209 protein-coding genes, 2 pseudogenes and 1 riboswitch (1 of these 212 only partly in view) are annotated in these 225715 nt (G+C 71.2%); of the genes and pseudogenes, 123 read left to right on the plus strand and 88 right to left on the minus strand.

The window, feature by feature from the left end; genetic code table 11:
• Window positions 1-648, plus strand: the 3' portion of a protein-coding gene (locus tag ACWD35_RS09265; RefSeq protein ID WP_451350542.1) for a pentapeptide repeat-containing protein. It extends 30 nt beyond the left edge of the window; the window shows 648 of its 678 coding nt (coding positions 31-678); its start codon lies off the left edge, out of view; it ends in the stop codon at window positions 646-648.
• Between the two features lie 22 nt (window positions 649-670).
• On the opposite strand, the gene ACWD35_RS09270 is transcribed toward ACWD35_RS09265, so the two are convergent.
• Window positions 671-1171 (minus strand): hypothetical protein, encoded by a 501-nt coding sequence (locus ACWD35_RS09270; protein WP_451350543.1) that lies wholly within the window; start codon window positions 1169-1171, stop codon window positions 671-673.
• Between the two features lie 53 nt (window positions 1172-1224).
• On the opposite strand from ACWD35_RS09270, the gene ACWD35_RS09275 reads away from it, so the two are divergent.
• A complete protein-coding gene (locus tag ACWD35_RS09275) occupies window positions 1225-2616 on the plus strand; it encodes a M1 family metallopeptidase (RefSeq protein WP_451350544.1) in 1392 nt (463 codons plus the stop codon).
• 44 nt (window positions 2617-2660) lie between these two features.
• Here ACWD35_RS09275 and ACWD35_RS09280 read toward each other — a convergent pair whose 3' ends face one another.
• From ACWD35_RS09280 to ACWD35_RS09290, 3 genes are all read right to left on the minus strand, one after another.
• On the minus strand, window positions 2661-4217 hold the full coding sequence (locus tag ACWD35_RS09280) for a M4 family metallopeptidase (protein ID WP_451350808.1): 1557 nt from the start codon (window positions 4215-4217) through the stop codon (window positions 2661-2663).
• Window positions 4218-4473: 256 nt separating this feature from the next.
• The gene (locus tag ACWD35_RS09285; protein ID WP_451350545.1) at window positions 4474-5025 is read right to left on the minus strand and encodes a GNAT family N-acetyltransferase; all 552 of its coding nucleotides are present in this window, start codon (window positions 5023-5025) and stop codon (window positions 4474-4476) included.
• Window positions 5026-5151: 126 nt separating this feature from the next.
• Window positions 5152-5727, minus strand: coding sequence for a TerD family protein (locus ACWD35_RS09290; RefSeq protein ID WP_451350546.1), 576 nt, complete (start codon window positions 5725-5727; stop codon window positions 5152-5154).
• A 188-nt stretch (window positions 5728-5915) separates the two neighbouring features.
• On the opposite strand from ACWD35_RS09290, the gene arfB reads away from it, so the two are divergent.
• The gene (gene arfB / locus ACWD35_RS09295; RefSeq protein ID WP_451350547.1) at window positions 5916-6344 is read left to right on the plus strand and encodes an alternative ribosome rescue aminoacyl-tRNA hydrolase ArfB; all 429 of its coding nucleotides are present in this window, start codon (window positions 5916-5918) and stop codon (window positions 6342-6344) included.
• Between the two features lie 97 nt (window positions 6345-6441).
• On the plus strand, window positions 6442-7281 hold the full coding sequence (locus ACWD35_RS09300) for a sigma-70 family RNA polymerase sigma factor (protein ID WP_451350548.1): 840 nt from the start codon (window positions 6442-6444) through the stop codon (window positions 7279-7281).
• 75 nt (window positions 7282-7356) lie between these two features.
• Here the strand turns inward: ACWD35_RS09300 and ACWD35_RS09305 are convergent, their stop codons facing one another.
• Window positions 7357-7836 (minus strand): GNAT family N-acetyltransferase, encoded by a 480-nt coding sequence (locus tag ACWD35_RS09305; protein WP_451350549.1) that lies wholly within the window; start codon window positions 7834-7836, stop codon window positions 7357-7359.
• Window positions 7837-7892: 56 nt separating this feature from the next.
• Window positions 7893-8465, minus strand: coding sequence for a flavin reductase family protein (locus ACWD35_RS09310; protein ID WP_451350550.1), 573 nt, complete (start codon window positions 8463-8465; stop codon window positions 7893-7895).
• Between the two features lie 306 nt (window positions 8466-8771).
• Between ACWD35_RS09310 and cdgB the strand changes: the two genes are divergently transcribed.
• Together cdgB and ACWD35_RS09320 are read left to right on the plus strand one after the other, a co-directional pair.
• Window positions 8772-10421 carry a diguanylate cyclase CdgB gene (gene cdgB / locus ACWD35_RS09315; RefSeq protein ID WP_451350551.1) on the plus strand — a complete coding sequence of 550 codons (1650 nt, stop codon included), beginning with the start codon at window positions 8772-8774 and terminating at the stop codon, window positions 10419-10421.
• 117 nt (window positions 10422-10538) lie between these two features.
• Entirely contained in the window at window positions 10539-11471 is a 933-nt protein-coding gene (locus ACWD35_RS09320) for a carbohydrate-binding protein (RefSeq protein WP_451350552.1), read from the plus strand.
• Here ACWD35_RS09320 and ACWD35_RS09325 read toward each other — a convergent pair.
• The 3 genes from ACWD35_RS09325 to ACWD35_RS09335 all read right to left on the minus strand — a co-directional run bounded on the left by ACWD35_RS09325 (window position 11468) and on the right by ACWD35_RS09335 (window position 14628).
• Window positions 11468-12397: a 1-phosphofructokinase family hexose kinase gene (locus ACWD35_RS09325; protein ID WP_451350553.1), complete on the minus strand. Its 930-nt coding sequence runs from the start codon at window positions 12395-12397 to the stop codon at window positions 11468-11470. The genes ACWD35_RS09320 and ACWD35_RS09325 overlap by 4 nt on opposite strands.
• Window positions 12398-12541: 144 nt before the next feature.
• Window positions 12542-13684 carry an N-acetylglucosamine-6-phosphate deacetylase gene (gene nagA, locus ACWD35_RS09330; RefSeq protein ID WP_451350554.1) on the minus strand — a complete coding sequence of 381 codons (1143 nt, stop codon included), beginning with the start codon at window positions 13682-13684 and terminating at the stop codon, window positions 12542-12544.
• Window positions 13684-14628, minus strand: a complete 945-nt coding sequence (locus ACWD35_RS09335) for an ROK family protein (protein ID WP_451350555.1) — start codon at window positions 14626-14628, stop codon at window positions 13684-13686. Before ACWD35_RS09335 ends, nagA begins: the two co-directional genes overlap by 1 nt.
• Window positions 14629-14783: 155 nt before the next feature.
• On the opposite strand from ACWD35_RS09335, the pseudogene ACWD35_RS09340 reads away from it, so the two are divergent.
• The 4 genes and pseudogenes from ACWD35_RS09340 to otsB all read left to right on the plus strand — a co-directional run.
• Window positions 14784-15293: pseudogene (locus tag ACWD35_RS09340) on the plus strand (ABC transporter substrate-binding protein); the annotation flags it as partial.
• A 155-nt stretch (window positions 15294-15448) separates the two neighbouring features.
• Window positions 15449-15949, plus strand: a complete 501-nt coding sequence (locus ACWD35_RS09345; protein ID WP_451350823.1) for a hypothetical protein — start codon at window positions 15449-15451, stop codon at window positions 15947-15949.
• A 35-nt stretch (window positions 15950-15984) separates the two neighbouring features.
• Window positions 15985-16209 carry a DUF3263 domain-containing protein gene (locus ACWD35_RS09350; protein ID WP_451350556.1) on the plus strand — a complete coding sequence of 75 codons (225 nt, stop codon included), beginning with the start codon at window positions 15985-15987 and terminating at the stop codon, window positions 16207-16209.
• Between the two features lie 52 nt (window positions 16210-16261).
• Window positions 16262-17095 carry a trehalose-phosphatase gene (otsB, locus tag ACWD35_RS09355; protein WP_451350557.1) on the plus strand — a complete coding sequence of 278 codons (834 nt, stop codon included), beginning with the start codon at window positions 16262-16264 and terminating at the stop codon, window positions 17093-17095.
• On the opposite strand, the gene ACWD35_RS09360 is transcribed toward otsB, so the two are convergent.
• Together ACWD35_RS09360 and ACWD35_RS09365 are read right to left on the minus strand one after the other, a co-directional pair.
• Window positions 17083-18519: an alpha,alpha-trehalose-phosphate synthase (UDP-forming) gene (locus ACWD35_RS09360; protein ID WP_451350558.1), complete on the minus strand. Its 1437-nt coding sequence runs from the start codon at window positions 18517-18519 to the stop codon at window positions 17083-17085. The genes otsB and ACWD35_RS09360 overlap by 13 nt on opposite strands.
• A 99-nt stretch (window positions 18520-18618) precedes the next feature.
• Window positions 18619-19563: a glucosyl-3-phosphoglycerate synthase gene (locus tag ACWD35_RS09365; RefSeq protein WP_451350559.1), complete on the minus strand. Its 945-nt coding sequence runs from the start codon at window positions 19561-19563 to the stop codon at window positions 18619-18621.
• A 172-nt stretch (window positions 19564-19735) separates the two neighbouring features.
• Window positions 19736-19877: riboswitch (SAM riboswitch) on the plus strand.
• An 18-nt stretch (window positions 19878-19895) separates the two neighbouring features.
• Between ACWD35_RS09365 and thrC the strand changes: the two genes are divergently transcribed.
• The 5 genes from thrC to ACWD35_RS09390 all read left to right on the plus strand — a co-directional run bounded on the left by thrC (window position 19896) and on the right by ACWD35_RS09390 (window position 25385).
• Window positions 19896-21191 (plus strand): threonine synthase, encoded by a 1296-nt coding sequence (thrC, locus tag ACWD35_RS09370; RefSeq protein ID WP_451350560.1) that lies wholly within the window; start codon window positions 19896-19898, stop codon window positions 21189-21191.
• Complete coding sequence (locus ACWD35_RS09375) at window positions 21188-21466, plus strand: MoaD/ThiS family protein (RefSeq protein ID WP_451350561.1); 279 nt, start codon at window positions 21188-21190, stop codon at window positions 21464-21466. The genes thrC and ACWD35_RS09375 overlap by 4 nt, the downstream gene beginning before the upstream one ends.
• Window positions 21467-21887: 421 nt before the next feature.
• Window positions 21888-22094, plus strand: coding sequence for a cold-shock protein (locus ACWD35_RS09380; RefSeq protein WP_019057200.1), 207 nt, complete (start codon window positions 21888-21890; stop codon window positions 22092-22094).
• 317 nt (window positions 22095-22411) lie between these two features.
• A complete protein-coding gene (gene groL / locus ACWD35_RS09385; protein WP_451350562.1) occupies window positions 22412-24034 on the plus strand; it encodes a chaperonin GroEL in 1623 nt (540 codons plus the stop codon).
• Between the two features lie 220 nt (window positions 24035-24254).
• A complete protein-coding gene (locus tag ACWD35_RS09390) occupies window positions 24255-25385 on the plus strand; it encodes an NADH:flavin oxidoreductase (protein ID WP_451350563.1) in 1131 nt (376 codons plus the stop codon).
• A 19-nt stretch (window positions 25386-25404) separates the two neighbouring features.
• Here the strand turns inward: ACWD35_RS09390 and ACWD35_RS09395 are convergent, their stop codons facing one another.
• From ACWD35_RS09395 to ACWD35_RS09415, 5 genes are all read right to left on the minus strand, one after another.
• On the minus strand, window positions 25405-25980 hold the full coding sequence (locus ACWD35_RS09395) for a hypothetical protein (protein WP_451350564.1): 576 nt from the start codon (window positions 25978-25980) through the stop codon (window positions 25405-25407).
• A 2-nt stretch (window positions 25981-25982) separates the two neighbouring features.
• Window positions 25983-26663, minus strand: coding sequence for a Uma2 family endonuclease (locus ACWD35_RS09400; protein WP_451350565.1), 681 nt, complete (start codon window positions 26661-26663; stop codon window positions 25983-25985).
• A 59-nt stretch (window positions 26664-26722) separates the two neighbouring features.
• A complete protein-coding gene (locus ACWD35_RS09405) occupies window positions 26723-27625 on the minus strand; it encodes a hypothetical protein (protein WP_451350566.1) in 903 nt (300 codons plus the stop codon).
• Between the two features lie 1071 nt (window positions 27626-28696).
• On the minus strand, window positions 28697-28897 hold the full coding sequence (locus ACWD35_RS09410; RefSeq protein ID WP_451350567.1) for a DUF397 domain-containing protein: 201 nt from the start codon (window positions 28895-28897) through the stop codon (window positions 28697-28699).
• Window positions 28881-29720, minus strand: a complete 840-nt coding sequence (locus tag ACWD35_RS09415; protein WP_451350568.1) for a helix-turn-helix domain-containing protein — start codon at window positions 29718-29720, stop codon at window positions 28881-28883. Before ACWD35_RS09415 ends, ACWD35_RS09410 begins: the two co-directional genes overlap by 17 nt.
• Window positions 29721-29834: 114 nt before the next feature.
• On the opposite strand from ACWD35_RS09415, the gene ACWD35_RS09420 reads away from it, so the two are divergent.
• Window positions 29835-30080, plus strand: a complete 246-nt coding sequence (locus ACWD35_RS09420) for a hypothetical protein (RefSeq protein ID WP_451350569.1) — start codon at window positions 29835-29837, stop codon at window positions 30078-30080.
• A 15-nt stretch (window positions 30081-30095) separates the two neighbouring features.
• Here ACWD35_RS09420 and ACWD35_RS09425 read toward each other — a convergent pair whose 3' ends face one another.
• From ACWD35_RS09425 to ACWD35_RS09440, 4 genes are read right to left on the minus strand one after another with little or no spacing between them, the layout of a single operon-like run.
• Window positions 30096-30308 carry a hypothetical protein gene (locus ACWD35_RS09425; RefSeq protein WP_451350570.1) on the minus strand — a complete coding sequence of 71 codons (213 nt, stop codon included), beginning with the start codon at window positions 30306-30308 and terminating at the stop codon, window positions 30096-30098.
• A gap of 31 nt (window positions 30309-30339) precedes the next feature.
• Window positions 30340-31737 carry a PTS transporter subunit EIIC gene (locus tag ACWD35_RS09430; protein ID WP_451350571.1) on the minus strand — a complete coding sequence of 466 codons (1398 nt, stop codon included), beginning with the start codon at window positions 31735-31737 and terminating at the stop codon, window positions 30340-30342.
• A gap of 16 nt (window positions 31738-31753) precedes the next feature.
• Window positions 31754-32677, minus strand: a complete 924-nt coding sequence (gene murQ / locus ACWD35_RS09435; RefSeq protein WP_451350572.1) for an N-acetylmuramic acid 6-phosphate etherase — start codon at window positions 32675-32677, stop codon at window positions 31754-31756.
• Window positions 32678-32711: 34 nt separating this feature from the next.
• On the minus strand, window positions 32712-33617 hold the full coding sequence (locus tag ACWD35_RS09440) for a MurR/RpiR family transcriptional regulator (protein WP_451350573.1): 906 nt from the start codon (window positions 33615-33617) through the stop codon (window positions 32712-32714).
• Window positions 33618-33672: 55 nt separating this feature from the next.
• Between ACWD35_RS09440 and ACWD35_RS09445 the strand changes: the two genes are divergently transcribed.
• Together ACWD35_RS09445 and ACWD35_RS09450 are read left to right on the plus strand one after the other, a co-directional pair.
• Window positions 33673-34080, plus strand: coding sequence for a hypothetical protein (locus ACWD35_RS09445; RefSeq protein ID WP_451350574.1), 408 nt, complete (start codon window positions 33673-33675; stop codon window positions 34078-34080).
• Between the two features lie 10 nt (window positions 34081-34090).
• On the plus strand, window positions 34091-34369 hold the full coding sequence (locus ACWD35_RS09450) for a DUF4031 domain-containing protein (RefSeq protein WP_451350575.1): 279 nt from the start codon (window positions 34091-34093) through the stop codon (window positions 34367-34369).
• On the opposite strand, the gene ACWD35_RS09455 is transcribed toward ACWD35_RS09450, so the two are convergent.
• Complete coding sequence (locus ACWD35_RS09455; RefSeq protein ID WP_451350576.1) at window positions 34351-35418, minus strand: GNAT family N-acetyltransferase; 1068 nt, start codon at window positions 35416-35418, stop codon at window positions 34351-34353. The genes ACWD35_RS09450 and ACWD35_RS09455 overlap by 19 nt on opposite strands.
• Window positions 35419-35491: 73 nt before the next feature.
• A complete protein-coding gene (locus ACWD35_RS09460) occupies window positions 35492-36142 on the minus strand; it encodes an HD domain-containing protein (protein ID WP_451350577.1) in 651 nt (216 codons plus the stop codon).
• Window positions 36143-36317: 175 nt separating this feature from the next.
• On the opposite strand from ACWD35_RS09460, the gene ACWD35_RS09465 reads away from it, so the two are divergent.
• Window positions 36318-37010, plus strand: a complete 693-nt coding sequence (locus tag ACWD35_RS09465) for a copper homeostasis protein CutC (protein WP_451350578.1) — start codon at window positions 36318-36320, stop codon at window positions 37008-37010.
• 43 nt (window positions 37011-37053) lie between these two features.
• Here the strand turns inward: ACWD35_RS09465 and ACWD35_RS09470 are convergent, their stop codons facing one another.
• Both ACWD35_RS09470 and ACWD35_RS09475 read right to left on the minus strand, forming a co-directional pair.
• Window positions 37054-37707: an LppU/SCO3897 family protein gene (locus ACWD35_RS09470; RefSeq protein WP_451350579.1), complete on the minus strand. Its 654-nt coding sequence runs from the start codon at window positions 37705-37707 to the stop codon at window positions 37054-37056.
• Window positions 37708-37761: 54 nt separating this feature from the next.
• A complete protein-coding gene (locus ACWD35_RS09475; protein WP_451350580.1) occupies window positions 37762-39813 on the minus strand; it encodes a HelD family protein in 2052 nt (683 codons plus the stop codon).
• Window positions 39814-40085: 272 nt separating this feature from the next.
• Here ACWD35_RS09475 and ACWD35_RS09480 point away from each other — a divergent pair, with 272 nt between their 5' ends.
• Together ACWD35_RS09480 and ACWD35_RS09485 are read left to right on the plus strand one after the other, a co-directional pair.
• Window positions 40086-40268, plus strand: a complete 183-nt coding sequence (locus tag ACWD35_RS09480) for a hypothetical protein (protein WP_451350581.1) — start codon at window positions 40086-40088, stop codon at window positions 40266-40268.
• An 18-nt stretch (window positions 40269-40286) separates the two neighbouring features.
• Window positions 40287-41462, plus strand: a complete 1176-nt coding sequence (locus tag ACWD35_RS09485; protein ID WP_451350582.1) for a glycosyltransferase 87 family protein — start codon at window positions 40287-40289, stop codon at window positions 41460-41462.
• Here the strand turns inward: ACWD35_RS09485 and ACWD35_RS09490 are convergent.
• Both ACWD35_RS09490 and ACWD35_RS09495 read right to left on the minus strand, forming a co-directional pair.
• The gene (locus tag ACWD35_RS09490; RefSeq protein ID WP_451350583.1) at window positions 41414-43063 is read right to left on the minus strand and encodes a DNA repair helicase XPB; all 1650 of its coding nucleotides are present in this window, start codon (window positions 43061-43063) and stop codon (window positions 41414-41416) included. The genes ACWD35_RS09485 and ACWD35_RS09490 overlap by 49 nt on opposite strands.
• Window positions 43064-43145: 82 nt before the next feature.
• The gene (locus ACWD35_RS09495; protein WP_451350584.1) at window positions 43146-45698 is read right to left on the minus strand and encodes a helicase-associated domain-containing protein; all 2553 of its coding nucleotides are present in this window, start codon (window positions 45696-45698) and stop codon (window positions 43146-43148) included.
• A gap of 109 nt (window positions 45699-45807) precedes the next feature.
• Between ACWD35_RS09495 and ACWD35_RS09500 the strand changes: the two genes are divergently transcribed.
• Window positions 45808-46908: a hypothetical protein gene (locus tag ACWD35_RS09500; RefSeq protein ID WP_451350585.1), complete on the plus strand. Its 1101-nt coding sequence runs from the start codon at window positions 45808-45810 to the stop codon at window positions 46906-46908.
• 13 nt (window positions 46909-46921) lie between these two features.
• Window positions 46922-47578: an HAD family hydrolase gene (locus tag ACWD35_RS09505; protein ID WP_451350586.1), complete on the plus strand. Its 657-nt coding sequence runs from the start codon at window positions 46922-46924 to the stop codon at window positions 47576-47578.
• Here the strand turns inward: ACWD35_RS09505 and ACWD35_RS09510 are convergent.
• On the minus strand, window positions 47551-47805 hold the full coding sequence (locus tag ACWD35_RS09510; protein WP_451350587.1) for a hypothetical protein: 255 nt from the start codon (window positions 47803-47805) through the stop codon (window positions 47551-47553). The genes ACWD35_RS09505 and ACWD35_RS09510 overlap by 28 nt on opposite strands.
• Before the next feature lie 162 nt (window positions 47806-47967).
• Here ACWD35_RS09510 and ACWD35_RS09515 point away from each other — a divergent pair, with 162 nt between their 5' ends.
• Window positions 47968-48351 (plus strand): cold-shock protein, encoded by a 384-nt coding sequence (locus ACWD35_RS09515; RefSeq protein ID WP_451350588.1) that lies wholly within the window; start codon window positions 47968-47970, stop codon window positions 48349-48351.
• 213 nt (window positions 48352-48564) lie between these two features.
• Here the strand turns inward: ACWD35_RS09515 and ACWD35_RS09520 are convergent, their stop codons facing one another.
• The 4 genes from ACWD35_RS09520 to ACWD35_RS09535 all read right to left on the minus strand — a co-directional run bounded on the left by ACWD35_RS09520 (window position 48565) and on the right by ACWD35_RS09535 (window position 52118).
• Window positions 48565-49449 carry a 1,4-dihydroxy-6-naphthoate synthase gene (locus ACWD35_RS09520; RefSeq protein WP_451350589.1) on the minus strand — a complete coding sequence of 295 codons (885 nt, stop codon included), beginning with the start codon at window positions 49447-49449 and terminating at the stop codon, window positions 48565-48567.
• Window positions 49427-50158, minus strand: a complete 732-nt coding sequence (locus ACWD35_RS09525) for a futalosine hydrolase (protein WP_451350809.1) — start codon at window positions 50156-50158, stop codon at window positions 49427-49429. The genes ACWD35_RS09520 and ACWD35_RS09525 overlap by 23 nt, the downstream gene beginning before the upstream one ends.
• Window positions 50159-50187: 29 nt before the next feature.
• Window positions 50188-50664: a DUF2771 domain-containing protein gene (locus ACWD35_RS09530; RefSeq protein ID WP_451350590.1), complete on the minus strand. Its 477-nt coding sequence runs from the start codon at window positions 50662-50664 to the stop codon at window positions 50188-50190.
• Between the two features lie 62 nt (window positions 50665-50726).
• A complete protein-coding gene (locus ACWD35_RS09535) occupies window positions 50727-52118 on the minus strand; it encodes an MFS transporter (RefSeq protein ID WP_451350810.1) in 1392 nt (463 codons plus the stop codon).
• A gap of 352 nt (window positions 52119-52470) precedes the next feature.
• On the opposite strand from ACWD35_RS09535, the gene ACWD35_RS09540 reads away from it, so the two are divergent.
• From ACWD35_RS09540 to ACWD35_RS09570, 7 genes are all read left to right on the plus strand, one after another.
• Window positions 52471-53397 carry a DUF3027 domain-containing protein gene (locus tag ACWD35_RS09540; RefSeq protein WP_451350591.1) on the plus strand — a complete coding sequence of 309 codons (927 nt, stop codon included), beginning with the start codon at window positions 52471-52473 and terminating at the stop codon, window positions 53395-53397.
• Between the two features lie 783 nt (window positions 53398-54180).
• Window positions 54181-54723 (plus strand): hypothetical protein, encoded by a 543-nt coding sequence (locus ACWD35_RS09545; protein WP_451350592.1) that lies wholly within the window; start codon window positions 54181-54183, stop codon window positions 54721-54723.
• 340 nt (window positions 54724-55063) lie between these two features.
• The gene (locus ACWD35_RS09550; RefSeq protein ID WP_451350593.1) at window positions 55064-55474 is read left to right on the plus strand and encodes a hypothetical protein; all 411 of its coding nucleotides are present in this window, start codon (window positions 55064-55066) and stop codon (window positions 55472-55474) included.
• Between the two features lie 115 nt (window positions 55475-55589).
• Window positions 55590-58721: a sacsin N-terminal ATP-binding-like domain-containing protein gene (locus tag ACWD35_RS09555; RefSeq protein WP_451350594.1), complete on the plus strand. Its 3132-nt coding sequence runs from the start codon at window positions 55590-55592 to the stop codon at window positions 58719-58721.
• Window positions 58722-58833: 112 nt separating this feature from the next.
• Entirely contained in the window at window positions 58834-59601 is a 768-nt protein-coding gene (locus tag ACWD35_RS09560; RefSeq protein WP_451350595.1) for a calcium-binding protein, read from the plus strand.
• Between the two features lie 116 nt (window positions 59602-59717).
• A complete protein-coding gene (locus tag ACWD35_RS09565; protein ID WP_451350596.1) occupies window positions 59718-60659 on the plus strand; it encodes a hypothetical protein in 942 nt (313 codons plus the stop codon).
• 215 nt (window positions 60660-60874) lie between these two features.
• Window positions 60875-61708 carry a hypothetical protein gene (locus ACWD35_RS09570; RefSeq protein WP_451350597.1) on the plus strand — a complete coding sequence of 278 codons (834 nt, stop codon included), beginning with the start codon at window positions 60875-60877 and terminating at the stop codon, window positions 61706-61708.
• A 9-nt stretch (window positions 61709-61717) separates the two neighbouring features.
• On the opposite strand, the gene ACWD35_RS09575 is transcribed toward ACWD35_RS09570, so the two are convergent.
• Both ACWD35_RS09575 and ACWD35_RS09580 read right to left on the minus strand, forming a co-directional pair.
• The gene (locus ACWD35_RS09575; RefSeq protein ID WP_451350598.1) at window positions 61718-64114 is read right to left on the minus strand and encodes an HAD-IC family P-type ATPase; all 2397 of its coding nucleotides are present in this window, start codon (window positions 64112-64114) and stop codon (window positions 61718-61720) included.
• A 59-nt stretch (window positions 64115-64173) separates the two neighbouring features.
• Window positions 64174-64437 (minus strand): DUF2530 domain-containing protein, encoded by a 264-nt coding sequence (locus ACWD35_RS09580; protein ID WP_451350599.1) that lies wholly within the window; start codon window positions 64435-64437, stop codon window positions 64174-64176.
• 113 nt (window positions 64438-64550) lie between these two features.
• Between ACWD35_RS09580 and ACWD35_RS09585 the strand changes: the two genes are divergently transcribed.
• Window positions 64551-66002: an NCS2 family permease gene (locus tag ACWD35_RS09585; RefSeq protein ID WP_451350600.1), complete on the plus strand. Its 1452-nt coding sequence runs from the start codon at window positions 64551-64553 to the stop codon at window positions 66000-66002.
• A gap of 16 nt (window positions 66003-66018) precedes the next feature.
• Here ACWD35_RS09585 and ACWD35_RS09590 read toward each other — a convergent pair whose 3' ends face one another.
• The gene (locus tag ACWD35_RS09590) at window positions 66019-66201 is read right to left on the minus strand and encodes a ribbon-helix-helix protein, CopG family (RefSeq protein ID WP_451350601.1); all 183 of its coding nucleotides are present in this window, start codon (window positions 66199-66201) and stop codon (window positions 66019-66021) included.
• 154 nt (window positions 66202-66355) lie between these two features.
• Here ACWD35_RS09590 and ACWD35_RS09595 point away from each other — a divergent pair, with 154 nt between their 5' ends.
• From ACWD35_RS09595 to thpR, 3 genes are all read left to right on the plus strand, one after another.
• Entirely contained in the window at window positions 66356-66793 is a 438-nt protein-coding gene (locus ACWD35_RS09595; RefSeq protein WP_351543776.1) for a MarR family winged helix-turn-helix transcriptional regulator, read from the plus strand.
• Between the two features lie 27 nt (window positions 66794-66820).
• A complete protein-coding gene (locus ACWD35_RS09600) occupies window positions 66821-68158 on the plus strand; it encodes an MFS transporter (protein WP_451350602.1) in 1338 nt (445 codons plus the stop codon).
• Between the two features lie 146 nt (window positions 68159-68304).
• Window positions 68305-68877, plus strand: a complete 573-nt coding sequence (gene thpR / locus ACWD35_RS09605; RefSeq protein WP_451350603.1) for an RNA 2',3'-cyclic phosphodiesterase — start codon at window positions 68305-68307, stop codon at window positions 68875-68877.
• Window positions 68878-69043: 166 nt separating this feature from the next.
• Here thpR and ACWD35_RS09610 read toward each other — a convergent pair whose 3' ends face one another.
• The 3 genes from ACWD35_RS09610 to ACWD35_RS09620 form a co-directional block, all read right to left on the minus strand.
• Window positions 69044-70039, minus strand: a complete 996-nt coding sequence (locus ACWD35_RS09610) for an aldo/keto reductase (RefSeq protein ID WP_451350604.1) — start codon at window positions 70037-70039, stop codon at window positions 69044-69046.
• 42 nt (window positions 70040-70081) lie between these two features.
• On the minus strand, window positions 70082-70675 hold the full coding sequence (locus ACWD35_RS09615; protein WP_451350605.1) for a Uma2 family endonuclease: 594 nt from the start codon (window positions 70673-70675) through the stop codon (window positions 70082-70084).
• Between the two features lie 97 nt (window positions 70676-70772).
• Window positions 70773-71447 (minus strand): SGNH/GDSL hydrolase family protein, encoded by a 675-nt coding sequence (locus tag ACWD35_RS09620; protein ID WP_451350606.1) that lies wholly within the window; start codon window positions 71445-71447, stop codon window positions 70773-70775.
• An 88-nt stretch (window positions 71448-71535) separates the two neighbouring features.
• Here ACWD35_RS09620 and ACWD35_RS09625 point away from each other — a divergent pair, with 88 nt between their 5' ends.
• Entirely contained in the window at window positions 71536-72501 is a 966-nt protein-coding gene (locus ACWD35_RS09625) for a WD40 repeat domain-containing protein (protein WP_451350607.1), read from the plus strand.
• Between the two features lie 4 nt (window positions 72502-72505).
• On the opposite strand, the gene ACWD35_RS09630 is transcribed toward ACWD35_RS09625, so the two are convergent.
• Both ACWD35_RS09630 and ACWD35_RS09635 read right to left on the minus strand, forming a co-directional pair.
• The gene (locus ACWD35_RS09630) at window positions 72506-72949 is read right to left on the minus strand and encodes a PPOX class F420-dependent oxidoreductase (protein ID WP_451350608.1); all 444 of its coding nucleotides are present in this window, start codon (window positions 72947-72949) and stop codon (window positions 72506-72508) included.
• A gap of 122 nt (window positions 72950-73071) precedes the next feature.
• Window positions 73072-74706, minus strand: a complete 1635-nt coding sequence (locus tag ACWD35_RS09635; protein ID WP_451350609.1) for a purple acid phosphatase family protein — start codon at window positions 74704-74706, stop codon at window positions 73072-73074.
• Window positions 74707-75066: 360 nt separating this feature from the next.
• Here ACWD35_RS09635 and ACWD35_RS09640 point away from each other — a divergent pair, with 360 nt between their 5' ends.
• Complete coding sequence (locus ACWD35_RS09640) at window positions 75067-76242, plus strand: glycosyltransferase (protein WP_451350610.1); 1176 nt, start codon at window positions 75067-75069, stop codon at window positions 76240-76242.
• A gap of 95 nt (window positions 76243-76337) precedes the next feature.
• Window positions 76338-76844, plus strand: coding sequence for a carboxymuconolactone decarboxylase family protein (locus ACWD35_RS09645; RefSeq protein ID WP_451350611.1), 507 nt, complete (start codon window positions 76338-76340; stop codon window positions 76842-76844).
• Between the two features lie 117 nt (window positions 76845-76961).
• Here the strand turns inward: ACWD35_RS09645 and serC are convergent, their stop codons facing one another.
• Window positions 76962-78080: a phosphoserine transaminase gene (gene serC, locus ACWD35_RS09650; RefSeq protein ID WP_451350612.1), complete on the minus strand. Its 1119-nt coding sequence runs from the start codon at window positions 78078-78080 to the stop codon at window positions 76962-76964.
• A gap of 157 nt (window positions 78081-78237) precedes the next feature.
• Here serC and ACWD35_RS09655 point away from each other — a divergent pair, with 157 nt between their 5' ends.
• The 4 genes from ACWD35_RS09655 (at window position 78238) to ACWD35_RS09670 (ending at window position 85621) form a co-directional block, all read left to right on the plus strand.
• Window positions 78238-81159 carry an FAD-binding and (Fe-S)-binding domain-containing protein gene (locus ACWD35_RS09655; protein ID WP_451350613.1) on the plus strand — a complete coding sequence of 974 codons (2922 nt, stop codon included), beginning with the start codon at window positions 78238-78240 and terminating at the stop codon, window positions 81157-81159.
• 75 nt (window positions 81160-81234) lie between these two features.
• The gene (locus ACWD35_RS09660; RefSeq protein WP_451350614.1) at window positions 81235-82356 is read left to right on the plus strand and encodes a lipid II:glycine glycyltransferase FemX; all 1122 of its coding nucleotides are present in this window, start codon (window positions 81235-81237) and stop codon (window positions 82354-82356) included.
• A 190-nt stretch (window positions 82357-82546) separates the two neighbouring features.
• On the plus strand, window positions 82547-83464 hold the full coding sequence (locus ACWD35_RS09665) for an EamA family transporter (protein ID WP_451350615.1): 918 nt from the start codon (window positions 82547-82549) through the stop codon (window positions 83462-83464).
• A 159-nt stretch (window positions 83465-83623) separates the two neighbouring features.
• A complete protein-coding gene (locus ACWD35_RS09670; protein WP_451350616.1) occupies window positions 83624-85621 on the plus strand; it encodes a zinc ribbon domain-containing protein in 1998 nt (665 codons plus the stop codon).
• A gap of 32 nt (window positions 85622-85653) precedes the next feature.
• Here ACWD35_RS09670 and ACWD35_RS09675 read toward each other — a convergent pair whose 3' ends face one another.
• A complete protein-coding gene (locus tag ACWD35_RS09675) occupies window positions 85654-86427 on the minus strand; it encodes a class I SAM-dependent methyltransferase (protein ID WP_451350617.1) in 774 nt (257 codons plus the stop codon).
• Between the two features lie 125 nt (window positions 86428-86552).
• On the opposite strand from ACWD35_RS09675, the gene ACWD35_RS09680 reads away from it, so the two are divergent.
• From ACWD35_RS09680 to ACWD35_RS09720, 9 genes are all read left to right on the plus strand, one after another.
• A complete protein-coding gene (locus ACWD35_RS09680) occupies window positions 86553-87347 on the plus strand; it encodes a TIGR03084 family metal-binding protein (protein WP_451350618.1) in 795 nt (264 codons plus the stop codon).
• On the plus strand, window positions 87344-89047 hold the full coding sequence (locus ACWD35_RS09685) for an acyclic terpene utilization AtuA family protein (RefSeq protein WP_451350619.1): 1704 nt from the start codon (window positions 87344-87346) through the stop codon (window positions 89045-89047). Before ACWD35_RS09680 ends, ACWD35_RS09685 begins: the two co-directional genes overlap by 4 nt.
• Window positions 89044-90642, plus strand: a complete 1599-nt coding sequence (locus ACWD35_RS09690) for an acyl-CoA carboxylase subunit beta (protein WP_451350620.1) — start codon at window positions 89044-89046, stop codon at window positions 90640-90642. Before ACWD35_RS09685 ends, ACWD35_RS09690 begins: the two co-directional genes overlap by 4 nt.
• A 62-nt stretch (window positions 90643-90704) precedes the next feature.
• On the plus strand, window positions 90705-92627 hold the full coding sequence (locus ACWD35_RS09695) for an ATP-binding protein (RefSeq protein WP_451350621.1): 1923 nt from the start codon (window positions 90705-90707) through the stop codon (window positions 92625-92627).
• Between the two features lie 7 nt (window positions 92628-92634).
• Window positions 92635-93795: an acyl-CoA dehydrogenase family protein gene (locus ACWD35_RS09700; RefSeq protein ID WP_451350622.1), complete on the plus strand. Its 1161-nt coding sequence runs from the start codon at window positions 92635-92637 to the stop codon at window positions 93793-93795.
• A 36-nt stretch (window positions 93796-93831) separates the two neighbouring features.
• Entirely contained in the window at window positions 93832-95406 is a 1575-nt protein-coding gene (locus ACWD35_RS09705; protein WP_451350623.1) for a 4-coumarate--CoA ligase family protein, read from the plus strand.
• The gene (locus ACWD35_RS09710; protein ID WP_451350624.1) at window positions 95403-96137 is read left to right on the plus strand and encodes an enoyl-CoA hydratase family protein; all 735 of its coding nucleotides are present in this window, start codon (window positions 95403-95405) and stop codon (window positions 96135-96137) included. The genes ACWD35_RS09705 and ACWD35_RS09710 overlap by 4 nt, the downstream gene beginning before the upstream one ends.
• On the plus strand, window positions 96125-96757 hold the full coding sequence (locus ACWD35_RS09715; protein WP_451350625.1) for a TetR/AcrR family transcriptional regulator: 633 nt from the start codon (window positions 96125-96127) through the stop codon (window positions 96755-96757). Before ACWD35_RS09710 ends, ACWD35_RS09715 begins: the two co-directional genes overlap by 13 nt.
• 268 nt (window positions 96758-97025) lie before the next feature.
• On the plus strand, window positions 97026-98072 hold the full coding sequence (locus ACWD35_RS09720) for an isopenicillin N synthase family dioxygenase (RefSeq protein WP_451350626.1): 1047 nt from the start codon (window positions 97026-97028) through the stop codon (window positions 98070-98072).
• A 22-nt stretch (window positions 98073-98094) separates the two neighbouring features.
• On the opposite strand, the gene pdxH is transcribed toward ACWD35_RS09720, so the two are convergent.
• Window positions 98095-98781, minus strand: coding sequence for a pyridoxamine 5'-phosphate oxidase (pdxH, locus tag ACWD35_RS09725; RefSeq protein ID WP_451350627.1), 687 nt, complete (start codon window positions 98779-98781; stop codon window positions 98095-98097).
• A gap of 164 nt (window positions 98782-98945) precedes the next feature.
• On the opposite strand from pdxH, the gene ACWD35_RS09730 reads away from it, so the two are divergent.
• The 3 genes from ACWD35_RS09730 (at window position 98946) to ACWD35_RS09740 (ending at window position 102369) form a co-directional block, all read left to right on the plus strand.
• The gene (locus tag ACWD35_RS09730; RefSeq protein WP_451350628.1) at window positions 98946-100046 is read left to right on the plus strand and encodes a citrate synthase 2; all 1101 of its coding nucleotides are present in this window, start codon (window positions 98946-98948) and stop codon (window positions 100044-100046) included.
• Window positions 100047-100359: 313 nt separating this feature from the next.
• Window positions 100360-100809 (plus strand): GNAT family N-acetyltransferase, encoded by a 450-nt coding sequence (locus ACWD35_RS09735; protein ID WP_451350629.1) that lies wholly within the window; start codon window positions 100360-100362, stop codon window positions 100807-100809.
• Window positions 100810-100947: 138 nt separating this feature from the next.
• Complete coding sequence (locus ACWD35_RS09740; RefSeq protein ID WP_451350811.1) at window positions 100948-102369, plus strand: PAS domain-containing protein; 1422 nt, start codon at window positions 100948-100950, stop codon at window positions 102367-102369.
• Window positions 102370-102386: 17 nt separating this feature from the next.
• Here the strand turns inward: ACWD35_RS09740 and ACWD35_RS09745 are convergent, their stop codons facing one another.
• Entirely contained in the window at window positions 102387-103142 is a 756-nt protein-coding gene (locus ACWD35_RS09745; protein ID WP_451350630.1) for an SIS domain-containing protein, read from the minus strand.
• Between the two features lie 244 nt (window positions 103143-103386).
• On the opposite strand from ACWD35_RS09745, the gene ACWD35_RS09750 reads away from it, so the two are divergent.
• The gene (locus ACWD35_RS09750) at window positions 103387-104079 is read left to right on the plus strand and encodes a metal-dependent transcriptional regulator (RefSeq protein WP_451350631.1); all 693 of its coding nucleotides are present in this window, start codon (window positions 103387-103389) and stop codon (window positions 104077-104079) included.
• A gap of 295 nt (window positions 104080-104374) precedes the next feature.
• Window positions 104375-105262 (plus strand): alpha/beta fold hydrolase, encoded by an 888-nt coding sequence (locus tag ACWD35_RS09755; protein ID WP_451350632.1) that lies wholly within the window; start codon window positions 104375-104377, stop codon window positions 105260-105262.
• Window positions 105263-105328: 66 nt separating this feature from the next.
• Here ACWD35_RS09755 and ACWD35_RS09760 read toward each other — a convergent pair whose 3' ends face one another.
• From ACWD35_RS09760 to ACWD35_RS09770, 3 genes are read right to left on the minus strand one after another with little or no spacing between them, the layout of a single operon-like run.
• Entirely contained in the window at window positions 105329-106915 is a 1587-nt protein-coding gene (locus ACWD35_RS09760; protein ID WP_451350633.1) for a transporter, read from the minus strand.
• Window positions 106912-107688 (minus strand): ABC transporter ATP-binding protein, encoded by a 777-nt coding sequence (locus tag ACWD35_RS09765; RefSeq protein WP_451350634.1) that lies wholly within the window; start codon window positions 107686-107688, stop codon window positions 106912-106914. Before ACWD35_RS09765 ends, ACWD35_RS09760 begins: the two co-directional genes overlap by 4 nt.
• Window positions 107689-107743: 55 nt before the next feature.
• The gene (locus tag ACWD35_RS09770; protein ID WP_451350635.1) at window positions 107744-108409 is read right to left on the minus strand and encodes a bifunctional DNA primase/polymerase; all 666 of its coding nucleotides are present in this window, start codon (window positions 108407-108409) and stop codon (window positions 107744-107746) included.
• Window positions 108410-108710: 301 nt separating this feature from the next.
• Between ACWD35_RS09770 and ACWD35_RS09775 the strand changes: the two genes are divergently transcribed.
• On the plus strand, window positions 108711-110093 hold the full coding sequence (locus ACWD35_RS09775; RefSeq protein ID WP_451350636.1) for a transcriptional regulator: 1383 nt from the start codon (window positions 108711-108713) through the stop codon (window positions 110091-110093).
• A gap of 257 nt (window positions 110094-110350) precedes the next feature.
• Entirely contained in the window at window positions 110351-112135 is a 1785-nt protein-coding gene (locus ACWD35_RS09780) for a hypothetical protein (RefSeq protein WP_451350637.1), read from the plus strand.
• A gap of 53 nt (window positions 112136-112188) precedes the next feature.
• On the opposite strand, the gene ACWD35_RS09785 is transcribed toward ACWD35_RS09780, so the two are convergent.
• On the minus strand, window positions 112189-113514 hold the full coding sequence (locus tag ACWD35_RS09785) for an ABC transporter substrate-binding protein (protein ID WP_451350638.1): 1326 nt from the start codon (window positions 113512-113514) through the stop codon (window positions 112189-112191).
• Window positions 113515-113631: 117 nt separating this feature from the next.
• Here ACWD35_RS09785 and ACWD35_RS09790 point away from each other — a divergent pair, with 117 nt between their 5' ends.
• Window positions 113632-114132, plus strand: coding sequence for an SCO4402 family protein (locus tag ACWD35_RS09790; protein WP_451350639.1), 501 nt, complete (start codon window positions 113632-113634; stop codon window positions 114130-114132).
• A gap of 96 nt (window positions 114133-114228) precedes the next feature.
• Entirely contained in the window at window positions 114229-115110 is an 882-nt protein-coding gene (gene purU, locus ACWD35_RS09795) for a formyltetrahydrofolate deformylase (RefSeq protein WP_451350640.1), read from the plus strand.
• Between the two features lie 25 nt (window positions 115111-115135).
• Here the strand turns inward: purU and ACWD35_RS09800 are convergent, their stop codons facing one another.
• Together ACWD35_RS09800 and ACWD35_RS09805 are read right to left on the minus strand one after the other, a co-directional pair.
• The gene (locus ACWD35_RS09800) at window positions 115136-116422 is read right to left on the minus strand and encodes a zf-HC2 domain-containing protein (protein ID WP_451350641.1); all 1287 of its coding nucleotides are present in this window, start codon (window positions 116420-116422) and stop codon (window positions 115136-115138) included.
• Window positions 116419-117012, minus strand: a complete 594-nt coding sequence (locus ACWD35_RS09805) for a sigma-70 family RNA polymerase sigma factor (protein ID WP_451350642.1) — start codon at window positions 117010-117012, stop codon at window positions 116419-116421. Before ACWD35_RS09805 ends, ACWD35_RS09800 begins: the two co-directional genes overlap by 4 nt.
• 344 nt (window positions 117013-117356) lie before the next feature.
• On the opposite strand from ACWD35_RS09805, the gene ACWD35_RS09810 reads away from it, so the two are divergent.
• Complete coding sequence (locus ACWD35_RS09810; RefSeq protein ID WP_451350643.1) at window positions 117357-117749, plus strand: STAS domain-containing protein; 393 nt, start codon at window positions 117357-117359, stop codon at window positions 117747-117749.
• Between the two features lie 158 nt (window positions 117750-117907).
• Window positions 117908-118420, plus strand: coding sequence for an EF-hand domain-containing protein (locus ACWD35_RS09815; RefSeq protein ID WP_451350644.1), 513 nt, complete (start codon window positions 117908-117910; stop codon window positions 118418-118420).
• Here ACWD35_RS09815 and ACWD35_RS09820 read toward each other — a convergent pair.
• Window positions 118404-119927: a class I adenylate-forming enzyme family protein gene (locus ACWD35_RS09820; protein WP_451350645.1), complete on the minus strand. Its 1524-nt coding sequence runs from the start codon at window positions 119925-119927 to the stop codon at window positions 118404-118406. The genes ACWD35_RS09815 and ACWD35_RS09820 overlap by 17 nt on opposite strands.
• Window positions 119928-120026: 99 nt before the next feature.
• Between ACWD35_RS09820 and ACWD35_RS09825 the strand changes: the two genes are divergently transcribed.
• From ACWD35_RS09825 to ACWD35_RS09845, 5 genes are all read left to right on the plus strand, one after another.
• The gene (locus ACWD35_RS09825; protein ID WP_451350646.1) at window positions 120027-121220 is read left to right on the plus strand and encodes an amidohydrolase family protein; all 1194 of its coding nucleotides are present in this window, start codon (window positions 120027-120029) and stop codon (window positions 121218-121220) included.
• Window positions 121220-122353: an acyl-CoA dehydrogenase family protein gene (locus tag ACWD35_RS09830; protein ID WP_451350647.1), complete on the plus strand. Its 1134-nt coding sequence runs from the start codon at window positions 121220-121222 to the stop codon at window positions 122351-122353. Before ACWD35_RS09825 ends, ACWD35_RS09830 begins: the two co-directional genes overlap by 1 nt.
• Window positions 122354-122355: 2 nt before the next feature.
• Window positions 122356-123237 (plus strand): acyl-CoA dehydrogenase family protein, encoded by an 882-nt coding sequence (locus tag ACWD35_RS09835; RefSeq protein ID WP_451350648.1) that lies wholly within the window; start codon window positions 122356-122358, stop codon window positions 123235-123237.
• Window positions 123238-123487: 250 nt separating this feature from the next.
• Entirely contained in the window at window positions 123488-123625 is a 138-nt protein-coding gene (locus tag ACWD35_RS09840) for a hypothetical protein (protein WP_451350649.1), read from the plus strand.
• A gap of 18 nt (window positions 123626-123643) precedes the next feature.
• Complete coding sequence (locus ACWD35_RS09845) at window positions 123644-124162, plus strand: ATP-binding protein (RefSeq protein ID WP_451350812.1); 519 nt, start codon at window positions 123644-123646, stop codon at window positions 124160-124162.
• A gap of 251 nt (window positions 124163-124413) precedes the next feature.
• Here the strand turns inward: ACWD35_RS09845 and ACWD35_RS09850 are convergent, their stop codons facing one another.
• A complete protein-coding gene (locus tag ACWD35_RS09850) occupies window positions 124414-125340 on the minus strand; it encodes a cyclase family protein (RefSeq protein WP_451350650.1) in 927 nt (308 codons plus the stop codon).
• Between the two features lie 85 nt (window positions 125341-125425).
• Here ACWD35_RS09850 and ACWD35_RS09855 point away from each other — a divergent pair, with 85 nt between their 5' ends.
• The 4 genes from ACWD35_RS09855 to ACWD35_RS09870 all read left to right on the plus strand — a co-directional run bounded on the left by ACWD35_RS09855 (window position 125426) and on the right by ACWD35_RS09870 (window position 129906).
• On the plus strand, window positions 125426-126337 hold the full coding sequence (locus tag ACWD35_RS09855; protein WP_451350651.1) for an SDR family oxidoreductase: 912 nt from the start codon (window positions 125426-125428) through the stop codon (window positions 126335-126337).
• A 43-nt stretch (window positions 126338-126380) separates the two neighbouring features.
• Window positions 126381-127523, plus strand: a complete 1143-nt coding sequence (locus tag ACWD35_RS09860; protein WP_451350652.1) for an acyl-CoA dehydrogenase family protein — start codon at window positions 126381-126383, stop codon at window positions 127521-127523.
• Window positions 127523-128572, plus strand: a complete 1050-nt coding sequence (locus ACWD35_RS09865) for a Zn-dependent alcohol dehydrogenase (RefSeq protein WP_451350653.1) — start codon at window positions 127523-127525, stop codon at window positions 128570-128572. Before ACWD35_RS09860 ends, ACWD35_RS09865 begins: the two co-directional genes overlap by 1 nt.
• An 89-nt stretch (window positions 128573-128661) precedes the next feature.
• A complete protein-coding gene (locus tag ACWD35_RS09870) occupies window positions 128662-129906 on the plus strand; it encodes an MFS transporter (protein ID WP_451350654.1) in 1245 nt (414 codons plus the stop codon).
• On the opposite strand, the gene ACWD35_RS09875 is transcribed toward ACWD35_RS09870, so the two are convergent.
• Window positions 129903-130940: a GlxA family transcriptional regulator gene (locus ACWD35_RS09875; RefSeq protein ID WP_451350655.1), complete on the minus strand. Its 1038-nt coding sequence runs from the start codon at window positions 130938-130940 to the stop codon at window positions 129903-129905. The genes ACWD35_RS09870 and ACWD35_RS09875 overlap by 4 nt on opposite strands.
• Before the next feature lie 71 nt (window positions 130941-131011).
• Between ACWD35_RS09875 and ACWD35_RS09880 the strand changes: the two genes are divergently transcribed.
• Window positions 131012-132319 (plus strand): MFS transporter, encoded by a 1308-nt coding sequence (locus tag ACWD35_RS09880; protein ID WP_451350656.1) that lies wholly within the window; start codon window positions 131012-131014, stop codon window positions 132317-132319.
• Here ACWD35_RS09880 and ACWD35_RS09885 read toward each other — a convergent pair.
• The 4 genes from ACWD35_RS09885 to ACWD35_RS09900 all read right to left on the minus strand — a co-directional run bounded on the left by ACWD35_RS09885 (window position 132276) and on the right by ACWD35_RS09900 (window position 137268).
• Window positions 132276-132902: a flavin reductase family protein gene (locus ACWD35_RS09885; RefSeq protein ID WP_451350657.1), complete on the minus strand. Its 627-nt coding sequence runs from the start codon at window positions 132900-132902 to the stop codon at window positions 132276-132278. The two genes, ACWD35_RS09880 and ACWD35_RS09885, sit on opposite strands and share 44 nt — an antisense overlap.
• Window positions 132903-132961: 59 nt before the next feature.
• Window positions 132962-133759 carry an enoyl-CoA hydratase/isomerase family protein gene (locus ACWD35_RS09890; protein WP_451350658.1) on the minus strand — a complete coding sequence of 266 codons (798 nt, stop codon included), beginning with the start codon at window positions 133757-133759 and terminating at the stop codon, window positions 132962-132964.
• The gene (locus ACWD35_RS09895) at window positions 133750-135969 is read right to left on the minus strand and encodes an acetate--CoA ligase family protein (protein WP_451350659.1); all 2220 of its coding nucleotides are present in this window, start codon (window positions 135967-135969) and stop codon (window positions 133750-133752) included. The genes ACWD35_RS09890 and ACWD35_RS09895 overlap by 10 nt, the downstream gene beginning before the upstream one ends.
• A gap of 123 nt (window positions 135970-136092) precedes the next feature.
• Window positions 136093-137268: a flavin-containing monooxygenase gene (locus ACWD35_RS09900; protein ID WP_451350660.1), complete on the minus strand. Its 1176-nt coding sequence runs from the start codon at window positions 137266-137268 to the stop codon at window positions 136093-136095.
• A gap of 167 nt (window positions 137269-137435) precedes the next feature.
• On the opposite strand from ACWD35_RS09900, the gene ACWD35_RS09905 reads away from it, so the two are divergent.
• From ACWD35_RS09905 to ACWD35_RS09915, 3 genes are read left to right on the plus strand one after another with little or no spacing between them, the layout of a single operon-like run.
• On the plus strand, window positions 137436-137885 hold the full coding sequence (locus tag ACWD35_RS09905) for a DoxX family membrane protein (RefSeq protein ID WP_451350661.1): 450 nt from the start codon (window positions 137436-137438) through the stop codon (window positions 137883-137885).
• A 22-nt stretch (window positions 137886-137907) separates the two neighbouring features.
• Window positions 137908-138312, plus strand: a complete 405-nt coding sequence (locus ACWD35_RS09910) for a Zn-ribbon domain-containing OB-fold protein (protein WP_451350662.1) — start codon at window positions 137908-137910, stop codon at window positions 138310-138312.
• Window positions 138313-138322: 10 nt separating this feature from the next.
• On the plus strand, window positions 138323-139219 hold the full coding sequence (locus ACWD35_RS09915; protein WP_451350663.1) for a GNAT family N-acetyltransferase: 897 nt from the start codon (window positions 138323-138325) through the stop codon (window positions 139217-139219).
• 43 nt (window positions 139220-139262) lie between these two features.
• Here ACWD35_RS09915 and ACWD35_RS09920 read toward each other — a convergent pair whose 3' ends face one another.
• On the minus strand, window positions 139263-139931 hold the full coding sequence (locus ACWD35_RS09920; RefSeq protein ID WP_451350664.1) for a pyridoxine/pyridoxamine 5'-phosphate oxidase: 669 nt from the start codon (window positions 139929-139931) through the stop codon (window positions 139263-139265).
• 135 nt (window positions 139932-140066) lie between these two features.
• Here ACWD35_RS09920 and ACWD35_RS09925 point away from each other — a divergent pair, with 135 nt between their 5' ends.
• The gene (locus ACWD35_RS09925; RefSeq protein ID WP_451350665.1) at window positions 140067-141041 is read left to right on the plus strand and encodes a magnesium transporter CorA family protein; all 975 of its coding nucleotides are present in this window, start codon (window positions 140067-140069) and stop codon (window positions 141039-141041) included.
• Window positions 141042-141053: 12 nt separating this feature from the next.
• Here ACWD35_RS09925 and ACWD35_RS09930 read toward each other — a convergent pair whose 3' ends face one another.
• Window positions 141054-142220: a thiolase C-terminal domain-containing protein gene (locus ACWD35_RS09930; RefSeq protein ID WP_451350666.1), complete on the minus strand. Its 1167-nt coding sequence runs from the start codon at window positions 142218-142220 to the stop codon at window positions 141054-141056.
• A gap of 76 nt (window positions 142221-142296) precedes the next feature.
• Between ACWD35_RS09930 and ACWD35_RS09935 the strand changes: the two genes are divergently transcribed.
• Both ACWD35_RS09935 and ACWD35_RS09940 read left to right on the plus strand, forming a co-directional pair.
• On the plus strand, window positions 142297-143568 hold the full coding sequence (locus ACWD35_RS09935) for an acyl-CoA dehydrogenase family protein (protein WP_451350667.1): 1272 nt from the start codon (window positions 142297-142299) through the stop codon (window positions 143566-143568).
• Between the two features lie 32 nt (window positions 143569-143600).
• A complete protein-coding gene (locus ACWD35_RS09940; RefSeq protein WP_451350813.1) occupies window positions 143601-144107 on the plus strand; it encodes a nitroreductase family deazaflavin-dependent oxidoreductase in 507 nt (168 codons plus the stop codon).
• Here the strand turns inward: ACWD35_RS09940 and ACWD35_RS09945 are convergent.
• Window positions 144104-144724: a LysE family translocator gene (locus ACWD35_RS09945; protein ID WP_451350668.1), complete on the minus strand. Its 621-nt coding sequence runs from the start codon at window positions 144722-144724 to the stop codon at window positions 144104-144106. The two genes, ACWD35_RS09940 and ACWD35_RS09945, sit on opposite strands and share 4 nt — an antisense overlap.
• A gap of 82 nt (window positions 144725-144806) precedes the next feature.
• Between ACWD35_RS09945 and ACWD35_RS09950 the strand changes: the two genes are divergently transcribed.
• Window positions 144807-145259 carry an Lrp/AsnC family transcriptional regulator gene (locus tag ACWD35_RS09950; protein ID WP_451350669.1) on the plus strand — a complete coding sequence of 151 codons (453 nt, stop codon included), beginning with the start codon at window positions 144807-144809 and terminating at the stop codon, window positions 145257-145259.
• Window positions 145260-145343: 84 nt separating this feature from the next.
• Here the strand turns inward: ACWD35_RS09950 and ACWD35_RS09955 are convergent, their stop codons facing one another.
• Window positions 145344-145991 carry a TetR family transcriptional regulator gene (locus tag ACWD35_RS09955; RefSeq protein WP_451350670.1) on the minus strand — a complete coding sequence of 216 codons (648 nt, stop codon included), beginning with the start codon at window positions 145989-145991 and terminating at the stop codon, window positions 145344-145346.
• A gap of 122 nt (window positions 145992-146113) precedes the next feature.
• Here ACWD35_RS09955 and ACWD35_RS09960 point away from each other — a divergent pair, with 122 nt between their 5' ends.
• Window positions 146114-146866: a VOC family protein gene (locus ACWD35_RS09960; protein ID WP_451350671.1), complete on the plus strand. Its 753-nt coding sequence runs from the start codon at window positions 146114-146116 to the stop codon at window positions 146864-146866.
• Between the two features lie 179 nt (window positions 146867-147045).
• On the plus strand, window positions 147046-149430 hold the full coding sequence (locus ACWD35_RS09965) for a serine/threonine-protein kinase (RefSeq protein WP_451350672.1): 2385 nt from the start codon (window positions 147046-147048) through the stop codon (window positions 149428-149430).
• A 124-nt stretch (window positions 149431-149554) separates the two neighbouring features.
• Here the strand turns inward: ACWD35_RS09965 and ACWD35_RS09970 are convergent, their stop codons facing one another.
• Genes ACWD35_RS09970 through ACWD35_RS09980 form a run of 3 tightly spaced genes read right to left on the minus strand, consistent with a single transcriptional unit; the run spans window position 149555 to window position 151919 of the window.
• The gene (locus ACWD35_RS09970) at window positions 149555-150328 is read right to left on the minus strand and encodes an enoyl-CoA hydratase/isomerase family protein (protein WP_451350673.1); all 774 of its coding nucleotides are present in this window, start codon (window positions 150326-150328) and stop codon (window positions 149555-149557) included.
• The gene (locus tag ACWD35_RS09975) at window positions 150325-150732 is read right to left on the minus strand and encodes a Zn-ribbon domain-containing OB-fold protein (RefSeq protein WP_451350674.1); all 408 of its coding nucleotides are present in this window, start codon (window positions 150730-150732) and stop codon (window positions 150325-150327) included. The genes ACWD35_RS09970 and ACWD35_RS09975 overlap by 4 nt, the downstream gene beginning before the upstream one ends.
• A 32-nt stretch (window positions 150733-150764) precedes the next feature.
• A complete protein-coding gene (locus ACWD35_RS09980; RefSeq protein WP_451350675.1) occupies window positions 150765-151919 on the minus strand; it encodes a lipid-transfer protein in 1155 nt (384 codons plus the stop codon).
• Between the two features lie 84 nt (window positions 151920-152003).
• Between ACWD35_RS09980 and ACWD35_RS09985 the strand changes: the two genes are divergently transcribed.
• The gene (locus tag ACWD35_RS09985; protein ID WP_451350676.1) at window positions 152004-153605 is read left to right on the plus strand and encodes a FadD3 family acyl-CoA ligase; all 1602 of its coding nucleotides are present in this window, start codon (window positions 152004-152006) and stop codon (window positions 153603-153605) included.
• A gap of 592 nt (window positions 153606-154197) precedes the next feature.
• Here the strand turns inward: ACWD35_RS09985 and ACWD35_RS09990 are convergent.
• The 3 genes from ACWD35_RS09990 to ACWD35_RS10000 form a co-directional block, all read right to left on the minus strand.
• Window positions 154198-155133 (minus strand): hypothetical protein, encoded by a 936-nt coding sequence (locus ACWD35_RS09990; protein WP_451350677.1) that lies wholly within the window; start codon window positions 155131-155133, stop codon window positions 154198-154200.
• A gap of 403 nt (window positions 155134-155536) precedes the next feature.
• Window positions 155537-155755, minus strand: a complete 219-nt coding sequence (locus tag ACWD35_RS09995; protein WP_451350678.1) for a hypothetical protein — start codon at window positions 155753-155755, stop codon at window positions 155537-155539.
• A 206-nt stretch (window positions 155756-155961) separates the two neighbouring features.
• Window positions 155962-158928 carry an AfsR/SARP family transcriptional regulator gene (locus ACWD35_RS10000; RefSeq protein WP_451350679.1) on the minus strand — a complete coding sequence of 989 codons (2967 nt, stop codon included), beginning with the start codon at window positions 158926-158928 and terminating at the stop codon, window positions 155962-155964.
• 199 nt (window positions 158929-159127) lie between these two features.
• Here ACWD35_RS10000 and ACWD35_RS10005 point away from each other — a divergent pair, with 199 nt between their 5' ends.
• The 6 genes from ACWD35_RS10005 (at window position 159128) to ACWD35_RS10030 (ending at window position 166553) form a co-directional block, all read left to right on the plus strand.
• Window positions 159128-160399, plus strand: a complete 1272-nt coding sequence (locus ACWD35_RS10005; RefSeq protein ID WP_451350680.1) for an amidohydrolase family protein — start codon at window positions 159128-159130, stop codon at window positions 160397-160399.
• Between the two features lie 5 nt (window positions 160400-160404).
• Window positions 160405-161322, plus strand: a complete 918-nt coding sequence (locus ACWD35_RS10010; protein ID WP_451350814.1) for an LLM class F420-dependent oxidoreductase — start codon at window positions 160405-160407, stop codon at window positions 161320-161322.
• A 19-nt stretch (window positions 161323-161341) separates the two neighbouring features.
• Window positions 161342-162112, plus strand: a complete 771-nt coding sequence (locus ACWD35_RS10015; protein WP_451350681.1) for an SDR family NAD(P)-dependent oxidoreductase — start codon at window positions 161342-161344, stop codon at window positions 162110-162112.
• An 86-nt stretch (window positions 162113-162198) separates the two neighbouring features.
• On the plus strand, window positions 162199-163317 hold the full coding sequence (locus ACWD35_RS10020; RefSeq protein ID WP_451350682.1) for an LLM class flavin-dependent oxidoreductase: 1119 nt from the start codon (window positions 162199-162201) through the stop codon (window positions 163315-163317).
• Between the two features lie 24 nt (window positions 163318-163341).
• Window positions 163342-165072 (plus strand): N-acyl-D-amino-acid deacylase family protein, encoded by a 1731-nt coding sequence (locus tag ACWD35_RS10025; RefSeq protein WP_451350683.1) that lies wholly within the window; start codon window positions 163342-163344, stop codon window positions 165070-165072.
• Entirely contained in the window at window positions 165069-166553 is a 1485-nt protein-coding gene (locus ACWD35_RS10030; protein ID WP_451350684.1) for an aldehyde dehydrogenase family protein, read from the plus strand. The genes ACWD35_RS10025 and ACWD35_RS10030 overlap by 4 nt, the downstream gene beginning before the upstream one ends.
• Before the next feature lie 18 nt (window positions 166554-166571).
• On the opposite strand, the gene ACWD35_RS10035 is transcribed toward ACWD35_RS10030, so the two are convergent.
• Complete coding sequence (locus ACWD35_RS10035; RefSeq protein ID WP_451350685.1) at window positions 166572-166967, minus strand: nitroreductase/quinone reductase family protein; 396 nt, start codon at window positions 166965-166967, stop codon at window positions 166572-166574.
• A 114-nt stretch (window positions 166968-167081) separates the two neighbouring features.
• Here ACWD35_RS10035 and ACWD35_RS10040 point away from each other — a divergent pair, with 114 nt between their 5' ends.
• A complete protein-coding gene (locus ACWD35_RS10040; protein WP_451350686.1) occupies window positions 167082-167558 on the plus strand; it encodes a protease inhibitor I42 family protein in 477 nt (158 codons plus the stop codon).
• A gap of 25 nt (window positions 167559-167583) precedes the next feature.
• Here ACWD35_RS10040 and ACWD35_RS10045 read toward each other — a convergent pair whose 3' ends face one another.
• Window positions 167584-168897, minus strand: coding sequence for a carotenoid oxygenase family protein (locus ACWD35_RS10045; RefSeq protein WP_451350687.1), 1314 nt, complete (start codon window positions 168895-168897; stop codon window positions 167584-167586).
• Window positions 168894-169463 (minus strand): hypothetical protein, encoded by a 570-nt coding sequence (locus ACWD35_RS10050; RefSeq protein WP_451350688.1) that lies wholly within the window; start codon window positions 169461-169463, stop codon window positions 168894-168896. The genes ACWD35_RS10045 and ACWD35_RS10050 overlap by 4 nt, the downstream gene beginning before the upstream one ends.
• Window positions 169464-169583: 120 nt before the next feature.
• On the opposite strand from ACWD35_RS10050, the gene ACWD35_RS10055 reads away from it, so the two are divergent.
• Entirely contained in the window at window positions 169584-170096 is a 513-nt protein-coding gene (locus ACWD35_RS10055; protein ID WP_451350689.1) for a PadR family transcriptional regulator, read from the plus strand.
• On the opposite strand, the gene ACWD35_RS10060 is transcribed toward ACWD35_RS10055, so the two are convergent.
• Complete coding sequence (locus ACWD35_RS10060; RefSeq protein WP_451350815.1) at window positions 170089-171519, minus strand: CehA/McbA family metallohydrolase; 1431 nt, start codon at window positions 171517-171519, stop codon at window positions 170089-170091. The two genes, ACWD35_RS10055 and ACWD35_RS10060, sit on opposite strands and share 8 nt — an antisense overlap.
• On the opposite strand from ACWD35_RS10060, the gene ACWD35_RS10065 reads away from it, so the two are divergent.
• The 3 genes from ACWD35_RS10065 (at window position 171518) to ACWD35_RS10075 (ending at window position 175654) form a co-directional block, all read left to right on the plus strand.
• Window positions 171518-172363 carry an LLM class F420-dependent oxidoreductase gene (locus ACWD35_RS10065; RefSeq protein WP_451350690.1) on the plus strand — a complete coding sequence of 282 codons (846 nt, stop codon included), beginning with the start codon at window positions 171518-171520 and terminating at the stop codon, window positions 172361-172363. The two genes, ACWD35_RS10060 and ACWD35_RS10065, sit on opposite strands and share 2 nt — an antisense overlap.
• A 67-nt stretch (window positions 172364-172430) precedes the next feature.
• Window positions 172431-175016 (plus strand): bifunctional FO biosynthesis protein CofGH, encoded by a 2586-nt coding sequence (locus tag ACWD35_RS10070; RefSeq protein ID WP_451350691.1) that lies wholly within the window; start codon window positions 172431-172433, stop codon window positions 175014-175016.
• A gap of 71 nt (window positions 175017-175087) precedes the next feature.
• Complete coding sequence (locus ACWD35_RS10075) at window positions 175088-175654, plus strand: hypothetical protein (protein ID WP_451350692.1); 567 nt, start codon at window positions 175088-175090, stop codon at window positions 175652-175654.
• Here the strand turns inward: ACWD35_RS10075 and ACWD35_RS10080 are convergent.
• Together ACWD35_RS10080 and ACWD35_RS10085 are read right to left on the minus strand one after the other, a co-directional pair.
• A complete protein-coding gene (locus ACWD35_RS10080) occupies window positions 175647-176174 on the minus strand; it encodes a DUF2165 domain-containing protein (protein ID WP_451350693.1) in 528 nt (175 codons plus the stop codon). The genes ACWD35_RS10075 and ACWD35_RS10080 overlap by 8 nt on opposite strands.
• Before the next feature lie 89 nt (window positions 176175-176263).
• Window positions 176264-178153: a glycoside hydrolase family 5 protein gene (locus ACWD35_RS10085; RefSeq protein ID WP_451350816.1), complete on the minus strand. Its 1890-nt coding sequence runs from the start codon at window positions 178151-178153 to the stop codon at window positions 176264-176266.
• Between the two features lie 283 nt (window positions 178154-178436).
• Between ACWD35_RS10085 and ACWD35_RS10090 the strand changes: the two genes are divergently transcribed.
• The 5 genes from ACWD35_RS10090 to ACWD35_RS10110 all read left to right on the plus strand — a co-directional run bounded on the left by ACWD35_RS10090 (window position 178437) and on the right by ACWD35_RS10110 (window position 184902).
• Window positions 178437-180944 (plus strand): tetratricopeptide repeat protein, encoded by a 2508-nt coding sequence (locus tag ACWD35_RS10090; RefSeq protein WP_451350694.1) that lies wholly within the window; start codon window positions 178437-178439, stop codon window positions 180942-180944.
• Window positions 180945-181310: 366 nt separating this feature from the next.
• Entirely contained in the window at window positions 181311-182171 is an 861-nt protein-coding gene (locus tag ACWD35_RS10095; RefSeq protein WP_451350695.1) for an SAM hydroxide adenosyltransferase, read from the plus strand.
• A gap of 213 nt (window positions 182172-182384) precedes the next feature.
• On the plus strand, window positions 182385-183254 hold the full coding sequence (locus tag ACWD35_RS10100; protein ID WP_451350696.1) for an ABC transporter substrate-binding protein: 870 nt from the start codon (window positions 182385-182387) through the stop codon (window positions 183252-183254).
• 11 nt (window positions 183255-183265) lie between these two features.
• A complete protein-coding gene (locus ACWD35_RS10105; protein ID WP_451350697.1) occupies window positions 183266-184165 on the plus strand; it encodes an amino acid ABC transporter permease in 900 nt (299 codons plus the stop codon).
• Window positions 184162-184902 carry an amino acid ABC transporter ATP-binding protein gene (locus ACWD35_RS10110; RefSeq protein ID WP_451350698.1) on the plus strand — a complete coding sequence of 247 codons (741 nt, stop codon included), beginning with the start codon at window positions 184162-184164 and terminating at the stop codon, window positions 184900-184902. The genes ACWD35_RS10105 and ACWD35_RS10110 overlap by 4 nt, the downstream gene beginning before the upstream one ends.
• A gap of 31 nt (window positions 184903-184933) precedes the next feature.
• On the opposite strand, the gene ACWD35_RS10115 is transcribed toward ACWD35_RS10110, so the two are convergent.
• Window positions 184934-185119, minus strand: a complete 186-nt coding sequence (locus ACWD35_RS10115) for a DUF397 domain-containing protein (RefSeq protein WP_451350699.1) — start codon at window positions 185117-185119, stop codon at window positions 184934-184936.
• Window positions 185116-185928, minus strand: a complete 813-nt coding sequence (locus tag ACWD35_RS10120; RefSeq protein ID WP_451350700.1) for a helix-turn-helix domain-containing protein — start codon at window positions 185926-185928, stop codon at window positions 185116-185118. The genes ACWD35_RS10115 and ACWD35_RS10120 overlap by 4 nt, the downstream gene beginning before the upstream one ends.
• A 113-nt stretch (window positions 185929-186041) precedes the next feature.
• Here ACWD35_RS10120 and ACWD35_RS10125 point away from each other — a divergent pair, with 113 nt between their 5' ends.
• The 4 genes from ACWD35_RS10125 to ACWD35_RS10140 all read left to right on the plus strand — a co-directional run bounded on the left by ACWD35_RS10125 (window position 186042) and on the right by ACWD35_RS10140 (window position 188182).
• Complete coding sequence (locus ACWD35_RS10125; RefSeq protein ID WP_451350701.1) at window positions 186042-186458, plus strand: ATP-binding protein; 417 nt, start codon at window positions 186042-186044, stop codon at window positions 186456-186458.
• Window positions 186459-186687: 229 nt separating this feature from the next.
• Window positions 186688-187479, plus strand: a complete 792-nt coding sequence (locus ACWD35_RS10130) for a helix-turn-helix domain-containing protein (protein WP_451350702.1) — start codon at window positions 186688-186690, stop codon at window positions 187477-187479.
• 98 nt (window positions 187480-187577) lie between these two features.
• Complete coding sequence (locus ACWD35_RS10135) at window positions 187578-187925, plus strand: DUF6247 family protein (protein WP_451350703.1); 348 nt, start codon at window positions 187578-187580, stop codon at window positions 187923-187925.
• The gene (locus ACWD35_RS10140) at window positions 187922-188182 is read left to right on the plus strand and encodes a hypothetical protein (protein WP_451350704.1); all 261 of its coding nucleotides are present in this window, start codon (window positions 187922-187924) and stop codon (window positions 188180-188182) included. Before ACWD35_RS10135 ends, ACWD35_RS10140 begins: the two co-directional genes overlap by 4 nt.
• Before the next feature lie 71 nt (window positions 188183-188253).
• On the opposite strand, the gene ACWD35_RS10145 is transcribed toward ACWD35_RS10140, so the two are convergent.
• A complete protein-coding gene (locus tag ACWD35_RS10145) occupies window positions 188254-188706 on the minus strand; it encodes an SgcJ/EcaC family oxidoreductase (RefSeq protein ID WP_451350705.1) in 453 nt (150 codons plus the stop codon).
• A gap of 95 nt (window positions 188707-188801) precedes the next feature.
• Here ACWD35_RS10145 and ACWD35_RS10150 point away from each other — a divergent pair, with 95 nt between their 5' ends.
• Entirely contained in the window at window positions 188802-189302 is a 501-nt protein-coding gene (locus ACWD35_RS10150; RefSeq protein ID WP_451350706.1) for a MarR family winged helix-turn-helix transcriptional regulator, read from the plus strand.
• A gap of 130 nt (window positions 189303-189432) precedes the next feature.
• Entirely contained in the window at window positions 189433-190548 is a 1116-nt protein-coding gene (locus ACWD35_RS10155; RefSeq protein ID WP_451350707.1) for an ADP-ribosylglycohydrolase family protein, read from the plus strand.
• A gap of 29 nt (window positions 190549-190577) precedes the next feature.
• Here ACWD35_RS10155 and ACWD35_RS10160 read toward each other — a convergent pair whose 3' ends face one another.
• The gene (locus tag ACWD35_RS10160) at window positions 190578-191366 is read right to left on the minus strand and encodes an SDR family oxidoreductase (protein WP_451350708.1); all 789 of its coding nucleotides are present in this window, start codon (window positions 191364-191366) and stop codon (window positions 190578-190580) included.
• Between the two features lie 120 nt (window positions 191367-191486).
• Between ACWD35_RS10160 and ACWD35_RS10165 the strand changes: the two genes are divergently transcribed.
• The gene (locus ACWD35_RS10165; RefSeq protein ID WP_451350709.1) at window positions 191487-192329 is read left to right on the plus strand and encodes a hypothetical protein; all 843 of its coding nucleotides are present in this window, start codon (window positions 191487-191489) and stop codon (window positions 192327-192329) included.
• A 32-nt stretch (window positions 192330-192361) separates the two neighbouring features.
• Here ACWD35_RS10165 and ACWD35_RS10170 read toward each other — a convergent pair whose 3' ends face one another.
• Both ACWD35_RS10170 and ACWD35_RS10175 read right to left on the minus strand, forming a co-directional pair.
• Window positions 192362-194254, minus strand: a complete 1893-nt coding sequence (locus tag ACWD35_RS10170) for an MFS transporter (protein ID WP_451350710.1) — start codon at window positions 194252-194254, stop codon at window positions 192362-192364.
• A 140-nt stretch (window positions 194255-194394) separates the two neighbouring features.
• Window positions 194395-196797, minus strand: a complete 2403-nt coding sequence (locus tag ACWD35_RS10175; RefSeq protein WP_451350711.1) for a D-alanyl-D-alanine carboxypeptidase — start codon at window positions 196795-196797, stop codon at window positions 194395-194397.
• 195 nt (window positions 196798-196992) lie between these two features.
• Between ACWD35_RS10175 and ACWD35_RS10180 the strand changes: the two genes are divergently transcribed.
• The 3 genes from ACWD35_RS10180 to ACWD35_RS10190 all read left to right on the plus strand — a co-directional run bounded on the left by ACWD35_RS10180 (window position 196993) and on the right by ACWD35_RS10190 (window position 199311).
• On the plus strand, window positions 196993-197757 hold the full coding sequence (locus tag ACWD35_RS10180) for a GOLPH3/VPS74 family protein (protein WP_451350712.1): 765 nt from the start codon (window positions 196993-196995) through the stop codon (window positions 197755-197757).
• Between the two features lie 303 nt (window positions 197758-198060).
• A complete protein-coding gene (locus tag ACWD35_RS10185; RefSeq protein WP_451350713.1) occupies window positions 198061-198918 on the plus strand; it encodes a helix-turn-helix domain-containing protein in 858 nt (285 codons plus the stop codon).
• A gap of 201 nt (window positions 198919-199119) precedes the next feature.
• On the plus strand, window positions 199120-199311 hold the full coding sequence (locus tag ACWD35_RS10190; RefSeq protein WP_451350714.1) for a DUF397 domain-containing protein: 192 nt from the start codon (window positions 199120-199122) through the stop codon (window positions 199309-199311).
• A 139-nt stretch (window positions 199312-199450) separates the two neighbouring features.
• Here ACWD35_RS10190 and ACWD35_RS10195 read toward each other — a convergent pair whose 3' ends face one another.
• The 3 genes from ACWD35_RS10195 to ACWD35_RS10205 all read right to left on the minus strand — a co-directional run bounded on the left by ACWD35_RS10195 (window position 199451) and on the right by ACWD35_RS10205 (window position 201934).
• Window positions 199451-200305, minus strand: coding sequence for a MerR family transcriptional regulator (locus ACWD35_RS10195; RefSeq protein ID WP_451350715.1), 855 nt, complete (start codon window positions 200303-200305; stop codon window positions 199451-199453).
• A gap of 79 nt (window positions 200306-200384) precedes the next feature.
• A complete protein-coding gene (locus ACWD35_RS10200; protein WP_451350716.1) occupies window positions 200385-200891 on the minus strand; it encodes a glutathione peroxidase in 507 nt (168 codons plus the stop codon).
• Complete coding sequence (locus ACWD35_RS10205) at window positions 200888-201934, minus strand: ArsR family transcriptional regulator (protein ID WP_451350717.1); 1047 nt, start codon at window positions 201932-201934, stop codon at window positions 200888-200890. Before ACWD35_RS10205 ends, ACWD35_RS10200 begins: the two co-directional genes overlap by 4 nt.
• Window positions 201935-202012: 78 nt before the next feature.
• Between ACWD35_RS10205 and ACWD35_RS10210 the strand changes: the two genes are divergently transcribed.
• On the plus strand, window positions 202013-203245 hold the full coding sequence (locus tag ACWD35_RS10210) for an MFS transporter (RefSeq protein WP_451350718.1): 1233 nt from the start codon (window positions 202013-202015) through the stop codon (window positions 203243-203245).
• Here ACWD35_RS10210 and ACWD35_RS10215 read toward each other — a convergent pair.
• A complete protein-coding gene (locus ACWD35_RS10215; RefSeq protein ID WP_451350719.1) occupies window positions 203166-204026 on the minus strand; it encodes a slipin family protein in 861 nt (286 codons plus the stop codon). The two genes, ACWD35_RS10210 and ACWD35_RS10215, sit on opposite strands and share 80 nt — an antisense overlap.
• A gap of 265 nt (window positions 204027-204291) precedes the next feature.
• Here ACWD35_RS10215 and ACWD35_RS10220 point away from each other — a divergent pair, with 265 nt between their 5' ends.
• From ACWD35_RS10220 to ACWD35_RS10240, 5 genes are all read left to right on the plus strand, one after another.
• Window positions 204292-204801, plus strand: coding sequence for a hypothetical protein (locus ACWD35_RS10220; RefSeq protein WP_451350720.1), 510 nt, complete (start codon window positions 204292-204294; stop codon window positions 204799-204801).
• Between the two features lie 93 nt (window positions 204802-204894).
• Window positions 204895-205290 carry a hypothetical protein gene (locus ACWD35_RS10225; RefSeq protein ID WP_451350721.1) on the plus strand — a complete coding sequence of 132 codons (396 nt, stop codon included), beginning with the start codon at window positions 204895-204897 and terminating at the stop codon, window positions 205288-205290.
• A gap of 208 nt (window positions 205291-205498) precedes the next feature.
• A complete protein-coding gene (locus tag ACWD35_RS10230; protein ID WP_451350722.1) occupies window positions 205499-206506 on the plus strand; it encodes a DUF1259 domain-containing protein in 1008 nt (335 codons plus the stop codon).
• Window positions 206506-207708, plus strand: coding sequence for a cytochrome P450 (locus ACWD35_RS10235; RefSeq protein WP_451350723.1), 1203 nt, complete (start codon window positions 206506-206508; stop codon window positions 207706-207708). The genes ACWD35_RS10230 and ACWD35_RS10235 overlap by 1 nt, the downstream gene beginning before the upstream one ends.
• Before the next feature lie 49 nt (window positions 207709-207757).
• The gene (locus tag ACWD35_RS10240; protein ID WP_451350724.1) at window positions 207758-208597 is read left to right on the plus strand and encodes an SDR family oxidoreductase; all 840 of its coding nucleotides are present in this window, start codon (window positions 207758-207760) and stop codon (window positions 208595-208597) included.
• A 37-nt stretch (window positions 208598-208634) separates the two neighbouring features.
• Here ACWD35_RS10240 and ACWD35_RS10245 read toward each other — a convergent pair whose 3' ends face one another.
• Both ACWD35_RS10245 and ACWD35_RS10250 read right to left on the minus strand, forming a co-directional pair.
• Window positions 208635-210452, minus strand: a complete 1818-nt coding sequence (locus ACWD35_RS10245; protein ID WP_451350725.1) for a glycoside hydrolase family 15 protein — start codon at window positions 210450-210452, stop codon at window positions 208635-208637.
• Window positions 210453-210606: 154 nt separating this feature from the next.
• Window positions 210607-211245, minus strand: a complete 639-nt coding sequence (locus tag ACWD35_RS10250) for a TetR/AcrR family transcriptional regulator (protein ID WP_451350726.1) — start codon at window positions 211243-211245, stop codon at window positions 210607-210609.
• Window positions 211246-211320: 75 nt separating this feature from the next.
• On the opposite strand from ACWD35_RS10250, the gene ACWD35_RS10255 reads away from it, so the two are divergent.
• Window positions 211321-212925: an FAD-binding oxidoreductase gene (locus ACWD35_RS10255; RefSeq protein WP_451350727.1), complete on the plus strand. Its 1605-nt coding sequence runs from the start codon at window positions 211321-211323 to the stop codon at window positions 212923-212925.
• Between the two features lie 158 nt (window positions 212926-213083).
• Here the strand turns inward: ACWD35_RS10255 and ACWD35_RS10260 are convergent, their stop codons facing one another.
• Complete coding sequence (locus ACWD35_RS10260) at window positions 213084-213311, minus strand: hypothetical protein (protein ID WP_451350728.1); 228 nt, start codon at window positions 213309-213311, stop codon at window positions 213084-213086.
• Window positions 213312-214436: 1125 nt separating this feature from the next.
• Entirely contained in the window at window positions 214437-215003 is a 567-nt protein-coding gene (locus ACWD35_RS10265; RefSeq protein ID WP_451350729.1) for a Uma2 family endonuclease, read from the minus strand.
• A gap of 1003 nt (window positions 215004-216006) precedes the next feature.
• On the opposite strand from ACWD35_RS10265, the gene ACWD35_RS10270 reads away from it, so the two are divergent.
• From ACWD35_RS10270 to ACWD35_RS10285, 4 genes and pseudogenes are all read left to right on the plus strand, one after another.
• Complete coding sequence (locus tag ACWD35_RS10270; RefSeq protein ID WP_451350730.1) at window positions 216007-216750, plus strand: NUDIX hydrolase; 744 nt, start codon at window positions 216007-216009, stop codon at window positions 216748-216750.
• Entirely contained in the window at window positions 216751-217914 is a 1164-nt protein-coding gene (locus ACWD35_RS10275; RefSeq protein WP_451350731.1) for a 5'-methylthioadenosine/S-adenosylhomocysteine nucleosidase family protein, read from the plus strand.
• Window positions 217911-219902 carry a hypothetical protein gene (locus ACWD35_RS10280; protein WP_451350732.1) on the plus strand — a complete coding sequence of 664 codons (1992 nt, stop codon included), beginning with the start codon at window positions 217911-217913 and terminating at the stop codon, window positions 219900-219902. The genes ACWD35_RS10275 and ACWD35_RS10280 overlap by 4 nt, the downstream gene beginning before the upstream one ends.
• Before the next feature lie 92 nt (window positions 219903-219994).
• Window positions 219995-220528, plus strand: a pseudogene (locus ACWD35_RS10285) (hypothetical protein).
• Between the two features lie 1108 nt (window positions 220529-221636).
• Here the strand turns inward: ACWD35_RS10285 and ACWD35_RS10290 are convergent.
• Both ACWD35_RS10290 and ACWD35_RS10295 read right to left on the minus strand, forming a co-directional pair.
• Window positions 221637-222431, minus strand: coding sequence for a hypothetical protein (locus ACWD35_RS10290; RefSeq protein WP_451350733.1), 795 nt, complete (start codon window positions 222429-222431; stop codon window positions 221637-221639).
• Between the two features lie 25 nt (window positions 222432-222456).
• Window positions 222457-223212, minus strand: a complete 756-nt coding sequence (locus ACWD35_RS10295) for a GntR family transcriptional regulator (protein ID WP_451350734.1) — start codon at window positions 223210-223212, stop codon at window positions 222457-222459.
• 79 nt (window positions 223213-223291) lie between these two features.
• Here ACWD35_RS10295 and ACWD35_RS10300 point away from each other — a divergent pair, with 79 nt between their 5' ends.
• From ACWD35_RS10300 to ACWD35_RS10315, 4 genes are all read left to right on the plus strand, one after another.
• A complete protein-coding gene (locus ACWD35_RS10300; protein ID WP_451350735.1) occupies window positions 223292-223570 on the plus strand; it encodes a hypothetical protein in 279 nt (92 codons plus the stop codon).
• 523 nt (window positions 223571-224093) lie between these two features.
• A complete protein-coding gene (locus ACWD35_RS10305) occupies window positions 224094-224318 on the plus strand; it encodes a hypothetical protein (RefSeq protein ID WP_451350736.1) in 225 nt (74 codons plus the stop codon).
• Window positions 224315-225061, plus strand: a complete 747-nt coding sequence (locus ACWD35_RS10310; protein ID WP_451350737.1) for a GntR family transcriptional regulator — start codon at window positions 224315-224317, stop codon at window positions 225059-225061. Before ACWD35_RS10305 ends, ACWD35_RS10310 begins: the two co-directional genes overlap by 4 nt.
• Window positions 225058-225360, plus strand: coding sequence for a hypothetical protein (locus ACWD35_RS10315; RefSeq protein WP_451350738.1), 303 nt, complete (start codon window positions 225058-225060; stop codon window positions 225358-225360). Before ACWD35_RS10310 ends, ACWD35_RS10315 begins: the two co-directional genes overlap by 4 nt.
• The last annotated feature ends 355 nt before the right edge of the window (window positions 225361-225715 follow it).

Here is a 225715-nt window from a genome sequence, read left to right on the forward strand (position 1 = left end):
GTGAAGGGCGCGCAGCGCCCGGAGCTGCGGCTGCCGCCGCTGGAACCGTGGACCGACGGGGAGTTGGAGCCGGACGGCGACTACGACGGGCTGGAGTTCCGGGAGGCGGATCTGGCCGGGCAGAGCGGGGCGGGCGCCCGGTTTCTGGACTGTGCGCTCAGAGGGTGCGTGGTGGACGAGACGGGCTTGCGCCAGGCCCGCTTCCTCGACACCGTGCTCGGCGGCCTGCGCGGGGTCGGCACCGATCTCGCCGAGGCCACCTTCCGCGACGCCGAGCTGACCGACGCGCGCCTGGGCGGCACCCAGCTGCACGGCGCCGTCCTGGAGCGGGTCGTGGTCCGCGGCGGCAAGCTCGACTACCTCAACCTCCGCGAAGCCCGCCTCAAGGACGTCGTCTTCGAGTCCTGCGTCCTGGTCGAGCCGGACTTCGCGGGCGCCCGCCTGGAGCGGGTCGAGTTCGTGGACTGCACGCTGAAGGAGGCGGACTTCAGCGGGGTCACGCTGACGGACGTGGACCTGCGCGGGGCCGCTTCGCTGGAGATCGCGCGGGGGCTGGACCGGCTGTCGGGGGCGGTGATCAGCACGGGGCAGCTGCTGGATCTGGCGCCGGTGCTGGCGGCGGAGCTGGGGATCCGGGTGGCGGGGTGAGTCGGCGTGGCGAGGTGAGACGTCAGGGGATGCGGGGGAAGCGCGCCTGAAGGGTCCAGATCGCCGGGTTCTCCGCCAGGTCCTCGTGGAGGTCGGTCAGGTCGGCGATCAGGTCGTGCAGGAAGTCGCGGGCCTCGCGGCGGAGTTCGGTGTGGGAGAAGGTGAGCGGCGCCTCCTCGGCCGGCATCCAGTCGGCCTCGACGTCCACCCAGCCGAAGCGGCGCTCGAACAGCATGCGGTCGGTGGACTCGGTGAAGTCCAGCTCCGCGTGCTGGGGCCGGGAGGCCCGGGAGCCCATGGGGTCCCGGTCCAGCTGCTCCACGATGTCGCACAGCGCCCACGCGAAGTCCAGCACCGGCACCCATCCCCAGGCTGTGGACAGCTCCCGGTCCGACTCGGTGTCCGCGAGATAGACGTCCCCGCAGAACAGGTCGTGCCGCAGCGCGTGGACGTCCGCACGGCGGTAGTCGGTCTGCGGCGGGTCCGGGAAGCGGTTGGAGAGGGCGTAGCCGATGTCGAGCACGGGAGAGATGGTGTCATGCCTGGTGAGCGGGCGCTCCCCTTAAGATCACTGACATGTCCAGATCCGTGCGTGTTGTCCCGGCCGTCGCGGGCGTGCTCGCCCTCCTCCTCGCCGGCACCGGGTGCGACGGCGGCGTGCGCGGCACCCCGGGCGGTTCCGGCGTGGGGGACCCGTACTTCCCGAAGGCGGGCAACGGCGGCTACGACGTCGCCCACTACGACCTCGCGCTGGACTACACCCCCGGCACCGGCCGCCTCACCGGCAAGGCCGTGATCACCGCGCGGGCCACGAAGGACCTGACCGCCTTCGATCTGGACCTCGCCGGACTGCACGTCGACTCGGTCACCGTCGAGGGCAAGGACGCCCTCGTCAGCCGTAGCGGACAGGAGCTCACCGTCCGCCCGCACGACGACCTGCGCAAGGGCGAGACCTTCAGCACGACCGTCCGCTACTCGGGCATCCCGCGGACCCTCACCGACCCCGACGGTTCCCAGGAGGGCTGGCTGCGCACCGCCGACGGCGCGGCCGGGCTCGGCGAGCCGGTCGGCTCGATGGCCTGGTTCCCGGGCAACAACCACCCCTCCGACAAGGCGACGTACGACATCACGGTCACCGTGCCGAAGGGCCTCCAGGCCGTCTCCAACGGCGAGTTGACGAGCCAGACCGACAAGGGCGGCCGTACGGCCTACGCCTGGCGCACCGACCGGCCCATGGCGAGCTACCTGGCCATGGTCGCCATCGGCCACTTCGAGATCACCCGCACCACCGGTCCGCACGGCCTGCCCATCGTCACCGCCGTCGACCCCACCCAGGCCAAGGCGAGCAAGGGGGTGCTCGCGAAGATCCCCGCGATCATCGCGTGGGAGGAGTACAACTTCGGCCCGTACCCCTTCTCCTCCACGGGCGCGATCGTCGACCGCCCGAAGGACTCGGGCTACGCCCTGGAGACGCAGAATCGTCCCTTCTTCCCCGGCGCCCCCGACACCGACACCCTCGTACACGAACTCGCCCACCAGTGGTACGGCGACGCGGTCACCCCGAAGTCCTGGCAGGACATGTGGCTCAACGAGGGCTTCGCCACCTACGCGCAGTGGCTGTACGACGAGGACCACGGCGGCGACAGCGCCCAGAAGACCTTCATGGACCTCTACAAGGGGGACGACGAGGCCCTGTGGGCGTACCCGCCCGCGAAGCCGTCGAGCGCGGCGCACATCTCCGACACGCCCGTCTACGAGCGCGGCGCGATGGTCCTGCAGAAGATCCGGCAGAAGGTCGGCGACGACGCCTTCTACGACATCATCCAGGGCTGGGTCGCCACCCACCGCTACGGCACGGCGAGCACCGCCGACTTCACCGCGTACGTCGAGAAGAAGGACCCGGACAAGGACTTCAGCGGGATCTGGAAGGACTGGCTGTACAGAGACGGCAAGCCGGACCACCCCTGACGGGCGGCCCGGCTGCCTGCTGCTCTACTGCCGTGCGCGTGCGGTTACTTGACGTTGACCGCCGTCCAGGCAGCGGCCACCGCGTTGTACTCCACGCCGCCGGAGCCGTACAGGTCGGCCGCGGCCTGCAGGGTGGCGGTGCGGGCGCCCGCGTAGTTGGTGGTCGAGGTCATGTACGTGCTCAGGGCCTTGTACCAGATCTGGTCGGCCTTGTCCCGGCCGATGCCGGTGACCGTGGAGCCGTTGTAGGTCGGGGAGTTGTAGGAGACCCCGTTGATGGTCTTGGCGCCGCTGCCCTCGGACAGCAGGTAGAAGAAGTGGTTGGCGACGCCGGAGGAGTAGTGCACGTTGAGGCGGCCGACCTTGCTGGACCAGTAGTCGGCGGAGCTGCCGTCCTTGCTGGGCTGGTCCATGTAGCGCAGCGGGGTGCCGTTGCCGTTGATGTCGATCTTCTCGCCGATGAGGTAGTCACCGGGGTCGGAGGCGTTGTTCGCGAAGAACTCCACCGAGGTGCCGAAGATGTCCGAGGTGGCCTCGTTCAGGCCGCCGGACTCGCCCCGGTAGTTGAGCTTCGCGGTGGCCGCGGTCAGGCCGTGGCTCATCTCGTGGCCGGCGACGTCGAGGGAGGTCAGCGGGTCGTTGTTGCCCGCGCCGTCGCCGTACGTCATGCAGAAGCAGCTGTCGTCCCAGAACGCGTTGACGTACGCGTTGCCGTAGTGGACGCGGGAGTAGGCGGCCCGGCCGTCGCCCGCGATGCCGTTGCGGTTGAACGCGGACTTGTAGAAGTCCCAGGTGACACCGGCGCCGTAGGCGGCGTCGGCGGCGGCGGTCTGGCGGTTGGTGTTGGTGCCGTCGCCCCAGACGTCGGCGGAGTTGTGGAAGAGGGTGCCGGTGCCGGCCGTGCCGCCGTTCAGGTCGTACGTCTTGTGGCCGCCGCGCAGGCCGTCGATCAGGTCGAAGCCGCCGGTGGCGGAGGCGGTGCTGTTGACGGTGACGGTTCCGCTGTACCGGGTGTTGCCCGTGCCGGCCTCGATGGCCTGGTAGGAGCCGAGCTGCTTGCCGGTGGTGGCGTCGGTGATGACGTGCAGCTCGCTCGGGGTGCCGTCGTGCTGGACGCCCTTGACGACGGACTCGTAGGCGAGGACCGGCTTGGCGCCGTCCGCCCAGACGACCTTGCGGGAGGTCGAGGTGGTGGCCTTGGTGCCGCTCGCGGCCTTCAGGGCGCTCTTCTTGGCGTTCGTGGGGGAGACGGCCGCGGTGGTGGTCGGCACGGATATCCGGGCGTTGGTCGCCTTGCTGACGCCCTTGAGGTCGCCGTTCTTCGCCACGTGGGTGACCAGGTCGCCACCGAGGACGGGCAGGCCCGCGTAGGTGCGCTCGTAGCGCGTGTGGACCGTGCCGTCGCGGTCCTTGATCACGTCCCGGACGACCAGCTTCTCCTTGCTGCCGAGCCCGAGTCCACGGGCCGCGGAACCGGCGTGCTCCTGGGCCGACTTCAGGGCGGCGACGCGGGCGGAGGTGCTGAGCGGGGCCGCGAGGGCACCGGGGGTGTGCTCGGGGGCTGCGGTGGCGGCGCCGTTCTGCAGTGCGAGGACGACCATCGCGGCCGAGCCGATCAGGGCAGCGGCGCGCACAGTGGCCTTACGGGTGACGTGGGGCTGACTCACTCGGACTCCTTTGAGCTGGTCTCCGTGGGGCCGAAGACACAGGTGGGGCACAGCTAATGCACAGAGGTGCGGCGAGTGAGGAGAGGGTGGCACCCGGACCACCCTCTTTGACAGAGTCCCGACAGGACTTTACGTGTTTGTATCCGAAAGGCGTGCGGCCGGAACCGCTATACGGACGGCGAAATGATGATCAACTGCTGTCTGAACAGGAGGAATTGAGGCCCCCGTCCGCACGGTGCAGTGGCTTGCGCAGGACCGTGCAGGGGCGGCCGAGGGTGCGGTCGGGGCGGTGGGCGATGGTCTCGTAGCCGAGCGCGGTCCAGAAGGCCAGGCCCTTGGGGTTGTTGGCCAGGACGGCGAGGCGTACGGCCGCTCGGCCGGCGGCGCGGAAGCGGTCCTCGCCGAGGGTGGCGACGCGCCGCCCGTACCCCTTGCCCTGCTCGGCCCCGGCCACCATGAGCAGCCCGATCCAGGGGTCCGGGTCGGCCGGGTCCGGGTGGTGGGCCAGCGTGATCACGAGCGCGACCAGCCGTCCCCCGTCCCGGGCCGGCAGCACCTCCGCGTCCGGGTGCGCCAGATCCCCGGCCAGCGCGTCCGCCACCTGCTCGGGGCGTACGTCGTCCGGGTCGGGGAAGTCGCCGCTGAGCCGGTGGAACTCGTGGTTGGACGCGTAGAGCGCGGTGAGTTCCGACAGCAGCGGGGCCGGGAAGACCTGGCCGGGGGAGAGGGGCTCAAGAATCACGAGCGCAAGCTATTCCCAAGGGGCTGCTGCCCACCCGCGGTTCTGCCCGGCCGGCACCGCGCTCATCGTGGTGTCGGCCGGGCACTGCCGGCTCCGGACAGCGGCCGAAGCCGGCGCAGCGTTCTGTCAGACGTTGACGCCGAAGTCCTGGGCGATGCCCACGAGGCCCGAGGCGTAACCCTGGCCCACCGCGCGGAACTTCCACTCCGCGCCGTTGCGGTACAGCTCGCCGAAGATCATGGCCGTCTCGGTGGCCGCGTCCTCGGAGAGGTCGTAGCGGGCGATCTCGGCGCCGCCGGCCTGGTTGACGATGCGGATGTAGGCGTTGCGGACCTGGCCGAAGTTCTGGCCGCGGTTCTCGGCGTCGTAGATGGAGACCGGGAAGACGATCTTGTCGACGTCGGCCGGGAGGGCCGCGAGGTTGACGTTGATCGCCTCGTCGTCGCCCGCGCCCTCGCCCGTGCGGTTGTCGCCGGTGTGGACGATGGAGTTGTCGGGGGTCTGCTTGTTGTTGAAGAAGACGAAGTGGCCGTCCGAGTAGACCTTGCCCTGCGGGTTCACCGCGATGGCGGAGGCGTCCAGGTCGAAGTCCGTGCCGGTGGTGGTGCGGACGTCCCAGCCGAGGCCCACGGTGACGGCGGTCAGGCCCGGAGCCTCCTTGGTGAGCGAGACGTTGCCACCCTTGGACAGGCTTACAGCCATGATCGGGAGTCCCTTCCTTGGTTTCCGTGCACCTTTGCCGACGCACTCTTGCCGACGAAACTAGCGTCACCGGGAAGAACGTCGAGGGGGGTCCCCGCGGTTCCTGATCCCTTTACCTTTTTTACCTGGTTGCCCGCCGCCGGGAAATCCGGGTGACGCGGGGCGGGCCCGGCCGGGAACATGGAGGCATGGCCGGTCCTTATGTCATCCGTGGCTCCGTCTCGCTTCCCGAGGCCGAGCTGACGTGGCGTTTCTCCAGGTCGTCCGGGCCCGGCGGGCAGCACGTGAACACGAGCGACTCACAGGTCGAACTGCGGTTCGACCTGGCCGACACCGAGGCGTTGCCGCCGGTGTGGAAGGAGCGGGCGCTGGAGCGGCTGGCCGGGCGGCTGGTGGACGGCGTCGTCGTCGTACGGTCCTCCGAGCACCGCTCCCAGTGGCGCAACCGCGAGGCCGCCGCCGTACGGCTCGCCGCCCTCCTCGCGGAGGCCACCGCGCCGCCGCCCAGGCCGCGCAAGCCGACCCGCATCCCACGCGGCATCAACGAACGCCGCCTGCGCGAGAAGAAGCAGCGCGCGGAGAAGAAACAGGGCCGCTCCGGGCGCAACTGGACGTAGTACGCCCGCAGTCGGGCTCCCCGTGTCACGTTTCCGCGCTCTTCTTCGTCATCCTTGGGGAGGCGTACGGATGCAGGTCGAAGGGGCGCCAGTGTCGATGAATGAGCAGGACTTTCTCGCCGAGCGGTTCGAGGCGTACCGGGGGCATCTCCGGGGTGTCGCCTACCGCATGCTCGGCTCGGTCACCGAGGCCGAGGACGCCGTGCAGGAGACGTGGTTCCGGCTGACCCGGTCCGACACCAGCGAGGTGGCGAGCCTCGCGGGCTGGCTGACGACGGTCACCGGCCGGGTCTGCCTGGACATGCTCCGCTCCCGCAAGGCCCGCGCCGAACAGCCGCTGGAAACCTGGCACCCCGCTCCCACCGCCGACCGGGACCCCGCGCACGACGCCCTGCTCGCCGATTCCGTCGGTCTCGCCCTCCTCGTCGTCCTCGACGCCCTTACGCCCCCCGAGCGGCTGGCGTTCGTCCTGCACGACCTGTTCGGCGTGCCCTTCGACGAGATCGGCGGCATCCTCGGGCGCAGCCCGGCCGCCGCGCGGCAGCTCGCCAGCCGGGCCCGCCGCCGGGTGCGCGGCGCCGAGGTGCCGGACGCCGGCATGGCCCGGCAGCGGCGGGTGGTCGACGCCTTCCTGGCCGCCGCGCGGGAGGGCGATTTCGACGGGCTGCTCGCGGTGCTCGACCCGGACGTGGTGGCCCGCAGCGAGGAGGGCGTGATCTCCGGCGCGGTGGCCATCGCCTCCGGTGCCTCGTCGTTCGCCTATCCCAATGCCGTCGTGCATCCGGCGCTGGTCGACAGCGTCACCGGCCTGCTCGTCCTGGTCGACGACCGCCCGATCCGTGCGCTGTCCTTCTCCTTCGCGGAGGACCGGATCACCTTCGTCGACGTCGTCGCCGACCCGGCCCGGCTGGCCGAGCTGGCGATCGAGCTGGTCTGAGGCATGGTCCGGACGGCCCGGGGCGGGCTCCTGAGGGATCTACGGGATCTGCGGGATCCACGGGATCCGCGAGAGCTACGCTCCGGCGTCGTCCAGGGCCAGTACCCCCACCGTCTGCCCACCGCTGGTCTCCCCGTTCTTCCGGAAGCCCAGCCGGAGGTAGAACTCCTCGGGGCCGTCCGGGCCGGGGTGCCAGGTGACGTACAGCTCCTTGCCGCCCCTGCGGCGGATCTCCGCGGCGACGGACTCGACGGCGAAGCGGCCGTAGCCCTTGCCCTGCACCTCGGCGGCGATGTTCAGGCGCCACAGGCCGGAGCGGAACACGCTGCCGTCGAGGTGCCAGTCGATGTCGAAGAAGGCCATCAGGAAGCCGACGGGACGCCCCGCGTCGGTGATCAGCCGGGGCCAGGCGACGCCTGGGTGGACGTACGCCTCGGCCAGAGACTTCACCACGGGCTCGACCGCGTGCTCCTGGTCGGGGCGGATGCGGATGCCGAGCGCGGCCTCCAGGTTCCCGGGGGTTATCTCTTCCAGCTGCAGTGACTGGGATGTCATGCGCGCAGCGTAGGCCGGGCCCCCCGGCGCCGCGACGCAATTCCGGCGGCGTCCGGTCAGCCCAGCTGCCGGTACCGGCTGCGGAAGTACATCAGCGGGCCGCCCTCCGCGCCCGGCGCGTGTGCGGTCAGCACCCGGCCGATCACCAGGGTGTGGTCGCCGGCCCTCACCCGCTGCTCGGTGCGGCACTCCAGGGTGGCCAGTGCGCCGCCGACCAGCGGGGCGCCGGTGGCCTCGCCGCGGACGTAGGGGATGTCCGCGAAGAGCAGACGGTCGCTGATGCGGCCCTTCATCGCGAAGCGGCCGGCGATGTGCCGCTGGCTCTCGGTGAGGACCGAGACCGCCCACAGGGGCTGTTCGGCGAGCAGGTCGTCCATCCGGGACCCTTCGCGCAGGCTGACGAGCACCAGCGGCGGGTCCAGGGAGACCGACATGAACGCCGTGGCGGTCATGCCGACGTCTTCGACGCCCGGCGCCCCGGGGTCGTCCGGGTCCAGCGGCGGCTCCTGCGCGGTCACCAGGACCACGCCCGCGGCCAGCCGGGACATCGCGGCCCGGAACTCGTCGTTGCTCACCCCCTCAGCATGCCCGGAGGAGGGTGTGGCGGTGAGGGATGAGGTCTTCAGCACGCCGGAAACGCTAATCTCCGCCTTCCGCGGTGCGCATCGGGCCTCCGCCCGAACCGAGTCCTAGGACCAGGGACCGGATCAGCGGCGGTTCGTGCATCATATGGACACATCCGCAACGCCTGCGTTCAACAAACGGACAGGGAAAATGGGGAAACCGCGGAAACCTCACTCAATTGTTCACTTTTCCCTGTGACTTGAGTCACAAGGGGCGGGAATTGTTGACCCTGTGTACCGAGTGAGCAGCGCGCTGTGATTCAGTGGCTCGGAACCCTTGATTCGCTGCGAGGTCTCGGGGGGAGGGCGAGCATGGAGACCGAGTCGGAGCCGTACGTCCGCCTTGCGTCCCTGCGGCAGCTGCACCAGGTCATGGCCGACATGAACACGGCGCGCAGCCTGGCGGACACACTGCAGACCGTTGCCGACGGTGTCGTGAACGCCCTCGGATACGAGATGGCGTGCGTGAACCTCGTGCGCCCTGACGGCGACCTCGTGGTCGCCGCCTTCACCGGGAACCCCGCGGCCGAGGCCCTGATCACCGGCCGGGTCGGCTCGCGTGAGTCCTGGGAGCGGCGGCTGAACATGGGCGAGCAGTGGGGCGACCTGGTCTTCATACCCCACACCGAGGGCTGGGTCCTCGACGACGACGACGTCCCGCAGTGGTTCACGGACGGGCCCGAGCCCCGCTTCGAGGACGAGTGGCACCCCTGTGACCGGCTCTTCGCCCCGATGTACACCCCGAGCGTCCAGGGCGGCTCCCACGGCGAACTGATCGGGGTGCTGTCCGTCGACCGGCCGCGCAACGGCCGCCACCCCGGCGCCTGGGGGCGCGAGGCCCTCCAGATGTACGCCTTCCAGGCGGCGATCGCGATCAGCAACGCCCGCCTGCGGTCCAATATGCAGCGCGCCCTGGTCCGCCTGGAGCGCGACCAGCAGGCGCTCCGGGCCAGCGAGGAGAGCTTCCGGCAGGCCTTCGAGTACGCCCCCTCCGGCATGGCCATAGCGGAGATGGGCGGCGACCAGCACGGCCGGATCCTGCGCAGCAACGACGCCCTGTGCCGGCTGCTGGGCCGCCCGGCCTCCGCGATGCGCCGCTACTCCTTCTCCGACCTCGTCCACCCCGAGGACATCGGCACGCTGCTGCGGACCTCGGCGGAGGGCGGGCGCGCGGAGCTGCGCCTCGGCCGCCGCGACGGCACCTACGTGTGGGTGTCGCTGCGCAACTCCGTCGTCGCGGACGCGGCCGACGGCCCCCGCTTCCTCTTGACCCACGTCGAGGACATAGAGGAGCGCAAGCGCCGCGAGCTGCAGCTCGCCCACCGCGCCTCGCACGACTCGCTGACCGGCCTGCCGAACTCCGCCGAGCTGCGGTCGCGCCTGTCGGCCCGCCTGTGCCGGCGGCCCGCGCACGCCCTGGAGTCCCTGGACGCGGCCTACGGCCACCCCGCGTACGAGGCCCCCACCGGGCACGGCTTCGACTTCGCGCCCGGCGTGGAGGAGTTCGACGCCTTCGACCACCACGTGCACACCAGCGCCCCCGAGGACGGCCGCGACGACGGCGCCAAGGGGCTCGCGGTCCTCTTCTGCGACCTCGACGGCTTCAAGTCGATCAACGACCGCTTCGGCCACAACGCGGGCGACGCGGTCCTGATCGAGGTGGCCCACAGGCTCGGCAGGGGCGTGCGCGACGGGGACACCGTCGCCCGGCTCGGCGGCGACGAGTTCGTGATCCTCGCCGACGGCCTCGGCAAGGCCGACGCACAGGACCTCGCCGTACGCCTGCGCAACGAGATCATCCAGCCGATCCGCGCCGAGGGCCGGGCCGTCCGGGTGGGCGCGAGCTTCGGCATCGGATGGGCACACTGCGGCATGACGGCGGACGAAGTGTTGAAGTCAGCCGACGAACGGATGTACGTAGAGAAACGATCTCGTCCCAAACAACACCGACGCGCCGGATGAGCCGCAGGTCAGCGAGTTGATGCGGTTCGGATCACCCGTTTGGGCGTGGGAGAACGGGTAGGCTCGCCATTCCAGCGACGTATCGCATCCGCCCGCACCTGTTGAGGAGTACCAGGGATGACGCCCGGCGACAACGGCGCGAGCACGCCCGAGGACGACGACCCGTTCGGCTATCTGTACGCCGACGGTCAGGCCAGAGGAGCCCAACCGCCGTCCGGTGGCTATGGCTACCCGAACTCGGTCAGCAGGGTGCGCGCGGTCGGCGAGCGCCAGTACGGCCAGCAGCAGACCGCCCCGTACGGCCAGCCGTCCGTCCCGCAGCAGGGCGCCTACAGCCAGCCGAACGCGCACTACCAGGCCCCGGAGACCCTTCCCGGCGGTGGCTCCGCCGGCAGCCGGCCGGCGCCGCCCGCCCCCGGCCGCCGCGGCCCGAACACCAACGGCCTGCTGATCGGTGCGATGGCGGTGGTCGCCGCGGTCGTCATCGGCATCGGCGCCGCGATGATCGGCGGCGACTCGGGCCACAAGAAGGACAACGGGGCCAACACCTCGCCCGCCCAGTCCCAGGCCGCCTCCCCGAGCGCGTCGAGCGGCGCCTCGGCGACCCCGGGTGAACTCCCGAAGGCCGACGCCCAGGCCCTCCAGCAGGCAGGCGGAGCCACCAAGGCCTCGGACGTCGCCGGCGCCAAGGCGGCGGGCGGCGTCTACGTGGGCGGCCTCAACGCGGTCGGCTCCTCGGTCACGTGGACGATCAACGACGTTCCCGAGGCCGGCGCGTACACGCTGTTCGTGAACTTCAGCGCCGTCGAGGACCAGTCGATGACGGTCACGGTCAACGGCAAGGAGTTCGGCAGCAAGCTGGGCCTGGGCAACTACAGGCACGTCGCCGACGGCGACTTCGCCAAGGGCTGGACCACCACCTACGTGTGGCCGACCCTGAACAAGGGCCCCAACACCGTCTCCATCTCCTGCCAGGCGGGCGACAAGTGCAACGTCCTGCTGGACCAGGTGTGGCTGAAGAAGGGTCAGGTCAAGCGGGACTCGGCCTAGGCCGCGCCCGCCTCCCCGGTCACCGTGACCCGCTCGCGCAGCTCCTCGTAGACCGCGCGGTCGAACTCGCCTGCCACAGGGGCCCGTACGGTCGCCGTCGACAGGGCGATCGCGCGGGTCAGGCGGTCGGGCCAGGGGAGGTTCTCCACGAGGCCGGAGAGCAGGCCCGCGACCGCTGAGTCACCGGCGCCGGTCGGGTTGCCGTGGACGAGGGCCGGTGGGCTGGCCTGCCAGCGGCCCTCGGGGGTGGTGGCGAGCAGGCCCCGGGCGCCGAGGGAGGCGACCACCGCGTGGGCGCCCCGGCGGCGGGCGTCCTGGGTGGCCCGCAACGGCTCGTGGGAGCCGGTGAGTTCGGCCAGTTCGTCGGCGTTCGGCTTGATGATGTCGGGGCGGGCCGCGACCCCGCGGCGCAGCGCCTCGCCGCTGGTGTCCAGCAGGACGGGGACGGCGGCGGTGCGGGCCGCGCGGACCAGGCTCGCGTACGCCCCGACCGGCACCCCCGGCGGCAGGCTGCCGCACAGGGCCACCGCCGAGGCGCCGGGCAGCAGTTCCTCGTAGCGGTCCAGGAAGGCGCCCCACTCGGCGGGCGCGATCTGCGGGCCCGGCTCGTTCAACTGGGTGGTGTCGCCCGACAGTTCGTCCACGACGGCGAGTGTGCGCCGGGTCGCCCCGGCGATCGGCACCAGTGCGTCGGTCACCCCGGGCGTGCCCGCGAGCCGCTCGCGCAGTTCCCGGCCGGTGGTGCCGCCCGCGAAGCCGGCGACCGTCGTCTCGTGACCGAGAGCCGCGAGCACCCGGGCCACGTTCACGCCCTTGCCGCCCGGCCGCTCGGTGACCTCCTGGACGCGGTGCGAGGCGTGCGGGCGCAGCGACCCCACACGGTAGGTGATGTCGAGAGCGGTGTTCAGCGTGACCGTGAGGATCACCCGTGCCGACCTCCTTCGCCGTGTCGCCGCGTACGCCGTGTTCGCCTCGTCGTCCGCTTCCGTTCTCCGGCACGATCATGCCAAACAGACGGCGGCCGGCCCAGATGCAGGTCGGCCGCTGTTCGGGGCGTAAACCGGGAGGGATCAGCCCAGTTGGGGCGCCACGATCCATTCGCCCCGGCGCATCACGCCCTTCAGGTCGAAGCCGGCGTCCAGGACCACCAGGTCCGCGTCCTTGCCCGGCTCCAGCGAGCCGATGCGGTCGAAGAGGCCGAGGAGGCGGGCCGGGTTGGCGGAGAGGGCGGCCACCGCGTCCTGCACCGGGAGCCGGTCGACGGTCACCGCGCGCTTGAACGCCCGGTCCAGGGTGAGCGTGGAGCCCGCGATCGAGCCGCCCTGCACCAGCCGGGCCACGCCCTCGCTGACCTCGACCTCCAGCGGGCCCAGCATGTAGCGGCCGTCGCCGATGCCGGCCGCGTCCATCGCGTCGGTGATGAACGCGACCCGGCCGGCACCCGCGTGATGGAACGCCAGCTGCAGCGCGGCGGGGTGCAGATGGGTGCCGTCGTTGATCAGCTCGACCGTCACCCGCTCGTCCTCCAGCAGGGCCGCGACCGGGCCGGGGGCGCGGTGGGCCAGCGTCGGCATGGCGTTGAAGAGGTGGGTGGCGACCGTGGCGCCCGCGTCGACGGCCTCGACCGTCTGCTCGTAGGTGGCGTCCGTGTGCCCGATCGCCGCGATCACGCCGTGCTCCGCGAGCAGCCGTACCGAGTCGATGCCGCCCGGCAGCTCGGCGGCGAGGGTGACCATCTTCGCCTTGCCGCGCGCCGCGTCGATCAGCTTGCGGACCTCGGCGGGCTCCGGGTCGCGCAGCAGCTCCTCGGAGTGCGCGCCCTTGCGGCACGGCGAGATGAACGGCCCCTCGAAGTGGATGCCCGCGATCTCGCCCTGCTCGGCCAGCTCGCTCAGCAGCCCGGCCTGCCGCACCAGCAGGTCCATCTCGTCGGTGACGGTGGAGGCGACCAGCGTGGTCGTGCCGTGCAGCCGGTGGGTGTGGATGGCCTTCAGCACCTCGTCCGGCGTACCGGAGAAGGAGGCTCCGCCGCCGCCGTGGTTGTGGATGTCGACGAAGCCCGGGAGCACCCAGTGGCCGGTCAGGTCGAGCACCTGGGTGTCGGCGGGCGCGGTGGCGGCGATGTGCCTGCCGTCCACGACCACCTGGCCGTTTTCCACCGTTCCGGTGGGCAGCACCACCCGAGCACCTGCGAGAACCAAGCTGGCAGCCATCAGGCGGTTACCTCCGGAGTCGTAGAAGTGGTCGTCAGCAGGTCCCGCGCAAGCAGCCCCGCGCCCAGGCAGCCCGCCGTGTCCCCCAGGGCCGCCGGGACGATCGTCGGCAGCTTCTGGAAGGTGACCCGCCGCCGGACGGCTTCCCGCAGCGGTCGGAACAACACTTCCCCCGCCTCGGCCAGCCCGCCACCGATGATCAGCGTGCGCGGGTCCAGCAGGGTGAGCGCGGTGACCAGCCCGTCGGCGAGCGCGTCCACCGCCTCCTGCCAGACCCGGATGGCGTTCGGGTCACCGGACGTGACGGCCTTGGCGCAGTCGGCCGCGTCCGCCCCGGGGTCCTGGCAGGCCTCGGCCCACGCCTCGCTGACCGCGGACGCGGAGGCGTACCGCTCCAGACAGCCGCGCTGCCCGCACGTGCAGGGGGTGCCACCCGGTCGTACGACGACATGCCCGATCTCGCCCGCGAAGCCGTGTGCGCCGGACTCCACCCGCCCGTCCAGGCCGATGGCGCCCGCGATTCCGGTGCCGAGCGGCACGAACAGGAACCGGTCGGCGCCCTTGCCCGCGCCGATCCGGCCTTCGGCGAGCCCGCCGGCGCGCACGTCGTGGCCGAGGGCGACCGGCACCCCGAGCCGCTCGGCCAGGAGTGCGCGCAGGGGGACGTCCCGCCAGCCGAGGTTGGCCGCGTAGACGGCGATGCCGTTCTCGTCGTCGACGATGCCGGGGACCACGATGCCCGCGGCGGCGGCCGGTTCGCCGTAGCGCTCGGCGCCGTGGGCGCGCAGCTCGGCGGCGAAGTCGAGGATCGTCTCGACCACGGCATCGGGCCCGCGCTCGCGTCCGGTCGCCCGGCGGGCGCGGTGCAGCAGGGCGCCGCCGTCACCGATGAGGGCGGCCTTCATCCCGGTGCCGCCCACGTCCAGGGCGATGACATGTCTCATGGGGTCAGTGTGGCCCTCGGACCCATGAGAGGTCTAGTCCACTCACCTGGTGTAGACCTTATGTGTCCACATATTGAACGGTCAGACAGCAGGTTTGGGGCTTTACGGTGGGTCGGCGTACGGCAGGAACGATCGCGGTGGTGTCCGCACTGGGCATGACAGCGGTCCTCGGCGGCTGCGGGAGCACCGACTCCTCCGGCGTGACCCTCAGGCTGGTCGCGGCCGACTACGGCGACTCGGCGGCCAACAGCTCCAAGAAGTACTGGGACGCCCTCGTCAAAGCGTACGAGGCCAAGCACCCCGGCGTGAAGATCGACGTCAGCGTCTACTCCTGGAACGACGTCGACGCCAAGGTCAAGCAGATGGTCGACGCGGGCCACGCCCCCGACCTGGCCCAGATCGGCGCCTACGCCGACTACGCGGCGGCGGGCAAGCTCTACCAGGCCTCCGACCTGCTCTCCATCCGCACCCAGGCCGACTTCGTCAGCCGGCTCGGCGAGGCGGGCCAGTGGAACCACACCCAGTACGGCATGCCCTTCGCCGCCTCCACCCGCGTCCTCTTCTACAACAAGACCCTGTTCGCGCAGGCCGGCATCACCCCGCCCACCACCTGGGACGAACGGGGGGCCGACGCCAGGGCCTCAAGGACAAGGGCGTGAAGTACCGTTCCTGTGGACTGAGCAGGAGTGACTCCGCTCAGCCGCACGCCCCGAACGGTCTTGGGCGCACTGGTCCCCGGCGTACTCGACCCCGGGGCGGCGACACGGATCCTGTCCGTGGTCCGATCCCGGGAGGCCGGTTCCCTGCGCGACCTGGCCAGATGGGTACGGCCAGAGGCGACGGGGAGGCCCCGAACCATCACTCCGGTGGAGCGGGGGCCCCACACGCTGACGCCGTACCCGGCGTCCCAGATCGCACGATCACGTTAACCCGACCGGCCCAGGGCGCTGCAAGCCCGAGAACCGACCATCACACGATCGAGTTAAAGCGACCTTATGCGCACTCCCCGGCGGGCGACGGCAGCGAGAAGAACGTCCTCGACTTCTCCCGCACCTACGGCCTCCTCCCGGTCACCGTCTCCGCCTCCCTGGCCATGAGCGAGTCGGACTCCGCCCCCGACAAGACCCTTCAGCCCTTCCTCGACCAGCTGCCCACCTCCGAGCTGTACCCGGCCGGCAAGACCTCCTGGGCGGCGGTCAGCGCGGCCGTGAAGCAGGACATCGGCCAGGCAGTGACCCCCGGCGGCAGCCCCTCCGGTGTCCTCGCCCGTCTCCAGGCGACGGCCACGGCGGCGGACAGCAGCGCCGCCACCGCCGGCTGAGCCGGTTGTCGGTGCCCGGAGTTACGGTGGCCGACATGGAACTCGGCCACCGCGAACAGGCCATCCTCGCGCTGGAGCGCCGGGGCTTCTCCGGCCCCGGCGCCAAGGAGCGCGCGATACGTGAGGAGCTGGGCCTGGCGCCGGTGCGCTACTACCAGCTGCTCAACGCCCTGCTGGACGACGAGCGGGCGCTGGCGCACGACCCGGTGACGGTGAACCGCCTGCGCCGGGTGAGGGAGGCCCGGCGAGGCGAACGCTGAACGTGCCCGAGACCCAGGCGTGAGACCGGCCCGCGCTGGATAGTGTCGCGGTATGGATCCCATCCCGACCCCGGCGACCCAACCCGGCCGGGACGGCCTCGCGGCGCTGCTGGCAAGCCCCCGTACCGCCACGATCGCCCTCGACTTCGACGGCACGCTGGCCCCGATCGTCGCCGACCCGGAACAGGCCCGCGCCCACCCCGACGCCGTTCCCGCGCTCGCCGCCCTCGCCCCGAAGGTGGCCTCCGTCGCCGTCATCACCGGCCGGCCCGCGGGGGTCGCGGTGCGCTACGGCGGTTTCGCCGGCGTCCCCGGACTCGCACACCTCGTCGTCCTCGGCCACTACGGCGCCGAGCGCTGGGACGCGGTCACCAGCACCGTCAACGCACCGGCCCCGCACCCCGGCGTGGCCGCGGTCCGCGCCGAGCTGCCCGGCTTCCTGGACAAGATGGGCGCCTGGCAGGGCGTGTGGATCGAGGAGAAGGGCCGCGCGGTCGCCGTCCACACCCGCCGCGCCGACGACCCCGAGGCCGCCTTCGAGGCCCTGCGCGAACCCCTCGCCGACCTCGCCACCCGGCACGGCCTGATCGTCGAGCCCGGCCGCATGGTCCTGGAACTGCGCCCACCCGGCACGGACAAGGGCGTAGCCCTCCTCGACCACGTCCGCTCCACCGGCGCCGAGTGCGTCGTCTACGCAGGCGACGACCTGGGCGACCTCCCCGCCTACGCGGCAGTGGACAAACTCCGCTCCGAAGGCATCCCCGGCCTCCTGATCTGCAGCGGCAGCACGGAGGTCACGGAACTGGCGGAACGAGCGGATGTGGTGGTGGACGGCCCGGAGGGGGTCGTAGCCCTGCTGAGGACCCTGGCAGATCAGCTGGACTGATCGTCCAGTGCACCCAGCTGGTCCAGGAACCACCGAGCAGGCGGCAGCGCCGTAGCAGCAGCGGCCAGCCTCTTGGTCCGCTCCGCCCGCTCATCCGTCGGCATGGTGAGCGCGGAGTGCAACGCCTCCGCCGTCCCCCCGATGTCATACGGGTTCACGACCACCGCATCCTCGCCCAGCTCCTCATACGCCCCCGCCTCCCGGGACAGCACCAGCACGCACCCCTCGTCGGAGACGACCGGCACCTCCTTGGCGACCAGGTTCATCCCGTCCCGGATGGGATTGACCAGGGCGACGTCGGCGAGCCGGTACGCGGCCAGGGACCGCGCGAAGTCGTCCTTGACGTGCAGTACGACGGGCATCCAACCCGTCGTGCCGTACTCGGAGTTGATCTCCTGCGCAACGCGCCGCACCTCCGCGGTGTAGTCGCGGTAGACGGCGAGATCCTGCCGGGACGGATAGGCGAACGCCAGGTGCACCACCCGCTCGCGCCACTCAGGGTGGTCCGCCAGCAGCTGCCGGTACGCCAGCAGCCCGCGCACGATGTTCTTCGACAGCTCGGTGCGGTCCACCCGGACGATCGTCCGGCGCCCCTCGCCGATCTCCTCCCGCAGCGCAGCCATCCGCTCGTCCACGTCCGGCCGGTGCGCCCGCTCCCGCAGGAAGTCCGCGTCCGCGCCGAGCCCGTGTACGCCGATCCGGGTACCCGAGGGGATCCCCGGCCCCAGCACGGCGTGACAGCAGTCGGTGAACGCATCCGCCCACCGGCGGGTCAGGAACGCGGCCCGGTCCGCGCCGAGGATGCCGCTCAGCAGCTCGGCGGCGATGTCGTCGGGCAGGAGCCGGAAGTAGTCCGGCGGGGCCCACGGGGTGTGCGAGAAGTGGCCGATGCGCAGGTCGGGGCGGAGCCGCCGGAGCATGCGCGGGGCGAGCGCCAGGTGGTAGTCCTGGATCAGTACCGCCGCACCCTCGGCCGCCTCCTCCGCCAGCGCCTCGGCGAAGGCCCGGTTGTAGGCCTCGTACGACGCCCACTGCCGCCGGAACTCCGCGTCGAAGACCGGCTCCAGCGGGGTCTGGTACAGCATGTGGTGGACGAACCAGAGCACCGAGTTGGCGATGCCGTTGTACGCGTCGGAGAACACGGTCGCGTCGATGTCCAGCATCCGGACCTGCTGTCCGCCGGTGTCCGCGCCCGGCAGCCGGCCGCCCTCGGCCCGCCGTACGGCCTCCCGGTCGCCGTCGCCCAGCGCGGCGCACACCCACACCGCGTCCGTGTCCGGCCCGATGGCCGACAGCCCCGAGACCAGCCCGCCGCCGCCCCGCTTGGCATGCAGCGTGCCGGCCCCGCCATCGGGGCGTACCTCGTACGAAACCGGGCCGCGATTGGACGCGACCAGCACCTCAGCACCGCGCACGGAAGCCATGGTCCTCAACCTAGCCCGGCCCGTAAACGCTCAAACGTACGGTCCGCCCCGAAGAGCGGCCGTATACAGCCGATGCCCCGTTTTCACGCCACCCGGCGCTCACGCCACCCGCCGCGCCGCGTACTCCGCGATCTCCGTCATCGGCGGCCGTTCCTCCGTGTCCACCGAGTACGTGCGCGGCTCGAACCCGTCCTCGCCCCGCTCGAACTGGGTCAGCGACGGCCGGACGAGGTGCCCGCGGGCGAGCCTCAGCTGCGCCGTGCGGTAGATCGCGGCGGCCATCCGGCCCAGCGCCTGTCCGTCCTGGTGCCGGTGCTTGCGCACCCCCACGTCCACCTGGGCGAGGGCATCCAGGCCCACCAGGTGCAGCGCGTCCACCAGCATGCCCAGTTCCACGCCGTACCCGACCGGGAACGGCAGCTGCTCCAGCAGCGAGCGCCGGGCCGCGTACTCGCCGCCGAGCGGCTGCACGAAACCGGCCAGCTGCGGCCAGTGCATGTTCAGCAGCGGGCGGGCCATGAGTTCGGTGACCCGGCCGCCCTGGCCGGCAGCGCCGCCGAGCGGACGGTCGTACATGGCCTTGACCAGCTGTACGTCCGGCTCGGTGAGCAGCGGGCCGACGATTCCGGAGACGAAGTCGGAGGAGAACTCCCGCAGGTCGGCGTCGATGAAGCAGATGATGTCCCCGCTGGTCACCAGCAGGGAGCGCCACAGCACCTCGCCCTTGCCGGGGACGGCCGGGATGCGCGGCAGGATGTCGTCGCGGTGGACGACCCGGGCGCCGGCCGCCGCGGCGACCTCGGAGGTGCGGTCGGTGGACCCGGAGTCGACGACGACGATCTCGTCGACCAGCGGCACCTGTTCCACGAGGTCGCGGCGGATCACCGCGACGATGTCGCCGACCGTTTCCTGTTCGTTCAGCGCGGGCAGCACGACGGAGACGGACTGGCCGGTACGCTGCCTGGCGGACAGGATCTGGTGGAGGGGCCGATCGGTCACGGACCAGGAGCGGGTGGCCAGCCAGCGCTCGACTTCTTCCAGCACGGTCTGCGACTCCTCACTGTCACGGCCACACGTCGCCGTGTGATCCATCTCGCGGTTCGGACGACTATCTCAACTCTCGTGGCCTTCGGTTACAGTCTTGAACAACGCCGATGACCATCGCATGTCGGGGGTCGCGCGCGTTGACGGACAACCGCATCACACAACCGCATACCGCTCATCCAGAGGGGCAGAGGGACACGGCCCGATGAAGCCCCGGCAACCCTCCAGTCGGTTCTCGTTCTCCAGCGAGGCTCCCGGCTCGGGAAGGTGCCAAATCCGTCTCACGGCGAGATGCGTCGTGAGGAAGATGAGGAGAAAGGGCCTCGCCTCACATGGCTGTGCAGACAGTTGCAACCACCAGCGATTCCGCCGGCACCTCCACCGTAGACCTCGGCCCCGCCGCGGCCCTGAGCTGTCGCGAGTGCGGTCACCGCGTGCCGCTCGGACCGGTGTTCGCCTGCGAGGAGTGTTTCGGCCCGCTGGAGATCGCCTACGACTTCTCCGCCTACGACACCGAGGAACTGCGGGGGCGCATCGAGTCGGGCCCCGCGAACATCTGGCGTTACGCGCCGCTGCTCCCGGTCCCGGCGGACGTCGCCGACAAGCCGAACCTGAACCCCGGCTGGACCAAGCTCGTCAAGGCCGACAACCTCGCCCGTGAACTCGGCGTCACCGGCGGCCTGTTCGTGAAGGACGACTCCGGCAACCCGACGCACTCCTTCAAGGACCGCGTGGTCGCCCAGGCCCTGGAGGCCGCCCGCGCCTTCGGCTTCACCACCCTCTCCTGCTCCTCGACGGGCAACCTGGCAGGTGCCGTCGGCGCCGCCGCCGCCCGCGCCGGCCTCCGCTCCTGTGTGTTCATCCCGCACGACCTGGAGCAGGGCAAGGTCGTGATGGCCGCGGTCTACGGCGGTGAACTCGTCGGCATCGAGGGCAACTACGACGACGTGAACCGCTTCTGCTCCGAGCTGATCGGCGACCCGGCCGGCGAGGGCTGGGGCTTCGTCAACGTCAACCTGCGGCCGTACTACGCGGAGGGCTCCAAGACCCTGGCGTACGAGATCTGCGAGCAGCTCGGCTGGCGGCTGCCGGACCAGATCGTGGTCCCGATCGCCTCCGGCTCCCAGCTCACGAAGATCGACAAGGGTCTGCGGGAGCTGATCGAGCTCGGCCTGGTCGAGGACCGGCCGTACAGGATCTTCGGCGCGCAGGCCGAGGGCTGCTCGCCGGTGTCGGCGGCCTTCAAGGCCGGCCACGACGTCGTACGCCCGCAGAAGCCGAACACCATCGCCAAGTCCCTCGCGATCGGCAACCCGGCCGACGGGCCGTACGTCCTGGACATCGCGCGCCGTACCGGCGGTGCGGTGGAGGACGTGACGGACGAGCAGGTCGTGGACGCCATCAAGCTGCTCGCGCAGACCGAGGGCATCTTCGCCGAGACGGCGGGCGGTGTGACGGTCGGCGTCACGAAGAAGCTGATCGAGAACGGCGTCCTGGACCCGTCGCTCACCACGGTCGTCCTCAACACCGGCGACGGCCTCAAGACCCTCGACGCGGTCGCAGGCACGGGCCTGACCGCTACGATCCGCCCGAACCTGGACTCCTTCCGAGAGGCTGGTCTCGCATGAGTGTGACCGTTCGTATCCCCACCATCCTGCGCACGTACACCGGTGGCCAGGCCGAGGTCCCGGCCGAGGGTGCGACCCTCGCCGAGGTCATCACGGACCTGGAGAAGAACCACACCGGCATCGCCGCGCGCGTGCTGGACGACCAGGGCAAGCTGCGCCGCTTCGTGAACGTCTACGTGAACGACGACGACGTCCGCTTCGAGCAGGGCCTGGAGACGGCGACCCCGGACGGTGCCGGCGTCTCCATCATTCCGGCGGTCGCCGGCGGCTGCTGAGGCGCCTGAGTCACACACTGTTCATTGAATTGCCCCGTCCGTGAGAGAAACGGAGGGGGCAATTCTGCGTGATTGAGCGCGGTAGAGTTGGGGAACGCGCTCCTGGCCCACGGGCCAGCAGCCCTGGATTCATGCCGCATGCCCGACAAGAAGCAGCCAAAATGCACGGGTTTTATGCGGCTTTTGTTGCCTTTACGGGGCCCGACTTGCCCTGAATTCAGGCGAATTCACGCCACATTCCGGATGCCGCTCGTCCAGATTTCTCGTCCGATTGACCTGTTGCAGACGGCAGTTGGACAGATACATTCAGCCGCGGTCGACGCGTTCCGGCGCACGCCCCCGACCAATTCTGGGGGGCGAGGTCTGACCCGGGTCCGCGAAGTGTGGATCTGTGCAAGGGCCAGTAATAGGGGAGTTAGGCATGGCTCAGGGCACCGTCAAGTGGTTCAACGCGGAGAAGGGGTACGGCTTCATCGCGGTCGACGGTGGTGCGGATGTTTTCGTCCACTACAGCGCGATCCAGATGGACGGTTACCGCACCCTGGAAGAGGGGCAGCGGGTCGACTTCGAGATCTCGCAGGGCCAGAAGGGCCCGCAGGCGGACATGGTCCGGCTGGCGACCAGCTGAAGCACGCGTCGACTGACAGCGACGTTCTTCTGTTCATCGTCGAAGGGCTCGTACCTCCCGGGGTACGAGCCCTTCGGCGTGCCCGGGCTCTGTGACGCCGCTGCTCACCTGCGAATCCCCGAGAGCAGCTTGCACTCGACAGGGGCGAGTGCTAATCATTGCGTTAGCACTCTGAAGGTGAGAGTGACAACGAAGGACCGGGTCGGTGAGGCCCGCAGGCCAAGTGGGGCAAGGAACCACGGGGTCGGCGAGCCGTCCGTCGCGGGCGCGGGCGCGGTCCGAAGGAATCACCCCCAGTCCTGGAGGGACCACTTCACATGGCCAAGATCATCGCGTTCGACGAGGAGGCGCGGCGCGGCCTCGAGCGCGGCATGAACCAGCTCGCGGACGCCGTGAAGGTGACGCTCGGCCCCAAGGGCCGCAACGTCGTCCTCGAGAAGAAGTGGGGCGCCCCCACGATCACCAACGATGGTGTGTCCATCGCCAAGGAGATCGAGCTCGAGGACCCGTTCGAGAAGATCGGCGCCGAGCTGGTCAAGGAAGTCGCCAAGAAGACGGACGACGTCGCCGGTGACGGTACGACCACCGCGACCGTGCTCGCCCAGGCCCTGGTCAAGGAAGGCCTGCGCAACGTCGCCGCCGGCGCCAACCCGATGGCCCTGAAGCGCGGTATCGAGAAGGCCGTCGAGGCCGTCTCCGCCGCCCTGCTGGAGCAGGCGAAGGACGTCGAGACCAAGGAGCAGATCGCCTCCACCGCGTCCATCTCCGCCGCCGACACCCAGATCGGCGAGCTGATCGCCGAGGCCATGGACAAGGTCGGCAAGGAAGGCGTCATCACCGTCGAGGAGAGCAACACCTTCGGCCTCGAGCTTGAGCTCACCGAGGGCATGCGCTTCGACAAGGGCTACATCTCCGCCTACTTCGCGACCGACATGGAGCGCATGGAGGCGGTGCTCGAGGACCCGTACATCCTCATCGCCAACTCCAAGATCTCCTCGGTCAAGGACCTGCTCCCGCTGCTGGAGAAGGTCATGCAGTCGGGCAAGCCGCTGCTGATCATCGCCGAGGACGTCGAGGGCGAGGCCCTGTCGACCCTGGTCGTCAACAAGATCCGTGGCACCTTCAAGTCCGTCGCCGTCAAGGCCCCGGGCTTCGGTGACCGCCGCAAGGCCATGCTCGGCGACATCGCCATCCTCACGGGCGGCGAGGTCATCTCCGAGGAGGTCGGCCTCAAGCTGGAGAACGCCACCGTCGACCTGCTGGGCAAGGCCCGCAAGGTGGTCATCACCAAGGACGAGACCACCATCGTCGACGGTGCCGGTTCCTCCGAGCAGGTCGCGGGCCGCGTGAACCAGATCCGCGCCGAGATCGAGAACAGCGACTCCGACTACGACCGCGAGAAGCTGCAGGAGCGCCTGGCGAAGCTCGCCGGCGGTGTCGCGGTCATCAAGGCCGGTGCCGCCACCGAGGTGGAGCTGAAGGAGCGCAAGCACCGCATCGAGGACGCCGTCCGCAACGCCAAGGCGGCCGTCGAGGAGGGCATCGTCGCCGGTGGTGGCGTGGCCCTGCTGCAGACCTCCAACGTCTTCGAGAAGCTGGAGCTCGAGGGTGACGAGGCAACCGGCGCCAACGCCGTCCGTCTCGCCCTGGAGGCCCCGCTGAAGCAGATCGCCGTCAACGGTGGTCTCGAGGGTGGCGTCGTCGTGGAGAAGGTGCGCAACCTGGCCGTCGGCCACGGTCTGAACGCCGCCACGGGCGAGTACGTCGACATGATCGCCGAGGGCATCATCGACCCGGCGAAGGTGACCCGTTCCGCGCTGCAGAACGCCGCCTCCATCGCCGCGCTGTTCCTCACCACCGAGGCCGTCATCGCCGACAAGCCGGAGAAGGCCGCGGCCCCGGCCGGCGGCGGCATGCCGGGCGGTGACATGGACTTCTGATCGACCTGAAGGTTGATCAACGTCCTTACCGAGGGCGGCACCCCCTGTTCCGACAGGGGGTGCCGCCCTCGGGCGTTTCAAGAGCGCGGTTCGAGTGTCCGGGATCACACCACGGTCCATAGGTGCGCGGAATGCAGGACGCCATACTTCGGTTACTTAAGCATCTGCATCAATGCGCATGCACATACCAGCCGGTTGATCCGTTCCGAGGAGCCCCCACGTGACCGTCACGACGACCGCCGCCGCGTCCCGCGCGGCCCAGATCCTGTCCCGCCCGATCGCGCTGAACGGCCTGACCGTTCCCAACCGGATCGTGATGGCCCCGATGACGCGCATGTTCTCCCCGGGCGGCATCCCCGGTGAGGACGTCCGGTCGTACTACTCCCGTCGGGCCGCCGCCGGTGTGGGTCTGATCGTCACCGAGGGCACGTACGTGGGCCACGACTCGGCCGGGCAGAGCGACCGCGTTCCGCGGTTCCACGGGGAGGAGCAGCTCGCGGGCTGGGCGAAGGTCGCCGAGGACGTGCACGCGGCGGGCGGCACGATCGTTCCGCAGCTGTGGCACATCGGCATGGTCCGCAACCAGGGCGACGCCCCCTTCCCGGACGCCCCCGCGATGGGCCCGTCCGGTCTCGTCAGCGCGGACGCCGAGGTGACCGGCAAGGTCATGGCCCAGCAGGACCTGGACGACGTCATCGCCGCCTTCGCGGAGGCCGCTGCCGCCGCCGAGCGCATCGGCTTCGACGGCGTGGAGCTGCACGGCGCCCACGGCTACCTGCTCGACCAGTTCCTGTGGGCGGGCACGAACCGCCGTACGGACGGTTACGGCGGCGACGCGGTGGCCCGTACCAAGTTCTCGGCGGAGATCATCGCGGCGGTCCGCGAGGCCGTCTCCCCGGACTTCCCGGTCATCTTCCGCTACTCGCAGTGGAAGCAGCAGCAGTACGACGCCCGTCTCGCCGAGACCCCCGAGGAGCTGGAGGCCATCCTGACCCCGCTGGCCGCGGCCGGCGTCGACGCCTTCCACGCCTCCACCCGCCGCTACTGGCTCCCCGAGTTCGAGGACTCCGACCTCAACCTGGCCGGCTGGACGAAGAAGCTCACCGGAAAGCCGGTCATCACGGTCGGCTCGGTCGGCCTCGACGGCGACTTCGTCAACGCGTTCCAGGGCGAGGGCTCCCCGGTCAAGGCCATCGACAACCTGCTGGACCGCCTGGAGGCGGACGAGTTCGACATGGTCGCCGTGGGCCGCGCGCTGCTCCAGGACCCGGAGTGGGCGGCGAAGGTCCTGGCCGACCGCTTCGACGAGCTGAAGCCGTACGACGCGGCGGCGCTGAAGACCCTGAGCTGACCCTCAGCGGGGCCCGGGCCTACAGGTTGCCCATGGGCTCGATGTCGACGCGCACGGGGGTGCCCCAGATCCGGAGCACCTCGTAGTCGGTGAACTCATGGACCAGCCGGTAGGCCATGGCGGGCCGCGACCCGCGTCGCTGGGCGGCGAGATACGCCTCGGCCTCGCGCCGGTCCCGCCGGGGCGTCCCGCACAGCTGCCATTCCTGCCCGTTCCACAGCTCCGGCAGCCACCGCTGCTGGGGCTGCGGCCGGTCGCCACGGACGCCGTAGCGGGAGGGGGCGGATACCGGGGATTCGGTGCTCTGCGGCCTGCCGCCGCCCTGGAACTCCGACCGCCGGGCGGCCCGGCGCCGGGTCTCACAGAGCAGACACAGATCAGGTGCGCTTTCATCCACGGGCCCCTGCGGGTGCTCCGGGCACCGGGTGGTGGGCGCCCCGGCCGCGACGCTCTCCTCTACCAGGTCGAGGGCCCGCCGCAGATCAGCCTTGATCTCGTGCAGCCGCGAGTCCGGCGTATCGGCGCTGAGCGCCTCCCCGTGCTCCCCGAGCACGCGAAGGGCCCGTCCTAGGGCGGTGAGCTGGGCGTGGTTCATGGTCAGTCCGCGTAGTCCTTCAGTTTCTCCGTGTCCAGTGTGATGCCGACCGGGGGCGGCAGTTCGACGGTAGCGCCCCACGGGTAGCGGGGAGACTGGAGGTAGCGGCCGTCCTTCGGCTCGCTGAAGACAGTGACGGAGTGATGGTCGCGGTCGATGAGGAGATAGACGGGGGTATCGGCTTCGGCGTAGCCCTTGGGCTTGTCGATGCGGTCGCGCTGGTTGGTGTCCCGGTCGTGGGAGGTGATCTCTACGGCCATGAGGGCGCCGTCGGGCACTGACCATTCACCGTCGCGCACGAAGTGGTCGACCGGCGCCAGGAAGCCGTCGGTGCGGGCCCGACCCTTGCGGTAGGCCTCGGCTTTGACACCTCGCTCGGGCGCGAGGTCGAGGTCGGGGCGTTGCTGCATGCACTGGCGGAGCAGCCACATGAAGATCGACGTGTGCTTCCCGTCCGGCACTGCCTTGACCTCGACTTTTCCGTTGATGTACTCCAGCCGCACGGTTTCCGGGGCGGCGGCCTCCAGCTCCTCGAACTCCTCGACATCGAGCGGCCCGTGCCGGACGCAGAGCCGTCCTCCCAGGAACTCCAGCCGGTTGCGCAGCTCCCTTGGTGCCTTCCGGACGAGTTCCTCGAAGTCCTCGACGGACATCTGCGGGCGCTCAGCGGTGTCAGGGGTCATGGCGTCGCCTCCTCCCCTCCATGGTGCCCCGGAGTGATCTCGTCGGACCGTAGGAGCCGTCATGCGGGCGTCCTTTCTTGTCGTCGTAGGCCGATCGCAGCACGCATCTCAGCTGCGTAGGAATGGATTGCGGACGCAGGCAGGGGCGCGTTGGAGTGAGCCCGGGTGGGCGGGGGCGCGCCCTGGCACTCCCGGCACAACCCGCCCGGCAACGCCTCCGGCCGCCCCGGCACACCGCACTCCGCGCACTCCAGGAGACGGAGGGGGCGAGGAACCGGCGGCCCAGGTACGGGTGGCGGGGCGGGCGGGAGCTTGTCGGTCAGGCGTCGGCGGACCAAGGCGGCTGGGTGGTGTACCGGGGAGGGCAGCCCGGCGGTGAGCGCCCGGACTACATCCTCGCCGTCGGCGCCCCGCGCGAACCACTCCATGACCAGCGGGGCGAGGGCCGCGCAGTCCGCGTCGGAGAGGGACAGGGCCGGGGCCGTACGACCGAGGGCGGCGAGGAGGACGTGGGCGCGGGAACGGGTCTGGCGGGACCGGGAACTCTCCGGCGGCGGCTCCTCCTGTACGGCACCACGGGCGAAGTCTCCCCACCAGCCATCGTCGCGCGCGGTGCGGGTGAACCACGATCGGGTGATCCAGCGGACGCCATCGGTGCCGGCCAGCCGCTCCCGCCCGCGCCGCAAGTGCCCTGCCTGCTGTAACCGGTTGAGGGCGGTGCGCAGGGCACACTGCCCGTACGGCAGGACGTTGGCCAGCGTTTTTACGGAGATGTCGGCGCCGTCGGGGAGGCGGTCGAGATAGGCGGCGATGGCGGCTTCGCGGGGTGGGAAGTGGGCGAAGTCGTGGTTGGTGCGGGGCCGTTGACCGGGAACGGAACGCTTCCCGTAACCCGGTTTGGCCAGGGGGTGCGGGGAGGGGTGCGCGGGGAAGGGGGCAGCACTAGAGTTGGCATCAGCCATGGGATCGAAATGTTCCTTCGATCTCGTAGGTCAAGCCCCCGCACCGGTGTTGGCGCACCAGCGGGGGCGCTTTGCATATGCCGCACGTTAGAGGTTCGTGACTCTTCGTGGCAAGCCGAACGCGTCAAGTCAACGCGCAGGGTGGGAGGGCGGGTTGAGACCCACCACCCATTCCTTGAAAAGGGCGCTCGAAGCGCGAGGCTCGGGACTTGAGCCTCGGGGTCGGTGTTGGTGAAGTGGCCGTTGGGGCCGCCCGCTTCTTGGCCAGTGTCGTGCTTCCGCGAGCCGAGTAAAGGGCGCTCCCGTTCCGCTGCGCTCCACTCCCGCGTCGGCTGCGCCGATGGCCCTTCGGGCCACCCTTGACTCGGCTCGCTCCAGCACGGGTGAGAAGCGAGCGGGCGGCCGGGGGAGCAGTGGGGGGCTTGGCGGGGTTGGACCCGTCTGCCAGTTGCCCAGGCGCCGTTGGCTGTGGGAGCGCGGGGGCCGGTTGGGGGCACGCCGGGTGGGTTTGGCGGCGTGCGGCCCGGATGGGGGAGCCGCTGGGAGGGGGCGGGTTGGGGTGGACGGGGAATGGCGATGAGGGCGGCGCTGGGTCGGCGACCTCGGCGTCACAAGCGCCTCGCCCGCCCCACCTAGACGGCAATTGACAGTGATTGGTGGATTTGGGCCAGAGGTCGAGAGGAAGTCCGCAGGTCAGAGGCCTGCCGCAGGCTGCAAGGGCGGAACAGATCCGCCAATCACGGCCCATTCCTTCCCATCGCCACCCACCGGGCCCACCGGTGCGCCCACTCACCGCAAGCCGCCAAGCCCGCCCGGCGTGCCGCCGCTCCGCGACCGCGCCTCCCCCGCCGACGGCGCCTGGCCAGCGCCCCGAGGGGCGAGTGCCGGGCTGGACCACTGCCCTTCCGGGCCGCTCGCTCGCTTCTTCCCCGTGCTGGAGCGAGGCGAGTCAAGGGTGGCCCGCAGGGCCATCGCCGTAGGCGACGCGGGAGTGGAGCGCAGCGGAACGGGAGCGCCCTTTACTCGGCTCGCGGAAGCACGACACTGGCCAAGAAGCGAGTGGCTCAACGGTCACTTGAGAGAAGAGGTGAAGGCAACCCAGGCTGCCGAGCTGAAGAAGAGCTTCGGGCCGTGGGGGTTCTTCGAGTCTCGGACGGGGATGAGGGCCGGGTTGTCGTCGCTCACTTCGAGGCAGTTGCCGCCGCTGCCGTCGCTGTAGCTGGACTTGCGCCAGGTGGCCGAGCTCAGGTCGTGCTCAGGGTTGATCAGCATGGGCGTAATCCTCCGCCACTGATTCGATCAGGGCCAGGGAATGGCGTGTTGAGAGTGCGGTGGCCTCAAGGAAATCGTAGGCCAGTTCGTAGCGTGTCACGGTGGCGGGATCGTCCTCCAGCCTGCCGGTTCCCGGCCCTTCGAAGTAGACGAGCGGGGGCGCGCCATCGAAGGTCATCAGCTTGAGCGCGCCGCCCATGGATGCGTGCGCACCTTCCGTGAACGGCAGCACCTGCACAATCACCCGACGGCGCTGCACCAGGCTCACGATGTGACGCAGAGCCTCGGCCATTACCGCAGGCCCGCCCGTCACTCGGCGCAGGGCTGCCTCGTCAAGTACGACCCACAACAAAGGCTTTGTTGGATCGTCGAGGAGCCTGGTCCGCTCCATGCGGGCTGTCACCAGGTGCTCGATCTCCTCCTCGGGGGCCGTGGGTTGGTGCGCCTCACACACGGCCCGTGCATAGTCAGGTGTCTGCAACAGCCCCGGGATCAGCATCGGGGCGTACTCTCGGATCGCTGTGGCAATCGCCTCCGCCTCCGCCGCCTCAGCGAAGTGCTCGGGATAGCGGGACTTGGCAGCCGCCCCACAGTTCCGCTGGAAGAAGTCGCCCGTCCCCAGCACCTCATCCAACAGCCGCGCATACTCCCGCTGCATCCGCCGCGTACCCGCCTCCAGCTGCCCGATGAACGACCCGCTCACGAACAGACGTTGCCCCAGTTCCTCCTGGCTGAGCCCCGCCTTCTCTCTCGCGTGCCGGAGTTCTGCCCCCAGCAGGGCCCGTGGCGACGACGACGGGTCGAGATCCTTCGGGCCTGCCATAGCCACTCCCTGTCACACAGCCAGAGCTGTTGGGACGCCGTATCTGGCCAGGCTAGCCACCCAGCCGCCACGCTGTGTAGCAAACAAAGAACTCACCGTGGAGGTATAGGACAGGTGCGGACCACCGAAGAGATCGTGGAGTCGCTGCGGGACGCCCTCGTTGGCGTCGGGGTCGTGTTGCCCTCCCTGCGCGTGGACCCCGTGACCGGAGCGAGCGATGAGCCGTTCGCTCTGGTCGAGTTGGGGCGCTGCAATGTGCGTACCGCCGAGCACCTGACGGATGTCCTGCGGGCGATGCCGGCCGGGGAGGAGCTGCGGGCCAGGGTCCGGAAGGTGAACCGGGAGAGCCGTAGCGGTTGACGGTGTGGCGGGTGGTCAGCCGTGGTGGATGAGGCTGCCCGCGCCGCACGCGGGGGCGGGAGCCGCCAGGGGCAGCGGGGACACGGTCTTGAGCGCGGGGACTACGGCGAGGCTGGTGGCGCACCGCGCGGTGTCCTTGGTGGTCCAGTGGTCGTCGGCGTGCGCGGGGGCGGCCAGGGCGGCGGCGGAGGCGGTGAGGGCGGCGGTGGCCAGGAGCTTCTTCATCATGCCCGGGGAAACGACTGGTCAGGGCCGCCCGTCACGCTGTGGCCTCCGTATGAGGGCGCCGGGGGAGGCCGAAGACGTACGTCGTCAGGAAGCCCACGACGTACCCGGTCGCCAGCCCGCCCGTGTAGATCGCCGCAGCGAGCCCCGGCCCTCTGTTCCCCGCCAGCAGCGGAAACAGGGCCCAGCCGGACGGGCCGATCGCCGTCGCGCCCACCTTGGTGCCCAGCATCGCGAAGAAGCCGATGAACGCGCCGCCCGCCGCCCCGCCCGCGCAGGCCGTCAGGAAGGGTCGGCCCAGGGGGAGGGAGACGCCGTAGATCAGGGGCTCGCCCACGCCGAGCAGGCCCGCCGGGAGCGCTGACCTGATCGTCGTACGCAACGACGTGTCGTGGCGCAGGCGGACGTACACCGCCAGTGCCGCGCCGACCTGGCCCGCGCCCGCCATGGCCAGCAGGGGGAGCAGGACGGTGTAGCCCTGCTGTTCGATGAGCGTGGTGTGGATGGGGATCAGGGCCTGGTGAAGGCCCAGCATGACCAGAGGGAGGAAGAGGCCGCCCAGGAGCAGGCCGGCCATCGCTCCGGTCGTCGTCAGGAGCCAGTTCGCCCCCGTGCCGATCGCCGTCGCCACCGTACCGGCGGCGTACATCAGGCCGTACAGCGTGATCAGGCCGGAGACCAGGACGGTCAGCGTGGGGGTCAGTAGGACATCCAGGGCACCCGGCACTCTCCCCCGGCACCACTTCTCCACCCGCGTCGCCAGCAGAGCCGCCGCCAGCGCGCCGAGCACCCCGCCCTGCCCGGGAGCCAGGTGCACCCCGAAGGCCGTCACCTTCGCCACCCCCGGATACACGACCACCGCCGCCACCGCCCCGCCCAGCACGGGCGTGCCGCCGAACTCCTTCGCCGTGTTGTGGCCGACAAACACCGCGATCAGCGCCATGAAGGCGGAGGAGATCGTGGCCAGTGCCGGAGTCAGGCCGGGCAGCCAACCGGCGTTCAGGAGGAGACCGTTGAGCCCGGCCAGGATGCCGCAGCCGATCAGGGCTGGGATGAGCGGGACGAAGACCGAGGCGATACGGCGCAGGGCCGTCTTGAAGGGGGTGGCGTTGCGTTGGCGGAGGCTTTCCTTCAACTGCGCGCCAGTAACGGCTGGTTGTTGCCCCACCAGCCCCTCCACCTCGGCCGACACCTCCGCCGTCACCTGCGCCACCACCCCCGGCCCCAGCACGATCTGGTACGACCCCCCGCCGTCCGCCGCCACCACCCCCAGCACCCCGGGCTCTGCCCGCAGCCCTTCGGCGTTCACCGGCCCGGGGTCGGCGAGGGTCAGGCGGAGCCGGGTCATGCAGTGGGTGACGGAGGTGACGTTCGCCGGGCCGCCGACGTGGGCGAGCACGGCCTGGGCGAGGGAGGTGGAGGCGTTGCGCACGTCCCGAGCGTGCGGGTCAGTGCGGCGCGATCGCCAGCGCGGCACGCAGATGGCCGTCGGACTCCTCCAGAAGGCGGGTGGCCGTCGGGCCGTCGACGTCGGCGAGGATCGTCAGGATGGCGTTCTTCACCTCGCCGCCGGACTCGGTGAGCGCCTTCTCGATCTCCTCGTCGCTCGCGCCGGTGGCCAGCGAGACGATGCGGCGCGAGCGGGCCCGGAGCTTGGCGTTCGAGGCGCGGACGTCGACCATCAGGTTCCCGTACGTCTTGCCGAGCCGGATCATCGTGATCGTCGACAGCATGTTCAGGACGAGTTTCTGCGCCGTACCGGCCTTCAGGCGGGTCGAGCCGGTGAGCAGCTCGGGGCCGACGACGACTTCGATGCCGTGCTCGGCCGCCGCCGCGAGCGCGCTGCCCTCGTTGCAGGCCAGGCCGATGGTCAGGGCGCCCAGGGCGCGGGCGTGCTGTACGGCGCCGATGGCGTACGGGGTGCGGCCGGAGGCGGAGATGCCGACAACGCTGTCATCGGGGGTGAGTTTCAGCGCGTCGAGGTCCCTGCGGGCCAGCTCGGGGGAGTCCTCGGCGCCCTCGACCGAGCTGACCATGGCGTCGGGGCCGCCCGCGATGAGGCCGACGACCTGGGTGGGGGCGGTGTTGAAGGTGGGCGGGCACTCGGAGGCGTCGAGGATGCCGAGGCGGCCGGCGGTGCCCGCACCGGCGTAGATCAGGCGTCCGCCGCGTGCCATGCGGGCGGCCAGGGCGTCGATGGCGGCGGCGATCTGGGGGAGGCGGGCGGCGACGGCGGCGGGTACGCCCGTGTCCTCGCCGTTCATGAGGTGGGCGAGGTCGAGGGTGGGCAGGCGGTCGATCTCGGCGAGTTCGGGCCGGAAGGCTTCGGTGGTCAGCGAAGCCAGCTCGGTGCGCAGGTCGTGCGAGGTCATGGGGGGTGGCTCTTTCTGATTCGCGTGCTGTCACTCACCTGGGATGTGTGCGATGCCGGTGCGCCAGCGCCTCGTAGGACGCGGCCAGCGCCGGCGCCGCCGTCTCGTACGTCCGCTGTGCCACGCCCACGAACAGGCAGTCCACGACGAGCAGCTGGCTGGTCCGCGAGGACATCGCGGCGGGCCGCAGCTCGGTCTCCCGGGAGGTGGAGGTGGTCAGCACATGGTCGGCGTACTGCGTGACCGGCGAGTCCGGGCGGCCGGTGATCGCGACCGTCGTCGCCCCGTGCTCGAAGGCGACCCGCAGCGGCTCTATGACGTCCCCCGTCGAGCCGGAGTGGGTGATCGCGATCGCCACATCGCCCGCCCGCAGCTGCACCGCGTTGGTCACGGCGAGATGCGGATCGCTGTGCGCGTGGGCTATGAGCCCTATTCGCAGCAGCTTCTGCGTGAGGTCCTGGGCGACCAGCCCGGACGCCCCTATGCCGTACACGTCGGTCCGCCGGGCGCCGGCCAGCGCGGTGACGGCCGCGCCGAGCTGGGCGGTGTCGAGTCCGGCGGCCGTGTCGGCGAGGGTCTGCTGCTCCTCGTAGGCCAGCTTGGCGACGACGTCGGCGATCGGGTCGTCCACGGCGATGTCGGTGGTGATGGCGGGCGCGCGGCCGGACTGCTGCTGGGCGGCGAGCCCGGCGAGGGCCAGACGCAGATCCCGATAGCCCGGGTAACCGAGCAGGCGGGCGGTGCGTACGACCGTGGCCTCGCTGGTGCCGGTGCGTTCGGCCAGGCCGGTGACCGTGAGGGCGGCGCAGCCCGCGGGGTCGCTCGCGACGGCCTCGGCCACGCGGTGCATGGACCGGGTCATGGACGGGGCGAGGGTGCGCACCTTGGCGGCGAGGGAGCCGCCCGGACTGCCGAAAGTTTCCTTCACGTCCTGGGTCACACATGAAAGATATTTTCGTTTCGATGGAGCGGTCAAGAGTGCGCACAATGGGACCATGGAGCCTGTAAGCGACCCCATCGATGACCCCATCAGCCCCCTTGAACAGGCCTTGCACGCGGCGCGCGCCCTGGTGCTGGCTGATCTGGTCGCGCGCGAGGTCGCGGAGGCGGACGTGGTCTCGCTGGTCGAGGACTCCGTCACGCAGCGGCGCTGGTGGGTCGAGCAGTGGCCGGACGGCGCCCCCTTCCTGGCCGGGCTGGTCGCGCAGGACGTACAGGACGCGCTGCTGGAGCGGTACGGCCGCTGGCCGCTGTGCCCGGTGTGCGGCTCGGGCGACCCGCACGCGCTGGACGTGGAGCCGGAGCTGGGACCCGACCCGCACTGGGTGTGCCACAAGGCGGGCGTACGGGTGGCGGCGGTGGGCGCGTTGGGCCGGGCCGCGGGCGGGATGACGTCCTCGTGAGGCGCCGTCCGTGACGATCTACATCGACCCGCCGAACTGGCCCGGGCACGGCCGGATGTGGTCGCACCTGATCAGCGACGTCTCGTACGAGGAACTGCAGCGGTTCGCCGACGAGCTGGGCCTGCCCCGGCGCGCCTTCGAACGCGACCACTACGACATCCCCTCCCACCGGTACGCGGACGCCGTACGGGCCGGTGCGGTGCAGGTCAGCAGCCGCCAGGTGGTGCGGCTGCTGCACGCCTCCGGCCTGCGCCGGCGCAAGGGACTGGCTCAGCGGCCCAGCTCGTAGACGTACCCGTCCTCGCTCTCGCCCGTCTTCCGCCACCCCGCGCGGGTGACGACCGCCTGGGACAGGAGGTTGTCCGGCTCGATCGTCGCGCACAGGGTGTGGACGTCGTCCCTGGCGAGCGCCCACTCCGACAGTGCGCGCAGCGCCTCCGTGGCGTAGCCGTTGCCGCGGGCGGCCTCGGCGAGGTCGTAGCCGATCTCCACGCGGCCGTCCTCGTCCGGGACGCCGTGGAAACCCATGCCGCCGACCGCGAGGCCGTCCTCGCGGCGGACCAGGGCGAACACGCCGAACTCGGGGCGGTGCGCGCCTGCTTCGTACGCCTTGAGCATGAAGCCCGAGGCGTCCCGCGTGCCCTCGAACGGGCCGCCGTCGATCCACTCGAAACCGCCGTCGCCGCCCAGCCGCAGATCGCGGGCGGCGGCCGGGCGGACGCCGGTCAGGGTGAGGCGCTCGGAGGGGATGACCACGTTGTTGCGCCAGCGCCAGTCGGTGACCGGGGCGCGGCCCGGCAGTTCGCCGCGGCCGGTTGCCCACACCAGGGTCGACCAGGGCTCGGGGCCGGGCTGGATGTGCGGGAAGATGCAGGCCAGCACGGACGCGACGAGTTCCGCTGGAGGCTCGTAGGAGAGGCCGAGACCCTGGGCGATGTCGTGCGTGTGCAGCAGCACCTCGGCGATGCCCATCGCCGCGAAGCCCTCGCGGTCGGCGCTGCGGAACGGGTACGGGTGGAAGGCGCGCACGCCGGGCGGGGTCGTACGGACGGTGGTGGCGAGCAGGACGCCGGTCGTCTCGATCACGTGCAGTAGGCCGGCGTTGTCGGCGCCGTCATCGAGGGTGATGTCGAAGGGGACGTAGGCGTCCTGGGCACGGCCCGCCAACTGCCCCGCGTAGGCGATGAGATCACTCGCGATGTGCTCGGCCGCCTCCCGGCAACTCCACTCCAGCCGCCCGGCCTTCACACCGGCCCAGTCCCGCTCCACCGCAGGCCGCAGCGCCGCCACACAGCTCGCCACGGCCTCGTCCACATCGTCCCCGCTCAATACACGCATGGGCCGCAGGGTATGGGGGCGCGGGTGGCCGGGGCGACAGTATTTCCAGCTCGGGCAGGTGGGGAGGGGCGCCTCAGGCCGACAGCATGTCCAGCTCGGAGGTGAGGTTGTAGCGAGCCGTCGCCTCCCAGTGCTCCTGGCCGTACGAGGTGTGGAACAGGTGGGGGAGGGCCAGGAGTTGGCGGAGGATCGCCGAACGGCCCTCGCGGAAGGCGTCGTTCGGGACGAAGTGGTACTCCTCGCGGACCTCGGTGGTGTAGACGGCGTACGCCGTCGGGGGCGAGGCCAGGATCGCCAGATCCGCGTCGCACAGGACCTGGCCGTTGCGGTCGTCGGCGGTGGGGGCGTGGGTGACCGTGAGGCGGACCAGACGGGCCACCTCCGCCGTCCTCGCCTCGGGGACGCCGGCCTCCGGCAGGGCGCGTTCGGCCAGCCGTGCCGAGCGCTCCTCGTTCTCGGAGCGGTCGGGGAGGTAGACCGCGTCGTGGAACCAGGCGGCCAGGCGTACGGCGTCCGGGTCGGCCGCGTGCTTCTCCAGGGCGTCGATGTGGTCGAGGACCGCGGTCAGGTGGGTCAGCGTGTGGTACCGGCGCTGCGGTTCCTGCCAGCGGGTGAGCAGGTTGTCGGCGTAGGGGGCGGGATCGGGGCCGCCGCCGGGGGCGCGGGCGGCCTCCAGGGTGCAGGCGAAGCGGGTGCGCAGGGCGTCGAGGTCGAGAGCTGCCATGGGGTCCATTCTTTTGTACGAGACCCCGAAATGGGCCGCGTACGAGCTGGTCGGGTGCGCGGCCCCGGCTGAACGGCCCTGGTGAACCGCCCCAGGTTTGCGGTGCCCCGTACAGGCGTAGTCTTGGATTGGACTAGACCTCTAGCCGCCGATCGATGCCGACGAATGGGGTGCCATGAGCAAGCGTGCAGTCCTGGAGGTGATCGCCCTCGACGTCGAGGACGCGGTCGCGGCCCAGGCCGGAGGCGCGGACCGCCTGGAGCTGGTCACCGACATGGCGGCCGACGGGCTCACCCCGTCGCCCGCCACGGTCGCCGGGATCCGTGCTGCTGTCGACATCGACCTGCGCGTGATGCTGCGGCTGGCGGACGGGTTCGCGGCCGGTGACGTGGACCGGCTGGTGGGTGTGGCGGGTGAGCTGCGGGCCGCCGGGGCGGATCAGTTCGTGTTCGGGTTCCTCGATGCCGGGCGCGGGGTGGACCTGGCCGCCGTGGAGCGGGTCGTCGGCGCGCTCGGCGGCTGCCCGTGGACCTTCCACCGGGCGATCGACCGGGCCGCCGACCGCGACGCCCTGCGCAAGCAGCTCGCCGACCTGCCCGGCCTCGACACCTACCTCACGGCGGGCGCCGCCACGGGTGTGGACGACGGCCTGGCGACGCTGGCCGCGGAGGCGCGCAGGAGGGGGGAGCCCGGGTACGAGCAGGCGATCCTGGTCGGCGGAGGCCTCCGCCTCGACCACGTCTCCCGGCTCAGGAAGTACGGCATCACGGCCTTCCACATCGGCGGCGCGGCGCGCCCCGAGGGGTGGGAGGGGCCGGTCTCGGCGGAGGCCGTCGCCCGGTGGCGGGCGGTGCTGGACACCCCGTGACCTCCTGGCGCCTCCCTGGCCCGGAGGCGGCAGCGCACGGGTTCTAGTGCCCGGCCAGCAGGCCGATGATCATGAGTATCGGTATGGACAGGACCAGCAGGCCCCCGAGACTCAGCGGGATCAGGGCCACGATTCCGGCCGGCCGCCGGAAGATCGGCTTGCCGGGGTCCAGCGGAGGCCGCCAACCGGGTGCCATGGGGGCGGGGATGCGCCGGATGGTGGACAGGGCGGCGAGGTTGATCAGCAGGATGATGGGCGTGATGAACGCCGACATCGGACCCCACCAGCCCATCAGCATGGTGTCGGTCTGCATCTTGCGGAACGAGGCCAGCGCGCAGGTGTGGCAGAACGTCCCCCGGCGCCGCAGGGACCGCATGATCACGATCATTCCCTGGTGACCGCGGATCGTCACCTGCGCCGCGGGCGCCGCCCCGCACACCTCGCAGCCCGGCCCGCCTGCCGGCATCCCGGCGCCGTACTGCTGCGGCCAGGCCGACGCGGGTGCGGGTGCGGGCGGGGCAGCCGCGTACGCACCGGCGGGCTGTTGGTACGGCCCCGGAGCCTGCGGATAGCCATAGCCCGCCTGGGGCTGCTGGTACGGGCCCGGAGCCTGCGGATAGCCCGGAGCCGACGGGGTCTGCTGATACGGCCCTGGAGTCTGCTGGTACCCGGGGTACTGCGGCGGTGGCGTGCTCAACTGAGGCCTTTCCAAGGGGACTTCTCAGAACGGCACGCACCTTACTAGGTGAGGTTAAGAGAGTTGCGAGGGCAAAGGTGCCGAGTGCGTCACGATCAGCCCCGACACCGCTCGGGTCAGCGCAACGTACAGGCGGCGCAAGCCCGTTCGCTCGTCCGGCTCGCCGTCGACCACCGCCTGCGGCTCGTCCAGGACCACGTAGTCGTACTCCAGACCCTTGGCGAGCGAGGCCGGGACCAGGGTCAGACGGGTCTCGCTCGTGGTCTCCTCACCGGGGGCCAGGAAGCCGATCCCGGCCGTCGTCAGCGCCTCGGCGAGTGCCGGGATCCGGGCGTCGGCGGCGATCAGGCCGGTCGAGCCCTCGTTGCGCAGCAACTCCTCGCAGGCGGCGACGGTTTCGGCCGCCTCCGTGGCCGTACGGACCTCGAAGAAGCCGGGGTTCTCGCGGACGGAGGCCACCGGGGTGAGGCCGGGCGCGATGTGCGGGAGGAGGCGGGAGGCGTACGTGATCACGTCCGTCGGAACGCGGAAACCCGCCGTCAGCTCCTCGATGACCCCCTCCTGCTTGCCGAGGTGGGCGAGCGCCTCGTCCCAGCTGCGGGTCGCCCAGGGGGTGGTGCCCTGCGCCAGGTCGCCCAGGACGGTCGCGCTGCCGGTGGTGCAGCGGCGGCCGACGGCCCGGTACTGCATGGGGGAGAGGTCCTGCGCCTCGTCCAGGACCACATGGCCGAGCGAGTGCGTGCGCTGGATCAGGTCGGCAGCCTCGTCGATCAACACCGCGTCCGCCGAAGACCACTTGGCCGACTTCACGCTGCGTACCGGCTTCGACCAAAGGATCGTCTTCCGCTCGTCCTCGCTGAGGATCCCCTCGGCGTGCTCGGCGAGGAAGTCGGCGTCGGTGAGCAGGCGCAGCACGAGCTTCGCCGGGTCGGCGGCCGGCCAGACCAGCTTCACGGCCGCCTTCACCGCGCTGTTGCGGGCCACCGCGTCCTGCACCCGGTCGTCCGGGGCCTCTCCGGCCCGCTCCATCTGGACCAGGACCGCGTGCGCGATGCGCTGCGGCAGGGCCTCGCGAGCGGCGCCGTAGCGGATGTCGCGGTCCAGCAACTCCCGGACGATGCCCTCCAGTTCGTACGCCGGGACCCGCCAGCGGCGCGAGCCGCGCACGACGACGATCGGCTCGGTGGGCAGGGTCACGTGGGAGTAGAGGGCCTGGCGCAGCACCTCGGCCATCCGGGCGTCGCCCTTGACGACGGCGGCTGCCGCCTCGTCCGTGCCGCGCACCTCCACATGGGCGACCAGGTCGTCCACGGTGGCCTGCTGCACGGTCAACTCCCCGAGGGCCGGGAGGACTTGCTCGATGTAGTGCAGGAAGGACCGGTTCGGCCCGATGACCAGGGTGCCGGTGCGGGCGAGCCGTTCCCGGTGGGCGTAGAGGAGGTAGGCGACGCGGTGCAGGCCGACGGCGGTCTTCCCGGTCCCCGGTCCTCCCTGCACGCACACGGTTCCGCCCAGCCCGCTGCGGACGATCTCGTCCTGCTCGGGCTGGATGGTGGCGACGATGTCGCGCATCGGGCCGACGCGCGGGCGCTCGATCTCCTGCTGGAGCAGCTTGCTGGTGGTGGCCAGCTCGGCCGGGTCGGACAGGGCCTCGTCCTCGTAGGCGGTGAGCTCGCCGCCGGTGTAGCCGAAGCGGCGGCGCAGTGCGACGTCCATCGGGTCCTTCTTGGATGCCCGGTAGAACGGCTGGGAGACCGGGGCGCGCCAGTCGATGACCATGGGGTCGCCGTCGCCGTCGTGCACATGCCGCCGCCCGATGTAGAACTGCTCGCCCTCCGCGCCCTCGGCCTGCTCGGCGCCCGGCGCGTGCAGGTAGTCGAGCCGGCCGAAGAACAGCGGGGTGTCGCTGAGGTCGGCCAGCGCCTTGATGCGGTCCTCGATCTGCCGGGAGAGCACCGCGGCGTTGACCCAGTTCGCGGTGACGTCGCTGATGTCCAGCGACTCCACGTCCTCGCGCATGGCGCGCAGGGCGGCCCGGGAGGCGGCGAGGTGGGAGCGCTCTCGGGCGAGGGGGCCGTCGGCGGGCGTGGGCAGGGGCGTGGACAAGGGGGTGCCTCCGGTGGGCGTGCTCCTGGGTACGGCAACTACGTCGGTGCCGTCCGGTTTCCGGCCGGGCGGCGGCACTCCGTGGGGGAGGCGGGCAAGAGCGGAGATTTTAGACGGGGAGGAGGGGTGGGGGCGAATGGTTTTCTGTCCCCTAGGGGGCGTGGGCCTCCTTTTGTAAGGGGCGGGGTCCACCCGGAGATCTACGCGGAGGCCTCCGGGATTAGCCCCGCAGACCGATGCGGCTGAGGGGCCCCGCGAGCCACCATGGAGACATGAGCGCAGCAACCATCCATCCAGCCGGTCTCCGGCCTCCGGCCGGTGCCACGGCCGTGGACGGCCCCCACCACCACTTCCTGGGCAACGCCCTGCGTGCCGTCAAGGTGTTCGCGGAGGCCGCGTTCGGCGTCGTGATCCTCGGCGAGTACGGCGAGGAAGCGGGCATACACCGCAAGTAACGGCATAGGGTCACCTCCGTGTGGAAACGGACGGTGGCGCCCTCCCTTCTCCCGACCCCTTCTCTCCTCCTTCTGACCCTCTCCCTCTGCTCCTTCGCCGCCCTGTGCGTCCTGCAGCGGGCCCCGATGGCCGACCTGCTGGTCTACCGGGCCGAGGGCGCCGCCGCGGCCCACGGCGGCGACCTGTACGGCTTCACGGTCACCCCGTGGCGGCTCCCGGCGACCTACCCGCCCTTCGCGGCGGCTCTGTTCGTCCCGGCGGCCTGGCTCCCCGTGCCGGCCCTGAAGGCCTTGTTCCTGGCGGGCAACACGCTTCTGCTGACCGCCCTCGTCACCCTCTCCGCCCGCCTGGCGGGCCGCCCCCTGCCCCTGTCCGCGCTGTGCACGGCGACCGCCGTCTCCGTCTGGATCGAGCCCGTCTTCCAGACGCTGCTGTTCGGCCAGATCAACCTCGTCATCGTCTGCCTGGTCCTGTGGGACCTCACCCGACCCCCGGGCGCCCGGGGCAAGGGCGTGGCCCTGGGCCTGGCCACCGGGATCAAGCTCACCCCGGGCATCTTCATCCCCCACCTCTTCCTCACCGGCCACAGAAAGGAGGCAGTGACAGCCACGGCGGCCTTCACCGGCACGGTCCTGCTCGGGCACCTGCTGCTCCCGGCGGCGAGCGCGGACTTCTGGACCCGCCGCCTCTACGACACCGGCCGCGTGGGCAAGGCCTGGGTCGTCGACAACCAGTCCCTGCAGGGCCTGGTCGCCAGGGCGCTGCACGACCCCGTTCCGGGCCCGGCCTGGGCGCTTCCGGCGGCGGCCGTCGGCGCGGCGGGGCTGTGGCTGGCGGCACGGGCGCGCGAGGACCGGCACGGAATCCTGCTGACCGCGTTCACGGGCCTGCTGATCTCACCGATCAGCTGGTCCCACCACTGGGTGTGGTGCGTACCGCTCCTCGCGGTGCTCCTGGCCGAGGGCCGCGTCCGCCTCGCGGCCCTCACGGCGGCGGCCTTCACCGCCCGCACCCTGTGGCTGCTCCCCCACGAGGGCGACCGCGACCTCCGCTTCCCGTGGTGGGAACAGCCGTTGGCCTCGCCGTACCCCTTCCTGGGGCTGGCGCTGCTGGCGGGCGCGGCGGTGCTGTGGCCGAGGGCCGCTCAGCCCGTGCCCTCCGTCAGGAGCTCGTCCGCGTCCACGATCCGGTAGGCGTAGCCCTGTTCGGCCAGGAAGCGCTGGCGGTGGGCGGCGAAGTCCTGGTCGATGGTGTCGCGGGCGACGACCGAGTAGAAGTGGGCCTGGTGGCCGTCGGCCTTGGGGCGCAGGACGCGGCCGAGGCGCTGGGCCTCCTCCTGGCGGGAGCCGAAGGTGCCGGAGACCTGGATGGCGACCGTGGCCTCGGGCAGGTCGATGGAGAAGTTCGCGACCTTGGAGACGACGAGGACGCTGATCTCGCCTTCCCGGAAGGCGTCGAAGAGCTTCTCGCGCTGGGCGTTGGAGGTCTCGCCCTTGATGACGGGCGCGTTCAAGTGCTCGCCCAGTTCGTCGAGTTGGTCGATGTACTGGCCGATGACGAGGATCTGCTGGCCGGCGAAGCGGCGGACGATCGCCTCCGTGACCTTCCGCTTGGTGTCCGTCGTCGCGCAGTAGCGGTACTTCTCCTCCGTCTCGGCGGTGGCGTACGCGAGCCGCTCGGAGTCGGTGAGGTTGACCCGGACCTCGACGCAGTCGGCGGGCGCGATGTAGCCCTGGGCCTCGATCTCCTTCCAGGGCGCGTCGAACCGCTTCGGGCCGATCAGCGAGAACACGTCCGACTCGCGGCCGTCCTCGCGGACCAGCGTCGCGGTCAGGCCGAGGCGGCGGCGCGCCTGGAGGTCCGCCGTGAACTTGAAGACGGGCGCGGGAAGGAGGTGCACCTCGTCGTAGACGATCAGGCCCCAGTCGCGGGAGTCGAAGAGTTCGAGGTGGGGGTAGATCCCCTTCCGCTTCGTGGTCAGCACCTGGTAGGTGGCGATGGTGACCGGGCGGATCTCCTTCTTCGTGCCGCTGTACTCGCCGATCTCGTCCTCGGTCAGCGTCGTCCGCTTCACCAGCTCGTGCTTCCACTGCCGGGCGGAGACGGTGTTGGTGACGAGGATCAGGGTGGTCGACTTGGCCTGCGCCATGGAACCGGCGCCGACCAGCGTCTTTCCGGCGCCGCAGGGCAGGACGACGACCCCGCTGCCGCCGTGCCAGAAGTTCTCCACGGCCTGCTTCTGGTACGGCCGGAGCGCCCAGCCGTCCTCGCGCAGCTCGATGGGGTGCGCCTCGCCGTCCACGTATCCGGCGAGGTCCTCGGCCGGCCAGCCCAGCTTCAGCAGCACCTGCTTGATCTGACCGCGCTCGGAGGGGTGCACGACGACCGAGTCCTGGTCGATCCGCGCCCCGACCAGCGGAGCGATCCGCTTGGACTTCAGCACCTCCTCCAGCACGGGCCGGTCCGTGCTGGTGAGGACGAGACCGTGCGCGGGGTGCTTGGAGAGGGTGAGGCGGCCGTAGCGGTCCATGGTGTCGGCGATGTCGACCAGCAGCGCGTGCGGCACCGGATAGCGGCTGTACTGCACCAGCGCGTCCACGACCTGCTCGGCGTCGTGCCCGGCCGCGCGCGCGTTCCACAGCCCGAGCGGGGTGACCCGGTAGGTGTGGATGTGCTCGGGCGCCCGCTCCAGCTCGGCGAAGGGCGCGATGGCCCGACGGCAGTCATCGGCCCGCTCATGGTCGACTTCCAGGAGCAGGGTCTTGTCGGACTGGACGATCAGCGGACCATTCACGCGCGGCACACCCTTCCACTACAGCCAAACGTCCAGTGTGCCTCAAACACGGACGATCAAGGGTGGTGGCGGAGGATCGGGCTCAGTCCTCCGCCAGCTCCGCCACGCCCGTCACCCGGTGCAGCGGATAGGTGCGCACCTCGTCCGCCGTGTGGTCGTACGCCGTCACGAAGCCGCCCTCCACCCGGATCGGGGCGATCACGCGCTGGCTCGCGGCGCCCTCGGCGTTGACGTAGCCGATCCACAGGGAGTCGCCGGTCAGGACGGCGGCCTGCATGGTGGCCAGGGTCTCGGCGGAGGAGGTGCGGGGCAGCTCGCCGTGCGCCGTCGCGACCGGGTCCCCGGCGGGCTTGCGCGGGGCGGTGGCGGCCAGGTCGCCGGCCCGGATCGCGCGGATCGCGGCCGTGAGCAGCGTGGCGTCGGGCGGCGGCGGCCCGTCCGGCACCGGCTCGGGGGCGGTGCGCGGCGGGGTGCGGTGGGCATGGGCGCGGGTGACGAGGACGTCGCCCTCGGCGGACTCGGCGGCGGGCGCGTAGCCCATGGCGCGCAGGCCCGCCAGCAGCGAGGCCGGGTCCGACTGCGCGGCCAGCACGGTCGGGGCGAGCCGGCGCAGCCGCAGCGCGGCGGCCCGCCGGTCGGCGAGGATCTCGTTCAGCACGGCGTCGTCGTCGCAGCGCACATAAGCCGAGGCCGCGCCCACCCGCAGATGCCCGTGCTTGCGCGCCACGTCGTCGATCAGATACGCGAGCGGCTGCGGGACCGGGGTACGGGAGTGCTGGGCGAGAAAGGCGTGCAGGTCGGCGGCGGCCCGCCCGGCGTCCAGCGCGCGCCGCACCGAGCCGGGGGTGAACCGGTACACGGTCGCCCCGCCCTTGGACTCGACGTCCGCGAGGACCCCGAGCATGTCGGCGAGCGGACGCTGGAGCGGGCCGGGGGCCACCGCCGTCAGGTCCGCCTGGAGCAGGACGTGGTCCAGCGGCTCGGGCAGCAGCGGCGCGAGCAGCCGGGCCGCGGCGGCGGTCGCGACGGACTGCTCGGCGGGGGAGAGGGGGGCGAAGGGCGCGAGCGGCGCGGGATGGTGGTGGTGCCGGACGGGCAGCTTGTCCCCGGGTCCGGCCGGCTCCGCTGCCCCCTCGGCCGGTGCTGGTGCCGGTGCCGGCGCCCCGAGCAGCGCGCGGCCGTGCGCCGCCAGCGCACCCCGCCCGGTCACGCCCAGCAGCTCCGCCTCCGTCAGGGCCCAGCGGGCGAGCCGCGAGCGCAGGTCGTCCTCGCCCTGCGGCCCGCGCAGGGGCCGTTCCCAGCGCAGCCGGGCCAGCACGGACTCGGCGGTGGGGGCCGCACCCTCCGGGAGCCCGGCGAGCAGGGCCAGCACCCGGTGCCGTACCTCGGGCGCGGCGGAGCGGTCGAGGCCTGGGCCCAGCGCCGACAACGTACGGTCCTTCGCGTCCCGCCCGCCGACCAGCCCCGGTGTCCGGGTGGCCGCCAGCCAGGCCTTGGCCAGCCGGGCCCAGCGCTCGGCGGGAGGCTGCTCCAGCCACTCGTCGTAGGCGGGGGTGGCGGCGTACCGCTCGTCGGCCTCGCCGTCGGGGGCGAGCAGGCCGGCCGCGTAGGCCAGTTCGACCCAGAACGCGGCGACCGGCTCGGGCACGTCGAGGGCGACGGCGGTCCGCTTCAGGTCGCGCACGCTCAGGCCCCCGGCCCGCAGCACGGCGGGGCCGCCCTCGTCCCAGTCCTTCAGCAGCTCCTCGACGGTGGCCACCGCCATGGACGCCTGCCCGGCCGCCGTGGCGTCCACCATGCGCGGGGCGTGTGCCGCGGCCGGCTCGACAGTGGGCGGTACCGGCTCGGTCTCCCGGTGCGCGCGGCCCTCGCGCAGGTGCAGGGCGACCTCGCGGGGCAGCACGACCGTGCCGGGCGTGGTCGGCAGCAGCAGGCCACGGTCGAGCAGCCAGCGCAGATGAGCGGCCGGGTCCGGGGTGACCTGCCCGTACGGCGGCCCCCACACCAGCCGGGTCAGCACCTCGCGGGAGGCTTCCGGCGCGTCGGCGAGCAGCGCGCTCATCCGCTTGCGGTCCGTGAACAGGGCGGTGAGCGCGGCCAGGGCGGAGACCGAGTCGTGCGTCGAGGGCAGCCCGGCCGTCGCGATGATCTCCTGGATGCGCCCCGGCGACATGCCCGAGCCCGCCTCCTGCACGGTCGGCCCGAGGCCGGTCGGAGAGGGGTGCTGCGGGGACGGCGCGAGCAGCTCCAGGGCGGTCCGCACCAGCCGCAGCCGCTCGTCGTCGCCCCACACCAGGGCCTGTTCGCGCAGCGCCGCGAGCGTACGGGGCAGCGCGGCGGTGACCGCCGGGTCGCCCGCGTCCCCGGCCAGCAGCCCGAGCAGGGTGTCGTACGACGCCGGGTCCGGGGCCACGGCCAGCGCCTCCGCCGTCTGCAGCGCGAACCGGTCCAGGCGCTCCAGGGCGCGCAGCACCGAGGCGCGGGTGCCGGCGCGGGTGGCCAGCTGGGTGAGGTCGGTCGGGACGGGCGTGATGAGGTCCGGCCGGCTGCGCAGCAGCGCGGCCAGGGAGGCGTCGTCCCGGGCGCGGAGCGCTTCCGCGAGGGAACGAGGGGCTGGGTGGGCCTCGGGGCTCATCCGACAAACGGTAGCGGACAAGCCGGTCCGTCCGGCGTTTGAGGACGGGGCATGCAGAAGCGGTACCGTCCTCACCGGGGTTTCGTCGGCAGCACCCCGGAGGGGTTCCGTGGGGATCGAGAGCGACAAGGTCGTCTACGAGTATCTGAGCCGTGTCGGAGACATCGCGCAGCAGCGCCAGCTGCCGTCGTCCACGCGGATGCGGCTCGTTTCGGAGCTGCGCAACGAGATCGACCGGCACCGCGCCAAGGTGACGGTGGACAGTCCCGCCGCCGTCCGCCGCATCCTGGACCGCCTGGGCACCCCGGACGAGGTGGTCGAGGCGGCGGGAGGCACCACAGGCACCACCGGTACGACGAGCACCACTGGTACGACGAGCGCTCCGCAGCCGCCGTCCGCCGCCGTGCCGGAACAGCCCGCGCCCCGCGATCGGGCGCCGGGGGCGAAGCCGGAGCTGCCGGACCTTCTCAAGAGCCTGCGCAAGGTCGTCCCCCGCCCGCGCCCCGCCGAGCCGGAGCCGCCGGCCGCCCGCGCCGACGGGCCGTCCCCGCCGCACCTGGCCGCCGCGCACGAACTCGGGGAGAGCGTCACGCAGCCCGACTGGATGGGGGTCCCCCCGGTCGAGCAAATTCGAGACTGGTGGAGGGTGGAGGGCGGCAGCAGCCAGCTCGGGTTCGGGACGGCCGGGGATGCCGTACCGGGCTTCGTGGGCGGAGTGGAGATCCCGGAGCTGCTCAGGCGCCCGCCGAAGGAGGAGCCCCAGGAGAGGGAGCAGGCCCCGAAGACAGAGCCGGAACCGGCCGAGGAGCAGGACCCCGGGGCGACCGCCCCCCGCCGCTCCCTCCCGGCCCGCCTCCTGCCCCGCCCCGCCGCCGGCTGGACCAACCCCCTCCTGCTGCTGGCCGCCGCCGCGCTGGTCGCGGGGGCCGTGCTCGGCAACTGGTTCGCGCTGATCCTGGGCTGGCTGATCGCCTGGGGCTCCCGGCGCCTGACGCCCGCCGAGACCAAGTGGGCCGTCATGGTCCTGCCCGGCATGTCGGTCGCGGGCGGTCTGCTCTGGCTGTGGGGCCGCAACACCGGCCGCTGGGGCGCCCCCATAGCCCAGGGCCACATGGGCGACGCCGTGGCAGGCACCTGGCCGTGGGTCGTCCGGGGCGCGGCCACAGCCACGGCCCTGTTCCTGCTCTGGCGCTCCCAGCGCCGCCGCTAGCGGGCCAGGCACAATGGCCCACATGCCCGAGATGAGCCCGATCGCCCCGTGCCCGCTGACCGTGGGTTTCGACCTCGACATGACCCTGATCGACTCCCGGCCAGGGATCCGTGCCTGTTACGTGGCCCTGGCGGAGCGGACGGGGACGTACATCGACGCCGATCTGGCGGTGACGCGGCTCGGGCCGCCGCTGGTGGAGGAGCTGGTCCACTGGTTCCCGGCGGAGCAGATCGACGAGATGGCCGGCCTGTACCGGGAGATGTACCCGGCGATCGCGATAGCCACGACGCCCGCCATGGCCGGAGCCCGCGAGGCGATCGAGGCGGTGCGGGCGGCCGGTGGGCGGACGATGGTCGTCACGGCGAAGTACGAGCCGAATGCCAAGCTGCACCTGTCCCACCTCGGCCTCGTGCCCGACATGGTCGTGGGCGACCTGTGGGCCGAGCAGAAGGCGGTGGCGCTGCGCGAGCACGGCGCGGCCGTGTACGTCGGCGACCACGTCGGAGACGTGCGCGGAGCCCGTACGGCGGGCGCGCTGTCGGTCTGCGTGGCCACCGGGCCCTGCCCGGCGGACGAACTGCGGGCCGCCGGTGCGGATGTCGTGCTCGACGACCTCTCCGCCTTCCCCAACTGGCTCGACGGCTACCGCGAGGCGGCCTCCCGCGCCTGACGGCGTCCGGCGGCGACCGACCGCAGGACACCGGCGCCGGCCAGCAGGAAGCCGACGCCCATGAGCATGCACAGCACGTACATGTACCACGGGAACGGCTTCGCTCCGAGGAACAGCGGGGCCACCGTGACGAGGGTGGACACAGCCCCGATGAAGAAGACGATCGCACCGGCGCGGATCAGTCCGTCACCGGGCCCGGCGGAATTCGTTTGGGTTTTGTCAGGCACGGGACCAGGGTAGTTCCCAGCGCGTAGGAACAACCGGGGGACGTCTTGTCACCGGCCCGAAGACCATTAGCCTTGGTAGCGGCGGGTCATCGTGGACCCGCTCAGTGCTATCAAGAGCCGTTTCCGAAGCATTCCCCAACGAGTACGAGGACGAGGACAGACGTGCCTACCGGCAAGGTCAAGTGGTTCAACACCGAGAAGGGCTTCGGCTTTCTCTCCCGCGACGACGGCGGTGACGTCTTCGTCCACTCCTCGGTTCTCCCCGCCGGAGTCGATTCACTCAAGCCGGGACAGCGCGTGGAGTTCGGGGTGGTCGCCGGTCAGCGCGGTGATCAGGCACTTTCGGTGACAGTGCTCGACCCGACGCCGTCGGTCGCGGCGGCCCAGCGCAAGAAGCCGGACGAACTGGCCTCGATCGTGCAGGATCTGACGACCCTCCTCGAGAACATCACGCCGATGCTGGAGAAGGGCCGCTACCCGGACAAGGCCTCCGGCAAGCAGATCGCCGGCCTGCTGCGGGCGGTCGCCGACCAGCTGGACGTGTGACCGCCCCGCAAGCGAACGTCAGGGGAAATCGAGCGCGTTCGGGCCGAGGGGCGGCAGCAGCCCCTCGGCCGCCGCGCGTGTGAGCAGCCCGCGGATCGCCGCGGCACCTTTTTCTGCCGTCCTTGCGCCGCTTCGCGGGCGGCGGACAGCTGTGCCGGACTCCGTCCGGCTGATGTTGCGGCGGGTGTGCTGCGGTTGCTGTGTGCGCGAAGCTCAGGGAAACGCGAGTGCTTCGGGTCCGAGCGCCGGCACGAGCCCCTCGGCCGCCGCGCGTGTGAGCAGCCCGCGGATCGCCGCGTAGCCGTCCTCGCCGAGGTCGGCGGTGAACTCGTTGACGTACAGGCCGATGTGCTGGTCGGTGACGGCCGGGTCCATCTCCTGGGCGTGCTCCATGACGTACGGCCGGGAGGCCTCGGGGTCGTCCCAGGCGGCTTGCACGGACGCGGTGATGGACTCCGCGAGCCCGCGCAGCGCCTCGGCGCCCAGCGAGCGCTTGGCGATGATCGCGCCCAGCGGGATCGGCAGCCCGGTCGTGCGCTCCCAGTGCTCGCCCATGTCGGCGAGCTTGTGCAGCCCGTAGTTCTGGTACGTGAAGCGCGCCTCGTGGATGACGAGCCCGGCGTCCACCTTGCCGTCCCGCACGGCCGGCATGATCTCGTGGAACGGCAGCACGACGATCTCGCCGACCCCGCCGTCCTTCAGCGTGTCCGCGGCCCACAGCCGGAACAGCAGGTACGCCGTCGAGGTCTGGCTCGGCACGGCGACCGTACGGCCCGTGAGGTCGAGTCCCGCCTCCCGGGTGAGCACCAGCGGCCCGCAGCCCCGGCCCAGCGCGCCGCCGCAGGGCAGCAGCGCGTACTCGTCCAGGACGTACGGCAGGACGGCGTACGACACCTTCAGTACGTCGAACTCTCCGCGCTCGGCCATGCCGTTGGTGAGGTCGATGTCGGCGAAGGTCACGTCCAGCGCGGGCCCGCCGGGGACGCGGCCGTGGGCGAGGGCGTCGAAGACGAAGGTGTCGTTGGGGCAGGGCGAGTACGCGATCTGCAGGGGCTGCTCACCCTGCAACGGCTGCTCACTGCTGATGCTGGTGGTCATACGGGTTCCAACTCTCCAATGCGGGCGCGAGGTTCCCGAAGGCGCCGGTGAGGGCGGCCAGGGCGTCGCCGATGCGCCAGGCGGCGCGGTCGCGCGGGCCGACCGGGTTGGACACCGCGCGCAGCTCCAGCACGGGCACCTTGTGCGCGGCGGCGGCCCCGGCGACCCCGAACCCCTCCATGCCCTCCGCGAGGGCGCGCGGGTGACGGGCGCGCAGCTCGGCGGCGCGGGCGGCGGTGCCGGTCACGGTGGAGACGGTGAGGATCGTTCCGGGGAGGGCGCCGGTGGCTTCGGAGGTGACTCGTACGAGTGATTCCGGCGGCCGGTGGGTGACGGTCCCGAAGCCGAGTTCGGTGACCGGGAGGAAGCCGTCGGCGGTCTCGGCACCCAGATCGGCCACGGTGATCGCGTCGGCGACGACGAGCGAACCGACGGGCGCCTCCGGCTGGAAACCGCCGCCGATCCCGGCCGACACGACGAGACCGTACGGGGCGCCGTCGAGGGCGGCGGCGGTCAGGGCCGCGGCGGTGGAGGCCGCGGCGAGCGCGGGCCCGACACCGGCGGCCAGCAGGTCGTACCCCGAACCGGAGCCGGCGGCGGTCCGCAGGACGGACCCCGCGGGCAGGGAGACCTCCTCGCCCGCCCCCGGGAACGCCCGCGCCACCGCGTCCCGTTCGGCGGGGACAGCGGTGGCCACGAGAATGCGTATGGGGCGGGTGCCGAAGCTGATCAGGCTGATCAGGCCTTCTTCAGCTTGAACGACCAGAAGCCCTTGATGTTCCCGGTCTCGCCCATCTGGATCGAGATGTTGTTGGTGTCGCCCTGGGTGCCGTACTGGGCGTTGAAGAAGGCGCTGCCCGGGATGGTGCGGTACGTCTTCTTGCTGACGTCGGTGAACTGGCGGCCGTTCACCAGGATGACCCAGCCGGCGTCCGCGATCTTCGGTTCGACGCCGAAGCGGACGGTCGCGTCCTGGTCGACCTTGATCGACTTGAGGTTCTCGGCGTTCTTGGCGCACTTCGCCAGCGACTTGGCGTCCAGCTTGTTGCCGTCGTTGTAGCAGAGGGCTTCGGAGTGGATCGAGCTGGAGCCGACGGCGATCGTCGAGATCGGGGTCGGCTTCTCGCAGGCGGTCAGGACGAGCAGTCCTGCGGTAACGGCGCCGGCGGCGGCGACGGCGCGGCGGCGTCGCACAGCGGAATGCATCGTGGTCATGGCCGAAGGCTATCGGGCGCCGGAAGCCGCCCGCCCGAGTGGGGTGCGGCGTGCCCGGTTCGTTACGCCACTCGCGCCCTGGGCCGGCCGCTGTGCCGGGCGGAGTCGAGCAGCCCGCGCAGGGTGCTCAGCCAGCCGGCACCCACCAGTGCGGCGGCCACGGCCATGCCGAGGGTGCCGTTGAGCGGCAGCACGATGCCGACCGCGCCGCCGAACACCCAAGCCATCTGGAGCAGCGTCTCCGAGCGGGCGAACGCCGAGGTCCGCACCAGTTCCGGCACGTCACGCTGGATCAGCGCGTCCAGGGACAGCTTGGCCAGCGCCTGCGCGAACCCGGCGACCGCGGCCAGGCAGGCCACCAGGAAGGCCCCGAAGAACACGGCGGCCACGAGCGCCGTCCCGAGCGCCAGCGCGACCACGGTGACGATGATGATCTCCGGTGCGCGTGTTTTGAGCCACGCCCCCATCGCCGTCCCCAGGGCGTTGCCCGTGCCGGCCGCGCCGCCCACTATCCCGAGCGAAACCGCCGCACTCTCCCCGGTCAGCGGCTGCTCGCGCAGCAGGAAGGCGAGGAAGAAGATCAGGAAGCCGGACAGGCAGCGCAGGGCGGCGTTGGCGCCGAGCGCGTGCGTGACGGCGGGGCCGACGGTCCGCAGCCCCGGCCGCTTCACCGTCTTGCGGAGCGGCCCGTGCAGATGCTCGGCGTCCGCGGCGAGCAGCGCCCTGTCCTCGCCCTTGGCCGAGTCCACCTTGTGCGGCAGGGAGAGGGACAGGAACGTACCCGCCAGGAAGATCACGAAGGCGCCGTAGAGCGGCCAGGGGTCCCCGATGGCGTGCAGCCCCGCCGCCACCGGCGCGGCCACGGCGGTGGCCAGCAACCCGGCGAGGGTGACCCGGGAGTTGGCCTTCACGAGCGAGAACCGGGACGGCAGCAGCCGCGGTACGACGGCACTCCTGACCACCCCGTACGCCTTGGACGCCACGAGCACGCCGAGCGCGGCGGGATACAGCTCCAGACCCCCGCTGGCCACGGCCCCCGAGAGGATGAGCGCGAGCAGGGCGCGGGCCAGCATGGAGCCCGCCATCGCCGCGCGGCGGCCGTGCGGCAGCCGGTCCAGCAGCGGGCCGATGACGGGCGCGAGGACGGTGAAGGGGGCCATGGTGATGGCGAGGTACAGCGCGACGCGCCCGCGCGCCTCGGCGGTGGGTACGGAGAAGAAGATGGTGGACGCGAGCGCGACGGTGATCATGACGTCGCCGGCGCCGTTCACCGCGTGCAGCTCGATCAGCTTGCCGAGCCCCGACTCACCGGCGCCGTGCGCGTGCGTGGCCTTCCGGATACAGCGCGCCGTGCCGGTGAAGGGAGAGCGCAGGGCACGGCCGACCGCGCGGACGGCCCCTCGGAGCCCCGCACCGCCACCTCGCCCACTCCCGCCACCCGCGGCTGCCACCACGCCATAGTGCCCCGAGAACCGTCCGAATAGTGCCGTCACCGCGCACACGAGGCCGACCTTCTCCCCGAGGACCCTGCCCCGCAGGTGGTGTGTTTCGGCCGTCTGAACCCGTTTGTGACGGTGTGCTTCCAGCCGACCGGGACCGACGGGCGGACGGGAGGCACCACCATGGAGCGGCGAAGAATCCCGTCGGTGTAGCGTGCATATCTCAGCCATAACGCAGAATGGATGGCAGAGGTGCGCCCGAGCGCGGTCGGATGCAGACGTCGATGCGGTCCCCAGGTCCGCTCCGTCCGCTTCACCGCCCAGGCAGCCGCACTCATTGAGACGGCGTAGGAGAGAAGCGATACCCGTGAGCGCAGCGACAACGCGAAGCCGCACCCCTGACCGCCTGTGCGCCGAGGCTGTCGACCTCGCCCGCGCCGCAGCCGAGGAGGCCGCCGCGCCCGGCGTGGTCGGCGAGCACGTCGGCCTGGTGTCGGAGGGTGACCGCGTCGTCACGCACTTCTTCGAGTGCAAGGAGTCGGGCTACCGAGGCTGGCGCTGGGCCGCGACGGTCGCCCGCGCCTCCCGTGCCAAGATCGTTACCTTGGACGAGGTCGTCCTCCTCCCTGGCCCCGACGCCCTCCTCGCCCCGGAGTGGGTGCCGTGGAGCGAGCGGCTGCGGCCCGGCGACCTCGGCCCCGGCGATCTGCTCCCCACCGACCAGGAGGACCTGCGCCTGGAGCCCGGCTACACCGGCGAGGAGGCGGCGCCGCCGAACTCGCTCGTCTCCGAGGAACTGGCGGAGCTGGCGGACGCCGAGGACGCGGACGTGACCCCGGGCGCCCCCGCAGTCCAGCCGACGACCCCGTCCCGGGGCTCCATCGCGGCGATCGCCGAGGAACTGGGCATGCGCCGCGCCCGCGTCCTGTCCCGCTACGGCCTGCACGTGGCGGCCGACCGCTGGGAGGAGGCCTACGGCCCGAAGACGCCGATGGCCCAGGCAGCCCCGGCGACCTGCATGACGTGCGGCTTCCTCAACCCCATCGGCGGCTCCCTCGGCCAGGCCTTCGGCGTCTGCGCCAACGAGTTCTCCCCGGCCGACGGCCGCGTGGTCTCCCTGGCGTACGGCTGCGGCGGCCACTCGGAAGCGGCGGTCATGCCGAAGCCGCCCCAGCCGGCGACCCCGGTCATCGACGAGACAAGGGTCGACCCCTTCCCGCTCCGCCCGGCCCGCGACTCGGGCTCGGTCCCGGAGACGGGCGACGAGGAGACGGCGGAACTGGGTCACTCGTAGCGCGGCCCGTCGGGGGCGCGGTGGATGTCGGTGAGGACGGCGCCGGCCGGCCAGCCATGCGGCGACGCCCGGCGCCAGGCAGGCGCTTCCGCTCGCGCCGCAGGTAGCCCTCGGCCTCCAGCTCCCGCAGCGCACTGCCCCCCGGATCGCACCCTCAACAGGGCCGCCACGCCAGCCCAGTTGGCGATGTCCACCCTCGTGAGTGAGTTTGCGCTGCGGGCGCGAGGGGTGGGGCTTGGTGGGGTCCTTTCTCCCCGATGTTCCCTGGGAGAGACCGCACTTGGCGCCGGAGCACGGGTCTCCGGGTCACGGTCGTAGGCCGGAACGGCCTTGTGGGCCCGGGCATTTGGGGTGCGGGCGCGGTATGAGCCGGTGGCGTCTGCAAGGGCGGCGGAGGCGGTGCCGGCCGGGCGTTGCGACCTGCGGAAGGGGCCGTGGTAGGAGCCGTGGAAGGGGCTGCCTCGGCCGCCTCTGGCCATCGGAGGCCGACCTCTCCTAACACGGCCCTCCTCACCCCATCCGCAGCGACACGCCATGTCGGCAGGGGGTGAGCAGCCGTCAGAAGATCACCCAAAGGGTCTAATAGTATGCCAATCTGCCTTATTTTCAGGCGACTTGGCTCTCTCTCAATTTCTGAAAAAGCGGCATGTGAGCGCCATAAATGCCCCGATCGGCGCCCTGGAGCCCAGTTTCGATATGCCCGGCTTGAGGAGTCATGAGTACGTTTGTCACACACCGGCTGACGGGCCGGCATCTCTGAGAGCAAGAGACAGGAGAAGCACCATGAAGGTCTCCCGTTCCACCGTAGTCACGGCCGCTGCGGCAGCCGCCGCAGCTCTGGCCGCGACCGGCATCACCTACGCGTCGGCGGCCTCCGCCCCGGTTGCCTCCGCCCCCGTTGTCTCCGCCCCGGTCGCCCAGGAGGCCCCGGCTGCTGCCGCCCCCCTCGGCGGCGGCGGTGGCGGCAATGGCAACAACAACGGCGGCAATGGCAACGAGCGCGGCAACGACAATGGCGGCAAGGGCCACGAGGGCGAAGAGTACGGCCGGATCATGATCAACGAGCGGTCGTACTTCGCTCACCCGGGCGACTGCATCACCGTGATCAGCGGCCTCGGCGCCAAGACCCTGAACATCCGCAACGACAGCGAGAAGACCGTCGAGGTCTTCCGCGGGGCGGTCTGCGACAACGGCGCTCCCATCGCCACTGTCGGCCCGCACAGCCAGAGCGACGGCGTGCGCCCCCACCACACCAGGGGCATCCACGTCGAAGACGGAGTTGTGGGCAGCTTCCGGGTGGTCCGCGGCCACCACGGGGACTACTGAGCCAGACCGGCTGCATGATGTGGGACCCCGGCCCGCCGGAATCGGGCCGGGGCCCCAGACACCAGCATTCTCCGACAACCCACGCGCCGTGCGCACCTGCCCGAGCCGGACACCAGGCGCCACGCACCTGGTGTCCGGGCGGCCGTCCTTCAGTCACCGGGCGCCTGCCCGGTGACTCCCGTTCGAACGCCGCTTGTTGGCGCGTTCCCCCGCGCCATGGCCGCCGGCCTGCCTCCCGGTGCCTCCCCATCCCCCGAACGGGTGAGGAGGCGCATGTCGCATGCCGGGGGCGGCTCCCTTTCCCCCGTGAGTGAGGTGAGTTATGCGCCTGGTGGAGGACGTGAGCGACGACTCCTATGTCCTGGACATCATCGACATCACATTGACCCCCGCGTGGCCGCGGCTCGGGCGTCAGGTCCGCTGGGAGATGCACGGCCACCTCAAAGAGACCGTCGATCTGACCCGGGTCACCTGCAAGGTGACCATAAAGTTCGGCCCGATCAAGATGCTGGACCGGAGCTACCGGCTGCCCGAACTGCTGGCGGGCATGGGCGCACGGCTGTCGGGCGACCCCCAGCCGCCCGCCGGGCCGTGGCAGCAGGCCTGGAACCTCCAGCTCCCCGAGGCGGTGCCGGTGGCCGAACACCGGATCCACCTGCGCGCGCGGACGGGGAACGGAAAGGACTTCTTCGCCCTGGACCTCCCCCTGAACTTCAGCCGCAGATCCCATCTGGCCACGGCGAGGGACTGACGAGGGACCGACGGGACGCCGGCGCGGGACCGCAGCGGGCCCCGCGCAGCCGCCCCGTCGGACCGACGGCCGTATGAGCGGTACCTTCTTGCTCACCACCACGAGGAGAGTGAACGTGAGCAAGTACGTGCGGCCGGCGGCCGAGGGCGCCGACCCCTTCGGTACCGCCCGTCTGCGCCGCGGTGTGCTCGATGCCTGGGCCACCAGCCCCGCCCGGTTCCGTGAGGACGCCAACGCCGAGGAGGACCTGGTCCTCGGCGGGTACCGGGACCGGCTCGTTGTCGAGCTGGCGCAGAACGCCGCCGACGCCGCCGCCCGGGCGAAAACGCCGGGGCGGCTGCGGCTCACTCTCCGCGAGGGCGTGCTCGTCGCCGCCAACACCGGCGCCCCACTGGACGCCGCCGGCGTCGAGTCGCTGGCCACGCTGCGGGCCTCCGCCAAGCGGGACGCCACCAGCACCCACGGTGCCGTCGGCCGGTTCGGCGTCGGCTTCTCCGCCGTACTCGCCGTCACCGACGAGCCCGCCGTCGTCGGGCGGCACGGCGGTGTGCGCTGGGCGCTGGCCGAGGCGCGGGAGCTGGCCGCCGAGACCGCCCGGCACAGCCCGGGGCTCGGCGACGAGATCCGGCGCCGGGACGGTCACGTACCGCTGCTCCGGCTGCCCTTCGCCGCCGAGGGGACCGCTCCGGACCCGTACGACACCGCCGTCATCCTGCCGCTGCGGGACTCGGCCGCCGCCGATCTCGCCCAGCGGTTGCTGAGCGCCGTCGACGACGCCCTGCTCCTCGCTCTGCCGGGGCTCGACGAGGTCGTCGTGGAGATCGACGACGAGGCACCGCGCACGCTCAGCCGCCGTACCGACGGCCCCTTCACGATCGTGGAGGACTCCCGGGACGGCATCACGCACTGGCGCACCTCCTCCGCGCACGGCCCGCTCACCCCGGAGCTGCTCGCCGACCGGCCGGTCGAGGAGCGGCTGCGCCCGCACTGGTCGGTGACCTGGGCCGTGCCCGTCGATGCCTACGGTGCTCCCGTCCGGCCGCGTACCAGCCCCGTCGTCCACGCGCCCACCCCCAGCGACGAACCCCTCGGCGTCCCCGCGCTGCTCATCGCCTCCTTCCCGCTGGACACCACCCGGCGGCACGCGGCCCCCGGACCCCTCACCGGCTACCTCGTACAGCGGGCGGCGGACGCCTACGCCGAACTCCTCGCCGACTGGCGGCCGGTGACGGCAGGCGCCATCGACCTCGTGCCCGGCCCGCTGGGCAAGGGCGAGCTGGACGGCGCGCTGCGCGAGGCGATCCTGGAGCGGTTGCCGCGCACCCCCTTCCTGCCCCCGGCCCTTGAGCCCAAGGCGCACGACACGGACCTGCCCGAGGTGCTCCGGCCGCGCGACGCCGAGGTCGTGGAGGGCGCGGGCGCCGAGACCGTACGGGTGCTCGCCGAAGTGCTGCCCACCCTGCTGCCCGCCGGGCTGGAGCGGCGCGTCGAGCTGCGCACCCTCGGGGTCGCCCGGCTGCCCCTCGCCGACGCCATCGACCGGCTGGCCGGGCTGGAGAAGGACCCCGACTGGTGGTGGCGCCTCTACGACAGCCTCGCCGGCGTCGATCCCGACCGGCTCTCCGGTCTGCCCGTGCCCCTCGCCGACGGCCGTACGACCATCGGGCCCCGGCAGGTGCTGCTGCCCGTCGCGGACTCGACGGTCATCGACCCCGAGGTCCTGGCGCGGCTCGGGCTGAAGGTGGCCCACCAGGGCGCCGCGCATCCGCTGCTGGAGAAGCTGGGCGCGCTGCCCGCCTCCCCGCGCGCGGTGCTGACCACTCCACAGGTGCGGGCCGCCGTCGCCGCCTCGCTGGACGACGAGGGCGGGATCGGCTGGGAAGAGGACGCCCTCGACGCCGAGGAACTGGCCGACGCCGTCCTCGCCCTGGTCCGGGACGCCGGTCTGGAACCCGGTGACGAGCCCTGGCTGGGCGCCCTCGCGCTGCCCGACGAGGACGGGGAGCCGGCCCCCGCCGGTGAGCTGGTCTTCCCCGGCAGCCCCTTCGCCCGGGTGATCCGCGAGGACGAACTGGCCGCCGTGGATGCCGAACTGGCGGAGAAGTGGGGCGAACAGCCGCTGACCGCCTGCGGGGTGCTCGCGAACTTCGCGCTCGTGCGGGCCACCGATGTCGTGCTCGACCCCGATGAACTGGAGCCCCGCGAGGGTGACTTCGCCGAGCCCGACGACGCCGGGCTGCTCGACGCCGTCGACGTGTGGTGCGAGGACATCCTCGACCGGTTCCCGGACAGCCCGGTGCCCCCCGTGGCCACCGAGCTGGTCGCCGTCCGCGACCTCGACCTCGTGGACGACGACCACTGGCCCGAGGCCCTTGCCCTGCTGGCCCAGCCGCCGCTGCGCGACGCCCTCACCCAGCCGGTGCGGATCCTGCTGCCCGACGGCACCCATGAGGTCGTACGGCCGTACACCGCCTGGTGGTTGCGCGGGCACCCCGTCCTCGACGGGCGCCGGCCGGCCGGGCTGCTCGCCGCCGGTGGGGATCCGCTGCTGCACGGGCTGTACGAGGAGGCCGACGCCACCGGGTTCGAGGACGAGCAGGTGCTGCGGGCGCTCGGCGTGCGGACCTCCGTGGCCGCCCTGCTGGACGAGCCCGGTGGCGCCGCCGAGCTGCTGGAGCGGCTGGCCGATCCGGAGCGGCCGGTCTCCTCCGCCCAACTGCACGGGCTCTACGGTGCCTTGGCGGACCTGGACCCCGAGCAGGTGACCCTGCCGGACGACCTGCGGGCCGTGATCGACGGGCGGGTGGAGGTCGTGGACGCGGCCGAGGCCGTGGTGGTCGACTCGCCCGACCTGCTGCCGTTCACCTCCGGGGTCCCGCTGCTGCCCGTCCGGCCGGCGCGCGCCGCCGAGCTGGCCGAGCTGTTCCAGGTGCGGCGGCTGAGCGAGTCCGTCACCGGCGAGGTGCACTCCGCGGGCACCGAGCACGACGTGCCGGAGTCGGTGCGGGTGCTGCTCGGGCCGCGCACGCCCGGCACCTATGTCGAGCACGACGAACTGGTCGTGGACGGCGTGGAGATCGACTGGCGGCTCACCGACGACGGCGTGCTGCACGCGGCCACCCTGGAGGGTGTCGCCGCGGGCCTCGCCTGGGCGGCGGGTCAGTGGCCGCGCCGTTTCGAGGTGGCCGCCCTGCTCGAAGACCCGTCGCGGACCGAGGAGTTGGCCCGGGATCGGTGGTTCGACTGACCCCGACAACTCCCACACCGAATTCTTACTTCTAGTACAACCTTCTACGGTCCCCCCGGGTCACATGTGCAGGAGTCATAAGACTCCCCAGATTGGAACGTGGGGACAACACATGCGCATTCGTGCCTCTGTCGCCGTCATCACCGGCGCTCTGGCTCTGTCCGCCCTCGCTGCTCCGGCCGCCTTTGCCGCGCCGGCCGACTTCGGCGATGGCGACACCGCGATCACCAAGGTGGTCGTGGGCAGTAACAACAAGGTGGAGTTCGGCACCTACTACGCGAAGACCATCACGGTCAGCGTCACGGCGTCGGACGACTCGGGCATCAAGAGCATGGACGAGTTCCAGCTCAGTGGGCCCAACGGCGGTTTCCTGATGACGAGCAAGCCCACCTGCACGGCCGTCAGCGCCACCACCTCCACCTGCAAGGCGTCCGTGAAGGTCGACCCGAAGGTCGACTACCTCATGAACAACATGGCCGGCACCTGGTACGCCGAGGCCTGGGTCGACGCCAACGACGGCGACTACATCGGGAAGGAGAAGGCCGGTTCCTTCCTGTTCCGGCGCTCCTCCCACGCGGCCTCCAACGCCTCGCCGGAACCGGTGGCCAAGGGCAAGACCATCACTGTCACCGGTTCCCTCACCCGGGCCAACTGGGAGACCCTCAAGTACGGCGGCTACGGCTCCCAGTCGGTGAAGCTGCAGTACCAGAAGAAGGGCACCACCACCTGGACCACGCTGAAGACCGTCACCTCGTCGTCCACGGGCTACCTGAAGGCGACCACCACGGCGACGGCCGACGGCTACTTCCGCTACTCCTACGCGGGCAGCACGACGACCGCGGGCTCCAACTCCGTCTCCGACTTCGTCGACGTGCAGTAAGTCCGCTCGGTAAGTACCACCCCCCACGTTTCCAGGGGGTCCGGGCGATCGGCAGGCCGACCGGCCTTCGACCACCCGGACCTCGAGTCCACCTGTCTCCAGACTGGGGAACGCACATGCGTATTCGCGCCACCGTGGCCGCCGTCTCCGGCGCCCTGGCCCTGTCCGCCCTCGCCGCGCCGGCCGCCCTGGCCACCGACGCCCCGCAGCACAGCCGCGCCGACCTCGTGAAGGCCGCCCACGCCGCCCACCAGGCCTCCTCGGGCAAGGCCGGGTTCAGCGGCGTCGCCGCCGACACCGGCGAGCCGTACGCGCTGAACCTGACCTTCTCCAACGTGAAGGTCAACAACGGCAAGCCGATCGTCGCGGGCACCACCAACAAGGTCTCCGTGCCGACGAGTTTCACGGTCACGCACGACGCCGGCTTCGACCTGCACGCCTCCGACGTCAACCTGGACGTGGACCTCTACCGCGGCTCCTACAGCGACCCGGAGAACATCCGGTACCTCTTCGGCGACGACTGGCCGACCTGCACCGACACCTCGGCGACCACCGCGACCTGCAAGGGCACCATCGACGTCTACCCGGACGTCGAGCTGGTCAACGCCGATGCCGCCACCTGGACGGCCGAGGGCTACGCCTTCGACTGGAACGACCAGGACCCGATGTCGGACAACATCGACTGGAGCAAGGTCGGCTACGCCGGCCAGGACGCGCTGGCCAAGGTCAAGCTCCAGCGTTACTCCAAGCTGACCGCCAACGCCTCCCCAGAGCCGGTGGCCAAGGGCAAGACCATCACCGTCACCGGTTACCTCACCCGGGCCAACTGGGAGACGCACAAGTACGCGGGCTACACCAACCAGCCCGTGCAGCTGCAGTTCTTCAAGAAGGGCGGCACCTCGTACACCACCCTGAAGACCACCACGTCGTCCTCCACGACGGGCTACCTGAAGACGACGACCACCGCGACCGTCGACGGCTACTACCGCTTCTACTTCGCGGGCACCTCGACCACCCCGGCGGTCAAGTCCGCGGCTGACTTCGTCGACGTGCAGTAAGCCCCCGACGTGCAGTAAGCACCCCATTCCGGCCCCGGCGCGGCTTTCCTCCGCCGGGGCCGGAATGCTTCCTCTCACTTATGCAACGGATCAGCAATCGGCGCACAAAATCTGGCTGCGGCGGGCAACGGCCGTACAACCAGTCGCATCCCCCCGTGATCTGATCGCTTGAGTCAACCGACTCCTTGATCACTTCTCCCTCCAAGGGAACGCACATGCGCATACGTGCCGCTGTGGCCGCCGTCTCCGGCGCCCTGGCCCTGTCCGCTCTTGTTGTGCCGTCGGCCGCGCAGGCCGCCACCGACTCGGGCACGCCGTACACGCTGAACGCCAGCTTCTCGAACCTTTCGATCGCCAAGGCGGTCAAGGTCGGGACCACCAACGAGGTCAGCGTCAAGTACACGTACACGCTGACCCACGGCTCCGACGTGAACATCGCCGCGACGGACTTCTATACGGACGCCTATCTCTACAAGGGCAGCTTCGACACCCCGACCGGCGAGCTGGACGGCGACAACCCGGCGACCTGCACGCCCACCTCGTCCACCACCGCCACCTGCACGGGCTACGTCAACATCTACCCGGCCGACCACTACCTGAAGAACGCCTGGTCCGGCAGCTGGAGCGTGGCCGCCGAGGCCATCGCCTTCAACGGCCAGGACCAGAACAACCCTGACATGAGCAAGGTCGGCTTCAAGGACCAGAGCGGCATGGCCACCACCCTGGTGCAGCGCTACTCCAAGCTCACCGCCGACGCCACGCCCGAGCCGGTGAAGAAGGGCGCGACCATCACGGTCACCGGCAAGCTCACCCGAGCCGACTGGGAGCACGGCACGTACAACGCGGTCGGCGGCCAGTCGGTGAAGCTGCAGTTCCAGGCGAAGGGCAGCACCACCTGGACCACGCTGAAGACCGTCACGTCGGCCACCACGGGCGACGTGAAGACGACGACCACCGCCTCGGTCGACGGCTACTACCGCTACAGCTACGCGGGCGCCACGTCGACGCCCGGCGTCAACTCGGCGTCTGACTTCGTCGACGTCCAGTAAGACCGAGCGCTAAGCAGGAACGCGGCGGCCGACCCAGCTCCAGATGAGCTCCAGGACGGCCGCCGCCACCACCGCCAGGCCGACCGCCGTCCACGGCATGGTGACGCCCACCAGCTTCAGGGCGAAGAAGCTCTGCAGGGACGGCACGGCCAGGACGAGGACGAAGGACAGGCCCATCGCGGCCACCAGGGCGATCCGCCACCAGGTGTAGGGGCGGGCGATGATCGCCAGGACCCACATCGAGATCAGGAACAGGGTCAGCGTCGCCGCACTGGTCTCGGCGTCCAGCTGGCCGGGCCCGGTGTAGTAGTGCCGGGCGACCAGGTACATCACGAAGGTCGCCACCCCGGCCACCACGCCCCCCGGGATCGAGTACCGCATCACCTGCCGTACGAAGTGCGGGCGCGCGCGTTCCTTGTTCGGGGCGAGGGCCAGGAAGAAGGCGGGGACACCGATGGTGAGGGTGGACAGCAGGGTCAGGTGCCGGGGCAGGAAGGGGTACTCGACCCCCCAGCACACCACCAGCACGGCCAGCAGCACCGAGTAGACCGTCTTCACCAGGAACAGCGTCGCCACCCGCGTGATATTGCCGATCACCCGGCGGCCCTCGCCGACCACCGACGGCAGCGTGGCGAAGCTGTTGTTCAGCAGCACGATCTGCGCGACCGCCCGGGTCGCCTCCGAGCCCGAGCCCATGGCCACGCCGATGTCCGCGTCCTTGAGGGCCAGTACGTCGTTCACGCCGTCGCCGGTCATCGCGACCGTGTGCCCGCGCGACTGGAGCGCGCCGACCATGTCCCGCTTCTGCTGCGGGGTGACCCGGCCGAAGACGGTCGCCTCGTCCAGCGCGTCCGCCATCTCCGCCCGGCCGGCGGGCAGCCGCCGCGCGTCCACCGCGGAGCCCTTGAGCCCCAGCTTGGCGGCGACCGCGCCGACGGAGACCGCGTTGTCCCCGGAGATGACCTTGGCCCGTACGTCCTGCTCGGCGAAGTAGTGCAGGGTTTCGGCCGCGTCGGGGCGCAGCCGCTGCTCCAGCACCACGAGCGCGGTGGGGCGGGCGCCGCGGGCCGGGTCGGGCTCGTCCAGTTCGCGGGTGGCGCGGGCGAGGAGGAGGACCCGCAGGCCCTGTTCGTTGAGGCGCTCGGTCTCGGCCAGGGCTGGGTCGTCGGGGGCGAGCAGGACGTCGGGGGCGCCCAGCAGCCAGGTGCTGGCCTCGCCGTCGCCCTCGCTGAAGGCGGCGCCGCTGTACTTGCGGGCGGAGGAGAAGGGCAGCGACTCGATGCAGCGCCACTCCTCGCTGTCCGGGAAGGCGTCGATGACGGCCTGGAGGGAGGCGTTGGGGCGCGGGTCGGACTCGCCGAGGGCGCCGAGCACCTTGCGCACGTACGACTCGTCGTAGCCGTCGAGGGTCCGCAGCTCGCTGACGTCCATGCCGCCCTCGGTGAGCGTGCCGGTCTTGTCCAGGCAGACCGTGTCGACGCGGGCCAGGCCCTCGATGGCCGGGAGTTCCTGCACAAGACACTGCTGCCGGCCCAGCCGGATCACCCCGATCGCGAAGGCGACCGAGGTGAGCAGCACCAGCCCCTCCGGGACCATCGGGACGATGCCGCCGACGGTGCGGGCGACGGCGTCCTTGAACCCGTAGTTCTTGACGACGAGCTGCGTGATGACGAGTCCGATGGCCGCCGGGACCATCATCCAGGTCACGTACTTGAGGATCGTGGAGATGCCGGTGCGCAGCTCGGAGTGGACGAGGGTGAAGCGGGAGGCCTCCTCGGCGAGCTGGGCGGCGTACGCCTCCCGGCCCACCTTGGTCGCCTGGAAGGCACCGCCGCCGGCGACCACGAAGCTGCCCGACATGACCGGGTCGCCGGGGCGTTTGACGACGGGGTCGGCCTCGCCGGTGAGCAGCGACTCGTCGATCTCCAGCCCGTCGGCCTCGGCGCACACGCCGTCCACGACGATCTTGTCGCCGGGGCCCGTCTCGATGAGGTCGCCCAGCACGATCTCGCTTGTGGCGATCTCGACGGCGTTGCCGTCCCGCCGTACGGTCGGCCGGGCCTCGCCGATCACGGCGAGCGAGTCCAGGGTCTGCTTGGCGCGCCATTCCTGGACGATGCCGATGCCGGTGTTGGCGAGGATCACGAAGCCGAAGAAGCTGTCCTGGATCGGCGCGACGGACAGCATGACCACCCAGAGCACGCCGATGATCGCGTTGAACCGGGTGAAGACGTTCGCGCGGACGATCTCCCCGAACGACCGGCTGCTGCGCACCGGAACGTCGTTGACCTGCCCGCGTGCCACTCTCTCGGCGACTTCGGCAGTAGTCAGCCCGGCCGGCCGGCCCTCGGGCAGGGCCATGGGATGGACGGGGTCGAGTTCAGCGCCCGCGTCTATGTGGGACATGCATTCGACGTTACGTGCGGTTCTGCCCGCCCGCCCACCGAATCGCTCGGATCAGAAGTTCAGCCCTGGCCGGAGCCCAGCGCGGCGGCCCGCTTGATCGCCGCGTCGCGCCTGCGGACGTACCAGATGCCGATCAGGCCGAGCCCGCCGCCGGCCAGGCAGGTCCAGAGCCACCACAGGTGGCCGTGGTCGTGGAACCAGCCGTAGAAGGGCAGCTGGACCAGGAAGAGGACGAACCACACGATCGTGCCGCCGGTGATGGTGGCGACCACAGGCCCCTCCAGGGGCTCCGGCGCCTCGTGCTTCGGGGTCCACTTAGCCATGGCAGACAGCTTACGAGGCGATTGGGTCTACGCGCGGAGATAGCGTGCGTCGAACTCATATGTTCATACTGAAACCGTTTGCGTCTGTCCACTTCTGCTCGTAGGAACCTCTAATGCCCACCTCGGCCCCCGCCAAGGTCCCCACCCCCGAACAGCACGGGCGGACGCCCGTTTTCGGCTTCCTCGACCGTTACTTCCGCATCTCCGAGCGCGGCAGCTCCGTGGCCCGCGAGATCCGCGGCGGTTTCGCCACCTTCTTCGCGATGGCCTACATCATCGTGCTGAACCCGATCATCCTCGGCAGCGCGAAGGACATGTACGGGCATCACCTGGACCACGGCCAGCTGGTCACGGCGACGGCGCTGACGGCCGCCTTCACCACCCTGCTCATGGGCGTCATCGGCAACGTCCCGATCGCGCTGGCCGCCGGCCTCGGTGTGAACACGGTCGTCGCGCTCCAGCTCGCGCCCCGGATGACCTGGCCGGACGCGATGGGCATGGTCGTCCTCGCCGGTTTCATCGTCATGCTGCTCGTCGCCACCGGGCTGCGTGAGCGCGTGATGAACGCCGTGCCCTACGGCCTGCGCAAGGCCATCTCCATCGGTATCGGCCTGTTCATCATGCTGATCGGCCTCGTGGACTCCGGCTTCGTCAGCCGTATCCCGGACATCGCCCAGACCACCGTCCCGCTCCAGCTCGGCGGCGACGGTCACCTCAACGGCTGGCCGGTCCTGGTCTTCATCCTCGGCTCCCTGCTCACGCTCGCGCTGATCGTCCGCAAGGTCTCCGGCGCCATCCTGATCTCCATCGTGTCGATGACCGTCCTCGCGATGATCATCAACGCGGTCACCAAGGTGCCGTCCTGGGGCCTGACCACCCCGAAGTGGCCGGGCAACCCGGTCTCCAGCCCCGACTTCGGCCTGATCGGCCAGGTCAGCCTGTTCGGCGGCTTCCACCGGGTCGGCATCCTGACCGGCACCCTCTTCGTCTTCACCGTGCTGCTGTCGTCCTTCTTCGACGCCATGGGCACGATCATGGGCGTCGCCGACGAGGCCAAGCTGACCGACGCCCAGGGCTACATGCCGGGCATCAACAAGGTCCTCTTCATCGACGGCATCGCCGTGGCCGCGGGCGGCGCCAGCTCCTCCTCGGCCACCACCTGCTTCGTGGAGTCCACGGCGGGTGTCGGCGAGGGCGCCCGCACCGGCCTCGCGAACGTCGTCACGGGCAGCCTGTTCGCCGCCGCGCTGTTCCTGACGCCGGTCGCCACGATGGTCCCGTCCCAGGCCGCGACCCCGGCGCTGCTCACGGTGGGCTTCCTGATCCTGGCCGGCTCCGTCAAGGAGATCGACTGGGCGGACTTCACCATCGCCATCCCGGCCTTCGTGACCATGGTGATGATGCCGTTCACCTACTCGATCACCAACGGCATCGGCATGGGCTTCATCACCTTCGTGGTGCTGCGCCTCGCGGCCGGCCGCGCCAGGGAGATCCCGGCGGCGATGTACGTCGTGTCGGCCGTCTTCGCCTTCTACTATCTGATGCCGGCCCTGGGTCTGACCTGATCGGTCCGCTACGGCGTCAGGTGACGCCGTAGAACTTCTCCGTCTCCTCGACGGCGGTCTGGAACCGTTCGTCGAAGTCGTCCCGAATGAGCGTGCGGACCACGTAGTCCTGCACGCTCATTCCTCTTTTCGCCGCATGGAGCCGGAGCCTCTCTAGCAGCTCCCCGTCTATCCGCAGGCTGAGCACACTGGTCGCCATGCCTACGAGAGTGGCCACATCCGGCCACCCCGCGGGTCACTTTCCGGAACCTCCTCACCCGTACGGGTGATCAGTGGGTTCAGTGACCGTCATCACGGGCATTCGGGCGTGTTCCGTTGGTCTTTAGAGAGGGTAATGAGTTACTCTAAAGAACATGCCGGACCTAACCCATGGCGACGACGCTGCCGCCGTGAACGCTCTTCGCTCCGCAGTGATGCGGCTGTCCCGTCGGCTCAAGCACCAGCGGGTCGACGAGTCGCTGAGCCCCACCGAGATGTCGGTGCTCGGCACCCTCTCCCGCTGCGGCTCCGCCACCCCCGGTGAACTCGCCCGCAAGGAGCACGTCCAGCCGCCGTCGATGACCCGCATCGTCGCGCTGCTGGAGGCCAAGGGGCTGGTCAGGCTGGAGCCGCACCCCGAGGACCGGCGCCAGAAGGTCGTCACCCAGACCGAGCAGGCCGAGGCGATGCTCGAAGAGAGCCGCCGCAAGCGCAACGCGTTCCTGGCCGGCCTGGTCGAGGGCCTCGACGAGGACGAGTGGGCCAAACTGCGCGCCGCCGCCCCCGTGCTGGAGAAGCTCGCGCACCTGTAAGCAGTCCCCCTGAGGAGGCGAACCCACTTGAGTACGGGATCCGGAGCACTTTCCGCCCCCGCACCTACCGCCCACAACCCCCGCAAGTCCTCGATGTTCAGCTCGCTGAAGAACCGGAACTACCGCCTGTTCTTCATAGGCCAGGCCGTGTCCAACACCGGCACCTGGATGCAGCGCATCGCCCAGGACTGGCTCGTCCTCAGCCTCACCGGCTCCTCCGCGGCCGTCGGTATCACGACGGCCCTGCAGTTCCTGCCGATGCTGCTGTTCGGCCTCTACGGCGGCGTCCTCGTGGACCGCCTCCCCAAACGCCCCACGCTGATGGTCACCCAGGTGTCCATGGCCGTCACCGGCCTCGTGCTCGCCGCACTGACGCTCACCGGCCAGGTCCAGGTCTGGCACGTCTACGTCGCCGCGTTCGCCGTCGGCCTCGCCACGGTGGTCGACAACCCGGCCCGCCAGTCCTTCGTCTCCGAGATGGTCGGCCCGGACCAGCTGCAGAACGCGGTCAGCCTGAACTCCGCGAACTTCCAGTCCGCCCGCCTGGTCGGCCCCGCCGTCGCCGGTCTCATGATCACCGGCGTGGGCACCGGCTGGGCGTTCCTCGCCAACGGCCTGTCCTTCGCCGCCCCCCTCACCGGGCTGCTGCTCATGCGCACCCGCGAGCTGCACGTGGTCGAGCGCGCCCCGCGCGGCAAGGGCCAGCTGCGGGAGGGCCTGCGCCATGTCGCCGGCCGCCCCGAACTGGTCTGGCCGATCGTGCTGGTCGGTTTCATCGGCACCTTCGGCTTCAACTTCCCGGTCTGGCTCTCCGCCTACGCCGACGACATCTTCCACGCCGGTGCCGGCAGCTACAGCCTCTTCAACACCCTGATCGCCGTCGGCTCCCTGGGCGGCGCACTGCTCGCGGCCCGCCGCGGCACCGCCCGGCTCCGGGTGCTGACCGCCGCCGCGCTGGCCTTCGGCGCGCTGGAGATCGTGGCCGCGCTGGCGCCGTCGTACTGGCTGTTCGCGCTGCTCATGGTCCCGATCGGGGTGTGCGGGCTCACGGTCAACGTCACCGCGAACACGGCCGTCCAGATGGCCACCGACCCGGCCATGCGCGGCCGGGTGATGGCCCTGTTCATGATGGTGTTCATGGGCGGCACGCCGCTGGGCGCGCCCCTCGTCGGCTGGGTCACCGACACCTACGGCCCCCGGGTCGGCTTCGCCGCCGGTGGCGCGGTGTCGGCCGCCGCAGCCGCCGTCATCGGCCTCGTCCTGGCCCGCACCGGCGGCCTGCGCCTGTCCGTGGGCTGGCACCAAGGCCACCCGCGGGTCCGCTTCGTCCCGCGCGACCGGGAGCAGCTGGCTACGGCGGCGTGATCCTCTGGGGCCCACCCGGGGGGTGCGCTACAGCACCCTCCGGGCCGGCACCTGCCCCACGAAGAACGTCGTCGAGGCCGCCTTCTCGGATCGTGATCGTCATGCCCCCCCCGGCGGGCCCCTCCCGGGTCTGCGATGGTGAGGACATGAGACTCTTCGCCGCGGTGCTGCCCCCGGAGAACGTCATCCATGAACTCGCCGCGACCGTCGCCAAGTTGAAGCAGCTCCCTGGCGCGGAGCGGCTGCGCTGGACCGGCCGGCCCGGCTGGCACTTCACGCTCGCCTTCTACGGCGAGGTGGGCGAGGAGGCCGTACCCGAGCTGTCGGACCGCCTGGAGCGTGCGGTCCGGCACACGGACCCCTTCCCGCTGGCCCTGCGGGGCGGCGGACAGTTCGGGCGCGGACAGGTGCTGTGGGTGGGCGCGGACGGGGACCTGCCGACGATGGGGCGGCTGGCCGACCGCGCGGAGGCCGCGGGCCGGAAGTCCGGCATCGACATGGGCGACCACCGCCGCTACACGGCCCACCTCACGGTGGCGCGCAGCCGGCATCCGGTGCACATGCGGCCGTACGTCGACGCGCTCGCCGAGTTCACCAGCCCGGCCTGGACGGTGGCCGACCTCGTGCTGATGCGCAGCAACCTGCCGAAGTCGGGGGTGGCGGGGGAGCAGCCGCGGTACGAGGCGGTTGCCCGCTGGTCGCTCGGCGGCGTTGGTTAGGCTCGGTCACGTGGACCCGAAAACCCGGAACCGGATCATGGCCGGTGTACTTGTGCTGTTGTTCGTGGTGGTGGCTTTGTCCTCCGCGGTGAAGTAGACGCCGGGGGCCGGGGAACTACGGCCGGCTGTGGCTGGTCGCGCAGTTCCCCGCGCCCCTGTCCTGGGTCTACCAGGCGAAGGCCTCCGGGGACGGCCCCGGCCCCGGGAAGATCTCGTCCAGCCCGGAGAGCAGCTCCTCGCTCAGCTTCAGCTCGACCGCCCGCAGCGCGGACTCCAGCTGCTCGGCCGTACGCGGGCCGACGATGGGCCCGGTCACACCCGGCCGGGTCAGCAGCCAGGCCAGGGCGACCTCGCCGGGCTCCAGGCCGTGCTTGTCGAGGAGGTCCTCGTAGGACTGGATCCGGGCGCGCGCGGCCGGGTCGGCGAGGGTGTCGGCGGCCCGCCCGGAGGCGCGGCGACCGCCCTGGACCTCCTTCTTGATCACCCCGCCCAGCAGACCGCCGTGCAGCGGCGACCAGGGGATGACCCCGAGGCCGTACTCCTGCGCGGCCGGGATGACCTCCATCTCGGCGCGGCGCTCGGCGAGGTTGTACAGGCACTGCTCGCTGACCAGCCCGATGGTGCCGCCGCGCCGGGCGGCGATCTCGTTGGCCTGGGCGATCTTGTAGCCGGGGAAGTTGGAGGAGCCGACGTAGAGGATCTTGCCCTGCTGGACCAGTACGTCGATGGCCTGCCAGATCTCCTCGAAGGGAGTGTCACGGTCGACGTGGTGGAACTGGTAGACGTCGATGTAGTCCGTCTTCAGCCGCTTCAGGCTGGCGTCCACCGCGCGCCGGATGTTGAGGGCGGAGAGCTTGTCGTGGTTGGGCCAGGCCTGCTCGCCGTCGGGGGCCATGTTGGCGTAGACCTTGGTGGCGAGCACGACCTTGTCGCGCCGCTCACCGCCCTTGGCGAACCAGTTGCCGATGATCTCCTCGGTACGGCCCTTGTTCTCGCCCCAGCCGTACACGTTGGCGGTGTCGAAGAAGTTGATGCCCGCGCCCAGCGCCGCGTCCATGATGGCGTGGCTGCCGGCCTCGTCGGTCTGCGGGCCGAAGTTCATGGTGCCGAGGACGAGTCGGCTGACCTTGAGTCCCGTGCGTCCTAGCTGCGTGTACTCCATGGCCATCAGCCAACGGCTTGGAGTGGGCTCTAGGCAAGCAACTTAGTCGCGGGGGAAGTCGTCGGTTTTGAGGGTGAGGTCGACCACGGTGCCGGTCAGGTCGATGTCGGTGCCGAAGTCCACCGACGTCCTCATGGCGTAGTCGCCGTCCTTGGGGTGGGTGTAGACGAAGCACCGTCCTTGGTAGGGATCGGCGATGACGTAGACGGGGACCTCGGCGATGGCGTAGGCGGTCTTCTTCGGGCCGTAGTCGTTGGCGGCCGTGCCGTCGGAGATGACCTCGGCGACGAACTCCACGTCCTGATAACGCCAGCGGCCCTTGTCATCCTTTTTCGCCGAGTCGCTGAGCTTCGCGATGTCTGGGCAGAAGCCGTTCTCGTGGCCCGGGAAGTCGATCCGGACGTCCGAGAACACCCTCACCTTCCTCCCGAACCGGTCCTCGATGGAGAAGAGAATCTCGCGGATGATCTCCCAGTGCGTGTCCCGCTGCGGCGTCATATGGACGTTGCCCCCGACGATCTCGACCCTGAATCCTTCGGGGACGGGCATACGCTCAAGCCGCTCGAACCACTCGTCCAAGCGCTCGGTGTTGGCGTCGGCGTCGGCCATCGCGATCCTGTCTTCAAGGACGGTCATCGTGGCGCTCCTCCCCGGCTGCCCCACGGACGAGTGCAGCCGCGCAGTTCAACGATACGCACGGTGACCAGGAGTCGCCGGAATTAGGTCAACTTGTTCAGGCCACGTACGCCTGTCCGACCCCCCACCCCTCCCACATCGCCCCCGCGAACGCCCCCGCGATCCGGTGCTCCCCGCTCGCGTTGGGATGCGTGCCGTCGTAGGTGTCGGCGTGGATGTCGTACGACTCCGGGGGCGAGGCCAGCAGGATCGGGGAGCGGGGCTCGTCCAGGTCGGCGACCGCCTTGGCGAGCAGGACGTTGAAGCGGTCCACCTGCTCGGCGAAGGGCGGATCCGCCTGCGCCCGTATGTTCGGGATCACCGGCAGCAGGACCATACGTATGTGCGGCTCGGCCTCCCGCGCCCCCGCGACGAAGGCGCGCACGTTCTCCGCCGTCTGCTCGGCGTTCGTGTAGAAGCCCAGATCGATCAGGCCCAGGGAGACCAGCAGCACGTCCGGACGGTGTTCGCGCACCGCCTCCCCGATCAGCGGAGCCATGTGCAGCCACCCCTCGCCCCAGCCGGCGAGGTGGAAGCGGGGGAAGCCGGGGTCGGCGTAGGCGTACGACGTCGGTGCGTCGGCGCCCTTGTCGTACAGCTCCTCGCGCGGTCCGACGAAGGTGAACGGGCCACCGTACGTCCCGCACAGGTGTCGCCACAGCCGGTAGCGCCACGTGTGTTCGCCCGCACTGCCGATCGTCATGGAGTCACCTACGGGCATGAACCTGAGCATCCGCACATCATGGACGATCACGCCCCCCGGTGGCGTGTGAGGCCCACCACGCCCGCCGAACCCCCGGCGGGGATGGCAGGCTTGGGGCATGCGCCGATCGTTCGCTCTCCTCGCCGGGGCCCTTCTCGTGGGCGCGTTCGCCGTGCCCGCCTCCGCCGCGGACGGAGACCAGGGGTTCACGATCAAGGATCCGCGGATCGCCGAGTCCAGCGGCCTGGCCGCCTCCCATCTGCACCCCGGCATCTACTGGACGCACAACGACAGCAACGACGGCCCGTACATCTACGCCGTGGACAGCGCGACCGGGAAGACCGTCGCCACCGTGACGCTGCGCGGCATCGGCTCCCCGCGCGACGCCGAGGCCATCTCCATCGGCCCGGACCACCAGATCTACGTCGGCGACATCGGCGACAACCTCGGCGGCAAGTGGCCGTACGTGTGGATCTACCGGCTGTCCGAGCCGAAGGTGCTGAAGGACCAGACGGTCACGGCCAAGCAGTACGTGGTGAAGTACGCGGACGGGCCGAGGAACGCCGAGTCGCTGATCGTCCACCCGAAGACCGGGCGCGTGTACATCGTCGACAAGAAGGAGGACGGCGGGCACCTCTACGAAGGCCCCGCGACCCTCTCGTCGTCCGGCACGAACGTGTTCAGGCCGGTCGCCACCGTCGACCTCTGGGCCACCGACGCCGCCTTCTCGCCGGACGGGCAACAGCTCGTCGTGCGCGGCTACTTCGGCGGCATCTACTACGACTGGAACGGCGGCCGGATCAAGCGCGAGGGCCGGCTCGACGTGCCCTTGCAGCAGCAGGGTGAGTCGGTCACCTACTCCGCCGACGGTACGAAGCTGCTGTTCGGCAGCGAGGGCGCGGACAGCCCGGTGCAGGTGCAGGACGCTCCGGGCGGCCACGCGGGCAAGTCGCCGTCGGGCAGCGGGAGTTCAGCTGCGGCGGGCGGCGGCTCCGGCGGCGGGAGTGTGAAGGTCGGCGCCGCCGTCGTCGCCGTCGGAGCGCTCGCCCTGTTCGGGCTGCGGAGGCTGCGGCGGAGAGGCTGAGCGGTCACCGGTCGGTGGGCTCCGCCCACTTTCCGGCGGGCGGCTCCTCCCCGCTGGGCCGCAGCTCGTAGTGCAGCGTCCGCGTGCGCATCAGCTTGTGGGTGAGTGGCACCACCACCCCTTGCGCAATGGGGTACTTGTGCCGAAGCAGCTTGGCCGCGTGCTGTTCCTCCGGGCTGCCGTGCTCCAGCAGCCGCGCCCGTGCGTGGATCTGCGGGCCGGTGGGGGCGCCGCGCACGGTGGCGGGGGCGAGTTCCACCTCGGGGTTGTTGCGGATGCGCCTGACCTTCGAGGTGGATGCCGCGGTGCGGACGTAGGCGTGGTCTCCTTCGACGGCGATGTTCATGGGGGTGCCGATGCCGGTGCCGTCCTTCTTGTGGGTCGTGAGGAGGGCGGCGTACTGCTTGATGAAGGGGGCGAGCACGGGGCTCGTACGCGAACTGGTCATACTTCCCATACAGGCATCAATAGCCCCACTTGTCACCCTGACTGGTTCGCCAGGGTCCTGTATGGGAGCGCTCCCGCAAGGGGTGCCCCGAGCAGCGGGCCTGCCGGGGCCGCCCGTCTGCCTCACCGCCTCCCTTGGGGCCGGGCGTCCTTGCGGGGGCGTTCGAGGGTGAAGGTGTCCACGGGGGTGAGGTCGGCGTAGGGGCCGTCGAAGGTGTAGTAGGTGACGTGTATCCGGGTGCGGCCGGTGCGGCAGTCACCGGGGTCCACGTCGAAAGCCGCGAAGCCGTGGGTGTGGACGCGGTCCTGGACGGCGCGCCAGGGGGCGTCCTCGGTGATGTAGACCGGCTTGCGATGGCGGCCCTGCATTTCGGTGCTCAGGTCGACGACGACTCGGCCCTTGTCCTCGTCGAACAGGGCGTCCTGGTTGGTCGCGAAATTGCCGCCGCCCCCGATGATCATGTGGACGGTGCCCTTGCTGCTGTCGATGACATCGGTGTCGGTGGAGACCGGAATCGGGGTGAGGCCCTCGCTCGGCAGGGCACCGCGGACCGGCAGTGACCGCTCGTAGTAGTGCTCGTGTCCGCAGAGCACCAGGTCGACCTCGTACGTGTCGAAGAGCGGGCCCCATGCCTTGCGGATCCCGAGGTCGCTGCCGCTGCCGGTGCGGCTGCTGGAGATCATCGGGTGGTGCATGAAGACCACGATCCAGTCGATCCCGTCGTTCCCGCGTGCCGCCTTCAACTCCCTTTCGAGCCAGCGGCGTTGTGCCCCGTCGGAGTATCCGCTCACATAGGTGTCGCCGGAGTCCTGGATCGCCACGTCGTCATTGGCCAGGCTGATGAAGCGGACGGAGCCGACGGTGAAGGCGTACCACAGGCCCTCGGTCTCGGGATCGGCGGCGGCCGTCGACTCGGGCAGGGTGAAGTAGGTCTGGTAACCGCTCACCCCCAAGGGGCCGTTGCCCTTCTCGTTCTCGCCGTTGCCGACACAGGGCATCCACGGACGCAGCCGCGTCGAACGGCTGTTGCTGATGAACCAGTCCGCCCAGGTCGCGACGCGGTCCTGGCCGATGACGCCGGCCGCACCGGCATAGCACAGGTCGCCGTTCAACAGGTTGAACAGCGGATCGACCCGTTCCACCGCGGCCACGATGTCGGCGGAGGCCGGAGTGCCGGCCTGGGTGCTGGTGTAGAGCGGGTAGCGTCCCGCGGGCGAAGGGGCGGGGGCTCCCGCAGGCCACTCGACGACGCGCCGCAGATTGGGCGTGCCCTGATCGCCGAAGCTGGTGAAGCTGAACGCGGCGCGACCGCGTGGCGCCGTGGTGAACGAACCGCTCTCCGGTACAGCCCCGTCGTGCCCGGCCGAGTACAGGTAGGTGGTTTCCGGCCGCAGCCTGCTGAGGCGGGCGTGGTGGACGTACACCTCCTGTCCGGAGAGCCCGTCGCGGTAGGTGCGGGTCTCGGCGTCGATCACCTGCCCGTCGTCTCCGTCCGGGGAGCCGAGGCGCACCTGCGGGCGGCGTACGGACTGCGGGCTGATCCAGGAGACGGTCATCTCGGTGGCGGGGTCGGCGCCGAACTGGAGGTGCAGCCCTGTCACGCCGGGCGCGCCGAGGCTGCCCGGTGTGCGCTGGAGCAAGGGGAGCGGAGCGGACTGTGAACGGCCGGAGGCTTCAGCGCTCCCCGAGGTGCCGAGTGCGGTGGTGGCCGCGGCAACCGTCGAACCGGTCAGTAGTGATCTACGCGCGATCGGCATGTAACGCCCCCGTCAGATGGTGATGTTGATCTGCGCACCCTAACAACAGGGCACATAATCGCCCGAGTTGGCGCTGGCTGATCAGGCGAAGGCTTGGGGAACACCTCGTGTGCCGTGCGACGGCGGGCGCGACCCCGCACGCGGTCTCCGTGGGCGCGGCGCGCACGTCACAACACACAGGAAAGGCAAGGAGGTTACCCACTCCTTGCCACTCTCAACGTATAGCGCACGGGGGGCCTTGCGGCAAGCCCCCGTTCGTACCGCAGAATCGTCCGCCGAGGCCAGAACCTGCGGGAACGGGAGAGTCACAAAGTGCGTGTGCTGTTGTCTACGTATGGATCGCGCGGGGACGTCGAACCGATGGCGGGTCTCGCGGTGCGGTTGCGGGAACTCGGCGCTGAGGTGCGGGTGTGCGCGCCGCCGGACGAGGACTTCGCTCAGCGGCTGGCCGGTGTCGGCGTGCCGATGGTGCCGGTCGGCCCGTCCGCGCGGGCGCTGACCAAGGCGGCGCTGCCGGCGTCCTCCATCTCCCAGCGCGCGGCCCAGTTGATCGCCGGGCAGCTGGACGCGGTCACCGAGGCGGCCGAGGGGTGTGACGTGCTGGTGGCGACCGGCATGCTCCCGGCCGCGGCCGGTGCGCTGTCGGTGGCCGAGAAGCTGGGCATCCCCTCCGTGTCGGTGACGTTCCAGCAGGTCACCCTGCCCTCGCTCCACCGCCGGCCGCTGGCGTATCCGGGCCGGCCGCTTCCGCCGGAGGTGACCGACAACAAGGTGCTGTGGGACCTGGACGCCCAAACTGTCAACGAGCTGTTCGGCGAGGCGCTCAACATCAACCGGGCGTCGATCGGCCTGCCCCCGGTGGCCGAGGTCCGCGACTACGTCGTCGGCGACCGGCCGTGGCTGGCGACGGACCCGGCCCTGGACCCGTGGCAGGGGATGGCGGAGCTCGACGTCGTACAGACCGGCGCGTGGATCGTGCCGGACGAACGCCCGCTGCCGGATGAGCTGTTGGCGTTCCTGGAGGCCGGCGAACCGCCGGTGTACGTCGGCTTCGGCAGCATGCCCATGCACGCGTCGGGGAACGTCGCCCAGGTGGCCGTCGAGGCGGTGCGCGCGCAGGGCCGCCGTGCGGTGCTCTCCCGCGGCTGGGCCGACCTGACCCTGATCGGCGACCAGGACGACTGCTTCGTCGTCGGCGAGGCCAATCACCAGGCCCTGTTCGGCCGGATGGCCGCCGTCGTGCACCACGGCGGCGCGGGCACCACGACGACGGCGGCCCGGGCCGGCGCGCCTCAGGCGGTGGTGCCCCAGCTGGCGGACCAGCCGTACTGGGCCGGCCGGGTGGCCGAGCTGGGCATCGGCGCGGCGCACGACGGTCCGACCCCGACCTTCGAGTCCCTGTCGGCCGCGCTGAAGACGGCCCTCACTCCCGAGACCCACGCCCGGGCGAGGGCCGTGGCCGGCGCCACCCGCGGCGACGGGGCGGAGGTGGCCGCGAAGCTGCTGCTCGACGCGGCCCCGCGCGCCAAGGACTGAGAGCGACCGTCTTCCTTCGCCTCTCCTCGGTTACCTTCCTCTGCCGCGATCCGTCAGGGCAGTGAAAGCAACACGAAAGCCCGAAGGAGACGGCGATGGAAGCACGTTCGATCACGGCGGCGGTCCCGATGGTTCCGCGGATGTCCGAGGACCCCGCGGAGCTCGTCCCCGAGCTGGCGGAGGTGTCCGCGGCGCTGTTCAGGGCCGCCGGCAACGGTTCGGTACCGCGCTCCACGATCAGCCTGGTCCAGCTGCGCGCCGGCCAGATCGTCGGCAGTACCTACCTGACCGTGCTGCACACGGGCTTCCTGCGCAAGGCCGGGGAGTCGGAGGAGCGGATCACCTCGGTGGCGTCCTGGCAGGACTCGCCGTACTTCACCGGTGCCGAGCGTGCCGCGCTCGCACTGGTGGAAGCCGTGCTCCAGCCGTCGGTGGACGGCGAGCGAGTCTCCGACGAGCTGTACGCGCAGGCAGCCGAGCACTACGAGGCCAAGGCGCTCGCCACACTCATGTTCGCGATCGGCCAGGTCAACTTCTTCATCCCCATAGCGCTCATCGCCAAGCCGGTGCCCGGGCGGTCGTTCACCGACCCGTGGAAGTGAGGCAACCCGCCCAAACGGCCGATCGGGCAAGGGCGCCCCGCGGTACTCCGCGGGGCGCCCTTCACCGTCGTACGACCGGGACAGTGATCAGAGGTTCTCGGATCGGAGCTTCTCGGCTCAGAGCTTCTCGATCACGTAGTCGATGCACCGCGTCAGCGCCTCGACGTCCGCCGGGTCGACCGCCGGGAACATCGCGATGCGCAGCTGGTTGCGGCCGAGCTTGCGGTACGGCTCGGTGTCCACGATGCCGTTGGCGCGCAGCGCCTTGGCGACGGCCGCCGCGTCGATCTCGTCGGAGAAGTCGATCGTGCCGATGACCTGGGAGCGCTTGGCCGGGTCCGAGACGAACGGGGTGGCGTACTTGCTCTCCTCCGCCCAGGAGTACAGGCGGGTGGACGAGTCCTTCGTGCGGGCCGTGGACCAGGCCAGGCCGCCCTGGCCGTTGAGCCACTCCAGCTGCTGGTTGAGCAGGAAGAGGGTGGCGAGGGCCGGGGTGTTGTACGTCTGGTTCTTGCGGGAGTTGTCGATCGCCGTGGGGAGGCTGAAGAACTCCGGGATGTGGCGGCCGGACGCGTGGATGCGCTCCGCGCGCTCGATCGCGGCCGGGGAGAAGAGGGCGATCCACAGGCCGCCGTCGGCGGCGAACGACTTCTGCGGGGCGAAGTAGTAGACGTCGGTCTCGGCGACGTCGACCGGGAGGCCGCCCGCGCCGGAGGTGGCGTCCACGAGGACGAGCGCGCCCTCGTCGGCGCCGGCCACGCGCTTGATCGGCATGGCGACACCGGTGGAGGTCTCGTTGTGGGTGTAGGCGTAGACGTCGACGCCCGCCTCGGCCTGCGCCTCGGGGTGGGTGCCGGGGTCGGTGGCGATGACGGTGGGCTCGGCCAGCCAGGGCGCGAGCTTGGCGGCCTTGGCGAACTTGGAGGAGAACTCGCCGAAGCTGAGGTGCTGGGACTTGTTCTCGATCAGACCGTGGGTGGCGATGTCCCAGAAGGCGGTGGAGCCGCCGTTGCCCAGGACGACCTCGTAGCCGTCCGGGAGGGAGAACAGGGAGCTGATGCCTTCGCGGACCTGGCCCACCAGGTTCTTGACGGGCGCCTGACGGTGGGAGGTGCCCATGAGGGAGGTACCGGTGGCGGCGAGGGCGTCCAGCGCCTCGGTCCGCACCTTGGAGGGGCCAGCGCCGAAGCGTCCGTCGGCGGGCTTGATGTCAGCGGGGATCTGGATGTCGGCCACGAGTCGGAGGGTATCCGCTGGGCGAAACGGGACGGAACCGTGTCCGTCGGATGAGACAAGATCGCCGGTGCCGTGGACCTGTGAGGTTGTACGACGATACGTGCGGGGCTGTGGAAAAGTCGCGGTGACTGTGCGTGAGCGGATGCATCCTGGACGCATGACGGATCTCTCGGGCCTTGAAGCGGAGCTGCGCAGGGTCGTCCGGGGCGAGGTCGGGTTCGACACGACGTCCCGGGCGCTGGTCACCATGGACGCGTCCAACTACCGGCGTGTCCCGCTGGGAGTGGTCGCGCCGAGAGACGAGGACGACGTGGCCGCCGTCCTGGAGGTGTGCCGGACGCGCGGGGTGCCCGTGGTCGCGCGCGGCGGGGGTACGTCGATCGCCGGGCAGGCGACCGGTACCGGTGTCGTGCTGGATTTCACCCGGCACATGAACGGGCTGCTGGAGCTGGACCCGGGCACCCGCACCGCCGTCGTCCAGCCGGGCCTCGTCCTCGACCGGCTCCAGGAGGCCGCCGCCCCGCACGGCCTGCGCTTCGGCCCCGACCCGTCCACGCACAGCCGGTGCACGCTCGGCGGGATGATCGGCAACAACTCCTGCGGTTCCCACTCGGTCGCCTGGGGAACCACCGCGGACAGCGTCCGCGAACTGTCGGTCATCACCGCGCGCGGGCGGCGGCTGCGGCTCGGGCAGGACTGGGCGGGCGCCCCGGACGGGCTGCGCGCCCTGGTCGAGGGCGACCTGGCCCGGCTGCGCACCGGCTTCCCCGAACTGCCGCGCCGCATCTCCGGGTACGCGCTGGACGCGCTGCTGCCCGAGAAGGGCGCCGACGTGGCCCGCTCCTTCTGCGGCTCCGAGGGCACCCTGGGCATCCTCACCGAGGCGGTCGTACGGCTGGTGGAGACGCCACGCGCGCGTGCCCTCGCCGTCCTCGGGTACGCCGACGAGAGCGCCGCGGCCGAGGCCGCCGCGGGCCTGCTGTCGCACCGGCCACTGACCGTGGAGGGCATGGCGGCCGACCTGGTGCCCTCGTCCGCCGGGCTGCCGCGGGGCGGCGCCTGGCTGTTCGTGGAGGCCGGCGGCGAGTCGGCGGCGGAGGCACGCGCGCATGCGGAGGCGATCGTCCGCGCGGCCGACGTGGTGGACGCCGCCGTGGTGACGGACCCGGCGGCACAACGGGCTCTGTGGCGCATCCGCGAGGATGCGAGCGGACGGGCGACGCGGATGCCGGACGACGGCCGCACCTCCCTGTCCGGGGGAGAGGCCTGGCCCGGCTGGGAGGACTGCGCGGTGCCCCCCGCCCGGCTCGGCGCCTACCTGCGGGACTTCCGCGCCCTGCTCGCCGCCCACGGCCTGCACGGCACGCCGTACGGCCACTTCGGTGACGGCTGCATCCACGTCCGCATCGACTTCGACCTGCTCACCGACGCCGGCGTCGCCCGCTTCCGGCGCTTCTCGGAGGAAGTGGCCGACCTGGTCGTGGCCCACGGCGGCTCGCTGTCCGGGGAGCACGGCGACGGACAGGCGCGGGCCGAGCTGCTGCCGAGGATGTACGGGGACGAGATGGTGCGGCTCTTCGAACGGGCCAAGGGCATCTGGGACCCCGACGACCTGCTCAACCCCGGCATGCTGGTCCGCCCGGCCCCGCTGGACACCAACCTCCGCTTCGCCGCGCTGCCCCGCGAACCCGTGCCGGTGGCCTTCGGCTACCCGGCCGACGGCGGTGACTTCCGCGCCGCAGTCCGCCGCTGCGTCGGTGTGGCGAAGTGCCGTACGACGACGGTGTCCGGCCCCGCCGTCATGTGCCCGTCCTTCCGCGCGACCGGCGAGGAGGAGCACTCCACGCGCGGGCGGGCCCGGCTGCTGCACGAGATGCTCGCCGGTGAACTGGTCACCGACGGCTGGCGGTCCACGGAGGTCAGGGACGCCCTCGACCTGTGCCTGTCCTGCAAGGGCTGCCGCTCGGACTGCCCGGTCGGCGTCGACATGGCCACCTACAAGGCGGAGTTCCTGCACCACCACTACGCGGGCCGCCGCCGCCCCGCCGCGCACCTGTCCATGGGCCGGCTGCCGGAGTGGCTGCGCTGGACGTCCCGGCTGCGCATGGCTCCGCTGCTCAACTCGCTGGCTTCGGTGAGGCCGTTGACGTGGGCGGGGAAGCGGCTCGGGGGGATCGCGCCCGAGCGGGAGATCCCCCGGCTGGCGCCGGAGACGTTCACCCGCTGGTGGCGGCGGCACAGGCCACGCCCGGACGAGGACGGAAACGGGAACGGGAACGGCGACCTCGTCGTCCTCTGGCCGGACACCTTCACCGAGCACCTCTCCCCCTCCGTCGGCCGGGCCGCCGTACGCGTCCTGGAGGCCGCCGGGCTACGGGTGGCACTCCCGCCGACCCTGCAACTGCCCAGGGGGCACCGCATCGGAGACGGAAGGTCGAGATCCCCGCTCTCCCTGCTGCCGGCCCGCCGGGCCCGGGTCTGCTGCGGCCTGACCTACGTCTCCACCGGCCAACTCGACCGCGCCCGGACGGTGCTGCGCCGCACCCTGGACCTGATGGAACCGGTGCTGGAGGCCGGGGTACCGGTGGTCGTCCTGGAACCGAGCTGCGCGGCGGCCCTGCGCACCGACCTCCCGGAACTCCTCCACGACGACCCCCGCGCGACCCGGCTCGCGGCAGCGGTCCGTACCTTCGCCGAGACACTGGAACAGCACGCCCCGTACTGGACCCCACCACCCGTGAACCGCCCGGTCGCCGGCCAGACCCACTGCCACCAGCACGCGGTCCTCGGCGACACGGCCGACCGGCGCCTGCGCGAGTCGGCGGGCCTCACCGGGGAACTGGCCGGCGGCTGCTGCGGCCTGGCGGGCAACTTCGGCTTCGAGAAGGGCCACTTCGAGGTGTCCCGGGCCTGCGCGGAGGAACAGCTCCTGCCGGCGGTGCGGCACGCCCCGGAGGGGGCGGTGATCCTGGCGGACGGGTTCTCGTGCCGTACGCAGCTGGAACAACTGGGGGGCGTACGCGGGCGACACCTGGCGGAGGTGCTGGCAGAGGCTCTGGAGAAGGAAACGAAGGAGTGAGGTGACCAAGATCGTCTGCCTGGAGGTTGCCCCTCGTAGGGTGACGGGAACGATGACCTCGAAGGAGTCCCGAGCATGACCCTCACCCTGCGACCCATCAGCCGCGCCGAGCATCTTGAGTTCGTGGCGGGCCGGGTTTCGGCCAGCCACATGCAGCTGCCGTCGTGGGGCGACGTGAAGCCCGACTGGCGGGCGGAGAGCGTGGGGTGGTTCGAGGGGGACGGACGGCTCGTCGGGGTGGGGCTGGTGCTGCTGCGGCCGTTGCCGAAGGTGAAGCGGTATCTGGCGTATCTGCCGGAGGGGCCGGTCATCGACTGGGACGCGCCCGATCTGGAGCGCTGGCTGGAGCCGATGCTGGCCTACCTGAAGGGCAAGGGCGCGTTCTCGGTGAAGATGGGGCCGCCCGTCGTCGTACGGCGGTGGAGCCCCGAGGCGGTCAAGGCCGCGATCGCCGACCCGGACGCGCGACGGCTGCGGGACGCGGAGGCGACGTCGTACGAACCGCGGGCCTTCGACCTCGCCGACCGGCTGCGCCGCATGGGCTGGCAGCAGACCGAGCCGGGGAGCGAGGAGGGGTTCGCGGCCGGGCAGCCCCGGTATGTGTGCCAAGTTCCGTTCGCCGGGCGGTCGTTGGAGGAGATCCATCGGGGGCTGAATCAGCAGTGGCGGCGGAACATCAAGAAGGCTGAGAAGGCCGGCGTGAAGGTCGTACGCGGGGGTTACGACGAGCTGCCGCTCTTCTATGAGCTGTACCGGGAGACGGCCGAGCGGGACCGGTTCATCCCCCGCCCGCTGCCCTACTTCCAGCGCATGTGGAGCGCCCTCGCCGCAGAACACCCCGACCGCATGCGGCTGTACCTCGCCCACCACGAAGGCGACGTCCTGGCCGCGGCCACGATGCTGATCGTCGGCGGGCACGTCTGGTACTCCTACGGCGCCTCCACCAGCCGCAAGCGCGAGGTGCAGCCCAACAACGCCATGCAATGGAGGATGATGGCCGACGCCCACGAACTGGGCGCCCACGTCTACGACTTCCGGGGCATCACCGACACCCTGGAGGAGTCCAACCATCTGCTCGGCCTGCTCCGCTTCAAGGTGGGCGCCGGTGGTGAGGCCGTCGAGTACCTGGGGGAGTGGGACTTCCCGCTGAACCGGCTGCTGCACAAGGCGCTCGACGTCTACATGGCCCGGCGCTGACCGAAGGCCCATCGGCTGCGCGCCCGCTAGCCGAGCCCTGTGTCGCGCTGTCCGCTCGCGGCGAGCAGCGGTGTCGTATCCACCATCTGGGACAGTTCCATAAAGGGTTCACGCTCCTGTCCAAGTCTATTACCCTGGACCTGGTAGTACATCGCGATGAACGAACCCGATCGAGCAGCTGGGACCGCCCGTGACCACCTCAAGCACCGCCACGCCGACCCCGGTCGCCCCCGTCGGAACGCCAAGCAGGTTCGGCTCGCTCGGGCCGGTCGGGCTGGTGCTCGCGGGGGGCGTCTCGGTGCAGTTCGGCGGGGCGCTCGCGGTGACCCTGATGCCCCGGGCCGGTGCCCTCGGCGTCGTCACCCTGCGCCTGTGCGCGGCGGCCGTCGTGCTCCTCCTGTTCTGCCGTCCCCGGCTGCGCGGCCACTCGCGCTCCGACTGGGGCACGGTGATCGTCTTCGGTATCGCCATGGGCGCCATGAACGGCCTCTTCTACGAGGCGGTCGCCCGCATCCCGCTCGGCCCCGCGGTCACCCTCGAAGTGCTCGGCCCGCTGGCCCTGTCCGTGCTGGCCTCGCGGCGGGCGATCAACGCCGTGTGGGCGGCGCTGGCCCTCGCCGGTGTCTTTCTGCTGGGTGGCGGAGGCTTCGGCGAGCTCGACCCCGTAGGTGTCGGCTTCGCCCTGGGCGCGGGCGCCATGTGGGCGGCGTACATCGTCTTCAGCGCCCGTACGGGGCGCCGCTTCCCGCAGGCGGACGGGCTGGCCCTCGCCATGGCGGTCGCGGCCCTGCTCTGCCTCCCCGTGGGCATCGCCGAGGCGGGCACCCGGCTGCTCGACCCGACCACCGTGGCCCTCGGCTCGGCGGTGGCCCTGCTCTCCTCCGTCGCGCCCTACACCCTCGAACTCCTGGCCCTGCGCCGCCTGCCCGCCTCCACCTTCGCCATCCTCATGAGCCTGGAACCGGCCCTCGCGGCCACGGCCGGCCTCCTGATCCTCGGCCAGTCCCTCTCCGCGACCGAGGCCGCCGCGATCGCCCTGGTCATCGCGGCGAGCATCGGCGCCATACGGACACATGTGGGCCGGGGGAAGGCTCACGCGTTTTCTTAGGCATCCGTGGTGCTTCTTCATGCGCTGTCGTCGTTCTGCTTTGTCCGGTGCCGGTGCCGGTGCCGGTGTCGTATGGGAGTGCGTGATTCGGATGCGTGACCTTTCGCGGGGGCTGTCGTTGATCGGATGACAGCATCGGGACGGGCAGGGGGTGGAGCGTTGGGCCGGAAGCTGCCGCTCGCCGAGGGCGAGGCCTCCCGCACCGCGTGCGCCCGTGGCGTGCTGCGCCGCGGAGTGGAGGAAAAGAGCGGCGAAGCTCTGGGCCAGGCGGTGCTGGCGGAGCGGGTCGGCTGGTGTGCCGCGCTGGTGTCCGCCATGGCAGCGGAGCTGCTGGCCGGGCACTGGAATGCCCAGGATGTGGGCGCGCTGGCCTCGGGGTTGGATGCCGGGGGCCGGAAGCTGCCGTCGAACGCGTGGATGGCGCTGCGCCGCCTCGGCTGGACCGTGGCCGCACCTGGGGGTGTGAAGGTCAACGACCGGATCGTGCGCATGGCTCAGGAGCAGGCCGGACGCCTGCTGCGGTCGGCCACGTGGCGTGCCGACCTGACCGCCGAAGTGCTGGCCACGTGGCCCGCAGACCCGCATGAGCGCACCGCCGATGAGTGGGAGCAAGTGCGCGCTGCCCTGCCCGGCGGGCAGCAGCTCCCCTCCAGTGTCATCAACGGCCGCACCCGGCAGATCATCTCGTTCGCCCAGGCCAATGGGCGTCTGCCTGTTGATGTGTTCGAGCTGGAGGGCGTGCCGCGGGCGGCGCGGATGCTGCTGCTGTCTGCGTGTGACGGGCAGCAGGCCACCATCGAGCGCCACGCGGACGATCCGGGCAGGGCGGTGCTGCGGCTGCAGCTTCCCGTCCGGCCCGACCCGGCCGGATACCGGGACTGGACGTGGGTGGCCTGCCCCGTCACGCTGCCCCCTACGGTCCCGGCCGCCGCGGTGCTGCACCTGCCCACCCTGCGCAGGGACGGCGACACGGTACGCGCGGACTGGGCCTACACCCACGCAGTGCCGAAAACCCGGCGCACCGGTCACACCGTCGCGCTCGGCGTGGACTGGGGCCTGAACACCCTCCTGTCCGCCGGGACGGTCCGGCTGCACGACGACGGACGGATCACCGCCCTGGGGGCCGGTGCCCAGTTCCGGGCCGCCGGTGTCCTCGCCGAACAGCACCGCCTGCGCCGCCATGGCGAGCACCTGCACACCAAGGCCGACCGCCACCAGCACCTCACCGACGGCCGCACCCAACACGGCCTCCCCCCGAACACGCCGCTGGAGGGCAGGCAGCGCGTCATCCGTGACGAGATCCGGCACGTGTCCGCTCGCCGGTCGAACCTCAATGACGCCCTGGCCTGGGCCGCGGCACGCTGGACCGTGGACCAGGCCATCGCAGCCGGGGCGAGCGTCATCTACCTCGAAGACCTGCGGTCGATGGAAGCCCGGGGCATGGGCCGCACCCTGAACACCCGCCTCTCCCAGGCGGCACGCGGGAAGATCGCCGAGCGCATCCGGCACCTGGCCGCCGAGACCGGCATCGCCGTCGTCACCGTTCCCGCCCGCGGCACCTCCAGGCACTGCCCGAACTGCCTGACCCCGCTACGGCACCACAAAGCCCCCGACCGGCCCACCACACCCGGATGGAAATGGGCGCTGTGCCCGGGCTGCGGCTACCAGGGCGACCGCGACCACGGCGCGTGGAAACGCATCGCCGCACGCGGCCTCACCCACCAGACCAAAACGATCGCCGACCGCACCACCGGCACCATGGTCATCCGGTCCGTGGTCCACAGCCTCGAAACCCGCGCGGTCATCACACCGACCACACCGACCGTGCCGAAGACAAGCCGGGACCGGTCCAAGACCGGACCGACCCGGCGACGTTCCACACGCCCCGCGCCCAGGCGACGCAGGGCACCCTCCCCCACCGGACCTGACGGACTGGCGGGCCAGTGTCCGGAGGGACACGCTCACACGGACCGGCCCCGGCTGCCCCGCGCAGCCCACCGGCACCAGGGCGTGAAGACGATCAGCACACCCACCAACCGGCACCAGCCGCGAGGGGCAGCACTGGGCGCGGGATTCCATCTCCACGCCCACGCCACCCCTCCACGATGGGAAAACCCGCTGCCAGACACCACGTCTGACACAGGATCACTAAGCTGATCAGAGACGCTGTCGTACCGGAGGCCTGACGGTCAGCCGGCGGGCTTCTCCCAGACCGAGACATGGCCGCGGCTCTCGCCGGTGAAGGGCCGCCGCGTCCAGTCCTCCCACCGGTCGCACAGCCGCATTCCGGCCAGCCGGGCCATCAGGTCCAGCTCGGCGGGCCACACGTACCGGAACGGGATCGAGCGGTGCGAGCCGTGGCCTTCCGCGACCCTGACATGGTGCGAACTCATCGACTGGGTCGCGACGTCGTACACGTCGAAGCCGAGCCGGTCGCCGCCCACATGGAACGGCACCGCGGCCTGTCCGGGCGGAAGTCTGCGCAGGTCGGGGACCATCACCTCCACCACGAACCGGCCGCCGGGCGCCAGCTGGCCCGCGACGTTGCGGAAGCAGTCCACCTGGGCGTCCTGTGACGTCAGGTTCATGATCGTGTTGAAGACCAGGTAGGCCACGGAGAAGCCGCGGCCCTCCCGGGCCGTGGCGAAGTCGCCGATCGTCACCCCGATCGCCTCGCCGCCCGGCTTGGCCCGCAGCCGGGCCACCATCGCCAGGGACAGGTCGATGCCGTGCACCTCGACGCCGCGCCGCGCCAGGGGCAGCGCGATGCGCCCGGTGCCGATGCCCAGTTCCAGCGCCCGGCCGCCCGCGGCCAGCTCTGTCAGCAGGTCGACCGCCGGCTCCACGACCCGCGCGTCGAACATGTCCGCCGCCGACTCGTCGTACGTCCTCGCGACGGACTCCCCGAAGTAGCCGTCGCCGTCCACGTCCTTAACTCCGACGTCCTCGTCGTCATCGAGCATCCGACGACCGTACGGCCCCAGACCCGTCCGGTGCGCCCGATTTTCCAGCGGTCCTCCGCAGTCTTGTCGGCCAAATTCATGCAAGCATGCTTGATTGTTTCTGGTCTCACTGACATGCTCCCCCCATGTCTGAGCCGACGCCCGTCTTCGACGACCTGCGCGAGGAAAGTGGAGAACTCGACCGTCTGGTGGCCGAGTTGAGCGAAGAGCAGTGGGGGCTCGCGACGCCCGCCGCTCGCTGGAGCATCGCCCACCAGATCGCCCACCTGCACTGGACGGACCGGGCCGCGCTGCTCGCCGTCACGGACGAGGGGGGTTTCCAGGAGGTCGTGAAGCAGGCGCTCGCGGCCCCCGGCTCCTTCGTGGACGACGCCGCCGAGGAAGGCGCCCGGATCCCGCCCGCCGAGCTGCTGTCCCGGTGGCGCGAGGGACGCGCCACGCTGGACCGGGCGCTCCGGGCGGCCCCCCACGGCGCCCGCTTCCCCTGGTTCGGGCCGCCCATGTCGGCCGCCTCCATGGCCACCGGCCGCCTTATGGAGACCTGGGCCCACGGTCAGGACGTGGCGGATGCGCTGCATATGGTGCGCCCACCCACCGACCGGCTCAGGCATGTGGTCCGCATCGGGGTACGCGCCCGGGGCTTCGCCTTCAGCGTGCACGGGCTGCCCGTGCCGCAGGAGGAGTTCCGCGTCGAGGTGACCGCCCCCTCCGGTGACGTGTGGACGTACGGCCCCGAGAACGCCGCGCAGCGGGTCACCGGAACCGCCCTCGACTTCTGCCTCCTCGTCACCCAGCGCGCCCACCGCGCCGACCTCGCCGTACGCGCCGAGGGCCCGGACGCCGACCGCTGGCTCGACATCGCCCAGGCCTTCGCCGGACCGGCCGGCACCGGCCGCCCGCCCAAGGAGGCCGGGCGGTGACGGCGGGCGGCCCCCTGCGCATCGGCAACTTCTCCGGTTTCTACGGCGACCGTTTCGACGCCCTGCGCGAGATGCTCACCGGCGGCGAGGTCGACGTCCTCACCGGCGACTACCTCGCCGAACTCACCATGCTCATCCTGGGGCGGGACCGCCTCAAGGACCCGGCCGCCGGATACGCCCGCACCTTCCTGCGGCAGCTCGAAGACTGCCTCGGGCTGGCCCACGAGCGCGGCGTACGGCTCGTCGCCAACGCCGGCGGCCTCAACCCCGCCGGACTCGCCGACGCCGTACGGGAGTTGGCGCAAAAGCTAGGCATCCCCGTCCGGGTCGCGCACGTCGAAGGTGATGACCTCACCGCCGCCCACCCGGGCACCCTCGCCGCCCACGCCTACCTCGGCGGCTTCGGCATCGCCGAATGCCTGCGGGCCGGTGCCGACATCGTGATCACCGGGCGGGTGACCGACGCCGCCCTCGTCACCGGACCCGCCGCCGCCCACTTCGGCTGGCAGCCGGGGGAGTACGACCGGCTGGCGGGCGCCGTCGTCGCCGGGCACCTGCTGGAGTGCGGGCCGCAGGTCACCGGCGGCAACTACGCGTTCTTCGGGGAGCGCGGGGCGGGGGCCGTGCGCCGGCCCGGCTTCCCGCTCGCCGAGATCCACGCCGACGGCAGCAGCGTCATCACCAAGCACCCCGGCACCGGCGGCTTCGTCGACGTCGGCACGGTCACCGCGCAGCTGCTGTACGAGACCGGCGGCGCCCGGTACCTCGGGCCCGACGTCAGCACCCGGCTGGACACCGTGCGGCTGAGCCAGGACGGGCCGGACCGGGTGCGGATCGACGGCGTGCGCGGGGAGGCCCCGCCGCCCACGCTCAAGGTCGGGCTGAACCGGCTCGGCGGCTTCCGCAACGAGGTCGTCTTCGTCCTCACCGGGCTCGACATCGAGGCCAAGGCGGCGCTCGTGCGTGAGCAGCTCACCGACGCGCTCGCCAAGTCACCGCCCGAGGACGTCCGTTGGGACCTCGTGCGCACCGACCGGGCCGACGCCGACACCGAGGAGACCGCCAGCGCCCTGCTGCGGCTCGTCGTACGGGACCCGGACCAGCGGACCGTCGGGCGGGCGCTCAGCGGTGCCGCGATCGAGCTGGCGCTGGCCAGCTACCCCGGCTTCCATGTGCTCTCCCCACCCGGGAAGGGCGCCCCCTATGGGGTCTTCGAGGCTGTGTACGTCCCCCATGGCGCCGTCGACCATGTGGCCGTCCTCCATGACGGACGCCGGGTCACCGTGGCCCCGCCCCAGGACACGCTCGCGCACGACGCCGTACCGCAGCCCCCGCTCGCCGAGCCCGTCCCGCCCGGCCCCACCCGCCGCGCCCCCCTCGGCCTCATCGCCGGGGCCCGCAGCGGGGACAAGGGCGGCAACGCCAACGTGGGGGTCTGGACCCGCTCGTCCGCAGACGACGCAGCTTGGCGTTGGCTCGTGCACGAGCTGACCGCCGAACGGTTCCGTGAGCTGCTGCCCGAGACCCGGCACCTGCCCGTCACCCGGCACGTGCTGCCGAACCTCCGTGCCCTCAACTTCGTGGTCGAGGGCATCCTCGGTGCGGGCGTCGCCTCCCAGCACCGCTTCGATCCGCAGGCCAAGGCCCTCGGCGAATGGCTGCGCTCCCGCCACCTGGACATCCCGGAGGCCTTGCTGTGACGGTTCTCCAGACCGCTCTCGACACCACCAGCCCCGACTACCAGTCCCACCGCGAGACCATGCTCGCCAAGCTCGCCGACCTGGAGGCCGAGCACGCCAAGGCCCTCGCGGGCGGCGGCGAGAAGTACGTCCAGCGGCACCGGAAGCGCGGCAAGCTGCTCGCCCGCGAGCGCATCGAGCTGCTGCTCGATGCGGACACCCCGTTCCTGGAACTGTCCCCGCTGGCCGCCTGGGGCAGCGACTACACCGTCGGCGCCTCCGTGGTCACCGGCATCGGCGTGGTCGAGGGCGTGGAGTGCCTGATCACCGCCAACGACCCGACCGTGCGCGGCGGCGCCAGCAATCCGTGGACCCTGAAGAAGTCCCTGCGCGCCAACGACATCGCCCTCGCCAGCCGGCTGCCCTGCATCAGCCTGGTGGAGTCGGGCGGTGCGGATCTGCCGTCCCAGAAGGAGATCTTCATCCCGGGCGGCGCCGTCTTCCGGGACATCACCCGCCTCTCCGCCGCCGGCATTCCCACCGTCGCCGTCGTCTTCGGCAACTCCACGGCCGGTGGCGCGTACATCCCCGGCATGTCCGACCACGTGATCATGGTCAAGGAGCGGGCGAAGGTGTTCCTCGGCGGTCCGCCGCTGGTGAAGATGGCGACCGGCGAGGAGAGCGACGACGAGTCCCTCGGCGGCGCGGAGATGCACGCGCGCGTGTCCGGTCTCGCCGACTACTTCGCCGTGGACGAGCTGGACGCCCTGCGCCAGGCCCGCCGCGTGGTCGCCCGCCTCAACCACCGCAAGGCGTACGGCGATCCGGGCCCGGCCGCACCGCCCAAGTACGACCCCGAGGAACTGCTCGGCATCGTCCCCGGCGACCTCAAGACGCCCTTCGACCCGCGCGAGGTCATCGCCCGCCTGGTCGACGGCTCCGACTTCGACGAGTTCAAGCCCCTGTACGGCACCAGCCTCGCCACCGGCTGGGCGGCCCTGCACGGCTACCCCGTCGGCATCCTGGCCAACGCGCAGGGCGTCCTGTTCAGCGAGGAGTCGCAGAAGGCCGCGCAGTTCATCCAGCTGGCCAACCAGCGCGACATCCCGCTCCTCTTCCTGCACAACACCACCGGCTACATGGTCGGCAAGGAGTACGAGCAGGGCGGGATCATCAAGCACGGCTCGATGATGATCAACGCGGTCAGCAACAGCCGGGTGCCGCATCTGTCGGTGCTCATGGGGGCCTCGTACGGCGCCGGGCACTACGGCATGTGCGGGCGCGCCTACGACCCCCGCTTCCTGTTCGCCTGGCCCAGCGCCAAGTCGGCCGTCATGGGCCCGCAGCAGCTCGCGGGCGTGCTGTCGATCGTCGCCCGGCAGTCGGCGGCGGCGAAGGGGCAGCCGTACGACGACGACGCGGACGCGGCCCTGCGCGCCATGGTGGAGCAGCAGATCGAGTCCGAGTCGCTGCCGATGTTCCTGTCCGGGCGGCTGTACGACGACGGCGTCATCGACCCGCGCGACACCCGCACCGTCCTCGGCCTGTGCCTCTCCGCGATCCACACCGCCCCCTACGAGGGCGCGCGCGGCGGCTTCGGCGTCTTCCGGATGTGAGGGACCCAGTGAACACAGGGACTTCCATGACCCCTTCCATGACCCCTTCCATGACCGCTTCCATGACCCCTTCTGAGCTCACGTCTGTGCTCGTCGCCAACCGCGGCGAGATCGCCTGCCGGATCTTCCGCACCTGCGCCGAGTCGGGCATCCGGACGGTCGCCGTGCACTCGGACGCCGACGAGAACGCGCTCCACGCGCGCGTGGCCGACACCGCCGTACGGCTGCCGGGCGCGACGCCCGCCGAGACGTATCTGCGCGGCGACCTGATCGTGAAGGCGGCCCTGGCCGCCGGTGCGGACGCCGTGCACCCCGGCTACGGCTTCCTGTCCGAGAACCCCGACTTCGCCCGCGCCGTCCTCGACGCCGGCCTGGTCTGGATCGGGCCGCCGCCGGAGGCGATCGAGGCGATGGCGTCCAAGACGCGCGCAAAGCAGCTGATGGGCCTCGCGCCCCTCGCCGAGGCCGAGGTCACCGAGGCCGACCTGCCGGTGCTGGTGAAGGCGGCGGCAGGCGGCGGCGGGCGCGGCATGCGGATCGTGCGCCGTCTGGACGAGCTGCCCGCCGCGCTGGAGGGCGCGCGCGCCGAGGCCGCGAGCGCCTTCGGCGACGGTGAGGTCTTCGTGGAGCCGTACATCGAGCACGGCCGCCATGTCGAGGTGCAGATCCTCGCGGACGCCCACGGCACGGTGTGGCCGCTCGGCACCCGCGACTGCTCCCTCCAGCGCCGCCACCAGAAGGTGATCGAGGAGGCCCCGGCGCCGGGACTCCCCGAGGCGCTCACGGAGGAGCTGCACCAGCTGGCCGTACGTGCCGCGCGCGCCGTGTCCTATGTCGGCGCCGGCACGGTCGAGTTCCTGGTCGCCGACGGCCGCGCCCACTTCCTGGAGATGAACACCCGGCTCCAGGTCGAACACCCCGTCACCGAGGCGGTGTTCGGCCTCGACCTGGTCGCCGAACAGATCCGCGTCGCCGAGGGCCGGCCCCTCCCGGCCGAACCGCCCCGCGCCCGCGGGCACGCCGTCGAGGCTCGCCTCTACGCCGAGGACCCCGCCCGCGACTGGGCCCCGCAGACCGGCACCCTGCACCGGCTCGCCGTACCCGACGGCGTCCGTCTCGACACGGGCTGCGCCGATGGCGACAGCATCGGCGTCCACTACGACCCGATGCTCGCCAAGGTCGTCGCCCACGCCCCCACCCGCGCGGAGGCGGTCCGCAGGCTCGCCGGAGCCCTGGAGCGGGCGGCGATCCACGGTCCGGTCACCAACCGCGACCTGCTCGTACGCTCCCTGCGCCACCCGGAGTTCACGTCCGGCCGCATGGACACCGGCTTCTACGACCGCCACCTCGCCCAACTGACCGAGCCCGCCCCCGATCCGTACGCCCACCCGTCTCCCACCACTGCCCTCAACGGAGTCGCTGCGCGACCACCTCTAGTTGCGCTGGCCGCCGCTCTGGCCGACGCACACGGCCGCTCCCGCTTCGGCGGCTGGCGCAACGTGCCCTCGCAGCCGCAGGTCAAGCGGTACCAGGTGGGCGGCGAGGAGCACGAGGTCCGCTACCGGCACACCCGCCAGGGCCCGGCGGCCGACGGGGTCCGGGTCGTGCACGCCGACGCCCGTCTCGTCGTCCTCGAAGTGGACGGCGTCCAGCGCAAGTTCGAGGTGGCGCGGTACGGCGACCAGGTGTACGTCAACGCCACCGCCCTCACCGCCCTGCCCCGCTTCCCCGACCCGGCCGCCCAGCTCGTCCCCGGCTCCCTGCTCGCCCCGATGCCCGGCACGGTCGTCCGCGTCGCCGAGGGCCTGACGGAGGGAGCCGTCGTCCAGGCCGGACAGCCGCTGATCTGGCTGGAGGCGATGAAGATGCAGCACCAGATCTCGGCACCGGCCGCGGGCACGCTGACGTCCCTGAAGGTCAAGCCGGGACAGCAGGTGGAACCAGGCATGTTGCTCGCCGTAGTGCAGGAAACCCCTTCTTCCTAGGAGTCCCATGACCGCCGTCATCGAATCCGAAGAGCACAAGGCCCTCCGCGCCGCCGTCGCCGCCCTCGGCAAGCGCTACGGCCGCGACTACATCACCCGCACCATCGCCGAGGGACGCCGCCCCACCGAACTCTGGTCCGAGGCGGGCAAGCTCGGCTACCTCGGCGTCAACCTGCCGGAGGAGTACGGCGGCGGTGGCGGCGGTATCGCCGAACTCTCCATAGTCCTCGAAGAGCTGGGCGCCGCCGGCTCCCCGCTGCTCATGCTCGTCGTCTCGCCCGCCATCTGCGGCACGGTCATCTCCCGCTTCGGCACCGAGGAGCAGAAGCGCGAGTGGCTGCCCGGACTCGCCGACGGCTCCCGTCTCATGGCCTTCGGGATCACCGAGCCCGACGCCGGTTCCAACTCCCACCGCATCACCACGACGGCACGGAAAGACGGCGCCGACTGGCTGCTCACCGGCCGCAAGGTCTTCATCTCCGGTGTCGACATGGCTGACGCCGTGCTGATCGTCGGCCGCACCGAGGACGCCCGCACCGGACGCCTCAAGCCCTGTCTGTTCATCGTCCCGACCGATGCCGAGGGCTTCCAGAAGCGGCCCATCGACATGGAACTCAACGCCTCCGAGAAGCAGTTCGAGCTGGTTCTGGACGACGTACGGCTGCCCGCCGACGCGCTCGTGGGCGACGAGGACGCGGGCCTGCTCCAGCTGTTCGCCGGGCTCAACCCGGAGCGGATCATGACGGCCGCGTTCGCGATCGGCATGGGCCGCTACGCGCTCGCCAAGGCCATCGAGTACGCCCGCGACCGCAGCGTCTGGAAGACCCCCATCGGCGCCCACCAGGCCATCGCCCACCCCCTCGCCCAGGCGCACATCGACCTGGAACTGGCCCGTCTGATGATGCAGAAGGCCGCCTATCTCTACGACGCGGGCGACGACATCGGCGCCGGCGAGGCCGCCAACATGGCCAAGTACGCGGCCGGGGAGGCCTGCGTGAAGGCGGTCGACCAGGCCGTGCACACCCTCGGCGGCAACGGCCTGACACGCGAATTCGGCCTCGCCTCGCTGATAACGGGCGCGCGGGTGGCTCGTATTGCCCCGGTGAGCCGCGAGATGATTCTCAACTACGTGTCCCACCAGACCCTGGGCCTGCCCAAGTCCTACTAGGCCCTCGCCACGCTGTCGCAGCCGCTTGGAGGAACCGTGTTCCGCAGCGCGTACGCAGACGTCCCGCCCGTAGAACTCCCCATCCACGAAGCCGTGCTGGGCCATGCCGCCGACTTCGGCGACCAGCCGGCCCTCGTCGACGGCACGGACGGCACCACCCTCACGTACGAGCAAGTGGACAGGTTCCACCGGCGGCTGGCCGCCGCGCTCGCCGACGCGGGCGTCCGCCAGGGCGACGTCCTCGCCCTGCACAGCCCCAACACCATCGCCTACCCGACCGCCTTCTACGCCGCCACGCGCGCGGGTGCCTCCGTCACCACCGTGCACCCGCTCGCCACGCCCGAGGAGTTCGCCAAACAGCTCGGCGACAGCGCGGCCCGCTGGATCGTCACCGTCTCCCCGCTGCTCCAGACCGCCCGCCGGGCCGCTGAACTCGCGGGCGGCGTACGGGAGATATTCGTCTGCGACAGCGCCCCCGGACATCGGTCGCTGATCGACATGCTCGCCACGGCCGCACCCGAGCCCGAGATGGCCATCGACCCGGCCGAGGACATCGCCGTGCTGCCGTACTCCTCCGGCACCACCGGCATCCCCAAGGGCGTGATGCTCACCCACCGGCAGATCGCCACCAACCTCGCCCAGCTGGAGGCCGCCGTCCCGGCCGGCCCCGGCGACCGCATCCTGGCCGTACTGCCCCTCTTCCACATCTACGGCCTCACCGCCCTGATGAACGCCCCGCTGCGCAAGGGCGCCACGGTCGTCGTCCTGCCCCGCTTCGACCTCCAGACCTTCCTCGCGGCCATCGAGACCCACCGCATCACCCGCCTCTACGTCGCCCCGCCGATCGTCCTCGCCCTCGCCAAGCACCCGGCGGTCGCCCGCTACGACCTCTCCTCCCTGAAGCACGTCATCAGCGCCGCCGCCCCACTGGACGCGGCCCTCGCCGCCGCCTGCGCCGAACGCCTCGGGCTGCCCCCGATCGGCCAGGCCTACGGCATGACCGAACTGTCCCCCGGCACCCACGTCGTCCCCCTGGACGCCCTGCACGAGGCGCCCGCCGGGACCGTCGGCCGGCTCATCGCCGGCACCGAGATGCGGATCGTCTCCCTGGACGACCCCGGCAAGGACCTCGGCACCCAGGAGACCGGCGAGATCCTCATCCGCGGTCCGCAGGTGATGAAGGGCTACCTGGGCCGCCCCGACGCCACCGCCGACATGATCGACGCCGACGGCTGGGTGCACACCGGGGACATCGGGCGGGTCGACGAGAACGGCTGGCTGTTCGTCGTCGACCGGGTCAAGGAACTGATCAAGTACAAGGGCTTCCAGGTGGCCCCCGCCGAACTGGAGGCCCTGCTGCTCACGCACCCCGGCGTCGCCGACGCCGCCGTGATCGGCGCCTACAACGACGACGGCAACGAGATCCCGCACGCCTTCGTCGTCCGCCAGCCCGCCATCGACCTGAGCGAGAACGAGATCATGCTGTACGTCGCCGAACGCGTCGCCCCCTACAAACGCGTCCGCAAGGTCACCTTCGTCGCGAGCGTGCCCCGCGCGGCCTCCGGGAAGATCCTGCGCCGGGAACTCCGCGAACTCCGGGAGCAGCCGTGACCTTGATCGGACGCACGCGCGCCCGTGCCGTGGAAACCCTCAGCCTCGACTCCGCCGACACCCGCAACGCGCTCTCGGCCGCCCTCGTCGGCGAACTCGCCGAGGCCCTGACCGACTGCGCCAAGGACCCGGAGGTCCGCGCCGTCGTCCTCACCCACACCGGCAACACCTTCTGCGCCGGCGCCGACCTGCGGGACCCGCCCGACCCGGACGCCCTGGTCGGGACGCTCCGGCAGATCGTCGAGCTGCCCAAGCCGGTCGTCGCCCGGGTCACCGGACACGTCCGCGCCGGCGGCCTCGGCCTCCTGGCCGCCTGCGACATCTCCGCCGCCGGCCCCGCCGCCACCTTCGCCCTGACCGAGGTCCGCATCGGCGTGGCCCCGGCGGTGATCTCCCTGCCGATCATCCCGCGCGCCGACCCGCGCGCCCTGGCCCGCTACTACCTCACCGGCGAACGCTTCGACGGCGCGGAGGCCGTACGCACCGGCCTCCTCACGCTCACCGCGGACGACGTCGACGAAGCCCTCGAACCCGTCCTGGACGGCCTGCGCCGCTCCGCCCCCGAGGCCCTGGCGGAGACGAAACGGCTGCTCACGGCTAGGGTGCTGGAGACATTCGACCGGGACGCGGCGGACCTGACCGCGCTCTCGGCCCGGCTGTTCGCCTCCGCCCAGGCCCGGGAGGGGATGACGGCCTTCCTGGAAAGACGGGACGCGGCATGGGTGGTGTGAGCGGCACGGGCGGTGCGAGCGGCACGGGTACGGCCGAACGCGACCGCCTGCCCAAGCAGGACCGCAGCCGGGCCACCCGGCAGCGGCTCCTGGAAGCCGCCGTGGCCTGCCTCGCCGAGCACGGCTGGGCAGGCTCCACCGTCGCCGTCGTCGCCGAGCGCGCCGGAGTCTCCCGGGGCGCCGCACAGCACCACTTCCCGACCCGCGAGGACCTGTTCACGGCCGCCGTCGAGTACGTCGCCGAGGAACGCTCCACGGCGCTGAGGGGACTCTTCACGGAGGGCGCCGCCGACCGCCGCGCCGTCGTCGCCGCCCTGGTCGACCTCTACACCGGCCCCCTCTTCCGCGCCGCCCTGCACCTGTGGGTCGCCGCCTCCAACGAGGAGCAGCTGCGGCTGCGCGTGACCGAGCTGGAGGCCCGCGTCGGCCGCGAGACCCACCGGATCGCCGTCGAGCTCCTCGACGCCGACGAGACCCGGCCCGGCGTCCGCGAGACCGTCCAGGGCTTCCTGGACATGGCCCGCGGCCTGGGCCTGGCCAACCTCCTCACCCACGACGCCGCCCGCCGCGCACGCGTCGTCACCCAGTGGGCCGACCTGCTGGAACAAGCCTTGGGCTGAACACGGCCCCCGCACTCGGCGCTATGCCCCCGTGAGGCGGGCCACACCCGTATCCGCCACGGGGCAGTACCCTTGCCCCCATGCCTCTGCTGCTCGTCCGCCGCCGCCACGTGGACTACGTGCGCGTCACGAGCATGAGCTGTCGGCCTTCGGCCTGATTCAGCCTCTTTTCTTCCGCCTTCTTACGGCATCTTCTTACGGCATCCGGGGCGCCCCGCCCACACCCGCGGCGGCCTGCCCATGGCCCACACACCCCGTGGACGCACCCATGACGACGCACACCGCATCGACGTACCCCACGACGACCCCGTCGTACGACCAACTCCCGGTCATCGACCTGTCGGCCGCCGACCGCGGCCCCCAGGCCCGCGCCCTGTTCCACGCCCAGCTGCACAGCGCCGCGCACGACGTCGGCTTCTTCCAGCTCGTCGGCCACGGCGTGACCCGGGCCGAGACGGACGCGCTCCTCGACGCCATGCGCGCCTTCTTCGACCTCCCCGAGGCCGACCGGCTCGCCCTCGACAACATCAACTCGCCCCACTTCCGCGGCTACACCCGCACCGGCGACGAGCGCACCCAGGGCGCCCGCGACTGGCGCGACCAGCTCGACATAGGCGCCGAGCGCCCCGCCCACGTCCCCGCCGAGGGCGAGCCGCCGTACTGGTGGCTGCAGGGCCCCAACCAGTGGCCGGCCGCCCTCCCCGAGCTGCGCACCGCCGCCCTGGCCTGGATCGACAAGCTGAGCGCGGTCGCCGAGCGCCTGCTGCACGAACTGCTGACCGCGATCGGCGCGCCCGCCGACTTCTACGACCCGATCTTCGGCGCGCACGCCCACCCGCACCTCAAGCTCGTCCGCTACCCCGGCAGCGCGGGCGACGGCACCGAGCAAGGCGTCGGCGCGCACAAGGACTACGGCTTCCTCACCTTGCTCCTGCAGGACTCCGTCGGCGGCCTCCAGGTCCAGCGCGAGGACGGCCGCTTCCACGACGTCCCGCCGATCGACGGCGCCTTCGTCGTCAACCTGGGCGAACTGCTGGAGGTCGCGACCAACGGCTACCTGCTCGCCACCAACCACCGCGTGGTCAGCCCGCCCGGCGCCACCGAGCGCTTCTCGGTGCCGTTCTTCTACAACCCGCGCCTGGACGCGAAGGTCGAGCCGCTGCCCTTCCCGCACGCCTCCACGGCCCCGGGCATCACGACCGACCCCGCGAACCCGCTCTTCGCCGAGTACGGCTACAACGAGCTGAAGGGCAAGCTGCGGGCCCACCCGCTGGTGGCGGAACGGCACCACGCGAACCTGCTGACGCGGGCCTGACGGGCACCGGCTTGCACGGGCCTCAGGGGCTGAGGCGCTCCACGGCCCAGCTGCCGTCCGGCTGGGCCACGTAGCGCAGCCGGTCGTGCAGCCGGTTCTCGCGGCCCTGCCAGAACTCGACCGTCTCCGGAGCGATGCGGAAGCCACCCCAGTGCGGCGGCACCGGGACCTCCTCGCCCTCCGGGTAACGGGCGCCCAGCTCGGCATAGGCGGCCTCCAGCTCCGCGCGGGAGGCGATCACCGACGACTGGGCGCTGGCCCAGGCGCCGAGCTGCGAACCGTGCGGACGGCTGCGGAAATACTCGGTGGTCTCCTCCCGGCCGGTACGGCGGGCGACGCCGGTGACGATGACCTGGCGGGCGACCGGGTGCCAGGGGAAGAGCAGCGAGACGTACGGGTTTTCGGCCAGCTCGCGCGCCTTGCGGGAGTCGTAGTTGGTGTAGAAGACGAAGCCGTCCGTGTCGAACTGCTTCATCAGGACCGTACGGGAGCTGGGCCGGCCTCGCTCGTCCGCCGTCGAGACGACCATCGCGTTGGGCTCGTACAGCGTGCCGTGGAGGGCAGCCCGCGCGGCGTCCTCGAACCAGCGCGTGAACTGGTCCATCGGGTGCGCGGCGAGGTCCGTCTCTTCGAGCCCCGCGGCCCGGTACTGCTTGCGCATGGCGGCGGGATCGATGGCCGGGTCGAGGAAGCGGTCGCGGTCGGTCACGCGGTCATCTTGCCGTACCGAACTCCTGGCACTCAGTGCCGCGTGGTCTCCCCAACCATGGCACCCGGGGTTATCGTGCAGGTCCGCACGCGGTTTTGGGTGACCACCGGCCGATCGGGGCATCACCGGGGTGACCGCCGCCGACACATGACGAGGAGCCGCTGATGTCCGACTTCGTACCCGGACTCGAAGGAGTCGTCGCGTTCGAGACGGAGATCGCCGAACCGGACAAGGAGGGCGGCGCCCTGCGTTACCGGGGCGTCGACATCGAGGACCTGGTCGGCCACGTCTCCTTCGGGAACGTGTGGGGGCTGCTGGTCGATGGCGCCTTCAACCCCGGCCTGCCACCCGCCGAACCCTTCCCGATCCCGGTCCACTCCGGCGACATCCGCGTGGACGTACAGTCCGCGCTGGCCATGCTGGCACCGGTCTGGGGCCTGCGCCCCCTGCTCGACATCGACGAAGCACAGGCCCGCGACGACCTCGCCCGCGCCGCCGTCATGGCCCTGTCCTACGTCGCCCAGTCCGCCCGCGGCCAGGGCCTGCCGATGGTGCCGCAGCGAGAGATCGACAAGGCGAACTCGGTGGTCGAACGCTTCATGATCCGCTGGCGGGGCGAGCCGGACCCGAAGCACGTCGCCGCCGTGGACGCCTACTGGACGTCCGCCGCCGAGCACGGCATGAACGCCTCCACCTTCACGGCGCGGGTGATCGCGTCGACGGGCGCGGATGTGGCCGCCGCTCTGTCGGGCGCGGTCGGCGCCATGTCCGGCCCGCTGCACGGCGGAGCACCCTCCCGCGTCCTCGGCATGATCGAGGAGATCGAGCGGACGGGCGACGCCGAGGCGTACGTCAAGAACGCCCTGGACCGCGGCGAGCGCCTGATGGGCTTCGGCCACCGGGTGTACCGCGCCGAGGACCCCCGCGCCCGCGTCCTGCGCCGCACTGCCCGTGAACTGGGTGCCCCCCGCTTCGAGATCGCGGAGGCACTGGAGAAGGCGGCCCTCGAAGAACTCCACAACCGCCGCCCCGACCGCGTCCTGGCCACGAACGTGGAGTTCTGGGCCGCGATCATGCTGGACTTCGCCGAGGTCCCGGCCCACATGTTCACCTCGATGTTCACCTGCGCCAGGACGGCCGGCTGGTCGGCCCACATCCTCGAACAGAAGCGCACGGGCCGCCTGGTCCGGCCTTCCGCCCACTACGTGGGCCCGGGGCCGCGCAGTCCGCGGGAGGTCGAGGGCTACGCGGACATCGCTCACTGACTCCGTACAACCCGTACACACAGACGACCCGCGAACTCGGGTCCTCCGCCGTATCGGCGGGGGAGTCGGCCGGACGTGCCGACGAGTTCGCGGGTCGGGTGACTGCTGGGATTGGGCCGGCTGCGTGCTTGCGCACGCTGGTCCGGCACCGCACATGGTGTGGTGGCGAGCCGCTAGCCCGCAGCCACCTCACGCGTCCGGTTCTCATACATCTGCCGAACCACCTCCCTTCTCGTGTAACCCACACACTAGGAAGCCGTCGGGAGGGGCTCAACTCTTTTTTTGAATCGGTTCTGGCCGTACGTTCCGTCGCATGGAAGACCTGCGAATCGTCGCCGTCGACGGTGACCTCATGCTCGAAGAGTGGCGGTACGTGCACAACGTGATCGTGCCGCCCGCCGCCATGTCCCCGGCCGAGGCCCGGGAGCGGCACGAGCGCTACCGGCTGGCCAACGCCTACCTCGGTGACGTGCTCGTCGGCTGCTCCACCGTCCGCCCGCCGGCCGGGGAGCAGGCCGTGGCGACCGTCATCGCGCGCGTGCTGCCCGGGTACCGGCGGCGCGGCTTCGGCGCCGCCCTGTACGAGGACGGGCTCGCCCGCGCGCGCGTGCTCGGTGCCGGGGAGATCGAGACATGCGTGCTGGCGGTGAACGAGGACGGGCTGCGGTTCGCCGTACGGAACGGGTTCGTGGAGACCGACCGGTACGTGCTGGACGGCGAGCGGGACGAATGGGTGGATCTGCGCCTGGCGACAGTTGGCTGATTCCTTGCTGATTCCATCAAACTTGCGGGAACAGGATGTGGGCTGCGTCACGTTCGAGTTGAATGAAGGCCAGTGAGCGAACCGAGCGTCGTACGTCGTACGACGTATGAGCGCCGACGCAGCCTCCAGGGGGTCCAGGTGAGCGCATCCCGGCGGAGTGGGACCACCGATGAGCTGGGGCCGGACGAGCCCGAGCCGCGCGGCCCCGCGGACCCGCACGGTCCGGAGGAGTCCGGTGGCTCGGATCTGCTCGCCGCGCTGCTCGACGGCATGGACGCGGCCCTGTGCGCCTTCGACGCCGAAGGGGTCGTCACCCACTGGAACCGGGAGGCCGAGCGCATTCTGGGCTGGACCGCGGCCGAGGCGGTGGGCCGGCCCGGGTTCGCCGGGTGGGCGGTGCGCAGCGCCGACGCCGCGGAGGTCGAGGCGCGGCTGATGTCGGCCATGCACGCCCCGGGCCGACAGGTGCACGAGTTCGCCCTGGTCACCAAGGACGGCGGCCGGGTGCTCGTACGGACCCAGTCGGCCGCGGTGCGCGGGCCCGACGGCAGGCCCGCGGGCGTGTACTGCGCCTTCAGCGAGGTGCACGCGCAGATCGACCTGGAGCGGTCCATCGCCCTCAGCGAGGCCCTGCTGGAGGACGCGTCCTGGGGTGTCGTGCTGGTCGACGCCGACCTGCGGCCCGCCGTCGTGAACGCGCACGCGGCCCGCGCGCTCGGCACCGGCCGCACCTCGGCGCTGGGCAGGCCGCTCGGCGAGCTGCTCGCCCAGGGCGTGGAGGAGCTGGAGGGCGCCCTCACCCATGTGCTGGCCGAGGGCGCCCCGCCCGCGCCCGCCGAGATGTGGGTGACCGTGCGCGCGCCCGAGGGCGAGAAGCGGCGCTGCTGGCGCAGCGGGTTCGTGCGGCTGGCCTCGCCGCTCGCCGAGGAACCGGTGCCGCTCGGGGTCGGCTGGCTCTTCCAGGACGTCACCGAGGCCAAGCAGGGCGAGCAGGAGTCGGCGCTGCTGCGCTTCCGCACCAATCAGCTGCACCGCGCGGCGCGCGCCGCCGCCGAGTGCGAGGACCCGGCCGAGGCGGCCACCGTCCACCTGGACTTCGCCCTCGCCGGCTTCGCCGACCACGCCCTGCTCGACCGCGTGGCGGGCACCCCGCGCGCGGAGGGCGACGAGACGGCCCCGGTACGGCTGGTACGGCTCGCCGCCACGCCCGCCGGAGCGCCGGGCCCCAGCCTGCTCACGGGCGCGGCCGGGCTGCCGCTGCGCTACGAGCCGGGGCACCCGGCGCTGAGCTGCGTCGAGCGGGCCGGGACCGTGCGGGCCGACGCCGGTTCGGTGCCCGCCGAGCAGGCCCGGGAGTGGGCGCTGGCCCGCCAGTGGCCCGACGACGCCGTGCACGCCCTGTGTGCGGTGCTGCGCAGCCGGGGGCGGACGGTGGGCGTGGTCACCTTCCTGCGCGGCGCGGGCCGCAGCCGCTTCGAGCGCGCGGACGCGGCCTACGCGGAGGATGTGGCGGCCCGTATTGCCACGGCCCTGGATCTGGCGGAGATGGCGAAGCAGTAGGGGGAGGCGGCAGGGGCTCAACGCCGGTAGAAGATCCGGTCGCCGTACTCCTCCATGACCCGGCTGTTCCACTCGTGGCCGCCGTCCACGTTGCCGGAGCGCAGCAGCGGGGGTTCGATACCGCGGTCGGCGAGGGCGGCGGCCGTGGTGGCCAGGACGGCCTGCATCAGGGCGGTGGTGACGACCGTGGAGGCCGGGGCGAAGGGGGCCGGGATGGTGTCGAGGGTGAGTTCCGCGTCGCCGACCGCGATCTTCGAGTCGAGGACGAGGTCGCAGTGGTCCTTCAGGAAGGTGCCCGAGGCGTGCCGGGACCTCGTCTCCGCGGCGTACGCCACCGATGTCACGCCGATGACCTTCACACCGAGGGCGCGGGCGTTCATGGCCATCTCCACGGGCAGGGCGTTGCGCCCGGACAGGGAGATGATCACCAGGGCGTCTCCGGCGCGGACCGGGGAGGTGTCCAGGACGGCGCTCGCGAGCCCGTCGACGCGTTCGAGGGCGGAGCCGAGGGTCGCCGGGGTGACGTCGACGCCGACGACTCCGGGGACGGCGAGCAGGTTCATGAGGGCGAGTCCGCCCGCGCGGTAGACGACGTCCTGGGCGGCCAGGGAGGAGTGCCCGGCGCCGAAGGCGAACAGGCGACCACCGGCCGCCACGGTGTCGGCGAGCAGGGCGCCGGCCGCGGTGATCGCCTCGGCCTCCTCCTCGCGGACCCGTTGCAGCAGGCCGATGGCGGCGTCGAAGAACAGGTCGGCAGGCGTGCCGTCGCTCATGCGGTGCCCCTTCGCAGCGTCTGTGTCGCGGATCACCCTGCGGTCTGGACCAATGCGGTGTCAATACGGCCTGGTGACGGCGTGCGGCGTGGGCGCGACCAGCCGGATACGGCGCGCACGTCAAGACCGCAGCCGCCCCTGTTTTCCCGGTACCGCCCGCTTGTCAGTGCGGTACGGCAGAATTGGTGACAGGGCCAGCGCACGCGCCGGGCGAGCTTCCGGCAGAGGTAATCGAGGGGCACGTATGTCCGGACTGATCGACACCACGGAGATGTATCTCCGCACCATCCTCGAACTCGAAGAGGAAGGCGTCGTCCCCATGCGCGCCCGCATCGCGGAGCGGCTCGACCAGAGCGGGCCGACGGTGAGCCAGACGGTGGCGCGGATGGAGCGCGACGGACTCGTGGCCGTGGCGAGCGACCGGCATCTGGAACTGACCGAGGAGGGCCGCCGGCTGGCCACCCGCGTGATGCGCAAGCACCGGCTCGCGGAGTGTCTGCTGGTCGACGTGATCGGCCTGGAGTGGGAGCAGGTGCACGCGGAGGCCTGCCGCTGGGAGCACGTGATGAGCGAGGCGGTGGAGCGGCGCGTGCTGGAGCTGCTGCGTCACCCGACCGAGTCGCCGTACGGCAACCCGATCCCGGGCCTGGAGGAGCTGGGCGAGAAGGACGGGGCCGACCCGTTCCTGGACGAGAGCATGGTGTCGCTGGCCGAGCTGGACGCGGGCAGCGAGGGCAAGAACGTGGTCGTCCGCCGGATCGGCGAGCCCATCCAGACGGACGCGCAGCTCATGTACACGCTGCGGCGGGCGGGCGTGCAGCCCGGCTCGGTGGTGAGCGTGACGGAGTCGCCCGGCGGGGTGCTGGTGGGCAGCGGCGGCGAGGCAGCCGAACTGGAGCCGGAGGTCGCCTCGCACGTGTTCGTGGCCAAGCGCTGACATGAGAGGGCCCCGGCGCTGTGCGGCGCCGGGGCCTGTCCTCCCCTGTGCTGACCCGGAGCCCCGAGCTCTCAGGGTCGTCCCCCTCGGACCGTTTTTTCCCCGAGCGGCCCGCCTCCCGCCAGAAAGATCCCCTTGGCGGCGGCGATCATTCCTTGAGGGGTGTCACTCGAACGAGGGGTGTTGTCCGCAGAGGCAGATTTTTCGAATGGCCATTCGATAATCTGCGGCGGCAGTACGACACCGGCAGAACACCGGTGCGAGGCAGGCGGCGGAGCTGGGGGGTGCCAGGCCCATGGCGCGGCGTATCGATGTGACGGGAACGGGCGGGGTGCGGCTGGCGGCCTGGGAGTTCGCCGACCCTCCCAAGACGGATCCGGGGGACGCCTTGGACCAGGCGGGTCCGGAGCCAGGTGCTCCAGGCGTGCTCTTACTCCACGGGCTGATGGGGCGCGCCTCCCACTGGGCGCCCACGGCCCGCTGGCTCGCCGAGCGCCACCGCGCCGTCGCGCTCGACCAGCGCGGCCACGGCCAGAGCGACAAGCCCCCACAGGCCGCCTACACCCGCGAGGCCTACGTCGACGACGTCGAGGCCGCCCTCGAACAGCTCGGCCTCGCCCCCGCCGTCCTGGTCGGCCACGCGATGGGCGCCCTGACCGCCTGGCAGCTCGCCGCCAAACGCCCCGACCTGGTGCGCGGCCTGGTCATCTGCGACATGCGTGCCTCCGCGCTCGGCGCCGCCTCGCAGCGCGAGTGGGCCGACTGGTTCCGCTCCTGGCCCGCCCCCTTCGCCACCCTCGCCGACGTCCGCAAGTGGTTCGGCGAGGACGACCCCCGCCTGGAACGCCCCAACCCCGCCCGCGGCGCGTTCTACGCCGAGGTCATGCACGAGGCCGCCGACGGCTGGCGCCCCGTCTTCGAACCCGACCAGATGCTCCGCTCCCGCGAGACGTGGGTCTACGACGCCCACTGGGAGGAGCTGGCCCAGGTGCAGTGCCCCGCTCTCGTCGTCCGCGGGCTCGACGGCGAGCTGGGCCGCGCCGAGGCCCAGGAGATGGTCCGCGTCCTGCCGCACGGCGCCTACGCCGAGGTCGCCGACGCCGGGCACCTCGTCCACTACGACCGGCCGGACGCCTGGCGGTCGGCGATCGAACCCTTCCTGGACCGGGTCCTGGTGGGCTGACGGCGTCGGCCCAGGAAGCGTTCCTGCCGCGGACGGGCGGCGCTACGGCCGGCGCTACGGGCGGTGCTACCCCTTGCTCACAGCCGTGAGAATCTCCGGCAGCCGGGCTGCCGTCCTCGGGGCCGCGAGCCGCAGCCCCAGCCACGTGAACCCCGCGCCGTACGCCGCACCCACCGGCAGCAGCAGCCAGGTCCAGTCCGCGCCGCCGGCGCTCACGTGCAGCCAGATGGTGAGGGCGATGACCGGGGAGCTGATCAGGGCCGCCGCCACCATGCCGCCGAAGATGGAGATCCAGGCGATGCCGGCCTGGCCCGGGACCACGTTCTTGTGGCCCTCCTGCGGGATGGAGTACGGGAAGTGGGCCGAGGTCCACGCCCCGGTCGCCAGCATCGCTCCGAGCAGCGCGAAGGACAGCCCGAGCGCCTCCGGGAGCCGGTCCCAGCCGCCCAGCAGCGCGGTCGTGAGCGCCGTGACGAGCGCGGCGTACGGCAAGGTGATCAGCAGCAGGGCCAGGGCCCGTCCGCGCAGTTCGGTGTAGGCGTCCCGCGCGGAGGAGATGGTCATGGCCACCATCCAGAACGCGGAGCTGTCCTGCCCGAACTGGTTGTACATCTGCATGCCGAGCATGCCGGCGGCGAAGCACGCGAAGTAGACCGAGCCCGTGCCCTGCACCGCGTTGAACACCGGGATGATCAGGCCGATCGCCAGCGACGTCACCCACGCGGCCTTGGTCTTCGGGTCCCGCCAGATGTAGCGCAGGCTGCGTTCCATGACCGTACCCGCGCGCCCGTCCGGCAGCAGCCGCCCGAGCCCGGCCGATGTACGGTCCTGTGCCCCGGCGTCGGCGGCCTGGAGCGTGGAGCCGTCGGGCGCGGTCATCAGCTGCGTCAGGCTCCGCGCCCACACCACGACCAGGGCCGCCAACCCGGCGGCCGAAAGGGCCAGTTGGGCGGCGGCCATGCCGTACGACCCCTCGCTCGCCGCGTGCACCGCGCCCACCGCCGAGGCCGGGGGCACCCACTCCAGCACATCCGCGACCGGGTCCAGCTGCCCGAGGCCGGCCGAACCCAGCCGCTGCAGGCCGAAGTTGACCAGCTGCGCCCCGATCGCGATCACCAGACCGCTCAGCACGGCCAGATCGCGGCCCTTCCGGCTGGTCAGCAGCTGTACGTTGGCGGCGGCGACGGCCCGCGCGAGCGCCACGCAGACCAGCAGCGCGAGCACGACGGCGACGACCGCGACGGCGTACCCCGCAGCCCCGTGCGCCACGGACACCACGCATCCCACCAGCACCAGCAGCGTGAACAGCGGCCCGATGCCGACCAGGGAGGCGGCCAGCAGGGCCCGGACCAGCGGCCGGGGCCGCAGCGGCAGCATGACCAGCCGGGTCGGGTCCAGCGTCTCGTCACCGCTGGGGAAGAACAGCGGCATCACCGCCCAGCCCAGCGCCAGCACGGCCGTACCCGGCACGGCGACGGCCGCGGCGTGCGCATGCCCGCGCAGCGCCAGCAGGCCCAGCAGTTGCAGCAGCGCGATGATCAGCGCGACGACGGCCGAGGTGACGAACGCGGCTCGCCGGCCCGCCGACTGCCTGAGCCCGTTCCGCAGCAGCGACAGCTTCAGCCGTACGACGGTGGAGGTGACGTTCGTCATCGGGCCGCCCCGCCGCCCAGCCAGTCCAGATCGGACCCGGCGTCCCGCCCTCTCGCACCCACCAGCTCCAGGAACGCCCCCTGGAGCGTGGGATGCGCCCCGCGCACCTCCGCCAGGGTTCCGGTGGCGCGGATCCGTCCCGCGGCCATCACGGCCACCCAGTCGCACAACGACTCGACCAGCTCCATCACATGGGAGGAGAAGACGACGGTGGCGCCGGAGGCGGTGTAGCGCTCCAGGACGCCCCGGATGGTCTGCGCGGAGACCGGGTCGACCCCTTCGAACGGCTCGTCCAGGAAGAGCACCTCGGGGTTGTGGAGCAGCGCCGCGGCGAGCCCGATCTTCTTGCGCATGCCGGTCGAGTAGTCGACGACGAGCTTGTGCTGCGCCCCGGCGAGGTCGAGCACGTCCAGCAACTGCGTGGCCCGCTTGTCCACCTCGTCCCCGGGCAGCCCCCGCAGCCGCCCCGAGTAAGCGAGCAACTCCCGCCCCGACAGCCGCTCGAACAGCCTCAGCCCCTCGGGAAGCACGCCGATCCGCGCCTTGACGGCCACCGGGTCCCGCCACACGTCCTGCCCGACGACCTCGACGGTCCCCTGATCCGGCCGCAACAGCCCGGTCACCATGGACAACGTGGTCGTCTTTCCCGCCCCGTTGGGCCCTACCAGCCCGATGAACTTGCCGGCCGGCAGATCGAGATCGATCCCGCCGACAGCAACCTGCTGCCCGAATTGCTTCCAGAGCCCCCGTACATGAACTGCGACATCGGTCATGCGTGAAGCCTACGGCGCCGGTAACTCCCTGTAGGGGCGCCGGTGACCAGGGAGGTCAGCGATCCCTGCCGCACGCGTAGGCAAGTGGCGAGATCAACTCCTCCGCATCCGGCAGCCACCGATTCGCCGGCGTCGGCCGGCAGGCCCACTGCACGGCACCGCGCGAGGCGAAGCGGGTCGGCGGCGCGACTACGTAACTGCCCTCTCCCAGCGGCGCGAGATCCAGCGACGCCAACGACCAGCCCAGCTTCCGTACCGCCTCGGGAACCTTCGTCGAGGCGCCCGGCAGCACGAAGAAGTACATCCGCCGGTCCGGGGTGAGCGTCACCGGCCCGAGGGTCAGCTCCATCCGCTCTATCCGGGCCAGCGCCAGAAACCCGGCGCTCTCCGGGACGGACAGCGCGTCGAACGTCCGTCCCGTCGGCAGCAGAATCGACGCGGTCGGCTGCTTCTGCCACATCCTGCGCGCGACGGTCGCACTGCCGGTCGCCTGGGCCGCCCAGTCGGGGCGCGCGGGATGCGCCCCCGGTGCCGGGCAGGCCGCGGCGCCGCACGAGCAGCGCTGCACCCCGTCGACGGCTTCCAGCCAGGCCCCCGGGAACACGTCCCAGTGCCGGTCCTCGGCGTAGCGTACGGCGGTCTCCAGCAGCGATTCCCCGCGTTGCTGGGGAATCTGACCGGCAATCTGAGTGTTTTCGGCGCCCGCGATGGTGTCTTCCACGCTCCTCTCAACTCCCGCACCCACCTCGGGTTACGGCCCGGGTCCCGCGTCTCGCGCGCGCGGGGGAGGAGCATCGATTCGGCAGCCGGGGCGCATGGGTGCACGGGTGGGGGCGCGCAGGAGGGGGCGGGGCGTCGGCTGGGTAGCCAGGAAGGGGGACGGCAGCAGCCGTTACCCCGGCAAACCGCACATGTCACGCATTGACGGTATGTCAGCTGGGCAGTGATCGTCCGACCGGATCTTCCCGACCGGATCAACCCGGCCGGATCTTTACGCTCCAGGGGTTCGCAGGGGGTAACACATGGCCGCAAGGCCTCTCGTTGCGAGGCAGCCGAACGAACGGCTGCAGGCACTCATCCAGGAAGCGGGGTGCTCGAATGCCGGGCTGGCCCGGCGGGTCAACATGTGCGGCGCCGAGCACGGTCTCGACCTGCGCTACGACAAGACGTCCGTGGCCCGCTGGCTGCGCGGGCAGCAACCGCGCGGCCGGGCCCCGGCGATCATCGCGGAGGCGCTGGGGCGCAAACTCGGCCGTACGGTCACGATCGACGAGATCGGCATGGCCAACGGCAAGAACCTCGCCTCGGGCGTCGGTCTCCAGTTCTCGCCGACGGTGCTGGGGGCCATCGAGCAGGTCTGTGAGCTGTGGCGCAGCGACGTGGGCCGGCGGGACTTCCTCTCCGGCTCCTCCGTCGCCGCCTCCGCGCTGGTCGAGCCCAGCCGCGACTGGCTGATCTCGGCGCCGGACGCCGCGGTCGCCCGGCAGGCGGGGCCGCGCGTGGGCCAGGCCGACGTGGCGGCCGTACGGTCCATGACCCAGGCGCTCGTCGACCTCGACCACCGGTTCGGCAGTGGGCATGTGCGGCCGGTGGTCGTGCACTACCTCAACAGCGTCGTCTCCGGGCTGCTCGCGGGCTCGTACCGGGAGGCCGTCGGCCGTGAACTCTTCGCCGCCGTCGCCCGGTTGACCGAACTCGCCGGGTACATGGCGGTGGACACCGGGCAACCGGGCCTCGCCCAGCGGTACTACATCCAGTCGCTGCGCCTCGCGCAGGCCGCCGGTGACCGCGGTTACGGCGGCTACGTCCTCGCCGCCTCCATGAGCCACCTCGCCGCGCAGCTCGGAAACCCGCGGGAGATCTCGCAGTTGGCGCGGGCGGCCCAGGAGGGTGCGCGGGGGCGGGTGACTCCGCGCGCGGAGGCGATGTTCCACGCGGCCGAGGCGCGCGGGCACGCCCTGCTCGGCGACGTACGGGCCGCGCAGGCGGCCTCCGGGCGCGCGCTCACGGCGATGGAGGCTGCGGACGCGGCCTCCGGCGACGACCCGGTGTGGATCGCGCACTTCGACGAGGCCTATCTGGCCGACGAGTTGGCGCACTGCCACCGCGACCTCGGGCAGCCCGAGGCGGCGGCCCGGTACGCCGGGCAGTCGCTGGCCGGGCACCCCGAGGGCCGGGCGCGGCGCCGCGCCATCGGCTATGTGCTGCTCGCCACGGCCCAGGTGCAGCAGCGGGAGATCGAACAGGCCTGCCACACGGGCCTGAAGGCGGTGGAGCTGCTGGAGACGCTCCGCTCCAACCGGGGCGCCGAGTACCTGGACGATCTCCAGCAGCGGCTGGAGCCGTTCCGGGACGAGGCGGTGGTGCGGGAGTTCGGCGCCCGCCTCGACCTCCAGGTCGCCTGACCGCCGGCCTCGAGGCCGCCCGACCACCGGCCTCGAGATCACCGGAACGCGGACTCCAAGATCACGTGAACACCCGGAAAACGGCATCCGGATGGGAGGCGGATGCCGTACGGCAACCGTAAACAGCGTGCGGCGGGGCGGTTTTGTTACCGCCGTCACAGGGAACAAGATCGCGCCCCCGGCTGCGTGGCACCCGGCTCGGGGGACCCGGTAGCGTGAGCCGACGATTCCGAAGTCCCCCATACGTAGGAGTCCCGGTGACGCAGAGTGGACAGGGCGAGGAGCCCTCGGCGCAGCCCGCGCACGAAGGCATCGTGCTGCCCTCGGACGGAGGCGAGCCCGTGCTGCCGGGCATGACCGGCGCACCCGCCGCCTCCACCGCGCCGCCCGGCGGACAGGCCTGGGGCGGCTCCTGGGGCCCCGGCGAGCAGGCACCCCAGCCCGGCCAGGGCTGGCCCCCGGCCGAGGGCCGCCACTGGGGCACCGACCAGCAGCCCCCGTCCGCCACCGGCCCCGGCCCGCTGCCCCCGGAGGGCGCACCGGCTCCGACGTACGGCGGCCAGGCGTACGGCTCCGGCGGCCAGGCTCCGGCGTACGGCTCCGACGGCTCGGGACAGACGTACGGCTCCGGCGGCCCTGGTCAGGCGTACGGCGCGGGCGGCCAGGACCCGGCCTACGGTGCGAGCGGTCACGGCCCGGCCTACGGCTCCCACGGTCACGACCCGGCGTACGGGGCCGGTCAGCAGCCCGCGTACGGCGCCCCCGACCCGGCGCCGTACCAGCACCAGCAGCACCAGCAGCCGTACGACGCCCAGCACCAGCAGCAGTACGACGCGCCCCTGCCGCCCGCCCAGCCGGACGGCTACCCGGCGCAGAACGCCCCGCTGCCCCCGGCGGCCGACGGCGCCACCCAGTACATCCCGCCGGTCCCGGCGGCGGCCCGCGCCCACGAGGGCGCGGCCCCGTACCTGCCGCCCGCGCAGGCCGCCGCGGCCGACGGCGCCACGCAGTACATCCCGCCGGTCCCCGCGGCGCCCGCCGACGAGGGGGCCACGCAGTACATCCCGCCGGTGACGGCGGGTGCGCTGCCGCCCGAGGCCGGCGCGGACCGGACGCAGTTCCTGGGGCTCACCCCGCAGCAGCAGCCGCAGCAGCAGGCGCCCGCCTCCGCCGCGGACGCCACCCAGCTCATCCCGCCGTACGGCGGGGACCCGCAGCCGCCCGCCGGCTTCGAGAACCTCTTCCGCAGCGGGCCCGCCGGCGGCGACAGCCCGGCCGGCTCCACGCAGCAGCTGCCGCGCGTCGAGGCCGGCGCCTACCCGGGCCCGGCCCAGCCGCCGTACATCTCGCCCCGTGAGTCCTACAACTCGCGCTACGACGACGATGACCACGACCGGCGCGAGGGAGGACGCAGCGGTTCACGCGTGCCGGTGATCGCCGCCATAGGCGTCGGCATCGCGGTCGTCGGCATCGGCGCCGGCGCGCTGCTCAGCGGCGGTGGCGGTGGCGGCGGCGACAAGGTCCCCGACGACAAGAACGTCGCCGCGTCGACCCCGGCCCAGAACTCCGCCTCGCCCGCCGCCGACCCCGCCCGGCAGCAGGCGGTCGCCCTGGACCAGCTGCTCAGCGACAGCGGCAGCAGCCGCGCCTCGGTGATCAAGTCGGTGGCCGACGTCAAGCAGTGCGACAACCTCGACGACTCCGCCTCCAACCTGCGCGACGCGGCCAAGCAGCGCAACGGGCTGGTCACCAGCCTGGGCAAGCTGTCCGTCGACAAGCTGCCCGCCAGTGCGGAGCTGACGGCCGCCCTCACCAAGGCCTGGCAGGCCTCCGCGTCGGCCGACAGCCACTACGCGGCATGGGCGGACCAGGCGGGCAGACACCACGGCTGCCGCCACGGCCACCCCCGCTACACCAGCGAGCGCAAGGCCGGAGACCGGGAGAGCGGTGTCGCCAGCGAGCAGAAGCTGAAGGCGGCGGCGCTGTGGAACGTGATCGCCAAGAAGTACGGCCTGACCGTGCGCCAGCCGACCCAGCTGTGATGCCTGACGCGTTACGCGTGAACGGGGGGCCGCGGGCGCGGGAGGCGCGGGCGTCAGCTGATGTCGGCGTTCGCCAGCGTCCCCGTCACGTCGACGCGGCCGGTGCTCCCGCCGATGCCGGTGTGGGCCGCGGCCAGCCGGCCGTCCTGGACCACCTGGAGGGTCACATCGGCGTTGACCAGCCGTGGGAAGCCGACCTCGGCGAGTTTGCCCTCGTGGGGCCAGCTCAGCGTGGGGGTGAGGCCGCCGGTGGAGACCCTGAGGCCGTCGTCGAGCGTGTTCCGGACACTCTCGGCGCTCACCTCGCCGTCGCCGATCTTCTCCAGGACGGCCTTCAGCACGGTGTAGGCGATCCAGGTGGTCTGCACTCCGGCGTCGGCGGGGTCGATGTCGTTGTCGCCGAAGGCCTCCTCGTTGATGACCTTCTTCATCGCGTCCCAGAGGGGGTTCGAGGCCGGCGGGTACCAGCTGGTGATGTACGAGCCCTCGTACGGTCCGTCCGCCCCGCCCGTCGCGTTGATCACCGTCTGGTCGACGCTGCCGATCGAGGTCGCCGTGCGCACCTTCGGGAAGTTCTGGCGGTCGCGCCGGAAGGAGTCCATGAAGGTGTCGGTGCGGTCCCCGAGCGCGGGCACCACGCACCCCCTGCGCGCCGGGTTCCCGGACGCGTAGGTGAGCGCCTTCTGCGCCTGGTCGCCGTACTCGGTGGCGTCCTCGGCGGCCAGCTCGTCGTCGGCCGCCGGGTGTCCGCCGGCCTTCAGCCCCGAGTCGAGCAGCATGGGCAGCTCGTCGCCCGCGATGCTGTCGGGGCGGACCAGGGCGACCGGGCCGCAGGTGGCGGCGAGGGCCCTGCCGAGACCGGCCAGCAGGACGGGCTGGCCGCCGTTGACCGGATACGACATGCTGCCGGTGAACTCGTCCTTGGTGACGCCGTAGCCGCCGATGTAGGGGATGCCGGCGCTCTCCAGCGGGGCGAGGAAGGAGTCGCCGAACTGGCTGTAGGAGCCGACGACGGCGACCACGTTCTCGTCGGCCGCCCACCGGGCGCACTTCGAGGCGCCCACGCTGTCGTTGTGGTCGTTGCAGGTCAGGACCTGGAGCTTGCGGCCGTGGATGCCGCCGTGCGAGTTGATCCACTTCGCGTAGGCGCGGGCCATCTTGGGCATGCCCGGCTTGTTGGTCGCGTCGGTTTCGTGGGGAGCCCAGGTCATCACCTTGATCGGGTCATCCCCGGAGCCCCCCGTGGCACCGGGGATGACCCCGCATCCGGCGGCGAGCGACGCAGACAGGGCCACCGCGCTCACGGACAGAGCGGTTTTGCGGGTGGTCCGAGGGAGAGCGGGGAAGAAGGTGCTGCGGGTGCGTCGCCTGCCGGTCATGAACACGCACGATTCCCTCACACCACTAACCCGGGAGTGACCCTTGGGCAACAGAAGGTGACATCCAGGTGAATTGCAGGGGCAGGTGAGGCTGGTGGGACGGGGAACGTACGATCGATGACCGTGCAAGGTTCGGAGAACTCTTCCCGTCGCGGCCGTCGCTCCTCCACCATGGGCGGCATGCCACTGAACGACATGCCGTGGTGGCGCTGGCGCAGCAACGTGCGCTCCGCGCTGCACATGCTCTCCGACCCCGCGTTCCAGCGGGACGTCTGGCTGGCCGGCGCCGACGGCTTCGGTGACGTCACGGACGCGGTGTACCGGCTGGTGGAGGACACCTGGCTGGACAGCTGGTCGGCGGAGAAATACGTCGGCACGATCTTCCGGGACTCCCAGGAGGCCGCGCTCGTCGACACCGCCGTGCTGCGGGTGCTGCGGATCATGCACCAGGTCGGCCCGGACGCGCCGGTCGCCGCCTACCTCGACCACCAGGGGTGGCCGGAGGCGGTGCGGGCCGCGCGGGACGCCCATGTGCGCATGGCGGTGAGCGACGGGGACGATCCGGAAGCGCGGCCACAGAGCCTCGAGGTGCTGCGAATACTCACGCGGTCCGCCTAGACCCGCGTAGGTCCGCGCAGACCCGCGTAGGTCGGCGTAAGTCCGCGTGGCGGACGGGAACGGCTCGGGCGGGTCAGGCGTGAGACCCTGTGGTGCATGAACGAGCAGCCCGCCCCGGCCGCCGCCCCGGCCGACCAGTACGTCCTCACGATCTCCTGCCCGGACAAGAAGGGCATCGTGCACGCGGTGTCCAGCTACCTGTTCATGACGGGCTGCAACATCGAGGACAGCCAGCAGTTCGGCGACCACGACACGGGTCTGTTCTTCATGCGGGTCCACTTCTCGGCGGAGGCGCCGCTGACGGTGGACAAGCTGCGGGCGAGCTTCGCGGCGATCGGTGACTCCTTCCGCATGGACTGGCAGATCAACCGGGCCGACGAGAAGATGCGCATCGTCCTGATGGTCAGCAAGTTCGGCCACTGCCTGAACGACCTGCTGTTCCGCGCCCGGATCGGCGCCCTCCCGGTGGAGATCGCGGCAGTGGTGTCGAACCACACCGACTTCGCCGAGCTGGTGGGCTCCTACAACATCCCCTTCCACCACATCCCGGTGACGAAGGACACCAAGGCCGAGGCCGAGGCGCGGCTCCTGGACCTGGTGCGCGAGGAGGACGTCGAACTGGTCGTCCTCGCCCGCTACATGCAGGTCCTCTCGGACGACCTGTGCAAGGAGCTGAGCGGCCGGATCATCAACATCCACCACTCCTTCCTGCCGAGCTTCAAGGGCGCCAAGCCGTACCACCAGGCGCACGCGAGGGGCGTCAAGCTGATCGGCGCGACGGCGCACTATGTGACGGCCGACCTGGACGAGGGCCCGATCATCGAGCAGGAGGTCGAGCGCGTGGGCCACGACGCCACCCCGGACCAACTGGTCGCCGTGGGCCGCGACGTGGAGTGCCAGGCGCTGGCGCGGGCGGTGAAGTGGCACGCGGAACGCAGGATCCTGCTCAACGGCCGCCGGACGGTCGTGTTCGCCTGAGCCCCTGGGCCGGCTTCGGCGGCGCCTACATCCTGCTGAGGGACGCCGCCGCGGCCAGCACCTCCCTGATCGCCTCCCGGTCCCCGTCCTGCCCCGCCGCGGCCTCCTCCGGCGAGACGTGCCCCGCGGCCAGCCGGCAGAACTCCGCGCCGTCCAGGGCGACATGGGCCACCTCGAACTCGGCGGAGCCCACCGCGGCGGGTGAGTCCAGCGGGATCAGCCACTGGCCGCCCGCCGCGCCCTCGATCTCCAGGCGCAGGCTGCGCCCCGGCGCGCCCGCCGGGACCAGGTGCGGGGTCCGGCCGGGCGCGGACAGCCCCGCCCGGCGCCGCTCGGCGAGCGCCGCCGGGAGCATGCCGGCCGCCAGGTCGATCATCTTGCCCAGATGGCGCGGTGCGGGCGGCTCGTACGGGTAGTCCACCGCCTCCGCGATGTCCTCCGCGTGCGCCCAGCACTCGAAGGCGCGGTCCAGCATCGCGTCGTGCAGCGGCAGCGTGAAGTCGCCGTACGGCACCGTGAGTCCGCCCGTGCTGCCGCCGGTGAAGGACACCGTCCGCACGAGGGCGTGGCTCTGCTCCCGCCAGGTCTCCCGCACCGACCGGGTCGGCGGGAAGCGGCCGGCCCGCCAGTACGCCTCGGTGCGCGCGGCGGGCCCCAGCGGTCCCCGCTCCGCGGCCTCCGCGGCCTCGGCGGCTTCGGCGACCTCCGGGACCCCGGCCAGCGGGTCGGTCAGGCCGAGCGCCGTCGCGACCAGCCCGTCCACCGCCAGCAGGTGCGCGATCACCCCGGCCACGGTGGTACGACGGCTCATCGCCGCGCCCGCCTCGAACCACCGCAGCCGCACCGGCGCGTGCCACTCGGCCTCCCCGAAGTCCTGCAGCAGTGCGTCCAGCCGCGCGGTCTCGGAGTCGTACGCCGCCGCCCACGCGGGCACCGGGATGCGCGGCGGCCGGCGGTCCAGGCAGCTCTCCAGGACGCGGTTGCGCAGCGCCGGATCCAGGTCGAGGCTCTCCGGCTGGTGCAGCAGGCCGACCGCCGCGCGCAGCCGCAGCGCCTCCTCCGCGCAGGCTCCGCAGGTGCCGAGGTGCTCCTCGACGGCCGCGGTCTCGGCGGCGGAGCAGGCGGCCAGCGCCCAGGCGCCGAGGAGCGACTTCAGGACGTCGTGCGACAGGTCGAGCGGCACGGGCGCGGGTTCCCCCAGGTCGGCGAGGTCGGGCAGCGGCAGCCCGCTGTCCTCGACGGAGGCGCGGGGCAGCGGGATGCGCGCCGGCCGGTGCGGCTCGGCACCGCCGGACTCCTCGGACACGCTCACACCGCACCCCCGAACCCCGGAGGTGCCCCCGCGTCGTGGGCGGTGGACAGCAGTTGCAGGCCGAGGCGGAGCCGGCGGCGGGCCTCGTCCTCGGTGACGCCGAGGTCGACGGCGGTCTGGCGGTAGTCGCGGCGCTGGAAGTAGGCCAGCTCCAGGGCGGCGCGCAGCGGGGCGGGCATGGAGTGGACGATGTAGTCGGCGCGGGCGGCGACCGAGGCGCGGCGCACCTTGCCCTCCAGCTCCCGCGCGGCGCTCTCCCGATCGCCGTCGGCCCCGCTCCCGCTCACGGGCAGCGCGGCGGTCTCGCTGTCGCGCAGCCGCTGCACGGCCAGCCGGTGGGTCACGTCGGCGATCCAGGAGCGCAGCGGGCCCTGCTTGGCGTTGTAGGTCTCGGGGTGTTCCCAGAGGTGCGCGAAGACCTCGCGGGTGACGCTGTCGGCGCCCTGCTCGTCGCCGAGGACGCGGTGGGCGAGGCTGTGCACGAGAGAGGCGTACCGGTCGTACAGCTCGCCGAGGGCGGCGGCCTCACCGCGGGTGAGCCGCTGCTGCATCTTGCGGTCCCAGCGGGGCGGTACGTCCTTGTCGGCCATGCGGTCCTCCCCTCGCCCGTGTCCGGCCCGTTCAGCCTCTCTGCACCGTCATCTCGAATGTAGTCGGCACGTCTGACAGCGCACGCCCCTTTGTGTCAATGTGCGCCCCCTGTTGCGCCGCAGGTGATAGTGCCCTCTTCACACATCCTTCACGCGACAGGGGTCAAAGCCTGATCGAATACTGATCGAAGCGGATCGATAGTGACTTGAACAAGTTCCTTGCCGATCGCCCCCGGTTTGTCGCCCTACGTTTCAGGGAACGGCCGCTGGGCAGCCGCGCGGAAAGAAGCGTAGGAACTGCTTCCGTTTCTGGGCGGTTCCGGACATCCGGCGAGCGGAGGGGCATGGCTGTGGCTTTCAAGGTGACCGGCGGGGAACACGGCGACTGGGCCGTGCTCATGGTGTCGGGAGAGCTGGACCTGATGACGTCGCCGGTCCTGCGCCAACGGGTGCACGACGTGGTGGCCGAGGGTCACCACAGCCTCGTCCTGGATCTCTCGGAGGTCTTCTTCTGCGACTCCAGCGGGGTCGGCGTCCTCGTCGCAGCCCGCAGACTGATCCGCTCCTGCCAGGGGCGGCTGCGGCTGATCCTGCCGGACCGGGGCGCGGACGACGGCTCGCACGTCAACCGGGTGCTCGGCGCGCTCGGCGTGCGCCGCCTGTTCGACGTCCGCGCCGACGTCGAGTCCGCGACGGCGGACGAGGCGACGGACGAGGCGGGTCCACTCTCGGCCTGACCGCCGGACACCCGCTGTCCTTGCGACACGACCACACAGTTGTCGCAGAATTCCCCCGGTCTTGGCACAAGCGCGGTTTTCCCGCCATTCGCCCGCCCTCTCCGTCGTACGCTCCGTGCCAGGTGTACCCACGCACACGTAAGGCGGCCCGAACAGACATGGTCAGCACCGAGTACGAGCGCAGGATCGCAGCCCGGTTCGCCACCTTCGACCAGGACGGCAACGGCTGGATCGACCGCGAGGACTTCAATGCGGCGGCCAAGGCGCTGCTCGCCGAGTTCGCCGTGACAGCCCGGTCCGACAAGGGGCAGGCGCTGTACGCCGGTGCGGAGGCGTTCTGGCAGGGCATGGCGGGGATCGCGGACCGGGACGGTGATCAGCGCATCACCCGCCAGGAGTTCGTCTCCGGCGCGGTCAAGCGCCTGCGCGACAACCCCGAGCGCTTCGCCGAGATCGCCCGCCCCTTCCTCCACGCGGCCCTGGCGGTGGCGGACCCCGACGCCGGCGGCCACCCCACGGTCGACGACACGGCCCGCGTCCTCCGCGTCCTCCATGTCCCCGAGCAGACCGCCCGCATGGTCGCCGCGGCACTCGACACCGACGGCGACGGCAGGATCGGCGAGTCAGACATCGTCCCGGCGTTCGCGCGGTACTTCACGGTCTCCGAATAGAAGGGGCAGGCCCCGAAAAGCGCTCCCGCAGCTTGTACTTGAGCACCTTCCGCAGGGTGTCGTTGCGCGGCAGGGCGTCCACCACCTCCAGGCGTTCCGGGAGCTTGTGAACGGACAGCCCTTCCGCGCGGAGGTAGGAGACGGCCTCCGGCAGCGTCAACTCATCGGCGCCCGGCGGCTGTTCCACCACCGCGCAGACCAGCTCCCCTCTCTCCGCGTCCGGCAGGCCGATCACCGCCACGTCCGCCACCGCCGGATGCGCGGCGAGCAGGTCCTCGATCTCCTTCGCGGAGATGTTCTCCCCCTTGCGGATGATCACGTCCTTGAGGCGGCCGGTGAGGATCAGGTGGCCCGAGTCGGTCACCCGGCCGAGGTCGCCGGTGCGCAGGAAGCCGTCCTCGTCGAAGGCCGCGGCCGTCTGACGGGGGTTCAGGTAGCCCTGGCAGACGGCCTCGCCGCGGAGCCGTACCTCGCCTTCGACGACGCGGATCTCCATGCCCTGAGGGGGGCGGCCCTCGGTCGTCGCGAGGTTTTCGGGGGTGTCCTCCGGGTCGCCCATGGTGATCATCGGCACCTCTGTCATGCCATATCCGTGGGTGAGCTGAACCCTCATCTCGCGGACCACGCAGTGATAGACCTCGGGCGGCTTGGGCGCGCCCCCGCCGGCGAGGAGGCGCAGGGTGGGGATCACCTTCTCGCCCGGCTGCTTGCGCTGCTCGGCCAGGAACATCGAGTAGAAGGCCGTGGAGCCGCCCGCCACCGTCACCCCGTGCCGCCGGTACTCCGCCAGCGCGTCCGGCAGCGCGAAGTGCTCGAACATCACGGCCGGGAAGCCGTAGAGCAGGAGCATCACCGTGTAGTCGGGGCCCGCTATGTGGGCGTAGGGGAAGGCCATGGAGCCGACGTCGTCGGGGGTCAGGCGCAGGGCGTGCGCCAGGCAGGAGCCGCCCGCGATCAGGGAACGGTCCGTGTGCAGGACGCCCTTGGGGTCGGAGGTCGTCCCCGAGGTCCAGTAGATCCAGCGCACCGAGGTGCCCTCGGCGGGGGGAGCGGGAAGGGCGGACGGGTCGCCGTCGGGGAGGCTGTCGTACGCCTCGAAGACCCCCTTCGCGCCCAGCCGCCGGGCCATCTCCGTGTGGTCGTGGCCGCGCCACACGCCCGGTACGGCGAAGAACTCGGCCTTGGACTCGCGCAGCGCGAAGCCGACCTCGCGGTCCCGGTAGAAGGGGATGACCGGGGACTGTACGGCGCCCAGGCGGGCCAGGGCGAAGGAGAGCAGGGCCGTCTCGATGCGGGTGGGCAGCTGCCAGGCCACCACCGTGCCGGGACGGACGCCCATGTCGTACAGGCCCGCCGCGACCCGCTCGGACCGCTCGCGCAGTTCGCCGAAGGTCAGCCGGCGCTCGCCCTGCAGGAGGACGGGGCGGTCGGGGGTGAGGCCGGCGCGGCGTACGACCAGGTCCCACAGCGTGCGGGAGGAACTCAGGGAGTGCGGGGTCTCGTTCACGTATGCCCCCTGCTTGGCTGACGACTCGTCAGGTGACATGCTATCTGACGGGTCATCAGATAAGTATTGTCCGACGGAGGGGAACACGGAGGGGAAACCATGACCGAACTGCCCCGCATCATCAGCGTCGACGACCACGTGATCGAGCCCGCACACCTCTTCGAGACCTGGCTGCCGGCGAAGTACCGGGACCGGGGGCCCAAACCGCTGACCGCCGGGATCGGGGAGCTGGCCTACGTCGGCGGGAAGTACCAGATCACCATGGATCCGGAGGGCCAGCCGACGGACTGGTGGATCTACGAGGACCTGAAGTTCCCGTACAAGCGCAACATCGCCGCCGTCGGCTTCGACCGGGACGAGATGACCCTGGAGGGGATCACCCGGGAGCAGATGCGGCGCGGGTGCTGGGATCCCGTCGAGCGGCTCAAGGACATGGATCTCAATCATGTGGAGGCCTCGCTCTGCTTCCCGACCTTCCCGCGCTTCTGCGGGCAGACCTTTGCCGAGGCGCACGACAAGGACGTCGCGCTCGCGTGCGTGCGCGCCTACAACGACTGGATGGTGGAGGAGTGGTGCGGGGACAGCGGAGGGCGGCTCATCCCGCTCTGCCTCATCCCGCTGTGGGACGTCGAGCTGGCCGTCGCCGAGATCCGGCGGAACGCCGCGCGCGGGGTGCGGGCCGTCACCTTCTCCGAGATCCCCACCTACCTCGGGCTGCCGTCCATCCACTCCGGGTACTGGGACCCGTTCTTCGCCGTGTGCCAGGAGACGGGGACCGTCGTCAACATGCACATCGGCAGCAGCTCCCAGATGCCCGCCGCCTCCCCGGACGCCCCGCCCGCCGTCCAGGCGTCGCTCAGCTTCAACAACGCCATGGCCTCGATGATGGACTACCTCTTCAGCGGGGTCCTGGTGCGCTTCCCGACCCTCAAACTCGCGTACTCCGAAGGGCAGATGGGCTGGATCCCGTACGCCCTGGAGCGCGCCGACGACGTGTGGGAGGAGCACCGGGCGTGGGGAGGGGTCCGCGACCTGATCCCGGAGCCGCCGTCGACGTACTACTACCGGCAGATCTTCTGCTGCTTCTTCCGCGACAAGCACGGGGTGGCCTCCCTGGACGTCGTCGGCCGCGACAACGCCACCTTCGAGACCGACTACCCGCACGTCGACTCGACCTTCCCGCACACCAAGGAGGTCGCCCTCGACCATGTGAAGGGCCTGGACGACGAGACCGTCTACAAGCTGATGCGGGGCAACGCCATCCGCATGCTCGGCCTGGACTTCGACCGGTAATGGACCTCTCGTACACGGCGGAGGAAGAGGAGTTCCGGGTCCGGCTGCGCGACTGGCTCGCCAAAGCGCTGCCCGCCCTGCCCCCGAAGCCGTCCCCGGACGACTGGCCGGGCCGCCGCGCCTACGACCTCGGCTGGCAGAAGATGCTGTACGACGCCGGGTACGCCGACGTCCACTGGGACGCTTCCCCCACCCTCCGGCTGATCTTCCTGGAGGAGACGGAGAAGGCCGGGGCGCCCTATGTGGGGGCGAACTTCGTCGGGCTGCTGCACGCCGGGCCGACCATCGCCGCCGAGGGGACGGCTGCGCAGCGGGCCCGCTGGCTGCCGCCGATCCTGCGCGGGGACGAGGTGTGGTGCCAGGGGTTCAGCGAACCGGGCGCCGGGTCCGACCTCGCCGCGCTGCGCACGCGCGCGTGGCGCGACGGCGACGACTACGTGGTCAGCGGCTCCAAGATCTGGACCTCGCACGCCGAGGTCGCCGACTGGTGCGAGCTGCTGGTCCGCACCGATCCGCACGCGCCCAAGCACCGGGGTGTCACCTGGCTGGCCATGCCCATGGACGCCGAGGGCATCACCGTACGGCCGCTGCGCACGCTCGCCGGGTCGGCGGAGTTCGCCGAGGTGTTCCTGGACGAGGTGCGGGTGCCGGCGGCCAACCGGGTGGGGGCGGAGAACGACGGCTGGCGCGTGACCATGGTGACGCTCTCCTTCGAGCGCGGCACGGCGTTCGTCGGCGAGGTCGTCGCCTGCCGCCGGGTGCTGGCCGAACTCGCCCGTACGGCCCGGGAGAACGGCCGCTGGGACGACCCCGTGCTGCGCAGGCGGCTCGGGCGGCTCAACGCCGAGTTCCGCGCGCTGTGGCGGCTCACCCAGTGGAACGTGAGCGAGGCGGAGGCGAGCGGTGGGGTCCCGGGTGTCGGCGGCTCGGTCTTCAAGCTCCGCTATTCGCACGCCCGTCAGGAGCTGTACGACAGTGCCGCCGAGGTACTCGGGCCCGGCTCGCTCGACCTGGCCGTGCCCTGGACCCTCGACCGGCTCACCTCCCTCTCCTACACCATCGCCGCCGGCACCTCGCAGATCCAGCGCAACATCGTGGCCGAGCGCATCCTCGGCCTGCCCAAGGGGAGATGAGTGTGCGTTTCCAACTGACCGAGGAGCAAGGGGCGTTGCGGGACGGGATGCGGGAGCTGCTGGACCGGCGCTTTCCCCGCGAGGCACTGCGCGCTGCCGTCGAGGGCGGCCCGGCCTCCCTCGGCCGGGGGCTGTGGCGGGCGCTCGGGGACGCCGGGTTCTTCGCTCTGCGACTGCCGGAGGCCGAAGGCGGGGTCGGACTGGGTCTGGCCGAGGCGGTGTTGGTCTTCGAGGAGGCGGGGCGGGCGCTGGTGCCGGGGCCGCTCGTGGCCACGCACCTCGCGGCCGGGGTGGTGCCCGGCGCGGCCGAGGGGGAGACGGTCGTGGCGGCCGTCGACGGAACGCTGGTGGAGTGGCTGGACGCGGCGGACGTCGTACGCGGGGACGCCTCCGGGGCCTTACCGCTGCGCTCGGTCGACCCGCTGACGCCTCTGCACCGGGTGCCGGGTGCGAGGGCGACTGAGCGGATGGAACCGGTGGCCGTGCTCCTGACCGCCGCCGAGCAGCTCGGTACTGCCGAGCGGGTGTGCGAGCTGGCCGTGCAACACGCCCGGACCCGCGAGCAGTTCGGGCAGCCGATCGGGGCCTTCCAGGCCGTCAAACACCTGTGCGCCGACCTGCTGGTGCGGGCCGAGACGGCCCGCGCGGCCGTCTACGCGGCGGCCGTGACCGCCGACCCCGCCGACATCGCCGCCGCCCGGCTCCTCGCCGACGAAGCCGCCGTACGCGGCGCCCGCGACTGCCTCCAGGTGCACGGCGGCATGGGTTTCACCTGGGAGGCGGACGTGCATCTGCATCTGAAGCGGGCCTGGGTGCGGGCCGAACGCGGCGGCGGCGCTACGGAGAGTGAGGAGGTCCTCGCCGCAGAGCTGCTGCGCCGATGACGGAGCGTCGATATCGGGTTGTGTCCTACGCGCGACTCGTCACGGCCCGGAGTCGGGTGCCCCCTCCGGTACCTTGTGTGAGATGCGAGTGGTTCCGAGCGCGAGCCGTACCGGTGGTGCCTGTTCGACTCCCCGGCACAAGCGTCGCACAGTATGCCTCAGGCGTACTCCTTCGCGCTGGAATATGCCCGAAGCGCTTGTTGGCGTGACTGTACGTCAACCATGCTGTCTCATAAGGGAATCACGTTCCGTGACCCTTGCTCTGGCCGTTGTCCTGGCCATGCAGAAAATGGCTACGATCGTGGGCCTCGCCGTGATCGTCGCCGCGCAGGCCGCGGTGGCGTTCGGGCGGCGTGGCGTCATGTATCCGCCGGTTCGGATGGTGTGAGCGGTGCAGGTGCTTGAAGTGCAGCTGGAGATCCGGCCCGACCCCACGGAGGTGGGACGGGCGAGAAGATGGGCCCGCGCCCGGCTCGCCGGGTTGGGCGTGGCGGCCGACGAGCCGCTGGCCGAGACCCTGATCCTGCTCGTCTCCGAGCTGGTGACCAACGCCGTGGTGCACACCGGCCGCCCGGCGGTGCTACGGCTCCTTCTGCCGGGCGTGGGGGCGGAGTCGGCCCCCGCGGCCCCCGCGACCTCCTCGATCCCCGAGGCCTCCTCGACTCCCGCGGCCACCGTGCGTCTGGAGGTGGCCGACAGCAGCACCCGCGCGCCCGTCCCGCGCTGCGCCGGCGGTGACGCCACCGGGGGTCGGGGCCTGGCGCTGGTCGACTGCCTCGCCGACCGCTGGGGCTGGAGCCCCGAGGGCGCCGGAAAGAGCATCTGGTGCGAGCTGGACCGCTGTTCGCAGCCCAGGGAGGGCGCAGCGGTGGCGTACGGGGGCGGACTGTCCGCGTACGAGGATCTCGCGTTCGAAGCCGTGTAGTTCCGGAGTGCGGTGGTGCGCCCGTGGTGCACCCGTGCGCGGTCGCCGTACGCGGGGCATAAGTGATAAATCGCCGTACCGGTGTTGACGTCTTGTGACCGTATGAACACGCTTATGGGCAACGATTCGCCGTGAGGGGACGGCGAGGGCGCGGTCACGGCAGCCCTTGTCGAGGGTGGGTCGCGACCGGGCGGCGGCGCGAGGGAACCGGCAAGGGGGGCGCGCCGCCAACCGGACCAACCGGCCCGGGCTCAGAGGATCGCCACTGGTGCCACGGGGGTGCCGGTCGCGCCGACGAACGGCTCGGGCATCGCCGACAGCAGGAACGCGTACCGCTCCTCTTGTCCACAGGCTGTGGACAACTCTTCGAGATTCCAGTTCTGTCCCTGGAGCATTCCCATCTCCACCAGGTGCAGCGCGTGCACGGGCAGCCACAGATTCTCGATCTCGGGCGGAAATATCTCAAACGTGAGCGTGTCGTTCGCGACCGCCGCCACGTCGCGCGCGTGGAACCACTCCGGGCAGCGCACCGAGAGTCCCGGCGACGGATAGCCGTACCCGTGCTTGTCCCCGGCCAGATACACCTGCACCTGCCCGGTGCGTACGAGCACGATGTCGCCGGCGCGGACGTGGACGCCGCCGAACTCCTCGGCCGCCTCCAGGTCCTCCGGCGTGACCGCGTGACCCCCCGCCAGCCGGTCCAAGCCCCGCGCGCGTGCCACGTCCAGCAGCACCCCGCGCGAGACGAGGTGCCGTGCCTTGTCGATCCCGCTGAACTCGGCGCCGCCGTGCGCGCTCACGGTGTGCGCCGGGCGGCCGTTGTACAGCTTCCCCGAGTGCGAGACATGGGTCAGCGCGTCCCAGTGGGTGCCCGCCTGCAGCCCCATGGTCACCGCGTCGTCGCTGCACGCCACCGTGCCCGGCCCGAACAGCTCCTGGTTGATCTGCACCATCGCGTGCAGCGGGTTGACCCGCCCCGGGATCATCCCGGTCTGCACCCCGTCCTGCTGGAGCGGGAGGGCGAGGGGGACGCGGCGGCCCGTGCGGACGCAGGCGGCGGCCTCCCGTACGACCTCGTCGGTGATCAGGTTCAGGGTGCCGATCTCGTCGTCCGCGCCCCAACGCCCCCAGTTGCTGACGCGCTTGGCGATGTCGTGGAACTCGACGGGCAGTGACATCCGTGCCTCCCCGGGGCTTGTGTCCGCACATCCGACGCGCCATAAAATCTAACGGTCCGTCAGAAACCGCGGGAAGGGGCCGGGCGTGGGGAACTTCTTGGCAGGCAGGGTGGTCGCCGTGACGGGCGCCGGCCGGGGCATCGGACGCGCGGTCGCCCGAGCGGCTGCCGCCGAGGGGGCGAAGGTCGTCGTCAACGACTACGGCGTCGCCATGGACGGCGCCTCGCCCACCAGCGAGGTCGCGGAGGCCGTCGTCAAGGAGATCGAGGCGGCGGGCGGCGAGGCGGTCGCGGTCGCCGACGACATCTCCACGATGGCCGGCGGACAGCGGGTCGTAGACACCGCGCTTGCGGCGTACGGCCGTCTCGACGGGGTCGTCTGCGTGGCCGGGATCCTGCGCGAACGCATGCTCTTCAACATGACCGAGGAGGAGTGGGACCCGGTGGTCGCCACCCACCTCAAGGGCACGTTCACCGTCTTCCGGGCCGCCTCGGCCGTGATGCGCAAGCAGGGGGCGGGAACCCTGATCGGGTTCACCAGCGGCAATCACCAGGGGTCCGTTTCCCAGGCCAACTACAGCGCCGCGAAGGGCGGGATCATCTCGCTCGTGCGAAGTGCCGCGCTCGGCCTGCACAAGTACGGGGTGACCGCGAATGCCGTCGCACCCGTGGCCCGTACGCGGATGTCGGCGAACGTTCCCATGTCGCTGGCGGAGATCGGGGAGCCGGAGGACGTGGCCGCGCTCGTCGTCTACCTGCTGTCGGACCAGGCGAAGGAGCAGGGGATCACGGGGCAGGTGTACACCGTGGCCGGACCGAAGATCGCGGTCTGGGCGCAGCCGAGGGAACTTCGCGCGGCTTACGCGTCCGGCGGGTGGACGCCGGAGACGATCGCGGAGTTTCTGCCGGGGTCGGTGGGGGTGGATCCGATGCCGATGCTGGCGCAGTTGGCGGCGATGGAAAAGGCCGCGCGTGATGGGACTCGGCCCAACGCCTGACAGCTCGAGGGGTTGGCTGCCACCGGTGCTTTGAGGAGGCCCTGTGGACTTTGAATTCACTGCCGAGGACGAGGCGTTCCGGGCCGAAGTCCGTTCGTGGTTGGGCGCTCACGCCAATCCCGCGACGGATCGGCGGACTTGGGAACGTGCCCTCGGTGCCGCCGGCTGGATCGGGCTGGGCTGGCCGGAAGCCGGGTACGGGAACCGGACTGCCTCGCTCACTCGGCAGGTCGCCTGGGCCGAGGAGTACGCCCGGTCTCCCGCACCCCCGCGCTCCGGGCACATCGGGGAGAATCTGCTCGCACCTACCCTCCTCGCCCATGGCACGGCCGAGCAGAAGGAGCGGTTTCTGCCGCCGATCGCTGCCGGTGAGGAGCTGTGGTGCCAGGGGTACAGCGAGCCCGGTGCGGGATCGGATCTGGCCGGGGTGCGGACCTCGGCGGTGCGTGCGGGGGCGTCGTACCGGGTCAGCGGGCAGAAGATCTGGACCTCGCTCGCTCATGAGGCCGACTGGTGCTTCGTGCTGGCCCGTACCGATCCGGACTCCCGTCGCCACCACGGACTGAGCTTCCTGCTCGTCCCCATGGACCAGCCGGGCCGGATCGAGGTGCGGCCCATCCGGCAGTTGACCGGCGACAGCGACTTCAACGAGGTCTTCTTCGACGGGGCGCACGCGGAGCATGTCGTCGGGGCAGAGGGGCAGGGCTGGCGGGTCGCGATGAGTCTGCTCGGTTTCGAGCGCGGGGTGTCCACGCTGGCGCAACAGATCGGGTTCGCCGAGGAGTTGGCGCAGGTCGTCGAGGCGTCCATGAAGTCGGGCGCGGTCTCCGATCCCGTGGTACGGCGGCGGCTCGTGCGGCAGTGGGCCGAGCTGCGCACCATGCGCTGGCACGCGCTGCGCACCCTCGGTGGCTCGGGGGACGCGGGTGCGCCCAGCGCGGCCAAGTTGTTGTGGGCCAACTGGCATCAGCGGCTGGGGGAGTTGGCGGTCGAGGTGCGGGGCGCGGCGGCGGGCGTGGGGCCCGTGGACTGGTCGGCTTCGGCGCCGTACGAGCTGGACGCGGCCCAGCGGCTGTTCCTGTTCTCCCGGGCCGACACCATCTACGGCGGCTCGGACCAGGTTCAGCGCACGATCATCGCCGAGCGCATGCTCGGTCTGCCGAGAGAGCCGAAGGGGGTCGGGTGATGCGTGGCGTGGTGTTCGACGGCAAGCAGGTCCAGGTGGTGGACGACCTGGCGGTACGGGAGCCGGGGCCCGGCGAGGTGCTGGTCGGGATCAAGGCGGCCGGGCTGTGCCACAGCGACCTGTCGGTGGTGGACGGCACCATCCCCTTCCCGGTACCGGTGGTGCTGGGGCATGAGGGGGCCGGGGTGGTGGAGGCGGTGGGCGTGGGGGTCACTCATGTTTCTCCCGGCGACCATGTGGCCCTGTCCACGCTAGCCAACTGCGGCACGTGCGCGGAGTGCGACCGGGGGCGCCCGACGATGTGCCGGCAGGCGATCGGACGCCCCGGGAAGCCGTTCACGCGGGGCGAGCGGCCGGTCCACCAGTTCGCCTCCAACTCGGCCTTCGCGGAACGCACGATCGTCAAGGCCGTCCAGGCGGTGCGAATCCCGCAGGACATCCCGCTGACCTCGGCCGCCCTGATCGGCTGCGGGGTGCTCACGGGTCTGGGCGCGGTCCTGAACCGGGCGCGGGTGGACCGCGGGGACAGTGTCGTCGTCATCGGCACGGGCGGGATCGGCCTGAACGTGCTGCAGGGCGCGCGGCTCGCGGGTGCGCTGCGGATCGTGGCCGTGGACGCGAACCCCGCGAAGGAGGCGGTGGCGCGGCGCTTCGGCGCGACGGACTTCCTGACCTCGACGGAGGGCGTGCGGGAGCTGCTGCCGACGGGTGCCGACCATGTCTTCGAGTGCGTCGGCAGGGTGGAGCTGATCCGCGGGGCGATCGACCTGCTCGACCGGCACGGGCAGGCCGTCCTGCTCGGGGTGCCCCCGGCGACGGCCGAGGCGTCCTTCCGCGTCTCTTCCATGTTCCTGGACAAGTCCATCCTGGGCTGCCGCTACGGCTCCTCGCGCCCCCAGCGCGACATCGCGCTCTACGCCGAGCTGTACCGGCAGGGGCGGCTGCTGCTCGACGAGTTGGTGACGGCGACCTATCCGGTGGAGGACTTCGAGAAGGCCCGGGCGGACGCGGAGGCGGGGCGGGTGGCACGGGCGGTGCTCACGTTCTGAGGGCCGGGAGCTGTCCACACTCCCGGAGTTATCCACAGGGCGGGGAAATTGCGGAGCCGGGTGTCGGTGCAGCCGCCTACCGTCGACGCATGAGTTATCGCGAAGTCGCCTCCAAGCGGGTGCTGACCTGGGCCTGTGTGGCCGTCGGCGCCCGCATGCCGGTGGCCATGACCCCGCTCGCGCTGGTCTTCCTGGTCCGGGACCGGCCGGGTGGCTACTCCCTGGGCGCCGCCCTGGCCGCGGTCTACGTCATCGGCGAGATCGTCGGCGCTCCGGTCCTCGGCATGCGCCTGGACGCCCGCCGGGCCCGCCCGCACCTGGCGGCCGGGCTCGCCGCCGGTACCGTCGGCTTCGCGGGCCTCGGGGCACTGCCCGGGGCGCATCCGGTGATACTCGGGGCGTTCGCGTTCCTCGCCGGTGCCGCACCCGCGGCGGCCTCGGGCGCCCTGCGCGCCCTGCTCACCTCGCTGGTCCCCGGGCACGCGGTCGCGCAGGCCCTGTCCGTCGAGTCGATGCTGACCTTCGGCATCTGGGCGGTGGCCCCGGCCACGGTCACGGGCCTCGCGCTGGGCGTCGCCCCGGGGCTCCCGCTGCTGCTCGCGGCGGCGCTGATGGGGTCGTCGGTGGCGGGACTGTGGCTGCTGCCGGAGGGCTGGCAGGCGGAGGAGCGGGAGGCGGCCGAGCGGGGCGCGGGCGGCTCACGGCTGCGGGTGCTGGCGGGAGCGTGGCCGGCGTACATCACCGGCGCCGCCGGCCTGTCCCTGCTGGCCCTCGCCGAACTGGTCCTGCCCGCTCTGCTGGAACAGCGCGGCATCGGCGTCGGCTGGGCGGGCCCGCTGCTGTTGGGCATGTCGGTGGCCTCGATGCTGGGCGCGTTCGGGTACGGGCTGCGGTCCTGGCCGGGCTCCCTGGCCACGCGCAGCGTGCTGCTGCTGTGCGGGATGTCGGCGGCCGTGACGGGGGTCGCGCTGATACCGGGCGCCGTCGGCATCGGAGCCGGACTCGCCGTGGCGGGTGTGCTCCAGTCGTGCGCGATGCTCACCCGCAACCTGTCCCTGCGCGAGTCCCTGCCCCCGGACGCGCTGGCCGCCGGCTACTCGGTCATGTACGCGGCCGTGGGCGCCGGATACGCGGCCACCGGCTCCCTGGCGGGGGCCTTGCTGGGCGTGACGACACCGTCGACGGCGATGCTGGCGGGGGTGGGCGTGACGCTGACGCTGGCCGGGGTCGGCTGGTGGGGGGAGAGACACCGGGCAGGCCGCAGGCCGGAAGCCCATCCGCCCACGGATTGCCGTACCTCCGCGACCGCGACCCCGACCTCGACGGCCGGCTAGGGCGCCCCGCCCACCCCCGTCCGGAACGTCCGCCGGTACGCCGTAGGTGTCACCCCCAGTGCCTGCTGCAAGTGCTGCCGCATCGACTGGGCCGTGCCGAAGCCCGCGTCACGGGCCACCTGGTCCACGGACAGGTCCGTGGACTCCAGGAGGTGGCGGGCGCGTTCGACGCGCTGCTGGGTGAGCCACTGGCCGGGGCTGATGCCGACCTCCTCGCGGAAGCGGCGGGTGAAGGTGCGCACCGACATGGCCTCCTGCTCGGCCATGTCGCGCAGCTGGATCGGCTCGTGGAGGCGGCCCAGGGCCCAGGCGCGGGCCGCCGTGGTCGTGGCCACCTGCGGGTCCGGGACCGGGCGCTGGATGAACTGGGCCTGGCCGCCGGCGCGGTGGGGCGGTACGACGGTGCGCCGGGCCACGTCGTTGGCGACGGCGGTGCCGAAGTCGCGGCGCACGATGTGCAGGCACAGGTCGATCCCGGCGGCCACCCCGGCCGAGGTCAGCACGTCCCCGTCGTCGATGAACAGCACGTCCGCGTCGACCTGGATCTTCGGGAACATCCGCTGGAAGCGCTCGGCGTCGGACCAGTGCGTGGTCGCCGGGCGGCCGTCGAGGTGACCGGCGGCGGCGAGGACGTACACCCCGGTGCAGATGGAGGCGAGCCGGGTGCCGGGGCGGATGTGGGCGAGCGCGGCGGCCAGCTCGTCGGTGAGCCGGCCCTCGTCGTACAGCGGGCCGAGTTCGTACGAGGCCGGGACGATCACCGTGTCGGCGGTGGCCAGGGCCTCCGGGCCGTGCGGGACGTCGATCGCGAAGTCGGCGTCCGTCTCGACGGGGCCCGGCGGCCGGACCGAGCAGGTGACGACCTCGTACAGGTGCCGCCCCTCCGGGTCCTTGGGGCGCCCGAAGATCCGGTGCGGGATGCCCAGTTCGAAGGGGAGCAGGCCGTCCAGCGCGAGGACGACGATCCGGTGCGGGCGGAAAACCTGGCCGGCAGTCGTGGCCCGATCCTGCGGCATGGCCCGATCCTCAGTCATGGCCAGATCCTAGCGAATGCTGTCCCTCGGGCCACTCGTTGCGCGGGGCCGGGTCCCGGAAGCTCTATGACGTGACTCAGACAAGCCCAGCCGCAGCCCCCGTCCAGGCCCCGCCCGCCCGGCGCAGCCGTGTGCACCGTGCGTGGTTCGTCGCCGCCGTCACGTTCGTCACGATCCTCGGCGCGGCGGCCTTCCGCTCCCTGCCCGGCCTGCTCATCGACCCGTTGCACCAGGAGTTCGGCTGGTCGCGCGGCACGATCGGCGCGGCCGTCTCCGTCAACCTCGCGCTCTACGGGCTCACCGCCCCCTTCGCCGCCGCCCTGATGGACCGCTTCGGCATCCGCCGGGTGGTCGCCGTCGCGCTGACCGTGATCGCGCTCGGCTCCGGGCTGACCGTCTGGATGACGGCGGCCTGGCAGCTGATGCTGTGCTGGGGCCTGTTCGTCGGCCTCGGCTCCGGCTCCATGGCGCTGGCCTTCGCCGCGACGGTCACGAACCGCTGGTTCACCGAGCGGCGCGGCCTGGTCAGCGGCATCCTGACCGCCGCCTCCGCCTCCGGCCAGCTGATCTTCCTGCCGCTGCTGTCCTGGATGGTGGAGAAGCACGACTGGCGCCCGGCCGCCGTGACGGTCGCCCTGGCCGCGCTCGCCGTCGTCCCGTTCGTCTGGCTCCTGCTGCGCGACCACCCTGCCGATGTCGGCCTGAAGCCGTACGGCGCCCAGGAGTTCATACCGAAGCCGCCCCCGGTCACCGGCGCCGCCCGGCGTACGCTCGGTGTCCTGTCCTCCGCGGTCCGCACCGGCCCCTTCTGGCTGCTCGCCGGCACCTTCGCGATCTGCGGCGCCTCCACCAACGGCCTGATCCAGACCCACTTCGTGCCCGCCGAGCACGACCACGGCATGCCGGTCACGACGGCGGCCTCGCTGCTCGCGGTCATCGGCGTGTTCGACGTGGTCGGCACGATCGCCTCCGGCTGGTTCACCGACCGCTTCGAACCGCGCCGCCTGCTGGCCGTCTACTACGCCCTGCGCGGCATCTCGCTGCTGTTCCTGCCCATGCTGCTGGGCCCGGCGGTCCACCCCCCGATGATCTTCTTCATCGTCTTCTACGGCCTCGACTGGGTGGCCACCGTCCCGCCCACCCTGGCCCTGTGCCGGGAACAGTACGGCGAGGACAGCGCGATCGTCTTCGGCTGGGTGCTCGCCTCCCACCAGGTCGGCGCGGCCCTCGTCGCCTTCCTCGGCGGCGTCGCCCGCGACGCCTTCGGCAGCTACGACACGGTCTGGTACGCCTCCGGCGCCCTGTGCGCGGCGGCGGCGCTGATGGCCCTGGTGATCAGGCGGACCCCGACGGCCGCGGCTCCCGCACTGGCCGTGTGAACCGCCCCCGGTGGAAGAGCAGCGGCTCGCCCGCCCCGTCCGCGCCCAGGGCCTTCACCCGGCCCACGACGATGAGGTGGTCACCGCCGGTGTGCACCGCGTGGATCGTGCAGTCGATCCACGCGGTGGCGCCGGTCAGGCGCGGGGCGCCGGAGACGGGGGCGGCGTCGTACGGCACGCCCGCGAACTTGTCGGCGCCGCTGACCGCGAAGGCGCGGCACAGCTCGGCCTGCTCCGCGGTGAGCACGTTGACGCAGAAGACGCCGGCGCGGGCGATGCGCGGCCAGGTCGTGGACGTACGCCCCACCAGGAAGCAGACGAGCGGCGGATCGAGCGAGAGGGAGGAGAAGGACTGGCAGGCGAAGCCGGCGGGGCCCTGTCCGCCCTCGGCGGGCGGCGCCGTGATCACCGTGACGCCGGTCGCGAAGTTGCCCAGCACCCGCCGGAACTCGGCCTGGTCCACCGGCGCCCGCTCGTCCTCCCGGACACACCGCAGCTCCGGCTGCGGCAGCGCCTCGACGGGCCCCGCACCGGGAGCCCTGAGATAACGGACGGCGGCGGAGGCCGCCCCTGCGTGTCCCATCACCCTTCCATTGAACCTGACGGAGCGTCAGGTGAGAAGCCTCGTGCAGTGGCCAGAAATCAGCGCCCCCGGAACTCCGGGTTCCGGCGATCCACGAACGCCCGCAGCCCCTCCCGCGCGTCCTCCGTCGTCATGTTGATCTCCTGGGCCGCGGCCTCCGCCGCGAAGGCGCCGGCCCGGTCACCGTCGAGGGAGGCGTTCACGAGCTGCTTGGTGAGGGCGAGCGCCCGGGTGGGCCCCAAGGCCAGCCGCGCCGCCCACTCCCGGGCCGTCTTCTCCAGCTCCCCGTCCGGCACCACCCGGTTGACCAGCCCCAGCCGCTCCGCGTCCGGCGCCGCGAGCGCGTCCCCGAAGAACATCAGCTCCTTCGCCCGCTGCGGACCGATCAGCCGGGGGAGCAGGTAGGCCCCGCCGCCGTCCGGTACGAGTCCGCGCCGCACGAACACCTCGATGAACCGGGCCGACTCGGCCGCGAGGACCAGGTCGCAGGCGAGCGCGAGATGGGCGCCGAGCCCGGCCGCCGTACCGTTCACGGCGGCTATCACCGGCTTCTCGCAGTCCAGTACGGCGGAGATCAGCCGCTGGGCGCCCCGGCGGATGGTCCGCGCCACATCGCCGGGGACACGCTCCCCGCCGCCCGCCCCGCCCCGCAGGTCCGCACCCGCGCAGAAGCCGCGCCCGGTGCCCGTGAGCACGACCGCCCGTACGCCGGGATCGGCGGACGCCTCGCCCAGGAGCTCGATGAGCCGCTCCCGCCCGGCGGGGGCGAGGGCGTTCAGGGCCTCCGGGCGGTTCAGGGTGACGTACGAGACGTGCTCGCGGACCTCGTGCCGTACCGAGTCGTCGCTCACCGGCACACCACCAGCGCGTCCAGCGCCACCGCGCCCTGCCCCCGGGGCAGCACCATCAGCGGGTTGATGTCCAGCTCGGCCATGGAGTCCCCGAGTTCGAGGGCCATGCGCTGCACGCGCAGGATCACCTCCACCAGCGCGTCGAGGTCGGCCGGCGGGCGGCCCCGGACGCCGTCCAGCAGGGCCCGGCCACGCAGCTCGGCCAGCATCGCGCGGGCCTGCTCCTCGCCGAACGGCGGCACGCGGACGGCGGCATCGCGCAGCACCTCCACCAGCACCCCGCCGAGCCCCACGGTCACGGTCGGGCCGAACAGCTCGTCGTGCGTGACCCCGACGAACATCTCCACGCCCTGCTCGACCATCTGGCACACCAGGACGCCGTCCAGCGAGACGCCCTCGTAGCGGGCGATGTCGGTCAGCTCGCGGTAGGCGTCCCGGACCTGGCTGGCCGAGGTGAGCCCGATCTTCACCAGCCCCAGCTCGGTCTTGTGGGCGATCTGCGCGCCGGACGCCTTCATCACCACCGGGTAGCCGACCTGCCCGGCCGCGCGTACGGCGGCTGCGGCGCTGGTCACCAGCTGCTCGCGCGGCACCCGGATGCCGTAGGCCCGCAGCAGCTGCTTGGCCGCGTGCTCGCTGAGCTGCTGCCCGGGGCTGAGCAGGGCCTCGGCCTTGCGGAAGGAGGGGGAGGGGGTGCGCGGGGCCTCGTCGAAGGGGGAGCGGTAGCCGCTCACGAAGCGGTGGTGGCCGAGCCAGGCGCGGACGGCGGTCAGGCAGTTGCCGACGGTGCGGAAGGTGGCCACGCGGGAGGAGCCGAGCAGGACCTCCCGGTACGCCGGCTCGGTGCCGACCGGCGACCCCCACACCACGCACACCAGCTTGTCCGTCTCCTCGGCAGCCTCCACCAGGTCCTTCACCAGCTTGTCGCTGAGCGGCGGGAAGGGCCCGGTGATCGGGCAGACGAGCACGCCGACCTCGGGGTCGGCGAGGATCGCGTCGATGATCTTCCGGCCGCGTTGGTCGCCGACCGGATGCCCGCCGTTGTCCACCGGGTTGGCCACGCTCAGGTACTTGGGGATCCACTGGTGCAGCTCGGCCTGCCTGGCCGGCGACAGCCTCGGCAGCGGAAGCCCCAGCCCGGCCGCGAGATCGGCGACATGGGCCCCCGTGCCCCCGGAGATCGAGTAGACGGCCACGCCCTCCGCCAGCGGGGCCCGCGCCCGCGCCAGCAGGGCGGCGGTGTCCTGGAGTTCGTCGAGGCCGTCGACGCGCACGACGCCGTACTGCCGCATCGCAGCGTCCACCACGTCGTCGGCGCCGGTGAGCTTGCCGGTGTGCGAGGCGGCCGAACGGGCGCCCGCCTCGGTGCGGCCCACCTTCACCGCGACCACCGGCACCTTGCGGCGGGCGGCGCGGTCGGCGGCGAGCAGGAAGGCACGCCCGTCCTTCAGTCCCTCCAGGTAGGCGGCGATGGCGCCGACCTCGGGCTGTTCGGCGAACCAGGAGATGAAGTCGGCGCTCTCCAGGTCGGCCTCGTTGCCGGTGGGCGCCCAGTGGGAGAGCCGGATGCCCAGCTCCTGGAGGGCGAAGACGGGCCGGCCCTGGTGCCCCGACTGGGTGACGAGCGCGATCGCGGGCCCCGCCAGATCGTCCCGGAACCGCTCGAAGGCGTTCAGGTTGGTGTTCGGCCCGAGCAGCCGCAGCCCCGACCGCCGTACGGCCTCGGCGAGTTGCTCCTGTGCCTCGGCTCCCTGCGCACCGCTCTCGGCGAAGCCGGAGGCGAAGGCGACGGCGAACTTCACCTTGGCCTCGGCCAGTTCCCCGATCACCGGCAGCGGATCGGCCACCAGCAGCACGGCCAGGTCGACCGGTCCCGGCAGGCCGGCGACGGAGGCGGCGCAGGGGACGCCGAAGACGGACGGCCGGGTCGGATGCACCGGGTGCACCCGCGCCCCCACCCGCTCGGCCCAGCTCAGCAGTTGCCGGGTGATCCCGGTGTTGGGGCGCCCCTCGGTGTCCGAGGCGCCGATCACGGCCACCGACTCGGGCCGGAAGAACCGCGCCAGATCCGGTACGTCCGCGTACAGCGGCCGTCCGCTGACGTCGAGGTCGTCCACCTGATCGTGGACGACGGGTCCGGGCCGCTGCTCACCGCAGGCGATGACCCGGGCCCGGCGGGAGTCGGTGGTGAGGGTGCCGTGGGTTGATCCAAGCATCGTTCCGCCCGCTCCTGTGTGGACGGCACTGCGCGACAGCGCCGTGTGGCAACAGATTTCAACTGACGCAGTGTCAGATTACTGAACTGACGGAACGTCAGGAACGGGTCGGACCGGCAAAAGTTACTGCCGGGTGCTCACGGCCTTCGCGATCTTCCCGGCGTCGATGGCCAGCTCCCGGAGCATTCCGCTGATCGGGTTGGTGTACCCGGTGAAGTACAGGCCGGGCGCCCCGTCGGGCGTACGGCCGCCGTGCACCACCGGCTTCCCGCGCCCGTCCAGCACCCCGAGATGCCCGACCAGCCCCTCCAGGGCCCGCTCGTACCCGGTCGCCGCGATCACCGCGTCCGGCTCGATCCGGGTGCCGTCGGCGAGGAGGACCTTGTCGCCCTCGAAGCCGGTGACGGCGGCCACGATCTCGACCTTCCCCTTCCGTACGGCGGCGATCAGGCCGACGTCCTGGACCGGGACGGCACCCTGCCTGACCCTGCTGTACAGGCCGGTGTCCGGGCGGGGCAGGCCGTGGGCGGACAGGTCCGGCACCTCGACCCTCGCCAGGAGCCGGCACAGCTGGTCCACGAGCCGTACCGGCAGCCGCCGGGCCAGCACGCCCGAGTACTGCGCGGCCCAGCCGAGGGTGGAGCGGCGCACGAGGTGCGGGACGGTGCGCACGGCCAGCCGTACCCGTGCCGCGCCGCCCGCCACCAGGTCCACGGCGATCTCGGCACCGGTGTTGCCGACGCCGACGACGAGCACGTCCCGGCCCACGTAGGGCTCGGCGTTGCGGTACGCGCCGGCGTGCAGGAACTCCCCGCCGTACCCCTCCCGGCCCGGCCAGTCGGGCACGTGCGGGGTGTGGTTGCAGCCGGTGGCGACGACCACCGCGCTGCCGGTCAGCTCCCGCCCGCCGGAGGCGTGCAGCAGCCAGCCCTCCCCGTCCGCGGCCCGCTCGATCCGGTACACCTCGACGCCGGTGACCAGCTCCAGCTCATGGTGCTCGGCGTACTTCTCCAGGTAGCGGACGACGTTGTCCCGGGACACCCAGCGCCCGAACCCGCGGGGCATCGCGAGGCCCGGCAGCGCGGACAGCCGGCGGGTGGTGTGCAGGTGCAGCCGGTCGTAGTGGCGCCGCCAGGACGCCCCGACATGGCCGGCCTTGTCCAGGACCACCGCCCGTACGCCCCGCGCCCGCAGCGCATACGCGGCGGCGAGGCCGCCGGGGCCGGCGCCGATGACGTAGACGGGGCGGTCGTCGGTGGTCCGCGTCAGGGTCGCGGGGGAGGAATCGGGGGCTGCCATGGGCGCGAGCGTAATCACGCACCCGGTTGATGGGTCTCGGTCAAGACCGGAATTGGTTGCGGATTGATCACGGCTGTACGGGAATGGCGTGCGAGTGGTGAAGAAGTGATTCGCCCGGCCTGCCCAACCCCTCGGCAATCCCCACTATCTGACGTACCGTCAGATTCATGGATGCGATATGGCTCGACGGTGCTCAGTGGCTGGCGGTGCTGCGGATCGGCCTCGGACTGTGGTGGCTGGAGAGCTGGCGGCACAAGGACAAGAAGGCCTGGTTCGAGCGCGGCACCGGCATCGCCTGGGCGGCGGACGTGGCGGCCAAGCACCGCTGGGCCCCGGTCCGGACGGGCTTCGCGACGGTGGTGCAACCGCGGCCGAAGCTCATGGCGTACGTCGTGGCCTACGCCGAGCTGGCCCTCGGCCTCGGCCTGATCCTGGGCTTCCTGACCCCGGTCGCCCTGGTCGGCGGCCTGCTGCTGAACGCTGTCTACTTCGTCCTCATGATCCACGACTGGGCGGAGCAGGGCCAGAACTCGATGATGGCGCTGATCTCGGCCGTCGGTTTCTTCGGCATGGCCTGGCAGAGCTGGTCGGTCGACGCGTGGCTGGGGTGGTTCTGATGCGAGCGACGGGACGGTTCTGATGAGCGGGGTCCGCTACGACATCCCCGAGGCCGACGTCTTCACCCGCCCCTACTGGGACGCGGCGCGGGCGGGCCGCCTGCTGATCCGCCGCTGCGCGGCCTGCGGCCGGGCCCACCACTACCCCCGCGAGTTCTGCCCGCACTGCTGGAGCGAGGAGGTCACCTGGGAGCAGGCGAGCGGCAGGGCGACCCTCTACACCTGGTCCACGGTCCACCGTAACGACCTCCCGCCCTTCGGCGACCGTACCCCGTACGTCGCCGCGGTCGTCGAACTCGCGGAGGGCCCGCGCATGATGACGGGACTGGTGGGGTGCGCGCCGGAGCGGGAGCCGGTGGCCGGGATGGCCCTGGCGGTGACGTTCCGGGAGGGAAAACCGGTGTTCAGGCCGGCGGACCAGGCCTGACCATGGCGGCATGGAATCTGCTGATCGGCAACTGGACTCTGCCGACTGGCGCCTGACCGGCGACCTCGACGAGTTCCTCTCCCGCGCGGGTGACTTCCTGCGCTCCCGCCCGGCGCTGCACACGGTGCCGCTGACGGTGACGGACGCGCTGCAACGCCGTGGCCTGCACGTCTTCGGCGAGCAGCCCCCGCTGTTCGGGACGCTCGGGGAGCGGGACGGCGGCCCGGTCCGCGCGGTGCTGTTCCACACGCCCCCGTTCCCCGTCAACGTCACCCCGGTCACCGCCGAGGAGGCCGACGCGCTGGCGGCCCGCCTCGCGGACCTCGGCCACCCGGTCCCCGGCGTCTGCGCCGAGCGGGACACGGCAGCCGCGTTCGCCGAGTCCTGGCAGCGCCGTACCGGAGTGCCCGCCGACGTCCACCAGCGCCAACGCCTCTACCGACTCGGCGAGTTGGCGATCCCCGCGCCCGCACCGGAAGGCCGTGCGCGGATCGCGGGCCCCGAGGACCGGGAGCTGCTGGCCCGCTGGTACGGGGAGTTCATGGACGCGGCCGGACTGCCCGTCAACGAGGGCGCGGGCGCATGGGCCGACGCCCGCATCGCCTACGGCGGCATCACCCTCTGGGAGTCCCCCGACGGCACCCCCGTCTCGATGGCCGGCGTGACCCGGGACATCGCCGGCCAGGTGCGCGTGGCCCCGGTGTACACCCCGGCGCAGCTTCGCGGCCATGGTTACGCGGGCGCGGCGACCGCCGAGGTGAGCCGGGCCGCGCTGGAGCGCGGGGTGGGGGAGGTGCTCCTCTTCACCGACCTCGCGAACCCGACGAGCAACGGGCTGTACCAGCGGATCGGTTACCGGAGCGTGGCGGACTTCGCGGTGTGGGAGTTCGAGGCCTCGCAAGCCTGACAACCGGGGCCAAGTTCACCGGCCCCCACGGCAACCGGACACCTCACGGCCACAACAACCCCCTGCTCCAGCCGGACTCCGTACGCCGGTACTCCAACCGCACGTGCCGTCGCTCGGCATCCCCCTGGAAGAACTCCACCGTCTCCGGGCGCAGCCGGTACAGGGTCCAGGTGGGGGAGGGATCCGTGGGATGGCTGCGGGCCCGCTCCCAGGCGGCCTCCGAGGCCTGCCGCAGTTCCTCCACCGAGGACAGCTCCTCGCTCTGCCGCCCGGTGAGTGCCGCCGCCAGTGCTCCCGTCGACCGTGCGTGCAGGTCGGCCTGGCTCTCCGCCGAGGGTGCCGCCGTCACCGGTCCGCGCAGGCGGACCTGGCGGCCCAGCACCGGCCAGTAGAAGGCGAGGGCCGCGTACGGGTGGGCGGTCAGGGCCCGGCCCTTGCGGCTGGTGGCGTGGCCGGCGAAGGACCAGCCGTCGGCGTCGGCGCCGTGCAGCATCACGATCCGTACGTCCGGCTTCCCCTCCGCGTCCGCTGTCGCCAGCGACATCGTGTGCGGCTCCGGCTGCCCCGCCTCCACCGCCTCCGCGAACCAGCTCGTGAAGAGGGGCAGCGGTGCCGGGGGAGCCGTGTCCGGGTCGAAGGGCGGCAGCCGCGTCGCCTCGGGAGCCCAGACGCGCAGGGTCCGGAGCAGTTCGTGGAGATCGGTGTGTGCCATGGGCCGAGTATCCCGTTCCCGGTCTCCCTCACCCGTTCGGGTCGCCCGGCGACCCGCATGAGCGCATCGGAGTGCGGGGCCGCCCGACCGCGAACAGGCTGGGACCGTGGGCGACGGGACCGACGGTGAGGGCGGATGATCGTAACGGCGGTGTCGATGCCGGAGGGGACCGGCACCCGTGTGGACGTGTCGGAGGCGCGCCGGCGCCTCGCCACCGCTCGCTTTCTGCTCGTCGACGTCGAGCTGCCGGCGGACGGCCCGGAGCAGCCCGAGCCGCTGGCCCGGACGCTCGGGCTGGGGACCGAGGAGCTGCCCTGGTTCGGCAGGGCGGAGGAGCCCGCCCGGGCCGACTTCCTGGGAGACGTCCTCGGCCTCGTCGTACCGGTGGTCCGTGACGACCGGGTCGCGTACGTCCACGCCGTGACGACCGAACGCTTCCTGGTCACCGCGCACCATGGCCCGGCGGTTCTGGGGCCGGACATCTTGGCGCAGGTGCGGCGGGAGAAGCCGCACGATGCGGTGGATCTGCTGTTCTTTCTGCTCCAGGAGTCCCTGGCGACCTACCGCCGGGCCGCGGTGGCGGCGCTGCTGGAGGTGGAGGAGCTGGAGGACGCCATGTTCCAGCAGCGGCGCCCCGAACAGGTCTACCGGCTGGCGCAGCTGCGTCGCCGCTCCGCCCTGCTGCACCGCTCGCTGCTGCCCTTCCTGCAAGCGGTGGACGAGGTCATCACGCGCAGGCTGGTGAGCCGCGACTTCCCGGAGGAGCGGCAACGGCTCGCCAGGGAGTTCCAGCAGGCGTCGCGGCTGGTCCTCGCGACCGTCGAGTCCCTCCAGGAGGCCGCCCGCCGGGCCTTCGCCAGCTACTCGTCCCTCATCGCGGGCGAACAGAACACGGTGATCAACCGGCTGACCATCGTGTCGGTGATCTTTCTGCCGCTGTCGTTCCTGACCGGGTTCTTCGGTATGAACTTCACCTTCCTCACGAACAAGCTGGAGAGCAGGAGCGAATTCTGGCTGCTCGCCGTGGGGCTGCAGGTGGCCGCAGTATTCGGCTCCGTCTACGTGCTGCACCGCACGCGGATCTGGCGCAGACTGCGCGAGGACGACTAGCGAGTGCGAGGGTCATCGGCCCAGCACCACCGTCCCCGACGAGCAGAACCACCCCCCGGTCCCGGAGGCGACGCCGAGCCGCGGCAACCCGCCGTCCCGCCGCCGTACTTGGCGCTCGCCCGCCTCCCCGCGCAGCTGCCGCACGGCCTCCACCAACAGGAACAGCCCGCGCATACCCGGATGTTGGGCGGACAAGCCACCTCCGTCCGTGTTCACGGGGAGTTCCCCGGACACCAGCAACCGGCCCTTCTCCACGAACGCACCGCCCTCGCCCTTCGCGCAGAAGCCCAGGTCCTCCAGGGTCACCAGGGTCATGTAGGTGAAGGCGTCGTAGATCTCCGCGAAGTCGATCTCGGCCGGGCGCACCCCGGCCCGCTCGAAGGCCAGCCGGCCGCTCACCGCTGCCGGGGAGACGGTGAAGTCCGCCCACTCGGACATCGTGGCGTGGGAGACGTGCTCGCCGGTGCCGAGGATCCAGACGGGGGCCGTACGGCAGTCCCGTACGTACTCCTCGGCCGCCAGCAGCACCGCCGCGCCGCCGTCCGAGCGGATGCAGCAGTGGAGCTTGGTGAAGGGGTCGGCGATCATCGGGCCGGACAGGACGTCGTCGACGGTGACCGGGTCGCGGAACATCGCCTCGGGGTTGAGGGCCGCGTTGGCCCTGGCCTGGACCGCGACCTCCGCCAACTGCTCGATCGTCGTGCCGTGTTCGATCATGTGCCGGCGGGCCGCCATCGCGTACTTGGCGATCAGCGTGTGGCCGTAGGGGACCTCGAACTGGAGGGGGCCGCCTGCGCCGAACGACAGGTTGCCCGTCCTGCGGCCGGCCTTGATGTCCGCCCGAGCCGTCGAGCCGTAGACCAGCAGGACGGCGTTCGCACGGCCCGCCGCGATCGCGTCCGCCGCGTGGGCCGCCATGACCTCCCAGGTCGAGCCGCCGACCGAGGTGGAGTCCACCCAGGTGGGGCGCAGGCCCAGGTACTCGGCGACCTCGACGGGCGCCAGGGTGCCGAGCCCGGCGGAGGCGAAGCCGTCGACCACCGTGCGGTCCAGGCCCGCGTCGGCCAGGGCGCGGCGGGCGGCCTGGGCGTGCAGGGCGTACGCCGTCGCGTCGTCCACGCGTCCGCAGTCGGACAGGGCCACGCCGACCACGGCGACTTTCCGGCTCCCGCGCGTCATGAGAGGGCTCCTCCCCCTGGGCATCTCGTTCCGTCCCTCCTAATATGACGGTCCGTCAGATGCGGAGGGAAGAGTCATGGACACCCGCCTCACCGCCGAGCAGGACGAGATCCGCCGTACCCTGCGCGAGCTGCTGCACAAGCGCTGTGGCTCCGCCGAGCTGCGGGCCGCCGTCGACAGCCCGGCCGGGTACGACCCCGCCCTGTGGACCGCCCTTGCCGAACGGCTCGGCCTGCCCGGGCTCGCCCTGCCCGAGGCGTACGGCGGTGTCGGCTGCACGGTCACCGAACTCGCCCTCGCCTGCGAGGAGGTGGGCCGGGCCCTCGCCCCCTCCCCGCTGTTCGCCACCGCCGTCCTCGCCGCCCCGCTGATCCTCGCCCTGGGCACGGAGGCCCAGCGCGCCGGCCTCCTGCCCCGGCTGGCCGCCGGCACCCGCACCGCCGCCCTCGCCGTCCCCGGGCCCGCCCTCGCCGCCGCGCTCGCCCTGACCGGCGGCAACGGCGGGCAGTGGGCCGGTGGCGGGCGGGCCGGGGGAGTGCAGGCCCGGCGCGCCGCTGACGGGTGGCGGCTGTACGGGCAGGCCGACCAGGTGCTGGACGGGCACAGCGCGGACCTGCTGCTCGTCGCCGCGCACACCGGCGGCTTCGCCCGGTACCGCACCCTTTTCTTCCTCGTGCAGGGGGACGCGGAGGGGGTCGTACGGACCCGGCAGACCGCCCTCGACGCCACCCGGCCGCAGGGCAGGGTCCAACTCCGAGACACGCGAGCCGAGTTGCTCGGTGAGGGCGAGGGGGTCGACGTACTCGGCGCCCTCGCCCGGCTCGGCGACGGCGCCGCCGCCGTGCTGGCCGCCGAGGCCGTGGGGGCCGCCGACCGGGTGCTGGAGCGGACCGTGGAGTACGTCGGGCAGCGCGAGCAGTTCGGGCGGCCCGTCGGATCCTTCCAGGCCGTGAAGCACCGGCTGGCGGACGTGTACGTGGCCGTACAGGCGGCGCGGTCGGCCGCGTACTACGCCGCCTGGGCGACGGCGCAGGAATCAGGAGGTGCGGCGCGATGGGGGTCCCCCCAGGCGTCCAGCACTGGGGGAGCCTCGCTGGAAGGGCGGTGGCGGGAGACGGGCGGGCCGGTCGGCGGGCTCGCGCTCGCCCAGGCGCTGGAGGCGCTGCGGCTCGCCTCCGCCGAGGGCATCCAGCTGCACGGCGGCATCGGGTTCACCTGGGAGCACGACGCCCACCTGTACTTCAAGCGGGCCGCCGGTGACGAGCTGCTGTTCGGCCCGGTGCACCGGCTGCGGGACCGCGCCGCCGAGACCGCGGGGCTCTTCGCGCACGGGGAGGTGGCGGTGTGAGGGCCGGGAGAGATGACGGCGTGCGGGCCGGAATCGGCGTGCGAGCGGTTCAGAAGGTGTCGTCCACCCGCTTCTTCGCGAAGACCGCCCCGCACCTCGTCCCCGCCCTGGACCGCGCCGTGCACCGCCTCACCCGGGGAAAGGTACTGCTCAGCGCCCAGCTGCTGCCGGGTCTGATCCTCACCTCCACAGGCGCCCGCAGCGGGCAGCCCCGCCGGACCCCGCTGGCTTGCCTGCCGGAGGCGGACGGGCGGAGCTGGGTCCTCGTCGGCTCCAACTTCGGGCGCACCGGCCACCCCGCCTGGACCCACAACCTGCTCGCCCATCCGCGGGTCTCCGTCAACTGGCGGGGCGAGGACATCCCGGTCACCGCCCGCCTGCTCACCGGCGAGGAGCGGGCCACCGCCTGGAAGGCCGCCCTCGCCTTCTGGCCGCCGTACGCCGCCTATCAGGCCCGGGTGGAGCGCGAGATCCGGCTGTTCCGGATCACCCGGGACGAGGGGCCTGCGGTCGGCGGTGTCGGTGTCGGTGTCGGCTAAAGCGTCGCCAGCCGCTCCACCAGCAGGAACGCCCCGATGCCGAGCATCGCCGCGCCCGAGGTGCGGGTGACCGCGCGGGCCGCGGCCGGGCGGGCGGCCAGCAGGGCGCGGGCGAGGGTGCCGACGGTGAGGTAGACGGCCGCGCAGCACGCCATGTGCAGCAGGCCCAGGGCGGCCGTCTGCGCGGGGACGGGCAGATGGGCGCCGCGCAGGGTCAGGAACTGGGGCAGCACGGAGAGGTAGAGCAGCAGGCCCTTGGGGTTCAGGCCGCTGATCGTGGCGCCCCGCAGGAAGAGCCGCCGGTCGGTGCCGGGAGTCTCGGCCGCCGCGTCCGGGACCGCCGGGCGGCGCAGCACCCCCCACCCCAGCCACAGCAGATACCCGGCGCCCGCCACGGTCAGGGCCGTCAGCAGCCGCGGCGAGCCCGCCACCAGGACCGCGAGGCCCGCCGTCGCCAGGACCGTGTGCAGGGCGTACCCGCTGACCAGGCCCGCGACCGCGCGGGTCACCGGCCGGCCGCGCAGGGCGGTGGCGATGACGTACGCCCAGTCGGCGCCCGGCACGCACACCAGCAGCAGGTCGACGGCGAGGAAGGAGAGGAGCAGTCCCGAGTTCATGAGGGGGACATTAGGCGTGAATGGCCCAAAGGTGTTCCTGAAATTTGCCCATGATCGTGGGATCTGGGCAAATATCTTCCTCATGGACGACGTGGACCGGAAAATCCTTGCCGAGCTGCAACAGGACGGGCGGCTGACCGTGACCGAGCTGGCCGCGCGGGTGCGGCTCAGCGTCTCGCCGTGCCACCGGCGGCTGCGCGAGCTGGAGCGGTCCGGCGCCATCCAGGGCTACCGGGCGATCGTGGACCCGGGCTCGCTCGGGCTGAACTTCGAGGCGCTGGTCTTCGTGTCCATGCGGCAGGAGGACCGGGACACGGTCGCCGAGTTCGAGCGGGCCATCAGCGAGCTGGAGCACGTCCTCGACGCCCAGCGGCTGTTCGGGGAGCCCGACTACCTGCTGCGGGTGGCCACCGCCGACCTCGCCGCCTTCCAGCGGCTGTACGACGAGCGGCTCGCGACCCTGCCGGGGGTGCAGCGGCTCACCTCGACGCTGGTGATGAAGCACGTGGTGCGGGACCGTCCACTGCCCGCATAGCAGCGCAGGCGGCGGCTCACCGAGTGTGAACCACCGCCTGCCAGACAGGACTTGGAACCGGACGAAAAATGGTGTTGCTTCGTCCTATTTCGTCGGCTTCTTACCGGTCACGCCCAGGTGCACCAACAGCGCCAGGTTCGGCTTCAGTTCGGCCTGCTTCACACCCCAGGTCTGGAAGCCCTTCTGGTGCGAGGCGACCGCCGCGAGCATCGCGACCAGTGAGCCGGCGATCGCGGCCGGGTTCACGTCCTTGTCGACCCTGCCCTTGGCCTGGAGTTCGGCGATGGCCTCGGCGAGGGAGTTGTTCACCGAATTGAGGATCTTCATGCGGAGCTTGTAGAACCGTTTGTCCCCCTCCGCGGCGCCGAGGTCGACCACGCGCAGGATGGCGTCGTGCTTGCGCCAGAACTCCAGGAACCCGTCCACGAGTTCCTGGGCGGTCTGCCAGCCCGCCTTGCCGCCCCAGGTGCGCCCTTCCAAGAGTTCGGTCAACCCGGCGCCCTCGGCGGCCATTTGATCCGCGATCTCCAGGACGGCACCTTCGACGTCCGGGAAGTACTGGTAGAAGGTCGCGGGTGAAGTCCCCGCCTTCCGGGCGACATCGATGACCTTGACGTCCCGGTAAGGGGAGGAGCTGAGCATCTCGCTGAGGCAGTCGAGCAGCTTCTGCCGGGTCGCCTGCCCACGCCGGCCGGCCACGCGGCCGTCGACGGTACGCACTTGTCCTGTCATGCCGTCAGCTTACCGAGGGGTGATCGGAGCGCGATTCGGCCGACTGCAAATGGGGTGCACGGGCGCACTGAGGGTGGTGTGGCTGGTCTGCGCGGTGCGGGCGGCCCGGTTACTTTGGCGGCATGGCCGAAAACAGGGCATCCGTGAACGAAGGGGCGTACGGACGGGCCGGGCCGTACGGCGAGGGCGTCCCCTGCTGGGTGGACGCCCGGCTTTCCGACGTCGAGGCGGGCAAGCGGTTCTACGGTGAGCTTTTCGGGTGGACCTTCGAGGACGCGTACGGCTCCTCCGTGTGGGCCCGGCTGGCGGGGGAGCCCGTCGCCTCGCTGGCCCCGAAGACGGACGGCCGCATGCCCACCGTCTGGACGGTCTCCTTCGCCACCCCGGACGCCACGGCGCTGTGCCGGCGGATCACCGAGGTGGGCGGGCAGGTGGTCATGGCCCCGTTCCCGGTGGGCGCCCTCGGGGTCGCCGCCCTCGCCGCCGACACCGAGGGCGCGGTGTTCGGCCTGTGGCAGGCGGGCAGGCACCGGGGCTTCGGGCGCCGGCACGCCCCCGGCACCTTCGTCTGGGCCGAGCTGTACACCCGGGACACCGCCGCCGCCAACGCCTTCTACGGCAGCCTCTTCCACGACGCCCTGTTCGGCACCGACGCCGAGCCCGACTTCGGGCGCGCGCACGTCACCGAGGTGTTCCCCGCCGAGATGCCCCCGCACTTCCTCACCCACTTCCGGGTGACGCAGCTGGACGACGCTCTCGGGGCCGTACAGCGGCTCGGCGGGCGGGTGCAGGCGCCACCCTTCGAGACGTCGTACGGACGGGTGGCCGTCGTCACCGACAATCAGGGGGCGTCGTTCGCGCTGCTGCAGCGCTGATACGTCCACTCTGTCCGGAGACATCCGGAGACACCCCGATTTCTCACCGGGTTCGCAACCGGGGGCCCGGCCAGGAAGAATCAGGGTGCGTGCCGCCACGGCGGTGAGGTGGTGAGACGCTGCACTTCGGCCGCGTCCAGATATGGATGGCGCGGCTCGTACGGGGAGGTGGCAGGCAAGTGGTGGATCAGCTGACGCAGCACGATCCGCGGCGGATCGGGCCGTTCGAGGTGCTGGGCCGGTTGGGTGCCGGCGGCATGGGGCTGGTCTATCTGGCACGCTCCGCGTCCGGCCGGCGCGTGGCGATCAAGACGGTGCGCACCGAACTGGCCGAGGACCAGCTCTTCCGCGTCCGCTTCACCCGCGAGGTGGAGGCGGCTCGCGCGGTCTCCGGCTTCTACACGGCGGCCGTGGTGGACGCCGACCCCCGGGCCGCCGTGCCCTGGCTGGCCACCGCCTACGTTCCCGCGCCCTCCCTCGAGGAGATAGTGAACGATTGCGGGCCGCTCCCGGCCCAGGCGGTGCGCTGGCTCGCCGCGGGCGTCGCGGAGGCCCTCCAGTCCATCCACGGCGCGGGCCTGGTCCACCGCGACCTGAAGCCCTCCAACGTCCTGGTGGTCGAGGACGGCCCCCGGGTGATCGATTTCGGTATCGCCTCCGGCGTCTCGAACACCCGTTTGACGATGACGAACGTCGCCGTCGGCACCCCCGCCTACATGTCCCCCGAGCAGGCCAAGGACTCCCGCAGCGTCACCGGCGCCAGCGACGTCTTCTCGCTCGGCTCCATGCTGGTCTTCGCCGCCACCGGCCACCCGCCCTTCCACGGCGCCAACCCGGTCGAGACGGTCTTCATGCTGCTGCGCGAGGGCCCGGACCTCACCGGCCTCCCGGACGAGCTGCGCCCGCTCATCGAGGTCTGCATGCAGATGGAGGCGACCGGCCGCCCCAGCCCCGCCGACCTCCAGGCCCAGCTCGCCCCCCACCTCTTCGGCTCCGGCTCCGACGACAGCGGCACCGCCTCCGCCTGGCTGCCCGAGAAGGCCGTCGCCCTGATCGAGGCCCGCCGCGGCGGCCGTCCCGCCGCCAAGCCGGCCCCTACCGCGCCGGGCCCGCGCCGCGGCGGCATCGGTGGTGGCGGCATCGATGGTGGCGGCCGAGGGCCTGTCCCCCCGCCGCCGCCCTACGACCCCGCCGTCCCGGTCCCGGCCCCCGCACCGGTCGGTGTGGGCGCGCCCGACACGGGTCCGGTCCGGCTGGCCGGCGCCCAGGTGCCCATCGGCCCCGGCCCCCGGGTCGCCGACGCCCGCGCCGCCGCCGTCAAGGCACCCCCGCCGGAGGCCGGCCTGGTCGCGAGCTGGTCCCGCCCCCGCCCCGGCGTGGCCGCCGCCGACCCTGCCGTACCGCCCGCCCCGGCGGCACCCCCGGAGTCCCCCTCCGGCTGGCGCCCCTGGCGCTTCCGCATGTCCAACGACGTCTGGGGCACCCCCGCCGTCGACGACGACCTCGTCTACGTCACCTCCTTCGAGGTGCACGCGCTGGACGTGTCCACCGGCCGCCGCCGCTTCAAGACCCGCGACGTCGCCTGGTCGATGGCGGTCGCGGACGGCCGTATCCACGCCTCCGACGGCCCGACCCTCTTCGCCCTGGACGCCCGCGAGGGCACCGACCTGTGGCGGCTGTCCACGGACTCCTGGGTGTACTCCCTGAACGCCGACCACGGCACCGTCGTCACCGGCACCCGCGGCGGCGGCGCCCAGGCCTGGGAGGCGTCGAGCGGCCAGAAGCTGTGGGAGATCTCCGGCTGTCAGACCGACTTCGAGTCCCCCGAGGCCGGCCCGCTCGTGCACGACGGCACGGTCTACGTCTGGCAGGACGCCCGGCTGCGCGCCCTGGAGGCCCGCACCGGTGAGGAGCGCTGGTCGTACCCCATCGGCGATGCGGCCTCCTGCGGCGGCGTCCCGGTCCGCATCGCCCCGGCCCCCGACGGCTACGTCTACGTCTCCGCCGGCACCCGCGTCCTCGCGATCGACGTGGCCAGCGGCATGGTGCGCTGGCACTTCGAGGCCCCGGCGGTCTTCCTGTGCCCGCCCGCCTTCGTCCCCGGCCCCGCGGTCACCGGCGGCGGCGTCTACCTCGCCGACTACCTCGGCACGGTCTACGCCCTCGACGCCACCGACGGCCGCGACCGCTGGCGCATCGCCACCGAGGCCCGCTCGTCGATAGAGCCGGTCCTGGTGGCGGCGGGCCACGTCCACGTGGGCAGCGGCAAGGGCCTCTACACCCTGGACGCGGTCACCGGCACCCCGAAGTGGCGGTTCCAGGCGGGCGGTGAGGTCGTCGGCGCCCCCGCGGTGGCGGAGGGCCGCATCCACTTCGGCTCCACCGACCACCTTCTCTACACCCTCAAGGCCGACGACGGCCGCCTGCGCTGGAAGCTGGCGACGGGCGGAGAGATCACCGGCTCGCCCGTGGTGCAGGACGGGGTGGTGTACGCGTGCAGCAAGGACCGGTGCGTGTACGCGCTGGACGCGGAGAAGGGCACGGGAACGGCACGTACGGCCTGATACACCCCCTGGGGGGACGGCCGTCGTACCGGTTCATACGGAAGGGCCCCGAACGGCGGCCGTCTCACGGCTGACGCTACCTCCGGCGCGGGACACCCGCCAGGTGGTTCCACGCGGTGGACGGTCAGCGCAGCCGGAACCCCGCTCGCCGCCCGGTGAACAGCCGGTCCTGCCGCTCGGCCGGCAGATTGCCGAGCGCGATGAGCTGCGGCGCCTGCGCGTAGGCATGCGCACGCGCGGCCTCCTTGGCCGCCCACAGTGCCCGTACGGTCCCCTGCACGGCCTCGGCGGGATGCCCGGCGACGACGGCGGCACACCGCAGGGCGGCGTCCAACGCCGCGCCCTCTTCGGCGACTTCGGAGACGAGCCCGATCTCGTAGGCCCGCTGGGCCGAGATCCGCTCGGCGCTCCCCATGAGCATCATCCGGGCGACCTCTCCGTACGGCATCCGCTGCTGCATCAGCACGGACTCATAGGCGCTGACCATGCCGTACGTCGTGTGCGGATCGAAGAAGGTGGCGGTGCTGTCGGCGACGACGAACTCGCTCTCCCCGAGCAGATAGAAGGCCCCGCCGCAGGCCATGCCCCGCACGGCGGCCACGACCGGCTTCCACAGGTCGTTCGCCTTCGGCCCGACGGCGAGCAGCGGATCGTCCTGCATGTACGGCGACGAGGGCTGCGGCACGACGACGTCCCGGTCGATCCCGGTGCAGAAGGCCCGCTCCCCGGCGCCGGTGAGGACGACGGCGCGGACGGAGTCGTCGAACCGCAACGCCCGCCAGACATCGGCAAGTTCGCGCACCATGACCAGATCGATGGCGTTGAGCCGCGCGGGCCGGTCCAGGGTGACGACCGCGACGCCGGTGTCCTTGTCGACGGTGAGGCGGAGGGTGTTCACGCGGGCACCCACTGCGGAAGCCCGTCGTGGAAGACCACCCGAACCCGGGCGCCGATCCTCAGACCGTGCGGATCAAGGGAGTTGAGCTCTGCTCCCGCCTCGCGCACGACGTTCCCCACGAGCCGGATGCCCGGGGCGTCCTCCAGCTCCACGAGGACGACGTTGTACGGCGCCTGGGCCGCGTAGTCGGGCAGCAGCGGGGGATGCGGCACGACGTACGACCACACGCGCCCGCGCCCCGAGACCGGCCGCCACCCGCTCGCGAAGGACTGGCAGTGCGGGCAGCAGGGCCGGGGCGGGAAGCGGGGCGCGGCGCAGTCGCCGCAGACCTGGACGCACAGCTCGCCACGGGCGGCGTACTCCCAGAAAGGGGCGCCGTCGGTGTCGGTGACGGGAGTCAGCATGCTGGGGTTCAACTCCTCAACTTCTCAGTTCCTCAGTTCCTCAGCAGAAGGGCGGAGGTGGGGACGCCTTCGCCGGCGGTGACGAGACAGGTGGCGGCCCCGGGAACCTGCGCGGTACTGGCGCCCCGCAGCTGCTTCACCCCTTCGTTGATGAGGTTGAAGCCGTGCACGTAGGCCTCGCTGAGCCCGCCGCCCCCGGTGTTGATCGGCAGCCGCCCCCCGATCTCCAGCGCCCCCTGCTCGGTGAACGCCCCGCCCTCCCCGCGCCCGCAGAACCCGTACCCCTCCAGGGAGAGGGGCACGAGGGGGGTGAACGCGTCGTAGATCTGGGCCACGTCCACGTCGTCGGGGGTGAAGTCGGCGTGCTTCCACAGGTGCCGGGCGGCGGTCCAGGCGGGCCCGGTGAGCGGGTCGTCGGTCCAGTAGTTGACCATGCCGTGGTGCTGGGCGGGCAGCCCCTGGGCGGCGGAGTGGACGTACACGGGCCTCTTGGCGCAGTCCCGCGCCCGCTCCCTGCTGACGAGTATGCAGGCGAGTGCGCCGTCGGTCTCCAGGCAGTTGTCGAAGAGGCAGACGGGTTCGCTGATCCACCGGGAGGTCATGTACATCTCGCGGGTCAGCGGCCGTTCGTACATCACGGCGGCGGGGTTCTGGTTGGCCCGGTTCCGGCAGGCGAGAGCGACGTTGAACAGATGATCCCGGGTGGCGCCGTACTCGTGCATATAGCGACGGGCGAGCATGGCGATCTCGTCGGCGGGCCGGAGCAGCCCGAAGGGCCGGGTCCACTGGGCGGGTGTGGGGAGTTGGGCGGTGGTGTTCGTCCAGGGCCGGGGCCCGGATCCCCGCTTCCGCGACCGCCAGGCGACGCCGACGGTGGCCTGCCCGGAGGCGATGGCGGCGGCGAGATGGGCCACGGTGGCGCATGAACCACCGCCTCCGTACCCGACCTTGCTGAAGTAGGTCAGATCCCCGAACCCGACGGCCTTGGCCAGCTCCACCTCATCCGTCTCCTCCATGGTGTAGGAGGCGAGGGCGTCTACCTCGCCGGGTGCGATCCCGGCGTCGTCGAGGGCGGCGAGGACGGCACGGCAGGCGAGGGTCTTCTCGCCTTCGGGGAGGTGCTTGGCAAACGCAGTCTGCCCGATCCCGACGATGGCGGTGGCGTCCTTCAACCCGGATCCTGCCATGGTGTGGGCCCCCTTCCACTGGCTGACAGTCCGTCAGATTACAGCTAATCTGACGGACAGTCAGCTATGCCGTAGGGGGCTGCTATGAGTGACTGGGACACCATCCCGGAGCTGATCCAGTGGTCGGCCGAGCGGTACGCGGACACCGAGGCGGTGGTGGAGGGCCGTACGCGGGTCACGTACGCGGAACTGGGCGCCCGCGTGGAGCGCGCGGCGGCGGCGTGCATGGCGAGCGGGGTGCGGATCGGCGACCGGGTGGCGATCTGGGCCCCCAACTCCCTGGACTGGATGGTCGCGGCGCTGGGCGCGGTGTCGGCGGGCGCGGTCCTTGTCCCGCTGAACACCCGCTTCAAGGGTACGGAGGCGGCGGACGTACTGCGCAGGAGCGGCGCGCGACTCCTGTTCGTGACAGGAACCTTCCTGGGCACGTCGTACGTGGCGTCGCTGAGGAGGGCGGCGGGTGCGCAGGGTGACACGGGCGGCTGGGGCCCGCTGCCGGGCCTGCCGGCCCTGGAACAGGTGGTGGTCCTGTCGGACGACGCCCCCCAGGACTTCCGCACGTGGAAGGACTTCCTGGCGGGAGGGGAGGGGATGGCGGGACCCGAAGTGCGCGGCCGGGGCGCTGATGTGGACGGCGACTGCCTCTCGGACATCATCTTCACGTCGGGCACGACGGGCCGCCCGAAGGGCGCGATGATCACGCACGCCCAGACCCTGCGAGCGTACGAGATCTGGTCGGACCTGGCGGGTCTACGCGCCTCGGACCGCTACCTGATCATCAACCCCTTCTTCCACACCTTCGGTTACAAGGCCGGGGTGCTGGCCTGCCTGATGCGCGGGGCGACGATGATCCCGCAGCCGGTGTTCAACGTGGACACGGCGCTGGCGAACATAGCGGCGGAACGCATCTCGGTCCTGCCGGGCCCACCCACCCTCCACCAGTCGATCCTGGACCACCCTTCCCGCAACACCCACGACCTCTCGGCTCTCCGTCTGGTGGTGACAGGCGCGGCGGTCGTACCGCTCCGACTGGTGGAACGCCTGCGCGGCGAACTCGGCGTGGACACGGTCCTGACGGCGTACGGCCTCTCGGAGGCGAGCGGCATCGTCACGATGTGCCGCCAAGGCGACGACCCCGAGCTGATCGCGACCACGTCCGGCCGGGCGATCCCCGGTACGGAACTGAAGGTGGTCGACCCGCAGGGGACCTCCGTACCCCCCGGCACCCCGGGCGAGGTCCTGGTCCGGGGCTTCAACGTCATGCGCGGCTACTACGAGGACGAGCAGGCGACCAGGGAGGCCGTGACCCCGGACGGCTGGCTGCACACGGGCGACGTGGGCGTCCTGGACCCGGCCGGCAACCTCCACATCACCGACCGTATCAAGGACATGTTCATCGTCGGCGGCTTCAACGCGTACCCGGCGGAGATAGAACGCCAGCTGGGCCTCCACCCGGAAGTGGCCGACGTGGCGGTCATCGGCATCCCCGACCCCCGCCTCGGCGAGGTCGCCAAGGCTTTCGTGGTCCGCCGCCCCGGCTCCCCCCTGACCGCGGACGACCTGATCGCCTGGTCCCGCCGCGAGATGGCGAACTACAAGGTGCCGAGGGCGGTGGAGTTCGTAGGGCAGCTACCGCGAAACGCAAGCGGAAAGCTGGCGAAGCTGGAGTTGCGGGCTCGGGGGTGAAGGGGGAGTTACGGAAGGGCGGTGTTGGTGAAGTGGCCGTTGGGGCCGCCCGCTTCTCGGCCAGTGTCGTGCTTCCGCGGGCCGCGTCAAGGGCGCTCCAGCACGGGTGAGAAGCGAGCGGGCGGCCGGGGGAGCAGTGGGCGGCTGAGGCTTGCTGGGCCCTTGGGCGAGCTGCGTTCGTGCCGTTGGCGTGGCGGCGCGGCGGGCGGTCTGGGGCACGCCGGGCCGGTTCAGCGGCTTGCGGTGAGTGGGTGGGTGGAGGCGGGGCGGGCTGCTGTGGGCTGGTGGGGCAGGGGGCGCCGGGCCTGGTCCGGGCACCACGCCTCATCTCACCCGTCACACGGACCCCATCAGCCGTGCTGGGATGGGTGATTGGCAGAATTGGGCCGTCCTCCCGCCCACCCCATCCCTGTGACCTGGGCTTTTGTCTTGACCCTCTGGCACGAATCTGCCAATCACCGCCCCTGTCCCCGTGGCGGGGGCGATGGCGTGGTCGGTGGTACGGACTGTCGCCCGCCGCGCCCCCACCGCCAACGGTGCCTGGGCAACTGGCGGAGCGGTCCCACGCCGGTCAGGGCCACGGCCCCAACGATCACTGGGAATCACCGGCCAGGTCAGTCAGGGCGGCCCTGATCTCCTCGACCATGTACACAGGCCGGTGGAAGACGTCCTCGGCGCTGAAGCGGAGGAGGCTGCGGATCTCCGGGCAGCGGAGGAGCTGGTTGTAGCGATTGATGTCCTGGCGGTGGGCGTCACGGGTGCCGTGATAGGCATAGCCCTCGATCTCCACCACCAGCCCTGCCGCCCGGAACAGGAAATCGACGATGCAGCAGCGGCCGTCCGGGGTGCGCAGCTCGGCCTGGGCCTCCGGACATAGCCCAGCGTCGAACATGCGCAGTCGGGCCACCGTCTCTGCGGGTGAGCCCGTCCTGGGATCGGCGAGCCGCAGCCAGTCGCGGGCCCGGGTGGCTCCGTGGAGCGGGGCTTGGAGGGCACGGGCTAGTGCGACCGGGGTGGTGAGCGGTGCACGGCGCACCCCGTCGACCCGGCGGTGGCCGAGCGCGGACTCCACGGCGACCAGCGCGTCGTCCCTCGATCCGGCTCGGAGTAGGTCGGCGAGGGTACGTGGGACTCCGGTGACGCGCAGGCCGGACCGCTCCACAATGTCGGTTCCGGGAAGGGGAATCCGGTGGATCCGGACGTCGGCCAGACCGTTCCGGGTACGAAGACCGGGATCGGTGAACTCGAGGCGGTTCGATGCCCCGGCGTCCTGGGTCTCGATCATCCAGAGGCGAGCCGCCGACCGGTGACTGACAACGAGTCCCGGCTTGAGCAGTTGGGCCGCCCGCAGCCGCAGGAGCACGCCGACCGCTCTCCCGGGCTCCGCCCAGGCGCCGCTCCTGATCCGGGTCCACCCTTCGGCACCAAGCCGCCGCGAGAGGGAGCACCGGGGCCACCCGGCCGCCAGCGCCCGCGAGGTGAGCAGCACACCCCCCTCGACGAGCCCCCTCAGTTCACACAGTTCCACGCTCCCACGATGCCCGAACCGCTATTCCGGGCGCCGCCCCCTGTGGACAACTCCGTCGCTGGCTCGCCTGGAGGCCAGGATTGGCAGATCCGTTTCACCACAGGCCGCGCCGGCCTCGGTAGTTGCCACACGCACATGGAACGATTCTGCCAATTTCCGGGCGGGATTAGCGGGATCAGCGGCGCCGACGGATCAGCGGGTGCTCATGGCTCTCTTGCGCCATACGGCGGTGTTCAGGGTAATCCCGGTGCTTGCCAGACACGACGAAGCTGTGTGGATCAGGCGTGCGGGTTGTTGCGCTTTAAGTCGTCCGGTGGTGAGTGACCTCCGGACACACCTCGGCCGCGACGGCTCCCCCTCCGCGCCGCCGCGGCCGATCTCCCCCGTGTGACGGAAGGCCCTGTCAGGCCTTCTCGTCGGTGGCGTGCGAGTTGTCCGGCGTCGCCGTACCAGTGGTGGCCTCTGTGGTGGAGGCGGTGATCTTCGGCGAGCCGATGGTGGCGTGACTGTTCATGGTGGTGATCTGCGCCGGCTCGATCGTGGCGTGGCTGTTCATGGTGGTGACCTCAGCCGGCGTCTCGGTGTTTGCCGGCGCGGCCTCGTTCGGCTTGTCGTTGCTCATGACTCCGCTCCCCTGAAAGTGCGTTGCGATGGGTCTTGCAAGGCCCGTCCGGCAGCTCCCCCGAGGGCCGCCGGACGGGTGTTCTAGGCCGGTACACCTTACGGCGCGGCCACGTGACGACCCGTCTGCCCCCCGACACGACGGATCGACAGAAACGAGAGTGCCGTGGGGCGATAAACGAACGATGAACGCATCCCTCCGCCGCCTCAGGCGATGGCGTGCGACCTGAGAAGGATGCGAACCTCCTTCGCCTCTGCGGCGTTGAGGGCCTCGAAGATCTCGAGTGCCTCCTGCCAGCAGACCTGAGCGCGGCCGGACTGGCCGATACCGCTCAGGGCGCGGCCCAGTAGTGTGAGCGCGTTCCCGCGCCGCCAGTCTCCGCCGATGCCACGAAGCAGAGCCAGTGCCGTCTCGGCGTTGGTCGCGGCGTCGGTCGGGCGGCCGGCCGCGAGGTCGAGTTCGGCGAGACGGAAGAGGGACATGCCTTCCCACAGGCGTTGTCGGCTGTCCCTGAACACCACCAGTGCCTCCCCGAGGCGCTCGGCAGCCTCCTCGTACCGACCGCACTGGGTGAGCGCGAGTCCCAACGCATAGCGCCCGTTGGCCGCCTTGAACCCATGTCCCATGTCGTCGTACATGTCAGTGCCCTGCTCAGCCAGAGAAACGGCACTTGCCGTCTGTCCCATGGCCAGGTGGATGCGCGAGAGGTTGCAGAGAGCGCTGGCCTCCCCGGGGCGGTCACCGCAGGAGCGAAAGCTGTCGATGGCGCGACTCAGGTGTTTCTCGCCGTCTTCGAGTCGACCGTGGTAGAGCGCGATGATGCCCAGCATGTTGGACGCCCAGCACCTGGGGAGTGGATCTCCTGCGGCATCCGCCAGCCGCAGTGCCTCCGTGGCTCGGTCGTCGGCCAGCTCGAAACGGCCCGTCAGGTGGTGGCCGTTGGCGAGGGTGACGAGGGCTCGGGCCTCCGCGCGCTGATCGGCCGCAGCGCGAGCGGCGTCACGGATCGACGACCCGGTCGCCAGGTACTCCCGGGAGTTGGCGCCGGACTCCGTCAGGTCGACGGCGGCCCACAACAGGTCCACGGCTCGCCGAAGCCGGTCAGGAGACGTTGACTGGCGTACGCACGCCAACAGGCTCATGGCCTCCGTGTACAACCAGTCCTGAGCACGGTGCCGGTCTACGAAGGTCAGACCCGGGTACTCCGCCACCTCCAGGTGATCCACCAACCGGTCCCCCGGGCGCTCGATCGCGTAGACCTGGGCTGCCGTGGCCAGATAGAAGTCCAGCAAACGGGACATCGCAGCCACCCGCCCGCTCGGCGGCTGCTCGTCCCGCTCCGCGCACGCACGCGCGTAGAGCCGGACCAGGTCGTGGAAGCGGTAGCGGCCAGGCGCTGCCGACTCCAGCAGTGACGTGTCGACGAGGGCCTCCAGCAGGTCCTCCGTCTCCTCCGGGGGCAGGTTCAGGACCGCCGCCGCAGCAGCCAGGGAGATGTCCGGGCCGTCCGCCAGGCCCAGCAACCGGAATGCCCGTGCCTGGGCCGGTTCCAGCTGGCCGTAGCCGAGTTCGAAGGTGGCCTTCACCGCCAGGTCGCCCGCCTGCAGCTCGTCCAGGCGGCGCCGTTCGTCGCCCAGCTTTGCCGCCAGGACCGACACCGTCCAGGTGCGGCGCGCCGCCAGGCGGGAGGCTGCGATGCGGATCGCGAGGGGCAGGAAGCCGCACGCTGCCACCACGTCCAGCGCGGCCTCGCGCTCCGCGGTGACCCGCTCCTCGCCGACGATCTTCGTGAACAGCGACAGCGCCTCGTCGGGGGACATCACGTCCAGGTCCACCAGGTGGGCCCCGGCCAGGTCCAGCATGCGGACCCGGGAGGTGACCAGGGCCGCGCAGCCCTCCGTGCCGGGCAGCAGGGGACGTACCTGCGCCGCGTCCTTCGCGTTGTCCAGCAGGACCAGCACCCGGCGGCCGTCCAGCACGGACCGGTACAGGGCCGCCCGTTCCTCCAGGGAGTCCGGGATCGCCGAGTCCGCCGTTCCGAGCGCGCGCAGGAAGGAACCCAGTACCGTCTCCGGTTCCGCCGGGCGGGGGCCCGCGCCCTGGAGGTCCACGTACAGCTGGCCGTCCGGGAAGGCCGGGCGGGCCCGGTGGGCCACGTGCACCGCCAGCGTCGTCTTGCCCACGCCGCCGATTCCGGCCAGCGCCGAGACCGCCATCACCCGGCCCTCGGCCTCCGACGCCGAGGCCAGTACGTCGCTCAGCTCGCCCACGAAGGCCGCGCGGCCCGTGAAGTCCGGGACGGACGCGGGAAGCTGGGCCGGGCGGACCGGGACCACGGACGGTTCCGCCACCGGGGCCGAGGGTTCGGCCAGGGCCGGGTCCGCCTGGAGGATTCGGTGTTGCAGTTCGCGGAGGCCCGGGCGCGGGTCCACGCCCAGCTCGTCCGCCAGGAGGCGGCGGGTGTCGGCGTAGACCGCCAGGGCCTCCGCCTGGCGTCCGCTGCGGTACAGCGCCAGCATCAGCAGCTCGCGCAGGCGCTCCCGCAGGGGGTGCGCGGCCGTCAGGGCCGTCAGTTCCGAGACCGCCTCCGCGTGGCAGCCCTGCTCGAGGTCCATGTCCAGGCGGGACTCCAGCAGCACCAGGCGCCACTCCTCCAGCCTGGCCCGCTGTCCCTCCGCGTACGGGCCGGGGACTCCGGCCAGGGGTTCGCCGTCCCACAGGGACAGGGCCCGGTTCAGTACCGACCGCGCGTGGCCCAGGTCGCCGGCGCCCCGCGCCTTCTCCGCCTGGGCGGCCAGGTCCTGCGCCTCCGCCAGGTCCAGGGCGCCCTCGCGCAGGCCGCGCACCGCGTAGCCGCCCGACTCGCTCACCAGGACCCCGGGGTCGAGGATCTTCCGCAGGCGGGAGGCGTACGTGCGCAGCGCCGCCAGCGCCTGTGACGGCGACTCGGTGCCCCACAGCGCGTCGATCAGCTCCGACGCCGTCGCCGTACGGCCCTCGCGCAGCAGCAGGGCGGCCAGCAGGGCGCGCTGCTGAGGGGAGCCCGTGCTGAGCGCCTCCTCGCCGCGCCAGGCTCGCACCGGACCGAGCACGCTGAAGCGCAGCGCCGCCGGCTCCGCAACGGTCACGGAGTCGGCGCGCCGCTGCTCCGGCACTCGCGGCCCACCGTCCATGCGTTGGCCCCCCTTAGGCACTCGAACAACTCCGCCAGTTTGCCTTGTTCCGGACGGTTGCGTCAGCCGTGCGAGACGCCGATCACAGATGGGCGCACTTCGGTCCACAAGGCCCTCACACGGTCTTTGCATCGTGGTTGCCAATGAGCGACCGGCACGACAGCTGACGGACCGTCAGATCGGCGCTACCGTGAGCGCCATGGACACCCAGAGCGACAGCCAAGAAGCCATGGAAAGTCCGTTCCCGAAGATCATCTCCGTGGACGACCACACCGTCGAACCGGCCACCGTCTGGCAGGACCGCCTCCCGAAGGAGTACCTGGACGTGGGGCCGCGGACCGTCCGCGCCCCCCTGAAGGAGATGACCTTCCTCGGCGGGCGGTTCAAGCCCGTCATGGGCGAGCCCGGCAGCACGGACGGTCCCCTCGGCGACTGGTGGGTCTACGAGGACCTGCGCCGGCCGCTCACCCGCCTCGACACCGCCGTCGGGTACGACAGGGACGAGATCAAGCTCGAAGTCATCACCTACGAGCAGATGCGCGCCGGGTCGTACGACGTCCCCGCCCGCCTCGCCGACATGGACCTCAACCACGTCCAGTCCGCCCTCTGTTTCCCCACCTTCCCCCGCTTCTGCGGCCAGACCTTCACCGAGGCCCGGGACCGGGAGCTCGCCCTGCTCTGCGTCCGCGCCTACAACGACTGGATGGTGGAGGAGTGGTGCGGGCCCGAGGCGCGCGGGCGGCTCATACCCCTCACCCTCATCCCCCTCTGGGACGCCGAGCTGGCGGCCCAGGAGGTACGGCGGAACGCCGCGCGCGGGGTGCGGGCCGTCGCCTTCTCCGAGATACCCCCGCACCTCGGACTGCCGTCCGTCCACACCGACGACTGGGACCCCTTCCTCGCCGCCTGCGACGAGACCGGCACGGTCGTCGCGATGCACATCGGCTCCAGCAGCCGCATGCCCTCCACCTCCGCCGACGCCCCGCCCGCCGTCGGCTCCACCATCACCTTCGCCAACTGCTGCTTCTCGATGGTGGACTGGCTGATGAGCGGCAAGTTCGAGCGCTTCCCGAACCTCCGGATCATGTACGCCGAGGGGCAGATCGGGTGGATTCCGTACATCCTTGAGCGCGCGGACGTCGTGTGGGAGGAGAACCGCGGGTGGGGCGGGGTCGCCGACAAGGTGCACCGGCCGCCGTCCGAGCTGTTCGCGGACCACGTCTACGGCTGCTTCTTCGACGACGCCTTCGGGCTCAGGAACCTCGACTCCATCGGCGTCGGGAACGTCCTCTACGAGACCGACTACCCGCACTCCGACTCCACCTGGCCGAAGTCACGGCAGGTCGGCGAGGCCCAGATGGGGCATCTGGCGCCGGACGTGGTCGAGCGGATCGTGCGCGGGAACGCCATCGAGTTGCTGGGGCTCACCGCCGACGGGCTCTGGCCGGGGGCGGGAGCGGGGTCCCGGTGAGCCGCCTGGCCTACGGCATCCAGCTGCCCGTCCAGTCCCAGAGCACTCTCTACACCGAGGGCTGGGAGGCCGTCGGGACCCCCGCCGACCTGGTCGAGGTCGCCCGCGCCTGCGACCGCGCCGGGTTCGACTACGTCGCCTGCTGCGACCATGTGGCCATCCCGCGCCGGCTGGCCTCGGCGATGAGCACGGTCTGGTACGACCCCGTCGCCACACTCGCCCATCTCGCCGCCGTCACCGAGCGCGTCCGGCTGCTCAGCCATGTCGCCGTGGTCGGCCTGCGCCATCCGCTGCTCACCGCCAAGCAGTACGCCACCCTCGATCACCTCTCCGGCGGGCGGCTGGTCCTCGGGGTGGGTGCCGGGCATGTGCGGGAGGAGTTCGAGGCGCTGGGGGTCGACTTCGAGCGGCGCGGGGCCGTGCTGGACGAGGCCGTCGACGCGCTGCGGGCCGCCCTCGGGCCCGGGGAGTTTCCCGAACACCACGGGAAGTACTACGACTTCGAAGGGCTCGGGCAGCGGCCCCGGCCCGCCCAGGCGCACATCCCCCTCTGGGTCGGCGGCTCCTCGCCCGCCGCCGTGCGCCGGGCCGCGCTGAAGGGCGACGGCTGGCTGCCGCAGGGGGATCCGCGGGAGCGGCTGCCCGCGCAGATCGCCACGCTCAGGCGCATGCGTGCGGAGGCCGGCATCGAGGCCCCCTTCACCGTCGGCGCCATCACCGAGCCGCTGTACGTCGGCCGGGCCGGCTGGGACGTCGGACGGCGCACCCTCACCGGCGCGCCGGAGGAGCTCGCCGAGTCGCTGCGGGCGTACCGCGCGATGGGCGTGCACCAGATCCAGGTCCGCTTCCGCAGCCGGAGCCGGGCCGAACTCACCGACCAGATCACCGCGTTCGGGGCGGAGGTCGCGCCCCGGCTGGACTGAGGAAGAGGAGCGAGCGGACATGGGCAAGCTGGACGGGCGGGTCGTCATCATCACCGGGGCGGCCCGCGGACAGGGCGAGCAGGAGGCGCGGCTCTTCCGGCAGGAGGGCGCCCGCGTGGTCGTCGCCGATGTGCTGGACGACCTGGGGGAGGAGCTGGCCAAGGAGATAGGGGCGTTGTACGTCCACCTCGACGTCGGTACGGAGGAGGGGTGGCGGGAGGCCGTCAGTACCGTCAAGCGGGCGTACGGGCGCATCGACGGGCTGGTCAACAACGCGGGCATCCTGCGCTTCAACTCCCTCGTGGACACCCCGCTGGACGAGTTCATGCAGGTCGTACAGGTCAACCAGGTCGGCTGCTTCCTGGGCATGAAGACCGTGGCGCCGGAGCTGGCCGACGGCGGGACCATCGTCAACACGGCCTCCTACACCGCGCTCACCGGGATGGCCGCCGTGGGCACGTACGCCGCCACCAAGCACGCCGTGCTGGGGCTGACCCGGGTGGCCGCGCTGGAGCTGGCGGGCCGGCGGATCCGGGTGAACGCCATCTGCCCGGGCGCCATCGACACCGCCATGTCCAACCCGGCCCGCCTGGACCCGGACGCCGATCCGGAGGAGATGAGCCGGGCCCTGGACGAGCTGTACCGCAAGCTCGTGCCGCTCGGCCGGGTCGGGCAGCCGGAGGAGGTGGCCCGGCTCGCCCTCTTCCTCACCTCGGACGACTCCTCGTACATCACCGGGCAGCCCTTCGTGATCGACGGTGGCTGGCTGGCGGGGGTCAGTGTGATCTGACAGGCCGTCACCTATTGACGAATCTGACGCAACGTCAGAAAGTTCGTAGCACTCGTGAGTACCTGAACCGGGGAAGGTGAACCGCCGTGGAATTCGGGCTCTTTGTACAGGGATACGTGGGCAAGCGCGCCGAGACCGACCCGCTCGCCGAGCACAAGGCGCTGATGGAGGAGACCGAGTACGTCATCCAGGCGGACAAGTCCGGGTTCAAGTACGCCTGGGCCTCCGAGCACCACTTCCTGGAGGAGTACTCCCACCTGTCCGCCAACGACGTGTTCCTGGGGTATCTGGCGCACGCGACCGAGCGCATCCATCTCGGCTCCGGGATCTTCAACCCGCTCGCCCAGGTCAACCACCCGGTGAAGGTGGCCGAGAAGGTCGCCATGCTCGACCACCTCAGCGAGGGGCGCTTCGAGTTCGGCAGCGGGCGGGGCGCCGGCAGCCACGAGATCCTCGGCTTCCTGCCCGGCATCACCGACATGAACTACACCAAGGAGATCTGGGAAGAGACCATCGCCGAGTTCCCGAAGATGTGGCTCCAGGACGAGTACGTGGGCTTCCAGGGCAAACACTGGCAGCTCCCGCCGAGGAAGATCCTGCCGAAGCCGTACGGCAAGTCGCACCCGGCGATGTGGTACGCGGCCGGGTCGCCCCCGTCGTACGCCATGGCGGCGAGGAAGGGGCTCGGCGTGCTCGGCTTCAGCATCCAGAAGGTCTCCGACATGGAATGGGTGCTGGAGCAGTACAAGACGGCGATCGTGAACGCCGAGCCGATCGGGGACTTCGTCAACGACAACGTGATGGTGACGACGACCGCGATCTGCGCGCCGACGCACGCGAAGGCGATCGAGATCGCCGTGAACGGCGGGCTGCACTACCTGCCCTCGCTGGTGTTCCGGTACCACGACACGTTCCCGCGGCCCGAGGGCTTCCCGGTGTGGCCGGAGACGCTGCCCGAGTACACCCCCGAGTTCGTCGAACTCCTCATCGAGGAAGAGCTGCTGATCTGCGGGGACCCGGACGAGGTGCTGCGGCAGTGCAAGCGGTGGGAGCAGGCCGGGGCCGATCAGCTGAGCTTCGGGCTGCCGGTGGGGGTGCCGAAGGAGGAGACGCTGCAGACGATCCGGCTGATCGGGGAGCACGTGATTCCGAAGATCGACACGGATCCTGTGCACCGGACGTCCCGGTTCCGGGCTGCCGTGTAAGCGGCCTGCAGAAGGGAGCCCCCCATGCTCGATCACCTCATCAAGGGCGCCACCGTCGTGGACGGCACGGGGGCGCCCGCGTTCACCGCCGACGTCGGCATACGGGACGGCCGTATCGCCGTGCTCGGCAAGGTCACGGACGAGGCCCGGACCAGCGAGGACGCGAGCGGCCTCGTCCTCGCCCCCGGCTTCGTCGACCCCCACACCCACTACGACGCCCAGCTCTTCTGGGACCCGTACGCCACCCCCTCGCTCAACCACGGGGTGACGACCGTCGCCGCCGGGAACTGCGGGTTCACGCTCGCCCCGCTGCACCCCGAACGGCCCGAGGACGCCGACTACACGCGCCGCATGATGTCCAAGGTCGAGGGCATGTCGCTGGTCGCGCTGGAGGAGGGGGCGCCCTGGAGCTGGCACGGTTTCGGGGAGTATCTGGACGCCCTGGAGGGGCGGATCGCCGTCAACGCGGGCTTCATGGTGGGGCACTGCGCGCTGCGGCGGTACGCGATGGGGCCGGAGGCGGTGGGCGGGCAGCCCAGCGAGGCGCAACTGGCCGAGATGGTACGGCTGTTGCACGAGGCGATGGACGCCGGGGCCTGGGGGCTGTCCACCACCCAGTCCAGCACGCACTCGGACGGGGACGGGCAGCCCGTGGCCTCCCGGCACGCCCGGCCGGCGGAGCTGCTGGCGCTGGCGAAGGCCGTCGGCCAGCACGAGGGCACGCAGCTGGAGGCGATCGTCGCGGGCTGCCTGGACCAGTTCAGCGACGCCGAGATCGATCTGTTCGTGGAGCTGAGCGCGGCGGCCGGACGCCCCCTGAACTGGAACGTCCTGACCATCGACGCGGCCGTCCCCGAGCGCGTGCCCCGGCAGCTGGTCGCGAGCGAGCGGGCGCGGAAGGCGGGCGGCCGGGTCGTGGCCCTGACCATGCCGATCCTCACGCCGATGAACATGTCCCTGGGCACCTTCTGCGCGCTGAACCTGATCCCGGGGTGGGGGCCGGTCCTGGGCCTGCCCGTGCCGGAGCGGATCGCCCGGCTGCGCGACCCGGAGGTGCGGGCGGAGCTGCTGCGGCGGGCCCGGTCGAAGGAGGCCGGCGTCTTCCGGCGGCTGGCGGACTTCGGGCGTTACGTCATCGGGGACACCTACAGCGAGGCCAACCGGGGGCTGACCGGGCGGGTGGTGCGGGACATCGCCGAGGAGCGGGGGCTGGACCCCTTCGCGTGCCTGGTCGAGATCTGCGCGGCCGACGACCTCCGTACGGTGCTGTGGCCGATGCCGAGCGACAACGACCCCGCCTCCTGGGCCCTGCGCGCCGAGACCTGGCAGCACGAGGACGTCCTGCTCGGCGGGTCCGACGCGGGCGCGCACCTGGACCGGATGTGCGGGGCGCCGTACACCACCCGGTTCCTCGGGGACTGTCTGCGCCGCCGGAAGCTGGTCGGGCTCGAACAGGCGGTCAAGATGCTGACCGACGACCCGGCGCGGCTCTTCGGGCTGCGGGAGCGGGGACGGATCCGGGAAGGCTGGCATGCCGACCTGGTCCTCTTCGACCCCGAGCGGATCGACGCGGGCCCGGCCACCCTGGTGCACGACCTGCCGGGTGACAGCCCCCGGCTGGACTCCAGGGCGCTCGGGGTGCGGGCCGTATGGGTCAACGGGGTCGAGGCGATCCGCGACGACGTGGTGTGCGGGGCCGTACCGGGGAAGGTGCTGCGGTCCGGGCGGGACACGGAGACGGTGAGCACGCGATGAGCGACGAGCAGCAGCGGTTGTTCATCGGCGGGGAGTGGGTGGAGCCGGCCTCCGGGTACTACCCGGTGACCGACCCGGCCACCGAGGAGAGGGTCGGCCTGGCGCCGGAGGCCTCGCCGGAGCAGGTGCGGGAGGCGTGTGCGGCGGCCCGGGAGGCGTTCGGGGCGTGGTCGCGGAAGCGGCCGGAGGAGCGGGCGGCGGTGCTGGGCCGGGCGGCGGAGATCATCCGCGACCACCTGGTGCCGTACGCCGAGCTGGCGCGGGCGGAGACCGGGGCGACGACCGGTACGGCCCGCGCGATGCAGGTCGGCGTGGCCGCGGCCCGCTTCCGCCGCTATGCCACGGTCGAACCGTCCGAGTGGCCGATCGCCCCGCAGATCAACGAGGCCGGTGGGGGTACCTCCCACGCCCTTAAGGCAGTGGGGGCAGGGAAGGCGGGCGTGATGGGCGCGCTGGCCGTGCGGCAGCCGGTCGGGGTCGTCACCTGCATCACCTCCTACAACAACCCGTGGGCCAACCCGGCCGGAAAGGTCGCCCCGGCGCTGGCGATGGGCAACACGGTGGTGGTGAAACCGGCCCCGCAGGACCCCCTGTCGGTGTACCGGATGGCGGAGGCGCTGGAGGCGGCCGGGGCGCCGCCGGGCGTGGTGAACGTCGTCTCGGGGCGGGACGTGGCCGTGGGCGAGGCGGCGGTGGAGTCCGACGACGTCGACATGGTGAGCTTCACCGGCTCCACGGCCGTCGGCCGGCGCATCGCCGAGGTGTGCGGGCGGGACATGAAACGCCAGTTGATGGAGCTGGGCGGGAAGGGGGCGGCGGTCGTCCTCGACGACGCGGACCTCGCCTCGGCCGTGGCCGGGATCGGCACCACCTTCTCCTTCTACAGCGGCCAGATCTGCACGGCCCCGACCCGGGTGCTGGCCCAGCGGAGCGTGTACGACCGCCTGGTCACGGAACTGGCCGCCTACGCAAGCCGGTTGAAGGTAGGAGATCCGCGCGAACCGGACACCGCCGTGGGCCCGGTGATCTCGGCGGAGCACCGGGCCCGGGTGGAGTCGTACGTCGAACTGGGCCGCAAGGAGGGCGCGACGGTGGTCGCGGGCGGCGAACGCCCTCCGCTGGAACGGGGGTTCTACGTCTCCCCGACCCTCCTCGCCGACTGCACCAACGACATGCGGGTGGCCCGGGAGGAGATCTTCGGGCCGGTGGTCACGGTGATCCCCTTCGAGGACGAGGACGAGGGCGTGGCCCTCGCCAACGACTCCGACTACGGACTCATCGACTACGTCTGGTCCGGCGACGTGGCCCGGGCCTTCCGGGTGGCGCGCCGCCTGCGGGCCGGAGGCGTCGGCGTCAACACGGTCGGCCGCAACATGGAGGCGCCCTTCGGCGGCTTCAAGAAGAGCGGCGTCGGCCGGGACGTGGGCTCCTACGCCCTGCACGCGTACAGCGAGGTGCAGGCGATCGTGTGGCCCGGGTGAGCGGCAGGTTCAATCCGCTCAGTCCGTCAGGTCGACTCGTACCGTCAGCAGGTCCGCGCCCAGCGCCCATACCGCCGCGCTGTTGAGGCGGGGCAGGGTGCGCAGGCGGGCCATGGGGTCGTCGTCGGGGAGGAGGTGGGCGGTGCCGTGGTGCCAGCGGCCGGCGATGCGGACGCGCACGGACGGGTCGGCCTGGATGTTGCGGACGTACTGGGACTTGTAGCCGTACTCCGAGACGAGCCAGAAGGAGTCGCCGACCCGGCGCCCGCCCACCGGTGTCTGCCGGGGCCGGCCGGACTTCCGGCCGGTGGTCTCCAGGAGGACCTGGAAGGGCAGGCGCCGGTTCAGCGGGTTGGCGACGTGGCGCTGGAAGCGGGTCACGATGCGCTGCTTCAGGCCGGGGGTGCTGGGCATGTCCGGGGTTCTCCTGGTCTCGGTCCGCCGTGAGCGGTTTCGGTCAGCCATGAGCGGTGATGCGGGCGCGTGCTAGCCTCCCGGCGATCGAGACCGTTCGCAACAGGACTGACCGTGCGTATACCGAAATCGGCCCGCCACCTGGCGGTTTGGGCCCTCCTCCCCTTCACCCTGACAGGCTGCGGCCTCCTCGGCGGTGGCGCGGGGCAGGCCGAGTACGGCGTCCGGCAGCGCACCATTTCGGTCGACGCCGGTGCCAAGTTCACCCTCAAGGTCCCGGCCAGGCCCTTCATGGGCGAGCACTGGTATCTGGCCTCCCCGCGGCCCGACGCGGGCGTCCTCGAGTACCGCGGCACGCGGGAGGACATCCACGGCAGCCCCGAGGGTGTCGCCGGCGGCGGTGACGGCACGGCGTACTTCGACTTCACCGCGGTCAAGAAGGGCACGACGACGGTGAAGCTGCTGCACTGCGCGATGGGCCGGTGCGCCGACCCCACCCGGCCCGCCCCCTCGACGAGCCCCGTCCCCACGGCCACCGGCAGCCCGGACGGCACCCCCGCCTACTACCTCTACACCGTCACCGTCCGCTGACCCATACCTCCCAGGCCGTGTTGGCCTAGCCCTCCAGGTCGGCGAGCCAGTTGCCGTGGAAGCCGAACGGCACCCGGGTCGGGAGGTGGACGGTGGCGACCGGGGGCGCGGCGAGATCGCCGGCGTCCAGGACGACCAGGTCACTGCGGTCGGTGGCGGCGTCGTGCACGTACGTCAGCAGCCAGCCCGGGCCGCCCGGCGTCCGGTCGGCGGGGGCGAACGCCGCTTCCCCGGGAGTGCGGCTGGGGCCGAAGTCGTGTGTGGCCGCGGAGCCGGTGGCCAGCTCGTAGCGGACCAGCGAGGTGCCGCAGGTGATGTGGCCGTGGCCGGAGTCGAGTCCGGTGAGCCGGTCGTCCACGCGCGGGAACTCGCCCGGGCGGTCGTCGACCTGCTCCTCGCGGACCGTGCCGCGGACCGGGTCGACGGTCCACTTCCACAGCACGGCCTGCTGCGCACGGGTGCTGCCGTCCCGGTCGCGCCGCCACAACTCGGGGTAGCGCATCACGTGCAGGACGATCGTGCCGTCGGGCGCGTCGTGGGCGTTGAGGGTGTGGAAGACGTAGCAGGGGTCGACCGGGAACCAGCGGACCTCGCCGTAGGGGTCGTCGCGGCGCAGCACGCCGAGCCGGGCGCCGTATCCGTCGTCCCAGCTGTAGGGCATGGTCCCGCCGGACAGGGCGAGTTCGACGTCGAAGACGACCGGCAGGTCCATGAAGACCACGTGCCCGGCGGTGAGGGCGAAGTCGTGCAGCATGGTCGGGCCGGGCACCTCGATCGGCCTGCTGATCACCAGCTCGCCCTCGGCGTCGGCGCGGTGGTAGGTCAGGCGGGTGGGCTCCACCATGCCGTACCCGAAGAAGTGCAGTTCGCCGGTGGCCGGGCAGGCCTTCGGGTGGGCGGTCATCGCGGTCCGCAGCCGGCCGTCGAAGTCGTACGGGCCCAAGGTGTCGAGGTCGCAGGTCAGCTCGTAGGGCAGGGCGGTCTCGACCAGGGCGAGGGTGCGGCCGGCGTGCCGGACGACGTGGGTGTTGGCCGGGCCGGCCGTCAGGTCCCGGCGGCCCTGGGCGTCGTACATCGGCGTCCGCTCGGTGAACTGTGTGGTGCGCACCCAGCGGTTGCGGTAGGAGACGGCACGTCCGCCCTCCAGGCGGACGCCGTGGACCATGCCGTCGCCGAAGAACCAGTGGCCGGAGGCGGCGTCGGCTGGGTTCGGGCCGTTGCGCAGGTACCAGCCGGACAGCTCGGGCGGGAGAGTGCCGGTCACGGGCAGGTCGTACGCGGTGAGTTCCTCGGCGACCGGCGCGTAGTTGCCCCGGAGGTGCTTCGGCGCGGTGGTCATCGGGTCACCTGCCCGGCGGCCTGGGCCTTCGCCTGGACGTGGGCGACGTAGCGGACGGTGAAGAGCATCGGCGCGACGAAGCCGGCGATCTGGACCAGGGTCGCGGGCGTCGAGTGGGCGTGCCCGGCGTGGTCCAGCAGGGCGAGCACGCCGGCGGTCACGGCGAAGCCGGCGGTCCAGACGGCGGTGATGATCACGTTGGTCCGGATGAACGGCTTCAGGCCCCAGTACTCGCGGGGTGTGGTGCGCTTGGCGATGCCCAGGGTGAACGGCCGGCCGATGGCCAGCGAGACGCCGGCGATGACGGCGAGAGTGCCCGAGGAGAGGGCCGCGGAGTAGTCGTGCACGCCCGAGTGCGGGTCGGCGAAGGCGATGGCGGCGAGGGCCGCGAAGAACACCGCCGAGCCGGACTCGATGATGAGCGCGTCAAAACCGGCGCCGGACTTCTTTTCCTGGGCGATGATCCCCAGAGACAGCGCCAGGGCGGCGAGCGCGCCCCATTGCCAGTCCGCCGAGGGGATGACGGCGAAGACGATCCACGGCAAGAACGAGCGCAGGTACGACATGAGATCCCCCGTTGGTCTGGGTGTGGCTGGTCCGGGTGTGGCGCCGAGTTCCTCTCTCGACATGTCAAAAGTAGAAGGTCGACTCGTGACATGTCAATCCTGGAATGTAGAGTTGAGGGCATGAGCCTCAGACACGCACTGCTCGGCCTGCTCTCCGAGCGTCCCGCCAGCGGCTACGACCTGCTGAAGACGTTCGAGACCTCGCTGGCCAACGTCTGGCCCGCCACCCAGAGCCAGATCTACACCGAGCTGACCAGGCTGGCGGGCTCCGGGCTGATCGCGGTGACCGCCGAGGGGCCGCGCGGGCGCAAGGAGTACGCCCTCACCGACGAGGGCATGAGCGAGCTGCGCCACTGGCTGACCGAGACCAAGCCCCAGCGCAACGCCCGCAGCGACATCCTGCTGCGCGTCTTCTTCCTCGGTGTGCTGCGGCCCGAGCAGGCGCGCGACTATCTGACCGAGCTGACCGAGATGTCCCGGGAGGGGTACGAGCAGCTGCGGCAGCTCGCCGACTCCATCGACTGGGACGACGACAACCTCTCCGTCTACGGCCGGATCGCCCTCGAATACGGCCTGCGCTTCAACGCGATGCGGCAGGAATGGGCCGAGTGGGCGGCGGAGCAGATCAAGTAGCCCCGAGGAACACGGGATTCGTGAACGCGGCCAGCGCCCCCGGCACCGGCCCCGCCGCCGTCTCGTGCCTCAACTCCGCCCGTACGTAGGCGGCGTAGGAGGGGGTCGTGCACCACTCGACCACGCCCGCGCCCGACACCGGCAGCGGGCCGCTCGTGAACAGCACCCCCTGGTCGGTCACGAAGCGGACCGTGCAGCGCGGGGCGCCGGAGACCTCCAGGCGGACGGTCACCGGGGTGTCGTCCTGCGGCACCGCCAACCGCTCGCCGATTCCCGCCTGTCGGCCGGACTCGGCGGTCGCGCCGAAGTCCAGCCGCACGTAATGCGACTCGGCCACGTAGGAGCGGCCGGCGCGCAGGCCGTCCTGGATCGCCTCCCGGGTCAGATCGTCGGCGAGGACGACCGTCTGGGGCAGGCCGACCTGGTCCGGGTCGCGGTGGGCGTCGCTGTTGCCCATGGCCGGCAGCCACGTCCGCCGCTCGCGCACGGAGGCGACGAGCCCCGCGTCCCACGCGGCCAGGGCCAGCTCGTCGTCGGGCGTGTACGGACCGTTCCACACCTCGACGACGTCCGCCTCCGCGAACCCGAACTTCCAGGCGCACCCGACGCATGTGCCGTACGGATGCGCCGGTACGACCAGGCCCCCGGCGCGGCGGATCTCCCGCGCGAAGTGGCCCCAGCGGCCGTCCCGGGCGCGGTAGCGCCAGTCGACGAAGGTCCCGGGGTCGGTCCCGAGGGCCAGCGCATGGCCGTTGCGCGTGGTGACCTCCTCGCCGAGCAGGACGAGCAGGTCCTCGCCCGCAACGTCGGCCCAATGGGCGTGGGAGGACGTCGTGTTGTGCTCCGAGCTGTTGATGAAGTCCAGCCCGGCCGCACGGGCCAGCGCGGCGATCTCGGCCGGGGTACGGCGCCCGTCGGAGTGCCAGGAGTGCAGATGACAGTCCCCCCGGTACCAGTCCCGCCCCCGGCCCGCCGCCCGCGCGGGCGGATACACCGGGCGGGGGGTCTCGCCGGGCTCCCCTTCGGTGAGCGTGACGGTCAGTTCGTACGACAGGCCCTGCGGGGCGACGGTGTAGGGGCCGAGCGCGATGTGCCAGGTGCCGGGGGTGAGCGGGCCGGGGAGGTAGCCGGGGGTGGCTTCGTCCGCGCGGACGAAGAACTCGGTCCGGGCCCCGCCCGACCAGCCCCTGAAGCCTGCTTCGGTACCGCACTCGTCGAAGAGCCCGATGTCGAGGGCGTTGCCGGGGGTGCCGGGCGGTACGGCGGGCTTGTCGTAGCTGTACGAGACCCGCAACTCGGTGATGCCCGGTGGTACTTCCACGGGTACGTAGACATAGTCCGGTGAACCTGGAGCGAGAGTGCCGCGCAAGGTCGTCACACCTCCAAGGTAAGTACCGAAAAGGGGCGGGTACAGATAGCCCATGCGTATCGCCGTCACAATCTTCCTCACCGACGAGACCGTCACCCCCACCCGGCTCGCCCGGGAACTGGAATCGCGCGGCTTCGCGGGGCTGTACCTGCCCGAGCACACCCACATCCCCGTGGAGCGGAGCACCCCGTACCCGGCTGGCGGCGAGCTGCCGCGCGAGTACGGCCGTACCCTCGATCCCTTCATCGCGCTCGGACAGGCGGCGGCCGTGACGGAGCGGTTGGGCCTCGGTACCGGGATCACGCTCGTGGCCCAGCACGACCCGATCGACCTCGCCAAGCAGGCCGCGACCCTCGATCACCTCTCCGGTGGTCGCCTCACCCTCGGTGTCGGCTTCGGCTGGAACGCCGAGGAAGCCGCCGACCACGGCGTTGAGTGGCGCACCCGACGGGAGCTGGTCCGCGACCGGATGGGCCTGATGCGGGCGCTGTGGTCCGAGGAACCGACCGGCTACGAGGGGGAGTTCGGGAGCGTACGGCCGAGCTTCGCGTTCCCCAAACCGGTGCGGAAGCCGCGCGGGCCGGTCGTCGGCCCGCGCATCCTGGTCGGCGGCTCCGCCGGACCCGGGCTGTTCGCGCACATCGCCGAGTACGCCGACGGCTGGCTGCCGATCGGCGGGCGCGGGCTGACCGAGTCGCTGCCCGTACTGCGCTCGGTGTGGGCGGACGCCGGCCGCGACCCGGCCGCCCTCCAGTGCGTCCCGTACGCCGTCCACCCGACCTCCGGCAAGCTCGCGCACTACGCCGAGCTGGGCATCGAGGAGGTCGTGGTCCAGCTGCCGCCGGCGGGGGAGGCGGAGGTGCTGCGGGCGCTGGACGAGTACGCGGGCATGCTCTGACTCCTCATCCTCGACCGGCTCTCCTCCAGCTCCTCGACCCTGATCATCGCGAACGTATCCTCGAAGGATGACGACTTCCGCGACCTCCGGAACCGGCCCCACCGAGAACTCCATGCGTCGCGCCCTCAAACGCGCCCGGGACGGCGTCGCCCTCGACGTCGCCGAGACAGCGGTACTTCTCCAGGCCCGCGGCGAGGCCCTCGCCGACCTCGCCGCGTCGGCCGCCCGGGTACGGGACTCGGGTCTCGAAGAGGCGGGCCGCCCCGGCGTCATCACGTACTCGAAGAGCGTCTTCATCCCCCTGACCCGGCTGTGCCGGGACAAGTGCCACTACTGCACGTTCGTCACCGTCCCCGGCAAGCTGCGCCGGGCGGGCCACGGGATGTTCATGTCCCCGGACGAGGTGCTGGACATCGCCCGCAAGGGCGCCGCGCTCGGCTGCAAGGAAGCCCTGATCACCCTCGGCGACAAGCCCGAGGGCCGCTGGCCGGAGGCGCGCGAGTGGCTCGACGCGCACGGCTACGACGACACGATCGCCTACGTCCGCGCCATCTCCATCCGCATCCTGGAGGAGACGGGCCTCCTGCCCCACCTCAACCCCGGCGTCATGACCTGGACGGACTTCCAGCGGCTCAAGCCCGTCGCCCCGTCCATGGGCATGATGCTGGAGACGACCGCCACCCGGCTCTGGTCCGAGCCCGGCGGCCCGCACTACGGCTCCCCGGACAAGGAACCGGCCGTACGCCTGCGCGTCCTGGAGGACGCGGGCCGCTCCTCGGTCCCCTTCACCTCCGGCCTGCTGATCGGCATCGGCGAGACGTACGAGGAGCGCGCGGAGTCCCTCTTCGCGCTCCGCAAGGTCTCGCGGGCCTACCACGGCATCCAGGAGCTGATCATCCAGAACTTCCGCGCCAAGCCGGACACGGCGATGCGCGGTATGCCGGACGCCGAACTGGACGACCTGGTTGCCACGGTGGCCGTCGCCCGGCACATCATGGGCCCGTCCGCCTGCCTCCAGGCCCCGCCGAACCTGGTCGACAGCGAGTACGAGCGGCTGATCGGCGCCGGCATCGACGACTGGGGCGGGGTCTCCCCGCTGACCATCGACCACGTCAACCCCGAGCGCCCCTGGCCGCAGATCGAGGAGCTGGCGCAGAAGTCGGCGGCGGCGGGCTTCGAGCTGCGTGAACGTCTCTGCGTCTACCCGGAGTTCGTCCGCCGCGGCGAGCCCTGGCTGGACCCGCGGCTGCGCCCGCACGTGAGCGCGCTCGCGGACCCGGAAACCGGGCTGGCCCTCCCGGACGCGGTGGTCGAGGGTCATCCGTGGCAGGAGCCGGAGGAGGCGTTCACCCCGTCCGGCCGTACGGACCTGCACCGCACGATCGACACCGAGGGCCGCACCGCCGACCGCCGCGACGACTTCGACGAGGTCTACGGCGACTGGGAGGCGCTGCGCGAGGCGGCGGCCCCCGGCATGGCACCGGAGCGCATCGACACGGACGTACGCCAGGCCCTGCGCACGGCGGCCGACGACCCGACCCGCCTGACGGACGCCGAGGCCCTCGCCCTGCTGCACGCGGACGGCCCGGCGCTGGACGCCCTGTGCCAGGTCGCGGACGACGTGCGCCGGTCTGTGGTGGGCGACGACGTGACGTACATCGTCACCCGCAACATCAACTTCACGAACGTCTGCTACACCGGCTGCCGCTTCTGTGCCTTCGCGCAGCGCCGGACGGACGCGGACGCGTACACGCTGTCGCTGGAGCAGGTCGCGGACCGAGCCCAGCAGGCCTGGGACGTGGGCGCGGTCGAGGTGTGCATGCAGGGCGGCATCCACCCGGACCTGCCCGGGACGGCGTACTTCGACATCGCCAAGGCGGTGAAGGAGCGGGTGCCCGGGATGCACGTCCACGCGTTCTCGCCCATGGAGGTGGTGAACGGCGCGACCCGCACCGGCATGTCGATCCGCGAGTGGCTGACGGCCGCGAAGGAGGCCGGCCTCGACACGATCCCCGGCACGGCGGCGGAGATCCTCGACGACGAGGTCCGCTGGGTCCTGACCAAGGGCAAGCTGCCCACGGCCACCTGGATCGAGGTGGTGACGACGGCCCATGAGCTGGGCATCCGCTCGTCCTCCACGATGATGTACGGCCATGTCGACCAGCCCCGCCACTGGCTGGGCCACCTGCGTACGCTGGCACGCATTCAGCGGGAGACGGGCGGCTTCACGGAGTTCGTGACCCTCCCCTTCATCCACACGAACGCGCCGGTGTACCTGGCGGGCATCTCCCGTCCGGGCCCGACGACGAGGGACAACCGGGCGGTCACGGCGATGGCCCGCCTCCTCCTCCACCCCTGGATCCCGAACATCCAGACAAGTTGGGTCAAATTGGGCGCGGAGGGTGCGGCGGAGATGCTCCGCTCGGGCGCGAACGACCTGGGCGGAACCCTCATGGAGGAAACGATCTCCCGCATGGCCGGCTCGTCCTACGGCTCGTACAAGTCGATCCGTGACCTGGTGGCGGTCGCGGAGGCGGCCGGCCGCCCGGCGAAGCCGCGTACGACCCTGTACGGCGAGGTCTCCGAGGAGCGGCAGCGGGCGGCCGAGGCCTCGGACGGGCACCTGCCGGAGCTGCTGCCGGTCCTGGATTAAGTGCGGACTGAGTACGATGATCCGACCCCGGTGCTGAGACGGGGGACCCGTAGCGGAGGAGATGCGTACCCGTGGCTGCCCGACTGCCCTCGTGGGCCTGGGTCTCCGGACTGACGGTCGGAGCGACCGCCGCCGTCATCGCCCTGGCTGTGCAGGCGGACCACGGGCCGCATCCCACGGCCTCGACGGTCCACCACCCCGGCCCGTCGGCCTCGGCGGGCGCCCACGCGCCCGCCGCCCCGCATCAGACGGCCCCGCCCGCGCTGCCGGACGGGTCCGGCACGGGCCGCCGGATCGTGTACGCGCTCGGCGAGAAGCGGGTGTGGCTGGTGGACGCGACCGGCAAGGCGAGCCGGACGTTCACGGTGTGGCCGGGGACGGTGAGCCCGCAGCCGGGTAGCTACTCGGTCGGCGATCGCATCCAGTCCAAGCAGGGCTCGGACGGCGTCCAGATCGAGCACGTCATGTTCGTCACCAAGGTGCAGGGCGTGAGCATAGCCTTCTCCAACGCCCTCGACGGCTCCTCGCCGCCGCCCGCGAACGGTCAGAAGCTGGGCGGCATCCGCATGCACAAGGAAGACGGCGCCGCCCTGTGGGCCTTCGGTGACGACGGCACGAAGGTGACGGTCGTCAAATAGCCTCTCCCTGCCGGGCGGGCAGCTGGTTGACGATCAACGCGACCCCGCTGAGCAGGAACACCCGGGTCGCCGCCTCCAGCCCGTTCCAGGTCTTCGACTGCCACATCGAGAACCACTCACCGCCGATGGCGATGAACCCGGCGCCGAAGAGCAGAAGCAGCATCAGCAGCCCGTAGGTGGACCAGCGCCGGGCCTGGTCGGCGTCCCGCCGCGCCCAGAGATACGTCCCCCAGATGAGCACCAGGGCCGCCACCGACTCCCACACGATGATCGCGACGTACGCGGTGTCCTGAAGTCCCTTGCTGGTGATCGCCCGCCACATGAGGTCGTCGTCATTGAACGTGGTGTCCATGGCGAGCACATGCCGTACGAACTGCTGGTTGGTGCCGAAGTCGGTGATGTTCCCGAGTGCTACGAGGGTGATGTAGAGGGCGAGGATGCCCGTGAGGACACCGGCGGCGAGGCCGAGGCCGGTCTGACGTGTGGGGGTGACAGTGGTGCGTGTGGGGGTGGTGGTCATTGCTGGATTCTCTCGCGGCCGGGGCCTCCAACTCCCCCCTGCTTTGCGCCGATTCCGGTGCCTGGTCACATCTGCGAGGCCGGGGGCGATCAGCCCAGCGGACGGCACAGCAGTGCGTCGGGGACGCCGTAGTGGAGCCACTTCCAGGTGTAGGCGACGCCGGCGAGGTACTCGTTGTCGGCGCACTGGCCCTTGTAGTGGCCGGGCGCCCAGTCGCTGTCGACGGAGCCGCCGCCGGCAGGGCGGTTGTCGCCGTGGTCGAACCAGACGTTGTGGCCGGTGGTGGGCAGCGCCTTGGCGGACGGGGCGCAGAGCAGGGCGGCCATCGAGTTGTCGTGCACGCTGTAGCCGACGGCGTAGGTGTTGTCGGGGCACTGGAGCTTGTTGTAGCCCGAGGCCCAGTCGCCCTCGGTGACGTAGCGCTCGTCGGTGACGGTGGTGAACGGCCCGCCGGTGCCGGCAGGCCGGCCGGCGTCGGTGCACAGGCCCCGGCTGTTGCCGCGGCCGAGGCCGATGAGGCGCTCGGTGTCCGGGCAGTTGCCCTTGCGGTTGCCGTTGGACCAGTCACCCTGGGCGAGCATGGTGGCGGAGACGTTGTAGTCGCCGTGATCCAGGTCGAGCATGTTCCAGTGGTCGGCCTGGGGAACCGGGCCGCTCAGGCCGGGTGCGGTGATCAGCTTGTTCCAGGCGGTCGCGCGCCAGTCGCCGGGGTCGTTGAGGCTCAGCTGCCTTCCCGCGCTGTCGTAGTCGAGCAGGGCCCAGTTGTCCATCGGCGTGCCGCCGCTGTCGGTCCAGCCGACCAGGGGCCAGACGGCGAAGTCGGTGTCGTTCTTGGCCAGGATGGTGGTGAAGGCGTCGAACCAGGCCTGTTCCTTGGTGTCGGTCGAGCCGCGGCCGGCGGCACCGAACTCGCTGATCCACACGGGGGCGGTGAAGTGCTGGCCGGTCCGGGTGACGAACAGGGCCTCGTCGTTCACCACCTGGGCGAGCTGGTCGGGCGTGAAGTCCTCGTAGCGGGGGTCGCTGGTGGAGCCCAACCCGCCGGAGGCCCCGGTGTTGGCCGGGCCGGTGTAGCCGTAGAAGTGGGCCGAATAGACCAGTTTGCCGGACTCGATCAGTGTGTGGGACAGCGTCGCGACCGGGGTGAGCATCGGGCGGCCGTGGCTGAAGAGGGCGGACGGGATTCCCTGCCAGTTGATCCCTTCCATGATGATCAGGAGGTCCGGGTCGGCCTGGAGGATCCGGTTGCCGGCCTCCTCGAAGGCGGCGTACTCGTCGTGGCCGTCGCCCAGGCCCCAGTTGGGGTCGTCCCAGGTGTCACGGCGGACCTCGTTGCGCAGATCCGCTCCGACCACGCGCTTGTTCGCCCGGTAGCGGTCGGCCATGAACAGCCAGTCGGATTCCCATTGCTGGGTGCTCTGCCCGCTGTTCCAGCGCTCGTTGCCGTCGAGGCCGCAGCACCAGCGGTAGCCGGTGGTGTGGTTGTTGAGGACGACCGCGAAACCGTCGGCGGTCAGGGCGGCGACCACCGCGTCGTACACCTGCAAGGGCGTCTTGCCCTTGAGCTGCGGATTGGCGGCCACCGCCGCGTCCGGCACCGTAGTGGTGTCGTGGATCATCGCGTCGGCGAACGGCAGCCGGATCGCGTTCAGGCCGAGGCTGTGGAACCCGGCCAGGATCGTGCCGATCGGCGCCCGGTCCAGCCCCAGCGGGATGTTGTACGAGACCTCGCCGTGCTCGTTGTTCGCCGGATCGCCCGGATCGCCGCTGCCGAGGTAATGGCCCTGTGCGCCATCCCAGTTGCCCGCCTTCAGCTTGAACCGGTCGCCGTGCGCATCGACGATGTACCGCCCGCGCGTGCTCAGCGGGCCCGCCCACGAGGAGGCGAGCTGGGTGCCGCTCAGGACAGGTGCGGTCGGCGCGGCGGTCGCACCCGTTGTGGCTGAAACCGTACTGGCCTGGGCGGAGGCGCCTGCCATCACGGCCAGCAGAGCGACCGCGGTGACGGCGGCCGTGCGGAGACGGCGGCGCCGGACCCGGGGCGAGCGGGCTGAACTGGTGGAATTCACGGCGTCTCCAGGGTGGGGGCGGGAGGCGAGGGTGCCGGCGCTGCGTTCGCGCCGGCCTGACCGGTGCGCGGAGCAGAAGCTATCCGGGAACGGAAACCCGCGGTATGCAGAAAATCGCCATGGTGCCGCGCCATCGGCACTCCCGCACATTGAGCCAGAATGAATGGGCGGGCCAAGGGGGAGGGGTGTGCGGATGGCGCAGGCACGGCTGTCGATGCAGGAGCTGATCGGGCGGCGGAGGCGGGCCGGTTTCATCGGGCGGGGCGACGAACGGGCAGCGTTCCGGGAGAACCTGGACCTTCCGCCCGAGGATGAACGCCACCGTTTCCTTTTCCACGTCCACGGCAACGCCGGTGTCGGAAAGACGTTCCTGGTGCGGGAGTTGGAGCAGGTCGCGCGGGAGCGGGGGGCGCTGACGGCGTACGTCGACGAGGGCGTGGGGAGTGTGCCGGAGGCGATGGCGGCGATCAGCCGTGAATTCCTGCGGCAGGGCCGGGAGTTCAAGAGGCTCGACAAGGCGTTGGGCATGTACCGGGAACGGCGGCACGAGGCCGAGGTGGTGCTGGCCGGGCTGGAGCCGGAGCCGGAGCGCCCCTCGGCGGTGACTGCGACGGCCGTACGGGCGGGGCTGGCCGGCCTGGGCCTGCTGCCGGGCGCCGGTCCCTTCGTGGGTGCGGTCGATGCCGCTCAACTGGCCCAGTACGCCGACAGGTTGCGGCGGGGCCTCAGCGCCCGGTTCGGCAGCCAGGAGGACGTGCAGCTGGTGCTGTCCCCCGAGCGGGAGCTGACCCCCAGACTGCTCGACGAGCTGGCCGCGGTGGCGGCCTCCGTGCCGTGGATCGTCCTGTTCTTCGACACGTACGAAAGGACGGGGCCGTTCGCCGACAGCTGGCTGCACGAGCTGATGACGACCGACCGGCACGGGGCGCTGCCCGCCAATGTCGTCGTGGTCACGGCCGGCCAGCGGCCCTTCGACACCGCCCGCTGGGGCGGCTTCGCGGACTTCATGACGGACCTGCCGCTCGGGCCGTTCACGGAGGCGGAGGCCCGGGGACTGCTCGCGGACCGGGGGGTCCGGGACGAGTCGGTCGTCGCGGAGGTCCTGCGGCTGACCGGCGGGCTGCCGGTGCTCGTCTCCACCCTCGCGGAGGCGCGGCCCGCCGATCAGGGCGACGTGGGGGATCCGAGTGCGGACGCCGTGGAGCGGTTCCTGAAGTGGGAGCGGGATCCGGTGCGGCGGGGCGTGGCGCTGGCCTGTGCGCTGCCCCGGCGGCTCGACGCGGACGTGTTCCGGGCGGTGGTGGAGTGCGACGAGACGGAACTCGACGCACTGTACGGGTGGTTGAGGGGGCTGCCGTTCGTCGACGGGCGCGGTGACGGCGTGCGGTACCACGACGTCGTACGGGCCCCGATGCTACGGCTCCAGCGGGCACGCTCACCCCGGGGCTGGGGCGAGGTGCAGCGGCGGCTGGCGGGGGTGTTCGGGCAGTGGCGGGGCGAACTCGAAGGAGCCCGGGACACCGAGGAGTTGTGGGCCGACGAGCAGTGGCGGGAGCTCCGGCTGGCCGAGTCGTACCACCGGCTGTGCGCGGGGGACCGGGACGCGTTGCCTTCGGCGCTGCGGGAGTTCGTCCACGCCTGCGTCGCCGGTGACGCCACGGCCCAGCGGTGGGCGCGGGCCCTCGTGGACGCGGGCGAGGACGCCGACCTGGGGCCGGTGGCCCGCTGGGGAACCGACCTGACGCAGGCCCTGGAGGACGGCGGAGTGGCCGCCGCACTCGCCCGGCTGCTGCACCGGGCGGCGCTGGACGACCCGGAACGGGCGCTCGCCCACGTGGCACGGGGCAACGCACTGCGGCGCGGCGGGGCGTACGACGAGGCGCTCGCCGCGTTCGAGCGGGCCATCGCGCTGGACCCCGGGCTGGCCCGGACCTACCGTGGCCGGGCGCTGACCTACGGCGAACTGGGCGACTACGAGTCCGCGCTCGCGGACATGGAACAGGCCGTGGCGCTCGCCCCGGACGACCCCTGGAGCCACGCGGTGCGCGGCGAGTACCACCGCATGCTGCGCAACCAGGACGAGGCGATCCAGCACCTGGACGAGGCGATCCGGCTCGACCCGACCAGCGACTTCGCCTGGGCCTCCCGAGGCGCCACCTGCCTCGCCCGGGGCGAACTCGACAGGGCCCTCGACGACCTGAACCACGCCCTGGAACTCAACCCGGACTACGCGTGGGCGCTCGCCCGCCGCGCCCGCGTATGGCGCGCCCGTGGCGAGCCCGCCCGTCGGCTCGCCGACCTCGACCGTGCCCTCGCCCTCCATCCGGACTGGGCCTGGGGCCGCTGCGAACGCGGCGACGCGCTTCGCGTGGCCGGCCGCGACGAGGAGGCCCTCGCCGACTACGACCGCGCGCTCGCCCTCGACCCCGAGTACGCGTCGGCGTACGCGAGCCGGGGGGTGTCCCGGTTCAACCTCGGCCGCCACACGGAGGCGCTGGCCGACCTCGACCGCGCCGTCCAGCTCAAGCCGGACTACCCCTGGGCACAGTGCCGACGGGGAATCGTCCTCCTCGAGTTGGGCTCCCGCGACGCCGCCCTGGCCGCGCTGGACACGGCGAAGACCCTGTCACCGAACGACGAATGGATTCTCACGTGGCACAGCAGGGCGCTGGACGCACTGGGCGATGTCCCTCGATCATGAGCGGTGCCAGTTGAGTCAGCTGGTCACCCGGTTCGCACTCGCCAACGCGGCCCCTGCCGGCCGGCCCGCGCAGCCCCTCCCCACGACGGTCCCGGTCCGCATGCTGGTCAGGGTGGACCGGGCAGGCGTTTGCGGTGCTAACGTCTCCCCCATGCAGCGCACCACCACCCTCGCCATGATGCGAATGATGCCCCGAATGTCGGAGGCGCTTCGCTAGCGAAGCCGTGTGCGCGCAGGACGCGACGGACCCTCCGGCAACGGGGGGTCCTTTTTGTTGTCCCCGTTGCCTCCCGCGCTCCTTCCCCACCCCCAGTCGTCCCCGTGGCTGCCGCGTGCGGCCGACTCCATCCGCAGGAGAAGCTCGCCATGACCCACCCCCCGGTCATCTCGCTCACCGATTGCGCCGACCCCAACGCGGTGGCCCGACAGTCGGCCAGGATCGCCGCCCTCTTCGGGGCCACGCCGAGTGTCCTTCCGCTGACCGGGCCGGACCCGGAGGGCGTCGCCGCGCTCACGCTGCTCGACCTGCTGCGCGCCACCGATCTCGTCGGCGGGCCGACGCACCCGGTCGTGGTGCTGGTCAATATCGCGCCGCGGGACGGCTCCTGGCCCAACGGGGCGCCGTTCTGCTACTTCCGCCACAAGCAGCACCTGGTGATCAGCACGTTGAATCCCCGGGTCCTCGCGCCCCTGTCGACCTACCTGGAGCTGACGGAGGTTCAGGTCACCGACGTGCGCGAGGTGGTGGAGGCGGCAGCCGCCCAGTGGGCCGAGCTGTCGCCGGCCGAGGCCGAGGAGATCGGACGGACCCAGTTCCGCAGCCTCTGGTACGTGCCGCTGCTGGCCCGCTGGCTGGTGGACGGTCGCCCGGTCCCCGCGCGGCCGCACGTCGTGGGCGGGCCCGACCAGCGGGCGGCGGGCGCCGAGGCGGCTGGCGGGGTGCGGGTCGCCGTGGTGGACAACTTCGGCAACTGCAAGCTGGACCGCCCCGTCGCCGCCATCCCCGGCCACCGGGCGGCGGCCGGTCTGTCCGTCCACAGCGCCCGTGACGGCCGCCGGATCCAGGTGCGCTGTTACGACCGGCTGCCCGATGTGCCGTACGGCGAGCCGGGCATCACCACCGGAAGTTCGGGCCTGGGATTCGCCGAACTCGTGGTGCGGGGCGGTTCCGCAGCCGAACTGTTCGGTCTGCGCGAGGGCGACCGGGTCCTCCATCCCACCAGCTGACGCGTTGTCGCGGCGTCTCGAATGACGGCCGCCTCGATTGACACCGCACCGCACCGCCCGGAATGCTGAAGCGCATGTCCGGAATCCTCCGCCTGGTGCGCCGTCGCCACGTTGACCACGTGCGTTGCGCCGCCGATCTGTGTCGCTGAGCGCACTGCCCCCGGTTTTTCTTTCGCACCGTCCGTTCCGGACAGCATTTCCAAAGGAACCCCCATGTCCCTTTTCCGTACGTCCCTCGCCGCCTCGCTGGGCGCCGTCGTGGTGCTGGCAGCCGCAGCCTGCGCGCCCCAGCCCCAGAGCACGGCCAAGGCCACCGCGACGGCCTCCGGCAACTGCGCGACCAGCCCGAGCCTCCACCGGCAGGGGCAGCTGACCGTCGCCACCGACTCCCCGGCCTACACGCCGTGGTTCGACAACAACGACCCGTCCGACGGCAAGGGCTTCGAAAGTGCCGTGGCCTACGCGGTGGCCGGCAAGCTCGGCTTCAGCCGGAGCCAGGTGAAGTGGGTGGTCGAACCGTTCGACAACTCCTACGCCCCGGGACCGAAGAACTTCGACTTCGACATCAACCAGATCTCCAAGACCCCGGAGCGGGCGAAGGCGGTGGACTTCTCCACCAGCTACTACACGGCCAACCAGGCCGTCCTCGTACTGAAGAAGTCCAAGTACGCGGGCGCCACCTCACTGGCCGCGCTCAAGGACGCCAAGATCGGCGTGCAGGTTGCCACCACCAGCTACCAGGCGGTGCTCGACGAGATAAAGCCCGGCCACCAGCCGAGCGTCTTCAACACCACCAACGACGAGGTCCACGCCCTGGAGAACGGCCAGATCGACGCGCTCGTCACCGACCTGCCGACGGTGTTCTACCTGGCCGGCGCACAGGTGCAGGGCGGCAAGATCCTGGGCCAGTTCAACTACGACCATGGCACGCCGGAGCAGTTCGGCCTGCTGCTGGGCAAGGGCAGCGGGCTGACCCCCTGCGTCAACCAGGCGCTCGCCGCGCTCAAGGCCGACGGCACGCTGGGCAAGATCACCTCCAAGTGGCTGTCGGCCTCGGCCAACGCCCCCGAGCTCAAGCCGTAACGGGTCGCACAGTGGAGCACGAGACCACGGCCGAGCTGGAAAAGCAGGCCAACCCGCAGGACGAGCAGTACCGGCCGAGCGAGCGGCAGCGCGAGCGGGAGCGGTTCCGCCGCGCCCGCCAGCGGCGCAACAGGTGGATCGCGACCCTGTGCACCCTGGTCAGCCTGGTGGCGGTGGCGGCGGCCGTGGTCGCCTCGCCCGGCTGGGACCGGCTGCACAGCCGGTTCCTGGACGGCGCGGAGTTCCGCAAGACGTTCCCCGCGATCCTGGACGGCTTCTGGCTCAACGTCCAGATGTTCCTGGTCGCCGAGGTGCTGATCCTGGTCCTGGGCCTGCTGATCGCCCTGGTGCGGGTCACCCGGGCGCCCGGCCTGCAGCCGTTGCGCCTGGCCGCGACCCTGTACGTGGACGTCTTCCGCGGGGTGCCGACCCTGCTGCTGGTCTTCCTGGTCGGCTTCGGCCTGCCGGCGCTCCAGCTGCAGGGCACCCCCTCCCAGCCCTGGCTGCTCGGGGTGATCGCGCTGGTGCTCTCCTACACCGCCTACGTCGGTGAGGTGCTGCGGGCCGGCCTGAACTCGGTTCACCCCGCGCAGCGCAACGCCGCGCGGGCGCTCGGGCTCAGCGAGTCGCAGACCCTCCGGCGGGTGATCCTCCCGCAGGCGGTGCGCAACGTCCTGCCGCCCCTGCTCAACGACTTCATCGCGCTGCAGAAGGACACCGCGCTGGTGGCTGTCCTCGGGCCGTTGGAGGCGCTGAGGGTCGCGCAGATCAAGGCGGACTACGACTTCAACTACACCCCCTACCTGGGGGCGGCAGCCCTGTTCATCGCGGTGACCATCCCCTTGACGAGGTACGCCGACCGACTGCAGCGCCGCGCCGCGCAGCGCACCTGGGCGGAGGCGGGACAGTGAACGAGCCACTGCTGCGGATCAGCGGCCTGCGTAAGGCATACGGCTCGCGCCTGGTCCTGCGCTCGATCGACCTGGATGTCGCCGAGCACCAGGTGGTCTGCCTGATCGGCGGATCGGGCTCGGGCAAGTCCACCCTGCTGCGCTGCATCGACCTGTTGGACGTCGTCGACGACGGCACCATCCATCTGGGCGGGACCGAGCTGACCGATCCCCGCCTGGACGCGAACCTGGCCCGCCGACGGATCGGCATCGTCTTCCAGGCGTACAACCTGTTCCCGCACCTGAACGTGCTGGACAACATCACGCTCGCCCCGCGCCAGGTGCACAAGGTGCCGCGCAGGCAGGCCGAGGAGTCGGCCCGCGAACTGCTCGCCAGGCTGGGCCTCGCGGACAAGGCGCACGACTACCCGGACCGGCTCTCCGGCGGCCAGCAGCAGCGGGCCGCGATCGCCCGGGCCCTGGCCACCGACCCGCAGGTGCTGCTCTTCGACGAGATCACCTCGGCACTCGACCCCGAACTGGTGGGTGAGGTGCTGGACGTGGTCACGGACCTGAAGGAGCGCGGCCTGACCATTCTGATGGCCACGCACGAGATGGGCTTCGCCCGGCAGGCCGCCGACCAGGTCTGCTTCCTCGAGGACGGCGTGATCCGCGAACAGGGCACCGCGGAGCAGGTGCTCACCGACCCCCGCCACGAGTCGACCCGGCGCTTCCTGTCCCGCGTGCTGGAACGCTAGTGCCCTGAAGTCCTTGATCGGAGAGACTGGCCTAGCGATCCGCCGCGAAGGCCAGGAACTCCGTCCACGAGGTGCCCTTGACGGCGAGCTGGGCGCGGTCCTTGTCCTTGGAGTCGCGGATGTGGATGGTGGCGGGGGTTACGGCCACTTCGACGCAGTCGGGGCCCTCGTTGCTGCTGTAGCTGCTCTTGAACCAATTCAGCGGGGTGGAGGTCATCTCTCTTCTCCGATCAGCTGCTCGATGAAGGCCAGAGACTCCCGTGGCGGGAGAGCCTGCGACCGGATGATCCCATAGCGCGATTCGAGAAGCTGTACCTCCCGGGGATCGCTGACCACCCGGTTGTAGGTCTGCCCCTCCTCGTGAGCCACTGTCTTGCCGTCTCGTAGCATCAGCAGGCGGATGGGTCCTCCCATTCCCGCGTGGTCGTCGCGATCGGTCGGCATCACCTGGATCTCGACGTGCCTCAACTGGCCGACGTCCAAGAGGCGTTCGAGTTGCTTGCGCAGGACCAGCCGACCCCCGATGGGCCGCCGCAGGGTCACCTCCTCCTGGACGAAGGTGAGCGTGGCTCGTGGTACCCGCTCGAAGATCGTCTGCCTGGCCAGGCGTGCGTTGACGTGGCGGTCGATTTCGTCCTCGGTGTACGACGGGCGCCGCATCGTGTACAGAGCCCTTGTGTACTCGGGGGTCTGCAACAGGCCATGCACGTAATGGTTCGCGTAGGCCCCGAGTTCGGCGGCCTCGTCCTCCAGCTTGGCCAGATCCCGAACGTTCTTCGGGTAACGGGCCTTCTCCACGTCCTCCTTCATCGCGGACACCTTGCCGCCCGCGCCGACCACGTCATCGGTCTTGTCGAGGAAGTCGGGCTTGGGAAGCCTGCGCCCGCGCTCCACGGAGGAGACCATCTCCTCGCTGTACCCGATCCGCGCGCCCAGCTCTCCCTGCTTCAGCCCGGCGGCCTCTCGCCACATCTTGATCTGCCGTCCGACCGCCTTGAGTACGGCCTCGGCCTCCTCGTCCTCCACGTTGTCCCCTTGCGACGTACGAGCCGTACGACCACGTCAGACGCCCGGACAGTCACGTTGCGTACCGTGGTCATCACTGTTCAGGGTAGGGACAAACGGCCACGCTGGGTGACATGAACGAGAAATCCCGCCTCCGGGTCCAGCTGTCGGCGACGCGCAGAGGCGCCCGCCTCGCCCGCCTCCTGGCCGAGCGTCAACTGGACGAGTGGGGCGTGCCGTTCTGGGAGGCGGCGCAGGTGGTGGCGGAGCTGGCGTCCAACGCCGTACGGCACGGGCGGGTCAGAGGCAGGGACTTCCGGCTTGGCCTGGAGCTGCGCGACGACGGCACCCTCCGCATCGCCGTGACCGACGCCCGGGGCGACCGGGTCCCGCGTCTCCCGGACCCGGTGACCGAGGACGCGGAGGGCGGCCGGGGACTGCTGATCGTGGCGGCGTACTCGGACCGCTGGGGCGTGGAGGAGGCGCCGGCGGGGGCGAAGACGGTCTGGGCGGAACTCGTACCGGGAGCACCGGGACGCGGCGGTCCATGACCCGGCGGCGCCCGACGCCAAAAGACCAAAGAACCGGGGAAAGAACCAAACCCTCCCCCACCGCCCCCGTCGCTCACTCGCCGGAGTGAATATGCCCAACGCAACTGGCGTGGCGGGACAGTTGTGGTGCAGCGTCGGCAACGACAGCAAGTCCGCACATGCATCGGCCCTCGCCGGGACTGGCATCCCAATGCGAGGGCCTGATCACCGAGGAAGAAGAGCCTTCCCGATGACTGACAAGCAGCGTAACGCGCCCAAGCGCGCGAAGTCCGCCCATTCCACGTCCGGGGTAATCCACGTCAACGAACCCCACCACGACAACTTCACGGTGGTCGGCAACCACCTGGCTCAGCACCCGGAGTTGTCGCTGACGGCGATCGGCCTCGCGACCCACATCCAGTCGCTGCCCGCGGGCACCCCGATCGGCATCAAGGTGCTGGCGTCGAAGTTCCCCGAGGGGGAGATCCGGATCGCCTCGGCCCTGCGGGAGCTGGAGGAACACGGGTACCTGTCACGCACCAAGGAGCGTCTTCAATCGGGCCGAGTGACGACCCGGACGACCTCGTTCAACAAACCCCGCCTCGCAGTGACCGCAGCCGCGGCGGCAGTCGTCGCCCCGCCCGCGCCTCCCAAGGCTGACGACCGGTCGCCGGGCCGGCCGACGGCAACTGATCTGCTGACCCGCCTGCGCGCCCACGACTCCCGCCTGCTCCTCAGCGAGCGGGACGTACACCGCCTGGCCCCGGCCGTCACCGAGTGGCTGGACCGAGGGGTGCCGTCCACCGCCGTCGTACGCGCCCTCACGACGGACCTGCCCCAGGACCCGATCAAGCACCCGGCGGCCTTCCTGGCCCACCGTCTGGCCGCCCAACTGCCGCCGCGTCTCCCCACCCCACCCCCGACGGCAGCCACGCCACCGCGCTTGGCCCCCCTCCAGAACTGCGACGGCTGCGACCGGGCCTTTCGCGCTCCCGAGCCCGGTCGCTGCCGCAAGTGCCGTTCATCGTCGGCGGTGGCATGAGCGTGGAGGCGGGGTCGACGACGAGCGCCGCGTCAGCGACCTACCGCCGATTCCACCGGTACCGTACGAGGACCGAGCCACCTGCACCGGAGGTCACCGTGAGCGCCCAGACCGACGGCCCGTACGAACCGCTGATCCCCATGCCCGAGCTGACGCCGGACGCGTTGCGGGCTGCGGTCACGCGCATCGCTCCCAGCAGGATCCCCGCGCTCACACAGCATCTCTTCGAAGCCACGACGAACGCTCAGCAAACCCAGAGTCTCGCGCCGCTGCGTGCGTTCGTGCACTCCTGGGCCGTGTTCGTGGCGATCGAACGTCACCCGGAACGCGCCGCCCGGCTGCGTGAACTGGAGCACGTCGTTGACGCCGGGGAACAGGACCCGTCGGCGGCCATTGCGGAGATCCGTGCGCTCCGTGTGGCGGCCGAGGCGGAGGCCGGGCTGTGACGGACTGGGCCTGGGACTACAACCCGAGCGCCGAGTACGTCACGGGAGGGCTGCCGCCGGGAGCGGTCGCGGAGGTGGAGCGACTGGCCACCGAGCTGGCCGCCCTTGGACACGACGCCGTCAAGGTGGGCCGACCTGTGGACCGAGAGGGCGGGCTACGCGAATTCGACATCCTCGGTGGACGTGGCTTCATCAGCTTCCTCGCCGTACCCCGCCACCAGTGCGTCTACGTCTGCAACGTCACCTGGTACGGCTGACCCCTCTGGCGCAGGGCCGCGGTGGGGCAGCTCGGTCGGATACGCATACGGGCGGTCGCGTCGCGCTGGGCTCACCTCTCCGCGGACGGGACCAGGGCCGGGGCGAAGCGGTAGGAGATCGACTCCATCAGCGGCTTGCGCTTGGTGTTGTGGAAGGCCGCGATGCGCCACTCGCCGTCGAGCCGGCGGACCAGGGTGTACGTCTGGATCTTGGTGAGCTTGCGCGGTCGCTTGCCTTTGTAGGTGTCGCCGCGGCCGTTGACCACCGCCAAGTCCGGCCCGGGGAAGCGGATGTCGAGGACCTCGTCCGCGAGCTTGGTGCCCTTGAGGAAGGCCCCGAACAGGGCGCGGTGACTTTCCACGATGTCCTGGCGCCCCTGGTAGAAGGTGCCGACGAAGGTGACGTAGGTGGCGTCCTCGGTGAACAGGCTGCCGTATGCGTCGGCGTCGTGCCGCTCCCAGGCGGCGACGAGTTCGTCCAGGACGGAGGTGATGGCGGCGACGTCGGTCGTGGTGGTCGACATGGTGCAGGTCTCCTCTACTCGCTAGACTGCATGCAGATTCTGAACGTAAGCAGTATCTGCGTCCGTGCAGATAAATTTAGGAGAGGGCTCCGGCGATGGCAACCCCCTTGCGCGGCGGGAACGAGCATGTGATCTTCCGTCAGTACCTCGACGCGGTGGGCCTCCAGGGCCTGGCCAGCGCTGAGGCCGCCGGTCTGCACACGTCGGAGTGGTACGCGCTCAGCCTGATCGCGGCGGAGGGCGGGCTCAGCTCGGGTGAACTGGCCACCAGGACCGGGCTGACCACCGGCGCCACCACGCGCCTCATCGACCGCCTCGAACGGGCCGGGTACGCGCGCCGCGCCTCGGACCCCAAGGACCGCCGGCGGGTGATCGTCGAGCCGGTCCCGGACGCGCTCGCCCACGTCGAGGAGGTCGTGGGCCCCGCCCGCCGCCACATCGCCGAGGTCCTGGCCCGCTACAGCCCCGAGCAGCGGGCGTTGCTCTTCGACTACTTCGAGCACGCCGCACCCGCGTTCCGCGCCGCCACCGAGGAGATCCGCAAGGCGGTGGCGCCGAGGCGGAAGAGGGCGGCCCGGCCTCAGAGCGACGGCTGACCCGGCCGAAGCGCTCATCGCTGTGCAGGAATGACCCCACCATGGCCGATTTGCCCCAGTGAACTGTTCGCCTCCGGTCGATTACAGTGCTGAGCGTCGTACATACGGACGGTGCCGTCGGGAGGTCTGGGTGGGTGCGACGACCGGGGCCGTCTGGGGCCGGGCCGAACAGCAGGACTTCCGCAGCAGGGTGCGCGGCACGCTGCTCGGCGGTGCCGTCGGGGACGCGCTCGGCGGGCCCGCCGACGCGCTCGCCCTGGAGGAGATCCGCTCCGTGTACGGCGGCGAAGGCCTGCTCGACCTGGCCTTCGGGCACGGCGAGCGGGGCACCGTCACCCACCACACCCAGCTCACCCTCTTCACCGTGGACGGGCTGATACGCGCCCAGGTACGCCGCGACACCGGCGCCTGGCACCCGCCGACCGACCTGCACCGGGCGTACCGCCGCTGGGCCGCCACCCAGCGGGACTGGGGGCCCGACGAGCGCCGTAAGGACGACGGCTGGCTGGCGCGTGAGGAGTGGCTGTACGCCCGCCGTGAGCCGACCCGGGCCCTGCTCATCGGCTTCGGGGACGACAACATGGGCACCCTGGAGACCCCCAAGAACCCTGGCGAAATGGGCCCGGAGGCGGTCGTCCGTTCCGCGCCCTTCGGGCTGCTGGTCGGCTGGGAGCCGCAGCTCGTCGTCCAGCTGGCCGTGGAGTGCGCGGCCCAGACCCACGGGCACCCCGTCGCCTACCTGTCGGCGGGCGCGTACGCCGTGATCGTGCACGCGCTGGCCCGCGGCGAGAGCCTGGACGGCGCCGTGCAGCGTGCCCTCGCCCTGCTCACGGCCCGCCCCGGCCACGAGCCCGTGACCGACGCCCTCCAGCACGCGCTCGGCGCGGTACGGCAGGGGCTGCCGACCCCGGCGCGGGTGGAGGAGCTGGCAGGGGACGGCACGGCGGACGGTCTGCTCGCCGCCTCCGTCTACTGCGCCCTGGTCGGTGAGGACGTACGGCACGGCCTCTGCCTGGCGGTGAACCAGAGCGGCCCCTCCGCCGCCGCGGGCGCCCTCACCGGCGGACTCCTCGGCGCCCTGCACGGCGAAACGGCCCTCCCGCCGGCCTGGCTGGCCGAGCTGGAGGGCCGCCCGACCATCCTGGAACTGGCCGACGACTTCGCGATGGAGCTGACCCAGGGCCCTGCGCTGCACGGTCCCGCGGGGGCGTCACCGGGCTGGCTGGCGAGGTATCCGCGAGGCTGATCACCGTCCGCAACCTCCCGGGGTAGGACCTAGCGCATCAGCTCCCCAGCGTTGACCAGCAAGGACTGCCCCGTGATGGCCCGCGCCCGGTCCGAGGCCAGGAACACCGCCGCGTCCGCCACGTCACCGTCCGTCGCCAGCTCCGGCAGCGCCATCCGCTCCGTCAGCCGCCCCAGCACCTCCGCCTCCGGCACCCCCTCCGTCTGCGCGGTGAACCGGACGTACGCCTGGACCGGCGGACCCCACATCCAGCCCGGCAGCACGGTGTTGACCCGGATCCGGTACGGGCCCAGCTCCCGCGCCAGCGAGTACATGGCGCTCGTCAGCGCCCCCTTCGAGGCGGCGTACGCGGCCTGCTTCACCTGCGAGGGCGCGGCGACCGCCGACTGCGTCCCGATGAAGACGACGGACCCGCCCCCGCCCTCCTTCAGTGCGGGCAGACAGGCCCGGGTCATCCGCAGCGTCCCCAGCAGGTTCACGTCGAGGACCGACTGCCAGGTCGCGAAGTCGGCGTCCTCGACCCCGCCGAAGTACGAGTCCCAGGCCGCCACGTGCACCACGGCGTCGACCGAGCCGAAGCGTTCCCGTGCCAGCCCGGCCAGCGCCGCGCACTGGTTTTCGTCCGTGATGTCGGTCGCTCGGTACGCCGTGCGCGTGCCGCCCGGGTCGATCTCGGCCGCGGACTTGGCGAGGTTCGCCTCGGTGCGGGCGCCCAGGACGGCGTTCCCTCCGTCCCGTACGACGGCCGCGGCGACCTGGTGGCCGAGTCCGGACCCGACGCCCGAGACGACGACGGTCTTGCCGGTGAGCAGGGACATCGGAGCCTCCCGGGGTATGGCGTTCTATCTGACGGAGCGTCAGAGTATGGGCGACCGCAGGAGGACGGAAGGGTACGGAAGAGAACGGACGCGAACGGACGAGAACGGAAGGGGAACCGCATGAGCGAGGACTCGCGCAGCGAGCCGTACGCCGAACTGGCCGCCGTCGGCCCGTACGGCGTCCGCCCCGGCCACGCCCTGATCACCATGGTCGAGCCGCACCCCGGCCACGAGTACGCGTACAACCGCTGGTACGAGGACGACCACTACTACGCCGGCGCGATGGCCATGCCCTGGATGTACGCCGGGCGCCGCTGGGTGGCGACCAGGGAGCTGCAGCTGCTCCGGTACCCCGAGAAGTCGGCCGTGGCCCAGCCGGTCACCGCCGGCTGCTACCTCTCCACGTACTGGATCACCGACGGCCGCTACGACGAGCACATGAAGTGGACCGTCGCCATCAACAAGCGCCTCAACCGGGACGCCCGCGTCCACCACGCCCGCACCCACGTCTTCACGGCGTTCCAGGACCACGAGACGACCGTCTACCGGGACGGCGCGGCGGGCCCGAGGGACTTCCACGCCCTCGACCATCCCTACGCGGGCCTGGTGCTGGAGGTCGTCGACGCCGAGTCACCGGAGCAGCGGGCCCAGCTGCTGGAGTGGCTGAGCCGCCGCCACCTGCCCCGCCGCCTCGCGGGCTCCCCGGCGGCCCTGGTCACCCTCTTCCGCCCGACCCCGCTCCCCGGCGACCGCATGACCTACGTGAAGCAGGTCGAGGGCACCGACACCCGCCTGACCCTGCTGTGGTTCCTGGAGAGGGACCCGCGGGAGTGCTGGGCGGAGCACTTCACGGGGCTGGACACCGAGATCGCGGAAGCGGGCCTGGGCAGGCTGGAACTGCTGGCCCCGTTCATCCCGACGATTCCGGGCACGGACCGCTACGTGGCAGAACTTCGCAGCTGAAACGGACCTCTGGGGGCGGAGCCCCCAGAGGGTCACTTCAACTCGTCCGGGCAAGGAGTACCGCGCGGCAGCTGATACGGCGCCGCCAACCGATACGTGCCGGCCCGCGGAGCGAGCAGCATCGTCCACTTGTCGCCGTTGAGGTCCTCCGGCGTCTCCATCAGACACCCGTTGACGTTCTCGTACGACCGTCCGTCGGAGAGCTTGCGCGGGGGCTTCAGGCTCTTGCCGTGATCGTCCACGACGCTCAGCCAGGGCGAGTACGGGATCCGGATGAGGATCCGCCCGGCCTTGTGCACCTCGATCGTCAGCTCGCCCTGATCGGCCCGGTCGACCACCGCGTGCGGCTCGGCGAGCGGCGTCGGGTCGGTCACCTGGAACAGCTGCCAGTTGGCGTCGCCCCAGATCTGGCTCAGATACGGCATCCCGCGCTGCAGCAGCTGCCGCTCGCGCTGGCCGCCGTCACCGTCCGGATTGTCCTTGGGCAGCACCACGAAGTGCACGGCCCAGCGCTGGAGCCACTCGTGGTAGTTCGCCGAGTTGAGCGTGTCGTCGTAGAAGAGCGGGTTGCGCTCCATGTCGGCCTGGCGGTTCCAGCCGCGCGCCAGATTGACGTACGGCGCGAGCGCGGAGGCCTCGCGGTGCGAGCGGGCCGGGACGACCTCGACGCGGCCCTTCTCGGCGCCGACCTTCTGGAGCTCGTTCACCAGCGGGGCGAGTTCCCGGGCCCAGGACGCCGCCGGGGTCGTGTGGATGATGTCGTCCACCGACTTGACGCCGATCCAGGCGACCATGCCCAGGAAGGCCAGCACGGTCAGGTACCACTTGCGCGACTTCCGTACCTGGAACGGCAGCGCCGCGATCAGGGTCGCACCCGCGAACAGCATCGGCAGCCGCGAGATGTTCGACCCGATCTGCGAGCTGATCAGCCACACCAGGACGACGCCGACGCTGTACACGGCCGCCGTCAGCCGTACGGTGATCCACTCCTTCGGTACGAGGAAGAGGACCAGCAGGCCGTACAGCAGGGGCAGGATCACCGAGAAGATCGTCATCGGCTGGGTGCCGGAGAACGGGAACAGCCACGCCGAGACGCCGACCACCACCGAGGGCGCGAGACCCAGCGCCCAGGCGCCCGGCCGCCGCTTCTGGAGGAAGAGCGCGACCGCGACCAGGCCCACGAACAGCCCCGCGACCGGTGAGCCCATGGTGGCGAGCGCGGCCAGCGGGGCGGCGACCAGAGCCTTCGCCCAGCGTTTGTGGCGCCAGCGGTACGGCCAGCAGAAGACCGACGCGACCGCGCCGAGCGCGAACATGGTGCCGAGCCCGAAGGTGACCCGCCCGGAGATCGCGTTGCAGACGAACGCGAAGAGCCCGGCGAGCGAGGCCCACAGCGGGTTCTTCACCGCGCGGCTGCGGATCAGGATCAGGGTCAGCAGGCCCGCCGAGACCGTACCGGCGATCACCATCGTCGTACGGACGCCGAGCAGCGACATCAGATACGGCGACACCACGCTGTACGACACCGGGTGCATGCCCCCGTACCAGGCGAGGTTGTACGCCGAGTCCGGGTGCCGGCCGACGAACTCCGCCCAGGCGTCCTGGGCCGCGAGGTCGCCACCGCTGTTCGCGAACGTGAAGAGCCAGATGATGTGCAGTACGCCGGCGAGGGCCGTTATGGACAGCACGGGGTGGACGAGCAGCCGCTGCCGGAGGGGTTCGGCGGCGGTGAGGAGACGCGCGAGCGTGCCGCCGCGACTGTTCGCGCCGGTCGCGCCGGTCGCGTCAGTGGTGTCGGTCGTGTTGATCGCGTCCGTCGCGTCCGTCGCGTCAGTCGGCGACAGGCGTATTCGCGGGCCGGACCCGGGCATGGATCCCGGGCCCGGATCGGTGTCGTCGGCGCGTGTCGGCTCCGCAGTGGCCACCTGAAGGCACTCCCCGTGTCCCGTCTTCTGTTCATCCCGGCCGCGTCCCGGCGACCTGCCCCGATTCGTGACGCTAGCACGCACCCCGCCGCCAGGCCCCCGGGTGGGGGCTCCGACGACGGGGTGCGCGGGCGCTCTGGTCAGCCCAGACGGGTCAGCTTGGCCGCGAAGCCGGGCTCGGTCAGAGCCTGCTTCAGGGCCACCGGCACCTTCACCGCACCGGCCGAACCGTCACCCACGGTGAGCGTGCCGACCTTGGTGCCGGCCTTCGCCGTGTGCGGTACGTCATTGGCGGTGAACGACAGCTTCACCTTCAGGCCCGCCCAGCCGGCCGCGGTGACGTCCTCGGTGACGACGACCGGGGTACGGCCGCCGAGACCGTCGTCCACGTACCCGACGATGTCGCCCTTCTTCAGGATCGTCGCCGACTTCAGGGCGCCCTGCGCGGCCCGGATCAGCTTGTCGCTGCTGTCCAGGGCGGCGCTGAGGATCGTGTGCTCCGGGCCGCCCGCGGGCTGGCGCAGCACGGCGCCGACGATGGTGCGGGTCTCGCCGCCGGTCTGCTGCTTCGCCGCGAAGACGAGGTTGCCGAGGGCGGAGGTGGTGGTGCCGGTCTTGATGCCGACGACGTTGTTGTGGCCGACCAGCTGGTTCCAGTTGGAGCGGTAGACGCCCTTGTAGTCGGTGTACGACATCATCGCCGCGACCTCGCGGAAGGCGGGCAGCGTCATCGCGGCCTTGGCGAGCTTCACCTGGTCCACGGCCGTGGAGACGGTGGAGTGCGTCAGGCCCGAGGGGTCGGTGTACGTCGTGTTCGTCATGCCGAGCTTCTTCGCGGCGGCGTTCATCTTCGCCACGAACGCCTGCTCCGAGCCGGCGTCCCAGCGGGCGAGGAGGCGGGCCACGTTGTTCGCGGAGGCGATCAGGATGCCTTCCAGGGCCTCGCGCTGGGTGATCGAGTCGCCCTTGGTGACCTGGACCGTGGACTCCTGGCCGGCGTTCGACTGGTCCTCGGCGGGCTGGTCGATCTTGATCTTCGGGCCGTCGGCGCCGCTCTTGAGGGGGTGGTTGCTCAGGATCAGGTACGCGGTCATCACCTTGGCGACGCTGGCGATCGGTACGGGCTTCTGGTCGCCGGAGCTGCCGAAGGTGCCGATGCCCTGGACGTCGAGGGCGGCCTGGCCCTGGGAGGGCCAGGGGATGTCCGTCTTCGCGCCGTCGAAGGTGTACGTGTCCTTCGCGGTGAGGTCGAGGGTGGGCCGGGGGAGCGGGCGCAGGGTCTGTACGACCGCGAAGATGATCGCCAGGATGATCACCAGCGGGGTCCAGATCTTGACCCGGCGGATGAGCGTGCGGACCGGGGTCTGCGGCGGCGGAGGCGTGTTGGTCAGCTCGGCCAGCAGGTCCAGCGGAGGCTTCGGCGGGAGCGGCTGCTGGGTGGTGCGCTCGGGGCCGACCTGGGGGAGGTTGGTGGTGACGTCGGGCTTGAGCGCGACGAACTTGCTGGTGCGCTCGGGGTCGGTGGGCTTGGGCGCCTTGGGGGCACGGTCGACCTTGAGCATGGTGGTCGGCTGATCGACGCCGGGCTTCTTGGGCCGGAGGGCCTTGAAGGCGGTGGTGGGCTGATCGATGCCCTTGGCTCCGCCCTGGGCGCCGTCCGTCTTCGCCTCGGCTTCGCCTTCGGCGTCCTTGTTCCCACCCGCACCGCCCGTGCGGGTTTCGTTGTCGGCTGCGGGTGGCCCCTGCGGGGCGTCCTCGCCGTCGGCGTCCTCCGGCTCGTCGCCGGACGCCTCCGCCTCGGTTTCGCCATCGCCCACTTCGGCCTCGGCTACGCCCTTGTCCGCCTTCGCTTCGGCGTCCGTCTTTGCGTCTGCGTCTGTGCCCGCCTCGGTGGCCGCCTCGTCCTCGTCCTCGGCCTCCGGTTCAGCCTCGGGACCCGCCTTGGCCTCCGCCGCATCGGTGTCCTCGGCCTCCTCCTCAGCGGTCTCCTCGGCCTCCGCGTCAGCGTCGCTCTCGGTGTTCGCCTCAGCGTCGCCCTTGGCCTCCGCCCCAGAGGCGTCCTCGGCCTCCGCGTCAGCGTCGCCCTCGGCGTTCGCCTCAGCGTTGCCGTCGGCCTCCGCCCCAGAGGCGTCCTTGGCCTCCGCCGCAGCGGTCTTCTCGGCTTCCGCCTCAGTGCCGCTCTCGGCGTTCGCCTCAGTGCCGCCCTCAGTGTTCGCCTCAGCGTCGCTCTCGGGCTCCGCCCCGGCGGTGTTCTCAGCGCCCGCCTCAGCCGTCTCCTCGGCCCCCTGGCTCGGCCTCGCCGTGCGGACCCAGGCCGAGACCGCCTCTCGGAGGTCGGTGTCCTCCGTGGAGGCGGGTATGGGCTTCGGGGGGCGTACCGAGAGGATCTTTGTCGCCGTGTCCGCCTTCGCGGCGGCGGTGTCCCGTTCGCGGGACATCTCCAGGCGCGGATCGCGCGCCTCGGGAACCGGAACCGCGCTCCCCGACGTCGGTTCCGCCGACGACTCGCGCTGCTTCGACCTGTCGGGGGACTCGCCCGCCACCAATGCCTCCTCCTGCGCCGCACGCCCACTCGTGCGCCCTGTCCGAACCATGTACCAGTGTCCTGTGTGAGGACTTGGCCCCTGCGGTAGACGAGAACGACATACCTGCCGGTTCCCTCACGAACCGGTCACGTGCCCTCGACAGACCAATGTGAGAGGGGTCACCCTGTCATTCATCCACGCGGGGAGGCATGGATGGGCAGGAGCCGCAGAACAATTCCGGAGGAGCTTCTGTTGCTGGCACTGGACCCGACCACGGGTACCACTGCACAGCCGCAGTCGCTCGACCTCGGTCTGGCCGGAGCGCAGCTAGTGGAGCTGGCGTTGGCCGGACGGATAGCCCCAGACGGGGATCGTATCGCCGTGGTGGTGCCACGGCCGACAGGAGATCCGACTCTGGACTGCGCGTTGGAGTTGCTGCGAAGGCGCGGCGCTCCCGTACGGGCAGTTCATTGGATTGGCGGGCCGCGTCTCGGGCTGCGCCAGACCTATCTCTCGCATCTGGAGCGGTGCGGCATGGTTGCCGCCGTACCGGGACAGATGTGCGGAGTGCTGCCGACGACGCGGTATCAGGCGACGGACACCGCCATCAGCCGGGAGATCCGATCCCGGCTGGATTCCGCGATCCGCACCGGCGTTCCGCCGGACCCGCGGACCGCGGCGCTCGCCGCACTGGCCCACGCCGTCGGGCTCGGCAAGCACCTGTATCCGGGGAACGAGGGACGGTCGTCCCGGTCCCGGTTGCGGGATCTGATCCGGCACGACCCCATGGGCGGGCTGGTCGCGCATGCCGTGATGGACGTTCAGAACGGTGTGGCCGCACAGCCGCGCCGCGGGCCGGCGGCAGCCGGCCGGCAGGCGGGGCCCGGAGTCAGGCCGGCCGCGGCGGAACCCGCCCGCGGTGTGCCGATGCAACCACACCACGGCCACGGGTCCATGGCACGCGCCGTGGTCCACTGAGGCCGCTCGATCAAGCCAGGATTCGCTGAGCCGCCGCACGCAGCACCAGTCCCCAACACCCGTTCCACACACGTTCGGGAGCCGCTGGTTCGAGCGGAGCGGTGAGACCGTATGGTCTCGCCGCTCCGCTCGAACGCGTTCGGGCACATCAGTTCGATGCATCACGCTGCCGCGTCCGAACCGTTGCGTCCATTTCGCATATCCACCGTTTCCCAGCGGTAGAAAGCACCTTGGTGGCAGTCTGCTCAACAGCAGATACGCAAAGTGTTAAGGACCAGGCAGACAGCCGGAGGTGCACGTCTCGTGGCGTCCAATGTCAATCCCACCGTCAGGCGGCGCCGGCTGGGCCAGGAGCTGCGACGGCTCCGCGAGCTCAAGGGCATGACGGCCGAGGAAGTTGCGGAACGACTGCTCGTTTCGCAGTCGAAGATCAGTCGGCTGGAGAACGGCCGTAGAAGCATCAGCCAGCGTGATGTGCGCGACCTTTGCGGCGTGTACGAGGTCGAGGACCAGCGGATCGTCGACTCGCTGATGGAGATGGCCCGGGATTCGCGACAGCAGGGGTGGTGGCACACCTTCGGCGACATCCCGTACAGCGTGTACATCGGGCTGGAGACCGACGCCGAGTCGCTGCGCGTGTACGAACCCCAGCTGGTGACCGGTCTGTTGCAGACCCGTGCCTACGCGGAGGCCCTGGTGCAGGGCGCGTTGCCGGAGACCTCGGCGGCGGACATCGAGAAGCGCGTACAGGTGCGCATGCGCCGACAGGAACGTATCACCGCCGAGAACAACCCGCTCCGGCTGTGGGTGGTGCTGGACGAGGCGGCGCTGCGCCGGGTCGTCGGCAGCCGGCTGGTGATGCGCGAACAGCTGGAGCACCTGATCGAGATGTCCCAGCTGCCGCACGTCACCGTGCAGGTGCTGCCCTTCGACGTGGGCGCGCACCCGGGGCTCAACGGGCAGTACGCGATCCTGGAGTTCACCGACGCGGCCGACTCCAGCGTGGTGTACCTGGAGGGCGTCACCAGCGACCTGTACCTGGAGAAGGCGCAGGACGTGCAGAAGTACGCCGTGATGTACGAGCACCTGCGGGCACAGTCCCTCAATGTGGAGCAATCCCGGCAATACATCGCCAAGGTGGCCAAAGAGTACGCCGATTGAGCTGTAGCTCACCGAGATCGGCAGGGGGCGCCGGATCGTACACCGTTGATCCGAGCCAGCGGAAGGCACGCCTGGGATATGCCATCCGGTCGAGTGAACGGCCACTCCCCCAGGGGCAGTTGCCCGGTAGCGTCGATCACGCCAATCAGACGACACGGTTGGCGTGAACCGCACCACCAGCAACTCGCAACAGGAGTGGACATGGCACTGATTCAGGGCGCTTCGGAGACGTGGATGAAGTCCTCCTATTCCGCGGGCAACGGCGCCTGCGTCGAGGTCAAGTCTTCCAACGCCGCCGAACTCGCCGTACGCGACTCCAAGGCGCTCGAAGGCCCGATCCTGGCGTTCCCGGCCGACGCGTGGAACGCCTTCGTGGCCTCGGTCAAGGCCTAGGGAGCCCTTCCCTGACCTTCGTCCGTAGACGCGTACGACAACAACTGCACAAGCACCATCAGCAATACCAGCACCACGCAGTGAGCCCTCTCGACCGGTCGCCGTCCTTGCCGAGAGGGCTCGCTCGTTCCCCGGGGTCCTACCGGGGCGTCACCGGGAACGCCACGTCGCACACCGGGTCCTGAGCCCCCGACGCCTCCCAGTCCGCGAAGTACACCTCCCGGCAGGGCCCGGCCGGCTCCAGCCCCTCCTGGTCCATCCACTGCTCCACCGCCCCGAAGGCGGCCAGGATCTGCGGATGGGCGACCTGCGCCTTGGCGATCCGGGTGTAGGCCAGCCGCCGGGCCGGTTCCACCCGCACCTTCGTCTCCCAGGCCCGCCCCGCGCGCTCGGCCCACGCCCGCGCCGCCGCCTCGTCCACGACCGGCACGCACGACTCGGCGGGCCCGTCGCTCTCCATCGACACCTCGGCGTGGTAGACGACGAACGGCGCCCCGGCCACACCCCCGCACTCCCGGGCCGCCGCCTCCAGCCGCCCCAGCGAGGCGCCGATCCACGACGGCAGCTCGTCCGCCAGGGTGTGCCGCGTCTCGGTGATCACCACCTGGGCCGGTACGTCCACCGTCTCGACCACGAACTTCCCGTACATCTCGGAACTCCTCCCGGACAGTCGTCCACGGAGGTACTCCGCGAGGGTCCGCTGCCCCGCCACGCGTGCCTCCACGTCCGCCCAGTAGGCGGCGAGCAGGCCGGCGGCCTCGGCGCCCTCGGTCCCGATCACCTCGGCGATCCGGGCGAGCGGCATGTCCAGCTGCCGCAGCAGAGCCACGAGCCGGGCGCGTTCGACCTGGTCGGCGCGGTAGTAGCGGTAGCCGCTGGCCTCGTCGACCTGTGCCGGTGCCAGCAGGCCCAGCCGGTCGTACAGCCGCAAGGCCTTGGCCGAGAGCCGGGCCCGTGCGGCGAACGCGCCGATGGTGAGCAGTTCGTCGTCCACGCGAGCATCCTCCGTCACCGGGCGCGGTCCGCCCGGTGACAGGGACGCTCTCCTCTGCCCCAGGGGCAAGGTCAACCGGCTAGCCCAGCTGGCCTTCGATGGCCGAGACGACGGCGGCTGCCTCCGGCTCGGTCTGCGGCGAGAACCGCGCCACGATCTGGCCGTCCCGGCCGATCAGGAACTTCTCGAAGTTCCAGCGGATGTCCCCGCTGTGCCCCTCGGCATCGGCGAAGCCGACCAGCCGCTCGTACAGCGGGTGCCGGCCCTCGCCGTTCACCTCGATCTTCTCGGTCATCGGGAAGGTCACGCCGTACGTCGCCGAGCAGAACTCGGCGATCTCCTCGGCCGTGCCGGGCTCCTGCCCGAGGAACTGGTTGCAGGGCACCCCGAGCACGGTGAAGCCCTGCCCGGCGTACCGCTCCTGGAGCTTCTCCAGACCCGCGTACTGCGGGGTCAGGCCGCACTTGGAGGCCACGTTCACCAGCAGCACGGCCTGGCCGGCGTACTGCGACAGCTCGGCGGGACCGCCCTGAAGGGCCCCGATCTCCACGTCCAGCGGGGAACCGTTGTATGCGTCAGTCGTCATGCTCGGATGCTAGCTCCGCCCGGTGACGGCCCCCGGGCCGCCCTGGGCCGCCCTGGTCGCCCCGGGGCCGCCTGGGCTCCGCTGCCGGCCTCCACGACCACGTCCCCGGCCGCCGTCCGCGCGTACAGCACCGACCGGCCGGCCCGCCACCGCTGCACCAGCCCCGCCTCCCGCAGCACCCGCAGATGGCGGCCCACCGAACCCAGCCCCTGCCCGGTCACCGCGGTCAGCTGGGTGGTGCTCATCGGGGAGTCGAGCAGCACCAGCACCCCCGCCCGTGCCGGCCCGAGGAGCGCCCCCAGGCCCGGCGGTACGGCCCGGTCGCCGGAGCCGGCCAGGGCCCCGGTGCACGGGTAGATCACGGCGTACCGCTCCCGCTCCTCCCACGCCACCCAGCCGTGCCGCTGCGGGGTCACCGGCACGAACACCAGCTCGGCCCCGGAGATCTCGCGCGGCGGATACTCGTGCAGATTGACCTGGAAGCGGTTGTCCCCGAGCCACCGGGTGCCGCCGGGCCGCAGGCAGTCCAGGACCCCCGCCCAGCCGCCCCGGCTCACCTGCGCGGTCCGCGCGACCACGTCCGCCTCCAGTACCCGCCGACGCCGCTCCCAGTACGGCCGTACGGTCTCCTCCCACACCCACTCCAGCAGCGAGGCCGCCCGCTCCGGCAGGTCGTCGCGGTCCAGCACGGCGGGCAGCGGACCGGCGAGTGCCATCCGCAGATGGTCCCGCGCGGCGCCCGGATCCGCCGCCCGCACCCGGGCGACACCGTCCGCGAAGCTCTCGCCGTCGCGGGGCGTGGGCGTGAGGAAGTCGGCGATCCACTCCCGCCCCAGCCCGGCCCGCAGCAGCCGCGCGGCCACCGGATCGGCGCCCAACAGGGCCCGGTAGCGGGGCAGATGGACCCGCAGCCACTCCTGCTCACCGGGATGGGCGCCTTCGCCGGCGTGCAGGAGCTTCAGCCCCGCGAAGGTCTCGGCGAGCGGCGAGATCATGAACCGACTCCGGGCGAGCGTATCGGCGTTGAGCTGCCACCATCCCAAGGCCCTTACCCCCTACGACGTTTCGCGCCCCGGCGAAACAATAACGACCGCCCCCGCGGCCACCCCACACTCCGAGCCATGCCCAGCTACCGATCCCTCTTCCGCACGCCGGAGTTCACTCCGCTTTTCCTCGGCACGGCGGCGCAGACCGCCGCGATGACCGTCGGCGGTCTCGCGCTGGCCACGCTCGTGTTCCGGGCGACCGGCTCCCCGCTGCTGTCGGCCGTGAGCATGTTCGGCCCGTCGCTGGCCCAGGTGCTGGGTGCGACCGTCCTGCTCTCCGGCGCCGACCGGCTGCCCCCGCGTACGGCCCTGTCCGGCATCGCCCTCATCTTCGCGGCCGGTACGGCCCTGCAGGCGCTGCCCGGGCTGTCGGTCGGCGCGGTCTTCGGTGTCGTACTCCTGCTGGGCCTGGCGGCGTCCCTGGGCGGCGGGGTGCGCTGGGGCCTGCTGAACGAGATCCTGGCCAAGGACGGTTATCTGCCGGGGCGTTCGCTGTTCAACATGATGAGCGGCCTGATGCAGATCACGGGGTACGCGACGGGAGGCGCGCTCCTGGCCGCGCTCTCCCCCCGGGCGTGCCTGCTCCTGTCGGCGGCGCTGTACGCGACGGCCGCGCTGGTCCTGCGCCTGGGCCTGACCGCGCGCCCGCCCCGGGCGGCGGGCCGCCCCTCGGCGGCGGAGACCTGGCGCACCAACGCCCTGCTGTGGTCGGACCGCAGGCGCCGTCTCACGTACCTGGGCCTGTGGCTGCCCAACGGCCTGGTGGTCGGCTGCGAGTCCCTCTACGTGTCGTACGCCCCCGACGCGGCCGGCACCCTGTTCGCCTGCGCGGCGTTCGGCATGTTCGTCGGGGACGTGACGGTGGGCCGCCTGCTCCCGCCCGCAGTGCGGAGCCGGCTGGCGACGCCCCTGCTCCTGCTCCTGGCGGCGCCGTACCTGGCGTTCTTCGCGCACCCGCCGCTGCCGGTGGCGGGGGTCTGCGTGATGCTCGCCTCGGCCGGCTTCGGCGCGAGCCTGGTGCAGCAGGAGCAGCTGATGGCTCTGACCCCCGCCGAACTCGCCGGACACGCCCTGGGTTTGCACTCGGCGGGAATGCTGACCCTGCAGGGCGTGAGCGCGGCGCTGGCGGGGGCGGTGGCCCAACTGGCCTCGCCGTCCTGGGCGACGACGGCGATGGCGACGGCGTCGATCGCGGTGACGGTGACCCTGGCGGCGGCTACGGCCAGGGCTACGGCTGCTGCTCGCCGAGCTCCTGAGCCGGAGCCGGAGCCGGAGCGGGAGCCGGAACGGGGGCCTTCTCGCCGCTGACGACGTCGAGGTCGGCCGCGATCTTCTTGGTGGCCTTGTCGAAGTAGCGCAGCAGCTCGACGGGGAACGGCATCACGAGCGTGGAGTTCTTCTCCGCGGCCACCTCGACGACGGTCTGGAGCAGACGCAGCTGCATGGCCTCGGGCGTGTCGGACATGATCCTCGACGCGTTGGCGAGCTGCTGCGCGGCCTGGAACTCACCGTCGGCCGTGATGACCCGGGCCCGCCGCTCCCGCTCGGCCTCGGCCTGCCGGGACATGGACCGCTTCAGCGACTCGGGAAGCTGGACGTCCTTGATCTCGACGCGGTCGATGTGGATGCCCCAGCCCGCGGCCGGGCTGTCGATCATCAGCGCCAGTCCCTCGTGCAGCCGCTCCCGGTCGCTCAGCAGGTCGTCGAGGTCACTCTTGCCGATGATGGACCGCAGGGAGGACTGGGCGACCTGCCCGACGGCGAAGACGTAGTCCTGCACCTCGATGGCGGCCCGCACCGGGTCGGTGACGCGGAAGTAGACGACGGCGTCCACCTTCACGGACACGTTGTCCTTGGTGATGCCCTCCTGCGTGGGCACCGGCATGGTGACGATCTGCACGTTCACCTTGCGCATCCGGTCGGCGAACGGGATGAGGAAGGTGACGCCCGGCTGCCGGTGGGCCGGCAGCGCCTTCCCCCACCGGAACACGACCCCGCGCTCCACCTGGTTGACGACCCGCATCCCGCTCTTCAGCACGAACAGCAGAAGCACGACCACGACGACCACTGCGACGACGGTGCCTTCCATGGCACTCCATTCTCCGACGCGACTTCTTGTCCGGTTCCGGACAAGGGTGAGGACACCCCCGAGGACATACCCGGATCCAACCGCGGCGTCAGGGATCCGTAAAGAAACCGTGCACGCCCGAGCACGCCGCCTGCTGCGCTTGGCGCGGGTCATGATCGAAGTGCGGTCCGCGTCGCACGCCTCGACGATGGCGCTGAAGGGCGGAGCGCGAAGCTTGTGACAGCCGAGCACTCCGCTGAGTCATGCGTCAAAGAAAGAGGGAACCATGACGGCAGCGACGGAGACTCCCACTCGAGAAAAGGCCGGCGTAGGCCAGGAAGAGTTCGGCGAGGAATCCGCCTTCGGCCCGCTCCTGCTGGCAGCGATGCTGGCCCGGCGTGAGGAGCGCGGTGAGGAACCGATCATCGAGCACCCGCTTCTTCTCGCCGCGCTCGCGCGCCGCCGTGAAGAGGGCGGCGAGGAGTCGATCATCCAGCACCCGCTTCTCCTGGCTGCGCTCATGCGCCGCCGTAAGGAGCGCAGTGAGGAGTCGATCATCGAGCACCCGCTTCTCCTGGCTGCGCTGATGCGCCGCCGTAAGGAGCGTAGTGAGGAGTCGATCATCGAGAACCCGCTTCTCCTGGCTGCGCTGATGCGCCGCCGCGAGGAGAGCGGTGAGGAGTCGGGCATTGAGCACCCGCTTCTCCTGGCTGCGCTCACGCGGCGTCGCCGTGAGGAGCGCGGCGAGTCGATCATCGAGAACCCGCTTCTTCTTGCAGCGCTCATGCGCCGTTAGCAGGAAATGGCGACACCCCTGCCCCCCGATCCGTGCAGTCGCCAGCACCGGGGGGCAGGTCCCGTAGGGCAATCGAAGACTTGAGGAACCACAATGGCAGCTGAGTCCGGCGGACAATCGGAACGGGATCCCTTGGAGGCCTTCATCGACGAGATCTTCGAGGAAATGGTGCGTGATGCTGGATTCCCGCATACCGGCACGGGTTTCAGGCATGGAAAGGACCCACTTGGGGGAGCCCTGATGGAAGCAGCCGTGGCGTCCCTTTCCCAGCCGCCCTCCCGTTCCTCTGAGCTGGAAAGGGTGCTGTTCGCGCAGACCCTCGCGACCGCACTGGCAGATTCTCTCGCGCCCGCTCTGGCGGATGTGCTGGCCGCGGAGATCATGAAGGTACTGACCCACCATGCCGCCACCCAAAGCGGCGGCACCCAGGAAACCGTCGGTGGGGCCGGCCGCAGTCACCACTCTTCCGGAGGGGGCGAACGTTCCTAGCGGGCTGTCTCACCAGCGGGCGAACACATGGACGGGCGGCGGTTGACCAACCGCCGCCCGTCCACGTGTCTCAGCCGCGCTGCGGTCGCCACAAGCGCGGCGGCCCTGCTCGGCACCGGCAAGTATTAGTCCGCCTGCGGGATGTGGCTGCGTCGATCACTGGGTGATGCGGATTCCGATGCTTCGATCGGGTCAGGAGGCATCTGCCATGGCTGACGAGCGACAGCAGGACACCCGATCCCGACTTGCCGTGTCCCGGCGCCGTGTGCTGACCACGGCCACCCTTGCGCCCATGCTCACCGGTGCGCCGGCCCGAGCCGGCACCCTGCCCGCCGGACGGGAAGCCCGGGAGGACCGCATTCCGGTCGAACCGGTGATGACGAAGCTGGCGGACTGGGCAGACGTGGGCGAGGTTCTCGGCCGACCCGGTGACATGAGGCGATTCATGTACCACACGGGCTTGCCGCGCCGAGACCTCACGGTCTTCTCCCGCGGCATTCTGATCAACCCCGCACTCGCCCTGGGCACACACGTGTCCTTCGTCCGGTACGCAGACCACAGCACGCTCTTGATGGGCGACGCCGTGGTCACCGAACGCGAACTGCAGCAGTTCTGCGACGTCCTGCAGGAGCACGGGATCGCACAGACTGCCATTCACAAGCACCTGCTCGCCCACGAGCCGGATGTCTGGTGGGTGCATGTGCACGCCCACGGTCACGATCCGGTCGCTGTTGCTCGTGGGCTGCGCGCCGCGTTCGACCGCACCGGTACCCCACCTGCCGAATCCGCCGCTTTTTCGCCGCCCCTCGACCTGGACACCACCGCCATCGACGCCGCACTTGGCGTCAAGGGCGCCGCCGATGGTGAGATCCACAAATGCACCTATGTCCGTCGCGAGACCATCACCGACGGCCATGTGGTCCTGCCTCCCGGACTCGGCTCCACCACCTCCGTCAACTTCCAGCCGCTCGGCGGGGGAAGGGCCGCCCTCAGCGGCGACCTCGTCATGATCGCCAGCGAAGTACAGCCCGTCCTCACGGCTCTGCGACGCGGTGGCATCGAACTCGTCGAGGTGCACCACCACAACCTCACTGACGAACCACGCCTGTTCTTCGTCCACTACTGGGCCGTCGGCGGAGCCGTCAGGCTCGCCGAAGCCGTTCGCAAGGCCGTGGACACCACCAACGTCGTACCCATGCCTGGAGGAGTCGGCTAATGACCGCGGACAACGAGGCACTCAGCTGCCCGTTCGATTTCAGCGAAGCCCTGGGTTTTGACCCTGCGCTCGCGGCCCTGATGCAGCGCGGTTCGCCCGCGCGCATCCGGCTTCCGTACGGCGACGCGGATGCCTGGCTGATCACGGGCTTCGACTCCGTCAAGCAGGTGACCACCGACCAGCGGTTCAGCAGGGCGGGCATCATCGGTCACGACTACCCCCGGATGACGCCGGAGCCCATCGTGTCGCCGGAATCGATCAACGTGATGGACCCACCGCACAGCAGCCGCGTCCGTCACCTGGCCTCCCAGGCCTTCACGCAGCCACAGGTCGACGGTATGCGGCACCGGATCGTCCAGCTTGCGGACCGCCTGCTGGACGACATGGAGGAAGAAGGGCCGCCGGCGGATGTGGTGCACCTGTCCGACAAGCTCCCCCAGCACACCGTCCTGGACCTCCTCGGTATCGAACGGGAGGACTGGCCCTGGGTCGAGGAGGCCGTACGCCAGCTGCTCGTCGTCGGCGCGGGCAACAAGGAGGCCGCCGCGACAGCCAAGGCCGATCTGGCGGCCTACTTCGCCAAAATCGTCGCACAACGCCGGAACTCACCCGGCCCCGACCTCATCAGCGCGATGGCCGCAGCGCGCGAAGGGGAAGAACAGCTTGATGACAAGGAACTGGCGGTCATGACGCTGACGCTGGCTCTCAGCGGCCAGGACACGGCAACCTGCCAGATCAGCAATATCACCTACCTGCTCCTGACACGTCCCGAGCTGTTGCAGCACCTCAGGCGCAAGCCCGAGACCATGACCGACGTCTTGCACGAAATGCTCCGCTACATCCCGTTCCGCAAGGGGGTCGGAATCCCCCGGGTGGCTCTTGAGGACGTGGAACTCGACGGTGCGCACATCCGGGCAGGCGACTTCGTTCATGTGTCGTACTTGACGGCCAACCGTGACCCGGAGCGCTACCCGGGCCCACATGTCATCGACCTCGACCGTCAAAGCGCTCCGCATATGACCTTCGGCTGGGGCGGACACCGGTGCATCGCGGTGCCCTTGGCCATGGCAGAGCTCGAAGTGGCCATCGGCCGGCTCGTGGAGAGATTCCCCGGTCTGCGGCTCGCGGTGCCGCCGGAGGAGGTGCGGTGGGACACAAAAACGATCAGACGGTTTCCGCTGGAGTTGCCAGTGGCTTGGTAGACCCGGCGCCCATTCTGCCCAGGGCAGCCACTCGAGAAGGAGAACCGGCGTGAGCGCGACCCAGGGAGCCCCTCAGGGCGTCATTCCCGCGCAGCTGCTGAAAGGCCAGAAGGCACTCGTCACCGGCGCGAACTCGGGCATCGGCAAGGCGACGGCCATCGGCCTGGGGCGTGCCGGAGCCGACGTGGTCGTGAACTACGTCGCCGGGCGCGAGGAGGCCGAGCAGGTGGTCGAGGAGATCTCCGGTTTCGGGGTGCGCGCGATGGCGTACGAGGCCGATGTGTCCCAGGAGGACCAGGTCGTCGCGATGATCGAGCAGATGGTGCAGGACTTCGGGACCATCGACATCCTCGTGGCCAACGCCGGGCTGCAGCGCGACGCTCCGTTCACCGAGATGACGACGGCCCAGTGGCAGAAGGTGCTGGACGTCAACCTCACCGGCCAGTTCCTCTGCGCGCGGGAGGCGACGAAGGAGTTCTTGAGAAGGGGGGTCGTCCCCGAGGTGTCGCGCGCGGCCGGGAAGATCATCTGCATGAGCTCGGTGCACCAGCTCATTCCATGGGCCGGTCACGTCAACTACGCGTCCTCCAAGGGCGGCGTACAGATGATGATGGCGACGCTCGCCCAGGAACTCGCGCCCCACAGGATCAGGGTCAACGCAATTGCTCCGGGAGCCATCAGAACGCCCATCAATCGCAGCGCCTGGGAATCCCCCGATGCCGAGAAGGACCTATTGACGCTGATTCCTTACGGGCGGGTCGGTGATCCGGAGGACATCGCCCACGCGGCCGTCGGGCTCGCCTCGGACCTCATGGACTATGTGGTGGGCACCACCCTCTACGTGGACGGCGGCATGACCCTCTTTCCTGGTTTCGCCACCGGAGGCTGAACCGCCACGCGACCTCGGGCGGCACTCGGGACCGTTCTCAGTCACGCTGCTGGTCGAGGGCGTCGTCCAGGGTGGTGGCGGCCATGATCAGCGACAGATGCGTGAAAGCCTGCGGGAAGTTGCCCAACTGCTCACCACTGGGGCCGATCTCCTCGGCGAACAGGCCGACGTGGTTGGCGTAGGTCTGCATCTTCTCGAAGGCATAGCGTGCCGGACGAATCCGTCCGGCGCGGGCGAGAGCGTCCACGTAGAGGAAGGTGCAGAGGCTGAAGGTGCCTTCGGAGCCTTGCAGGCCGTCCGGGGAGGCCGCAGGGTCGTAGCGGTAGACGAGGCTGTCCGATACCAGCGTCCGTTCCATCGCGTCCAAGGTCGACAGCCAGCTCACCGTTTTGGGCGCCAGGAACCCGACGCGCGGAATGAGCAGCAGCGAGGCGTCGAGGACATCGCTTCCGTAGTGCTGGACGAGGGCCTGCTCCTTCTCGTTCCAGCCTCGCGTCATCACCTGTTCGAGGATCGCGTCGCGAGCCGCGGTCCAGCGAGGAGCGTCGGCGGGACGGCTGTGCTCCCTCGCCAGGCGCAGCCCCCGGTCGAAGGCCACCCATGCCATCACGCGGCTGAAGGTGAAGTCCTGGCGCCCGCCACGGGTCTCCCAGATGCCTTCGTCGGGGCGATCCCAGGAATCGGCGAGCCAGTCCAGCGTCCGCGCGAGGTTCTTCCAGCCGTGGTAGCTGCCTCCCGCCGCGATCTCACGCCCCTCCGACAAGGCATAGAGCGCCTCGCCGTAGATGTCCAGCTGCAACTGATCGGCCGCCGCGTTCCCCGCCCGCACCGGATACGAACCCCGATAGCCCTCGAGGTGCGAGAGAACCTCTTCCGGCACGTCGGGGTCTCCGTCGACGCGGTACATGATCTGCAACGGCTCGCCGTCGACGCCCTCCCGAGCCTGGAGGCGGTCGCTCAGCCAGCGCGTGAACTGCGCCGCCTCCTCGGCGAACCCCAGGTCGAGCAGGGCACGCACGGACAGGGAGCCGTCGCGGACCCAGGCGTAGCGGTAGTCCCAGTTGCGTTCACCCCCGATCTGCTCGGGCAGACCCATGGTCGCGGCGGCGACGGGCGCACCTGTGGGCGCATAGGTGAGCAGCTTGAGCGTGATGGCCGAGCGGTGCACCACACCCGGCCACCGGCCGCGGTACCGGGAGGAGCGCACCCAGCGCTGCCAGAAGTCCGCCACGTCCCAGAACTGGTCCATCGCCCGCTCCGGGGTGACCGGCGGCGGGGGACCGTCATCGGGTCCGCCGAAGGTGAACACCGCCGCGGCCATCTCACCCGCCCTCAGGGTCACCGCACCCCGCACGTCGGTGCCGTCCTGCTGCAGGGGGAAGGTGCTTTGCAGCCAGGCGGTGGCGTTCGGCGCCCGGAACGTGGCGGTACCGTCCCGCAAGTCGAGACGGTGGGTGGCCCGGCCGTAGTCGAAGCGCGGACGGCACTCCAAAGTGAAGCGCACCGTTCCGCGTACCGCCCGCACACCGCGCATCAGTACGTGCCTGTCAGTGGGGGTGCCGGTGCGATCCGGTGGCATGCAGTCGAAGACTTCGCCGACCCCGTCAGGCGACATGAACCGCGTGACCAGGACTGCGGTGTCGGGGTAGTAGAGCTGCTTGCAGGTGGTGTTCTGGTTTTCCGGCGCGAACAGGAAGTAGCCGCCGCGGTCGTGGTCGAGCAGGGCGGCGAAGACACTGGGTGAGTCGAAGCGGGGAGCCGCGAACCAGTCGACGACCCCCTGGGACGACACCAGGGCGGCGGTCTGCAGGTCGCCGACAAGGCCGTGGTCGGCAATGGACGGGTAACGGTCCATGAGCACCTCGCTTCCCGGATGCCTCTTGTTCCACTGTCCGCCCTGTGCGACGAGGCTGCCACGGGATGCGGCGCGAGGGGCGAGGGGGCGAGGCCGCCGCTGCCAGGAGGTGAGAGTGCCGATAATGTCCCGCCTCCTCTGCCCCGCTTGAGGCTCATGTGCTGTCGTCGCCGCTGGCGAGGATGGTGTGGGCGGCGCCCAGGAGCCGTGCGCAGCGCCGGGTCATGGCCTCGGGTGACTGGTCGGGGTGGTTGATCCACCAGCGGACCAGGGCGGTGCACAGGCCGCGCCATGCGTGTTTGAGGGCGTCGGCGTCAAGCGGGTCGCTGGCTCCTGCGGCGTGCAGGAGGTCGGCGGTGCCGGTCGCGGCGAGGTCGTCGATGGCGTCGCGGTAGTACGCCGCGCGGTGGGCGGCGTCGCTGTCGGGCGGCAGCGAGGGGTCGTAGAGGACGAACCATGCCTCGCGCTGCCCGTCGAGGGCGGTGAACAACGCGTGCAGTACGCGCAGAGGTGTGGGCGGTGCGCCGGCGTTCTGTTCGGCCATGGCGGCGCGGATGGCGGCCAGCAGCCGGTCGCCGACCGGGTTGAGGCAGGCGAGGTAGAGGTCCTGCTTGCTGCCGAAGTACTGGTGCACGAGTGGTTTGGTGACGCCGACGCGGGTGGCGATGGCGGCCACCGTGGTGGCCTCGTAGCCGTGGCGGCCGAACTCCTCGGTGGCCGCGGCCAGGACCTGTCGTTCGCGCGTGGCCCTCGGCACGCCCTTGGTGCCGGCCCTGGAGGAGAGCGTTGTCATGGAACCAGATCTTACCCTAGGGTAATTTACCACCGGGTAAATTCCTTGTTCCTCGGACCCCGCTGGAGCGCATCCATGCCTGCCATCGCGACCGACCCCCGCAGTTCCCGCGCCCGTTCCTGGTGGGGCTGGGGCTACGCCGACGCCCACCCCGACGACGCCGAATGCGCCGCGATGGGGGCCCTGCTGCCGGGCACCCTGGCCCACCCGCTGCCGATACCCCGCATCACCGACCTGTCCATCGGCCGCCCTGCCGCGACGCCCCCGCCCTCCCTGGCGCACCTGGTCACCGCCGACCCGCAGGCGCGCGCCGCCCACGCCATGGGCAAGGCGTACCGCGACGTCATCCGGGCCCTGCGCGGCCGGCCCGGCCGGATCCCCGACCTCGTCGCCCACCCGGCCGGCGACCAGGACGTGGCCGACCTGCTGGACTGGGCCGGCGAGCACGGCGTGGCCGTCATCCCCTTCGGCGGCGGCTCCTCGGTGGTCGGCGGCGTGGAGTACCGCGGCGACACCCACCACGCAGTCCTGTCGCTCGACCTGACCGCGATGGACCGCGTCCTGGAGATCGACACCACCAGCCGCTCAGCCCGCATCCAGGCCGGAGCCCTCGGCCCCGTGCTGGAAGACCAGTTGCGGCCCCACGGCCTGACCCTGCGCCACTTCCCGCAGAGCTTCGAGTTCTCCACCCTCGGCGGCTGGCTGGCCACCCGGGCCGGCGGCCACTACGCCACCGTCCACACCCACATCGACGACTTCGTGCAGTCCCTGCGCGTGGTCACGCCCGCCGGAGCCGGCACGTCCCGGCGCCTGCCCGCATCCGGCGCCGGACCGTCGCCCGACCGGCTCTTCCTCGGATCCGAGGGCACGCTCGGCGTCATCACCGAGGCATGGATGCGCCTGCAGGTACGCCCCCGCCACAAAGCCTCCGCAGCCGTGGCCTTCGCCGACTTCCACCGCGCGCTGGACGCGGTGCGGGCCATCGCCCAGTCCGACCTCGCCCCGGCCAACTGCCGCCTGCTCGACCCCGGCGAGGCGCTGCTGTCCGGCGCCTCCCACGACGGCTCCACCGTCCTGGTCCTGGGCTTCGAGTCCGCCACCACCCCCGTCGACGACCGCCTCGAGGCCGCCGCGGACCTGGCCCGCGCCCACGGCGGCTGCGGCAAGGCTCCGACAGCGGACCGCGACGCCCCGGCCGACACGGCCGTGAGCGCCTGGCGTTCGGCGTTCCTGCGCATGCCCTACCTGCGCGACGGCCTGGCCCGCATGGGGGCCGTCGTGGAGACCTTCGAGACCGCCGCCACCTGGGACACGATTCCCGCCCTGATCGACGCCGTCCGCACCGAGGTCGGCGCCGCCGCCTCGAAGGCCACCGGACACCCGGCCACCATCAACTGCCGCCTCACCCACGTCTACCCCGACGGCGCCGCCCCCTACTTCACCGTGGCCGTCGCCGGCCGGCCCGGCGACGAGGTCGAGGTCTGGGACGACATCAAAGCCGCCGCGACCGACGTCCTGCACCGCCACCGCGCCACGATCACCCACCACCACGCCGTCGGCCGCGACCACCGCCCCGGCTACGACCTCCAGCGCCCGGAGCCCTTCGCACTGGCACTGCGCGCCGCCAAGGACGCCCTGGACCCCCACCGCATCCTCAACCCCGGCGTCCTGCTCGACTGACAAGACGGCGGCAATCGGGCGAGGGCGGCGGGAACTGCCGCAACGGCTTTCCCGCGCATAGGCGGCGGGAGTTCCGCTGCTCTCAGGGGCGGATGGGGAAAGCCCCCGGACCGTGACCGGTCCGGGGAGGCTTTCCCGTGCGTGGAGTGGTGCTGTCATCACCACCCGTCGTGGTACCAGACCACCCGGAAGCTGCCCACGACGCCGTGGTGACGGAATGCTCCATCGCCGCCGTGGTCATGGGGTACCACGCCGAAGGTCTCGCTGCGGGGCCCCACGGTGGCGACCGGAGGGCCACCGTCGCAGTTGAAGCCCCGGAAGACTTCGACGGTCCTCCTGCTCTCATTGAGGACATTGAAGCTGCGCGCGCCCAGTCCGCTGGCCACGGTGATGCACCCCTCAACGAAGCCGGGGAACGAACGTTCGTTGATGAAGATCCTTCCCTCTCCCTTGCGGCCGTCATCGCGTCCACCACCGCCGTCACGTCCACCACCGCCATCGCGTCCACCGCCGCCGTCGCGTCCGCCGTCATCACGTCCGCCGTCATCGCGGCCCCCGTTTCCGCCTCCGCCCCCGTTTCCGCCTCCGCCCCCGTTCTCGGCGCCCGAAGGAGCCGTGGCAGAAGCGGCAAGAGCTGTGGATGCGGCGTGTTGCGCAGGCTTGGCGGCGTGGTGGGCCGGTTGGGCGGGGTGGTGGCGTGGCTGGGCTGCCCGGTGGACAGGCGGGGAAGACGGGGTGGATTCGGCGGTCGAGGCATAGGTGATGCTGGCGGCTGCGAGGACGGTCGCGCCTATTCCGGCACCGACCACAGTGAAAGCACGCGAGGGCATGGGCACTTCTCTCTCTTATGTGCGTCGGCCGGACGACCGACCTGCGATGAACGTACCGACAGCTCACATAACTGGCATTCCGGGCATGTCCAAGGTGTGAGGTTGTGAGGCCAACCAGGTGGCAGGAGTTCAGGGCGGTACATGCCCGCAGCCGTAGGGCATCGGCAAAGGCCCCGGCAGGACTCGACCCGCGGCACCCGCACCGGGAGTTGTGGATGTCAGCCGGCCCCTGGATACCTGTGGTCGCCCGTCCTGCTCGTTCGGGTGCGTATCTCGCGCAGGTTCCGGCCCAGGTGCCCATGCTTGACCTCGAAGCAGCCTTACCCGTCGCGACGAGGCTGAAGCCGTGGCGTCTTCCCGGGTTCCTCCGAAGAGGGCCCTGCGGGCCCGTAGTGGCACGCCTGTGGCACGACCCCTGAAACGCCGAAGGGCCAGCCTGGGAGGAAACTCCTCCTGAGCTGGCCCTTCTCTCTGTGCCCCCGGCAGGATTCGAACCTGCGACACCCGCTTTAGGAGTGGGATCGAATCCTGGCCGGGGGGTGCCCGGCGCTGCCGCACGGTGCTGTTTCCCCTGGTCGGAACGGCACGGCGAGCCACTTGATCCGGCTCATGCCGCCCTGTGTCGGACCGTCCGCTCACGCATCGCTCACGCGCCGCTGCTGGTTGCTGAGCAGCGTCTGCTCAGACCTGCCCGAGGTCGATCTGCACCGGGAACGGGGCCGCTACCTTGAGGACGCCGGTGAACACATCTCCGTCCCGGTAGGTCTTCGTCGCGGGGTCGAGAACGTAGGTGTACACGAGTGGAACGCCTGTCGCGGCCTGCTCGATCCGCCAGTAGAAGCCGATGCCTGCCTTGGCGTACTGGTCGACCTTCACGATCCGGTCGGTGGTCTCCGAGCCTGGCGACACCACCTCCGCGACCAGTAGCACGTGCTCAGGGCGAGTGGGGGTGATGTCGATCGTGTCTGCGCGGTACACGACGACGTCCGGGCGGCGATTGGTGAGCGGGACGTCCTGAAGCCGGACGTCGAAGTCCGTGTCGGCGTTCCACGCCGGGCCCGCAGCGGCATCCAGGGCGTTCGCCAGAATCCGGGCCAGCCGGTTGTGCCGCTTGGACGCACTCGGACTCACGACGACCATCCCGTCCACGATCTCGATGCCGGCGCACTGCTCCTCGGACCAGGACTCGTACTCCTCAGCAGTGATCTGCTCATGCATCCACGCCGGGGCCACCATCTCGGCCGTCATGAAGCACCTCCCGGACACTGTGCTGCGGGCCCGATCCCGCTGGGTTCAGCGTACTGTCTGCCATCCGTCCGGCACGCTGATCTCGCTCACGCCCCGACTTCCCGTCGGTCAGCATCCGACCAGCGAGCCCACGACAAGTGAGGAAACGGCGCGGTGGACCCGTGGCCAGGGGATCGGAGCAGACGAGCGGCGCCACTGACCTGGTGGCCACACCGGTGAGCGCCGCACCACCCGGCGACGTGAACTGTCGCGGAACCCTAGAACGCAGGACGCACCGGACGCCGAAGCGCGGTCGGATTCGACGATTTTGACGTGAACGGATCGGGCTGACTGGAGGACTGGGCTGAGATCCGTTGGTTGTACCCGGCACAAGAGATGCCGCTCGCTGTAGCGGACGACTGCGGGGTTAGCGAGTGTCGATGTAGCGGCAGGCCAGGTCGGCGAGACTTTCGGGACACCCGCCCCAGAAGGTTCCCGCGCCGCCGTGACGGCGGCGCGGGGGACCACTCTTACGGCGTCGGCGAGGTGCCTGGGCCGTCCGATGCCGCGCACCTACTTGCCGCTGGCGCGCGGTTGCAGCTTTTGCATCTGGGACTCATCCAGCGTGCTGCGTACGTTGCGCCAGGGAGTGGACGGGGTGAGGTCCGGCAGTGCCTCTTCCTTCGGGACGGTCGGCACTTCACCACGACTGGAGAACTCTCCTGTCTTGCGATCCCCGCTCCACACTTCACCACCACTGGGCCATCGCAACCGCCCGAGCCGCCCCCGCCGACTACCGCTTCCGCTACGTCCAGCTGGGCACCTCCACACCTTCCTGGAACGCAAGTACCCGTTCCCAAGCCGCTTCGACGCGACACCGAACCTGCAGGCCGCGATCGGGCCCGCGCCGGGCTGCGGAGCGGACGACGAGTCGACCGCTCGGAGCGCCTTCGCCATACAGCGCCGGCGGCCTCCGCATCACCCTTCTTGTCATAGTGACAGGAATTGAAGTAGCTTAAGCAGCATGCAAGATGACATGTGGTCACCCGCACCCGTACTGCTGACGGTCGATCTCGTGATCCTGACGCTGCGTGAGGGGCAACTGTGTGTCCTGCTCGTTGAGCGGGGTGAAGATCCTTTTCAGGGCATGCTGGCTCTGCCTGGCGGATTCCTCAGTCACTCTGGCGAGGAGATCCTGGACGCCGCCCACCGTGAGTTGAGTGAGGAAACCGCTCTGGTTGCCGGGTCCGTGCATCTTGAACAGTTGGCCATCTACGGGGACGCAGGTCGTGATCCACGGGGACGAGTCGTTTCCGTGGCCCACTTGGCGATCGCACCGGGACTCCCCGAACCGGTCGCGGGAACGGATGCCGTGGACGCTGGGTGGGTTCCCGCGGAGGCCGTCCTGTCCGGTGAGGTGGAACTGGCCTTCGATCACGGCCGGATCGTGGCGGACGGAATCGAACGCGCGCGTACCAAGCTCGAATTCTCGGCGCTGGCCACGGCATTCTGCGGAGAATTCTTCACCATCGCCGAGTTGCAGCAGGTGTACGAAGCGGTCTGGGGCACCGGGCTCGATACCCGTAATTTTTACCGGAAAGTCCAGGCCGTAAAGGGGTTCATCATCCCCGTCGGCTCGGGACGTAGGACCACGGGAGGACGGCCCGCGAGGCTGTACCGGGCCGGGGCGAAGACGATGTTGTTCCCACCACTGATCCGGCCTGTGCCGTCCAGGACGGAAGAGAACACGAGAGAAGAGGAGGAATAGATGTCGAAAGACCTGGTGGTGATTCTCACCGCCCTCAATCTCGAGTACGAGGCCGTGCGCCGGAAACTGGCCGGTCCACAGGTGCACCGTCATGAGCGTGGGACACGGTTCGAGGTGGGAACCGTGCAGGGCAGCTCATGTCGTGTCGCGCTCGGTCTGACGAACAAAGGGAATCATTCCGCCGCGGTGATCGCTGAGCGCGCCATACAGGAGTTTTCGCCGGTGGCTGTGTTGTTCGTCGGCGTCGCCGGTGCCCTGTGGGACACCGCCAGACTGGGCGACGTGGTGATGGCCACACATGTGTACGCCTACCACGGCGGGACCAGCGAGGACGACGGACTCAAGGCCCGTCCCCGGGTGTGGGAGGCGGCGCACGGTGTCAGTCAGCTCGGCTTGCATCTGGCTCGTGTGAACGACTGGGCCGACGAAATGCCCGGTCATGGGCGCCCGCCGCAGGTGCGCTTCGGCGCGATCGCCGCCGGCGAGGTCGTACAGAACTCGAAGATCTCGGCCGAGGCGCGATGGATCCGTCAGCACTACAACGACGCGCTCGCGATCGAGATGGAGGCCGCCGGTGTGGCGCAGGCTGGTCATCTCAACGGGGCACCGGTCGCCATCATCCGCGGAATCAGCGACCGAGCGGACGGTACGAAGAACAGCGCGAAGGACCGCAATCGGCAACCACAGGCCGCGGCGAACGCGGCGGCATTCGCCACACGGCTGGCCGTGGAACTGGTGGGAGAACAGGAGCAGATCGCTATGTCCCAGGCAGACAGGGCCCATACGGCCGACAGACTCAAAGAGCGCGTCAGCAACACCGCCCATAACAGCACCGTTGGCATCATGGCCGGCTCAGTCGAGGGGAGCAGCATCTACTTGAACGCGGACCCGAAGGTGACCAGTCCGGCGGACCTGGTCGCGGAACTGGACGGGTTACGTGAACACCTGAAGCGTCACCATGCCGAGGGCGCCGTCGATGACGACACCTACCGAGAGGCACTGGCCGAGCTCGGCTTTGCCCGCCGGGCGGCAAAGGAGAGCACTCCCGAATCGTCCAAGAGGGCGACCATGGCACTCAAGAGGTTACGGGGTCTGATCGCGGAGTTTCCCGAGTTGGTGGCCAGGCTGGCACCTCTGGTTATTGCGGCGGGTGACTTGTCGTGAACGACGGCAGCAGCGTCACGCACAATTCGGCCGCATTCGACTCTACCGTCGGAATCCAGGCCGAGACCGTACACAACTCCAACGTTTACTTCGTCCATCCGGATGCATCGCCTCAGGAGAAGTACAAGGTCGGTGTGCGGTTCCTGGAGGACGGCATCCCCAACCGTGCTCGCGACATGATCAGTGACGCGATCGCCCACGGACACGACAACGCGGAGGTCCGTTTCTACTGGGTGCTTGCCATGCTCAGTGCACGCGCCTACCACGACCTCAACACCGAAGAAGTCCAGCGGCTGCAGCATGCCTCCGGGCGGGTAAGGACCTACGCCGAGGGAGAGTGGAAGGAGGCTCTGCGCGTAGTTTTCGAAGTGCTGGCGATGCTCAGCACCGCAGACGGCGAAACAGGACGCGTACTGGAGCGGTTGCGAGCCTTGTCGCCTCGCCAGCGTGACGCGATGCTCCACCACCTCGACCTCGTACTCACCGGAGGGCTGAAGGACAGCCTGTGGACCGAGAACCGCGAGCGGGCCGAGACAGATCGCTTCGGCAACGACCGGGTCCAACGGGTCTGGGCCTATTTCGAACCCGATCCCATCGGGCCACGGGCCCTGCCGCCCCGTCCGAGTACCGCTGCTGCCGCCCAGGCAGCCCTCCCGGTCCGGGCCGGCCTGTTCGTCGTCGTCACCGCATGCCTATGGATCGTGGCGCTGGTCGCGGATCCGGCTGCGGCGGTCATCGAGTTACTGGTGGCGCTCGGTGCGGGCCTGACCGCGGCTCACTTCGGCCGCCTTTGGTGGTATCAGGAACACCAGCTCAAGGCCAAGAACCCTGAGTCCCACATCCCGCACACGAGCGATTCCGCGTCTACTGGGGACGGGTTCACCAACCGCGTCCGTCATTCGTTCGACCACTACTTCAGTATCCGCGTGCCCCACGGATTCGCCCCGCACGAATGGCTCGGTCACACCGCCCACATCCGCAACAGCCTCGTCGCCGAGATCGCGCTTCTCTACCGCGAGAGCCGAATCAGCGTGGACCGTGTCAACTGGCTGATCCGCTATCTCGCTGAGGATGCCCGAGACCGCCACAACAAGAGCACTCTGTTCGATCACCGCCACCAGAACCAGACGCTGGCGGTGGTGGTAGCCAAGGCATTGTGCATGGTTGCCCTCATAGCTCTCGGCATCACGACTGTCGCCCTGCTCGGAACAGTGGCCTCAGGTGCCGGCGCGTCGCAGATGCTGCTGGCTATCCTGGCTGTAGTCGGTGCGGTCTGGTCCGGACGTGTGGCTGCGTCCTCGTGGCTGGAAGCCTGGGGCGAAGAGCGCCGACTGGCCGAGGAAACCCAGGAATATCAAGAGCGGCTGTCCGCGCGCCAAGTCGCCTACCAGCGCTGGAAGTCGTTCCTGGACACCACGCGACCCACTGAGCTGGAAATGGAAACCTGGCTCACCTGCGACAAGACGCTGTTCGTCGACGAAGCACTCCGTCACTACCAGCTCACCTGGCGCGACCTGATCACTCACACCATCCTGATGACACCCGCACGCCCCTACAAGCGAGGGCGCGTGAAGGGCGGTCCTTGGCGATACTCGCGCTACAGCTTCCGTCTTTTCCTGGTCACGCAGGATGGCGTTCGTGAAGTCAGTACGGAGTTCGATTTCGCCGACGCGAAGCGTGGAGATGAGCAGCGAAGCAACTACCGGTTCGACGCGTTGTCCTCTGTGCAGGTCACGGAACGCGCCCATGTCGGCTACGACCTGGAGCTCGTCCTGACCAACGGGCCGGCCAGGAACATTCGTGTCAAAGACGCCGACACCCATCAACTGGCCCCGGACGAGAACGCCCAGGAAATCACCGAAATCAACCTCAATTCGGCTGGTTTCATCCACACCTTCCGCCTCCTGGAAGGAATCGCGGCGGACGGAAAGGGTTGGATCGAACGAAACAATCCCAACAACCTGCCGTCCTTTCGTACTGTCGACTGAGTTTTCCGGGCCTTCAGGGCGGGCAGGGCCGGAGTGCCGGAGCTCTGCCCGCCCACCATCAGCCCAGCCGGGACCCGAACTTAGGAATGGTCATGGCCGCCACAGAAGACGTCACCGAGAGCAGACTGCTGCTGGCTGAATACGATCGCATCAAGGAGGAGCAGCAAACCCGGATAGGGTTCCGTGACAACCTCCTCTACTTCACGCTCGCCGCGTCCACCGCAGTCCTGGCGATCACCGTCCAGAGCAGACGGGCTTAACTGCTGCTCGCCGTCCCCGTGATCTGCTTGGTCCTGGGCTGGACCTACCTGGTCAACGACGAGAAGATCTCGGCGGTCGCCTGCTACATCCGCGGCCAACTGGGACCACGGCTGGCCGAGCTCAGCGGCGCCCGCGGCGCAGTGTTCGGCTGGGAGATCTACCACCGCGACGATGCGAGCCGCACCACGCGCAAGCGACTACAGACCGCTGTCGATCTGTTCACGTACTTTGCATTGCCACTGATCTGCGTGATCGCATTCTGGTGCTCTCCCGCCGTCCAGCCTTTACTCGTGCTCGTCTCCCTCGCACAGACACTTGCCCTGGCCGTACTGGGCTGGCAGTTCCTGCGCTATGCGGAGCGGTAGGGCTGTTCTGCCGCCCCGATTCACGTTCAATTCGCCGTCCCGAGCGCCGCAGCCGAGTACGCTAATCGCCTCCACGCCGCTGAGCTGCCCGCTGTGTGGCTCGGACCGTGCACCAGGTGTCGGCACCTGGTGGTACCGAGGCCCGGATACGGGCCGCTTGGGGCAGCAAGCGGCGCGTGTGCTGGGCGTCCGTCGGCAGAATGACCGCCGTGGTCGACCCCCGATCGAGAGACGTGCCAGCCCGAAGCTTGCAGCAGTGCGAGCACGGCCTGGACATGGTTGGCAGGGATGTTGCTCAGTCTCACCGGACAGCCGAGGGCGACCGCGGCGGCTACCAGCGGGAGCGCTACGTTCTTGGAGCCGTAGGCATCGGCAACTTCTCTGTGAAACAAGGGGGAACACGACCTGGTGGTCCGGGCTAGCGGGCAGTGCGATCTCGGCCCAGCAGCACTTCCCGACTGCCGCTGGCTCGACGCCGTACCGGTCTGCGAGAAGGTTGACGAGGAACAGCCCCCGGCCGCTCTCGCTGTACGGACCCGGGAGGCCTGGCCGGGTCGGCCCCGCGCAGTCGTGGCGGACTTCGATTCGCAGTGCCTGCTCCCCGAAGCGGACCTGGCGATCGCCGAAGGTCGCGGCCCGGCTTGCACCGCGAGGCCATGCCACCACCGAGAACACCGTTCTCGAAGCGGAGCCCGAGCCCGCCAGCGCGAAGGACCCCGACACGGAATCCGCGCCGAACGGTGCTGATCCGTTGGGAGACGCTCAGGGGGTCAACTCCCGTCCGCTCACGCAAACGGCCCCGGACTAGGAGTCCGAGGCCGAGTATGAGCCCTCCCTGAGGGAGAAACCCCAGGTCAGAGCGGTAATGCGTTGTGCCCCCGGCAGGATTCGAACCTGCGACACCCGCTTTAGGAGTTCGATCGCAGCTCGCTTCGGCAATGGTCGTCCGCTGGTGCGACAGCCGGATGGAGACGCTGGTGTGCGTCCCTGTCCGGCGGCGTTGATGTCAGCCGTGGATGTCAGACTGCCTGGTCTAGTCACACGTTCCGCTGCAATGGCGGATTCGCCAGAGCCAGTACCACGGGCACGATATGGACCCCGATTGAAGCTAGAGGCGGGTACCGGAACCGGGGTCTTCGCCTGCCAGTCGCTGGCGCGCCGCGTCCACCGGTGCGGGGTGCTGCGAACGCACCTGCGCGACGGCTTCGGGAATGAACGACAGGACCGTGTCCACCTCGGCCTGAGTCGATGGGATACACCGCAGAACGACGAGGGTGTTGCTCACGCGCACGACCAGCGCATCGTCGTACTGGACTGCCCTGGGGCGGTCGCTGTACGCCGTGGTGGCCCGTACCCGAATGCTGTCGTCGCCCAGGCGGGGCCCGGAGGCGGCAGCGAATCGCTCCGTGGCGCTGGGCGCGCCGACTGAGAGCGGCGTGATGGCAGGCGTGACGACCTTCGCGCACTCGGCCGCCAGCTGTCGTATGCGGCGCATGGCTTGGGCGGCACCGTTTCCAGAGAACGAATACAAAGTCTCGCCACCGGCCAGGACGCCGCCTCCGGAGCCGTGTCCCCCGCTGAACGAGGTCGTTGCGGACGCCATCGCGGCCGTGGCTCCCGCGTCCGCTATGTCCCCGCCGTCCAAGACATCACAATGGGAGCTGCCGTTCGCAGCACTACCCGACCCCGGATCGGCCGGATCGGCCTGAGAGGTCCAACCTCTCGGCAGGATGGCGGGCAGCAGATGCGTACGCAACTGTGCCGCGGACATCGGTCGAAGGGGCTTGGCATTGTGCGCGGCGATGGGCTGGGCGTTACTCGCGCAGGCCACGGCCGACGCTATGACCAGGACGCCGGCCACGAACCGGGTCATGGTGGCGGTGTGCACCACGTCTTCCCCCAACAAGATCAGTGTGCCAAAAGCGGGGCTACCGGTTGATTGGAATCTCGTAGACGATCTCGCAGTGGGCGGCGGGCACCACGATGTCCGCCGTCTCCACGGGCCGTCCCTGGTCGCTGTAGTACGTCCGCCGGATGTGCGTGACGAGTGCGGCCTTCTGGATGCCGAGTATCGACGCCTCCTCCGCGGTCGCCTGCCTCGGCTCCGGCTGCTCCACGGCGTGGCTGACGGTGATGCCGATCGCGGCCATGCGGTTCACGACGCCTGCCCCGGCGTGGGGCCCTCCCTCGGGGAGGACGACGAGTGTGCCGCCGGTGAGGTCGTACGGCTCCCAGCTCGTGGACAGCTGCATCGGCCTGCCGTCGCCCAGGAACTCGTACGTCGTCCGGACACACAGGTCGCCCTCGGCGATACCTAGCCGCGCCGCAATCTCCGTCGGAGCTGGCACCTTCGCGTCGCTCCGACTCTCCCAATCCCCTTGCCTGCCCACGGCCTTCATGTCCGCGCGGAACGGCGACCCGTCGGGCCGCTCACGCGCCGACGAACGGACCATCCGTACACGCTGCCGGGGCTCGGCGACGTACGTGCCCGATCCGGCACGGCCCTCCAGCATGCCCTGGGAGATCAGCAGCTCCTGTGCCCGGCGCACCACGTTCTCGCCCACGCCGCACTCCTGGCCGATCTGGGCGCGGGAGGGCAGACGGTCTCCCGGCTCCCATACGTGCTCCGCGACCCGCCGCCGGAGTTCGTCGGCGATACGGAGATAGGGCGGCTGCTCAGGCATATGGAAAATCTAGTCCACTAGCTCTAATCTAGTTAACTAGCTTCACTGAACGTGATCGCCGGTTGACGGAGGCTGCCCTGTGCCCGCTTCGGGAGTTAGCGCGGCGGCCATCGCTGCCCGGCTGTCTGCCGCCGGGCTTCCCGCGCGCGCGGAGGAGCACGACCGGTACGCGTCGGTCGAAGCGGAGGTGCCGGACTCGCTCTCCGCCGATTTATGGCGGGGGGTCCTGGAAGCGGTGGCCGAGGCCGATCGGTTCGGGCTCGTTGCCACCAGCTTGAACGGCCGCACCCTCTGGGCGGTCGTACGCAAAGCGGTCCCCGCGACGGGCGATGTCGGGGGACCGAGCCATCAGCGATAGGAGCTGAGCAGCGTGCTCAACCGTATCCGCCGTGCCGCCTCGCTCACCAGAGCGCGGTACTTCCCCAAGGGCAGGCACCGCCGCGCCTTAACGCCGTCCCGGCCGCTGGCCGCCCCCACCTTCACTGCGTCCACTGACCCGTCGACGATCGCCCTGAGCCGGGCTTTCGACACGGAGAACCACCGGCAGCCGCTCAGTGGTGAGGAAAACGCGCTCGTCCGCCCGTACGTGCTTGCTTGGGAGGCGCGAGTACGGCCGCACGCGGTGGCAGTCGCTTCCCGCCTGCCCGCTGAAGCCTGGTCGTCCCTCGCGGGGGTTTGTTGATGCTTCCTCGCCAACAGCCCCGCATCCCCGACGCCTCGGCCGTCCCCTACCGGTCGATCGCCTGCTGTATCGGCACACACCTCGCTTGCGCAGAGCCTTCCCCGGTCTCCGCACCGATCGACCTGCCGGTCGTCTACGAGACGTGCGCCTGCCTATGTCACTCGACGTCCGACCAGTCCACGCCCACGGAGGCAGAGCGGTGAGCGGCTGGGCACCCGGCGGTGCGCTGGTATCCAACATCGAGGTCACCGCGACCACTGTGCAGCGTGGCGACATCATCCAACTCGGCGGCCGGGCCTGTCGGGTGGCAGACCTCTTCCAGCTCCCTCAAGGCGCCAAGCAGATCCTCTTCGAGTCGGGTGAGCTGCTGGCCATACACATGCGAACTCGGCTCGCCGCCGTTCGCGTGCTGAGAAGGCGGTGAACCGGTCTGTGCCTTCACGCCATCACGACATCGCCGACGATCTCCGGCACCAGATCACGACCGGCCGCATCAAGCCCGGCGAACGTCTTCCGTCCGAGGCTGTCCTGGCCGACCGGTACAAGGTCAGTACGGTGACACTGCGGAATGCCCTTGCGGTCCTCCAGGGCGAAGGTCTCGTCGAGAAGATCCACGGTAAGGGGAACTTCGTACGCCGCCCGCTCCGCAAGATCATGTACGTCGGCGGATGGGGGACGTTGGACCCGTGGACCGCCGCCGAGACGGCCCTGCGCGTCACCGTTCGCACGACCACGGTTCAGGCTCACGGGCATCTGACGACCTTGCTGAAGGTGCCGACGGGCAGCCCTCTCGCCGAGTTCTTCTGCATCAGCCACGAGGGAGAGTCACCGCACGGACTGGCCCGCATCTACGTCCCGCACGACCTGGCACCAGCCGGAGTGCTGGGCGACGACGACTCCTCGTGGCGTGAGACAGCCACGCGATTCGCCGTCCTGAGTACACCGCCGGCAACTGTCCGGGAGACGGTATGTGCCCGCCCCCCGACACCGGACGAAGCATCGACCCTCCGGACCAACTCCGCCGCGCCAGTCCTCGCGATCACACGCGTCGCGACCGACGCCACCGGACGAGTCGTCGAAGCCGCACTCCTGGTGTTCCCGGGGGACCGCGTCGACGCGGCCTTCACAACCCACCACATGACCGACGAGAGGCAGACGCAAGAATGACGGCACCGAACGAACTGCGGCTCCTTCCGTGGGCGGGGCCGGAGGGCAAGCCCTGCTACCTGAGCACCGACGACAAGGGCGGCTACATGTCCCGCCTGGCGGATAACATCGAAGCGGTGCAACTGGGAACGGCAGCCGAGCTGCTGGAGCAGGCTTCGGAAACCCTCGACGACCAGGACGCGAGCCCGGAGGACCTGCGACGGTTGGCGAAGGAACTGACCGGCGCTCTGCGGAACGCGCTCCGCGTTGCGACCAGCCGCGGTCACCTCCTAGCGGTGAGCGAACCTCACCGCTCCTGAAGCGGCGGTCGCAAACGACATCTACCCACGACGACCTTCCGTTCCACTTCCACGCGGAGAGGAACCCGGTCACCCACCCGGGTTCCTCTCCCCGTCGCGTCATGCTCGCCCCGATCGATACGCCACGCGCTCACCGACACAGCGAGGCGCCTTCGCCTCGCCGTCTGAGCATTAACCGACGACAGGCAGCCACGACGGTGGGCGCGCCGACCGAGCACGCACACATGTGCCTCGCTGCACCCCCACCGGCTCAACCACGCTGCTGTTGCACCGTCGACCACGGCACAGCGCGAGGGTGCAGATCTCCAGAGCCCTTGGCCTGGGAAGCTTGGGTCTTTCAGCCCAGGCTGCCCCG

The organism is Streptomyces sp. NPDC002671 (genome assembly GCF_053592475.1).

Bases quoted from the DNA above. Each gene is read 5' to 3' on its own strand.
- ACWD35_RS09995 (WP_451350678.1), bottom strand. From the start codon at position 155,755: ATGAGCAACGACAAGCCGAACGAGGCCGCGCCGGCAAACACCGAGACG.
- purU (WP_451350640.1), top strand. From the start codon at position 114,229: ATGAACGAGCAGCCCGCCCCGGCCGCCGCCCCGGCCGACCAGTACGTC.
- ACWD35_RS10030 (WP_451350684.1), top strand. From the start codon at position 165,069: ATGAGCGACGAGCAGCAGCGGTTGTTCATCGGCGGGGAGTGGGTGGAG.
- ACWD35_RS09830 (WP_451350647.1), top strand. From the start codon at position 121,220: ATGGACCTCTCGTACACGGCGGAGGAAGAGGAGTTCCGGGTCCGGCTG.
- groL (WP_451350562.1), top strand. From the start codon at position 22,412: ATGGCCAAGATCATCGCGTTCGACGAGGAGGCGCGGCGCGGCCTCGAG.
- ACWD35_RS09735 (WP_451350629.1), top strand. From the start codon at position 100,360: ATGGAAGACCTGCGAATCGTCGCCGTCGACGGTGACCTCATGCTCGAA.
- ACWD35_RS09590 (WP_451350601.1), bottom strand. From the start codon at position 66,201: ATGGCGACCAGTGTGCTCAGCCTGCGGATAGACGGGGAGCTGCTAGAG.
- ACWD35_RS09375 (WP_451350561.1), top strand. From the start codon at position 21,188: ATGAGTGTGACCGTTCGTATCCCCACCATCCTGCGCACGTACACCGGT.
- ACWD35_RS09870 (WP_451350654.1), top strand. From the start codon at position 128,662: ATGAGTTATCGCGAAGTCGCCTCCAAGCGGGTGCTGACCTGGGCCTGT.
- ACWD35_RS09985 (WP_451350676.1), top strand. From the start codon at position 152,004: ATGAGTGACTGGGACACCATCCCGGAGCTGATCCAGTGGTCGGCCGAG.
- ACWD35_RS09280 (WP_451350808.1), bottom strand. From the start codon at position 4,217: ATGGTCGTCCTCGCACTGCAGAACGGCGCCGCCACCGCAGCCCCCGAG.
- ACWD35_RS10055 (WP_451350689.1), top strand. From the start codon at position 169,584: ATGAGCCTCAGACACGCACTGCTCGGCCTGCTCTCCGAGCGTCCCGCC.
- arfB (WP_451350547.1), top strand. From the start codon at position 5,916: ATGGCCGGTCCTTATGTCATCCGTGGCTCCGTCTCGCTTCCCGAGGCC.
- ACWD35_RS10035 (WP_451350685.1), bottom strand. From the start codon at position 166,967: ATGCCCAGCACCCCCGGCCTGAAGCAGCGCATCGTGACCCGCTTCCAG.
- ACWD35_RS10115 (WP_451350699.1), bottom strand. From the start codon at position 185,119: ATGACCTCCACCCCGCTGAATTGGTTCAAGAGCAGCTACAGCAGCAAC.
- ACWD35_RS10090 (WP_451350694.1), top strand. From the start codon at position 178,437: ATGGCGCAGGCACGGCTGTCGATGCAGGAGCTGATCGGGCGGCGGAGG.
- ACWD35_RS09915 (WP_451350663.1), top strand. From the start codon at position 138,323: ATGGAATCTGCTGATCGGCAACTGGACTCTGCCGACTGGCGCCTGACC.
- ACWD35_RS09865 (WP_451350653.1), top strand. From the start codon at position 127,523: ATGCGTGGCGTGGTGTTCGACGGCAAGCAGGTCCAGGTGGTGGACGAC.
- ACWD35_RS10230 (WP_451350722.1), top strand. From the start codon at position 205,499: ATGGCTGACGAGCGACAGCAGGACACCCGATCCCGACTTGCCGTGTCC.
- ACWD35_RS09960 (WP_451350671.1), top strand. From the start codon at position 146,114: ATGGCCGAAAACAGGGCATCCGTGAACGAAGGGGCGTACGGACGGGCC.
- ACWD35_RS09785 (WP_451350638.1), bottom strand. From the start codon at position 113,514: ATGACCGGCAGGCGACGCACCCGCAGCACCTTCTTCCCCGCTCTCCCT.
- ACWD35_RS09815 (WP_451350644.1), top strand. From the start codon at position 117,908: ATGGTCAGCACCGAGTACGAGCGCAGGATCGCAGCCCGGTTCGCCACC.
- ACWD35_RS09595 (WP_351543776.1), top strand. From the start codon at position 66,356: ATGCCGGACCTAACCCATGGCGACGACGCTGCCGCCGTGAACGCTCTT.
- ACWD35_RS09625 (WP_451350607.1), top strand. From the start codon at position 71,536: ATGCGCCGATCGTTCGCTCTCCTCGCCGGGGCCCTTCTCGTGGGCGCG.
- ACWD35_RS09935 (WP_451350667.1), top strand. From the start codon at position 142,297: ATGGACACCCGCCTCACCGCCGAGCAGGACGAGATCCGCCGTACCCTG.
- ACWD35_RS09910 (WP_451350662.1), top strand. From the start codon at position 137,908: ATGAGCGGGGTCCGCTACGACATCCCCGAGGCCGACGTCTTCACCCGC.
- ACWD35_RS09335 (WP_451350555.1), bottom strand. From the start codon at position 14,628: ATGAGACATGTCATCGCCCTGGACGTGGGCGGCACCGGGATGAAGGCC.
- ACWD35_RS10130 (WP_451350702.1), top strand. From the start codon at position 186,688: ATGACTGACAAGCAGCGTAACGCGCCCAAGCGCGCGAAGTCCGCCCAT.
- ACWD35_RS09575 (WP_451350598.1), bottom strand. From the start codon at position 64,114: ATGTCCCACATAGACGCGGGCGCTGAACTCGACCCCGTCCATCCCATG.
- ACWD35_RS09825 (WP_451350646.1), top strand. From the start codon at position 120,027: ATGACCGAACTGCCCCGCATCATCAGCGTCGACGACCACGTGATCGAG.
- ACWD35_RS09275 (WP_451350544.1), top strand. From the start codon at position 1,225: ATGTCCAGATCCGTGCGTGTTGTCCCGGCCGTCGCGGGCGTGCTCGCC.
- ACWD35_RS09885 (WP_451350657.1), bottom strand. From the start codon at position 132,902: ATGGGACACGCAGGGGCGGCCTCCGCCGCCGTCCGTTATCTCAGGGCT.
- ACWD35_RS10150 (WP_451350706.1), top strand. From the start codon at position 188,802: ATGGCAACCCCCTTGCGCGGCGGGAACGAGCATGTGATCTTCCGTCAG.
- ACWD35_RS09775 (WP_451350636.1), top strand. From the start codon at position 108,711: ATGGCCGCAAGGCCTCTCGTTGCGAGGCAGCCGAACGAACGGCTGCAG.
- ACWD35_RS09630 (WP_451350608.1), bottom strand. From the start codon at position 72,949: ATGACCAGTTCGCGTACGAGCCCCGTGCTCGCCCCCTTCATCAAGCAG.
- ACWD35_RS10085 (WP_451350816.1), bottom strand. From the start codon at position 178,153: ATGGCAGGCGCCTCCGCCCAGGCCAGTACGGTTTCAGCCACAACGGGT.
- ACWD35_RS10270 (WP_451350730.1), top strand. From the start codon at position 216,007: ATGCAAGATGACATGTGGTCACCCGCACCCGTACTGCTGACGGTCGAT.
- ACWD35_RS10225 (WP_451350721.1), top strand. From the start codon at position 204,895: ATGGCAGCTGAGTCCGGCGGACAATCGGAACGGGATCCCTTGGAGGCC.
- ACWD35_RS09895 (WP_451350659.1), bottom strand. From the start codon at position 135,969: ATGCTTGGATCAACCCACGGCACCCTCACCACCGACTCCCGCCGGGCC.
- ACWD35_RS09920 (WP_451350664.1), bottom strand. From the start codon at position 139,931: ATGGCACACACCGATCTCCACGAACTGCTCCGGACCCTGCGCGTCTGG.
- ACWD35_RS10210 (WP_451350718.1), top strand. From the start codon at position 202,013: ATGCCCAGCTACCGATCCCTCTTCCGCACGCCGGAGTTCACTCCGCTT.
- ACWD35_RS09810 (WP_451350643.1), top strand. From the start codon at position 117,357: ATGGCTGTGGCTTTCAAGGTGACCGGCGGGGAACACGGCGACTGGGCC.
- ACWD35_RS09530 (WP_451350590.1), bottom strand. From the start codon at position 50,664: ATGACCACGATGCATTCCGCTGTGCGACGCCGCCGCGCCGTCGCCGCC.
- ACWD35_RS09660 (WP_451350614.1), top strand. From the start codon at position 81,235: ATGACCCTCACCCTGCGACCCATCAGCCGCGCCGAGCATCTTGAGTTC.
- ACWD35_RS09570 (WP_451350597.1), top strand. From the start codon at position 60,875: ATGCGCATACGTGCCGCTGTGGCCGCCGTCTCCGGCGCCCTGGCCCTG.
- ACWD35_RS10250 (WP_451350726.1), bottom strand. From the start codon at position 211,245: ATGACAACGCTCTCCTCCAGGGCCGGCACCAAGGGCGTGCCGAGGGCC.
- murQ (WP_451350572.1), bottom strand. From the start codon at position 32,677: ATGACCTCGCACGACCTGCGCACCGAGCTGGCTTCGCTGACCACCGAA.
- ACWD35_RS10220 (WP_451350720.1), top strand. From the start codon at position 204,292: ATGACGGCAGCGACGGAGACTCCCACTCGAGAAAAGGCCGGCGTAGGC.
- ACWD35_RS09425 (WP_451350570.1), bottom strand. From the start codon at position 30,308: ATGATGAAGAAGCTCCTGGCCACCGCCGCCCTCACCGCCTCCGCCGCC.
- ACWD35_RS09875 (WP_451350655.1), bottom strand. From the start codon at position 130,940: ATGACTGAGGATCGGGCCATGCCGCAGGATCGGGCCACGACTGCCGGC.
- ACWD35_RS09805 (WP_451350642.1), bottom strand. From the start codon at position 117,012: ATGGCCGACAAGGACGTACCGCCCCGCTGGGACCGCAAGATGCAGCAG.
- ACWD35_RS09720 (WP_451350626.1), top strand. From the start codon at position 97,026: ATGACGACGCACACCGCATCGACGTACCCCACGACGACCCCGTCGTAC.
- ACWD35_RS10065 (WP_451350690.1), top strand. From the start codon at position 171,518: ATGCGTATCGCCGTCACAATCTTCCTCACCGACGAGACCGTCACCCCC.
- ACWD35_RS10295 (WP_451350734.1), bottom strand. From the start codon at position 223,212: ATGCCTGAGCAGCCGCCCTATCTCCGTATCGCCGACGAACTCCGGCGG.
- ACWD35_RS09930 (WP_451350666.1), bottom strand. From the start codon at position 142,220: ATGACGCGCGGGAGCCGGAAAGTCGCCGTGGTCGGCGTGGCCCTGTCC.
- ACWD35_RS09290 (WP_451350546.1), bottom strand. From the start codon at position 5,727: ATGGCTGTAAGCCTGTCCAAGGGTGGCAACGTCTCGCTCACCAAGGAG.
- ACWD35_RS09765 (WP_451350634.1), bottom strand. From the start codon at position 107,688: ATGACCGATGTCGCAGTTCATGTACGGGGGCTCTGGAAGCAATTCGGG.
- ACWD35_RS09520 (WP_451350589.1), bottom strand. From the start codon at position 49,449: ATGACCACCAGCATCAGCAGTGAGCAGCCGTTGCAGGGTGAGCAGCCC.
- ACWD35_RS09445 (WP_451350574.1), top strand. From the start codon at position 33,673: ATGGAGCCTGTAAGCGACCCCATCGATGACCCCATCAGCCCCCTTGAA.
- ACWD35_RS10095 (WP_451350695.1), top strand. From the start codon at position 181,311: ATGACCCACCCCCCGGTCATCTCGCTCACCGATTGCGCCGACCCCAAC.
- ACWD35_RS10165 (WP_451350709.1), top strand. From the start codon at position 191,487: ATGAGCGAGGACTCGCGCAGCGAGCCGTACGCCGAACTGGCCGCCGTC.
- ACWD35_RS09565 (WP_451350596.1), top strand. From the start codon at position 59,718: ATGCGTATTCGCGCCACCGTGGCCGCCGTCTCCGGCGCCCTGGCCCTG.
- ACWD35_RS09675 (WP_451350617.1), bottom strand. From the start codon at position 86,427: ATGCTCGATGACGACGAGGACGTCGGAGTTAAGGACGTGGACGGCGAC.
- ACWD35_RS10025 (WP_451350683.1), top strand. From the start codon at position 163,342: ATGCTCGATCACCTCATCAAGGGCGCCACCGTCGTGGACGGCACGGGG.
- ACWD35_RS09505 (WP_451350586.1), top strand. From the start codon at position 46,922: ATGGCCCACATGCCCGAGATGAGCCCGATCGCCCCGTGCCCGCTGACC.
- ACWD35_RS09545 (WP_451350592.1), top strand. From the start codon at position 54,181: ATGAAGGTCTCCCGTTCCACCGTAGTCACGGCCGCTGCGGCAGCCGCC.
- ACWD35_RS09480 (WP_451350581.1), top strand. From the start codon at position 40,086: ATGAGCGCAGCAACCATCCATCCAGCCGGTCTCCGGCCTCCGGCCGGT.
- ACWD35_RS09635 (WP_451350609.1), bottom strand. From the start codon at position 74,706: ATGCCGATCGCGCGTAGATCACTACTGACCGGTTCGACGGTTGCCGCG.
- ACWD35_RS09645 (WP_451350611.1), top strand. From the start codon at position 76,338: ATGGAAGCACGTTCGATCACGGCGGCGGTCCCGATGGTTCCGCGGATG.
- ACWD35_RS09790 (WP_451350639.1), top strand. From the start codon at position 113,632: ATGACCGTGCAAGGTTCGGAGAACTCTTCCCGTCGCGGCCGTCGCTCC.
- ACWD35_RS09905 (WP_451350661.1), top strand. From the start codon at position 137,436: ATGGATGCGATATGGCTCGACGGTGCTCAGTGGCTGGCGGTGCTGCGG.
- ACWD35_RS10255 (WP_451350727.1), top strand. From the start codon at position 211,321: ATGCCTGCCATCGCGACCGACCCCCGCAGTTCCCGCGCCCGTTCCTGG.
- ACWD35_RS09585 (WP_451350600.1), top strand. From the start codon at position 64,551: ATGCCCACCTCGGCCCCCGCCAAGGTCCCCACCCCCGAACAGCACGGG.
- ACWD35_RS09400 (WP_451350565.1), bottom strand. From the start codon at position 26,663: ATGACCCCTGACACCGCTGAGCGCCCGCAGATGTCCGTCGAGGACTTC.
- ACWD35_RS10215 (WP_451350719.1), bottom strand. From the start codon at position 204,026: ATGGAAGGCACCGTCGTCGCAGTGGTCGTCGTGGTCGTGCTTCTGCTG.
- nagA (WP_451350554.1), bottom strand. From the start codon at position 13,684: ATGGCTGCCAGCTTGGTTCTCGCAGGTGCTCGGGTGGTGCTGCCCACC.
- ACWD35_RS09730 (WP_451350628.1), top strand. From the start codon at position 98,946: ATGTCCGACTTCGTACCCGGACTCGAAGGAGTCGTCGCGTTCGAGACG.
- ACWD35_RS09300 (WP_451350548.1), top strand. From the start codon at position 6,442: ATGAATGAGCAGGACTTTCTCGCCGAGCGGTTCGAGGCGTACCGGGGG.
- ACWD35_RS10315 (WP_451350738.1), top strand. From the start codon at position 225,058: ATGACGGCACCGAACGAACTGCGGCTCCTTCCGTGGGCGGGGCCGGAG.
- ACWD35_RS09700 (WP_451350622.1), top strand. From the start codon at position 92,635: ATGACCGCCGTCATCGAATCCGAAGAGCACAAGGCCCTCCGCGCCGCC.
- ACWD35_RS10180 (WP_451350712.1), top strand. From the start codon at position 196,993: ATGGGCAGGAGCCGCAGAACAATTCCGGAGGAGCTTCTGTTGCTGGCA.
- ACWD35_RS10000 (WP_451350679.1), bottom strand. From the start codon at position 158,928: ATGGACGGTGGGCCGCGAGTGCCGGAGCAGCGGCGCGCCGACTCCGTG.
- ACWD35_RS10070 (WP_451350691.1), top strand. From the start codon at position 172,431: ATGACGACTTCCGCGACCTCCGGAACCGGCCCCACCGAGAACTCCATG.
- ACWD35_RS09305 (WP_451350549.1), bottom strand. From the start codon at position 7,836: ATGACATCCCAGTCACTGCAGCTGGAAGAGATAACCCCCGGGAACCTG.
- ACWD35_RS09465 (WP_451350578.1), top strand. From the start codon at position 36,318: ATGAGCAAGCGTGCAGTCCTGGAGGTGATCGCCCTCGACGTCGAGGAC.
- ACWD35_RS09695 (WP_451350621.1), top strand. From the start codon at position 90,705: ATGACCCCTTCTGAGCTCACGTCTGTGCTCGTCGCCAACCGCGGCGAG.
- ACWD35_RS09680 (WP_451350618.1), top strand. From the start codon at position 86,553: ATGTCTGAGCCGACGCCCGTCTTCGACGACCTGCGCGAGGAAAGTGGA.
- ACWD35_RS09980 (WP_451350675.1), bottom strand. From the start codon at position 151,919: ATGGCAGGATCCGGGTTGAAGGACGCCACCGCCATCGTCGGGATCGGG.
- ACWD35_RS10275 (WP_451350731.1), top strand. From the start codon at position 216,751: ATGTCGAAAGACCTGGTGGTGATTCTCACCGCCCTCAATCTCGAGTAC.
- ACWD35_RS10125 (WP_451350701.1), top strand. From the start codon at position 186,042: ATGAACGAGAAATCCCGCCTCCGGGTCCAGCTGTCGGCGACGCGCAGA.
- ACWD35_RS09615 (WP_451350605.1), bottom strand. From the start codon at position 70,675: ATGACCGTCCTTGAAGACAGGATCGCGATGGCCGACGCCGACGCCAAC.
- ACWD35_RS09610 (WP_451350604.1), bottom strand. From the start codon at position 70,039: ATGGAGTACACGCAGCTAGGACGCACGGGACTCAAGGTCAGCCGACTC.
- ACWD35_RS09495 (WP_451350584.1), bottom strand. From the start codon at position 45,698: ATGAGCCCCGAGGCCCACCCAGCCCCTCGTTCCCTCGCGGAAGCGCTC.
- ACWD35_RS09655 (WP_451350613.1), top strand. From the start codon at position 78,238: ATGACGGATCTCTCGGGCCTTGAAGCGGAGCTGCGCAGGGTCGTCCGG.
- ACWD35_RS09745 (WP_451350630.1), bottom strand. From the start codon at position 103,142: ATGAGCGACGGCACGCCTGCCGACCTGTTCTTCGACGCCGCCATCGGC.
- ACWD35_RS09395 (WP_451350564.1), bottom strand. From the start codon at position 25,980: ATGAACCACGCCCAGCTCACCGCCCTAGGACGGGCCCTTCGCGTGCTC.
- ACWD35_RS10060 (WP_451350815.1), bottom strand. From the start codon at position 171,519: ATGGGCTATCTGTACCCGCCCCTTTTCGGTACTTACCTTGGAGGTGTG.
- ACWD35_RS09410 (WP_451350567.1), bottom strand. From the start codon at position 28,897: ATGCTGATCAACCCTGAGCACGACCTGAGCTCGGCCACCTGGCGCAAG.
- ACWD35_RS10145 (WP_451350705.1), bottom strand. From the start codon at position 188,706: ATGTCGACCACCACGACCGACGTCGCCGCCATCACCTCCGTCCTGGAC.
- otsB (WP_451350557.1), top strand. From the start codon at position 16,262: ATGGATCCCATCCCGACCCCGGCGACCCAACCCGGCCGGGACGGCCTC.
- thrC (WP_451350560.1), top strand. From the start codon at position 19,896: ATGGCTGTGCAGACAGTTGCAACCACCAGCGATTCCGCCGGCACCTCC.
- ACWD35_RS09345 (WP_451350823.1), top strand. From the start codon at position 15,449: ATGGGTACGGCCAGAGGCGACGGGGAGGCCCCGAACCATCACTCCGGT.
- ACWD35_RS09360 (WP_451350558.1), bottom strand. From the start codon at position 18,519: ATGGCTTCCGTGCGCGGTGCTGAGGTGCTGGTCGCGTCCAATCGCGGC.
- ACWD35_RS10245 (WP_451350725.1), bottom strand. From the start codon at position 210,452: ATGGACCGTTACCCGTCCATTGCCGACCACGGCCTTGTCGGCGACCTG.
- ACWD35_RS09850 (WP_451350650.1), bottom strand. From the start codon at position 125,340: ATGTCACTGCCCGTCGAGTTCCACGACATCGCCAAGCGCGTCAGCAAC.
- ACWD35_RS09755 (WP_451350632.1), top strand. From the start codon at position 104,375: ATGGCGCGGCGTATCGATGTGACGGGAACGGGCGGGGTGCGGCTGGCG.
- cdgB (WP_451350551.1), top strand. From the start codon at position 8,772: ATGGAGACCGAGTCGGAGCCGTACGTCCGCCTTGCGTCCCTGCGGCAG.
- ACWD35_RS09945 (WP_451350668.1), bottom strand. From the start codon at position 144,724: ATGAACTCGGGACTGCTCCTCTCCTTCCTCGCCGTCGACCTGCTGCTG.
- ACWD35_RS10015 (WP_451350681.1), top strand. From the start codon at position 161,342: ATGGGCAAGCTGGACGGGCGGGTCGTCATCATCACCGGGGCGGCCCGC.
- ACWD35_RS09415 (WP_451350568.1), bottom strand. From the start codon at position 29,720: ATGGCAGGCCCGAAGGATCTCGACCCGTCGTCGTCGCCACGGGCCCTG.
- ACWD35_RS09925 (WP_451350665.1), top strand. From the start codon at position 140,067: ATGATCGTAACGGCGGTGTCGATGCCGGAGGGGACCGGCACCCGTGTG.
- ACWD35_RS09715 (WP_451350625.1), top strand. From the start codon at position 96,125: ATGGGTGGTGTGAGCGGCACGGGCGGTGCGAGCGGCACGGGTACGGCC.
- ACWD35_RS10235 (WP_451350723.1), top strand. From the start codon at position 206,506: ATGACCGCGGACAACGAGGCACTCAGCTGCCCGTTCGATTTCAGCGAA.
- thpR (WP_451350603.1), top strand. From the start codon at position 68,305: ATGAGACTCTTCGCCGCGGTGCTGCCCCCGGAGAACGTCATCCATGAA.
- ACWD35_RS10045 (WP_451350687.1), bottom strand. From the start codon at position 168,897: ATGACCACCGCGCCGAAGCACCTCCGGGGCAACTACGCGCCGGTCGCC.
- ACWD35_RS09950 (WP_451350669.1), top strand. From the start codon at position 144,807: ATGGACGACGTGGACCGGAAAATCCTTGCCGAGCTGCAACAGGACGGG.
- ACWD35_RS09380 (WP_019057200.1), top strand. From the start codon at position 21,888: ATGGCTCAGGGCACCGTCAAGTGGTTCAACGCGGAGAAGGGGTACGGC.
- ACWD35_RS10190 (WP_451350714.1), top strand. From the start codon at position 199,120: ATGGCACTGATTCAGGGCGCTTCGGAGACGTGGATGAAGTCCTCCTAT.
- ACWD35_RS09320 (WP_451350552.1), top strand. From the start codon at position 10,539: ATGACGCCCGGCGACAACGGCGCGAGCACGCCCGAGGACGACGACCCG.
- ACWD35_RS09460 (WP_451350577.1), bottom strand. From the start codon at position 36,142: ATGGCAGCTCTCGACCTCGACGCCCTGCGCACCCGCTTCGCCTGCACC.
- ACWD35_RS10080 (WP_451350693.1), bottom strand. From the start codon at position 176,174: ATGACCACCACCCCCACACGCACCACTGTCACCCCCACACGTCAGACC.
- ACWD35_RS09560 (WP_451350595.1), top strand. From the start codon at position 58,834: ATGCGCATTCGTGCCTCTGTCGCCGTCATCACCGGCGCTCTGGCTCTG.
- ACWD35_RS09620 (WP_451350606.1), bottom strand. From the start codon at position 71,447: ATGCTCAGGTTCATGCCCGTAGGTGACTCCATGACGATCGGCAGTGCG.
- ACWD35_RS09900 (WP_451350660.1), bottom strand. From the start codon at position 137,268: ATGGCAGCCCCCGATTCCTCCCCCGCGACCCTGACGCGGACCACCGAC.
- ACWD35_RS10200 (WP_451350716.1), bottom strand. From the start codon at position 200,891: ATGACGACTGACGCATACAACGGTTCCCCGCTGGACGTGGAGATCGGG.
- ACWD35_RS09350 (WP_451350556.1), top strand. From the start codon at position 15,985: ATGGAACTCGGCCACCGCGAACAGGCCATCCTCGCGCTGGAGCGCCGG.
- ACWD35_RS09975 (WP_451350674.1), bottom strand. From the start codon at position 150,732: ATGCTGACTCCCGTCACCGACACCGACGGCGCCCCTTTCTGGGAGTAC.
- ACWD35_RS09580 (WP_451350599.1), bottom strand. From the start codon at position 64,437: ATGGCTAAGTGGACCCCGAAGCACGAGGCGCCGGAGCCCCTGGAGGGG.
- ACWD35_RS09455 (WP_451350576.1), bottom strand. From the start codon at position 35,418: ATGCGTGTATTGAGCGGGGACGATGTGGACGAGGCCGTGGCGAGCTGT.
- ACWD35_RS09760 (WP_451350633.1), bottom strand. From the start codon at position 106,915: ATGACGAACGTCACCTCCACCGTCGTACGGCTGAAGCTGTCGCTGCTG.
- ACWD35_RS10265 (WP_451350729.1), bottom strand. From the start codon at position 215,003: ATGACGGCCGAGATGGTGGCCCCGGCGTGGATGCATGAGCAGATCACT.
- ACWD35_RS10050 (WP_451350688.1), bottom strand. From the start codon at position 169,463: ATGTCGTACCTGCGCTCGTTCTTGCCGTGGATCGTCTTCGCCGTCATC.
- ACWD35_RS10160 (WP_451350708.1), bottom strand. From the start codon at position 191,366: ATGTCCCTGCTCACCGGCAAGACCGTCGTCGTCTCGGGCGTCGGGTCC.
- ACWD35_RS09750 (WP_451350631.1), top strand. From the start codon at position 103,387: ATGTCCGGACTGATCGACACCACGGAGATGTATCTCCGCACCATCCTC.
- ACWD35_RS10005 (WP_451350680.1), top strand. From the start codon at position 159,128: ATGGACACCCAGAGCGACAGCCAAGAAGCCATGGAAAGTCCGTTCCCG.
- ACWD35_RS09405 (WP_451350566.1), bottom strand. From the start codon at position 27,625: ATGGCTGATGCCAACTCTAGTGCTGCCCCCTTCCCCGCGCACCCCTCC.
- ACWD35_RS09955 (WP_451350670.1), bottom strand. From the start codon at position 145,991: ATGACAGGACAAGTGCGTACCGTCGACGGCCGCGTGGCCGGCCGGCGT.
- ACWD35_RS09640 (WP_451350610.1), top strand. From the start codon at position 75,067: ATGGCGGGTCTCGCGGTGCGGTTGCGGGAACTCGGCGCTGAGGTGCGG.
- ACWD35_RS10100 (WP_451350696.1), top strand. From the start codon at position 182,385: ATGTCCCTTTTCCGTACGTCCCTCGCCGCCTCGCTGGGCGCCGTCGTG.